At 54.7% G+C, this 230,686-nt stretch carries 199 protein-coding genes, 3 pseudogenes and 2 riboswitches (1 of these 204 only partly in view); of the genes and pseudogenes, 107 read left to right on the top strand and 95 right to left on the bottom strand.

Translation table 11 applies throughout. The features are described 5' to 3' along the window. Positions 1-1,430: the 3' portion of a CHASE domain-containing protein gene (locus BM258_RS08345; RefSeq protein WP_175527997.1), read on the top strand. It extends 277 nt beyond the left edge of the window; 1,430 of the gene's 1,707 nt are visible here — the last part of the coding sequence; its start codon lies beyond the left edge, outside the window; it ends in the stop codon at positions 1,428-1,430. On the opposite strand, the gene BM258_RS08340 is transcribed toward BM258_RS08345, so the two are convergent. The 3 genes from BM258_RS08340 to BM258_RS08330 form a co-directional block, all read right to left on the bottom strand. After that, the gene (locus BM258_RS08340) at positions 1,371-1,565 is read right to left on the bottom strand and encodes a PLDc N-terminal domain-containing protein (RefSeq protein ID WP_090071030.1); all 195 of its coding nucleotides are present in this window, start codon (positions 1,563-1,565) and stop codon (positions 1,371-1,373) included. The genes BM258_RS08345 and BM258_RS08340 overlap by 60 nt on opposite strands. A 133-nt stretch (positions 1,566-1,698) precedes the next feature. Then, positions 1,699-2,193: a DUF992 domain-containing protein gene (locus BM258_RS08335; protein ID WP_244544637.1), complete on the bottom strand. Its 495-nt coding sequence runs from the start codon at positions 2,191-2,193 to the stop codon at positions 1,699-1,701. Between the two features lie 215 nt (positions 2,194-2,408). Then, positions 2,409-3,101: an SOS response-associated peptidase gene (locus tag BM258_RS08330; protein ID WP_090071028.1), complete on the bottom strand. Its 693-nt coding sequence runs from the start codon at positions 3,099-3,101 to the stop codon at positions 2,409-2,411. A 480-nt stretch (positions 3,102-3,581) separates the two neighbouring features. Between BM258_RS08330 and BM258_RS08325 the strand changes: the two genes are divergently transcribed. Further along, positions 3,582-5,171, top strand: a complete 1,590-nt coding sequence (locus BM258_RS08325) for an MFS transporter (protein WP_175527996.1) — start codon at positions 3,582-3,584, stop codon at positions 5,169-5,171. Positions 5,172-5,333: 162 nt separating this feature from the next. Here BM258_RS08325 and BM258_RS08320 read toward each other — a convergent pair whose 3' ends face one another. The 3 genes from BM258_RS08320 to BM258_RS08310 form a co-directional block, all read right to left on the bottom strand. Then, positions 5,334-7,031, bottom strand: a complete 1,698-nt coding sequence (locus BM258_RS08320) for a methyl-accepting chemotaxis protein (protein ID WP_090071024.1) — start codon at positions 7,029-7,031, stop codon at positions 5,334-5,336. Between the two features lie 277 nt (positions 7,032-7,308). Next, positions 7,309-10,161: an EAL domain-containing protein gene (locus tag BM258_RS08315; RefSeq protein WP_175527995.1), complete on the bottom strand. Its 2,853-nt coding sequence runs from the start codon at positions 10,159-10,161 to the stop codon at positions 7,309-7,311. Positions 10,162-10,418: 257 nt separating this feature from the next. After that, positions 10,419-12,173 carry a methyl-accepting chemotaxis protein gene (locus BM258_RS08310; RefSeq protein WP_090071020.1) on the bottom strand — a complete coding sequence of 585 codons (1,755 nt, stop codon included), beginning with the start codon at positions 12,171-12,173 and terminating at the stop codon, positions 10,419-10,421. A 728-nt stretch (positions 12,174-12,901) separates the two neighbouring features. Between BM258_RS08310 and BM258_RS08300 the strand changes: the two genes are divergently transcribed. The 5 genes from BM258_RS08300 (at position 12,902) to BM258_RS08280 (ending at position 19,492) form a co-directional block, all read left to right on the top strand. Continuing rightward, positions 12,902-14,200, top strand: a complete 1,299-nt coding sequence (locus BM258_RS08300; protein WP_090071016.1) for a multidrug effflux MFS transporter — start codon at positions 12,902-12,904, stop codon at positions 14,198-14,200. A 99-nt stretch (positions 14,201-14,299) separates the two neighbouring features. Further along, on the top strand, positions 14,300-15,397 hold the full coding sequence (locus tag BM258_RS08295) for a DUF2157 domain-containing protein (RefSeq protein ID WP_210186695.1): 1,098 nt from the start codon (positions 14,300-14,302) through the stop codon (positions 15,395-15,397). Beyond that, positions 15,394-16,590 carry a DUF4401 domain-containing protein gene (locus BM258_RS08290; RefSeq protein ID WP_090071012.1) on the top strand — a complete coding sequence of 399 codons (1,197 nt, stop codon included), beginning with the start codon at positions 15,394-15,396 and terminating at the stop codon, positions 16,588-16,590. The genes BM258_RS08295 and BM258_RS08290 overlap by 4 nt, the downstream gene beginning before the upstream one ends. After that, positions 16,587-17,120, top strand: coding sequence for a GDYXXLXY domain-containing protein (locus BM258_RS08285; RefSeq protein ID WP_090071010.1), 534 nt, complete (start codon positions 16,587-16,589; stop codon positions 17,118-17,120). Before BM258_RS08290 ends, BM258_RS08285 begins: the two co-directional genes overlap by 4 nt. 185 nt (positions 17,121-17,305) lie before the next feature. After that, positions 17,306-19,492: a hypothetical protein gene (locus BM258_RS08280; RefSeq protein ID WP_090071008.1), complete on the top strand. Its 2,187-nt coding sequence runs from the start codon at positions 17,306-17,308 to the stop codon at positions 19,490-19,492. 56 nt (positions 19,493-19,548) lie between these two features. Here the strand turns inward: BM258_RS08280 and BM258_RS08275 are convergent, their stop codons facing one another. Then, the gene (locus BM258_RS08275) at positions 19,549-21,348 is read right to left on the bottom strand and encodes a P-loop nucleotide/nucleoside kinase family protein (protein ID WP_090071006.1); all 1,800 of its coding nucleotides are present in this window, start codon (positions 21,346-21,348) and stop codon (positions 19,549-19,551) included. A gap of 362 nt (positions 21,349-21,710) precedes the next feature. Between BM258_RS08275 and BM258_RS08270 the strand changes: the two genes are divergently transcribed. Further along, positions 21,711-22,088: a hypothetical protein gene (locus tag BM258_RS08270; protein ID WP_090071004.1), complete on the top strand. Its 378-nt coding sequence runs from the start codon at positions 21,711-21,713 to the stop codon at positions 22,086-22,088. A gap of 399 nt (positions 22,089-22,487) precedes the next feature. Here the strand turns inward: BM258_RS08270 and BM258_RS08265 are convergent, their stop codons facing one another. Further along, entirely contained in the window at positions 22,488-25,202 is a 2,715-nt protein-coding gene (locus BM258_RS08265; protein ID WP_090071002.1) for a bifunctional acetate--CoA ligase family protein/GNAT family N-acetyltransferase, read from the bottom strand. Positions 25,203-25,737: 535 nt separating this feature from the next. Between BM258_RS08265 and BM258_RS08260 the strand changes: the two genes are divergently transcribed. Further along, on the top strand, positions 25,738-26,034 hold the full coding sequence (locus tag BM258_RS08260) for a hypothetical protein (protein ID WP_139229237.1): 297 nt from the start codon (positions 25,738-25,740) through the stop codon (positions 26,032-26,034). A gap of 93 nt (positions 26,035-26,127) precedes the next feature. Here the strand turns inward: BM258_RS08260 and BM258_RS08255 are convergent, their stop codons facing one another. From BM258_RS08255 to BM258_RS08230, 6 genes are all read right to left on the bottom strand, one after another. Next, the gene (locus BM258_RS08255) at positions 26,128-26,964 is read right to left on the bottom strand and encodes a universal stress protein (RefSeq protein ID WP_090070998.1); all 837 of its coding nucleotides are present in this window, start codon (positions 26,962-26,964) and stop codon (positions 26,128-26,130) included. Positions 26,965-27,244: 280 nt separating this feature from the next. Continuing rightward, positions 27,245-28,150, bottom strand: coding sequence for a DMT family transporter (locus BM258_RS08250; protein WP_090070996.1), 906 nt, complete (start codon positions 28,148-28,150; stop codon positions 27,245-27,247). Positions 28,151-28,439: 289 nt separating this feature from the next. Continuing rightward, positions 28,440-29,897 (bottom strand): methyl-accepting chemotaxis protein, encoded by a 1,458-nt coding sequence (locus BM258_RS08245; RefSeq protein ID WP_090070994.1) that lies wholly within the window; start codon positions 29,895-29,897, stop codon positions 28,440-28,442. Between the two features lie 21 nt (positions 29,898-29,918). Next, the gene (locus tag BM258_RS08240; protein WP_090070992.1) at positions 29,919-30,335 is read right to left on the bottom strand and encodes a hypothetical protein; all 417 of its coding nucleotides are present in this window, start codon (positions 30,333-30,335) and stop codon (positions 29,919-29,921) included. Between the two features lie 312 nt (positions 30,336-30,647). Then, positions 30,648-31,205: a 16S rRNA (guanine(966)-N(2))-methyltransferase RsmD gene (rsmD, locus tag BM258_RS08235; RefSeq protein WP_090070990.1), complete on the bottom strand. Its 558-nt coding sequence runs from the start codon at positions 31,203-31,205 to the stop codon at positions 30,648-30,650. 135 nt (positions 31,206-31,340) lie between these two features. Next, the gene (locus tag BM258_RS08230) at positions 31,341-33,404 is read right to left on the bottom strand and encodes a pseudouridine synthase (protein ID WP_244544635.1); all 2,064 of its coding nucleotides are present in this window, start codon (positions 33,402-33,404) and stop codon (positions 31,341-31,343) included. Positions 33,405-33,539: 135 nt separating this feature from the next. Here BM258_RS08230 and BM258_RS08225 point away from each other — a divergent pair, with 135 nt between their 5' ends. Continuing rightward, a complete protein-coding gene (locus tag BM258_RS08225; RefSeq protein ID WP_210186694.1) occupies positions 33,540-34,034 on the top strand; it encodes a nucleoside deaminase in 495 nt (164 codons plus the stop codon). Positions 34,035-34,116: 82 nt separating this feature from the next. Here the strand turns inward: BM258_RS08225 and BM258_RS08220 are convergent, their stop codons facing one another. Beyond that, positions 34,117-34,428 carry a helix-turn-helix domain-containing protein gene (locus tag BM258_RS08220; RefSeq protein ID WP_090070988.1) on the bottom strand — a complete coding sequence of 104 codons (312 nt, stop codon included), beginning with the start codon at positions 34,426-34,428 and terminating at the stop codon, positions 34,117-34,119. 334 nt (positions 34,429-34,762) lie between these two features. On the opposite strand from BM258_RS08220, the gene mutL reads away from it, so the two are divergent. After that, positions 34,763-36,784, top strand: coding sequence for a DNA mismatch repair endonuclease MutL (mutL, locus tag BM258_RS08215; RefSeq protein WP_090070986.1), 2,022 nt, complete (start codon positions 34,763-34,765; stop codon positions 36,782-36,784). A gap of 21 nt (positions 36,785-36,805) precedes the next feature. Here the strand turns inward: mutL and BM258_RS08210 are convergent, their stop codons facing one another. Then, positions 36,806-37,153 carry a hypothetical protein gene (locus BM258_RS08210; protein WP_090070984.1) on the bottom strand — a complete coding sequence of 116 codons (348 nt, stop codon included), beginning with the start codon at positions 37,151-37,153 and terminating at the stop codon, positions 36,806-36,808. 340 nt (positions 37,154-37,493) lie between these two features. Between BM258_RS08210 and BM258_RS08205 the strand changes: the two genes are divergently transcribed. Then, positions 37,494-37,844 carry a diacylglycerol kinase gene (locus BM258_RS08205; protein ID WP_090070982.1) on the top strand — a complete coding sequence of 117 codons (351 nt, stop codon included), beginning with the start codon at positions 37,494-37,496 and terminating at the stop codon, positions 37,842-37,844. A gap of 20 nt (positions 37,845-37,864) precedes the next feature. Next, positions 37,865-38,389 (top strand): hypothetical protein, encoded by a 525-nt coding sequence (locus BM258_RS08200; RefSeq protein WP_090070980.1) that lies wholly within the window; start codon positions 37,865-37,867, stop codon positions 38,387-38,389. A 40-nt stretch (positions 38,390-38,429) separates the two neighbouring features. Here BM258_RS08200 and BM258_RS08195 read toward each other — a convergent pair whose 3' ends face one another. Beyond that, positions 38,430-38,654: a DUF2061 domain-containing protein gene (locus BM258_RS08195; protein ID WP_090070978.1), complete on the bottom strand. Its 225-nt coding sequence runs from the start codon at positions 38,652-38,654 to the stop codon at positions 38,430-38,432. 238 nt (positions 38,655-38,892) lie between these two features. Here BM258_RS08195 and BM258_RS08190 point away from each other — a divergent pair, with 238 nt between their 5' ends. Continuing rightward, the gene (locus BM258_RS08190) at positions 38,893-39,747 is read left to right on the top strand and encodes a helix-turn-helix domain-containing protein (RefSeq protein ID WP_090071312.1); all 855 of its coding nucleotides are present in this window, start codon (positions 38,893-38,895) and stop codon (positions 39,745-39,747) included. 58 nt (positions 39,748-39,805) lie between these two features. On the opposite strand, the gene BM258_RS08185 is transcribed toward BM258_RS08190, so the two are convergent. Next, on the bottom strand, positions 39,806-40,459 hold the full coding sequence (locus BM258_RS08185; protein WP_139229236.1) for a hypothetical protein: 654 nt from the start codon (positions 40,457-40,459) through the stop codon (positions 39,806-39,808). Between the two features lie 350 nt (positions 40,460-40,809). Between BM258_RS08185 and ispH the strand changes: the two genes are divergently transcribed. From ispH to BM258_RS08165, 3 genes are all read left to right on the top strand, one after another. Further along, positions 40,810-41,817: a 4-hydroxy-3-methylbut-2-enyl diphosphate reductase gene (gene ispH, locus BM258_RS08175; protein ID WP_090070972.1), complete on the top strand. Its 1,008-nt coding sequence runs from the start codon at positions 40,810-40,812 to the stop codon at positions 41,815-41,817. Positions 41,818-41,909: 92 nt separating this feature from the next. Beyond that, a complete protein-coding gene (locus BM258_RS08170; protein WP_090070970.1) occupies positions 41,910-42,875 on the top strand; it encodes a homoserine kinase in 966 nt (321 codons plus the stop codon). Positions 42,876-42,914: 39 nt separating this feature from the next. Beyond that, the gene (locus BM258_RS08165; RefSeq protein ID WP_090070968.1) at positions 42,915-43,550 is read left to right on the top strand and encodes a hypothetical protein; all 636 of its coding nucleotides are present in this window, start codon (positions 42,915-42,917) and stop codon (positions 43,548-43,550) included. A gap of 28 nt (positions 43,551-43,578) precedes the next feature. Here BM258_RS08165 and BM258_RS08160 read toward each other — a convergent pair whose 3' ends face one another. Both BM258_RS08160 and BM258_RS08155 read right to left on the bottom strand, forming a co-directional pair. Next, positions 43,579-44,022 carry a GFA family protein gene (locus tag BM258_RS08160; RefSeq protein WP_090070966.1) on the bottom strand — a complete coding sequence of 148 codons (444 nt, stop codon included), beginning with the start codon at positions 44,020-44,022 and terminating at the stop codon, positions 43,579-43,581. Between the two features lie 55 nt (positions 44,023-44,077). Next, on the bottom strand, positions 44,078-44,554 hold the full coding sequence (locus tag BM258_RS08155) for an invasion associated locus B family protein (RefSeq protein WP_244544652.1): 477 nt from the start codon (positions 44,552-44,554) through the stop codon (positions 44,078-44,080). A 652-nt stretch (positions 44,555-45,206) separates the two neighbouring features. Between BM258_RS08155 and coxB the strand changes: the two genes are divergently transcribed. The 7 genes from coxB to BM258_RS08125 all read left to right on the top strand — a co-directional run bounded on the left by coxB (position 45,207) and on the right by BM258_RS08125 (position 51,102). Beyond that, positions 45,207-46,067 (top strand): cytochrome c oxidase subunit II, encoded by an 861-nt coding sequence (gene coxB / locus BM258_RS08150; RefSeq protein ID WP_407062708.1) that lies wholly within the window; start codon positions 45,207-45,209, stop codon positions 46,065-46,067. A 26-nt stretch (positions 46,068-46,093) separates the two neighbouring features. Further along, a complete protein-coding gene (ctaD, locus tag BM258_RS08145; RefSeq protein ID WP_090070962.1) occupies positions 46,094-47,704 on the top strand; it encodes a cytochrome c oxidase subunit I in 1,611 nt (536 codons plus the stop codon). A gap of 207 nt (positions 47,705-47,911) precedes the next feature. Next, positions 47,912-48,889 (top strand): heme o synthase, encoded by a 978-nt coding sequence (locus BM258_RS08140; protein WP_090070960.1) that lies wholly within the window; start codon positions 47,912-47,914, stop codon positions 48,887-48,889. Positions 48,890-48,952: 63 nt separating this feature from the next. Continuing rightward, on the top strand, positions 48,953-49,114 hold the full coding sequence (locus BM258_RS24440; RefSeq protein WP_175527992.1) for a hypothetical protein: 162 nt from the start codon (positions 48,953-48,955) through the stop codon (positions 49,112-49,114). 27 nt (positions 49,115-49,141) lie between these two features. Then, complete coding sequence (locus BM258_RS08135; protein ID WP_090070958.1) at positions 49,142-49,813, top strand: cytochrome c oxidase assembly protein; 672 nt, start codon at positions 49,142-49,144, stop codon at positions 49,811-49,813. After that, a complete protein-coding gene (locus BM258_RS08130) occupies positions 49,806-50,642 on the top strand; it encodes a cytochrome c oxidase subunit 3 (protein ID WP_090070956.1) in 837 nt (278 codons plus the stop codon). Before BM258_RS08135 ends, BM258_RS08130 begins: the two co-directional genes overlap by 8 nt. Before the next feature lie 55 nt (positions 50,643-50,697). Continuing rightward, entirely contained in the window at positions 50,698-51,102 is a 405-nt protein-coding gene (locus BM258_RS08125) for a DUF983 domain-containing protein (protein WP_244544634.1), read from the top strand. Here BM258_RS08125 and BM258_RS08120 read toward each other — a convergent pair. Further along, positions 51,080-51,409, bottom strand: a complete 330-nt coding sequence (locus tag BM258_RS08120; RefSeq protein ID WP_090070952.1) for a hypothetical protein — start codon at positions 51,407-51,409, stop codon at positions 51,080-51,082. The two genes, BM258_RS08125 and BM258_RS08120, sit on opposite strands and share 23 nt — an antisense overlap. Before the next feature lie 115 nt (positions 51,410-51,524). Here BM258_RS08120 and BM258_RS08115 point away from each other — a divergent pair, with 115 nt between their 5' ends. From BM258_RS08115 to BM258_RS08100, 4 genes are all read left to right on the top strand, one after another. Then, positions 51,525-52,331: an SURF1 family protein gene (locus tag BM258_RS08115; protein WP_090070950.1), complete on the top strand. Its 807-nt coding sequence runs from the start codon at positions 51,525-51,527 to the stop codon at positions 52,329-52,331. Between the two features lie 121 nt (positions 52,332-52,452). Continuing rightward, on the top strand, positions 52,453-53,124 hold the full coding sequence (locus tag BM258_RS08110) for an HAD family hydrolase (RefSeq protein WP_175527991.1): 672 nt from the start codon (positions 52,453-52,455) through the stop codon (positions 53,122-53,124). Between the two features lie 367 nt (positions 53,125-53,491). Beyond that, positions 53,492-53,953: a putative pterin-binding protein gene (locus tag BM258_RS08105; RefSeq protein WP_210186693.1), complete on the top strand. Its 462-nt coding sequence runs from the start codon at positions 53,492-53,494 to the stop codon at positions 53,951-53,953. After that, complete coding sequence (locus BM258_RS08100) at positions 53,950-56,016, top strand: putative bifunctional diguanylate cyclase/phosphodiesterase (RefSeq protein ID WP_090070946.1); 2,067 nt, start codon at positions 53,950-53,952, stop codon at positions 56,014-56,016. The genes BM258_RS08105 and BM258_RS08100 overlap by 4 nt, the downstream gene beginning before the upstream one ends. 96 nt (positions 56,017-56,112) lie before the next feature. Here the strand turns inward: BM258_RS08100 and gcvH are convergent, their stop codons facing one another. From gcvH to BM258_RS08085, 3 genes are all read right to left on the bottom strand, one after another. Continuing rightward, positions 56,113-56,487: a glycine cleavage system protein GcvH gene (gene gcvH / locus BM258_RS08095; protein ID WP_090070944.1), complete on the bottom strand. Its 375-nt coding sequence runs from the start codon at positions 56,485-56,487 to the stop codon at positions 56,113-56,115. A gap of 109 nt (positions 56,488-56,596) precedes the next feature. After that, positions 56,597-57,733, bottom strand: a complete 1,137-nt coding sequence (gene gcvT, locus BM258_RS08090) for a glycine cleavage system aminomethyltransferase GcvT (RefSeq protein WP_090070942.1) — start codon at positions 57,731-57,733, stop codon at positions 56,597-56,599. Between the two features lie 264 nt (positions 57,734-57,997). Further along, a riboswitch (glycine riboswitch) is annotated at positions 57,998-58,096 on the bottom strand. Positions 58,097-58,402: 306 nt separating this feature from the next. Beyond that, positions 58,403-59,248 (bottom strand): class I SAM-dependent methyltransferase, encoded by an 846-nt coding sequence (locus BM258_RS08085; RefSeq protein ID WP_090070940.1) that lies wholly within the window; start codon positions 59,246-59,248, stop codon positions 58,403-58,405. 375 nt (positions 59,249-59,623) lie between these two features. Here BM258_RS08085 and rnhA point away from each other — a divergent pair, with 375 nt between their 5' ends. Continuing rightward, a complete protein-coding gene (rnhA, locus tag BM258_RS08075; RefSeq protein WP_090070936.1) occupies positions 59,624-60,064 on the top strand; it encodes a ribonuclease HI in 441 nt (146 codons plus the stop codon). Between the two features lie 43 nt (positions 60,065-60,107). Here the strand turns inward: rnhA and BM258_RS08070 are convergent, their stop codons facing one another. Next, positions 60,108-60,431, bottom strand: coding sequence for a hypothetical protein (locus BM258_RS08070; protein WP_090070934.1), 324 nt, complete (start codon positions 60,429-60,431; stop codon positions 60,108-60,110). Between the two features lie 474 nt (positions 60,432-60,905). After that, positions 60,906-61,250 (bottom strand): PilZ domain-containing protein, encoded by a 345-nt coding sequence (locus BM258_RS08065; RefSeq protein WP_090070932.1) that lies wholly within the window; start codon positions 61,248-61,250, stop codon positions 60,906-60,908. Between the two features lie 802 nt (positions 61,251-62,052). Here BM258_RS08065 and BM258_RS08060 point away from each other — a divergent pair. The 5 genes and pseudogenes from BM258_RS08060 to BM258_RS24740 form a co-directional block, all read left to right on the top strand. Next, positions 62,053-62,400 (top strand): type II toxin-antitoxin system ParD family antitoxin, encoded by a 348-nt coding sequence (locus BM258_RS08060; protein WP_175527990.1) that lies wholly within the window; start codon positions 62,053-62,055, stop codon positions 62,398-62,400. Between the two features lie 241 nt (positions 62,401-62,641). Then, positions 62,642-64,096: a threonine synthase gene (gene thrC / locus BM258_RS08055; RefSeq protein ID WP_090070929.1), complete on the top strand. Its 1,455-nt coding sequence runs from the start codon at positions 62,642-62,644 to the stop codon at positions 64,094-64,096. Positions 64,097-64,294: 198 nt separating this feature from the next. Continuing rightward, entirely contained in the window at positions 64,295-65,575 is a 1,281-nt protein-coding gene (locus BM258_RS08050; RefSeq protein ID WP_175527989.1) for a M16 family metallopeptidase, read from the top strand. 332 nt (positions 65,576-65,907) lie between these two features. Beyond that, a complete protein-coding gene (locus tag BM258_RS08040) occupies positions 65,908-66,585 on the top strand; it encodes a GNAT family N-acetyltransferase (protein WP_090071308.1) in 678 nt (225 codons plus the stop codon). Positions 66,586-66,879: 294 nt separating this feature from the next. Next, positions 66,880-69,705: pseudogene (locus BM258_RS24740) on the top strand (EAL domain-containing protein); the annotation flags it as partial. Positions 69,706-71,597: 1,892 nt separating this feature from the next. On the opposite strand, the gene BM258_RS08030 reads toward BM258_RS24740, so the two are convergent. Then, entirely contained in the window at positions 71,598-72,182 is a 585-nt protein-coding gene (locus BM258_RS08030; protein WP_244544633.1) for a YqgE/AlgH family protein, read from the bottom strand. 292 nt (positions 72,183-72,474) lie between these two features. Between BM258_RS08030 and BM258_RS08025 the strand changes: the two genes are divergently transcribed. Together BM258_RS08025 and BM258_RS08020 are read left to right on the top strand one after the other, a co-directional pair. Beyond that, positions 72,475-73,338: a protein-disulfide reductase DsbD domain-containing protein gene (locus BM258_RS08025; protein ID WP_175527988.1), complete on the top strand. Its 864-nt coding sequence runs from the start codon at positions 72,475-72,477 to the stop codon at positions 73,336-73,338. Positions 73,339-73,361: 23 nt separating this feature from the next. Next, positions 73,362-73,853, top strand: coding sequence for a peroxiredoxin (locus BM258_RS08020; protein ID WP_090071305.1), 492 nt, complete (start codon positions 73,362-73,364; stop codon positions 73,851-73,853). A gap of 666 nt (positions 73,854-74,519) precedes the next feature. Here the strand turns inward: BM258_RS08020 and xseA are convergent. Beyond that, positions 74,520-75,995, bottom strand: a pseudogene (gene xseA / locus BM258_RS08015) (exodeoxyribonuclease VII large subunit); the annotation flags it as partial. A gap of 179 nt (positions 75,996-76,174) precedes the next feature. Between xseA and BM258_RS08010 the strand changes: the two are divergent. The 5 genes from BM258_RS08010 (at position 76,175) to BM258_RS07990 (ending at position 81,206) form a co-directional block, all read left to right on the top strand. Beyond that, complete coding sequence (locus BM258_RS08010; RefSeq protein ID WP_090070919.1) at positions 76,175-76,957, top strand: 16S rRNA (uracil(1498)-N(3))-methyltransferase; 783 nt, start codon at positions 76,175-76,177, stop codon at positions 76,955-76,957. 188 nt (positions 76,958-77,145) lie between these two features. Further along, a complete protein-coding gene (locus tag BM258_RS08005) occupies positions 77,146-77,829 on the top strand; it encodes a LysE family translocator (protein ID WP_244544632.1) in 684 nt (227 codons plus the stop codon). Between the two features lie 280 nt (positions 77,830-78,109). Then, positions 78,110-79,090 carry a DMT family transporter gene (locus tag BM258_RS08000; protein ID WP_175527987.1) on the top strand — a complete coding sequence of 327 codons (981 nt, stop codon included), beginning with the start codon at positions 78,110-78,112 and terminating at the stop codon, positions 79,088-79,090. Positions 79,091-79,228: 138 nt separating this feature from the next. After that, the gene (locus tag BM258_RS07995; RefSeq protein ID WP_090070915.1) at positions 79,229-80,608 is read left to right on the top strand and encodes a glutamate--cysteine ligase; all 1,380 of its coding nucleotides are present in this window, start codon (positions 79,229-79,231) and stop codon (positions 80,606-80,608) included. A gap of 223 nt (positions 80,609-80,831) precedes the next feature. Beyond that, positions 80,832-81,206, top strand: coding sequence for a hypothetical protein (locus BM258_RS07990; protein ID WP_090070914.1), 375 nt, complete (start codon positions 80,832-80,834; stop codon positions 81,204-81,206). Between the two features lie 112 nt (positions 81,207-81,318). On the opposite strand, the gene BM258_RS07985 is transcribed toward BM258_RS07990, so the two are convergent. Beyond that, positions 81,319-82,341 carry a lipocalin-like domain-containing protein gene (locus tag BM258_RS07985; RefSeq protein ID WP_090070912.1) on the bottom strand — a complete coding sequence of 341 codons (1,023 nt, stop codon included), beginning with the start codon at positions 82,339-82,341 and terminating at the stop codon, positions 81,319-81,321. A gap of 579 nt (positions 82,342-82,920) precedes the next feature. Continuing rightward, positions 82,921-83,865 (bottom strand): oxidoreductase, encoded by a 945-nt coding sequence (locus BM258_RS07980; RefSeq protein ID WP_090070910.1) that lies wholly within the window; start codon positions 83,863-83,865, stop codon positions 82,921-82,923. Positions 83,866-83,987: 122 nt separating this feature from the next. Between BM258_RS07980 and BM258_RS07975 the strand changes: the two genes are divergently transcribed. Continuing rightward, positions 83,988-84,512, top strand: a complete 525-nt coding sequence (locus BM258_RS07975; RefSeq protein ID WP_090071298.1) for a TetR/AcrR family transcriptional regulator — start codon at positions 83,988-83,990, stop codon at positions 84,510-84,512. Between the two features lie 170 nt (positions 84,513-84,682). On the opposite strand, the gene BM258_RS24930 is transcribed toward BM258_RS07975, so the two are convergent. Beyond that, entirely contained in the window at positions 84,683-84,997 is a 315-nt protein-coding gene (locus BM258_RS24930) for a BA14K family protein (protein ID WP_090070908.1), read from the bottom strand. 405 nt (positions 84,998-85,402) lie between these two features. Here BM258_RS24930 and BM258_RS07965 point away from each other — a divergent pair, with 405 nt between their 5' ends. Then, positions 85,403-86,365: a DMT family transporter gene (locus tag BM258_RS07965; RefSeq protein ID WP_175527985.1), complete on the top strand. Its 963-nt coding sequence runs from the start codon at positions 85,403-85,405 to the stop codon at positions 86,363-86,365. A 281-nt stretch (positions 86,366-86,646) separates the two neighbouring features. Further along, positions 86,647-86,775, top strand: coding sequence for a hypothetical protein (locus BM258_RS24925; protein ID WP_280141753.1), 129 nt, complete (start codon positions 86,647-86,649; stop codon positions 86,773-86,775). A gap of 174 nt (positions 86,776-86,949) precedes the next feature. Here BM258_RS24925 and BM258_RS07955 read toward each other — a convergent pair whose 3' ends face one another. After that, on the bottom strand, positions 86,950-87,840 hold the full coding sequence (locus BM258_RS07955; RefSeq protein WP_090071296.1) for a LysR substrate-binding domain-containing protein: 891 nt from the start codon (positions 87,838-87,840) through the stop codon (positions 86,950-86,952). A gap of 416 nt (positions 87,841-88,256) precedes the next feature. Here BM258_RS07955 and BM258_RS07950 point away from each other — a divergent pair, with 416 nt between their 5' ends. Further along, positions 88,257-88,622 carry a DUF1127 domain-containing protein gene (locus tag BM258_RS07950; protein ID WP_090070901.1) on the top strand — a complete coding sequence of 122 codons (366 nt, stop codon included), beginning with the start codon at positions 88,257-88,259 and terminating at the stop codon, positions 88,620-88,622. 200 nt (positions 88,623-88,822) lie between these two features. On the opposite strand, the gene BM258_RS07945 is transcribed toward BM258_RS07950, so the two are convergent. Genes BM258_RS07945 through BM258_RS07935 form a run of 3 tightly spaced genes read right to left on the bottom strand, consistent with a single transcriptional unit; the run spans position 88,823 to position 91,826 of the window. Beyond that, positions 88,823-89,530, bottom strand: coding sequence for a LutC/YkgG family protein (locus BM258_RS07945; RefSeq protein WP_090070899.1), 708 nt, complete (start codon positions 89,528-89,530; stop codon positions 88,823-88,825). Further along, positions 89,527-90,972, bottom strand: coding sequence for a LutB/LldF family L-lactate oxidation iron-sulfur protein (locus tag BM258_RS07940; protein WP_090070897.1), 1,446 nt, complete (start codon positions 90,970-90,972; stop codon positions 89,527-89,529). The genes BM258_RS07945 and BM258_RS07940 overlap by 4 nt, the downstream gene beginning before the upstream one ends. A 14-nt stretch (positions 90,973-90,986) precedes the next feature. Further along, positions 90,987-91,826 (bottom strand): (Fe-S)-binding protein, encoded by an 840-nt coding sequence (locus BM258_RS07935; protein ID WP_244544631.1) that lies wholly within the window; start codon positions 91,824-91,826, stop codon positions 90,987-90,989. A 979-nt stretch (positions 91,827-92,805) separates the two neighbouring features. Between BM258_RS07935 and BM258_RS07915 the strand changes: the two genes are divergently transcribed. After that, complete coding sequence (locus BM258_RS07915) at positions 92,806-93,384, top strand: GNAT family N-acetyltransferase (protein WP_090070889.1); 579 nt, start codon at positions 92,806-92,808, stop codon at positions 93,382-93,384. A gap of 111 nt (positions 93,385-93,495) precedes the next feature. Here the strand turns inward: BM258_RS07915 and BM258_RS07910 are convergent, their stop codons facing one another. Further along, positions 93,496-93,897 (bottom strand): c-type cytochrome, encoded by a 402-nt coding sequence (locus BM258_RS07910; protein ID WP_090070886.1) that lies wholly within the window; start codon positions 93,895-93,897, stop codon positions 93,496-93,498. 507 nt (positions 93,898-94,404) lie between these two features. On the opposite strand from BM258_RS07910, the gene BM258_RS07905 reads away from it, so the two are divergent. Next, on the top strand, positions 94,405-95,712 hold the full coding sequence (locus BM258_RS07905; protein ID WP_090070884.1) for a GGDEF domain-containing protein: 1,308 nt from the start codon (positions 94,405-94,407) through the stop codon (positions 95,710-95,712). Here BM258_RS07905 and BM258_RS07900 read toward each other — a convergent pair. Continuing rightward, positions 95,709-97,115: an aminotransferase-like domain-containing protein gene (locus tag BM258_RS07900; RefSeq protein WP_175527984.1), complete on the bottom strand. Its 1,407-nt coding sequence runs from the start codon at positions 97,113-97,115 to the stop codon at positions 95,709-95,711. The two genes, BM258_RS07905 and BM258_RS07900, sit on opposite strands and share 4 nt — an antisense overlap. A 179-nt stretch (positions 97,116-97,294) precedes the next feature. Here BM258_RS07900 and BM258_RS07895 point away from each other — a divergent pair, with 179 nt between their 5' ends. After that, the gene (locus tag BM258_RS07895) at positions 97,295-97,906 is read left to right on the top strand and encodes a LysE family translocator (RefSeq protein WP_175527983.1); all 612 of its coding nucleotides are present in this window, start codon (positions 97,295-97,297) and stop codon (positions 97,904-97,906) included. Between the two features lie 193 nt (positions 97,907-98,099). Here BM258_RS07895 and BM258_RS07890 read toward each other — a convergent pair whose 3' ends face one another. After that, complete coding sequence (locus tag BM258_RS07890; protein WP_090070879.1) at positions 98,100-98,816, bottom strand: L,D-transpeptidase; 717 nt, start codon at positions 98,814-98,816, stop codon at positions 98,100-98,102. A gap of 405 nt (positions 98,817-99,221) precedes the next feature. Further along, positions 99,222-99,971: a DUF2927 domain-containing protein gene (locus tag BM258_RS07885; protein WP_175527982.1), complete on the bottom strand. Its 750-nt coding sequence runs from the start codon at positions 99,969-99,971 to the stop codon at positions 99,222-99,224. A 553-nt stretch (positions 99,972-100,524) separates the two neighbouring features. On the opposite strand from BM258_RS07885, the gene BM258_RS07875 reads away from it, so the two are divergent. The 7 genes from BM258_RS07875 to BM258_RS07845 all read left to right on the top strand — a co-directional run bounded on the left by BM258_RS07875 (position 100,525) and on the right by BM258_RS07845 (position 108,730). Next, complete coding sequence (locus tag BM258_RS07875; protein ID WP_090070873.1) at positions 100,525-101,250, top strand: protein phosphatase CheZ; 726 nt, start codon at positions 100,525-100,527, stop codon at positions 101,248-101,250. 413 nt (positions 101,251-101,663) lie between these two features. Then, complete coding sequence (locus tag BM258_RS07870; protein WP_090070871.1) at positions 101,664-102,326, top strand: DNA-3-methyladenine glycosylase I; 663 nt, start codon at positions 101,664-101,666, stop codon at positions 102,324-102,326. Positions 102,327-102,651: 325 nt separating this feature from the next. Next, complete coding sequence (locus tag BM258_RS07865; protein ID WP_090070869.1) at positions 102,652-103,476, top strand: mechanosensitive ion channel family protein; 825 nt, start codon at positions 102,652-102,654, stop codon at positions 103,474-103,476. Between the two features lie 348 nt (positions 103,477-103,824). Further along, entirely contained in the window at positions 103,825-105,309 is a 1,485-nt protein-coding gene (gene hisS / locus BM258_RS07860; RefSeq protein WP_090070867.1) for a histidine--tRNA ligase, read from the top strand. Positions 105,310-105,342: 33 nt separating this feature from the next. After that, positions 105,343-106,491, top strand: coding sequence for an ATP phosphoribosyltransferase regulatory subunit (locus BM258_RS07855; RefSeq protein WP_090070865.1), 1,149 nt, complete (start codon positions 105,343-105,345; stop codon positions 106,489-106,491). 12 nt (positions 106,492-106,503) lie between these two features. Then, positions 106,504-107,484 (top strand): ATP phosphoribosyltransferase, encoded by a 981-nt coding sequence (hisG, locus tag BM258_RS07850; protein ID WP_090070863.1) that lies wholly within the window; start codon positions 106,504-106,506, stop codon positions 107,482-107,484. Positions 107,485-107,629: 145 nt separating this feature from the next. Then, positions 107,630-108,730 (top strand): glycoside hydrolase family 3 N-terminal domain-containing protein, encoded by a 1,101-nt coding sequence (locus BM258_RS07845; RefSeq protein ID WP_090070861.1) that lies wholly within the window; start codon positions 107,630-107,632, stop codon positions 108,728-108,730. 43 nt (positions 108,731-108,773) lie between these two features. Here the strand turns inward: BM258_RS07845 and BM258_RS07840 are convergent, their stop codons facing one another. Beyond that, positions 108,774-109,118, bottom strand: coding sequence for a hypothetical protein (locus BM258_RS07840; protein ID WP_090070859.1), 345 nt, complete (start codon positions 109,116-109,118; stop codon positions 108,774-108,776). Between the two features lie 84 nt (positions 109,119-109,202). Then, positions 109,203-109,314, bottom strand: a riboswitch (SAM-I-IV-variant riboswitch). A gap of 1,013 nt (positions 109,315-110,327) precedes the next feature. Between BM258_RS07840 and BM258_RS07835 the strand changes: the two genes are divergently transcribed. Beyond that, the gene (locus BM258_RS07835) at positions 110,328-111,062 is read left to right on the top strand and encodes a ChbG/HpnK family deacetylase (RefSeq protein WP_175527981.1); all 735 of its coding nucleotides are present in this window, start codon (positions 110,328-110,330) and stop codon (positions 111,060-111,062) included. A 764-nt stretch (positions 111,063-111,826) separates the two neighbouring features. On the opposite strand, the gene BM258_RS07830 is transcribed toward BM258_RS07835, so the two are convergent. The 3 genes from BM258_RS07830 to BM258_RS07820 form a co-directional block, all read right to left on the bottom strand. After that, on the bottom strand, positions 111,827-112,825 hold the full coding sequence (locus BM258_RS07830; protein ID WP_090070855.1) for a hypothetical protein: 999 nt from the start codon (positions 112,823-112,825) through the stop codon (positions 111,827-111,829). A gap of 260 nt (positions 112,826-113,085) precedes the next feature. Further along, on the bottom strand, positions 113,086-113,553 hold the full coding sequence (locus tag BM258_RS07825) for a phage regulatory CII family protein (protein ID WP_090070853.1): 468 nt from the start codon (positions 113,551-113,553) through the stop codon (positions 113,086-113,088). 128 nt (positions 113,554-113,681) lie between these two features. Continuing rightward, positions 113,682-114,161, bottom strand: a complete 480-nt coding sequence (locus BM258_RS07820; protein ID WP_175527980.1) for an RrF2 family transcriptional regulator — start codon at positions 114,159-114,161, stop codon at positions 113,682-113,684. Between the two features lie 186 nt (positions 114,162-114,347). Between BM258_RS07820 and BM258_RS07815 the strand changes: the two genes are divergently transcribed. After that, positions 114,348-114,557, top strand: a complete 210-nt coding sequence (locus tag BM258_RS07815; protein WP_090070849.1) for a SlyX family protein — start codon at positions 114,348-114,350, stop codon at positions 114,555-114,557. Between the two features lie 84 nt (positions 114,558-114,641). Here the strand turns inward: BM258_RS07815 and BM258_RS07810 are convergent, their stop codons facing one another. From BM258_RS07810 to BM258_RS07800, 3 genes are all read right to left on the bottom strand, one after another. Beyond that, positions 114,642-116,126, bottom strand: coding sequence for a methyl-accepting chemotaxis protein (locus BM258_RS07810; protein ID WP_090070847.1), 1,485 nt, complete (start codon positions 116,124-116,126; stop codon positions 114,642-114,644). Between the two features lie 491 nt (positions 116,127-116,617). Continuing rightward, positions 116,618-117,448, bottom strand: coding sequence for an alpha/beta hydrolase family protein (locus BM258_RS07805; protein WP_139229233.1), 831 nt, complete (start codon positions 117,446-117,448; stop codon positions 116,618-116,620). A 116-nt stretch (positions 117,449-117,564) separates the two neighbouring features. Further along, a complete protein-coding gene (locus BM258_RS07800) occupies positions 117,565-117,813 on the bottom strand; it encodes a hypothetical protein (RefSeq protein WP_090070845.1) in 249 nt (82 codons plus the stop codon). Between the two features lie 275 nt (positions 117,814-118,088). On the opposite strand from BM258_RS07800, the gene BM258_RS07795 reads away from it, so the two are divergent. Continuing rightward, entirely contained in the window at positions 118,089-118,694 is a 606-nt protein-coding gene (locus tag BM258_RS07795; protein WP_090070844.1) for a hypothetical protein, read from the top strand. 9 nt (positions 118,695-118,703) lie between these two features. Beyond that, positions 118,704-120,359, top strand: a complete 1,656-nt coding sequence (locus BM258_RS07790; RefSeq protein WP_090070842.1) for a methyl-accepting chemotaxis protein — start codon at positions 118,704-118,706, stop codon at positions 120,357-120,359. A gap of 156 nt (positions 120,360-120,515) precedes the next feature. Here the strand turns inward: BM258_RS07790 and BM258_RS07785 are convergent, their stop codons facing one another. The 4 genes from BM258_RS07785 to groES form a co-directional block, all read right to left on the bottom strand. Next, positions 120,516-120,764 (bottom strand): EF-hand domain-containing protein, encoded by a 249-nt coding sequence (locus tag BM258_RS07785; RefSeq protein ID WP_090070840.1) that lies wholly within the window; start codon positions 120,762-120,764, stop codon positions 120,516-120,518. Between the two features lie 462 nt (positions 120,765-121,226). Next, the gene (locus tag BM258_RS07780; RefSeq protein ID WP_090070838.1) at positions 121,227-121,826 is read right to left on the bottom strand and encodes a DUF1349 domain-containing protein; all 600 of its coding nucleotides are present in this window, start codon (positions 121,824-121,826) and stop codon (positions 121,227-121,229) included. Positions 121,827-122,185: 359 nt separating this feature from the next. Then, positions 122,186-123,838 carry a chaperonin GroEL gene (gene groL, locus BM258_RS07775; RefSeq protein WP_090070836.1) on the bottom strand — a complete coding sequence of 551 codons (1,653 nt, stop codon included), beginning with the start codon at positions 123,836-123,838 and terminating at the stop codon, positions 122,186-122,188. Between the two features lie 64 nt (positions 123,839-123,902). After that, on the bottom strand, positions 123,903-124,190 hold the full coding sequence (groES, locus tag BM258_RS07770; protein WP_090070834.1) for a co-chaperone GroES: 288 nt from the start codon (positions 124,188-124,190) through the stop codon (positions 123,903-123,905). Between the two features lie 613 nt (positions 124,191-124,803). Here groES and BM258_RS07765 point away from each other — a divergent pair. Then, positions 124,804-126,831, top strand: a complete 2,028-nt coding sequence (locus tag BM258_RS07765; protein WP_090070831.1) for a methyl-accepting chemotaxis protein — start codon at positions 124,804-124,806, stop codon at positions 126,829-126,831. A 26-nt stretch (positions 126,832-126,857) separates the two neighbouring features. Here the strand turns inward: BM258_RS07765 and BM258_RS07760 are convergent, their stop codons facing one another. The 5 genes from BM258_RS07760 to BM258_RS07740 form a co-directional block, all read right to left on the bottom strand. Further along, positions 126,858-127,436: an AAA family ATPase gene (locus BM258_RS07760; RefSeq protein ID WP_090070829.1), complete on the bottom strand. Its 579-nt coding sequence runs from the start codon at positions 127,434-127,436 to the stop codon at positions 126,858-126,860. A gap of 126 nt (positions 127,437-127,562) precedes the next feature. Further along, on the bottom strand, positions 127,563-128,960 hold the full coding sequence (locus BM258_RS07755) for a SulP family inorganic anion transporter (protein ID WP_090070828.1): 1,398 nt from the start codon (positions 128,958-128,960) through the stop codon (positions 127,563-127,565). Between the two features lie 264 nt (positions 128,961-129,224). Then, on the bottom strand, positions 129,225-129,743 hold the full coding sequence (locus BM258_RS07750; RefSeq protein ID WP_090070826.1) for a GNAT family N-acetyltransferase: 519 nt from the start codon (positions 129,741-129,743) through the stop codon (positions 129,225-129,227). A gap of 269 nt (positions 129,744-130,012) precedes the next feature. Continuing rightward, positions 130,013-131,641 carry an ATP-binding protein gene (locus BM258_RS07745; protein ID WP_090070824.1) on the bottom strand — a complete coding sequence of 543 codons (1,629 nt, stop codon included), beginning with the start codon at positions 131,639-131,641 and terminating at the stop codon, positions 130,013-130,015. Further along, positions 131,638-132,405 carry a response regulator gene (locus BM258_RS07740; protein ID WP_090070822.1) on the bottom strand — a complete coding sequence of 256 codons (768 nt, stop codon included), beginning with the start codon at positions 132,403-132,405 and terminating at the stop codon, positions 131,638-131,640. The genes BM258_RS07745 and BM258_RS07740 overlap by 4 nt, the downstream gene beginning before the upstream one ends. Positions 132,406-132,824: 419 nt before the next feature. On the opposite strand from BM258_RS07740, the gene BM258_RS07735 reads away from it, so the two are divergent. Both BM258_RS07735 and BM258_RS07730 read left to right on the top strand, forming a co-directional pair. Continuing rightward, the gene (locus BM258_RS07735; RefSeq protein WP_175527979.1) at positions 132,825-133,598 is read left to right on the top strand and encodes an EF-hand domain-containing protein; all 774 of its coding nucleotides are present in this window, start codon (positions 132,825-132,827) and stop codon (positions 133,596-133,598) included. Between the two features lie 452 nt (positions 133,599-134,050). Further along, a complete protein-coding gene (locus tag BM258_RS07730) occupies positions 134,051-134,692 on the top strand; it encodes an EF-hand domain-containing protein (RefSeq protein WP_090070818.1) in 642 nt (213 codons plus the stop codon). Between the two features lie 136 nt (positions 134,693-134,828). Here the strand turns inward: BM258_RS07730 and BM258_RS07725 are convergent, their stop codons facing one another. The 4 genes from BM258_RS07725 to BM258_RS07710 form a co-directional block, all read right to left on the bottom strand. Further along, entirely contained in the window at positions 134,829-135,320 is a 492-nt protein-coding gene (locus tag BM258_RS07725) for a GNAT family N-acetyltransferase (RefSeq protein WP_090070816.1), read from the bottom strand. 107 nt (positions 135,321-135,427) lie between these two features. Beyond that, positions 135,428-135,694 (bottom strand): hypothetical protein, encoded by a 267-nt coding sequence (locus tag BM258_RS07720; RefSeq protein WP_090070814.1) that lies wholly within the window; start codon positions 135,692-135,694, stop codon positions 135,428-135,430. Between the two features lie 198 nt (positions 135,695-135,892). Continuing rightward, complete coding sequence (locus BM258_RS07715; RefSeq protein WP_090070813.1) at positions 135,893-137,395, bottom strand: sigma-54-dependent Fis family transcriptional regulator; 1,503 nt, start codon at positions 137,393-137,395, stop codon at positions 135,893-135,895. Positions 137,396-137,680: 285 nt separating this feature from the next. After that, complete coding sequence (locus BM258_RS07710; RefSeq protein WP_090070812.1) at positions 137,681-137,878, bottom strand: heavy-metal-associated domain-containing protein; 198 nt, start codon at positions 137,876-137,878, stop codon at positions 137,681-137,683. Between the two features lie 177 nt (positions 137,879-138,055). On the opposite strand from BM258_RS07710, the gene BM258_RS07705 reads away from it, so the two are divergent. Together BM258_RS07705 and BM258_RS07700 are read left to right on the top strand one after the other, a co-directional pair. Next, positions 138,056-138,892 (top strand): patatin-like phospholipase family protein, encoded by an 837-nt coding sequence (locus BM258_RS07705; protein WP_090070810.1) that lies wholly within the window; start codon positions 138,056-138,058, stop codon positions 138,890-138,892. 203 nt (positions 138,893-139,095) lie between these two features. Further along, positions 139,096-139,719: a hypothetical protein gene (locus BM258_RS07700; protein ID WP_175527978.1), complete on the top strand. Its 624-nt coding sequence runs from the start codon at positions 139,096-139,098 to the stop codon at positions 139,717-139,719. A 143-nt stretch (positions 139,720-139,862) separates the two neighbouring features. On the opposite strand, the gene BM258_RS07695 is transcribed toward BM258_RS07700, so the two are convergent. Further along, positions 139,863-140,510: a DUF6101 family protein gene (locus BM258_RS07695; RefSeq protein ID WP_090070808.1), complete on the bottom strand. Its 648-nt coding sequence runs from the start codon at positions 140,508-140,510 to the stop codon at positions 139,863-139,865. 284 nt (positions 140,511-140,794) lie between these two features. On the opposite strand from BM258_RS07695, the gene BM258_RS07690 reads away from it, so the two are divergent. The 5 genes from BM258_RS07690 to lpxK all read left to right on the top strand — a co-directional run bounded on the left by BM258_RS07690 (position 140,795) and on the right by lpxK (position 146,636). After that, positions 140,795-142,165, top strand: a complete 1,371-nt coding sequence (locus BM258_RS07690; protein ID WP_090070807.1) for a TldD/PmbA family protein — start codon at positions 140,795-140,797, stop codon at positions 142,163-142,165. Continuing rightward, the gene (locus BM258_RS07685; protein ID WP_090070805.1) at positions 142,152-142,994 is read left to right on the top strand and encodes a 3'(2'),5'-bisphosphate nucleotidase CysQ; all 843 of its coding nucleotides are present in this window, start codon (positions 142,152-142,154) and stop codon (positions 142,992-142,994) included. Before BM258_RS07690 ends, BM258_RS07685 begins: the two co-directional genes overlap by 14 nt. 240 nt (positions 142,995-143,234) lie before the next feature. Beyond that, positions 143,235-143,930, top strand: coding sequence for a lysophospholipid acyltransferase family protein (locus tag BM258_RS07680; protein WP_139229231.1), 696 nt, complete (start codon positions 143,235-143,237; stop codon positions 143,928-143,930). 323 nt (positions 143,931-144,253) lie between these two features. After that, positions 144,254-145,573 (top strand): 3-deoxy-D-manno-octulosonic acid transferase, encoded by a 1,320-nt coding sequence (locus BM258_RS07675; protein ID WP_090070801.1) that lies wholly within the window; start codon positions 144,254-144,256, stop codon positions 145,571-145,573. A 43-nt stretch (positions 145,574-145,616) separates the two neighbouring features. After that, on the top strand, positions 145,617-146,636 hold the full coding sequence (gene lpxK / locus BM258_RS07670; protein ID WP_090070799.1) for a tetraacyldisaccharide 4'-kinase: 1,020 nt from the start codon (positions 145,617-145,619) through the stop codon (positions 146,634-146,636). Positions 146,637-146,669: 33 nt separating this feature from the next. Here lpxK and BM258_RS07665 read toward each other — a convergent pair whose 3' ends face one another. From BM258_RS07665 to BM258_RS07650, 4 genes are all read right to left on the bottom strand, one after another. Continuing rightward, a complete protein-coding gene (locus tag BM258_RS07665) occupies positions 146,670-146,891 on the bottom strand; it encodes a DUF2093 domain-containing protein (protein ID WP_407062705.1) in 222 nt (73 codons plus the stop codon). 106 nt (positions 146,892-146,997) lie between these two features. Continuing rightward, positions 146,998-148,467, bottom strand: coding sequence for an MATE family efflux transporter (locus tag BM258_RS07660; protein ID WP_090070797.1), 1,470 nt, complete (start codon positions 148,465-148,467; stop codon positions 146,998-147,000). Between the two features lie 355 nt (positions 148,468-148,822). Continuing rightward, positions 148,823-150,622, bottom strand: a complete 1,800-nt coding sequence (locus BM258_RS07655; protein ID WP_090070795.1) for a DEAD/DEAH box helicase — start codon at positions 150,620-150,622, stop codon at positions 148,823-148,825. 300 nt (positions 150,623-150,922) lie between these two features. Further along, a complete protein-coding gene (locus BM258_RS07650; protein WP_090070793.1) occupies positions 150,923-151,228 on the bottom strand; it encodes a DnaJ family domain-containing protein in 306 nt (101 codons plus the stop codon). A 224-nt stretch (positions 151,229-151,452) separates the two neighbouring features. Here BM258_RS07650 and BM258_RS07645 point away from each other — a divergent pair, with 224 nt between their 5' ends. Further along, positions 151,453-153,135, top strand: coding sequence for a methyl-accepting chemotaxis protein (locus tag BM258_RS07645; RefSeq protein WP_090070791.1), 1,683 nt, complete (start codon positions 151,453-151,455; stop codon positions 153,133-153,135). A 149-nt stretch (positions 153,136-153,284) separates the two neighbouring features. Here the strand turns inward: BM258_RS07645 and BM258_RS07640 are convergent, their stop codons facing one another. Then, on the bottom strand, positions 153,285-153,902 hold the full coding sequence (locus BM258_RS07640; protein ID WP_090070789.1) for a MarC family protein: 618 nt from the start codon (positions 153,900-153,902) through the stop codon (positions 153,285-153,287). Positions 153,903-154,157: 255 nt separating this feature from the next. Continuing rightward, positions 154,158-155,573 (bottom strand): metalloprotease TldD, encoded by a 1,416-nt coding sequence (tldD, locus tag BM258_RS07635; protein WP_090071288.1) that lies wholly within the window; start codon positions 155,571-155,573, stop codon positions 154,158-154,160. A gap of 393 nt (positions 155,574-155,966) precedes the next feature. On the opposite strand from tldD, the gene BM258_RS07630 reads away from it, so the two are divergent. Continuing rightward, entirely contained in the window at positions 155,967-156,410 is a 444-nt protein-coding gene (locus BM258_RS07630) for a PLC family EF-hand domain-containing protein (protein ID WP_090070787.1), read from the top strand. A 112-nt stretch (positions 156,411-156,522) separates the two neighbouring features. Here the strand turns inward: BM258_RS07630 and BM258_RS07625 are convergent, their stop codons facing one another. Next, on the bottom strand, positions 156,523-158,262 hold the full coding sequence (locus BM258_RS07625) for a methyl-accepting chemotaxis protein (protein WP_090070785.1): 1,740 nt from the start codon (positions 158,260-158,262) through the stop codon (positions 156,523-156,525). 452 nt (positions 158,263-158,714) lie between these two features. Here BM258_RS07625 and mutY point away from each other — a divergent pair, with 452 nt between their 5' ends. The 4 genes from mutY to BM258_RS07605 all read left to right on the top strand — a co-directional run bounded on the left by mutY (position 158,715) and on the right by BM258_RS07605 (position 161,792). Next, positions 158,715-159,851 carry an A/G-specific adenine glycosylase gene (gene mutY, locus BM258_RS07620; RefSeq protein WP_090070783.1) on the top strand — a complete coding sequence of 379 codons (1,137 nt, stop codon included), beginning with the start codon at positions 158,715-158,717 and terminating at the stop codon, positions 159,849-159,851. After that, the gene (locus BM258_RS07615; protein ID WP_090070781.1) at positions 159,848-160,321 is read left to right on the top strand and encodes a GNAT family N-acetyltransferase; all 474 of its coding nucleotides are present in this window, start codon (positions 159,848-159,850) and stop codon (positions 160,319-160,321) included. The genes mutY and BM258_RS07615 overlap by 4 nt, the downstream gene beginning before the upstream one ends. 78 nt (positions 160,322-160,399) lie before the next feature. Continuing rightward, positions 160,400-160,750, top strand: coding sequence for an antibiotic biosynthesis monooxygenase family protein (locus BM258_RS07610; RefSeq protein ID WP_090070779.1), 351 nt, complete (start codon positions 160,400-160,402; stop codon positions 160,748-160,750). A gap of 166 nt (positions 160,751-160,916) precedes the next feature. After that, positions 160,917-161,792 carry a bifunctional helix-turn-helix transcriptional regulator/GNAT family N-acetyltransferase gene (locus BM258_RS07605; protein ID WP_090070777.1) on the top strand — a complete coding sequence of 292 codons (876 nt, stop codon included), beginning with the start codon at positions 160,917-160,919 and terminating at the stop codon, positions 161,790-161,792. A 228-nt stretch (positions 161,793-162,020) separates the two neighbouring features. On the opposite strand, the gene BM258_RS07600 is transcribed toward BM258_RS07605, so the two are convergent. Continuing rightward, positions 162,021-163,067, bottom strand: a complete 1,047-nt coding sequence (locus BM258_RS07600; protein WP_210186709.1) for a site-specific DNA-methyltransferase — start codon at positions 163,065-163,067, stop codon at positions 162,021-162,023. 685 nt (positions 163,068-163,752) lie between these two features. On the opposite strand from BM258_RS07600, the gene BM258_RS07595 reads away from it, so the two are divergent. From BM258_RS07595 to BM258_RS07570, 6 genes are all read left to right on the top strand, one after another. After that, positions 163,753-164,301, top strand: a complete 549-nt coding sequence (locus tag BM258_RS07595) for a DUF721 domain-containing protein (RefSeq protein ID WP_090070774.1) — start codon at positions 163,753-163,755, stop codon at positions 164,299-164,301. Positions 164,302-164,392: 91 nt separating this feature from the next. Continuing rightward, positions 164,393-164,830 carry a MarR family winged helix-turn-helix transcriptional regulator gene (locus tag BM258_RS07590; protein WP_090070772.1) on the top strand — a complete coding sequence of 146 codons (438 nt, stop codon included), beginning with the start codon at positions 164,393-164,395 and terminating at the stop codon, positions 164,828-164,830. Between the two features lie 139 nt (positions 164,831-164,969). Next, positions 164,970-165,389, top strand: coding sequence for an organic hydroperoxide resistance protein (locus BM258_RS07585; protein ID WP_090070771.1), 420 nt, complete (start codon positions 164,970-164,972; stop codon positions 165,387-165,389). A gap of 194 nt (positions 165,390-165,583) precedes the next feature. After that, positions 165,584-166,210: a class I SAM-dependent methyltransferase gene (locus BM258_RS07580; protein WP_090070769.1), complete on the top strand. Its 627-nt coding sequence runs from the start codon at positions 165,584-165,586 to the stop codon at positions 166,208-166,210. 191 nt (positions 166,211-166,401) lie between these two features. Then, entirely contained in the window at positions 166,402-167,058 is a 657-nt protein-coding gene (locus BM258_RS07575; RefSeq protein WP_090070766.1) for a DsbA family protein, read from the top strand. Between the two features lie 150 nt (positions 167,059-167,208). Next, positions 167,209-170,715, top strand: coding sequence for a chromosome segregation SMC family protein (locus BM258_RS07570; RefSeq protein WP_090070764.1), 3,507 nt, complete (start codon positions 167,209-167,211; stop codon positions 170,713-170,715). A 75-nt stretch (positions 170,716-170,790) separates the two neighbouring features. Here BM258_RS07570 and BM258_RS07565 read toward each other — a convergent pair whose 3' ends face one another. Next, complete coding sequence (locus tag BM258_RS07565) at positions 170,791-171,195, bottom strand: GFA family protein (protein WP_244544630.1); 405 nt, start codon at positions 171,193-171,195, stop codon at positions 170,791-170,793. A 163-nt stretch (positions 171,196-171,358) separates the two neighbouring features. Then, on the bottom strand, positions 171,359-172,201 hold the full coding sequence (locus tag BM258_RS07560; RefSeq protein ID WP_090070762.1) for a class I SAM-dependent methyltransferase: 843 nt from the start codon (positions 172,199-172,201) through the stop codon (positions 171,359-171,361). 275 nt (positions 172,202-172,476) lie between these two features. Between BM258_RS07560 and BM258_RS07555 the strand changes: the two genes are divergently transcribed. After that, positions 172,477-173,175 carry a glutathione S-transferase gene (locus BM258_RS07555; RefSeq protein ID WP_090070760.1) on the top strand — a complete coding sequence of 233 codons (699 nt, stop codon included), beginning with the start codon at positions 172,477-172,479 and terminating at the stop codon, positions 173,173-173,175. A gap of 73 nt (positions 173,176-173,248) precedes the next feature. On the opposite strand, the gene BM258_RS07550 is transcribed toward BM258_RS07555, so the two are convergent. Beyond that, positions 173,249-173,758 (bottom strand): hypothetical protein, encoded by a 510-nt coding sequence (locus tag BM258_RS07550; protein ID WP_090070758.1) that lies wholly within the window; start codon positions 173,756-173,758, stop codon positions 173,249-173,251. A 305-nt stretch (positions 173,759-174,063) separates the two neighbouring features. Between BM258_RS07550 and BM258_RS07545 the strand changes: the two genes are divergently transcribed. Further along, complete coding sequence (locus BM258_RS07545) at positions 174,064-174,885, top strand: SOS response-associated peptidase (RefSeq protein ID WP_090070756.1); 822 nt, start codon at positions 174,064-174,066, stop codon at positions 174,883-174,885. 197 nt (positions 174,886-175,082) lie between these two features. On the opposite strand, the gene BM258_RS07540 is transcribed toward BM258_RS07545, so the two are convergent. From BM258_RS07540 to ileS, 4 genes are all read right to left on the bottom strand, one after another. Further along, a complete protein-coding gene (locus BM258_RS07540; protein WP_175527976.1) occupies positions 175,083-176,147 on the bottom strand; it encodes a porin in 1,065 nt (354 codons plus the stop codon). A 555-nt stretch (positions 176,148-176,702) separates the two neighbouring features. Next, positions 176,703-177,491, bottom strand: coding sequence for a hypothetical protein (locus BM258_RS07535; RefSeq protein WP_090070752.1), 789 nt, complete (start codon positions 177,489-177,491; stop codon positions 176,703-176,705). Between the two features lie 191 nt (positions 177,492-177,682). Next, on the bottom strand, positions 177,683-178,219 hold the full coding sequence (gene lspA, locus BM258_RS07530) for a signal peptidase II (protein ID WP_244544629.1): 537 nt from the start codon (positions 178,217-178,219) through the stop codon (positions 177,683-177,685). Positions 178,220-178,334: 115 nt separating this feature from the next. Continuing rightward, the gene (gene ileS, locus BM258_RS07525) at positions 178,335-181,253 is read right to left on the bottom strand and encodes an isoleucine--tRNA ligase (protein ID WP_090070748.1); all 2,919 of its coding nucleotides are present in this window, start codon (positions 181,251-181,253) and stop codon (positions 178,335-178,337) included. A 612-nt stretch (positions 181,254-181,865) separates the two neighbouring features. On the opposite strand from ileS, the gene BM258_RS07520 reads away from it, so the two are divergent. After that, positions 181,866-182,720 carry an N-acetylmuramoyl-L-alanine amidase gene (locus BM258_RS07520; RefSeq protein WP_090070746.1) on the top strand — a complete coding sequence of 285 codons (855 nt, stop codon included), beginning with the start codon at positions 181,866-181,868 and terminating at the stop codon, positions 182,718-182,720. A 107-nt stretch (positions 182,721-182,827) separates the two neighbouring features. On the opposite strand, the gene BM258_RS07515 is transcribed toward BM258_RS07520, so the two are convergent. After that, entirely contained in the window at positions 182,828-183,820 is a 993-nt protein-coding gene (locus BM258_RS07515) for a bifunctional riboflavin kinase/FAD synthetase (protein ID WP_090070744.1), read from the bottom strand. A 226-nt stretch (positions 183,821-184,046) separates the two neighbouring features. Further along, positions 184,047-184,574, bottom strand: coding sequence for a hypothetical protein (locus BM258_RS07510; RefSeq protein WP_090070741.1), 528 nt, complete (start codon positions 184,572-184,574; stop codon positions 184,047-184,049). A 583-nt stretch (positions 184,575-185,157) separates the two neighbouring features. Here BM258_RS07510 and BM258_RS07505 point away from each other — a divergent pair. Further along, complete coding sequence (locus BM258_RS07505; protein WP_090070739.1) at positions 185,158-186,621, top strand: MATE family efflux transporter; 1,464 nt, start codon at positions 185,158-185,160, stop codon at positions 186,619-186,621. Positions 186,622-186,652: 31 nt separating this feature from the next. Further along, entirely contained in the window at positions 186,653-187,267 is a 615-nt protein-coding gene (locus tag BM258_RS07500; protein ID WP_090070737.1) for a DJ-1/PfpI family protein, read from the top strand. Between the two features lie 236 nt (positions 187,268-187,503). On the opposite strand, the gene BM258_RS07495 is transcribed toward BM258_RS07500, so the two are convergent. Next, positions 187,504-187,956 carry a MaoC family dehydratase gene (locus BM258_RS07495; RefSeq protein ID WP_090070735.1) on the bottom strand — a complete coding sequence of 151 codons (453 nt, stop codon included), beginning with the start codon at positions 187,954-187,956 and terminating at the stop codon, positions 187,504-187,506. A gap of 681 nt (positions 187,957-188,637) precedes the next feature. Between BM258_RS07495 and BM258_RS07490 the strand changes: the two genes are divergently transcribed. After that, positions 188,638-189,021 (top strand): response regulator, encoded by a 384-nt coding sequence (locus BM258_RS07490; RefSeq protein ID WP_090070733.1) that lies wholly within the window; start codon positions 188,638-188,640, stop codon positions 189,019-189,021. Between the two features lie 347 nt (positions 189,022-189,368). Further along, positions 189,369-190,097, top strand: a complete 729-nt coding sequence (locus BM258_RS07485; protein WP_090070731.1) for a protein phosphatase CheZ — start codon at positions 189,369-189,371, stop codon at positions 190,095-190,097. 199 nt (positions 190,098-190,296) lie between these two features. On the opposite strand, the gene BM258_RS24255 is transcribed toward BM258_RS07485, so the two are convergent. From BM258_RS24255 to BM258_RS07470, 3 genes are read right to left on the bottom strand one after another with little or no spacing between them, the layout of a single operon-like run. Then, positions 190,297-190,437 carry a 4Fe-4S dicluster domain-containing protein gene (locus tag BM258_RS24255; RefSeq protein WP_244544628.1) on the bottom strand — a complete coding sequence of 47 codons (141 nt, stop codon included), beginning with the start codon at positions 190,435-190,437 and terminating at the stop codon, positions 190,297-190,299. A 2-nt stretch (positions 190,438-190,439) separates the two neighbouring features. Then, the gene (locus tag BM258_RS25070) at positions 190,440-190,580 is read right to left on the bottom strand and encodes a 4Fe-4S dicluster domain-containing protein (protein ID WP_210186689.1); all 141 of its coding nucleotides are present in this window, start codon (positions 190,578-190,580) and stop codon (positions 190,440-190,442) included. Positions 190,581-190,582: 2 nt separating this feature from the next. Further along, the gene (locus BM258_RS07470; RefSeq protein ID WP_244544627.1) at positions 190,583-192,274 is read right to left on the bottom strand and encodes an electron transfer flavoprotein-ubiquinone oxidoreductase; all 1,692 of its coding nucleotides are present in this window, start codon (positions 192,272-192,274) and stop codon (positions 190,583-190,585) included. A 112-nt stretch (positions 192,275-192,386) separates the two neighbouring features. Between BM258_RS07470 and BM258_RS07465 the strand changes: the two genes are divergently transcribed. Continuing rightward, the gene (locus BM258_RS07465) at positions 192,387-193,313 is read left to right on the top strand and encodes a uracil-DNA glycosylase (RefSeq protein ID WP_090070725.1); all 927 of its coding nucleotides are present in this window, start codon (positions 192,387-192,389) and stop codon (positions 193,311-193,313) included. 78 nt (positions 193,314-193,391) lie between these two features. Next, on the top strand, positions 193,392-193,637 hold the full coding sequence (locus tag BM258_RS25065; RefSeq protein ID WP_090070723.1) for an excalibur calcium-binding domain-containing protein: 246 nt from the start codon (positions 193,392-193,394) through the stop codon (positions 193,635-193,637). 126 nt (positions 193,638-193,763) lie between these two features. Here BM258_RS25065 and BM258_RS07455 read toward each other — a convergent pair whose 3' ends face one another. From BM258_RS07455 to ppdK, 5 genes and pseudogenes are all read right to left on the bottom strand, one after another. Then, a complete protein-coding gene (locus BM258_RS07455) occupies positions 193,764-195,749 on the bottom strand; it encodes a methyl-accepting chemotaxis protein (protein WP_090070721.1) in 1,986 nt (661 codons plus the stop codon). 383 nt (positions 195,750-196,132) lie between these two features. Then, positions 196,133-196,594 (bottom strand): annotated as a pseudogene (locus tag BM258_RS24730) (cell wall hydrolase); the annotation flags it as partial. A gap of 2,032 nt (positions 196,595-198,626) precedes the next feature. Then, complete coding sequence (meaB, locus tag BM258_RS07445; protein ID WP_090070719.1) at positions 198,627-199,610, bottom strand: methylmalonyl Co-A mutase-associated GTPase MeaB; 984 nt, start codon at positions 199,608-199,610, stop codon at positions 198,627-198,629. A 194-nt stretch (positions 199,611-199,804) separates the two neighbouring features. Continuing rightward, positions 199,805-200,437, bottom strand: a complete 633-nt coding sequence (locus BM258_RS07440; protein WP_210186688.1) for a LysE/ArgO family amino acid transporter — start codon at positions 200,435-200,437, stop codon at positions 199,805-199,807. Between the two features lie 293 nt (positions 200,438-200,730). Beyond that, entirely contained in the window at positions 200,731-203,400 is a 2,670-nt protein-coding gene (gene ppdK, locus BM258_RS07435) for a pyruvate, phosphate dikinase (protein WP_090070717.1), read from the bottom strand. Between the two features lie 266 nt (positions 203,401-203,666). Between ppdK and BM258_RS07430 the strand changes: the two genes are divergently transcribed. The 4 genes from BM258_RS07430 (at position 203,667) to BM258_RS07415 (ending at position 206,854) form a co-directional block, all read left to right on the top strand. Further along, complete coding sequence (locus BM258_RS07430) at positions 203,667-204,014, top strand: ArsR/SmtB family transcription factor (protein WP_090070715.1); 348 nt, start codon at positions 203,667-203,669, stop codon at positions 204,012-204,014. A 139-nt stretch (positions 204,015-204,153) separates the two neighbouring features. Continuing rightward, the gene (locus BM258_RS07425; protein ID WP_090070713.1) at positions 204,154-204,660 is read left to right on the top strand and encodes an arsenate reductase ArsC; all 507 of its coding nucleotides are present in this window, start codon (positions 204,154-204,156) and stop codon (positions 204,658-204,660) included. Continuing rightward, positions 204,660-205,322, top strand: a complete 663-nt coding sequence (locus BM258_RS07420; RefSeq protein ID WP_090070711.1) for an aquaporin — start codon at positions 204,660-204,662, stop codon at positions 205,320-205,322. The genes BM258_RS07425 and BM258_RS07420 overlap by 1 nt, the downstream gene beginning before the upstream one ends. A 167-nt stretch (positions 205,323-205,489) precedes the next feature. Beyond that, entirely contained in the window at positions 205,490-206,854 is a 1,365-nt protein-coding gene (locus BM258_RS07415) for a DUF3422 domain-containing protein (protein ID WP_090070709.1), read from the top strand. A gap of 34 nt (positions 206,855-206,888) precedes the next feature. On the opposite strand, the gene BM258_RS07410 is transcribed toward BM258_RS07415, so the two are convergent. From BM258_RS07410 to BM258_RS07400, 3 genes are all read right to left on the bottom strand, one after another. Continuing rightward, on the bottom strand, positions 206,889-207,773 hold the full coding sequence (locus BM258_RS07410; protein WP_090070707.1) for a 4-(cytidine 5'-diphospho)-2-C-methyl-D-erythritol kinase: 885 nt from the start codon (positions 207,771-207,773) through the stop codon (positions 206,889-206,891). Between the two features lie 507 nt (positions 207,774-208,280). Then, the gene (locus tag BM258_RS07405) at positions 208,281-210,203 is read right to left on the bottom strand and encodes a tetratricopeptide repeat protein (protein ID WP_090070705.1); all 1,923 of its coding nucleotides are present in this window, start codon (positions 210,201-210,203) and stop codon (positions 208,281-208,283) included. A gap of 540 nt (positions 210,204-210,743) precedes the next feature. After that, positions 210,744-211,772: a polyprenyl synthetase family protein gene (locus tag BM258_RS07400; RefSeq protein ID WP_175527975.1), complete on the bottom strand. Its 1,029-nt coding sequence runs from the start codon at positions 211,770-211,772 to the stop codon at positions 210,744-210,746. 296 nt (positions 211,773-212,068) lie between these two features. Between BM258_RS07400 and BM258_RS07395 the strand changes: the two genes are divergently transcribed. Continuing rightward, positions 212,069-212,305 carry a putative signal transducing protein gene (locus tag BM258_RS07395; RefSeq protein WP_090070703.1) on the top strand — a complete coding sequence of 79 codons (237 nt, stop codon included), beginning with the start codon at positions 212,069-212,071 and terminating at the stop codon, positions 212,303-212,305. Between the two features lie 47 nt (positions 212,306-212,352). After that, the gene (locus BM258_RS07390) at positions 212,353-213,192 is read left to right on the top strand and encodes a tRNA1(Val) (adenine(37)-N6)-methyltransferase (RefSeq protein ID WP_090070701.1); all 840 of its coding nucleotides are present in this window, start codon (positions 212,353-212,355) and stop codon (positions 213,190-213,192) included. A gap of 83 nt (positions 213,193-213,275) precedes the next feature. Here BM258_RS07390 and BM258_RS07385 read toward each other — a convergent pair whose 3' ends face one another. Further along, complete coding sequence (locus BM258_RS07385) at positions 213,276-213,800, bottom strand: GNAT family N-acetyltransferase (RefSeq protein WP_090070699.1); 525 nt, start codon at positions 213,798-213,800, stop codon at positions 213,276-213,278. Next, on the bottom strand, positions 213,800-215,005 hold the full coding sequence (locus BM258_RS07380) for an amidohydrolase (protein WP_090070698.1): 1,206 nt from the start codon (positions 215,003-215,005) through the stop codon (positions 213,800-213,802). The genes BM258_RS07385 and BM258_RS07380 overlap by 1 nt, the downstream gene beginning before the upstream one ends. A gap of 298 nt (positions 215,006-215,303) precedes the next feature. On the opposite strand from BM258_RS07380, the gene BM258_RS07375 reads away from it, so the two are divergent. The 3 genes from BM258_RS07375 to BM258_RS07365 all read left to right on the top strand — a co-directional run bounded on the left by BM258_RS07375 (position 215,304) and on the right by BM258_RS07365 (position 217,816). Further along, on the top strand, positions 215,304-216,215 hold the full coding sequence (locus tag BM258_RS07375; protein WP_090071276.1) for a S49 family peptidase: 912 nt from the start codon (positions 215,304-215,306) through the stop codon (positions 216,213-216,215). 55 nt (positions 216,216-216,270) lie between these two features. Continuing rightward, positions 216,271-216,504 carry a hypothetical protein gene (locus BM258_RS07370; RefSeq protein WP_139229230.1) on the top strand — a complete coding sequence of 78 codons (234 nt, stop codon included), beginning with the start codon at positions 216,271-216,273 and terminating at the stop codon, positions 216,502-216,504. A 373-nt stretch (positions 216,505-216,877) separates the two neighbouring features. Continuing rightward, positions 216,878-217,816: an AEC family transporter gene (locus BM258_RS07365; protein WP_090070694.1), complete on the top strand. Its 939-nt coding sequence runs from the start codon at positions 216,878-216,880 to the stop codon at positions 217,814-217,816. Positions 217,817-217,853: 37 nt separating this feature from the next. Here BM258_RS07365 and BM258_RS07360 read toward each other — a convergent pair whose 3' ends face one another. Continuing rightward, entirely contained in the window at positions 217,854-218,816 is a 963-nt protein-coding gene (locus BM258_RS07360) for a LysR family transcriptional regulator (protein WP_090070692.1), read from the bottom strand. Positions 218,817-218,956: 140 nt separating this feature from the next. Here BM258_RS07360 and BM258_RS07355 point away from each other — a divergent pair, with 140 nt between their 5' ends. Next, complete coding sequence (locus BM258_RS07355; RefSeq protein ID WP_090070691.1) at positions 218,957-219,211, top strand: hypothetical protein; 255 nt, start codon at positions 218,957-218,959, stop codon at positions 219,209-219,211. Positions 219,212-219,284: 73 nt separating this feature from the next. Here the strand turns inward: BM258_RS07355 and BM258_RS07350 are convergent, their stop codons facing one another. Beyond that, complete coding sequence (locus BM258_RS07350; protein ID WP_090071274.1) at positions 219,285-219,866, bottom strand: ATP-dependent Clp protease proteolytic subunit; 582 nt, start codon at positions 219,864-219,866, stop codon at positions 219,285-219,287. 416 nt (positions 219,867-220,282) lie between these two features. Here BM258_RS07350 and BM258_RS07345 point away from each other — a divergent pair, with 416 nt between their 5' ends. The 6 genes from BM258_RS07345 to BM258_RS07310 all read left to right on the top strand — a co-directional run bounded on the left by BM258_RS07345 (position 220,283) and on the right by BM258_RS07310 (position 227,373). Beyond that, complete coding sequence (locus BM258_RS07345) at positions 220,283-220,612, top strand: hypothetical protein (RefSeq protein ID WP_090070689.1); 330 nt, start codon at positions 220,283-220,285, stop codon at positions 220,610-220,612. Positions 220,613-220,823: 211 nt separating this feature from the next. After that, the gene (locus tag BM258_RS07335; protein ID WP_244544626.1) at positions 220,824-221,981 is read left to right on the top strand and encodes a PA0069 family radical SAM protein; all 1,158 of its coding nucleotides are present in this window, start codon (positions 220,824-220,826) and stop codon (positions 221,979-221,981) included. Between the two features lie 787 nt (positions 221,982-222,768). After that, on the top strand, positions 222,769-224,868 hold the full coding sequence (locus BM258_RS07325; RefSeq protein WP_090070680.1) for an EAL domain-containing protein: 2,100 nt from the start codon (positions 222,769-222,771) through the stop codon (positions 224,866-224,868). 143 nt (positions 224,869-225,011) lie between these two features. After that, complete coding sequence (locus tag BM258_RS07320; RefSeq protein WP_090070678.1) at positions 225,012-225,869, top strand: TIGR01459 family HAD-type hydrolase; 858 nt, start codon at positions 225,012-225,014, stop codon at positions 225,867-225,869. 111 nt (positions 225,870-225,980) lie between these two features. Beyond that, on the top strand, positions 225,981-226,820 hold the full coding sequence (gene ygfZ / locus BM258_RS07315; protein ID WP_175527974.1) for a CAF17-like 4Fe-4S cluster assembly/insertion protein YgfZ: 840 nt from the start codon (positions 225,981-225,983) through the stop codon (positions 226,818-226,820). A 217-nt stretch (positions 226,821-227,037) separates the two neighbouring features. After that, complete coding sequence (locus BM258_RS07310) at positions 227,038-227,373, top strand: hypothetical protein (protein ID WP_090070674.1); 336 nt, start codon at positions 227,038-227,040, stop codon at positions 227,371-227,373. A 65-nt stretch (positions 227,374-227,438) separates the two neighbouring features. Here the strand turns inward: BM258_RS07310 and moaB are convergent, their stop codons facing one another. Together moaB and BM258_RS07300 are read right to left on the bottom strand one after the other, a co-directional pair. Next, the gene (gene moaB / locus BM258_RS07305; RefSeq protein ID WP_090070672.1) at positions 227,439-228,008 is read right to left on the bottom strand and encodes a molybdenum cofactor biosynthesis protein B; all 570 of its coding nucleotides are present in this window, start codon (positions 228,006-228,008) and stop codon (positions 227,439-227,441) included. Positions 228,009-228,133: 125 nt separating this feature from the next. Further along, positions 228,134-228,775, bottom strand: a complete 642-nt coding sequence (locus BM258_RS07300) for a YitT family protein (protein ID WP_090070670.1) — start codon at positions 228,773-228,775, stop codon at positions 228,134-228,136. A gap of 762 nt (positions 228,776-229,537) precedes the next feature. Between BM258_RS07300 and BM258_RS07295 the strand changes: the two genes are divergently transcribed. Beyond that, on the top strand, positions 229,538-230,485 hold the full coding sequence (locus tag BM258_RS07295; protein WP_090070666.1) for a glycine--tRNA ligase subunit alpha: 948 nt from the start codon (positions 229,538-229,540) through the stop codon (positions 230,483-230,485). Positions 230,486-230,686: the final 201 nt, after the last annotated feature.

Below are 230,686 nucleotides of genomic sequence, written 5' to 3'. Positions count from 1 at the left end.
TTCAGGGCATCGGCTTTGCTGAAGCCATTTCTCCCAGTGAGGATGACGCTCTCGGTGCTATTCTGAAGAGAGATTATGGGGCGGATGCCAAGGTCTGGCCGGAGACGGATCAGGCCGAACGCGCCGCGATCACGCTGCTCGAACCCTTGACGGACAGGAACCACGCAGCCATTGGCTACGATATGTATTCAGAGCCTGTGCGCCGCGCCGCAATCCAGAAGGCCTATGAAACGGGAGACATGGTTGCCTCCGGGCCAGTGGAACTGGTGCAGGAGATCACCGCGATCAAGCAGGCTGGTTTTCTTGTTTATTCACGATATGAAGACACCGATATGCCCGGCGCTTATGAAGGGCTCCATCCTTCGGTGGGCAGAAAGCCAACCAGAGGGCTGGTTTATGCTCCCTTCAGGGCCGGGGATCTCTTCATTACGGCACTTTCTCAGAAACCGACCCTGCCCGTGGTGTTGCAGGCACGTGATCTGGACGACAAGAGCCGCCCTCTCTTCAAGTCTGCGCTTTATGATGATGTGGAGCAATTTGGCTCGCGGGTGACCCGTGTTATGGAAGTTGCAGGACGCAAATGGGTGCTGGATATACGGGTCAAGAACAAAACCGCCTGGACCCTGCAAACTGCAGCCCCTTACGTGTCCTTTACCGCGTTTTTCCTTCTGGCCGCGATGTTGGCATGGATCACCCATTCCCAGCTGCGCGCTGTTCGCACAGCCAAGACCATGCAGAAGCTGTCAGAAAAGAACCTGATAGAGAAAGATCTGCTTTTGCAGGAAATGAAGCACCGGATCAAGAATTCCATCGCGCGCATTCTGGCAATGGCGCGGCAGACGGCTCACCACTCCGAGACGATTGAAGACTATTCCGAGAGTCTGACGGCACGCTTGCAGGCCATGGCCAACGCGCAGGATGCTCTGACGCGCTCCCATTGGCAGCGAGCTGATTTGTCTGATCTGCTCTCAAAGGAGTTGAGGCAGGTGCTAGGTGAAGACCAGTTCGGCGGCACGATTTCGGGGCCGAAGGTGGAGCTGGATGAAACCACGGTGCAGGCTTTTGCGCTGACCTTCCATGAACTGGCAACCAATGCACTTAAATATAGCGACGTTGCCAAGGATAATGCCGCCCTCAGTGTGACATGGTCTCTTGAGCAGAAGGGGAAGGTGAGAAATCTGCATCTTGCCTGGAAGGAACGCAGCGAGAATGTGCTTGCAGCTCCTGAGCATAAGGGATTTGGCACCAAGCTGATCGATGCCAATATCCGGGGTGAGTTGCGCGGCACTATCGAACGTCGGTTCGAAACGCACGGCCTGACCGTGGAGATTACAGTGCCATTGCCTGAGAACGGGCGCTCGAAGGCGAAGTCAAAGGCGGGCGCTGCTGCGACCGCCGGGGCCGGCAAAGAACCAGACAATAAGGCCTAGCAACGGGAAGATGATAATGCCGAGAATCCAGAGCAGTTTGGCCCCCGTGCTTTCGTGGCTTCCAACGACCTTGATCACGGCATAAATATCGAGAATAAGAATGATAAGGCCAACAAGGCCATAACCCGTAAACATAATGAACTCCTGAGTATCGTCTAGTCGGGAGGGCCTGCTGCTGTGTGTTGGGCCCCTGTATGCGCGGTCAAATCAATGCCCCCGAAAATGCCCAACCGCGCGGGGGACGGTCGGGCAAGGGGCGCTCGCCGGATCAGTCAGCCAGCGACCGCAATTGTAGTTCGCTAACAGCCAGCGCGAAGTTCAACCCTGTCTGGGCGGAAACGCTAAGCGGTTGCAGGGCAATGGTCTCGTCAGAGCCACCCACAAGCAGGTTCCCGCCAACACCGGCGCCAACGGTTGCCTGAGCACTTACGCCTGCATAATCACCAGCAAGAGCGCCGGGGCGATAGTCGTCCGTGGTCGGGGCCATGACTAGCCATGAAATCACGCCATGATCAGTGGTGCCGATATCCAGTCCGAATTTGTTGATCGCGCCAAAATAGGCTTCGTCTGGCACGCCAGCCTCAGCAGATTTGAAGGTGCAGGAGAGATCCTTGGTAGATTTGAAAACAAATCCTTCCCCGCCTTTCACCGCACAATCAAGCTGACCAATCTCGACACGATCAATGGTGTCAGCAGCAGCTGGTGTACTGAGAGCCAGCGCGGGGAGGGTTGCCATGAAAAGATATTTCATAAAACGGGTCATAGGATCAATCTCCAGATTCCTTGCAATATCGGCGAGGGTAGAGAAGCTTTTATTGTTGTTGTTTGCTCTCTACCCGGTTCGGCAAGTCAACGTCGACAGTGTCCGAATTGTTCCCAACTTTTACAAAACCAAATCGACAAGGCCATGCGGAGCCGCCTGCTTGCCTGTTGCAAAAGCTGGTGGATTTCGTTTGTGCGGTTATTGAAAAACAGAAGCTAGAACAGCGTCTTGGGGTGTGTGTCGGCTGGTTCCATAAGCTGGGAACCAGAGGCGCGACTGCTACCCACTGCGCGATCTACCTGATAGGAGATCAACTCGCTATCCCTGTGCTCGGAGAGAAGCGAACTGGCCTCATCCACGGATGTGCCCGCGCTGAGCCATGCATCAAACACTGAAGGCTTGAGGATGACCGGCATGCGCGGATGGATGGCTCTGATCTCATCCACGGCTGGGGCCGTGAGGATGGTGCAGCTATAAAGATCTAGGAACGGGTTATAGGCCGACAGACCGGCAAAGGCGAAGGGCTCGAAATCGGGGAGATGCAAGAGATGGGGATCTTTCTTGCCGTCTGCCTTGCTTGTTGTCCATTCATAATAGCCATCAGCCGGTATGAGGCATCGCCCCGTCTTGTAGGCATCCCGAAAGGACGGTTTGTTGTGAGCCTCTTCCGAGCGGGCGTTGAACATGGGATATCTGTTTTGCAGTTCTTTGGCCCAATGGGGCACAAGCCACCACCGTCCCTCCATAAGCCGCCGTTCGCCGTTCGGCTCGCCAACATAGAGCACAGACTGGGTTGGAGCGATATTGTAGCGGGCAGGCACATTGCGTTGCCGGTCTTCGGGACGAATGAGATTATACATTTCATGGATATCCGCCCATGAGCCCTGAAGGATAAACCGTCCGCACATCGTTTTCACCCTGTCATCCATGCTGCTGGGCGGGGTGGTTCCTTGCCCTGCGCAGCGGCTTGCCTGCCCCTTTCAAGGGGGATTCCTGTCGCCAACTTAGCGTTAGACCCGGGGCAAGCTCAAGGGTTGAGAATGCACAATTGTTATAGTTATAATCTATAAGGGAATTTGAGTATGGAATGGAGAGAGAGGCGAAGAACGACATGAGCGTGACCTTTTTGCAATGGCGCGGATTTCCCGATGAAACGCGCGTTTTTTTCCTTGCATCGACAAACGAATTCCATCATGGCTGACCGCGCTGACGCCGATCGTTCCAATGTCTGTTTCCAACGCAGAGCTGTGGGCGAATAGAGGCGAACCAAGGCTTCAAGAGTCCCCTGATTGCCAAGCCAGGGCACTCGCGATCTCCATGTAAAACACTTTAGATCCGACTTTTGATTTCCAAGCAAATCTTGCGGACCCGCTATCAGGATGGTTGTCATGGCCAAGATATTTGCACCGATCGCCTCACTGCTGATTTCCGTTACCCTGCTGCTGCTGGGCCACGGCTTGCAGAGCACCCTCATTCCTCTCGCCTCGCGCGCTTACCAATTCAGTGACTTGCTGATTGGTTTTGCTGCGTCGGCCTACTTTGCCGGCTTCGTCTTGGGCGGCATCATCACGCCGCATGTTGTGGTGCGCGCCGGTCATATTCGCGGCTTTGCCGTGATGGTCTCGTCCATGTCTGCGGCTGCATTGTTGCACCCCTTGGTGACAGACGCCTATGCCTGGGTGTTGTTTCGTTTTATCACCGGTTTCTGCGTGTCCGGCCTCTATCTGATCATTGAGAGTTGGCTCAATGAATTTGCCGATAACGAAAACCGCGGACTGGTCATGTCCGCCTACATTATCGTGAACTATGCCGCCTTTACGGTGGGGCAGTTGATGGTGACATTGGCGCAGCCGGAAAGTTTCTATTTGTTCGCCATCGCCTCCATTATCATTTCGGTGGCTGTGATGCCTGTGGCCATGACCAAGGCTGCTCAACCTGCACCTATTGCTATCGTCAAGCTGGATTTGCGCCGTGTGTTCAAGACCTCGCAGGCGGCGATTATCTCTGCATTCATGATTGGCGTGGTGCTTGGCTCGCATCTGACATTTGCGCCAATTTATGCGGTTGAAAAGGGCTATAATCCACTGACGCAGGCCCCTGTCTTTGCGGCCATGCTTGGCCTTGGCGGGATCATCAGCCAGTGGCCTCTGGGCCGATTTTCGGACAGGATGGACCGACGCGTCGTTCTTTTGACCATCAGCATTCTGGGGGGCGTTGCTTCCGTTGCCATCACCATGTTGCATGATGTGCCCTTCTATCTCTTCCTGATCGTGGGCGCGGTTATCGGGGCACTCACCCAACCTGCCTATTCGCTGGCTGCTGCCCATGGCTATGACAATGCCAAGGAAAGCGGCTATGTGCGCATGGCCGCGGGTCTGCTCGTTTCCTACGGTTTGGGCTCGGCCATTGGTCCGTCGGTTACATCGATATTGATGCAGTTTTATGGACCGGATGTATTGTTCCTCTTCCCCACGGTGCTTCTTGCCATCCTGTCTGTTTATCTGGTGATCCGTATTCGTCAGAAAGATCCAGTCCGCGAAGCACAGAAAGAGGACTTCGACCTTGCTGCGACGGCAGCCGTACTTGGTGTGGTCTCGCCAGAAGTCTTCAGCGAAGAAGACCGCTATGTTGTTGTGCCAGACGAGTGGGAGCCTACTGAGGAAGAAGATCCCGACGCTGAGGTTAACGGTGGCGAAATCCCCGAAGGGGAGTTGCCCGAGGATGCGGCTCAGGAACCCAGAAAGTTGCCTGAAGTCGAGGTGGATGAAGCTGTAGCCATAGCCATCAAGGAAGGCGACGGTGTTCCGCAGGACAAGACAGCCATTGAAGGCGATGATGATGAAGAGGAAGTGGAAGAGGCTCCTGAAGGTGAGCGCTCTAAGAGCTGGGCCGATGATGCCGAAGGGGATACTCCTGAGGCCGCCTCTTCTGACGATGAATCTGCTGCAGTGGCAAACGACGAGGAAAGCAAACGCTAGTCTTACGGTCTAACGGTTTGCGGGGAAAGACGTCTGGCGTCTTTCTGGTTGCTCATCACCATGCTCCAAACAAAAAGCCCGGACAGTGGCCTGTCCGGGCTTTTTGTTTCTCTTGGCGGGCTGTAGGCGAGGGGCTGGCGATCCTTCATTTAAGCCGTCGCATCAGGCTGCAGCCGCTGATTCCTTGCGCACATCATCAAGGAAGCCGTTGACACGGGTTCTGAGATGATCTGCTTCCTGCTGCAGTTTCAGCGAGGAGTCGTGAACAACCGCAGAGGTCTCTCGGGTCTTGTCTGCCGTCTGCGTCACGTTGCCGATGCTGGTGGAGACTTCATGGGTCACGCGAGATGCCTGAGTGACGTTGGTTGCGATTTCTTCCGTTGCTGCGCGCTGTTCTTCAACTGCGGCGGCAATCTGGCTAGAAACCGAACTCAGGCTTTCGATGGTTTGCGAAATCTCGGAGATGGCATTTACGGCAAGATCCGTTTCTTGCTGGATCTCGGAAATCTGCTTGTCGATTTCTTCGGTTGCCTTGCTGGTCTGGTTGGCCAGTTCCTTGACTTCCGCAGCCACCACGGCGAAGCCACGGCCCGCTTCTCCGGCCCGTGCAGCCTCAATGGTTGCGTTGAGGGCCAGAAGGTTGGTCTGCTCGGCAATGGCCTGGATGAGCGTGACCACTTCGGAAATCTGCTTGGCAGCCTGAGCCAGGCGCTCAACCCGATCATTGGTGCTGTTGGCTTCAGAGGAGGCTTTCAGCGCCATGTCATTGGAGGTCTGAACCTGACGGGCCACTTCGCTGACAGATGCTGCGAGTTCTTCAGCAGCAGAGGCAACTGCCTCCACATTGCTGGAAGCCTGTGCCGATGCGCTGGATACCTGTTCGCTCTGGGCCGAGGTGCTCTGGGCATCCTGGTTCATCATGTGCGAAGCATCTTGCAAGCCTTTGGCTGCATCGCCAACGGTGGAGAGCATCCGCGCAACCTCTTCATCAAAGGCGCGGCAAAGCTGCTGAACATTCGTACCGCGTTTGAGCGCTTCGCTCTGGTTCCTTTCATGTTCCGCCATAAGGGCCTTGCGGCTGTTTTCGTTGTCGACAAACACTTGCATGGCCTGAGCCATCTGGCCGATTTCATCCGAGCGGTCCTGATCGCCAACAGTGATGGACGAGTTGCCATCTGCCAGTGAGCGCATATTGTCCACCAGACCGGTAATTGGCTTGTTGATGGAGCGAATGACCACATAGGAGGCTGCGCCAGCGAGGATCAAAGCGATAAGCGTTGCCAATCCCACGATCATGGCCTGACTGAGGAAAGCGGCATTCATGTCATCAATATAAACGCCAGTGCCCAGCATCCACTGCCATTCAGGGATGCCTTCAGCCCAGCTCAGCTTTTCATAGGCTTTTTCGCTGCCTGGCTTTGGCCAGTAATAAGCATATTCACCGCCGCCTTTCTTGGCGATGTCGATCAGATTGCGGACAAGAAATTTACCGTCAGCATCCTTCATGTCCATCAAGTTTTTACCCACCAGCTTCTTGTTGGGAAGAACAAGATTGGTGCCGTCATACTGATAGACGAAGATATAGCCCGAGCCATCATCATAGCGCATGGCGTCGATGGCAGCCTTGGTGCGTTCCTGTGCTTCTTCGCGAGAAAGCTCGCCGCTTTTTTCTAGTGCATAGAAGGAATTGGCAATGGTTTGTGCGGCGTGGGTAATGTCTTTAAGGCTGTTCACGCGCTCTGCGCGCATGGAACTTTTCAGGTTGGAAAGGCTGACTGCGGAGAGGGCCAGCATAAAGATGAAAACGGTAATAGTCGGTGCTGCTATTTTCCAGGAGAGGGGGAGCTTGGATATTTTCATAATTGAGGGTCCGGAATATTGTCTGGTTAAGGGTAATATTCGGGTAAGCCGCCTAATTAAGTCTTAATAGATTAAGAATTTCAAATATGTTGATAACAAGAAGCGAGAACTATTCTAAATAATATTTCGTAATAATAGAATTAAAACACAAAACATAAGTATTTATCACAATAAATTTGGCACATTCATGTATCATTGCGAGTGATGTGATTGATTTTGCAACCTAAAAAAGAATTGTCTTTTCTTGATGGTTTATCTGGTTGCATCCGAAAAATTGCTATCGATCAAGAATATCCGAAGAAACAAGGCTCGAGTGGCCCTTTCGGATCTGGCGCGGCCCTGAAGGGCTCAAGAGACCGATATTACGTCTTGCCCTGATCCAGCTTGTCATATCCTCAAAGCTGAGCGGACGCGAAACCAGATAACCTTGTACCGAGCAATTGGCGATCTGGGAGACCGTCGAAAGCTGCTGATGTGTCTCGATGCCTTCGCACACCACGCGCAGCTGCATGAGCTTGGACATGGACATGACCACGCCCACGATTGCCTTTTGCTTCTTGTTAACCACGATATTGTTGACGAAAGACCGATCAATCTTGATGCCATCTACCGGCAAATTGGAAAGATGGGAGAGGGAGGCGTAGCCCGTGCCGAAATCATCCAGCTCCACATGAACGCCGCGCGCCGACAGGGTTTCGAATAGCTCGTTGATATTCGTATATTGATCATCCAGTAGCACCCCTTCCAGCAGCTCAACTGCCAGAAGGTCCGGGTTGATGTCATATTTTTCCATGCTTTGGCAGAAGTCTTCTACCAGTGTCTGGCGCTTGAGATGGGCAGGGGACAGGTTGACCGAAAGGCGTCCGAATTCCAGGCCTTCGTCCACCCATTGGCGAACGGACCACATGGCTTTTTCGAAAATTGCGTTGCCAAGGGCGGCTGCCATGCCGTTGCTTTCGACGATATCCATGAACAGGCCCGGTGGCAGTTGGCCCCGTTTGGGATGGTTCCAGCGCACCAGCGCCTCGATTCCGGTAATGCTCTCGTCCAGCGTGCTGATCTGCGGCTGGAAATGCAACTCGAACTGGTCAAGCTTGAGGGCGTCGCGCACATCGGCCTCGATGGAGGCTTCGCTATCCAGACGCTCTTTCATTTCCGAGGAGAAGAACTGATAGCCATCGCGCCCCATTTCCTTGGTCTTGTAGAGGGCTAGATCCGCATACATCATCAAGGCAGAAAGGTCTGTTGCATCATCTGGATAAATGGCGACACCGAGGCTGACTGTCGGCCACAGGGTCGCATTTTCATAAGGAACCGGAATGGCAATCAGATCGGTCAGTTCCTGACACAGGCTCTCGAGCTGATGGTTGGTGACGTCCTTGACAATAGCGACAAATTCATCGCCTCCCCAGCGATAGGGCTGGAAGTTGGGAACCTTGGATGCAAGGAAGGCCAGACGTGAGCCTATTTCCTTGAGTAGATGATCTCCTGAAATATGGCCCAGCGTGTCGTTGACGCGCTTGAATTTGTCCAGATCAATCTGGATGACTGCAAAACGCGTATCCTTCTGCTTGTTCATGAACAGCGCTTCGAGATCCTGCTGCCCGTGGGCGCGGTTTGGAAGCGCCGTGAGGGCATCGAAATAGGCGATGTGGGTCAGCGCGTCCCGCGCGCGCACCAGCTCTGCTTCGCGTAGGCGATTGTTGGTAACATCGGTAAAGTTGGAAATGATGTCACCGTTTGGTAGCTTCGAACTTTGCATCACGAGATAGCGCCCGTCGGTCGTCTCGAAGGAGTCTTCGAAATTTTTCGTCGACTTGAAGCGCTCCATGAAAATATCGAGCCAGTTGCTGGGAAGCTCCTCGTTCCATTTCCAGAAATTGATTTCGTGCCCCGCTTCGAGAAGATCGCGCGCTGACATTCCCTTATGGATGAGATGGGCAAGCTCCTTGTGATAGCTGCGGAAGGCCTCGTTGGCGATAACCAGCCGAGCATCTGAATCCCAAAGGACAAATCCATTGCGCATCGAGTTGATGGAGTTGATCAGACGCTTGTGGGCCTTGTCCTGCTCCTCCTGAGCGGCTTGAAGCTGGGCTGCGTTGGCTTTGGCCTCGTTTCTTTGTTGCTCCAGATCTTCGAGCATTTGCTGGCGTTCGGTTGCGTCATAATGGGCAGCAACCACACCGCCCCCTTCCAGAGGCCAGCAGCGGATCTCGATAATTCGCCCATTCGGCGTCTTTCTGCTCAACTGGAATGGGTGTTTGGTATCAATCAACCGCAGACGCTCTTTTATCAGCGCGTCCCCGTCGATATCCCCGTAGACGCCGAATTCGATATTCCGGCGCAATATGTCGGCATAGTTACTGCCGACGGGAAATTCTTTGGGGGTGATCTCCAAGAGATCATAGAAGGCCTTGTTGGCCAGAATGAGTTGCCGATCCTCATTGAAGACGCTGATGCCGCCAGGGAAATTGTCAAAGGTCGAGTTCAAAAGGTCGCTGCTGCTCTTGAGCGCGGCTTCATTATTCTTGATCTCTGTAATGTCTGTGCGGATCGATATGATCTCTTCCAGCTTGCCTTGGGCATCCATGATTGGCACGATGGTGGTCGAAATCCAGTAGATCGTGCCGTCCTTGGATTTATTACAGATTTCACCAGTCCAGGTTTCCCCCTTTTCAATGGCCTCGTAAATGCCTCTGAAGAAGGACCGGTCGTGATAGCCCGAGTTGAGGATATGGTGATCTTTGCCGATCAGTTCCTCACGTGTATAGCCAGAAACTTCGCAGAATCTGTCGTTGGCATAGACTATGCGGCCCTCTGGGTCCGCAATCGACACGATGGCATGCGCATCAATACCCAGCTTGTGAGACGCCAGCCTGGAAGCGAGCTTGCGTGACTTGTCGCGTTCCTTGGCCAAAGCTTCTGTTTGCTTCTTGCGCTCTTTGTAACCGAAATACAAAAGGCCTGCGAACGCGATCAGGAGAAGAAAGAGAAATTGTGAAATCCCCTTGAACAGCACGTTCCCGTTTTCAAATTCTTCCATTTCTAAAAAACGGGCCAGCAACACTTCATCCAGCAAAGTCAGGGCGACAATGCCCGCAATCAATGCAATAAATTGGTTCTTCTTCACAAGATGTCTCATCGCCTACTCAGCCCCGTTCGTCCCGCCATTTGCTCATGCTTGTTTCCTGTTTGCCAGGGTCGTTTCTGTGCATGTTTTGCAAATTTACAGAGGTGATCTTTGGGACTGTCTCAAAAAATGCTGAAATAAGTATAAATAGAAACAAAAGCTTTCTGGCTTCTATTAAACAAAAACTGCGCTCAAATGAGCGCAGTTAAGAAAAAGAAAGTCTTTTTTAATCGTAAACTCAAAAGAGAGTTTTTTCACTAAGAGGCTTGAGAATCTTCGATACTTTTATGTTTCGAGTTACTTTGCTCTCGAATTGTATTCAGGAAATTTTCAACTTGAGAGGATAGCGTTTCAATCTGCTGGCGTAAGCCGTTGGTATTGTGAGACATGGTCTCAGCGCTCTTTGAGTTGGAATTGACCAGATCACTCATGACATTGGTGTTGTTGGCAATATCACGCGTGCCTGACGCTGCCTGCGCGATATTCTCGCTGATTTCTCCAGCGGCAACCCCTTGCTGCTCGACGGCGGCAGCGATGGTTCCCGAAATGGCAGTCATCTGATGGATGATATTCTCCACCTCACCCACAGCATCCACTGCATCGCCGATGCTGTTCTGGATGGATGAGATCTGCCCGGAAATTTCCTCGGTGGCCTTGCCGGTCTGGGCTGCCAGATCCTTGACCTCGGCGGCGACCACGGCAAAGCCCCGACCTGCTTCGCCCGCGCGAGCAGCCTCAATCGTGGCATTGAGCGCCAGAAGATTGGTCTGGGCTGCGATATCCTGTATTAGACCGACAATCCGGCCGATGGCGGTGGAAGCATTGGACAATGTTGAAATCACATCGCTTGCGCGTTTGACTTCATCAACGGCATGTTGGGATACCTTGCCGCTTTCGCTCACCTGACTGGAAATTTCGCAGATTGAAACGGTCATTTCTTCTGAGGCGCTTGCCACCGTTTCAACATTGTTGCTGGCTTCTTCCATGGATGACTGCACGGAATGCAGGCGCTCGTTATTCTCGACAGACCGGTTTGCCAACCCTTCGGACTCTGTCCCGAGTTGGCCCGCTGCCTGCTGTACTTGTGTGATAATAGATCCGACCTGCTGATCAAATGAGTCAGCAAGCTCGCGCACCATCTGGCATCGTTCGGCTTCCGCTTCGGCCTCTTTCAAAGCTTGCTGGCGTTCCAGCTCTTTGCGTTCTCTTGCATTGTCTCGGAAAACCAGCATGGCGCGGTTCATGTTGCCAATTTCATCCTGACGATGCGTTTCGGCGACTTCGACATTCAGGTCGCCCTCGGCCAGCTTAAGCATCGAGTGAACCAGCTTTCTGATCGGTCGCGTGAGAGAGGTGGCGAGAAGGGCGGAACTGGCCACGATGACAAGGAAGATGAATGCCGAGCTGGTCAGCAAACTAGTCAAATTGTCCCAGAATGTCGCTTCCAGATCATCGATATAGGTGCCGGTGCCGACAATCCAGCCCCATGGCTGGTAGGCCTGAACATAGGACATTTTGGGCGAGGGTTCCGTGCTGCCAGGATGTGGCCACGAATAGGCGACAACGCCTCCCCCTGCCTGACGGCCGACTTTCACGAATTCCTGAAAATACAACAGGCCGTTGGGATCTTTCGCCTCGGAATAGTTCTTCCCGACAGTTGACGGGTCCGTCCCATGCATCAGCATGCGATGGTTCATGTCGTTGATCCAGAAATAGTTGGAGCCATCATAGCGCAACTTTGAGAGCAACGCCTTGGCGACCTCTTGTGCCTTCTCTTCGCTGATGGCGCCACTTTTGGCATCTTCGTGCAATGCAGCAATGGTTGTCAGAGCGGACTGGACTAGATGCTGCAGTTCCGTTGCCTTGGACTTCTCAAGGTCATGCTTGCTGACAATACTTGCCTGCAAAGTAATAGCGCCAATGCCCAATATCGCCAGAAAGACAATGGAATAGATTTTGGCCGTCAAACCGCGAGCCCAATGGGGCAAAAGCGCGTAAAAAGGGGAAAACATGATCGGGGCTCCAATGACAATTGCCGGCCACCCACAGGCCAGACAGATGGCACAAGTGAACTCGTGATATTTGACAATAGAATTGAGAAAAAAAGTTAATAATTTGAAAAACCATAAGTATTGATTATAAAAACTGCACTTTTTGATAGTAGAAAATACGTAATTTTGAGGTATTTATTAAGGTTCATAAATATATTTATATGAATATGTTTTGAACAGATGCGATTTTGAGGGGAATCTATATCAATATGAATATACATAATATATAGGTAAATTTTACCAAATATAGATTGGAATATTTTATGAAGTGTATGAAATAAATTTGTTTCTTGATTTGTTAATACATGAACAAAAAAGTCATGCATTAAATGAACCCTTTGCTAGCGAGGCTATGTTCTCTCAAACAAGGAAAGCAGACCGTAAGAGTTGGACGGCAAGGGCATCTGAGGGGCCGTGAAAAGATCCATGCGGTTTACGTCGGGCCACTGGCTGAGGCTCTTCCGCTAAAAATGGCGATTTTGAAGCTTTTCAGTTTGGGCTGGTGTTGCCACGTTGCCAATGCTAAGACCTGTTGCGTCGCAGCAATGGCAGACGGGCGTGATTTTGCCGATTAGGCCAATGATGCCTGGTCACCCCCGTTGTTGTTCGCGGCCGAATTGATTGCCATTCAGACTCTATCTCTTTCCTTTCCGGTATATTCCGATCCAAGGATTTTAAGGACCTCCGTAATGACAAAACAGAACGGTCTGCACGATGCAGGGGCCGCTGCCAATCAGACTCGAAGTGCCAGAACGGCGCATATCGCCGAACCCAATATGCCATTTGTGGAATTTATCATCCTGATGGCATTGCTGATGTCGCTGGCAGCGCTATGCACCGACTCCATCATGCCGGCCTTTTCCATTATTGGCGCTGAGTTCGGCCATAGCAGCCCGCAGGAATTGCAAAAGATCATCACCATCTTCTTTGCCGGTCTGGCGATCGGTCAATTGATCTATGGACCGCTGTCCGATCAGATCGGGCGCAAGAGCGGCATGTTCATTGGGCTGGTCATCTTCATTATCGGCAATCTGATGAGCTGGTTCTCGACCAGTTTCGAGATGCTTCTGCTGGGGCGCTTCTTGCAGGGCTTCGGGGTTGCTGGGCCGCGCATCGTGATGATCGCGCTTATTCGCGACCTGTATGCCGGGCGCGAAATGGCCCGCATCATGTCCTTTGTGATGGGCTTATTCATCTTCGTTCCGGCGCTTGCGCCTATTTCCGGTCAGACCATCATGGCAATCTCGGGCTGGCGTTCGGTTTTCTTTTCCTTCATTCTGCTGGCAACCATCGGCGGACTGTGGTTGGGCTTTCGCCAGAATGAGACGCTGCATCCTTCGCGGCGCATCAAGGTCACGCCATCCAACCTGTGGCGCGGCAGCAAGGTGATCTTCACCACGCCGAGCTGCCTTGGCTATATGGTTGCCGCTGGTTTCGTGCAGGGGCCTTTTATGCTCTATCTGAGCACGGCACAGCATCTGTTCCAGTCCACCTACGGACTGGGGACGTTGTTTCCCTTTGCCTTTGCCGGTCTTGCCTTCTCTGTCGGGTTTGCCTCCTTCATGAATAGCCGTCTGGTGTTGCGCTTCGGTATGCGCTATCTGGTTCGGCGGGCTCTGATCGCCATGGCGATCATTGCAGCCCTTGGCCTTGCCTGCACCATGCCTTTTGGTTTCGTGCCTGAGCTGTGGATGCTGTTTGTCATCTTCAGCCCGCTCTTCTTTTGCACCGGCTTGTTGTTTGGCAACATGAATACCCTCGCCATGGAAGAGGTGGGCAATGTGGCCGGTATGGCGTCGGCCTGGGTTGGAGCTGTCTCGACGCTCATCGCTATGACCATTGCCACCCTGATGGGGCAAATCTACGATGGCTCCATTCTGGCGCTGCTTGGTAGCTTCATGGTCGGTAGTTCGATTACCATGCTGTTGACCATCCTCACAGAGCGCTGGAGAGAGCGCAGAGACAGGGAAAATGCATTAGCGCAGTAGCCTGCGGGCACCCCCTGGTCCCTCCAAAGGTCTGACAGCGGCGGGCGCTGTGCCGAATATTCTTGAAAAGGCCCGATTCATGAGGTGATGATGCCTCACTTGAATGTTCCACCTCAGGACAAGAGGATCGTCGCTGCCATGGATCGCCAGCCGGAAGGCCCAATAGACCCCGATAGGCTCAAGGGCGTGGCGCTTGATCGCCATTTGCTTGACGAGCTGTCACAAAGAGGCACGATCAGTGCAGATGTGCGTCTTGAGAGTCTCAATTGGCTGCACCCTGCTCACCTGTGGGCACGTTGGGCCATGGTCATGTTGATGGCCTTCGGGATAGCACTGGTGCTCACCGGCATTATCTTTTTCTTCGCCTTCAACTGGGCGTCCATTCCGGACTTGGCCAAGCTGGCTCTCATTGAGGCTGGCATCATTCTGTGCGCGTTCGGTGCATGGCTCTTATCGCGCGAAAATCTTGCAGGGCGCCTGTTGCTGATGGCTGCTGCGGTGCTGACCGGTGTCTTTCTGGCTGTCTTTGGTCAGATCTATCAGACCGGCGCCGATGCCTGGCAGCTCTTCGCGCTCTGGGCTGCCCTGATCACTCTCTGGACCCTGATCGGGCGGTTTCTGCCGCTCTGGATACTCTGGTTGGGCCTGATCAATCTGGCCTTTTACCTTTGGTGGGACAGCACCCCCTTGCTCAGAAAGGATGATACGAGTGCCCTTTATCTCATCCATGCGCTGATGATCGGCCTTGTTCTTCTTGCGCGCGAATGGCTCCTGCCAGACGAAGATGGCCCGGAAAGCGAAGCATTTCACTGGCTTTCGCCCCAGTGGACGCGTTGGCTGCTATTGGCCGGAATGCTGGTGTTTCTCTTCCCTCCGCTGATGATATGGATCGCCAACTGGGAAACCGCCAGTCTGCAGGTTGTGCTATCAGCTCTGGTGGCCGGAGTGATAACGCTTGTGCTGTTTCTCGCCTTTCGCTTTTGGCGTCCCGATATTCCGGCGCTGGCTATGGAATTCCTGATGATCTGCATCCTCGTGGTCATGGGGCTGGCTATTCTGCTCTATGACAATTTGTTTGACTCACTGGGCACCACATTCTTTACCGCCATATCAGCCATCATCTGCTTTGCAGCGGCTGCTGGATATTTGCGCCACCTGTTGGCGCTGGGCATTGATCGCGGGGAGGTGGGGCAATGATTGAAGGCAATAAAGGCTATCGCTTTCTGATAGATGCCCCGCAGGTGTCGCAATGGGTCTCATTTCTGCAAACGCGCGGGCTGGTCCATGATGAAGATCTGGCCGATATCAGACGGGACATTCTCGTCATCAAAACCAGAGAGAAGAAAGAAGCGCCGCTCTATCTGCGGGCCCTAAGCGCAGTCGGGGCTGTCATCTCAGGGCTGCTGCTCATCTATCTCCTCTATTTGTTTGGCCTGTTCGATCTTGGCGATATGAGCCTGAGCATCAATGGGTTGGTATTTATCGGCCTGTCGGCGCTGTTGCATGCACACGGGGTGCGCAAGACTAATCTGGCAAGGGATTTCTATATCCAACTGGCGCTCACCTGGTTGCAGGCTGGCAAGGTTGCGCTCGTGGCCGGCTTGGCGCAAATCGTTCATGATGCGTTCGGAATTAGCTGGTTCTGGACCGTTTCCGCCATTCTTGGATTGATCATGCTGCTCAGTTTTCTGGCCTTTCCCTCTTCAATCGAGCGCTTTGTCTCCAGCTTTGCCTTTCTGGTGTCGCTGTGGATCTGCCTGTTGGTGGATTGGTCTGACCAGTTTGAACTCACCGGCTTCGTCATGATGCTCATCGCCCATATCCTGGCGTTGGCGTCCTTCCTGCGCTGGCCTCTTGTGCGCCAGAAGCTGACAAGTCTTTATGACGCGCTGTTGCTATCTCTCTGTCTTGCGGTTGGCGTGATACAGGGTTTTGTTTCCATTGGTCATGAAGCATGGCAGGATGTCTCCGAAGAAGTGAAAGCCTTTCTGGGGATCGGCTATCGCTGGTCCGTCGAAATAACGCTCTCTCTCGCTCTGATTGCCTTGATTGTCTGGATCGCCGGGCGCAAAGGCAGCCTTGGTCGTGAGCCGGTCGTGGCCAGCTTACTGGGCGCTGTGGCATTGGCACTGCTCTCCAATGCGGGCATCATACTGGCGATCGGACTGATGATCCTCGGCTTTGCCACCCATCGCCCCGGACACACTCTGCTAGGGTTGCTGTTCGCACTGTTTTTCGGCTTTCTCTATTATTATAATCTGGACCTGTCACTGCTACAGAAATCCATGATACTGATTGTGTCGGGCGCGCTTTTGCTGCTCGCCTCGGGCTATATCTATTGGCGCGGCTGGTATAGGCAAACCGGCAAGGCAAGGGGGGCTGGGACATGAGGAAACATCTCATACTGCTGGCGCTACTGCTCATTCTGGCTATCCTCAACTATTCCGTTTTCGAGCGGGAAAGTCTGCGCCGCGATGGCGAATTGATCCTGCTGGAATTGGCGCCTGTTGATCCCCGCTCGCTCATGCAGGGGGACTATATGGACTTGCGCTATACCCTTGCGCAAAAGGCCAATGCGGCCTGGCAGGAGATACGCAAGACAGACGAGGGGCAAAAGGCGCCCGGCGATGGCTCCGGCCAAATGGTCTTGCGGCTTGATGGACAAGCCAAAGCCAGCTTCGCCCGCTTTTATAAAAAGGGCCAAACTCTGGCGGAGAATGAGCGCCTGATCAGCTTTGAATTTCATGCATCAGGCGGTTTCAACCCAATCCGGCTGATGCCCCGGTCCTTCTTCTTTCAGGAAGGCCATGGAGCGGCGTTCAGCCAAGCGCGTTTTGGCATGATGCGCATCGCAGAGAATGGCGAGCATAGCCTCATTGGTCTTGCTGATGAAGCCGGCCAGCAGATAAAGCCCGAATGATCCCGGATGGTTTTGCTTGATCGTTTGGCCCGGCCTGGTCAGCGGGGCATATGCGCTGCGGTTGCGCATTTCATGGTTAACGTAAAGCTAACCATAATCCTTTAGGCTTGCGTTCTGAACCCTCAGGAAACACCTGATCGTAAGCACCCGCGCATGTTAACGCCTTGAAATATTAGAGACCCCGAATGCTAGAATTTGCCCGAATGTTCATGTCTATTGCCGGGCTTGGTTTGCCGATGGGGCTGATAATGGTGCTGTCGGGGCGAGTGAAATATCGCAACGAGCTGGACACCTTCCTGCGCATGGTTTCGGCTTATTGTATCTCCATTATTGCCTATTGGGTCATCGGTTACGGGCTCTATAGCGGGGAAACGATCAACGGCCTGATCGGCTCGACCAAGGGCTTCATGCAACGCAAGGATCTGCTACAGGGCGAGCCGGATCTCCATCTCCTGGTGCTCTTCTCCGTTCCTCCGATTGCTGCCGCAGCTGGTATGGTCGAGCGTGGCAGCTTCCATATCGGAAATCTTTTGGTCGGGGCTGTCGCAGTTTTGGTTGCCCCGGTAACCGCTCACTGGTCGATGCATTCCGGCCTCGATGGGCAGGGGTGGTTGGTTGCAAGCGGCTTTGAAGATGTTGGCGGCGCGATTGTAATTTTCGTTTCTGCTGGCTTTGTTGGCCTTGCCGTCTCTCTCATTCTGGGGCCACGCCTTGGACGCTTCCCCATGCAGGTTGGGCGTCCGCGTGGGCAGAGCCCAACCTGGTATGGCATGGGCATGATCGTGATTGTCACCTCGACCATTACGCTGGCTGTTATGAAGGCGCAAAGCCTTGAAGACATGACTGCGGCATTTTACGTTATGCTGATCGGGGTGGCGTTTTCTACCCTGGCAGGGTCTTTGCTGCCGATGATCGCCAAGCGTAGCGAGATGACACAGAATGTGTCGACATCGGTGTTAGCCGGGACCGTCGCTCTGACGGCCGTGGCCTCTTTTGCTGAACCGGTCGATGCAGCTCTTATCGGAATTCTGGCAGGGACGTTGTCAGTCAGCTTCAACCGCATTCTCGCCGCCATCGAAGTAGATGATCCGGGGGAGTTGATTTCAGCCTTTTTGTCTGGTGGCCTTGTCGGCGGATTGATGGCACCGCTCGCCAGACCGGGCGCCAGCCCCTCGCTAGCCAATGAATTCATCAACCAGTTGATCGGCATCAGTGCGATTGCTGCATGGGCTTTCGGGGTTACCCTGATCGCCGGCCTGATCTTGAAGCTTACCGTCGGGTTGCGCGTGGGCGAGGTCGAGGAAAAACGAGGCCTTTCGGTTTCTCATTTCGGCTTTGTCAGTGAACCAGACTTCATCATTTCCAGTGTGATGCATTATAACCATCGCGCAGATTGGCAGAAAGGCGAGCGCAACACTCGCTTGGCAAGAATTGCAGCCAAATTCAGCGACGCTATCGTCCAGCTTCATGATGCGACCAGCAAGGCCACGGACAGAATTCTCTCCACGAGCGTAAGCCCGAAACAGGGCGCCGCGATGGTCTCCCGTATCAGGCTGGCGGAAGACAGTGTGCGGGTAAAAGCCGAAGATATCCTGATGTTGTTGGAAGATATCCTCAAGTCTGGTGACGGGGGAGATCTGGGCGGCGAGCGTTTTCTGCTCTGGGGACAGGAGGCCGTGGAGAAGCTGCTGGCTCCGGTTGAAAATGACATCAAGAAGCTGGCCCGTCACATCCCGCTGCAGGCAGAATTGTCAGAGCTGGAAAATATCGTCATCACATCCGCCGAGATTCTGTCTCATGGTGTACACCAGATCGAGATGATGCGCGATCTGGAAGAAGCGCAGGTGGACGGCTTCTTCTCTCGCGACCATATTTGCGATATTGCGGCTTTGCTGAATGAAAAGGCATCACGCATAAAGGCCATCGCAGAAGTGCGCAACAGGCCTTTGCAGATTGATTGCGCGGTAAGCAAGGGGCTTAAGGTGAGCGGCGATGCCAATGCCTTTGCTCGCATTCTCACCTTGACCGTGGAAGGGGCGTTCAACAGGCAACTTAGCGATAGTGCAAGCCCGGTTCGCCTGGAACTCAAGGAACATAGCTCTGGGCAGTATGTCGTGCTCGATTGCCTTGATACGGGAACCGCCCTGTCTGCCCGTCAGATACGCGCAATCCGTGATCCTCTGTCAGAAGACCGTGCTCTGGATGAATTGGGACTGGGGCAGATCCTGCCGCTTATTCTCGTCTCTCGGCTCGTTAGGGCCATGGGGGGCGAATTTGCCATAACGAGTGCGCATCAGGCCGGAACGCAGCTGCGGTGCCGCTTTAGAAAAAGGCAGACCAAAGAACAGCGCAGTGCAAGCAAGGCCGCCTGAGCGACCTTGCAAATGATGGTTTCAAACAGCACGCACGCTGGTTGACCAGAAAAAGCTCAGTGCAGGGTTTTGCGTTCCGTCGGTGTCCAGGCCGCATTGATATGGCAAAGGGCAAGGCTCACTTGATCGCTCACCGGTTTTGTTGCATCCAATTCGATCCAGCGGATGGGCTCTCTCCCTTTCAACTGGCCTTGTGTTTGCTTGTTTCCTGTGGCCGGGGTAGCAAAGAGCGCATGCCCCTCTCGGTGTGGCAAGAAGGCCGAGAGCGCCTCACGTCTGCGTAAGTCCTCCTGACGGCATTTGAGCAGGCTGAGAGCGACAAACGACTCCGATATCCCCATATCTTCCGTCAGATCGGCCAGCTGTTCGCTGTGGATCGGCTGGTCGAATGGTCCCTCAAGAATGACCGAATAACCGGCCGTGAGCGCCAGACGGGCTTTTTCCATCATGCGTCGATAGACAAGATCCCAGACGGAATCGCGCAGGGCTGACTGGGGCAGCCTGTCCTTGCTGTCTACTTCATACAAAGCAAGACATTCTTGCTCGGCGGAGAGATAAAGTGCGCCGGGCATGCGCCCGGTAATCGGTGCGAGCATGCGGGCCAGATTGGAGCGATCTGATTGGCTGGCACCATTGATGGCAATCAGCCGAGCTTCGTCGTGCAGCAGACTGTCGCGAGCGGTTTTCATATGACCCTGCAACACACTTTCCTCGGTGCCGCCGCGCAAAAGAGCCGAAGGAATTGACGGATCATCCGATGTACTTCGGGCATTCACAGTGGCCTTGATGGTCTTGGCATCGGCAAGCGCCTGCAGGAAGATGTAAAGATCCAGAACCTGAAGACCTTCAAGAGCATGGCTGTCAAACAGCCGGTTGCAATAGTGCGAGAAGACCCAGTTGGCCTGACGCGAAAAGCCCCGCGACCACAATTCTCCAATCAGAGTGGCAAGGTCGTAGAACGGATCACCGATATGGTCGCGCATCAGGCTCTTGGAGCCATTGACCTTGGGATTGACCATCCGCAGTCCATCACTCAGCTTGACCACATTGCGCAGGCGCAGATTGCCATGAATCTGGGCGAAAAGCCCCCGCTCGGCACGTCGATAGATCGCTTCTTTCATGCGATCCAATTGATCCTGAGCACGATTGAAGCAGGCGCGCAGAGTGGTTTTGCGCGACTTCTTGGCCAACTTGCGAACCACCGGTTCCAGATCATCGAACATCTCATCCATGAGCATCAACCATGATTGCACATGGGCGCTGGAATGCTCGAATGTCTGGCCTTGCGGTACTAGCCTTGCCAATTCCCGGCATTCGGAGAAGTTGGGCTGATAGATCTCGGCGAAATGATCGTAGCGTTTTGAAAAATCATAGCGGCGCAGAACAATAACCCAATCCACGATGGCACTTTCGTCTCCGTGGCTGATAGGCTCGGCACTGTTGGTCATGGCGTCAGCCAGAGGCAGCTGCATGGTCAGTGTCGTGCCGCGCTCGCGGATGGGAATAAGATCGAGATAAAGTTCCGGCGCGTAGCTGCGCCCCAGCAGCACCTCGCGTGCGGCAAGGCTGTGGCGCTGGGCCAGCGAAAAAGGTTCGCTGCGGCCAAGCGCATTGCGGCGAAGCAGCTTGTAGCAGAAGGGACCAGCCATGAAAAATAGGAATTGGGGCGTCTCCAATCGCTCGACAGGTTCATCAAGCCCATAGCTGTGCGGGTCGCCCAAAAAGGCCACAACCCTGTCCTGAATAGACTGGTAGCGGTCTTTGACAAGCGCTGCGGCTTTGCCGATAGCACCTTCAGGTTCGGGGCCTCTGCCCACTGAAGCTGGTCGTCTGTCTTGGGAACGTTCAATGCCCATTGGATCTGGTCCTGATCGCCTTTTACTTGGGGTAAAATCTCTCAATGCTTGTAAAACCACACCAAATGAGCACTGAGAGGTCGGGCCGGAGTTTGGCCATGATGGCTTAGACATGCATTGATGGAAATCAAGATAAGTAAAAAGTACAAATGCATAAGTATTGTCATCGTTTTATGCTGTAATTTGTAGTATGATTTAGGGGGTAAAACCGATTGTTTCGTTGTCGTTAAATAAGCAGCGATCACGCTGCATATCAATTCTATCTCTGATTGGGTAATCGACAGCGTTACAGCCAGTAAGTTAAGAATGGTTATAAACAAGGAGGCAGCAAATCAGGCTGAAACACAAGGGAGGAACTGAAAATGGCCACTGGCATCATGAAAAAGATTCGTCTTAATCTGGCGCGCAACGCCGACTATCCGAACGGCAGCGCACAGCATGGCTATGAATTTGTCGCACCTTTGAATGAAGAGGGATTCATAGACGCCGAAAGCTGGCGCGCCAATCGGGACCCATGTCGTGTCCGTCGCTTCTGGGAAGGGGAGGATGATGATCATGGGCATTTGGTTCATCGCCCTGGCGGCAGTTGGGCTTTCACTTATGATATTGACGGCGAAGAAGATGTGGAAGCGGGCTATCGCTTCGGCAAACACGTCTTCGTGCCGGGCGAATATGTGTCCATCAAGGATGAAGATGGGGAGCTTCTAACCTTTCAGGTATCAACCGTCGAGACAGTCTGAAATGGTATCTAATCGGTATGAATGCGGTCTATTCTAGACAATTCTGACACATAATCCTGTGAATTAACACCTTGAGGCAGAATATTTTGCATAAACTTTGGGGTTGGTTTTGAGTCATGTCAACGTGACCAAAAGTGCGAATCAAGATGCTTCTTATGTCTTTGAAAAGGAAACTGCCAGGAATAGCCCCCCGAGTTTCCGCAAAGATGCGGTTGCCTTCTTGCCAGATTTAGCAATTGAAACAGAGAGCCCGGCGCAAGAAAGACAGCCATGAAGAGCGGGGAAAGCGAGTGCGGTTGTTTTCCCAAACTGCTTTTCTAAAGGACGGGAGTGCAATTGTCCCCCAACATTGCACTCCCGTTTGTCATGTCTGGCTATGGCAATTTTCGCGCATAAGACTTAGATCAGTTTGGCGATTCTTTTCGAGATCTCCGGCACCTTGAAAATCATGCGCACCAGATCGGGATCGTCCGGATCCATGTGAGTTTCAAAGCCAAGCGCTTCGCACATCTGTCGCATGGTCTGATTGGAGCGTAGTACCTCGCCTTCCACTTCCTTGAAGCCATCCTTTTCGGCATAAGCCAGGATGAGTTTCATCAGCATCCAGCCCATTCCCAGACCCTTGAGGTCGGAGCGAACCATAACGGCATATTCGCCTTTCTCGTGGTTTGCATCGCCCATCAACCGGACCGAGCCAAGCATCTCGCCGTTTTTCTGGTCGACGGCAATGAAGGCCATGGACCGGGCATAGTCGATCTGTGTCAGCCGGGCAATGAAGGCGTGGCTTAGGCTGCGTGCCGATGAGAAGAAGCGCAGGCGCATGTCATCATCTGTGACCCGATCAAAAAAGGCAGGAAAAAGCGCCTCGTCCTCGGGCCGCATGGGGCGGATGAAAACAATGCGTCCGTCCTTGAGAGTGCGTTCCTGCTCCCATTCGCTGGGGTAGGGCTTGATGGCAAAGCGTTTATGGGGATGCTCATGAGCATCAACCTGGGCCACCCGCACGCGGGCGTCCGCGATGACGTTGCCATTGGCATCTGCCAATACGGGGTTGAAATCGAGCTCCTGAATTTCCGGAAAGTCGGAAATCATCTGGCTCATGCGCACCAGCATTTCAGCCAGAGCCCCCTTGTCACAGGGCGCTGTATCGCGATAGCCCTCAAGGCGGCGATTGACCCGCGTCTTCTCTATCATCGCCCGTGCAGAGAGCAGATCAAGCGGCGGCAGGGCCAGTGCCTTGTCGCGGATGACCTCCACCGCCGTGCCACCCCGGCCGAAGACCATGACAGGACCGAAGACTTCATCCACCATCATGCCCGCGAGCAGTTCGATGGCATGGGGCTTACGGATCATCGGGTGGACGGTCACACCTTTGATATCGGCATCCGGATAGGCTTCCTTGGCCCGTTCCAGAACCTGCTGAGCGGCTGTGGCCACTGCGCCCGTGTTGGTTAGGCCCAGAACCACCCCGCCAATATCGGACTTGAAGCGGATATCAGGGCTGTCGATCTTTACGACGGCAGCGCCATATGCCGAGAGAATGGGCGCGGCCAATTGCGCCGCCTCCACGGCATTGCTGGCTGCATGAGAGGCTGCCATTGGCAATCCGTAGGCTTTCAGGAGTTTGGAGACATCCACCGCATCGAGGCAGTCATGCCCTTCCATCAGAGCTTCATCTATGACCGTGCGTGCCTCTTCATAATCGGGCTGGAATGTACCCAGCGCGGGTGGCATCAGCATAAGTTGATCCTGTGCCTTCATATGGCGCAGAACATAGGAAATGCCTTGTATCGCGTCGGCCGGTGTTTCGAAATGGGCAATGTCGGCGTCTTCATATAGCTTGACCAGATCGGGGCCGCCGCCAAGCCGAACAGCAAACACGGGAACGCGCCGTTTGCCAACCTTCTTGCGTTCGGCCATCAGATCAACCACTGCGCGGGCAGCATCTTCGCTTGAGCCGATGGCTGAGGGGCAGAACAAGCCAAGCACGGCATGCACACCTTTGTCATCCATCACCGCACCAAGGGCTGCCTTGTAGCGATCCGTATCCGCATCTGTCACGATGTAAACCGGATTGTTGCGCGACCAGCCTTCGGGCAGGATGGCATCTAGGCTGGCAATCGTTTCTTCACTCAAAGTGGCCAGATTGCCCCCTTGTTCCACCAGATGATCAACCGCCAACACACCAACACCGTTGCTGTTGGCCACAATAGCCAGATCGGGCCCTTTCAGTGCGCGGGTATGGGTGAGCGTCTCAACGGCGTAGAAGATCTCTTGCAAGCTGTAGACCCTAAGCATGCCGGCACGCTCGAATGCAGCGTCATAGACTTCGTCAGCACCCGCCAAGGCGCTCTTGCGCGAGGCAACGGCGGCCAGTCCTTGCGGATGCCGTCCAGTCTTCATCAGGATGACCGGTTTGGCGCGCGCAGCTGCCCGGGCCGAGGTCATGAATTTGCGAGCGTCCCTGATATTCTCAATATAAAGCAAGATGGCCCGGGTGCGGGCATCCATAGCAAAATAGTCCAGCATATCGGCGATATCGACATCGACCTTGTCGCCCAGCGCCACCAGTCCGGTGAAGCCCACATTGTTATGGCTTGCCCACTCGGCAACAGAGGTCACAATCGCGCTGGATTGCGAGATGAGTCCCAGATCGCCTGAGAGGCCGGGCACATGGCTGAAGGATGCATTGAGCCCCGCTGCAGGGGACAGCACCCCGATGGTGTTCGGGCCGAGCAGGCGCATATGGTAGCGCGCACCGACCTTGGCGGCTTCTTCGGCCAGAGAGCCTGCACCTGAGCCCATGGCAATGGATAAAATAATGGCACCGCGACAGCCCTTTTTGCCCAACTGCTCGATTGTTTCAACCACCGAAGGCGGAGCAATTGCAACGATGGCAAGATCGATCTTGGCGTCAATCTCCTCTACGGATTTGTAAAGCGGCAGGCCTTCCAGCTCGCCCCCTCGGGGATTGACCAGAAAGAGCTTGTCCTTGTAGCGCCCTTCCAACAGGTTTTGCACCAGCGCATTGCCGATGCTGCCTTGCTTGGAGGAGGCGCCTATAAGGGCGACGTTGCGAGGGCGAAAGAATACATCGAGGTTGAAACTGCTCATTTGAAATCGGAGCCTTTGCCTATGTGAACACAGCGTCGTCAATGGCATGTGCCTGAAACTCTTGCAGCTTCCAGTTTCTGTGAAAGTTGTTCGATTCTCAAAGACTTTCCCATCAACTTGACCAGAAGTATAAGGCACGTATTGGTCTCAAAATCAGAGCAGTGGGCCTTTTTCTGAAAAGCTGAACAATCTGCAAGGAGATTTTCAAATTATCGTTAACGAAAATAAATGCGTCGGATAGGCGCGATCAAAAGTAAATTTAAAATAATTGGCGGTTTTGTTAATAGAGAAAGGATTGTTTATTAAATTGAAATCTGCAATTTTAATTGAATTATTTATGTGGGAATTTTATAGAGCTTAGATTATTTAATAAATTTCTTTTCTTTTTGTGGCAAGAAGTTGAAGCGTATGAACAAAAATTTAAAACCTTGCTGCTAACCTGACGAAAAGTCGTGGAATTGCTGCTGGGAGGCCAACAGTGGAACCAGAAGAGTTTACTAACGAGATCCGAAGGATCAGGTCTGATATCAATAGCTTGGGTAATAAGATCCGGGCTGCTGACTATGGGCATTCGTCCGATGCAAAAATGGTCGCCAAGCAGATGGGAGACTTAAAGGAGCAGATCAATATGCTGCTTCATCAGGTTGCCCCTATTGAAGATATTCACCTCAAGAGCCTTGCGGTCGAAACAAGACTGGAGCGCGTAGAGCGCCGCCTGAAAAAGCAGGATGAGATCAAGCAATTGATGTCAGTGGAACAATTGCGCCATACTTGGCTGCCGATTTTTGCTCTGATCCAGTTGGTCTTGAGCTGGGCCATCTTTTTCAAATGAACGACAAGCTTGCTGTGCAAGACAAGCAAACCCGGCGTCTGTGTGGCACCGGGTTTTTTGTCATTGTCTCTTCTTGGCAAAGATCAGGAATGATCAGTGGGCCATCAGGCACGGAATAGGCATGGATTCCAGCATTCCACGGGTGGCACCGCCAAGCACGAATTCGCGAACACGGCTGTGTCCATAGCCGCCCATGACAACAAGATCATTGCCATTGGCTTCGACATATTTGATCAGCGCATCGGAAACCCCTTCCTCTGTCGAGGCGATCTTCTGGACCGAGACATTGACGCCGTGGCGCGACAGATAGACCGCAAGATCGGCCCCCGGATCGCCTGGCAAGTGGAGTTTTTCCGCGTCCACCATGACGACTTCCACCTCTTCAGCCTTTTCCAGAATGGACATGGCGGCATAGACCGCATGGGCTGCGGTTTTCGAGCCATCCCATGCTACCATGATCTTCTTGGCCGAGAAGGCCTCAACGCCGACATAGGGCACGATCATGATGGGGCGTCCTGAATCGAACAGGGCGGCCTCTATCAGGTCCACGCGCAACGGCTCCGGACGGTCCGGATGATCCTGCCCGATAACGATCAGATCGCACATGCGAGCATGATTGAGTAAGGTGTCCAGCCCGCCAGGCATGATGTCCAGGATGCGTGTTTCAAACGGCAGACCGTTGACTTTGGCATAATCGGAAAAGCGCTCAATGGCGGATTCTGCTTTTTCCTTTGCGCGGTTGCGTGCGTCTGTGATGAATTGGTCAGGGACTGGTTGCACCATGAGCGCCGGAACAACCGGCTCGATCAGCGGGGCGACGCCGGTCAGATGGGCATCCATCTGCGAAGCCAGCTCGCTAGCGATCTGTACGGTGGCTGTCGTGAGATCCGTTTCAATGTCCAAAATGCAGACTACGTCTTTAATGGCCATGGTTTGGCTCCTCTATATGCCGGGCCGACAGGATGGCTCCCATGACCCTGTTGTTCTATTGCTTTGCGTCTTTTCCGGCCCCGTTTCTTTAAAAACAGGCCGGAGCAATATCCCTGTATAAAAATTATGCCGCCTTGGTTTGACCAACTGCTTTGACAGGGATCAAGGATTGACCGGAATTAGCAAGATCCGGCATAGACTTAGGCAGTATATAGAAACGGGAATCTATTCGACGTCGGACGGGTAGTGTCGCTTACTCAGACGGCGAAACTATGACAGATCAACGCTCAAGTTGTGCTCGGGCTGCCGCGCGCAATTCCCGTTCGCTGGCTCGTTTGAGGCTGTGCTCACGCCAGATCGTAAAGGAACCGGCAGCCACGACAACGGCGCTGCCCGTCAGCATGGCCATCGTAATGTTTTCTTGGAAGATGAAATAGCCAATGAAAAGTTCGTAAACCAACTGGAAGTAAGTGATGGTCTGCACCGTGACGGACTCGGTAAGGGCCAACGCCTTGATGAGGAAATAATGCCCGCTCACACCCGTAAGGCACAGCCCGATGAGCCAAGCCCAGTCGGTGGGTGTCACTGGGGACCAGAAGAAGGGGCCAATGATACTGGTGACGATCAGACCGATGATGCCGGTATAGAAGAAGCTGACACTGGCCGGATCATGACGCCCCGCGATGCGCGTTGAAATATTATAGAAGCCCAACGTGATGGTGCAGAGCACGGGCATAAAGAACCAGTAGGTTAGTTCTTGCCCGAAGGGATTGATGATCAGCAACATGCCGCTCATGCCGATGACAATCGCAACCCAGCGGCGCCAGCCGACCGTTTCGCCCAGAAGAGGGACCGAGAGAATGGCGACAACCAGAGGACTGGCGGCAAATATGGCCTGACTGAGCGCAAGTCCCACATAGGCAAAGCTCAGAATGGAGATGATGATCTGCCCGACCAGCAGAAAACTGCGTGCGATCTGAAGAACAAGATGATTGGTATGGATCGTCTCGCGAAATCCCTTGGGTGAGCGGAGTGCCCATAGAATGGCGAACAGCGCAAAGGCCCAATAGCGCACCATGGTAATCTGAACCGGATGATAGCTGTGACCAATCACCTTGGTGATGGTATCCTGACCGGCAAAGATCGTTACGGCCAAGAGGGCATAGAAGGGACCGGAGAGGCGCATGGTATGGCTTTCAGAGCGGGGGGACAGTTTGGGAATGCATCAAGCAACACAAAAGTTGCCTCAGTGACTGATCTAGACGATTATCTGTTTGAACCAGTATGAATTCAAGTCTTTATTACAAGGATATCAAAAGTGTCCAAATCTCTTTGTTGGACGCAGAAACCGGCGAGCCATCGGTCGGGCTGCTAGCATTCTGTGTTTCGGGAGCAAAGCCAAAAGCGACAGATGCTCAAAAAAGGGAGCCAAAGGGCTCCCTTGAAGTGAATATGCTCCTCAATGTCCGGGCAGATCAGGCGGCCCGCACAGACTGTAGGAAGCTGGCGATGCGATCGCGGATCTTGTCTGTTTCCTTGACCATATCCAGAGAGCTCTGCAAAACATCGCGGGCATTGTCAGACGTCTCGGACACCGAGGCGGTCACTTCATCGATGTTGCTGTCGACGGCCGTGGTCCCTTGCGCTGCTTTCTGCACGCTTGCACTGATTTCAAGAGTGGCATCTCCTTGCTGGGAAACCGCTGCGGCAATCGAGCTGGTGTAGCTGTTTACATTCTGCATCGTGCTGGCGATCTCTTCAATCGCCTGAACGGCTTCCTTGGTGGAGAGCTGAATGTCGTTGATCTGGGTCGAAATCTCTTCGGTCGCCTTCGAGGTCTGGGTTGCTAGCTCCTTCACTTCGGCAGCGACCACTGCGAAGCCCTTGCCTGAGTCGCCAGCACGAGCAGCCTCGATGGTTGCGTTCAGGGCAAGAAGGTTCGTCTGCTCGGCGATATCCTTGATGAGGGTTACGACCTGACCGATGCGCTGGGCTGCGCTATCAAGGCTGGCCACCTTTTCGTTGGTGCTTTGCGCTGCCTGAGAGGTTTCAGTCACCACGCGCTGGGTTTCGCTGATCTGGGACGAGATCTGGTCGATTGAGGTTGCCAATTCTTCAGCCGATGCAGCCACGGATTCCACATTGGTGCTGGCGTCAGTTGATGCCTGGGCAACTTCGCGAGAGCGATTGAGAGTGCTCTCCGTCTTTTGGGCCATTTTCTCCGAAAATGACTGCAAGCTGTTGCTGTGGTTACTGACCTGATCCAGCATTTCGCTGATGCTCGACTGGAACTGGTCAACCAACGCGTCAACGGCTGCGGAGCGTGCCTTTTCTCGCTCTTGCGCCTCGGTTTGATCTTTGGCCAAAGAATCCGCCGTTGTGCGGTGGGCGTTGGCTTCCTCCATCGCGCTGTTTGCGGTTGTGATGACCTTGGCAAGCGTCGCTGTCAGCCAGACAAGAACACCGGCCTGCAAGATAAGAACGGCGGCATGCATGAGCACGCGCACGATATCTGCTCCCCCCGGGAAAACAGCCATCGGGTAGACAAAGTTGAGCAGCAAATGATGTACTGCGACCACCACGGCCCCCACCATGATGGTCCGCCAGTTGCACCAGCCCGCCAAAACCGCAAGCGTGGCAAAGAAATACATATGCCAGTCGATCTGGTAGGGGTGTTCGGCGAAAATATAGACAATGAGTGCGACTTGTGAAGACAAGGCAACCGCGCTGAGATCTTGGGTGAGGATCGAGGCGCGGCTCTTGAGAGCGGAGAGGGTGGTTACGCCTGCGCCAACTACAGCGACCGCAGTTGCGATCCAGCCGGTGTTGGCCTCCAGTGCAACCGTAAAGATGGCCGCAAGGGCCGCATTGAGCCAAAGCAGCCCAATGATGAATTTCAGAAATTGTGCTCTGATGCTGTTAAGATCGGTCATGACGCTTGCCCGTTATTATCCTTATTCAACTGATCCATTTGCGTAAGACGCCTGAAGAGTGCGTTGTCGCACAAGGCTTGCTGGCAAACAGGCCGAAAAGGCCTCGCCACTACCAACAAACCAGGCACCTGAATGATAGAGCCGTGCTGTGAAACCCGGCTCTTCAGAGACACCGATTGCGATCCATGGTTTGTTTCCCATGCCAACAAATGCGCCGCCCGCTCTTGCGATGACTTCAACAGCAGCGGTTGGCGAAGACCATGGAGGAACAAACACGACGATCTTGTTGCCAAGAGCGCGCGGGAGAGACGCAAAGACTATGACGCCAAGGGTCAGCAAAACAAAAAACGCCCCGACCAGAGCATAATGCTTCAGGCCCGGTTGATCTGGGCCCTGCCTGTTTTTGGTTGGCAGGGAATGCTCGGCAAGTTTCCTCATTGCGCGCTCTTTTCGGCACGTGTGTCATATGTCTCTCACAATGAGGTGAGGGCCTTAAGATTGAGTAATGTACTGGTATAAAACAGGCCCGCTTTTTCTATTGTCGCAACTTTGAACAAGCTGTCCACATGCCTTGCGCAATTTTGGACAGAAATGGGGAATGGCTTGTAAGTATAAGGACTTAAAAGAGAGATGTCCGAGAAAATTGTGCTAAAAGGATAAGCCAGAAGAGCGGTCGTGACACGACAGGTACGCGCGATGGCTTGCTCTTCCTGACAGGCGCAAGAGGGCTCGCCTTTGCCTTGGTGTCGGTTAGCCTTTATAGGTAAGGAACATCAGCTTGGTGTCGCCGTAAAAGCGCTCTTCCAGCTGTTCAAATCCGGTTGGAATCGTAAGCGCTGCCTTGGCATCTTCTTCCCAGATGACCAGCGCCCCGGGCTCCAGCCAACCGCCCTTTGCGGCGCTGGCAAGCGCCTGCTCGCCGAGCCCCTTGTTATAGGGAGGATCCATGAAAACCAGAGTGAAGGGCTCCATCGTGCCGACCTCTCCCAGCTTGGTGGCATCGCGCCGGAAGATTTTGGCCACGCCATTCAGGCCGAGTGTTTCCATGTTGGTGCGGATCAAGCCGCGCCCTTCCACGCCTTCTTCGACAAACAAGGCCGCCTTGGCACCGCGCGAAAGCGCTTCGCAGCCAAGTGCACCGGTTCCCGCGAAGAGATCCAGCACCCGTGCACCTTCGACCGCATTGTCATAGCCATGCGCCAGAATGTTGAACAGGGTTTCCCGCACCCGATCCGTTGTGGGCCGGATGGCCTGACTTTTCGGAGTTGCCAATTGCTTGCCTTTGCAGCGACCACCAACAATGCGCATGAGCTGGAATCCTCATCTGGGCTTGATATGGGGTTCAAGCGTCATCAGGCTCATTTTGAATGCCTGATGACGAAAAGAAACACGAAAGAAAAAGAAAAGAGGGCGGTTCCGCCCTCTCCATAGGTGATATTTGCCTTAGCGGGATCCGCGACCAGAGCCGCCACCCCGTGGCTTGCCGCCCTTGAAGCCACCGCGACCGCCGGAGCGATCCGCGAACTTGCCGCCGGAGCGTCCCTCGGAACGACCACCCGAGCGATCATCGGAACGGCCGCCAAAGCGATTGTCCGAACGGCCCTGAGACGGTCCATTGCCGAACTTGCCACCGCGCTTGCCAGCAAATTTACCGCTGTCGGCCTGTTTGCCGCCCTTCTTGGCGATCCGTGCATTCGGATCCATCAAGTCGGCTTTTTGCGGCCGTCCACCCACTTTGCGTACAGAGCGTTCACCCGTTTTTTTGCCGTCGGCACCTTCTTCGCGATACACATAGTTTGTGCGGCGTGGTGCGCTTGGGTCAAACGGCTTGCGTTCGGCATAAGGGATGGCGTTATAGCTTGGCTTGTCCCGCCGATCATAACCGCGATCATCGCCATCACGGCGATCTCTGCGATCGCCACGGTCTGGGCGATCCCCTTTGGCAAAACGGTCTCCGCGATCAGGACGGTCTCCGCGATCAGGGCGTCCTCTGCGATCACCGCGATCATCATCATCAAAGCGCTTCTTGGCGCCTTTCTGACCGGCAATCACGCGTGCGCCTTCCTTGGCAGAAAGATAGCCACCCTTGGCGCCGCCTGACTTCTTGCGGTCGTCCTTCTTTTCCTGCTTGGGCTCTTCCTTGGGGACTTCCGTGAGAATTGGAGCATCAAAATCGGCGCCGGCCTCTTCCACTAGGCGCGCACCAAGCTGATCTCGCAGGATGCGGCCTCGGACTTCCTGCACCTTGCCTTCATCCAGATCCAGAAGCTGGAACGGGCCATAGGAGACACGGATCAGACGGTTCACATCAAGCCCTAGATGGCCGAGTACCTTCTTTACTTCTCTGTTCTTGCCTTCGCGCAGTGCCACGGTGATCCAGACATTGTCTCCGACCTCGCGCTCAAGCTGCGCATCAATCGAGCCATAGAGCACGCCTTCCAGCGCAATGCCATCGGCCAGCGTGTCCAATTGGGCCTGCGTCACCCGGCCATAGGCACGCACGCGATAACGCCGAAGCCATCCGGTGGTTGGCAGTTCGAGAACACGTGCAAGGCCGCCATCGTTTGTCAGCAGTAACAGGCCTTCGGTATTGATATCAAGACGTCCCACGGTGATGACCCGTGGCAGGCCCTGCGGCAGCTTTTCAAAGACGGTTGGCCGTCCTTCCGGATCGGAGGTCGTGGTCACCAGACCTTTGGGCTTGTGATAGAGCCACAGGCGCGTGCGCTCACGCACTGGCAATGGCGCGCCGTCGACCAGAACTTTGTCCTTGGTATGGATGTTGACCGCTGGGGTATCCAGCACCTTACCATTGACGGAAACGCGGCCTTCCTTGATCCATGTTTCAGCATCGCGGCGTGAGCAAAGACCGGCGCGTGCCATGATCTTGGCGATGCGTTCGCCTTCTTCCAATGCGCGCGTAGGCGGGGTGTAAGCCGGGCCTTTGGGTCTGTCGTCTGATGGTTTGGAGAATTTCTGTCCGCTCATGCGCGGGGATGAGGCATAGCTCTTGCCCTTGAAGCCACCAGCTCCGCCTCCAGCAGAACGGCGTCCCTTGTCGAAACCGCCTTCGCGTTGCGGGCCGTTGCCGCGCCGATCGTCGCTGCGCCGCTCGTTGCGGTCACCACGATTGTTCCAGTCTCCGCGATCCTTGCGAGCCGGACGGTCGCTGCGGTCACTGCGGTCTGGGCGATCTCCAGTCTGGCGCAGGCTTCTCTCTTGAGGGGTCTCGCGGCGAGCATCCACGCTCGGCGACCAGCCTTCCTTGCGGTCAGCGCTTCTATCGTCGCGCTTCTTGCCAAAGCCCTTTTTGCCGGAGAATTTGCCTCCGGATTTGCCAGCGAACTTGTCGCCGAATTTGTTAGAGCCACCTTTGCGCATGCCGCCCTTGAAAGAGCCTGATGCGGATTTGTTGCGATGGGCGCCATCCCGGCGCGCATTTTCGGAGCCTTCTGGCGACGTCGCGTCGGCAGAACGGGGTCCATTTTGAGCAGATTTGCGTTCCATGGCGAAAGCCTTTACCACAACTCCCTGAGAAAAGGCGAGAAGAAAAGACTTGCCTCTCATGCATAGCTGTCAGATTTTGTCGGTAGGACTAACAAACCCGGCAAAAACGAGTAAAAGCGAGCAAAGGGAACTGGCATGGAGCATCCCACAGCCGGCGCAGGGCCTTCTGAAACGGTAAATGAGCGCAAGGCAAGTTTCATGGAAATGGCGCTGGAAGAAGCCCGCAAGGCCGAAAGCTGCGGCGAGGTGCCCATCGGAGCCATATTGGTGCATGACGGGGAGGTGTTGGCGCGGGCCGGTAACCGGACCATTGCGGACAATGATCCTACGGCCCACGCCGAGATCCTGGTAATCCGTCAAGCTTGCGCAAAGCTTGGAAGCCAGCGCCTGCCAGACTGCGATCTCTATGTTACCCTTGAGCCCTGTCCCATGTGTGCGGCCGCCATATCATTTGCCCGCATCAGACGCCTCTATTATGGCGCTGCAGACATCAAGGGCGGCGCTGTCGAAAGCGGTCCCCGGCTTTATAACCAGACAATATGCCACCATGCACCGGAGGTTTATTCCGGCATCAGTGAACGGCAGAGTGCTGAACTTCTCAAGTTCTTCTTCCAATCGCGAAGAGAGTGAAACCCAAAGGGTTGGAAGACAGCAGAACAATCAGGGGAAGGGGCTTAAAGAAAGTCGGATCGACTGATTATCGGACGGATTGTCAGGCAGAATGCGCCCGCTTGTGACCTCGGGACTGCATGAGCCTTTCGACGAGTGTAACCATCTTGTCAGCGAAGAACATGCGGGATTCAGTAGACAGAATTCCGTCGTCATCTTCTTTGCTGAAAAACATGATTGAGGAAACCGGGACGCCGAAAATCTCGGAATATTTCTTGATGATCTCTGGTGTCGGACGAACCTTGCCGAGTTCGTAATCCAGCGCAGCCTCGGACGAAACGCTCAGCTTGCTGGCAACCTCATGAATGGTCATCCCTTCGTTTTCACGCATCAGAGTGAGAATCTTGTTAAGCATGGCAATATCCTTAATTGCACTTCATTGAAACTATTTCTCCTCCTGAATGCCAAAGTAGACCTCTTGGATCGCAATGCAAGACACCAAGTAGTATTACATACGCTGTTTTTATTATATTTTCCCAGATGTGCACAGCTCGTCGGCTTGGTATGCATAGCTGCAATGCCTAATCGGCAAGATGCGGAAAAGAAGGAAAAATTCCTCAAGGAATTGCGCCAAAACCAGCGAGAGGGAAAGCCGTTTGAAGCGCTCGGCCGTCTGTGGCATCCTCCGCGCTTAAGGAAACAGGGGCACTGATTCTGATGCCCGCTCTCTACAACATGTGTGACCCTTTATGAGTGACAGTTCCACCATTATCAAACAGCTGGACGAAGCCACCATCAACAAGATCGCCGCAGGCGAAGTGGTTGAGCGGCCGGCCAGCGTCGTCAAGGAACTGGTGGAAAATGCCATCGATGCGCAGGCCGACCGGATCGAGATCATCACCGCCGGTGGTGGCAAGAATCTCATTCGCGTGGTGGACAATGGGCTCGGCATGACCCGGGATGATTTGCAATTGGCTGTCCGGCGGCATTGCACATCCAAGCTGGACCCGGATGATTTGATGGATATTCGGCATCTGGGCTTCCGTGGTGAAGCGCTGCCTTCCATCGGCTCCATTGCCCGGCTGGGGATCACCTCGCGTCATGCTTCAGAATCCCACGCCTGGGAGATTGCCGTGGAAGGAGGGCGCGAGAGGGCGCTCAAGCCTGCAGCACTCAATATCGGAACGCGGATCGATGTGAAGGATCTGTTCTTCTCGACCCCAGCAAGGCTGAAATTTCTCAAGAGTGACCGCGCCGAGAATATGGCCATTTCCGAAGTCATCAAGCGCATTGCCATGGCCAACCCCAAGGTGCGCTTTACGCTGACAGGTGAAGACCGCTCACGGCTGGATTACGCCAATGTCAACGGTCCCGATGCCCATCTGGTGCGTATGGGGCAGGTGATGGGCAAGGCCTTCCGCGACAATGCGGTGGAGATCGACGCCCTGCGCGACACCGTCCGCCTGACGGGATTTGCTGGCCTGCCGACACTGAACCGTGCCAACAGCCTGCAGCAGTTTGTCTTTGTCAATGGCCGCCCAGTGCGCGACAAGATGATGCTGGGGGCCATCCGCGGCGCTTATGCGGACTATCTTTTCGGTGGCCGCCACCCTTGTGTGGTGCTGTTTATCGACCTTGATCCCCATGAGGTCGACGTCAATGTGCATCCCACCAAGGCAGATGTGCGCTTCCGCGATGCAGGGCATATTCGCGGCCTGGTGGTTGGAGCCATCCGTCAGGCAATTGCCGCCGCAGGCCACAGGGCAACCAACACCGGCGGCTCGGCTACGCTGGCCGCGTTGCGTCCCGATGGTGTGCGGGCAACAGAAGCAGGCAACGCTGTGCTTTCTGGTGGAGGACAAGGCGTGAGTGCTTCCTCACCTGCCAATCGGCCAGTGTCATCCTACCAACCTGCCAAACCACTCAACTGGGATTGGCGCCAGAGCGTCTATGCGCCACAGACAGCAACCCAAGAGCAGCCCTCGTCCGAGAGCGAAGAGGGGGCGCCCTTGCAGGAACTGCAGGAGCGACCACAGGATGGCTTCACCGCGCCGCCTGCTCAATCCTCGCTGGCCCAAAGCACGCCTTTAATGTCTGGGATGCCCGAGATGCAAGGACGGATGGCCGATGTTTCTACCCCTTCGGCCGATGCCCGCGCCAACGATAGCCTCCCCGATCCTGCCGCCCTTGGCAGACCCTTGGGCGCAGCGCGGGCGCAGATCCACGAGAATTACATCATCGCCCAGACAGAGGATGGCCTCGTCATCGTCGACCAGCATGCCGCGCATGAGCGTCTGGTCTATGAAAAACTCAAGGCATCCCTTGCCGCAAAGGGCATCGCCCGGCAGGGGATGCTCATTCCCCATGTGGTGGAAATGGAAGAAGATGATGTCGAGCGCCTTCTGGGGGCGACAGAAGAGTTAGAACGTCTCGGTCTGACACTGGAAAGTTTCGGACCGGGAGCCGTTGCCGTGCGCGAAACTCCTGCCATTCTGGGCAAGCCCAACATAGAGCGCTTGGTGCGTGATATCGCCGATGATCTGGCTGAATGGGACAAGACGTCCCGCGTGGAAGAGAAAATCCTGCATGTGGCCGCCACCATGGCCTGTCATGGCTCTGTCCGTTCTGGTCGCCGATTGCGCGCGGAAGAAATGGATGCCCTTTTGCGCGAAATGGAAGCCACGCCGCATTCCGGCCAATGCAACCATGGCCGCCCCACCTATGTGGAATTGAAGCTGAGCGACATTGAACGGCTCTTTTCGCGTAGCTGAGTGTCAAACGATCCTTCGTGGTCAGCTTTGACGCCCAATACCGGTTGCGCCTGACTTTTCTTCTTCTTGCGGGCATACATAAAGGAAACGATAGCGCGGCTCGACCACCAGAAAGCCGCTCTTGATCGAGCACTCGGCCCGGTCCGTTTCATCAAGATATTTCCGTGCCGCCTTGTAATGCTGCGCCTTGCCCGTCAACACGTTGGCCATGCCCAGCGCCAGCCCGTTGATCAGCCCGCCCTTGAAGGCAGTGCCAAGGGGCGGCGTTGTTGTGATGGTGTGTTTTTCGCTATTTTCCATGATGCGATAGGCCTGTCCGTCAAGCTCCACATGACGCACGTCGGTAATGGAGGTGACATCCTCAACCATGCCAGTTTGCCCTCCGTTGGCACAAGCAGCGAGCAGGAGGCATAGGCCAGACCATACAGAACATAACGCGCGTTTCATGGCGAATCCCTCACGCGACGGGGTGGTTGGGGTGGCAATTTCCAAGTGTATTGAATTGTGTTTACACGATTTGGCTGCTTTATTGGATTGAAGAGGGCTCTATCCCCGGCTTTTTACTGCCATCCGGCCCATGCTGACAGGGAGGCGTCATCTCTCTGTCACACCAATCAAGTGAAACATTGCCCGAGCCTGAGCACCCAAGTGCCATGCGCAGAAACCGTCGCATCGAAAGCCCGCAGATCAAGATGAGAGCAAGCACCCAATGAAGCATTTCCTGCATGTCATGAAAGCCGCGCAATATTCCTACGCTGGCTGTATAAGGCTGTTTCATGAAACAGCAGCGCAAGCCGAATGCATCTTTTTTGTAGTCTTGCTGGTGATCTATGGTCTTGTCGGTGCCACGCCGGAGCAGTTTGCCATTCTGACATTCCTGTTCCTGCTAACCATTGCGCTGGAGGCTCTCAACACGGCTGTGGAAGTTCTGGTGGATCATCTCACCAATGATTTCGCGGAATTTGCCCGTCAGGCGAAAGATCTTGGCTCCTTTGCCGTTTTTTGCGGCTTGACCACGCTCTCGCTATACAGTCTTTATGTGGTCTATAGTCAACTATAATCAGAGAGACCCCAAGGCTCATGCGCAAGGACAATCCGCACATCACCACGATCAGAAATCATATTGCAGGCACGACCCGCGCAATCAAGGCGGTGGTTGGTATCGTTCTGCTGCTGTTGGCGCTCTATGTGATCTTCGGCTTTTCTTTTGATGGCGAGAATGCCTATCTCTTTATGGCGGTGCTGATTGTGGCCTTCACGGCCTTCGGTTTCGGCTGGACCTTTGCCTCGCAGGGCATCATGGGCTGGTCACGGCAAATCGATTTTGATTTTGAAAAGCGCCAGATGCGCCAGACATCGGCTTCCATTCTGGGGCGTTCTCGTCCGTTCATCGTCCCATTTGTCCGCATTTCCGATTTTCATGTTCATCCGGCAGGGGAGAAGGGCCGGACCCCAGGCAGCGACGAAGCGGAGATTGAAATGATGGATGTGAATGGTGGTGTTCTGCTCCATGCTGGCATTTTCGAAAGCTCCGCAGCGGCTGAAGAGATCGTCACTCGCATCAAGGCCGCTGTTGCCGAAGATGCCGATCCGGACGAAGCCTAAAGCAGACGCTTTCTTCGGGGAGGGGCGTTTATAGAAGGGGTTACAGGCCTCTCGAGCTCTGCTCGTAAATGCGCCCCCAACGCACCCGCGACCATACCCGCTCGTGGAAGCAATAAAAGACAAAGCTGGTCAGCGCCGAGGCGAGGGCAATGCCGCCACTCGCGGCAAAGGAGCGGGTGAACAGATAGCCCACGAGGGTCATGGAAAAGAGCCCGAGGATCTGCCAGCTCACAGCCTTGGCAATGGTTCTTGTTCTTGTATCCATCCGTCTCTCCTTAAATATGTCCCATGAATAGGGCGCGGGGTCGCAACGCCTGATGAGGCAAAGCAACGCCTTGCGGTGAGGCGTATCACGCGCCAACCGATTGAAATCAAGTCAAAATTGAATAGTAAGAGCGCGAAGCGCCATAACCCTTTCTACCTTGTCAAAGGAAGATTGGACATTCGGTGCTTTTGCTGCATAAAATGCATTTTGCAGATAAAAGTCACCAATGGGGAAGGAAATGGACAGACGAGACCGGGCGACCCTGTTCCGCGAGCGCCTGCTGGCGGCGATGGATCTGTGTGGCATGTCGCGCAGCGCGCTGGCCCGTGCAACCCATGTGGATCGTTCCACCATCGGGCAATTGCTCAAGCCTGATCTTGCCCGCCTACCCAATGCGCAGTTGGCTGCCGATGCCGCGACTGCGTTGGGCGTCAGCACAGATTGGCTGCTCGGGTTGACAGATCGGCCAGAGCGCCCCGGCGATGTGCTGGCGTCCAGCTTTGCTCTCAGTCCGGCAGAACGCAGTGCTGCGGATGCACAGATACTGGACTGGCACAAGGAAGCCGCCGGTTACAAATTGCGCCATGTGCCCGCCACTTTGCCCGATATGTTGAAGACCGAGGCGATGCTGAAATGGGAATATGCAAGCGCGTTTGATCATGCTTCCGCCTTGGCCATCGAAGCGATGCAGGAGCTGTTTTCGTGGCTCAGGTCAGGGCAGTCGGATTATGAAATCGCCATGCCGCAGCATGAGCTGAGAGCCTTGGCGGCGGGAAGCGCCTATTATGCAGGTTTGTCCCGGGAGGTGCGGCTAGAGCAGCTGTGCTTCATTGCGCGCATGTGCGAGGAGTTGTATCCGCGCCTGCGGCTCTTTCTCTTTGACGCGCGCCAGATCTACAGCGCTCCGGTTTCCATCTTCGGCCCGAAGCTGGCTGTGGTCTATATCGGAGAGTTTTACATCGCCTTTCGGGAAAGCGCACGCGTCAGCTCGTTGACCAGTCATTTTGATAGACTGGTGCGCGAGGCCTCTGTTGACCCGCGCGCCGTGCCCGGCTTCATCGAAGAGCTGAAAAAGACGATGCCGGAGACATAACCCTACCGAAGCATCGTAGAACGCGCATCGCCAAGGCTATGCGCATCCATTAGTCTGCTTATTTATTACCGGAATCGAAGCCGACCAGAATTTGCACATTTCGCTCTTGCGGCATGGGAATGGCAATCGCTTCATCTACCTTGGCAAACAGGCCCGAACGATCCGGCGGCGCAAGCATTACAGGCACCTTGTGCAGCTTTGAATAGAGCACATTGTCTTTCTGCTTGACGACAATACGCAACGGCAGAACCGCCTTGTCCTTCTCGCCGGACTTCGGCCCGCCCAACACACGACCGGCGACGCCGACCTTGATATACATCTCCGCGCCCATGTCGGTGCATTCGCGCGCGGTTTGGGTGATGTTGGCCTGATGGATCAGCATATTGGGGTTGCCTTCGCCGCCCCTTGCATAATTCTGATAAACGTTGGTATCGCCCAGAATGCTCACCGACGGGCAATAGCCGTTGATCTTCTTGGCGTTGTTGAGAATGAGATTGGTCGTACTGTCCACGATGGTGCCTGCATTGGCAACATCCCGTGCGCTGGACGTTACGCCCGATGCGGCAGGGGCTGTCGATGCGGCCTGTGGCGCATCAGAATTGCTGCTGCCAAAGCTTGGCATTTTCAAGCCGCCCGGTCCGCTTGCACAGCCCGATAGCGCCAGCCCCAAGGCGCTCATGGCGGCCAGTTTGCAGATATTGGAAAAAGACACCGACATCATCCACTCTTTCTTTACGCGTCACATCAAGCTCGGAAAAGGCGATCACCATGTGCGACTCAAGCCAACCCGTGCCCTATTTGGCCCAGACTTACAGCAAAAATACGGCCAATGCGAATAATAACCGGCAATCTGGCTTTTGCAATTCATCCAAGCTGCCAAATTACCTCGATTCAGCATTTTCTTGCCTGATCGGGACTGAATTTTCCATCAACTTTTGCCAAGAAATGGCTTTGGATCGGATTTTCCAATTCATCGTGCCTTGACATCGGTCGGTACACACTCTTCATATCCCTTAGAGCCCATATCGATTTGAATGCAAACACATCGAAGGTAAGGACAGTATGAGCGAGACGAAACCGCCCCTGGAAATTCTGCTATGTGCACCGCGTGGCTTTTGCGCCGGTGTCGACCGGGCAATCCAGATCGTGGATCTGGCGCTCCAGACCTTCGGGGCCCCCGTCTATGTGCGTCACGAGATCGTCCATAACAAATATGTCGTTGAGAGCCTGAAGGCCAAAGGCGCCGTGTTTGTGGAAGAGCTGGACGAAATCCCCCAGACCGAACAGCCGGTCATCTTCTCGGCCCATGGTGTGCCCAAGTCGGTGCCCGCAGCGGCAAAGGCGAACAATTTCTTTTATCTCGATGCCACCTGTCCGCTGGTCTCCAAGGTGCATAAGGAAGCCATGTTGCATGACAGGCGCGGTCATGAGGTTGTGCTCATCGGCCATGCCGGACACCCTGAGGTGATCGGTACCATGGGCCAGTTGGCTGACAATGTGGTCAAGCTGATTGAAACTGTCGAGGATGTCGCAAGCCTTGAGCCAAAGGATCCGGACAATCTGGCATGGATCACCCAGACGACCCTCTCGGTCGATGATACCGCAGGCATCGTTGAAGCGCTGAAGGCGCGCTTCCCCAACATTCAGGGGCCGAACAAGGATGACATCTGCTACGCCACCACCAACCGGCAGGAAGCGGTCAAGACAGTTGCTCCGCGTGCCGATGTGATGATCGTGGTGGGCGCGCCCAACAGCTCAAACTCCAAACGCCTGCGCGAAGTGGGCGAACGGGCCGGCTGTCGGCAATCTCTGCTACTGCAACGCGCCGCCGACATCGATTGGGATAGTCTTGGCGATATTTCTTCGGTGGCCATCACGGCCGGAGCATCTGCGCCTGAAATTCTGGTGGAAGAAGTGATTGATGCCTTCTCTGAGCGCTATGAAGTGTCTGTGGAAGTGATCAGGATCGCCAATGAAGACATGGTCTTCAACATCCCGCGCGAATTGCGCGAAGCAGCGATTGCCGCCGGTGTGCTGGAAGAAGGCCCCAGAGCGGAGCCGGTGAGATAGGCCGAGCAGGTAAACTGACATGGCGAAGCCGGGCCAAGGGCCTGGTGGTCAAAGAAAAGACAATAGAGAAGACAAGTTGAAAGGGGACCGATATGGCGGTCTATACGGAAGTCAGCGATGAAGAATTGAGCGCATTTGTCGACAGCTACAATGTCGGCGCGCTCACATCCTACAAGGGCATCGCGGAGGGCGTCGAAAACTCGAACTTCCTCGTGCAGACCGAAACCGGCCCCTATATTCTCACGCTTTATGAAAAGCGGGTGAACCCGTCCGATCTACCCTTTTTTCTGGGGCTGATGGAGCATCTGTCCGAGCGTGGTTTCAATTGCCCGACGCCTCTTAAAAATCGTGAGGGCAAGGCCCTTGGCCATCTGGCCGGACGCCCTGCTGCCATGGTCACTTTCCTTGATGGTATGTGGGTGCGTCGCCCCTCTGTCGAGCAGTGCGAGCAGCTTGGCGTTGCCATGGCCCAGTTGCACAAGGCCGGTGAGGGCTTCGAAATCGAACGGGCCAATGCCTTGTCCGTCGGTGGCTGGCGCCCGCTCTTTGCCATGTGCGCCAACCGCGCCGATGAAGTGCAAAAAGGGCTTCAGAACGAAATCGAGAAGGAACTGGAATATTTTGAGGCTCACTGGCCCAAGGATCTGCCCAAAGGGGTCATTCACGCAGACCTCTTTGTCGACAATGTCTTTTTCCTGCGCGGCGCCTTGTCGGGCATCATCGACTTCTACTTTGCCTGTAACGACCTTCTGGCCTATGACATCGCGATTTGTCTCAATGCCTGGTGCTTTGAACCGGACGACATGTTCAACGTGACCAAGGCCAGAGCCATGCTCAAGGGCTATCAGTCTGTGCGTCCGCTCTCGCTTGAGGAATATAACGCCCTGCCGCTTCTGGCGCGAGGGGCCGCCTTGCGCTTCCACTTAACGCGCCTATATGATTGGCTGAACGTGCCTGAAGGGGCGCAGGTGACGCCGAAAGATCCGATTGAGTATCTCAAGAAACTCCGCTTCCATCGCTCCATCCGGACGCCGATGGATTATGGCATAGAGCGATAGGCTGCCTGAATAGAGCATCGCTCGGGCAAGGGAGGCACGATGAAAAGCTGCGGCATCAACACCGGCACCAAGGTCAAGGATGATCCCTTCCTCTTCCGCAACCATTATCCGCTGCCTGTGCGCGTGATGATTGGGCTGTTCGGTGTCGTGCTCTGGCTGTTGCCCTATGCCTTGCTTGTTGCGCCTCAATGGAACAGTTTCAGCTGGGTGCTTATTCCCTACACCATTCTGGGCCTGATGGGGGGCGTGGGGGGCGCGTTCTTCCTGCTCTCGGCCATTCTGGGCGAGGCGCGGGAAACGCGGCTCGACCTTGAAAGCCAGCAGGTGATCCAGACCACGCGCGATTGGCTGTTTCGTCGTCGCGCCAAGCGGACACCCTTTACCGATATTTCCATTCTGGAATTTCACCGCCCCAACTGGGCGACCGACGAAACCGTGATCGAGATCCATCCGGTTCTGGAAAATGGTGATAGCCTGCCCGCCTTTGGGGCTTTCCCCTCAGAGGAAGAAGCCGAAAAGATCCGCACCCTGATGGGCTTTCGTTCGCAGGGCATGGTGGAAGTATCCGGCTTCAGGGCGCTGGCCAACCGCTGGCGCGGTGCGGCAAGGGTTATCGAAGGAGGGAGCAATGAGGGTGGCGATCAATCCTCAGGCTCGGTGCATCGCTTGCATTGAGCGCACCGCTTGTTGAACTGCGCCGCCTTTAGCGCGGAAAATCTTCAAACTGCGGAATTGTTTCCAGTTCATGATCCCAGTCTGCGCGTGAGCCCGTGAAGATATGAGCGGTCGGGAGCAGGGGCAATGGCGTATCCAGACAGCCCGCCGGGACCACCAAACCACCATCAGTCTCCGCCTCGTCATCTTTTGCCCTGACGATACGGGGAAGGGGAGAGCCACATTGCTTGCAGAAGTTGCGAGCATGTCGGCTGTTGGGTATTTGATAGTGCGAAACCAGCTCTTCTCCGCTCAGCCATGTGAGCGTTGCTGTGCTGCTGAACAGATTGGATGCATGGGCCGAGCCAGACCCCTTGCGGCAATGGGAGCAGTGGCACAGAAAGAACCCATCAAAAACGGCCTCAATAACAAAAGAGACGCTGCCACAAAGGCACCGTCCCTCATATCTTTGCTTGTGAGCGTCCTGTGTCATGCAAACCGTTTAGTCTGATCTCCAAGCCTTAGAAAATTCTGGCCCGGAGAGGCAATCAGTTAAGCGCTTCAAAGCCTGCTTTGAAGCCATTGAGCTCGATGGGAATGCCGATGCCTTCTTCGGGCGTCTGGAAGACGATGAAGGTTGCCATCTTGCCACCCTCGAGTAGCTGGAGCAATTTGTCGTCCATGATGACTTCAGCGATGCAGCCCTGTGGCAGGCAGCGCACGAAACCGGCGTTGCCCACATCGGTATCGTCCACATGCAGGCCAAGGCCATGGGGCAGCAACACGCCAAGCGGTGTTAAAACCCTGAGGATACGTGCCGACTTGTCAGCGGTTTTGAGAACGATCACCGTCAGGCCCACATTGTCGCGATCAGATGCGGTGACATATTGCATCAGAGCGCATTGCTCAGACGGAGCACCCGGAGGCGTATCGCAGCGGATTTCCCAATCTCCATGCTGGGAACGCACAGCCCCTTGGGCATTTGCATCTCTGGTCGAAAAGCCGACGGCCATGAGAGATGCCATAAAAAGGGCTGCAACAAGCAGAACGCCATGCTGAAGCTTAGGGAAGAAACGATCCGGGGCGTGCTTTGGGGTCATTGAAGATGTCACCATGACTATCGCTCTTAGGGGCCTGAATTGGGGTTAACGCAATCAGTAATCTATTTGCCTGATTCGTCATACCCATGTCTTGGAAATGCACTCAATGACAGCTCTAAGCCGGAATTGTGGCAATAAAATATTGGGGATATTTAGCCGAATAAGCGCCCCTACGCCTAAAACCTTATGTGGATATTTTTGAATAATAAAGCTTAATTCGCCAAGTGGGGCAGGATGTCGCACTAATGGACTATGTGCAGAGGTTGCGACAGACGGTCGCATGTGTCTGAATGGATGCAGACTTGATCTGTATCAAATTTCAGATTGACGCAGTTGTAAACGCCTCAGGTTAAAACCGCAGTTGAAGCGCACCGTTTCAGACTGACGGTAGAAAAGCGAGACCACAGGCTTAAGGGCAAACCGCGTTCAAACTCGGAAGAGTAGACAGATCACACTGCCAATCTGGCCATTTTAGGGCAGAGGGCGGTTAAGAGGATCGACATGAGGAGGATCGAACGTGGTGATTGCCAAAGAGGGTATCAACACAGATAGCCAAAGCTGCAGACATCTGATCGCAGTGGGCCGGGATTGTCTGGCACTGCTTGCTGTTGCTGCAGCTTGGATATTGTCGGGAAACGGAGCGGCGCAGGCTTCTCAGCCGACCAGCTGGGGTGCCAGCTTGCAAGCGGCGGCCTCTCCCGTAATGGAAGATGTGCACTGGTTCGGTAGCTTTACCTTCTGGATCGTCATTCCGATCGTTCTGTTTGTCGCCATTCTGCTGGCGATCGTCATGATCCGGTTCAACGCCAAAAGCAATCCGAACCCGTCCAAGACTTCGCACAACACCTTGCTTGAAGTGGCATGGACGGTTGTTCCGATCCTCATTCTCATGGTTCTGGCGGTGCCGTCTTTCCGCCTGCTCTATAAGCAGATGGAAGTCCCGCCTGCCGACCTTACCGTCAAGGTGACCGGATATCAGTGGTATTGGGGCTATGAATATCCCGATTTCGAAGGGGTCAGCTTCGACTCCCTCATGCTGAGCGATGAGGAACGCACGGAGAAAGGCACCAACGAGCCGCGCCTTCTGGCCGTGGATAACGAAATGGTCGTGCCCGTGAACAAGGTGGTGCGCCTGCAAATCACCTCAGCCGATGTGATCCATTCCTACGCCATGCCATCTATGGGCGTGAAGATGGATGCTGTGCCCGGTCGCCTCAATGAAACATGGTTCAAGGCCGAGCGGGAGGGCATCTATTATGGCCAATGCTCCGAGCTATGCGGCAAGGATCACGCCTTCATGCCGCTGGCTGTGCGCGTGGTCAGCGAGGAGCAGTATCAAGACTGGCTCGCCGCGGCAGCCGACGACGTCTTCGAGGCCAACAAGGCACTTCGGGCCGATCTTTATCCGCAATCAAACCTGAAACTGGCCGCGCAATAGCGCCAACGCACAAGGGAGCAAACGCAATGTCTGTAACCACTGCCCCAAATGCGCATGGTGATGCGCATGCCATTCCAACTGGCTGGAAACGCTGGGTCTATTCGACCAACCACAAGGATATCGGCACCATGTATCTGATCTTTGCCATCATGGCAGGGATCATCGGTGGGCTGTTGTCCGGCGGCATCCGGCTTGAACTGCAGGAGCCGGGACTGCAATTCTTCTCCGATCCGCACCTGTTCAACGTGTTCACCACGGGCCATGGCTTGATCATGATCTTCTTCATGGTGATGCCTGCGCTCATCGGTGGCTTTGGCAACTGGTTCGTGCCCATCATGATCGGCGCGCCGGATATGGCCTTCCCGCGCATGAACAATATTTCCTTCTGGCTGTTGCCGCCGTCCTTCCTGCTGCTGATCATTTCGCTGTTTGTGGAAGGGCCTCCGGGCGGAACCGGCTTTGGTGGTGGCTGGACGGCCTATCCGCCGCTTTCCAGCAAACTGGGCCATCCCGGTCCGGCAATGGATCTGGCGATTTTCGCGCTGCATATCTCAGGCGCGTCATCTATTCTGGGTGCGATCAACTTCATCACCACCATTTTCAACATGCGCGCGCCGGGTATGACCCTGCACAAGATGCCGCTGTTTGCATGGTCGGTGCTGGTCACAGCCTTCCTGCTGCTTCTCAGCCTGCCGGTCTTTGCCGGTGCCATCACCATGCTGCTGACAGACCGTAACTTCGGCACATCCTTCTTTGATCCGGCCGGTGGCGGCGATCCGGTGCTCTACCAGCATCTGTTCTGGTTCTTCGGCCATCCGGAAGTGTATATCCTGATCTTGCCGGGCTTTGGCATCATCTCGCACATCGTGTCCACTTTCTCAAAAAAGCCGATCTTCGGCTATCTGGGCATGGCCTATGCCATGGTGGCCATTGGTGTTGTCGGCTTTATCGTCTGGGCGCACCATATGTATACGGTAGGGCTGGATGTGGACACACAGGCCTACTTCCTGTTCGCGACCATGGTCATTGCGGTGCCCACGGGCATCAAGATCTTCTCGTGGATTGCCACCATGTGGGGCGGATCGATTTCCTTCCGCACGCCGATGTTGTGGGCCGTGGGCTTCATCTTCCTCTTCACCATCGGAGGCGTGACGGGCGTCCAGCTGGCCAATGCCGGTCTCGACCGGGCCCTGCATGACACCTATTATGTGGTGGCCCATTTCCACTATGTGCTCTCGCTGGGTGCGGTGTTTGCGATCTTTGCGGCCTGGTATTACTGGTTCCCGAAAATGTTCGGCATCATGTATAACGAGACCCTCGGCAAGCTGCATTTCTGGGTGATGTTTGTTGGCGTCAACCTTGTCTTCATGCCGCAGCATTTCCTCGGCTTGCAAGGCATGCCGCGCCGCTATGCCGACTATCCGGACGCCTATGCCGGTTGGAACGCGATCTCCAGCTATGGCTATTACATCACCTTCGTTGGCGTTGTCATTTTCCTCTATTGCGTCTTTGAAGCCTTCGCCAAAAAGCGCAAGGCCGAGGATAATCCATGGGGTGAGGGGGCAGATACGCTCGAATGGCAGCTGTCTTCGCCACCACCATTCCACCAATGGGAAGAATTGCCCCGCATTCGCTAGGGCAGAAAGGCCAGCGAGGAGGCCCGCAGCCAGGGTTTGATTAGTCGAACCCTGGCGCCTCGCCCCCCGCTTGCTCATCGACAAGACCTCACTAAGACGAGAAGCAAGAAGAAAAGTTGTAAGAAAGCCAAGAAGACAAAGAAATCAAAGGACCCAGAACAAGCAGGCAGGCTGAAACCTGTCCGGGAGAGATCCAGGAGAAAGACCATGACCCTAGTGGACCAGACCGAGAGCAAACAGGCCCTGACCGCCACCGCCATCACCCGCACTGATTTCGGTGCCGATTTCAGCGGAGCGGAGGTGCGCGACTATATCGCCCTCATGAAACCGCGGGTCATGTCTCTGGTGATCTTCACGGCTCTGGTCGGTCTCATGGTGGCCCCCGGCAGCCTGCATCCTTTGGAAAGTATCATCGCTATTCTGTGCATTGCCATTGGCGGTGGCGCATCCGGCGCGCTCAATATGTGGTATGACGCCGATATCGATGCCGTGATGAAGCGCACGGCCAACCGGCCCATCCCCGCAGGGCGCATCACGCCGGGCGAAGCGCTCGGCTTCGGGCTGACGCTGTCTTTCGGCTCTGTGCTGATCCTTGGCCTGTTGGTCAACTGGTTGGCCGGTGGGCTGCTGGCCTTCACCATTTTCTTTTATGCCGTGGTTTATACCATCTGGCTGAAACGCTCCACGCCGCAGAATATCGTCATTGGTGGTGCCGCAGGAGCCTTCCCGCCGATGATCGGCTGGGCTGCGGTTACCGGCAGCGTCAGCATCGAGTCTATCACACTGTTCCTCATCATCTTCATGTGGACGCCGCCCCATTTCTGGGCGCTGGCTCTCATCAAGAGCGATGACTATCGCGCCGCCAAGGTGCCCATGCTGCCGGTGGTGGCAGGGGAAGCCGTGACGCGCTCGCAAATTCTTATCTACTCGGTGCTTTTGGCTCCCATCGGCGTGATGCCCGCGTTGCTCGGCTTTGCCGGTGTGGCTTATGGCGCCCTGTCGATTGCGCTGGGGCTGTTGTTTGTAGGTGCTGCCCTGCGGGTCTATTTCATTCGCGAGGGAACCCCCGCCAGAAAGGCTGCCGGACAGATGTTCGGTTTCTCCATTCTCTATCTGTTTTTGCTTTATGCCACCTTGCTCTTTGAGCGCCTTATTGGCCTTGAAGCGCTGCCCGCAATGATTTGAGGCGCGCTGTTCATAAATTCACAAAGAGCAAGACCCGCAACCAGACAACAAAGGAAAAAGCCCATGGCTGAAATCATCGAAAAGGTCACTCTGACCGAAGAGCAGAAAAAGCGTCAGCACAAACGCTCGGTTGCCATTGCCTTCGCATTGGGAGCGCTGGTGCTCATTTTCTACGCCATCACCATCGTCAAGATGGGGCCGGGCGTGATGAACCGTCCTTTGTGATCTGCCGGGGGAAGGAACCAACTGCCAATGAGTGCGCATATCGAGCCCAACATTGAAAATGATGGCAAGGCCAAACCTGCCGACAATGCCCGCGCCAACTTGCGTCTCGCCTACGGCTTGCTGGGCTTTGTGGGCATCATGGTCGGCATGGCCTATGCTGCAGTGCCGCTCTATTCGCTCTTTTGTCAGGTCACCGGCTATGGCGGCACCACACAGGCGGCCAATGCTGCCCCGAGCGCTGCGATTGCGCGCGAAATGACGGTGCGCTTTGATGCCAATGTCTCTGGCGGGCTCAACTGGTCCTTCCGGCCCGAAACCAAGCCCGTCACCCTCAAGGTAGGCGAAACCGGAGAGGCGAGCTATCTGGTGGTCAATACCGGCTCATCCCCTTCGGCTGGCACAGCCACCTTCAACGTGACACCACAGGCCGCAGGGGCCTATTTCAACAAGCTGGAATGCTTCTGTTTCACCGAACAGACGGTCAAGGCAGGCGAGACCAGCCATATGCCGGTGATCTTCTTTATCGATCCCGATATCGACAAGAATCCCGAACTCAAGACCATCGACACAATTACCCTGTCTTACACATTCTTCCCGCTGGAGAAGGAGCCTGCTGACAAGGCGGCAAACCTTCGCGGGAGCACAGAAACCAGCGACAAGACATTGACGCGCTTTGGAGGAGGAGCAGACAATGGCTGAGGCTCACAGCAAGAACCACGATTATCACATCATAGACCCCAGCCCGTGGCCCATCATCGCGTCGGTATCTGCCTTCGTGATGGCAATCGGAGCCGTGACCCTGTTTCATGACGGCACAGGCCTTATTCTCATCGCCGGTACGCTTGGTGTGCTCTACACCATGCTTGGCTGGTGGCGCGATGTGGTCAAGGAATCTCTGGAAGGCCATCACACCCCTGTGGTGCAGTTGCATTTGCGCTATGGCATGATCCTGTTCATCGCCTCCGAAGTGATGTTCTTCGTGGCATGGTTTTGGGCCTTCTTTGACGCCAGCCTGTTTGCCGATGAAGCAAAACAATATCTGCGCACGGAGTTTCTGGGCGGGGTTTGGCCGCCTGAAGGGCTTGAGGTGATCGATCCTTGGCATCTGCCATTGTTCAACACGCTGCTCCTGCTTGCATCCGGCACCACCATCACATGGGCTCACCATGCGCTTTTGGAAAATGACCGGGAAGGGCTGAAGAAGGGTCTGGCGCTGACGATCATTCTGGGCATCGTCTTCTCTGCCGTGCAGGTTTACGAATATGTCCACGCGCCGTTTGCCTTCAAGGAAAGTATTTACGGGGCAACATTCTTCATGGCCACCGGCTTTCATGGCTTCCACGTATTCGTCGGCACGATCTTCCTGATCGTCTGTCTGATCCGCGTCTATAAGGGACATTTTACCCCTGAAAAGCATTTCGGTTTTGAAGCTGCTGCCTGGTATTGGCATTTCGTGGATGTGGTCTGGTTGTTCCTGTTCACCACCATCTATGTCTGGGGCAACTTCGGCGGCACCATCGCCCATTAGCACTATTCCCATCGGGGCGTGGATAACGCGCCCCTGATGGTCAGGAGTGATGAATATGTCAGACTATAAGGGCAGCATTGCTCGGACGGCCTTTGCTGGCAAATGCCCTCGTTGCGGCGAGGGAAAGCTCTACAAGAGCTTCCTCAAGGTGGGGGACCAGTGCGATGCTTGCGGCCTTGATTACGGCTTCATCGACAGTGGTGATGGTCCTGCGCCCTTTGTCATCATGATTGTCGGCTTCATCGCTACCGGTGGACTGCTCTATACCGAGTTTACCTACGAGCCGCCGGTCTGGTTGCAAGCGATTATCTGGGCCCCGGTTGCCACCTTGCTTTGCGTTGCTTTTCTTTATTGGCTGAAAGGTGCGCTCATCGCCCAGCAATATCAAACCAAGGCCGAGCAGGGCCAGCGCCTTGATGGTCCGCTTGCCGAGGTGGTCAATAAGGCTGAAGCAGAGTGATCAGATCGGGCACGATCTCCTCCCAGCCTATGACGGACGTGAAGAAAGACAATCCCCCCATCGCAAAGACGGAAATCGCATTGAAAAACATGATGGTCATCAGGGCGACCCGTTGCCATGCCTTGTAATAGAAGGCAAGGCTGATATTGGCCACATTGATCAGGAAAATCACCGGCAAAGCCACGGCAAGACCACGCAAATCCGGCCCCAAAAAGCCAATGATCGCAACTCCGATCTGCACCGCAAGGGGAAATAGCAGATTGAGCGAAAAAAATATCAGGGCAAAGCGGGCTGGCTGTGAATGCATCTTGATAAAATCCTCTTTGCTCCACCCGTGCGGCGGACGTCTGATAGCGTGGCGGCCCAAAAGCCTGTAGCCTTCCGGTGAGGTAGCATAAAGAGAGCAGGAGTGTGCAGGAAAAGTGATTTCCAGATCGAAAATCGTGCTGTTCAGCCTCGCGGCCTTAGGCGCCTTTGCCATTCTGATTGCGCTGGGCAACTGGCAGGTGCGGCGGCTCGCATGGAAAGAGCAACTGATCGCCGATGTCTCCTCCCGCGTGGCATCGTCCCCCGTTGCGGCGCCCGGGCCGAAGCAATGGGCCGATCTGTCGCGCGATGATGCCGTCTATCGTCCCGTTCTTCTTACCGGTCACTATGATCATTCTCGCGAAGTGCATGTATGGTTTGCGCTCAACGATCCGCAAGGCGGGCCCCTTCGCGGTCCAGGCTACATGATCATGACGCCCTTTGTCACCACTGATGGCTGGCAGGTGATCGTCAATAGGGGCTTTGTACCCGAACAGCTCAAGGAGCGGGAAAGCCGCCCCGAAACTCTGGTGGAAGGCACCCAAACGCTCACCGGCCTCATGCGCTTTGACGAGCCGAAAAACTGGCTGAGCCCGAAGACGGACGAACAGAAGAATGTCTGGATTGTCAGGCAGGTTGAGGAAATGGCCGATTTTCTTGGCATGGATGAAACCCGCACCGCGCCTTATTGGGTCGATCTGGTCAAGGGGCAGGGCGTGCCTTGGGGCCCGGAGGCTGCCAGCTTGCCACAAGGCGGGGAGACCCGCATCACCTTCCGCAACAGTCATTTACAATATGCCGTCACATGGTATGGCTTGGCCGCAGTGCTGGCCATCATCTTCTTGCTTTTCCTGCGGAAGAGTCTTTCAAGAGACAAGAAGGCTGGACAAGATCACGCTGTTTCCAACAAATTGCAGTCCTGAGCATTGACGTATTCGGTACGAAGGTCCACATGAGAGGTCTTGTGGCAAGGCGCCTGTCCGAAGCGCTGACGGTCGCCACGGGATGGCTTGATATGACAGACAGTTTGCGAGGATGGACACGATGCTGGTGATTTTTGACTGCGACGGCACTTTGGTGGATACGGAAATCATCTGGGCCAAGGCCAGTCTCGAGATCTTCAAGGAAGAGGATCTTGATATGGATCTTGAGGCCTATAACAGCACCTATGCCGGCATGACAAACGCCGAAATCATCCAGCTAATCGAAGAAGACATCGAACGTTCCCTGCCGCATGACATCCTGCAACGGATTACCGACCGTGCAACGAGCAAGCTGGACAAGCTTAAGGTGATCGAAGGCGCTCACGAAATGCTGGACCAGCTCGACTATCCGCGTTGTGTCTGTTCCAACACGGCCATGGAGCGGCTGGAAGCCAATATGCGCCTCGTCGATCTGTGGGACCGCTTCCGCCCTTATGTCTATTCCGCCGTTGAGGTAGGGACAAAGCTGCCAAAGCCGGATCCCAATGTCTTCCTGCATGCCGCAACTGTGCTTGAAACCGACCCTTCCGAGTGCTTCGTCATTGAAGACAGCACCCATGGGGTTCAGGCTGCCTGTCAGGCCGGGATGCGTGTCATCGGCTTCATTGGCGCAAGCCACAGCTATCTTGGCCACGGCGAACATCTGATGGATGCCGGAGCGGAAACGGTGGTGCGTCGCCTCGCCGACCTTCCGGCAACGATTGATGCCCTGAAAGACTGGCACGAGCAATAATCTGCTAAGGCTAATCAGACAAATTGGCAAAGGGCCGCAAGAGAGCGACCAGAAAAAGGGGCCTTGCAAGGCCCCTTGTGCTATGATGGCTTTTGAAAAGGCGAAATATTGGCAGGCCCCTTCGAATGGCCTGTAGCCCTAACGAACTATTAACCATAACAAGACAATTGCGGCGCTTTTACCTGCTTCAAATTTTGAGGCGGCTGCGATTTTACGATTTGTGAATGTCCCCTGTGGTTTGATTTGCTTGAATTAAGACAGGGGTGTTCATATGGCTCGTCGGGGTACTGGAGCAGTGTCTTTCATAGGACTGCTTCAGCGCATTGTTTTTGGAATTGCCATAACGTTTTTTGCATGTGCGGGTGCGTTGTCTGCCCATGCTTGGGCTGACGAACTCCCATACCCTCAAGAAGACATCATTCTCACAATTTCGGGCGCAGTTCAAAATCACAATGCCAAGGGCCTTGTTTATCTGGATCGCCCGATGATTGAGGCTATCGGGCTGAGTGAGGTAAACACCCACACGGTGTATTCAAGTAAGGCCCACCAATGGCACGGTGTTTTGATGCGGGATCTTCTCGTCTATGTCGGAGCCAAGGGCGACACCATTGAGGTGCACGCGCTGGATGGCTACCGGACCGAAATTCCCGTTCAGGATTTCTATGACTATGACGTGCTGCTGGCGACCAAGCAGGATGGCCGAGACCTGAGCATTCGCCGCCGTGGCCCCATCAGAATCATCTATCCGATTGACCATGACGAGTCGCTTCTTGATCCCAAATATACCTCACGTTTCGTCTGGCAAATCGAGAAGATGATAGTGAAATGAAGTTCTATTCCAAAGTCTTGGCCATTGCCTATCTGATCTCGGTCGTTGGACTGCTGCTTCTGGAGCTGACACAGTTCCAGAAGGTAGACCGGTTGCGCGGACAGATTTCGCAAAGCTATGAGATGATTTCCGGGCGCGATGAGGGCATTCGGCTGGAGCTGGAATATAGACGCTTTCGCAGCATAACAGGCAAATATGTCTTTGGGGAAAAACTGCAGGATGTGAGTGCAGGTCCGGATACCGCCCAGAGTGTCTCCCATGAAATGGTGCTGAAATGGTTCGATATTCTCTGGAGCCGCGTGTTCAGCATCACGTCCATCGGCGCAGAGGTTCCCGAAGCCCAGCATGAAAAATTCAACAGCTTGCTGATCAATCTGCGCAGCTCCTTGCGAGAGGTCGATCCCCTGGTCCAGCAGCTCAGGCCGGGTAATCTCATAGCTTTCAGGGATATAGAGGACACGCTATCCCCTTATGAGGAAGATATTACCAGTATGGCCGCCGCCATCGCCCAAACGCGGGTCGAGCGTGCCTCGACGCTTCAAAAGCGGTTGGACGCAGCGCTCGTCTCTATGGATACGCTCCTTGTAAGCTCGGCCGCAGGCGGCGTGCTCATTCTTACTCTGTTTGGGGTAGAAGCCTATCGGGCACGCAAGGAAGAAAGCCGGATCAAGGGACGCGAAGCCCGGATACGCTTTCTGGCCGAGCATGACGCATTGACCGGCCTTGGCAACAGGTCGTTTCTCAATGAAAAGATGAACCGCTTTATTGAGTATGCCGATGCACACGGGGAGGGGTTTAATCTTATCCTCTTTGATCTGGACAAGTTTAAGGATGTGAACGACACCTTCGGACATCCCATGGGAGACCGCCTGCTCAAGAATGCCGCCGCACGTTTGACGGCCATCTTCAGCGGCGAAGCCGATATCGTGACCCGCCTTGGAGGCGATGAGTTTGCCGTTTTACAACGGGCAGACTTTGCCACCAGCGAAAAGATGGTTGGAGAGGTGATCGACGCTCTCAGTTCCGCATTTGAACTCTCGGGCAATGATATCCGTATCTCCTCTTCCGTGGGGATTTCCCGCTACCCCGATCTGTCCCATTCTGCCGATGAATTGCTACGCGATGCGGATCTGGCTCTGTATGAGGCCAAGAGGCAGGGGCGGCAAAGATATTGTCTTTATGAAACTGGCATGAGTGTTGCAATCCAGAACAGGGTCTGTCTTGAGGCAGACCTGCGCCATTCGCTGCAATGTGGCGGCGATGGATTGGAGGTTTATTATCAACCGCAGGTCTCTACAGATTTGAAATCGGGCACATGCAAGGTCACCGGCGTGGAGGCCCTTGTGCGCTGGTTCCACCCCGATCAGGGTCAGATCCCAACGCTGGATTTCATCAACATCGCTGAGGATGCCGGTCTTATCGGCGCTCTGTCCGACTGGATTTTCAGGGAGGCCTGTACAGATCTTGTCAACTGGCATCAATCCGGTTTCAAACTGCATCTCTCGATCAACCTTTCGCCGCACCAGCTCAACAACGACAATCTCGCTTCAGAGCTGATACAGCTGCTTGAGCGGACCGGCATTGACCCCAACTATCTGACCCTTGAGATCACCGAGAGTGTAGATGTGAAGGACACTCGCAAGGCCGCAAAAATGCTCTCGCAGCTATCGGCGCGAGGCATCTCTCTGGCGATGGACGACTTTGGCACCGGCTATTCCAACCTTGGCTATCTCAAGAGCCTGCCGCTGGATATTCTCAAGATTGACCGCTCTTTCGTAAAGCAGATTGAAGACAAGGAAGAAGACCGCAAGCTGGTGCGCGGCATTATCAATCTGGCACGCGGTATGGGGCTGAAAATTATCGCCGAAGGGGTGGAAACCGAAGAGCAGATGAATTTTCTGCAGGAACAGAAATGTCATACTTTCCAAGGGTATCTCTTTGGTCGTCCAATGCATAAATTGTCTGTGCTGGCCCTGCTTGCCAATGCCGAGCCCAATGTTTTCAACGAGGCAATTTCATTGCCGGATCTTTCCGATCCATCCATGACGATTGTGGACCCCTAGCCACAAGTACGCTGGTCGCGCGGATCGGGAAATCAATAAAAAAGGCACGCAAGGAAATCCCCTTGCGTGCTTTTTTTTAAGATGTGGCTTCAAGCCCTATTCCTGTTCGGCAACAAAGGCCTTGTAGGCATCTTCATCCATCAGGTCATCAAGCTGGCTCTTGTCTGCTATCTTGACCTTTAGGAACCATGCGCCGCCTTCCGCGTCGCTGTTGACCAGTGCCGGATCTTCTTCAAGCGCATCGTTGACTTCGCTGACTTCGCCATCGATTGGCGCATAGACTTCGGAGGCTGCCTTGACGCTCTCGACCACGGCGGCTTCGTCGCCTTTTTCCAGTTCCTTGCCAACTTCGGGCAGTTCGACGAAAACGACGTCGCCAAGCTGTTTCTGTGCGAAATCGGTGATGCCGATGGTGGCCACGCCGCCGTTGACTTCAACCCATTCGTGGTCTTCGCTGTAATAGGTGGTCATGTCTCTGATCCCTTTGATTATGCGATGATGCTGATTGCTTATCTGTTGCTGTTTTATTTGAGTTCAAGGGCTCCCTCGGTCCCGAGAGACACATGAGCCCATTTGGTGCTCAGGGTTTGCGCACATAGCGTTGCGGAACAAACGGCGTGGGGGCCACTTCTGCTTCCAAAGCGCGTTTGCGTACGGCAATTGTAACCTTCGTGCCCGGTTCGGCAAAGGCCGGCGGCACATAGCCCATGGCGATAGGCGCTTGCAGGGTTGGTGCAAAGCCGCCCGAGGTTACAACGCCAATGGCATTGCCATCCGTATCCTGAATTTCTGCCCCTTCGCGGGCCGGAGCCTTGCCGATGATGCGCAAGCCAACGCGAATGCGGGCTGGGCCATCTTCAAGTCCCTTCAATATGCGCTCGGAGCCGGGGAAGGCCTTATCCTGTCGGCGGCTTTTCTGAATAGCCCAGCCAAGATCGGCTTCAGCCGGATCGATGCTGTCATCCAGATCATGGCCATAAAGGCAGAGGCCGCTCTCAAGGCGCAGACTGTCGCGCGCGCCAAGACCTGCCGGTGCGACCTCAGGCTCAGCCAGCAACAGGCGTGCCAACGCTTCGGCTTCGTCTGCCGCGCAGGAAATCTCGAACCCGTCTTCACCAGTATAGCCACACCGCGAAATGCCGATGGCAACGCCGTTGATTGCATCAGGTGTTTGCGACATGAAGGTGAGGGCATCGGCTTTTGGCGCATGGCGTTTGAGAGCGTCTACGGCCTTGGGGCCTTGCAGCGCCAGAAGGGCCTTGTCATCAAGACGCGTAAGGGAAATGCCGTCTGGCAGATTGGCTTCAAGGAAAGCATAGTCCTTTTCCTTGCAGGCGCCATTGACCACCAGCATGAGCGTGCCGTCCAGAGCCGGATCGCCCGGGCGGGTCACGATGAAATCGTCAATGATGCCGCCGGTCTCGTTGAGGAACACGCTGTAGCGCATGCGCCCCGGAGCCAGTTTGGTAAAGGCAGACGGGGTCAGGGCTTCCAGCGCCTTGGCGGTCGTCTCATGATCAGGGCCTTGCAGCAGGGCCTGGCCCATGTGGGATACGTCAAACAGAGCCGCGCTTTCGCGGCACTGGATATGTTCGGCCATGATGCCCGCCGGATAGCGCACGGGCAGCGCATAGCCTGCGAAATCAACAAGGCTTCCGCCCAGTTCTTCATGCAGATCAAACAGGGGTGTCTTTTTGGCGCCACTCAGGTCGGCCATAGCGTCTCTCTTTCTGTTGCAGATGGCCATGTCCGGTCTTCGGAAAGGGGCCCTCTGTGGTTGCACGGGTGCTGAGTGGAAGGCTCCTTATATGAAGCGTCCATTCGCATCGGTGCCTCCTCTGTCACAGAACCTGAGAGATTTCCCGCTCCCTCTCTCTCCAGCCAACGATGCCGGAACAGACTGGGAGCAGCTGCTTCCTTCGGTGAGCTTTCAAGACACAGTCCTTTCAAAGACCCGTCTTTAAGCTGCTTTCCAGAGTTCGCTGGTCGGGCGGTCCCTTGTGCCTGAGAGTTTCCGAGGCGGTTGCTCCTTCGGCGCGCACGGTCCCCGATGGGCCGAACGCTCTCCCGCTGACTTTGAGCCAGACAACAATAAACGCGTCCGGCTGCAGGAGCGCGATAGGTTCTCCTGCCCGACAAAGGTGCTTGGCGGTGCGTGTAAAGTCAAGACGCCAATGGAGTCTTTCGGTTGGCGAACAGAACAAAATATGTGTGAAACGCAGGAACGGGCCTACCCGGAGTTGTTCGCAGAGCCAAATGCTGCCACATGGGCAGGCAAAAGGGGAGAATCGCGCGCAGTTTGCGTCCATCTCCCCAAGGCTGGATGTGCGCCACCCAATAAAGGCTCTTAGCATGAAGGCATCATGATAAGAGCAGGGCCGGGTGTTTAGTCCGCATTTGGGCGCTTTTGCGCCAGAACCAGATGACCATAGATCGGCTTGCCTTCGTCGGTGCGCACCACGATCATTTCGAAATGCTTCACGTCCATGCGGTTGGCATCCAGCAACTCACGGACATAGCGTTCCGAATGGGCAAAGCGCTGCTTTGGACCGACTTTGTAAGGTGCTCCAGCGAAATCTTCCTCCGGCATTGTTTCGGAAGAAAAGGCAAACAGCCCTCCAGCATCAAGGCACCGGCCCACATGGTGGAATTTTTCATCCAGCTCGCCCAGATAAGGCAGTACATCGGTCGAGACAATCAAGTCCCAGCCACTGGCGTCGCCTTCGCCGTCATCCTCGATTTCGCTGAGGAACTCCACCACATCGCCAGCATAGAGATCGTCATAGACTTCCTTGTCATAGGCTTCGTCCAACATGCCGGTGGAGATGTCCACTCCGATCATGTTGTCCACCTTGTCCTTCATGGAGATGCCCGTAAGGCCCGTGCCGCAACCAAGATCCAGCATGCGGGCAAAGCGGCGTTCAGGGGCGGCTGAGTGAATCATCTCACGCACCATCATCGGCACCGCATAGCCCAGATCATCCACGAGAATTTTCTCAAACGCTGCCGCATGTTGGTCAAACAGGGTTGCCACATAGGCAACAGGGGCCTTGTTTGGCGAGGGGCCGCGCTGCATGGAGGCCAGACGCACCGATGCGCCAGCATGATCTTCCGGGTCCAGCTCCAGAGCTTTGCGGTAGCTTTCTGCGGCTTCATCAAACTTGCCGGCTTTCTCAAGCTCCAGTGCGTTGTTGTAAGCCTCTTGCAAGGCGTCGAGGTCAATCTCGGACATGGTATTCTTCCAGATCTTTTGGCTGCAGGGCCAGTGGCGCTGTTTCTGTTTGGCGTAAGCTCTACACCGCCCCATTTGCGAGAGCAAGCATCTTGCGCCTTGAGGAAGGGTTGGCTAGACAGGGCAGCAAATCAAATGTTCCTCGTGAGGGACCATTGCCCTCTGCGCCCGCAGCGCCTTTGGCGCGAGGACGAGAAACCCCAAAGATACGCCGCCGCAAGGGGCATAAGGAGCCATCATGAGCAAAGTGACAATTTATACCGACGGAGCCTGCTCTGGAAATTCCAGGCCATTGCCCTCTGCGCCCGCAGCGCCTTTGGCGCGAGGACGAGACAACGCAAAGACACGCCGCCGCAAGGGGCATAAGGAGCCAGCATGAGCAAAGTGACAATTTATACCGACGGAGCTTGCTCTGGAAATCCGGGACCAGGCGGCTGGGGGGCTTTGCTGACCATGGGCGATCATGAGAAAGAACTCTGTGGTGGCGAAGCCAACACCACCAACAACCGCATGGAATTGACCGCTGCTATCGAAGCACTCAATGCCCTCACGCGGGCCTGCGATGTGGATCTTTATACAGACAGCCAATATGTCAAAGGCGGTATTACGGGCTGGATTTACGGCTGGAAGAAAAATGGTTGGAAGACCGCAGCCAAGAAACCGGTCAAGAATGCCGAACTGTGGCAGGCACTGGACGACGCTCTCAAACGCCACAAGGTGGACTGGCATTGGGTGAAAGGTCATGCGGGCCATGATGGCAATGAGCGGGCGGACGAGTTGGCCCGCCGTGGCATGGCTCCCTACAAGGAAGGCTGAAGAGCTCCCCTAAGCTTGGCCCGACGGAAGGGCTATAAGCGGACTAGCTACGCAACATAGTGGTCAGTTGGCGAATGTAGGATTTTTCCGAAACGCGGACATCTTCGACATCGCCATCCAGCTCCACGCCCATGTGATTGCCATGCCTCCAGATCATCTGCACGGGAGCCAGTGTGCCTTCCTTGCGGTTAAGCAAGGTCATCTCTGTGGGCAGCATCAAGTCCTGATCGACAAGGAGCTGCATGCCATTGTCGCATTCATTGCGAATGGTGCAATCCACGCTCATCATGTAATTCTGGAAAAAGAGTTTGGCCCCTTTGAAGACCCGACGCCTCAGGCTCTGGCGGCGTTCCAGGAGTATAGCCATTAAACCAGGCTCCTCTCTGCTATCCTGTTGGCGTTTCAATCAATTTTCAATTTCTATTAAACTGTAAACTTCCAGACAAAATCTTCAATCTTTGTTAAACAAAACCTATAGGTTGTGTTAATGAAATCTTAATCAGGATGCTCGATATCCGGATCGGTGCAATTTCTATAAGCAAAGACAATCAGTTGAATGGTTACTCTGCCTATGATGATCTCGCGACAGGTTGTGTAGTCTTTCCCGTTGGGGATTAAAGGCGCGCACGTTGGCTGGCTCAAATAGACGACATTTTGGGGAGGGGGTAGCCTTTTGTGGAGGGGGCTTTTATCTCAGCAGGAATCTCCTGCGAAAAAATTAAGGCAGGCCACGGGGGCCTGCCTTCGGTTCTGTGTGTGAGTGTGTGCTATTTGGGTCGTGCTAGTTAAAGATGGTTTGGCCTTCTTTTCTGGTTGCGCAGTGGAGTGCCCGGCTGAAAGGCTACTGCCTTCTGGCTGCGATAATGGAGAGCCGACGGATATCTGCACCCGGCAGACGATCAACGTCTGTTCTCTGGCCCGTAAAGTGGACGCCTGCCTTGCTGCCCTCGTGCCATATAACATGGGCATCCACCAACTGGCCTGTATTCCTGTCCAGCAGGCAGACTTGAGACGGCAAGGGTTCGGCGGAAGCCAGATTGAGCAGAATATGCATGCCGCTTTCACTCTCGTTTCCGATCTCGCAATCGATCATGGATGAAAAATGCTCGCAAAACAGCTTGCCATGCTTGCGGACAAGAACACGGGGTTCCTTGCGTCGATCTTCTCTTGGGGCAATGCGTTCCATTCCAGATCGTCTCCTTCATCGGCCCATGAGCCTGTCGGAAGTCTTAAAAGGGTCTTGCTGCCAGAATTGCGATTTTGTTCAAATTTTATCAATTTTTGCGTGTCTTGGCACGGTCGAACGCAAAAGATCGTTAACAAAGCGTATACGTAATAATATCTACAAACCGAAATCTTATAAAATTAAATAATTTCAATAGTTTATAGATTTCTAGAGGAAGGCGCCCCGAGTTCCATGCCGGTTGAAATCTCACGCCAGAGACGGAAACGAGCGCACCATGATCAAGAGAGAATCTAAGGGAAAGTGCTCAAAAGAGAAAAAGGCAGTTAAGAAAATGAGAACGAAAAGTGTACGACTGGGGATAACAGAATTGGTTGCAGGGAACCGAAAAAAATAAAATTTTTAGGGTCAACTCGCGCTTGACATGGCGGGGTGCTAGATTCCTCAGAGGCTTAAGAATTGGTTAATTGGGGATTTGTGGATAGTGTAGAATTTGCTTGATGGCAGAAGTGGAAAAGCGCGTGAAAGAATCATTTCCAAATGCGTCCGTGCTTGCCAAAGTGTCGTCACGACATCGTCAGATCGGGGTTTTCGGAAAAAAGCATCGGGTCATGTACCCGGATTTGTCTTTTTCAACGAGTGACCCCAAGCAGTAAAAGTCGCAAGCATTGAGGCACAGCAATATTGTTGGGCAAGCGCTTGGTCTGTCGGTGGCGGATATCGGATCATTCTTGATGCGGCACATCAGTTGGAATGGATTCGGTATGTAGGATGGCAAAGACCACACATGAAAGGCGAAGCTGACGTGAATAAGACAGACAATGCGGTAGAAATCGGTTCCTACTTTGAACAGTTCATCTCCAAGCAGGTGGCAAGCGGTCGTTTTTCCAGCGATATGGAAGTTTTGCAGGCCGGTTTGCGTCTTCTTGAAGAGAAAGAACTGCGTTTCCATCTCGAAAAAAGCAAGTTGGGTGACGAAAGCTCAGAGGGCGTGGACGAAGTGATCACGGCCGAGAAAGAAGTAGGGGACGTATCCCGATCCGTTACCGAGGCAATGCGTGCACTGGCAACAGCTGCAGGCGATGTCGACACTGCTCTGCCCGCTATTCCCGTGACAAAAGGCCTGCTGCGTCCGCAAATCGCTGCGGAATAAGCTAGAGATTTGTAGCAGGATCCTTGTGAGCCTTTCAAAGAAAGCAGCGCCCCCCGCGCTGCTTTCTTGCGTTTTGGATGTCCTTCTTCATGCCGCTACTCTGCTGCGTTGGTCGTGTGGGCCCGCACGGGACCGATGCAAGGCACTTGCCCTCAAAATCGCGAGGATGTAGGGTGCCGCGCGTAACCGAAAGCGCGCCAACCGGCTTGATACAGGCGCATAGAGATAAGGGCTTGAAGACGTGAAATATGTGAGCACGCGGGGCGATGCGCCTGAACTTGGCTTTTGTGATGCCATTCTGGCAGGGCTTGCCAGTGATGGCGGCCTGTATGTGCCAAAGGTGTGGCCAACATTGAGCGATGAAGAAATCGCTTCGTTAGCTGGCAAGAGCTATGCCGATATCGCCTTTGCGGTCATGTGGCCCTATGTCGAAGGGGAAATTCCCGAAGCAACATTCCGCACCATGATCAACGAAGCTTACGCAACGTTCCGTCATGACGCTGTAGCGCCTCTGGTCCAGACCGGCCCGAACGAATATGTGCTGGAGTTGTTCCACGGCCCGACGCTGGCTTTCAAGGATGTGGCCATGCAGTTGCTGGCCCGCCTGATGGATTATGTGCTGGCCGAGAAGGGAGCCCGCGCCACCATCGTTGGTGCAACATCGGGCGATACGGGGGGGGCTGCCATTGAGGCTTTCCGCGGTCGCTCCAATACTGATATTTTCATTCTCTTCCCTAATGGCAAGGTTTCTCCGGTGCAGCAGCGCCAAATGACCTCCGTGCTGGATGACAATGTGCATTGCATCGCGCTCAACGGCAATTTCGATGATTGTCAGGGGCTTCTCAAGGACATGTTTGCCCATGAGAGCTTCCGCAATAGCATTGCCATGTCCGGTGTCAATTCGATCAACTGGGGCCGTATCATGGCCCAGATCGTCTATTATTTCTCATCCGCTCTGTCGCTGGGTGCGCCTTTCCGTCCGGTGTCCTTCACGGTGCCAACGGGGAACTTTGGCGACATTTTCGCAGGCTTCGTGGCCAAGCAGATGGGGCTGCCGATCGACAAGCTGATCATCGCCACCAACCAGAATGACATTCTGGCCCGCACGCTGGAAAGCGGCAGCTATGAGGTCAAGGGCGTAACCCCGTCCGTCTCTCCGAGCATGGATATTCAGGTTTCCTCCAACTTCGAACGCCTTCTGTTCGAGGTGCATGAGCGCGATAGCTCTGTGGTCAACCGCATGATGGCGGGTCTCAAGCAATCCGGTTCCTTCTCCATTGAGGATGAGCCACTCGCCATGTTGCGTGATGGCTTCGCGGCCGATCGGGCTAGCGAAGAAGACACCGCAGCTACAATCAAGGCTGTGCTGGCTGATAGCGGCTATCTGCTCGATCCACATTCTGCCGTTGGCGTGCATGTGGCGCGTAAATTCGCAGCAACGACCCTCAAGCAGAGCGAAGAGGAAGAAGCTACGACTGGCGGTGCCAATGTGCCGATGATTGTGCTCTCAACCGCGCATCCGGCCAAATTCCCTGCCGCTGTCGAGGCCGCGTCCGGTCAGTATCCATCCCTGCCTGTCTGGCTGGGGGATCTGATGGAGCGTGAAGAGCGCCTCAGCGTCATCGACAACCAGCTTGATGATGTGGAAGCTTTCATTCTGGAACGCTCCCGCGCCGCCAATGACAAGGAGGGCTGAGGGCAGACCTGCCCCGGAAGAAACGGAAAATCCCGGAACAATCATTTCCGGAACAATCCAGAAAGACCCATCAATAACAGGGCGCGCTTGGCCCCGTCTTCGCCTTTTCGCACAAAGGACTGACAACTGGTTTCGAGCGCGCACCTTCGGTCGCTTCAGTTTGATTCTGAAGAGGTCGGGAAAAGGAGCAGAAACCCATTGTCCGTCAATATGACCCGCCTTGCCAATGGCATGACCGTCGTGTCCGATCAGATGCCCCACCTGAAAAGCTCTGCCGTTGGCGTCTGGGTCAATGCGGGGTCACGCTCTGAAGACGAGAATGAGCACGGCATTTCCCACCTGTTGGAGCATATGGCGTTCAAAGGTACGGAAATCCGTTCTGCGGTACAAATTGTCGAAGAGATCGAGTCTGTTGGCGGCGATGTGAATGCCTCCACCGGTATCGAGAATACGTCCTATTTTGTCCGTATCCTCGAAGATGACCTGCCGCTGGCCATCGATATTCTGGGGGACATTCTGGCCAATTCCACCTTCGATGAGGAGGAGCTTGAGCGCGAAAAGCAGGTCATCATTCAGGAAATCGGCGCTGCCTACGATATGCCGGAAGACCGTGTCTTCGATCATATCCTGGAACAGGCTTATCCGGATCAACCGCTTGGCCGCACCATTCTGGGGACGCCGGAAACGGTTCAGGGCTTTTCATCCTTCGATATCGAAAATTACATGGGCACCCATTATCACGGACCCAACATGATCCTGTCGGCCGCCGGGGCCGTGCGCCATGACGATCTGGTTGATCTGGGCGAAAAAGCTTTCTCCGGCTTCAGTAAAACCCCGCCCAAGCCCTTGCAGAAAGCCGTCTATAAGGGCGGTGAAAGCCGCGATTTGCAGAAAGACCTGATGGAAGCGCAGGTAGTGCTGGGCTTTGAAGGTTGCTCCTTTACCGATGATAACTATTACGTTGCCCAACTGCTGGCGGCCATTCTGGGCGGCGGCATGTCTTCGCGCCTGTTCCAGGAAGTGCGCGAGAAGAGGGGGCTTTGCTATTCCATCTACACGCTGCATTGGGGCTTTGAGGATAGCGGCCTGTTCGGTATTCATGCAGCTACTGCTGCGGAACATCTTCCCGAGCTGCTGCCGGTGATCACCGGCGAGCTGACACGAGTGGCTGAAGATCTCACCCAGCAGGAGCTGGAACGCGCTCGAGCCCAGATCAAGGCCGGCTTGTTGATGGGAACCGAAAGTCCGGCCTCGCGCGCCAGCCAGTTGTCTCGACAGGTGGTGCTCTATGGCCGTCCGCGTCTGTTGGAAGAGATGGAAGAAACCGTTGCCGATGTGTCCGTTGCGGATGTACGCGCACTGGCCGAAAAGATTTTCTGTTCCGGAGTTCCATCCATGGCGTCGGTCGGGCCTGTGCAGAATCTGATGTGGATTGACGAAGTTGCCGACCGTCTCGGCGCTCCCCGCCCCAAAGCCTGATCCGCGCCCTGTGCCATCAGTTTCGGCACGGCAACACGGCAAAAGCCCTCAAAGAGGCGCATTTGAATGAAAATGTGCCGTAACAATCGATGATTGGGCAAGAATTTCAAAGCTTTTCAAAAAGTATGTCTTCCCCTTGGTCATTTCTCTGCGCTAAGCTTTGATATTGGCATTGACTGGTGGTTGCCTTGGCTCTTTTGCAAGGCCGGGTGCATGAGAGCGTCAGGTGACCTTTCCACGAATGCCTTGGCCGACAATCCTGCCCGCTCTGCTTCCGCCAACAAGGAAGCTTTGAGTGGCTGATCTTGTTTGCACATTGGAAAGGCATGGACATGTTTCCTGAGAAAGCTGCCCGCTTCAAAGGGATCCGCGCTGGAGCATCCACCAGCTTTTTTACGGCAGCCCTTGGCTCGATCGTAAGCCGAACCTCGGCGCGTGGGGCTGTCCACCCGCGTCTAAGTGGACATAGCCTCTATCTGCGTCACCCGGTTAAGGGAGATTTTGCCCAATGGGTGAGGCTGCGCACGGCCAGTGCCGGTTTCCTCAAACCTTGGGAGCCGCTCTGGCCACGGGATGATTTGACAATGCGCGGCTATCGCCGTCGGTTGGACCAGTACCGCCGGGACCGCAAGACCGGCCGCGCCTTGCCCTATCTGATTTTCGATGCCAGAGACAATCGCCTGCTGGGCGGGGTCAATGTCAGCAACATACGCAGAGGCATTTGCCAGACGGCAACCATTGGTTACTGGATGGGTGAAAATCACGCAGGACAAGGAAATATGAGTCGGGCATTGGCCTTGCTTCTGCCCTATTTGTTTGATTGTCAGGGCCTTCATCGCATCGAGGCGGCCTGTTTGCCAACCAACAGCGCATCCATCTCGGTGTTGAAGAAATCGGGCTTTCAGCTGGAAGGCAAAGCGCGTAGCTATCTCTGCATCAACGGACAATGGGAAGACCATCTGCTCTTCTCTGCCTTGCGCAGTGATGTCATCATGTCTGTCGGTTTTTGAAAATGGGCCGCATCGGTTCAGGCTGCTGGAGCGATTCCATTTTGTGATGGAATGTCCGATTGGTCATGGACAGACAAGAAGTGATGCTACGAATAACGCGCGTGTAAGGGGAAACCTTGCCTTCATAACAGCCTAAGCGGCCTTTTCCTTTTTAAAAAGGCAGGAAATTGAGAATTACGCCTTGTATGGCGCAAAGCAAAATTTTAACTATGGTGCACTGCGTCCACACGGATGCTGAATGAGAGAGGGCCCCTGGTGAATCGCGTATCCGTCCTGATCATATCTCTTCTGGCCATGATCCTTGGCTTGGTGGCCACGTCTGCCGCATGGGCCGTGGAAGCTGTCGATGTCAATGCTGACACCAAAGTGCTCAAGCTGGACAATGTGGTCGAGTTTTATGAGGGCGATGAAGATCGTTTGCAGGTGTCGACCGCGCCCGGTCCCGATGGCATCGTCCGCCGTATTGAAGTGCGCGCGCGCCAGCAAGGCTCTGTGCCGGGCTGGTTTGTGTTTGCGCTTGCCAACAACACGGATCGCCAGATCGACCGCTATCTGGTCGTACCCCATTTTCAGCTTTCCGGCTCCGGTTTGCTCAAGCCCGATCTGGGAGACCGGCGGGTCTATTCCATTTCCACCTCGCAAGGCTTTGCGCCAGAGCGTATCCCCGACACCGAGGCAGACGTGTTTCGCGTTACGCTTGACCCGGGCAATGTGGTTACCTTCGTCGGGGAGCAAAGCTCAAAGAGCCTGACGAGCCTCACTCTTTGGCAGCCAGAAGCCTATAAGGACTATGTCAACAGCTATACCTTCTATCGCGGTATCGTGCTTGGCATTGCCGGGCTGTTGGCGCTTTTCTTGACAATCCTGTTTGTCGTCAAGGGTGCAGCCATGTTCCCGGCGGCGGCCTTGTTGGCTTGGTCCGTGCTCGCCTATCTGGCGATCGACTTCGGCTTCATGGGCCGGTTATTCGATATTCCCACCGCGCATGAGCCAATCTGGCGCGCAGTGGCTGAGGTCGCTTTTTCCGCCTCTATTCTCATTCTGCTCTTTACCTATCTCACGCTGCATCGATGGCATGTGCGCTATCTGCACGCCTCCGGCGTCTGGTTGCTGTTCCTCATCGTTGTGCTTGGCGTAGCGCTTTATGATCCATCGCTAGGAGCCGGTATTGCGCGCCTGTCCATGGTGATCACGGCGGTCGCTGGCTTTGCCGTTATTCTCTATCTCTCCTACACCGGATTTGACCGGGCCATCATGTTGATCCCGACCTGGATTCTGATGCTGCTCTGGTTGCTCGCTGCGGGGGCTGCCGTGGCCGGTGTGCTGGACAATGATCTGGTGCAGCCAGCGCTCAATGGTGGCCTGGTGCTGTTGGTGCTGCTCTTCTGCTTCACTATCATGCAGCATGCCTTCTCTGGCGGCATTCTCGCACAGGGCATCGTGTCCGATAGCGAACGACGTGCGCTGGCCATTGTCGGCTCGGGCGATATCGTCTGGGACTGGGATGTTCCGCGCGATCGCATGCATACGTCACGCGAGGCGGAAAAGCTTTTGGGCCTCAAGCGCGGCGCTCTGGAAGGGCCTGCCCGCGATTGGCTTGATCTGATCCACCCGCAGGATAAAGACCGCTTCACTGCCGTATTGGATGCCATTATCGAGCAACGGCGCGGACGAGTGAATCTCGACTTCCGCCTGCGCGCTGAAGATGGCCATTATCACTGGTTCCGCCTGCGGGCGCGCCCCGTTGTTGGCACCGATGGTGAAGTCGTGCGCTGCGTGGGCACCTTGCTGGACACCACCAACCAGCGGACCGCCGAAGAGCGCATGCTCCATGATGCCGTGCATGACAATCTCACCGGGCTTGCCAATCGCGAGTTGCTGTATGATCGCCTGACAGCGGCCATGAACCGCACCAAGGCCGAAGGGGCGGCAAGACCTGCTACACTTCTGATCGATATAGATAATTTCCGCGAAATCAACGACAATTACGGCCTGTCTGTCGGAGACTCCATTCTGCTCACGGTCGCCCGCCGCCTGACGCGTTTGCTCAAGGTTCAGGATTCGATCGCGCGCTTCTATGGTGACCAGTTCGCCATTGTGCTTCTGTCTGAACAGCAGCCCGAGCGTATTGCCGTCTTTGCCGATAGCGCCCGCAAGGTGCTGCGTGCCCCGATCGTCTTTGGTGACAAGGAACTGAGCCTGTCGGTTTCCATCGGCATAGCCATTCATGATATTCAGGCCCATATGACCGCCGCTGACGTGGTCAATGACGCCGAGTTGGCACTCTATCATGCCAAGCGCATGGGCGGGGATCGCATTGAACCCTTCCGGCCTTCTCTGCGCCAGCAGGGCAAGTTGCGTGGTCCGCTCGATAAGGATTTGCAAGCCGCTATCGAACGCAACGAGTTCGAGATTGTCTATCAGCCGATCGTGGATCTGGAATCACGTATGATTCAGGGTTTCGAAGCGCTGACCCGCTGGCATCACCCTCAGCGCGGGCTCATTCCGCCGTCTGAATTCATCCCGGCAGCCGAGCGCACCGGCTATATCCTGCCGCTTGGGCTTTATGTCATGGAGCAGGCTGCACGCCAGCTCAACCAGTGGCAACAGGCGCTGGAAGGAATGGATCGGCTGTTCATGAGCGTGAATGTGTCGTCCCAGCAACTGCTTCGCCACGACCTGATCAATGATGTAAAGACCATTCTGTCGCGTTCCAGCGTCAATGCCGGCACCTTGAAGCTGGAATTGACCGAGAGCCTTGTGATGGAAAATCCCGAATATGCCTCTCAGGTGCTGATGCGTCTGCGTCAGCTGGGGGCAGGGCTTTCTCTGGATGATTTCGGCACGGGTTATTCGTCGCTGTCCTATCTACAGCATTTTCCGTTCGACACACTGAAGATCGACAAGAGTTTTGTCGTCAGTGACAAGGGTACATCGCAAGTCATCTTGCAATCTATCGTCAAGCTTGCCCATGATCTGGGTTTGAGCCTCGTTGCTGAAGGGATTGAAAGTGAGCAGTCTGTCGAGCAATTGAGCACCATGGGCTGCCCATTGGGGCAGGGTTATCTGTTTGGTAAACCGTTGACCGCTGAAGACGCCGAAATACTACTCACCAAGCAGATTGATCTGGCTCGTCAGATGCAGCAGGAAATGCAGGCACGCCGTCAGCGCGCCGCGCAGGAAGCTGCTGCCCAGAAAGCCGAAGAAGAACGTCAACAGCGCGAGGAAAAACGCCGCAAGGACGCCGAAGAGCTTGAACGCGCTCAGGCTCACGCCCGCGAAGTCGCTGCCCAAGGGTTCAAAACTCCCGAACCTGTGCGTAAGCAGCCAGAGCCGACCAAGGTTGAGCCATCAGTAAAAGAGGCCGCTGAGGAAGATTCCCTTGAAGCAATGCTCGCCGAGAGTTTGGCTGTTGAGCTGGAAGACACCTCAGACCAGACAGGCAATGGCAATACGGGCAACGGCAATAAAGAAGGGAAAGCTGCGGACGACAAAGCCAGGCATGCTTTTGAGCTGAAGGCGGGAGACATCACCCGAACAGCCCGTCAGACGCTTTCCAGTCCTGTGCCACACAAAGCTGCCCCTCAAGCAGCCGCTTCGCCAGGCAAGGCTGAAGAAGGCTCTGAACCAAAGCGCGAGAGCGCCGCTCCACATGCTGCAGCTCAGACGCCCCATCCGCACTATCCCTCAGCCAAAGAGGCAAAGAAGGATGACGAGGCATTAGATCTTCAGTCATCGCTTGAAGAAGCCGTTGGCTCAGCGGCTCAGGAAGCGGTTGCCGATATATCCGGCCAAGAGGCGGACGAGACGAAAATGTCCGGCAAGACCGCTGGTCGCTTCGGTGCTGCGTTGCGCGAGAAGATGAGTGGCGCCAAATCTCTCCTCTCCAACCCGTTTAAGAAGGCGGACGATGAAAAGGATGGTTCCAGCGCCTCCCAATCGGATGTTCCTGTTCCCATGCCTAGAGTTGCTGCCGCCAATCAGCCTGCCGAGAACAAGGCGCAGCCAGGAAAAGGCTCGCACAGAGGCCCGCAGAAAGGCAACCCGCAAGGTGGTCCGGCTGGCAAGGTCCAAGGGGGGAATAGACAAGGAGCAGCTCAGGCTGGCCGAGGTCAGGCAGGACAAGGACGGGCAGCGCAAGGACGGGCAGCGCAAGGCCCGGCATCACAGGCCAGAGGCCATCAGGGGCAGGGGCGTGATCATGCTCAAGGCCAGCGCAATGCCCAAGGGAAGGGTAATGCTCAGGGGCGTCCTGTGGCACACGGTCAGCCCAATCAGGCGACAGCTGCGGCTGATCAGAGCCGTCCGGCAATTCCTGCTCAGGGTGGGCCGCGTCAGGGTGACGCTTTGGGCGGGCCTCAAGACAATAACCAGTCTGGGCCAAGAAATGCCCAGCAAGGCACTCAGCGTGCGCCCGCGGCTCATGGTGGGCAAGGGGCTCAGGTGACGAAAGCTGCAGAAGAATCCCAAATGCAGGCACCTGCGCACTCTACGCAGACGGCTCAACCACAACCACAAGCGCCGGCAACCGTTCCTGTAGAGCCGGTTCGCTCTCCTGAAGGCAAAGCAGCCCTGATGGAGACCACGGCAGCGCCTGCCGTGGATGCGGGCGTGGCCTCTGAGCCAAAGCCCGCTGCGGGAAGTCATCCTGTCGTGTCAGAGGCCGAGGGTAACACACCGCCGGTCGTACCGGAGCAAACAGTACCCGAGCGTCAGCCGGAAGGGGAGAGTGCTGCTGTCCCGGCCCAGCTGTCAGACGCCGAGATTGCCAAGGCTCAGGACGATGGCGAATTCCCGTTCAATATGCCGGATCTTTCCAATATTGATCAGGATATTGCATCGGCTATTCAGCAGGCCATGCGCGGAGGCGGCAAGAAGTCCTGAGATCTCTTGCCTATTCACTCTGGCTCTTGATTTGGAAAAGTCGACTTAATGATGTCGGTTGTTTGCGTTTCGCTACAATCAGAGAATTTTTGGGGGGACGCCAAGTGGAGTGTCTCAAGTGGCACGCCTTAGGCGTGCCCGGCCTCGCTGGATAGCATCGACAGATCAATGCCCAAAAGCTTGAGCCCGGCCTCATAGCGCTGGTCCGGGGCGCATTCAAACAATAGGGACCGGTCGGCGTTGCAGGTCAACCAGCTGTTATTCTGCAATTCGTCTTCCAACTGCCCAGGAGACCACCCGGCATAGCCAAGCGTCAGCAGCGCCGAACTGGGGCCTTTGCCTTCGGCCAGAGCCTTCAGGATTTCAACCGTGGCCGTCAGGCAGATTTCACTGGAAACAGCGAGCGTAGATGCTTCCAGTTGATAGTCGGCACTATGCAGCACGAAGCCACGTCCCTGATCCACCGGCCCACCATCAAGCACATCCATGCTCTGCAGGGGTTGGGGCAGATTAATCATGTCTTCCTCATCGCTCAGGATATCGACCTGACGCAAAAGATCGGGGAAGGTGATTTGGCTGGATACATGATTGACCACAAGGCCCATCGCCCCATCTTCGGAATGAGAGCATAAATAGACAACAGAGCGCTCGAAATGCGGCCCCTTCAGGTTTGGCATGGCAATAAGAAACTGTCCCTCCAATGAAGAAGGCATTATGCTTGACTGCTGTTTTGTTACGTGCTCGATCATATCAATAAAGGTAACTGCGTGCATGGCGCGCTGTAAAGCGCTTCAATGGGGTGACTTGTCATCAAGCTATGTTTCATCACATAAAATTGTGTGTAGCCGGAGATGCAAATCGCAATAAGCATAGATGGTAGCCACAATAAGTTCAATTTTGAAGTTCAATGATGAACGAACGGGTTTTTGCATAGACGATCCTACGTCACCATGCCGGTGTGACGCGCCACCCGTTAAAGCCCGCGCAATAAAACAGGTGAAACCCATGAAGTCCATGAAACCATTTGAAAAATTCCAGACAATAACGGTGGCTTGCATGTTGATGGCTGCGGTTTCCACTCTGTTGCCTGTTACTTTTGCTCAGGCTGCGACTTCTGATTGGCAAGAAACCGAAGGCGGTAAAATGCGTCTTGTGAGCGCGGGCATGCAGAATGGCAGCCTCAAGGCCGGGCTGGAAATCCGATTGGATGAAGGGTGGAAGACCTATTGGAAAGTGCCCGGTGAGTCCGGCCTGCCACCCAGTTTCGACACCTCTGCGTCACAGAATGTTGCCAGCATCAAAACCCTGTGGCCGGTGCCCCACCGCATTGGGGCTGGCGGCATTGAGCTGCTGGGCTATAAGGACGCCATCATTTTTCCTTTCCTTGTCACGCCTGCAGACAAGAACGCACCTGTCGTGATGGATCTCGCCGCTCAGGTCGGGCTTTGTGCAGAGCTTTGCGTGCCGCTCGATGCGGAATTTTCCCTGAAGATTCCGGCCTCTGGCGATCACGATCTTGGAACCGAGCTGCTGATTGATCGCGATATGGCACTGGTGCCAACTGCCCCGCGTGACGATTTCACCATTACGGATATTAAACATGCCAAGATGGACGACGGCGGAGACAGCCTCATCATCAGTGCACGCATCCCAGATGGATATGGCAAAAAAGATCTGTTCGTAGAAGCGCCCGAGGGTTGGTTTTTGCCTCTGACAACCCATATGGAAAATAACGTAGAAGGGCAAGAACGCTTTTTTCTACGTCTTGAAGGGCTCCCCAAGGATGCAAAAACCCAAGGGGCCAAATTGACTTTTACGTTGACCAATGGCGATGAGGCCGTGGTTGAAACAAGAATTCTTGCAAAATAGATTTGAAGGAAAGAGAGGCCAAGATGATTAAAGTTGGCGACAAGCTTCCAGAAGCAACATTTCTCGTAATGGGAGAGGACGGCAAGGAACAGCGTACCGTGTCTGATCTTTGTGCTGGCCGCAAGGTTGTCATCTTCGGGGTGCCGGGTGCGTTTACACCAACCTGCCATCTCAACCATCTGCCGGGCTATATCAACAGCATTGACGGATTGCACGCGCTGGGCGTCGACGAGGTTGCCGTTGTGGCTGCCAACGACGTTTATGTCATGGACGCATGGTCCAAGGCGAGCGGCGGCAAGGGCCAGATTACCTTCCTGGCTGATGGCAATGCCGACTTTGCAAAGGCAACGGGCCTTGATCTGGACGCTACAGCGGGCGGCATGGGCATCCGCTTCCAGCGCTTTTCCATGATCGTGGACAATGGCACCGTGACCCACTTCAATCTGGAAGAAAATCCAGGCGAAGTCGAGAAGAGTGGTGCAACGGGCATCATCGCCCAGCTCAAGGGCGAATAACAGTCCTCGGATTTCTTAACAGGCGAAGCTTTGGATGCTTTGCCTGCGATAGACAAGACAATGCCAGCGGCTGTCAAAAGCTACTGGCATTTCTGATTTGTCTCAAGCGTACCGGGTTGGCGACCACGTCAAACGCGTCTAGCTTTAAAACAGGCTGCCCTGCGCGTCATCATCGCTCTTCTTGCTGCTTTTTTTGCGCGGGCGGGCCGGCTTTTGCGGCTCTTTGGCTTTGTCTTGTTCCTTGAGGCGCGTCAGGATTTCCTGTTCGATCGCTTCGGTGAGCTTGGCGGTTGCCTTCTCCAGTCGTTCCGCAGAGGCGTCTTCGGTCAGAACTTTGGCGACAGCCTCCTCAACTGGAGCATTATCCTCTTTCGGGGTTGCTTCCGGTTCGCCTTCTGGTGTTTCCGGTACGGGCACATTTTCAACCGGAATATCCTTGGCTTTGGCTACGCGCCGACGGGCCCGCTTGCCCGCGATCGTGCGCAAATGGGCTTCGATATCTTCCGCAGAAATCGCGTCGGCGCTCATGATGCCGGTCGATCCGGCTTCGGGCGTACTATCAGTCTTGTCCTCGCTTCTTTCCTCGGCTGCCGGGACAATGGCTTCAGGAGTGCTCGGCGGGTTCGCCATGGAAACCGGTCCGGGCTCGTAGCTATCGATCAGGGAAGCGGTGGCGCTGATGGAGCCATCCTCGAAGCTGAGGCTGAGGGGAGAGCCGGGATTGATCTGTTCGGCCCGGCGAATCAGTTTGCCATTGCGGTCGCGAACCAGCGCAAAGCCGCGTTTGAGTACGCCCTTGTGCGAAAGGCTCTCGAGCAGGCGGCTGGCCGCATCCAGTTGCTTGCGCTTCTGCTCAACGGTGAGAAGAGACACGCGATTGAGCCGCGCAGTCCGGTCCGTCAGCCGCTCTGTCTGTAGCTCGATGCGCCCCGTGACAAGTTCGGCGCGCAGGCGGACAGCGGTGCCCGAAAGCTGGGCGCGCTTGGTCTGGCTGGAGATGGCAAGGCTCTTGTGCAGGCGATCGCTGCGCTCGCCAAGGCGGTCTCTCTGCACTTTCAACCGCTCGGTCACAAGGGTGGGGCGCAAACGGCCTGCCGCGACATCCAGCCGGGAACGGCGCACTTGCGTTGAACCGATCAGGCCCTGCTCGAGACGCCCCGAAACCATATCAAAGCGTTGACGGGCCAGCGCCAGAATGTCCCGCGGTTGTGGTAGGGCACGCGCTGCCGAGCGCAGATCGGAGCGGCGGCGATCCATCATGCGCGAAATGGCGCCATATTGGCGCAAATGCAGATCGCCAAGGGTGGCCACCAGTTCTGATCGCACCGGCAGAGCCACTTCGGCAGCCCCCGTCGGGGTTGGCGCACGCAAGTCGGCGACATAATCGATGAGCGTGACGTCGGTCTCATGGCCGACAGCGGAAATCACCGGAATATCACTCTCGGCAACCGCGCGGGCCGGGGCTTCTTCGTTGAACCCCCAGAGATCCTCAAGGCTGCCGCCGCCGCGCGCCACGATAATCAGGTCCGGGCGCGGAATGGGGCCGCCAACCGGCAGCGCATTAAAGCCACGCACACCATTGGCCACTTCTGCGGCGCAGCTCTCGCCCTGAACCCGCACAGGCCAGACGATGACATGCACCGGAAAGCGATCTCGCACACGATGCAGGATATCGCGGATGACCGCGCCGCTGGGCGAGGTGACAACACCAATCACACTGGGCAAATGGGGAAGGGGCTTCTTGCGCTCCTGCGCGAACAGCCCTTCTGCCGCCAGTTTCTTCTTGCGCTCTTCCAGAAGCGCCATCAGTGCGCCTGCGCCAGCTGGTTCCATATGGTCGATGACCATTTGATATTTGGACTGGCCGGGGAAGGTCGTCAGCTTGCCGGTGGCAACCACTTCAAGTCCCTGTTCGGGTTTGACTGCTAACTTGCTGGCCGCACCGCGCCAGATGACGCCCGAGAGCACCGACTTGTCGTCTTTCAGATCAAGATAGATATGGCCCGATGCGGGACGAGACACCCGCCCCAGCTCACCACGCACGCGCACATAGCCGAACTGATCCTCGATGGAGGATTTCACCGCATAGGAAATTTCAGAAACGGTAAATTCGGCTGCATTGCTGGGCGCGCGTTCGACCATGATGATTCCTGATTGAGATTCGTTTGAATTGGTCCATTGGTGCCCATCTTTGCACCTCTGGTCAAGCATCGGGCCGGAGCTTTTGCGCCAAAGCGGCACGGATCACACAGTGCCCCCTTGCTCTTGGGGGAAATTCAGTTAAGAAAAAGGGGAAAACAGATCGACCGAACGAGGCCGCCATGTCCCATTATGATTTCAAGAGCCAGCGCCTGTGGGTGGAACAGGATATTGCCGAGCGGATTGCCATCCCGTGCGAACGGGCACAGGCCAACTATCTGCTCAATGTCCTGCGCATGCAGGAAGGCGACGAGATGCTCATCTTTAATGGCAGGGATGGCGAATGGAAAGTGGAAGTCCGTCCCATGGGCCGCAAGAAATGCGCGCTCATTCCGGTTGAGCAGGTGCGCCCTCAGCCTAAGCCTGAGGCGAGTGATCTGCATTATCTGTTCGCGCCGCTTAAGTCCGCCCGCATCGACTATATGGCGCAGAAAGCGGTGGAGATGGGCGTTAGTCAACTGCGCTCTGTTTTCACTCAACACACGCAGGAGCGCCGCCCCAAGCTCGACAAGATGAGGATGAATGTCGTGGAGGCTGCCGAGCAATGCGGCATTCTGGCCATTCCCGACGTGACAGAGGCGACACCCCTTGCCAAGCTGCTGGCCAATTGGGAAAGCACTGACGAAGGACGCCACATCATCTTCTGTGATGAAGGGGAGTTGGGCAAAGATCCTCTGGCCATTCTCGATACCATTCGCGGGGAGGGCAACGCCGTGCCGCCGCTTGCTGTTCTCATTGGTCCGGAAGGTGGCTTCTCGGCAGAAGAGCGCGAAACGTTGCGTGCATCTTCTTTCGTAACCCCCATTCCGCTCGGACCCCGCATCTTGCGCGCCGATACCGCCGCAGTGGCAGCATTGGCCATCGTTCAGGCGGTTCTGGGAGACTGGGCTGACCAGCCACACTGAGGGGCGAACCGGGCAAAGCAGTTGGGTTGATGGGCATGCCTGACCATGCGTCCGGGTTGCCGATTTGCCGCTGTGCTTGAGGGTTGTTTCCTTTGCCCTATGGGGCTAGGCTCATTTCACTTTCCAATGAAAGGCTGGCCAACCAAGTCAGTTTTTTCTTTTTCAGCACGATCCAAGAGCCGGTTTGAGTGAACCATCAAACTGGCGATCCAGAAAGCCGTTCGATCATGTTCATGTCCGCCGAGGCCTGGGGCCTGTTTCTTGTTGCCTGCCTGATGCTCAATTTAGCGCCGGGGCCAGATCTTATTTTCATTCTGTCGCGCACATTGGGGCACGGTCGAAAAATCGGATTTGCAGCCTCGCTCGGCGTTTGTTCTGGTGCCTTGGTGCATGTCATGGCCGCAGCCCTTGGGGTGTCTGCCATTTTGGCAACCTCTGCCACGGCCTTCATGATCGTCAAATATGTGGGCGCGGGCTATCTGGTATGGCTCGGGGCCAAGGCACTCTTTTCACGTGAGAGCGTTCTGCCGACAGAGGCCAAGCCGAAAAAGCAGCTTTCGGACTGGGCAGCCTATCGTCAGGGCGTGCTGATTGATGTACTCAATCCCAAGGTCGCTCTGTTTTTCCTCGCTTTTCTACCCCAGTTCATCCCGCATGATGGCACGCTCAATGGGCATCAGATATTTCTGGATACCGTTCTGCTTGGTGCCATCGTCATTGGTGTCGGGCTGGTCATTGAGGCGGGCTTCATCATGCTGGCCGCCCCTTTGGGTACCTATCTGCGCAATAACAAGACCGTTGCTTTATGGCTGGATCGCGCCTTTGGCGGCCTGCTTGTGAGCCTTGGAGCCAAATTGGCCCTTACGGATTAGCCCTTCTTCCCCGCCCTGCATGGAGTGGAGGCAGGCGAATGAAGCTGTTTGGTTCGATCCATCACAGACACTGTGTGATTGATCAATAAGTTTCATTTGTTGCATTGCGCACCATACTGTAGGGGAGTTCTGTAACGACACTGCCTGATCGGAACAGAAATTCGGTCAGGCATTTGGTATTTTCCGAGATTTTCTTTCATTGATCTGATCGGGAGCAAGCTGCGTCTTCGCTCAAGGCTTGCTCCGAATAATGTCCAATTGCTGTAGTGAGGCCGAGAGCATGTCTGCCAGTACACCCAAAACTGCCAGTTTCGAAGGGGATAATCCCGTTCTGGGTATTCTCCTTATGGTGCTCTTCTGCATGCTGATTCCCTTCAGCGATGCCTGTCTGAAGCTGTTGGGAGAAACTGTGCCGGTGCTTACGGTGATTGTGGTGCGCTTCAGTCTTCAGTTCCTGTTCATGGGGGCCATCATGCTGATCAGGCAACGAACCATCGGCCATATCTTCCGTTTGTCTTCCTATATCTGGTGGCGGCTTCTGATCCGCGCGGTGATGCAGATTTCCGGGATTGCCTTCATCTATATTGGCCTCATGTATATGCCGCTGGCGGATACAACAGCTATTTGCTTCATCTATCCGATCCTGATGTTGCTGGTTGGTCATGTGGTCATGAAGGAGGTCGTTGGTCCCCATCGCATTATGGCGGCTCTTGTCGGTTTTGCCGGTACGTTGATGGTGGTTCAACCCAATTTCATGGAAGTGGGATTGAATGCTCTATGGCCTGTTGGCGTCGCCTTCACATTCGTGATTTTCATGCTCGCAACGCGTCAGACAAGCCGGGGGATTGATCCTGTCACGGTTCAGGTCCTGTCCGCTGTCATCGCTCTTGTGATTGTCGCTGTGCCCATTCTGCTGCTCAATGGCGACGGCTTTGAAGCGTTTGATCTGAAATCGCCTTCTCGCGAGGAATGGCTGTTTCTGGTTGGTGCCGGGGTGATCGGCTCGCTCGGACATCTGTTGATGACTGCGGCGGTTCATCTGGCTCCCTCTGCCACTCTGGCGCCGATGCAATATCTGGAAATTCCCTTTGCCACCTTTATCGGATGGCTCATCTTTTCCGATCTGCCCAATAGTCTCGCAGCCTGGGGCATTGCAGTGACCGTTGCCGCCGGGCTCTACATCATCTACCGTGAGCAGAAGGCCTTAAATGAGAGCCGCAGACAATCCGCCATCGAGTTGCCTGCTGAAGAGATTATCTGATCGGGGGGCTGCTTGCACAGATTTTTCAAAACTAGCGCAGCTCACCCATTGTAACCCCTGTTTCGAATGCCTAATTTGACAATACGTGACATATGAAGAAGCATTGTCACGCTTGCCATATTTCAAGGAGCCTGTTTCATGGCCGCTTCCCAAACAAAAACTGAAGCCCTGACCCTTAACGACCGCAACGCTCTGATTGAGTCCATTTCGACAGGGGAGAAGCCAAAGGAAAAATGGCGCATCGGCTCTGAGCACGAGAAATTCACTTTCTACAAAGACAGCTTTACCCCCGTCCCTTATGAGGGGGAGCGCGGAATCGAACGCCTGCTGCTGGGCATGGAAGGCCTGCTGGGCTGGAAACGCATCGAGGACAAGGGAAAGATCATCGGACTTGTCGACCCCATCGAAGGGGGGGCTATTTCCCTTGAACCGGGTGGCCAGTTCGAGCTGTCTGGCGCACCGCTGGAAAATCTCCACCAGACCTGCCGCGAAGTGCACCGTCACCTGGCGCAATTGCGCGAAGTGGCAGATCCACTCGGCATCGGTTTCCTTGGTCTGGGCGTGTCACCGAAATGGCACCTAGATGAAGTGCCAGTGATGCCAAAAAGCCGCTACGACATCATGATGAATTACATGCCCAAGGTTGGCAGCCGTGGGCTCGACATGATGTTCCGTTCCTGCACCATTCAGGTCAATCTTGATTTCTCCAGCGAAGCGGACATGGTGCAGAAGATGCGTGTCGGCCTTGCTCTGCAGCCCATCGCGACCGCGCTGTTTGCCAACTCGCCCTTCATTGATGGCCACAAGAATGGCTACCAATCCCTGCGCGGGGCGATCTGGCATGATACCGACAAGGACCGCACCGGCATGTTGCCGTTCGCCTTTGAAGAAGGCTTCGGCTATGAGCAATATGTCGACTGGGCGCTTGATGTCCCGATGTATTTTATCACGCGTGACCACACCTATTATGACATGACCGGTCTTACCTTCCGCGAATATCTTGGCGGCAAGCGCAAGGACGGGATGCCGGATACCGAGCCGACCCTGCAGGATTGGGAAGACCATCTCACCACCGTGTTCCCCGAAGTACGCCTCAAACGCTATATCGAAATGCGCGGTGCAGACGGAGGGCCATGGCGACGCATTTGTGCGTTGCCGGCGCTTTGGACTGGCCTGCTCTATGATCAATCGTCGCTAGATGCGGCGTGGGATCTGGTCAAGGACTGGACGGCAGAGGAACGTGATGCCCTGCGCATCGCTGTTGCCACGCATGGCCTCAAAACCCCGTTCCGTGACACAACCGTTCTGGAGCTGGGCAAGAAGGTCGTCGATATCGCCCGCAAGGGGTTGGCTGCTCGAGCGCGGGTCAATGGGGCCGGCTTCGATGAAACCCAGTATCTTGCTGCCTTGGAAGAAACGGTCACGCTCGGTCTGACGCCGTCTGATCAACTGCTCATGCGCTATAACAACGAATGGGGCGGTAACATCAATCGCGTTTTTGAAGATTTCGCTTACTGAGCATCTATCGTTTTTTCGATAGTGAAGGGCGCTGTCCGGGCTTTCCTCAAGAGGAGGGTCAATACAGCGCTCTTTCTTTATGTGTTTTCAAGACGCAAACACATTCTCGAAGGCACAGACAGGGCCATATCCCTGCCACGAAGCGTTGCACAAGTCGATTTGTCCTGTGGTGCGCAGGAGGGGCTGTGCTAGGATAACGCGACCTGTCAGAGGGGGAGATGTCATGAAAGCTGCCATTCGAATGACCCTTGCCGTCCTGCCGTTCGTTTTTTTGACAGCCTGTGTGCCTGCAAAGATAAGCGGACAAAAGCCGGACGGTACGAAAATCAAGATCCAGTTTTATCCCGGCGGGCCAAAGCTTGATGATCTGGTGATCTTTGAGGGAAAAAACTATTTCGGCAAGGTGTCGGAACTCGATAACGATCCGGCCAAGGACATCCGCTTTACCCTGAATGAGGGCAAAATCTTCATCGCCGAATGCACCGCGGTGCAAGTGGACAAGGCCAACACCCCAAAATGCATGGAATATGAAATTTACCGTAGTGACGATGAAGCCATTCCCGAGCGGACGGTCTTTTATCGCCCGCGCTGGTATTAGGCACAAAAGCGCGCCCTGACTGTTCGCTGAACAGAGGCTATAAACGCCCCTATCAGCGATGACAGCAAGGCCAGAAGGCACAAGATGCGTGGGCTATCTTGCTCATCAAGTGTTAGCGCCAGCGGCCAACCATTTCCACGAAGCCGTCGCCGGTGACTTCCTCGCCATACATATAGCCGTTGACATTGATTTTGCCGTCAAACTTGATCAGGTTGCCAATCTTGGAAACGACCTCGCGCTGCTGGTAGGGCAGGCTGATTTGCAGGCAAGTTTCGAAAGGTTCATGGGAAAGAACCACATGGCGCGGATAGCGACGGCCCGAAAGGCGACTGTCCATGAAATCGTTCATTTCCAGCGGATCAATTTTCTCGACAATATGGGTGCCATCAGGCAGCACCACCGTGCAGCAGGTATCCTGTCGATTGCGAGCAAAATCCCACAATTGCGAAACACTGAGCCGGATGCCGTTGTCGAGCTGCGGATACAGATTGATCCACTGACGCTGTTCTAAATTCCGGTCCAGACTGAATCGACGCGGCAAGGCACCAAACTGACGATTGAGCCACATGGCGCCGGTTACGCTTTGCGGTTTTCCCATGAGTTCAACATTGCCGGAAAGCTGAATGGCTGGCAGGGCGAATTTATACTGCTGTGCTCCAAGGAAGTGGAAATTGCCTTCCCCGTTATTCACCAGAATGGGCGCGTTGACATGGCCGGAGAGCTCGATGGATGCATCGGGAAGCTCGGCATTGATCGTCAATTCGTTGCCGCTGCCATAGATATCCAGCTCGTGGGTCGAGAATTTGAGAGACTGCTCACTGATCATGATGTCCTTGAGAGGAACAGTATTCTCCACCTCGCGAATCCAGCCGGTGTCCTGATCCATCAGGCACATGCTGACAGAAATCTGGGCCTCACTGCCCCGTTGCTGGATGATGAGTAGATGCACTCGGAAACTGAAATGCTTTCCGCCGCCACGCAAGCTTGTTGAGAATTGCCATGATTCCAGAGGATGCAGGCCACCATGCCAAGCGAGGTCATGGGCGAGGCTTGCATTGGATTTTTTCACCATCTTGCCGCGGTAGGGGGCGTGAAAGGTGATGTCTTGGGTTGTTTGAGCCTTATTGAGTTGCATACAGGACCTCCCTCTAAGCAAATTCCGGTCTGCGACACAGTTGTCGCGGTTGGATGAAGCGCCAGGGTTGGCTGAAGGGCGGTTCGGAAAAGATGTCTCTCTGGCTTTCAATAGCGCACGAGAAATCCGGGGACCTGTCTAAGTCTCCGACGTCCTCCTAACATCGAAGCTGATGACTCATGCGCGAAACTGGTACGACGAAAAGGATTGCCGACACTTGTACGAACACGCCTTGCACTGCCTCCCTGAGCAGTTCTGCTTATTTTTCAAGGTTTGCCTTCTGCTTACAGCTTGTAAAACAACAATGTGTCATAAATATTATTGCCACTTGACTTTGTAAGCGATGTGCATTGGTCGTTAGAGTTCGACTCGTGATACCCTGCAAGTATATGTTAGCGCTTAACTATGTAGTTTAGTCAAGGGAAATATTGTCACGTGAGCAATTTTTAATTTTGTACTGCTTTTGGCATAAATGATTGCTATATCAACAGGCAAAATACTGGTGTTCATGCTATAAAAATGGACAATAATGCAAGAATGCCAGTATGGTGGTAGGCCTGAAATTGTAGCTCTTATAAGTTAGTCTTGACTCAAGAAAGAAATACCAAGCAGCTTTTCACTTTCGGCCCACAAGCGCGCTGAGCGCTCCAGATCCAGTGCATGGGGGGCGATGTGGCTCAGCGAAACAGGCCCGCGCATATCGAAAAAGCCGGTCGGGCCATAATAGGCGCCTCGCTGTGCTTCCAAACCGGCAGCCGCCAATACGGTTGGGACTGCTCCCAAGGCGCTTGGTTGGGCAATGAGAGCATTGAGCGGCTTGTAGATCATGTTCAACAGACCTGTCGGGCCGCTGCTTTGCAGATTGGTGTTGGAATAACCCGGATGGCAGGCAATGGCGATGGCCGGGCTCTGCGCTTTGGCAAGCCGGCGATCCAGCTCAAAGGCAAACATCAGATTGGCCAGCTTGCTTTGTGCGTAGGCCTTGGTTGAGGAGTATTTCTTTTCTCCCATCAGATCGCCAAAATGAATACGCCCCAGACGATGGGCGATGGAAGAGACCTGAACCACGCGCCCGCCTGCCGCTTCCACCCGATCCAACAACATACTGGTCCAGAGAAAATGCCCTAGATGGTTGGTGCCGAACTGTAATTCAAATCCATCTGCAGTCTGACACTTTGGTGTCTGCATGATGCCCGCATTGTTGATGAGACCATCTATGCGTTGCGTGATCGCACGCACGCCATCAGACGCCCTGCAGATGCTGGAGCGATCGGCCAGGTCAAGGGTCACCAGATTGATGGTGCCGGTGGAAGTGGCCTCCAGCATCATGCGTGCCGAGGCTGCCTTTTGTGTCGACCGGCAAGCCAATATGAGGTCGGCGCCTCTGCGTCCGAGCATCTGGGCCGCCTCAAAGCCGATGCCGGAATTGCCGCCAGTAATGACAAAGCACTTGCCGGAGAGGTTCGGCAAGCGGTCTTCTCGCCAATTTTCAATCTTGTTTTGTGAAATAGACTGTTCGTTCATATCAAAATGTCCAAAGGGCTTGAGAGGAAATAACGAAGAGGGTACGGTCAAGGATCAATATACATAGTTTACAAAATAGATAAAAAATGTCAACTATGTAACTTTAATGTGGTAGAGCCGTGATGAATGTCAATGAAGTAGTGATGATCTTTTGCCAATACGGCTTTCGAAAAGCCTCAATGGAAGACATTGCAAAGGCTGCCGACTTGTCGCGCCAATCGATCTACAAAAAATTCAAATCCAAGGAAGGTGTCTTTGAATGGGCCATCATGGCCCTGACCCAAGACGCGCATTCAGCTGCCATGGCCGCTTTGAATGATGAAAGCCAGCAAGGCCCGGTGCGCATCATAGAGGCGTTTGATCGTTGGGCAGGCGATTTCGTGCCCATGATCCGCGGCACACCGCATGGCTCTGAGGTTTTGGAGCGGGCTTTGGAAATCTTTCGGGATAAGGGGCATGCTGGAGACGAGCTGCTTTATGCAAATATGGCGCGTTTACTGATTAAGTGCGAATTGGCAAGCAGCAGGCAACAGGCTGATGACAAGGTTTTTGCGCTTTCAGCCAGTGCAAAAGGGCTCCTGTTGCGCGCAGAAAGCCCGCAGGAGTTCACCGTAGGCATGGCGCGTATCGTCAAGGCGATTTCATAGCAAGCAAAAACGCGGTGAAAACGAGCGTGCCCGATTAACAGGCGTTGCCCCGGAGCGTTGGTTCCGGGGATCATGTGTTGCCATCTGAGGAAGAGAGATAAGACACGTTGAGTAGCTCTAAAACCGCAGCAAAGACAGTCATAACCCTGCCTGATGCGGTTTAGGCACATTCAGAGTCTGCACCGACGACGCGGACCATTATACGGTTGGAATGTGCAATCCCAAGCGCGGAAGCTGCGATACCGCATCGAGCAGGCGCGAACGTTGCAATAGCGCGGTGGTGGTGGCCGATAGATGACCCTTGGCCGTGGACGCCAGCGTGGATAATACCGTCTGACTGGAGGCCGCCAACGCCTGACGGGCGGTGGGCGGTTCCAGCTGCGTGGCGGTGGAGGCGCAAACTGGGCTGTTGCCGTGGTTGGAAGAGCAAAGCTGCCAAACGCGGAGAAGATCAATGCCAAAGCGACCAGATACGTGAGTTTCATGATCGTAACTCCTGTCGCAAGAGTGGAATGAAAGCTCAAAGCGAGCAAAACGCAGTACAAGGCCTTAGCGCCATTATCCCACTTTTCACCATTCTGGTCGAGACGTATTTATGTAGCAGGGCGGGCAACCGACGTCCGTGCGAAGACTATGAGAGTATCTCAACTTTATAAGCGGAACGGTTAATTAATTTTTGTTTTCAAATAAATGGCTCCGCAGCTCTGGTGGGCACCCAGTCTCGTTGGTCGATAAGGACATGACAAGAGAGAGCCGTTGCCATATGGGCATCAATATGTTTGATGCGTCCTGCAACTATTCTCATTGGATTGCATTGTGGCCATTTGATAATCTGCGCTCCTGTTTTGGTGCAGGATCGATCCTTCGCGCCACATTCTCAGGATAGCAAGATGAGCGCAGCAATCATTCCACCTTCTCAGGCAGGAACCTCGGTTAGCGAATCCGCCAAGGCCTCCACTATGTCCAGCAAGGATATCGGTCTTTATGGAATGATGATCGTCGCCTGGGGGACCAGTTGGATCGCCATGGCCCATCAGGTCGAAATTGTGCCCGCTCTGATCACCGGCGTCTACCGCTTCACACTTGCCGCCGCCGTTACCTTCCTATGGGCCTTGCTGGGCAAATATCCCTTGCGCTTTCCATTGCAGGTGCATCTGCGTCTGGCAATGGTGGGCATCTTCATGTTTTCGTCCAACTTCGTGATGTTCTATTTCGCTGCAGGCTATATCGCCTCCGGTCTGATGGCGGTGATCTTCTCGCTGGTCAGTCTCTTCAACATCATCCTCAGCGCTTTGTTTCTTGGCATGCGCCCCACGAAATTGGGCATGGTGGGCACGGTTTTGGGATTATCCGGGATCGGGCTGATTTTCTGGCCCGAGATTAGCGCCAACGTTGGCGACCAAGGGGTGCTGTATGGGCTGGGCTTTGGTCTTGGTGGGACGCTGCTCTTCTGCACCGGCAATATTCTGTCTGTCTCGAACAGGAAACTCGACATACCGCTCATCAGTGCCAATTGCTGGTGCCTGACTTACGGGTCTCTCTGGCTTCTCTGTCTGGCGTTGGTACTTGATGTGCCCTTCATCATGGACTGGAGCGCAGAATACTGGATTGCCATGGCCTGGCTGGTCATCATGGCTTCTGTGGTGGCCTTTTGGGGCTATATGACCCTGCTGAGCTCGATTGGACCAGCGCGAGCTGGCTATCTTACTGTTCTATTCCCCGTTGTCGCGCTGATGCTCTCCACCCTGTTTGAGGGCTATCAATGGTCTTTGTGGGGGCTCATCGGATTGGCGGCAATCATCGCGGGCAATATTCTGGTCATGCGAAGTGGCCGCAAGCAAGCCGCCGTATAGGCTAACGCTTGGAGCAAAGCCCGTCTAGCGGCTTCAGCCGATGAGGCTTCAGTGAAGCCACGGGCTTCCATCAGACCGTGGGTGCCACTGGGCGACCCTTCCGTTCATTTCGGCAATGTCGAATACGGGCTCGGGGGAAGGGCGAAAACTGAGGATATAGCCAAGAAACTCATCCTGTTTCTTGAGCAATTGTCCCCGCCGGTAATAAACAAGGATCGTGCAAAACTGCGCGCCGCACAAGCTGCTCCGCTCCAGTCTGCCCTTGCAATGGAGCCCTTGCAATGGAGCCCTTGATGGGAGAGCACCAGATCCAGCTTGCCGTCTCCGTTCAGATCAACCTCGAAGACGCCTTGGTGATGAAAGCGACCCGCGCCGCTCTCGCAGCCCGCTTCGATCTGCTGATTGAGTAGATAAAGAGTTGCTTTGCTGCGGGGAGCAGCAAAGGCGCTGCGATCAACGAGTGCCAACAGCCCAGCCATCATGCAATTAATCAAAGCGCGTGCCGCTTTGTCTGGCATGAGTGCATCCCCGTTCATATGTCCCCCACAGTCTGGAACCAAGGCCCGAAACCAGAGCTATCCGGCTTATTCTGCGGCCAACGCAGCACCGCCGGAAACATTGTCCAGTGCATTGACGATATGAGCGGCCAGCGCATTGTGGATGCGGTCTCGCGCATTCTCCGAGCGTAACAAGGCGATATCACAATGCTTCATCTCGGGGAAGCCCTCCCGTTCTCCCAGAACCCGCATGTCAGAGGTGAGGGCGCTTTCCGGCAACACGGAGATCGCCAGACCGGCCATCACGGCGCCGGTGTGGGCCGCAGCCGAGGAACTGACATAGGCGATGCGATATTTCTTTCCGGCTTTGGAAAGAGCCTCGGTGGCTGCGGCTCTCCAAGTGCAGGTCTTGGTGCCAAGGGCCAGAGGAATGGTCGCCTGACAATGCACGGAGTGATGGGCGGAGGAAACCCACAACAGAGGCTCCGAGCGAATGATGCGGCCATTGCGTTCCTGTGTCCGATTGCCATGGGTGACAATGCCCAAATCCAGCCGCCCATCCTGAATACGCCGATGGATGCAGGAGCTTTGCTCGCACACCACTTCAATCTCTATGTTTGGGTGGGTGGTGGCAAAGCTGGCCAAAACTGTTGGCAACAGTCTGGGCGCATAGTCGTCAGGCAATCCGAGACGAACCTTGCCGGACATGGCATCAGAGGAAAAGGCGGCAATGGTCTCCGCATTCAAAGACAGCATGCGCCTGGCATAGTCCAACAGACGCAGACCTGTGTCGGTGACGCGGCTCTGGCGGCCATCGCGCACGAAGATCGTTTGTCCAACCCGTTCTTCCAGCCGGCGCATCTGCATGGACACGGCGGACTGCGTCTTGTTGACCTGCTCGGCAGCCTTGGTGAAGCTGCCGGTTTCGGCAATAGCAATGAAAGTGCGAAGCTGGTCCAGATCAAGAAGGGCGTTCATCAGCAATCTCCATGTGCCTTGGTATGTGCCCTTGGAATGTGCCTCCAAGGCATTCCGCGCAGCGCGCAAGGTCATAAGCAAAAGCGATCAATATGTCTGATCAATATTTATCATTGATCCAGATGTAGATCTATCAAAAATTCAGATGGTTTCCATAAAAAACATTCGTTGGATTTATTGTTCTCTTTTTGAGATAGTTGTTTACAACAACAAAGGACACTTGCCCGTTGGCTGTATCTTAGGCTTTTCGCCACTTGGCGCATGCGTCTTTTGAATTTTGGAACTGGTGGTCTTGGCTGAGAGCTTTTCGAATCTTGTGGCCCGATTGCCGCAGAGAAACAGCCTTCGTTCAAACCTCAAGTGTTGGTTCATCCTCGCGTGAGGGGAGATGAAGTCCAAGCCAAAGGAGACAAGACATGCTGACAGTATTTCTGAATTCTGCATTCTCATCGGCCATGGCCGGCCTTGTACGCCTTGTGACTGCGGGGGCGACCATCATGCGTAACCGCGCAGCCCTGAAAAACCTTCGGGAGCTGGATGAGCGCACCTTGGCAGATATTGGCCTGACACGAGGAGACGTGATTACCGCTGCATCGCAGCCGCTTCACAAGGATCCAATGCTGATCGATCCGTTCGATGCAAAACGCCGGATTCATGCCCGTGAACTGGAAGTGCTGGCGCGTTGGGCCCGGCCAGAAATTGAAGAGAGACAGCCACTTCCAGCAGAGAAATTGACCGCAATCAAACAGACGCCGGTTTGTTGCGGATCAGAGGGAGCTTAGCAGCCGCACTGCCTGACCGTCGGCAGCTCCCGAGGCGGTCGCCCATTTGATTAAGCAGCCAGGGGTCCTCCTTGAGACCCCTGTTATCCTTGGCCCGCCCCTTGAGGCGGGCCTTTTTTTGTCTCGAAGCGAGTGCAAACAAGAGCCACAGCCAGAGCTGCAGAGGCGCCTCGACGATCCCTCTCGTCAGGCCGTATCCATTAGCCGATGACAATCACATGCACGGCACGCGGCCCGTGAGCCCCGAGCATGATTTTCTGCTCGATATCTCCCGAGCGTGACGGGCCTGTGATCATGTTGAGCGCGCGCGGCATGTGAGCCACCCCGCTCATATCGCGCAACTGGTCGTGAATGCTTTCATAATCGCCTGCTATGTCGTTGGCGTCGAGCACGATGATATGGTTTTCTGGCAGGAAGTTGATGGTGGTCGGGTTGTCTGGCCCCGAGGCGAGCACGGCTGTGCCGGTTTCTGCCACACCGCCCATGGCGTGATTGACGCCCACAAGGTCTGTACCGTCGGAGGGGCCAATGGTGCGTTCAAGCTGTGGTTCGGTGCGCCAGTTTACCGCCTTGAGGCGCGGGTCTTCTCCCATCACGATGGCTTGGGGCAGGTTATGCTCCCGCAAATATTGGGTGATGGCACCGGGCAAGTCGTCATAGGAGCCGATGCGTGCCGTGGTCGATGAGACACGCTCGGCATAGTCCATGAACATGGCAACTTTCTCATAATGGCCCACCTGCGCACGCTTGGGCACAATGCCTTTTGGTCTGGATGCGAGGCGCTCTTGCACTTCTTGACGCGCCTCATTGCGGTTCGGGTCGGCTCCTTCGCTGACAGAGGCGAGAGACCGGCGGATTTTGCCAAGGATGGCGGATTTGGCCGCGCTGTTGTCGTGACGCTCACTCATGCCGCATCTCCCTTCGTCTGCCCACGTTCGGCCTCACGCTCCGCCCACATCTGCTGGAAGGTCTTGCCCTCAGGGGCGGGGAACTCGCGATGTTTGGTCCATCCTCCGGCGGCGGGCAGGCGACGCATCAGGGCTGTTTGTGGTGCCAGATATTTCATCACCCGCATGCCAATACGCATGGTGCGGTGATAAAGCTTGGGGCGGCGGGCAAAATAGGCCCAGCCCTTGAGTCCCCAACGCTGTGGTGTGGGGTTGAGATGGCGCTCATATTCCCTCTCGCGCCAATGACGCAGCATCTTGGGCAGGGGAATGCGCATCGGGCAGACACTTTCGCAGCGCCCGCAAAGCGTTGAGGCATTGGGTAGATGACCTGCCTTGTCCACTCCGACAAGGGATGGCGTCAAAACCGACCCCATTGGCCCCGGATAGACCCAGCCATAGGCATGGCCGCCCACGGCATGATAGACAGGGCAATGGTTGATGCAGGCCCCGCAACGGATGCAACGCAGCATTTCTTCAAAATCCGTGCCCAGCATTTCCGAGCGACCATTGTCCAGCAGCACGACATGATATTCTTCCGGTCCGTCAGGGTCTTCCGTCCGGCGCGGTCCGGTGGAAAGGGTGGTGTAAACGCTCTGTTCCTGCCCTGTGGCCGAGCGGGCCAACAGGCGCAGGAAGACATCCAGATCATTAAGGGTCGGGATCACTTTCTCGATGGACGCCAGCACGATATGCACTCGACTGAGAGTCTGTGTTAGGTCGCCATTGCCCTCATTGGTCACGATCACCGACGAGCCACTTTCGGCCACCAGAAAGTTGGCGCCCGTAATGCCGACATCGGCTGCGAAATATTTCTCGCGCAACACTTCTCGCGCTTCACCAAGGAGGGTGACCGGATCATCCAGATTGCGGTTCGGGTCAAGATTGGTGTGGGCACGGCGGAAGTCTGCTTCCACCTGATCCTTGGTCACATGCACCGCAGGCGCGATGATATGGCTGGGATGCTCCCCCCTCAGCTGGATAATATATTCGCCAAGGTCGGTCTCGGTCACTTCCATGCCATCGGCTTCGAGAAAGGCATTGAGCTGCATTTCCTCCGAGATCATCGATTTGCCCTTGGTCATCGTTCGCGCTCCGACCGAATGACAGATATCGCGTACGATCTCGCAGGCATCCTGAGCCGTTTCCGCCCAATGCACATGCCCGCCGCTGGCTGTGACCTTCTTCTCGTAATCTTCCAGATAGACATCCAGATGCTTGAGCGCGTGTGTTTTGATATCACGCCCCAGATCGCGCAGATCCTCAAACTCGGGCAGAGCATCAACCGAGGCTTGCCGCTTGCCGATAAAGCCTGCCTCGACATTCTTGAGGGCCTTTTGCAGGGTGGCGTCAGCAAGAGCGTCGCTGGCATTCTTCTTGAAATCGCGTGACTTGATTTCCATCAATCCGCCTCCCTCTAGCGACCGGATTTCTCGCCGATAGCCGGACCATCGGCCATATCGGCCAGCACTTCGGCAATATGGCGCACCTGAATGGCCGACCCGTCGCGCTTGAGCTTGCCCGCCATATTCATCAGGCATCCCATGTCGCCAGCAAGCAAGGTGCCCGCTCCGGCCTTGGTGATATTGTCGGTTTTCTTCCCGACGATGGCGTTTGAAATATCGGGATATTTAACACTGAAGGTGCCGCCAAAGCCGCAGCAGACATCATTGTCAACCATCTCCTTGAGGTCCACACCGGGAACCGACGCCAGAAGCTTGCGCGGCTGATCCTTGATGCCGAGTTCTCGCAGACCCGAGCAGCTGTCATGATAGGTGACCGAGCCGGTGAAATGGGAGGACACGCCCTCGATGCCGGCCACATCCACCAGAAAGCTGACCAATTCATAGGTCTTGCCAGCAACCGAAGCCGCACGGTCTGCCCATTGTGGCTCATCGGCGAGAAGGGATGGATAATGCTTGCGGATCATGCCCGCGCAGGAGCCGGATGGCGCGACCACATAATCATAGCCCTCGAACGCCTTGATCACCTGTTTGGCCAACGCCCTGGCATCATCCTTGTCGCCCGAGTTATAGGCAGGTTGTCCGCAGCAGGTCTGGTCTTTGGGTACTTCCAGCGTAAAGCCGGCATCTTCCAACAGTTTGACCGCAGCAAACCCCACTGTTGGCCGGAACAGATCCACAAGGCAGGTAACAAACAGACCGACAGTCTTGCCGGAAACATCCGTGCCTCTGGAGCCATCCCTCTTCTGTTCAGGCGTGGAGGGGGCGGAGAAATTCATTTCAATCTGGTTCATCGATCTCGGTCTTTGTAACGCTTGGGGCTATCAATCAATCGGATAATCAATTGGCGCAATCGCAGTGGTCCAAGGCATCTATGGCCTTGCTGTCTGTCAGAGAAGAGCTGCCTTGAACCTCAAGGCGCTACCCGCAAGGGGAAGCTCTTTTCCGGGAAACTGGTGTGGTGGCAGTCTGGAGATAAAAGAACAGATACGCAAGAGCACCAAAATGGCCTCTGACTGAAAAATACGCCTTTCCCACTGGGAGGATGCTGCGAAGCGAGGCCTATCCGCAAAAAGGGCAAGGGCTGCCATTCTTCCTTTTTCACAGCTCGACTATGGAATGAGATGGCTGTTTCTGCAGCAGAAGGCAGAAGAGATGCTTGCGGGATATCTTCCTAAAATCCATGGATTAAGCCGGAATCTGGTAAGCTGCATTGCCAGGTCGGGCTCGCTTCTTGCTGGTGCGCTCCGGGAATCCTTCGGGATTTGACAGGCGAACGAATTCAAAAAAGGGCTTGTGTCTTGGGCCGGAAAGAGAAAAGATGGTGGAGCAAAATCGGAGCAGTTTGTGATGGTATCGGTCAAGGCATTGGCCGAAGCTGTTCTTGTTCCGCAGAAAGAGGCCCGGGTTTCTTTCTGGGATGATGACGTGCGTAGGTCGTATGCGCTCCCCCTTGCGGGTGAGCATGAGCATGGCCAAGTAATTGCCCCGATTGCAAACAGACCATTAAGCGCGTGAAGCGCGAGGCCGCATGCGCCCTTTACGGCGATGTGCAGGAGATGCAAAGGGTCTATGGAGGAGGCAAGAGAGCTGAGGGTTTGCTATTCCGCGCCTCGGCTCTCTTCATTCCTGGGGGCCGACCATTTCACGAAAGACTTTACCTGATTTCAAGGGTGGCGATGCGTAAATTGATGGCCCCTGTTGCTTTCTTTGGCATTTTGCGGGCACAGTCCACTCCGTATTTTCCCCTTTTGACTGTCTGAAAGAACTCGCATGACCTTATCGCTGGCTACCTCCCTGTCGATTGCAACGCCAGAAGACGCCCAAGCCATTGCCGAGCTGAAAGTGATCTGCTGGCGCGATGCCTATGAAGGGCTGATGCCCAAGGCCAGTCTTGATGGTTTGAATGCCGCAGAAGAAGTGCCCCATTGGCGCGATTGGTTGGCCGACGAGACTGCCGGGCTTGTAGCCCGCTTGCTATGGCTGGATGATACCCTCGTGGGCTATGGTCTGGCTGGCCCGATGCGACTGGGGGATCGCCCTGGCAAGGAAATAAAGGCCGATGGCGAGCTCTATGCTCTCTATATCCACCCGGATTTCCAGCACCGCACGTTCGGGCGGACGCTTCTAGCCGCGCTCGTCGATGCAATGATGAATAAAGGGTGCAAGAGTATCGGGGTCTGGATGATCGGTGGCCATATCCGCGCCGAGCAATTCTATCTCAAGCTGGGCGCTGAAGAGGTTACCAAACGGGTGGAAATCCACCATGGTCGCATCGCCTATCGCGAAAAAGGCTGGATCTGGAGTGATCTGCCCAAGCTTTCGGCGCGATTGACAATCCGCCCGGTTTAGCGCTTGGCTGTTTACGCAAAAAAATCCCGGCACGGATGCCGGGATTGAACGGGTTTGTTTGGTATTTTGCCCCTCTGGAGTTTAAAAGGGGAAAAGCACAAAACAAAAAGCTTATTCGGCCGAAAATGTCTTCAGATAGGCAATGACGTCTTCGCGCTGATCTTCCTTTTTCAGCTTGAAGGTCATCTTGGATTTTCTTTTCACACCAGCTTCCTTGAGGAAATCTTTAGGGTCCAGAAGATAAGCCATCAGCTTTTCTTCATCCCAGGCCTCGCCCTGTTCGCCAAGGGCTAGATAGCCGTCTGAATATTTGTAGCCATCAACGGAGCCAATTGCGCGGCCAACAACGCCGTTGAGCTGTGGCCCCACCTTGTTCTCAGCTCCTTCGCCGATCTGATGGCAGGCTTTGCATTTCTTGAATACTTTCTCACCCTTTGCAGCATCGCCTTCAGCGAAAGCGCCCAGAGTGGAAGCAAGGAAAAACATTCCGGCAACAGCAACCAAACGTTTCATACTTGCGGTCCCTTTCTAAGATTGGCAGCCAGCATTCCCCTCCTCAGGTCCGTGCGTGACTGCTGGTCGACATAAGCAAAATATCGTACAGCCTGTTCTGATCAACCGGGCAAATCGGCACACTGCTGGTCTCACTAAGCTATGCGCCAAAGTCAAAGGTCGGACTTGCCAGGCAGGGCTAGTAAACAGGCTGAATGGTTACAGCTCTCTGAATATTTGGCAAGAGACAGATTGTAGCATTTCTAAGAAATACGGATTCCCCTTGAATCGCAAGAGGGTAGAATAACCGAAACGCCAAAAGCTGTCATGCATGATACAAATCAGCGTTAATCTAAGGAAAAGGCCTGAAAGCAAAGGATGTTATCGGGAAAATTTGTATATCATTAAGTTTAATCCCTATTGTTCTCTTCGGAGCAAAAGAATTAATGCAGTGAAAATAGCGTTTTAAGAAGATTTTATCATCTCTGTCCTATAACGGAGGCTGAATTGTGCGACGGGACGGGAAATATGAACGCTAGTTCAAACGTGCCTGAAAGAGACCTTTACGCGATCTATGATGACCTGAGTGATGGCGTCATGATCATGGGGCCTACAGGCAAAGAACTTTATCGAAACAAGGCCATGAAGCGTCTTCCGGACCATCTGGAAAACCGCCTCATGAGTTTTGTCGGGATCGATGAGTGCATTTGCGAGAAAAGTCGGCACGAAAAACTGGTCTCCCGCTCTCAAATGGAAGGCTGGAGCTTCAATTGCTATGCCTATGGCTCGGGCAAGCTGATTCTTGTGAAATTTGACGATCAGCTGGGCAAGCAGATCAAGGCCTTGCGGGCGGAATTCTCTGATGCGATCCGTGATGGCATGCCAGCGGCTTCCGCTGCAATGCAAGTGTTGCGCGATCACGTCAACTCACGCTGGGTTGCCATTGGAAGCCTCGATTTCAAGACCCGGAGCGTTGTGTTTGATCTGTGCTATGATGGAGAGCATCTTCAGGCGAACCGCCTGCCTTCGCTCAATTGCTTTGCCGATAGCAAGCCCTGTGAACATAGTCCGTTGATGACAGCAGATCTCTCGGCGCATTTCGTAAATAGCGATGAAATCGCCGCCTATGGCATTGGCCATGTGATCGGCATGAGTATGCATAATCATCGCGATGAATGCGTGGGTTACGCATTGCTGGCCGATGAAGCCGAGCCAAACCAGATGAGCCAAAGCGTCACGCTGCTCAAGGAACTGGCCGTGCTCTATGGTCCCTATTTCGAGGTCAGTTCCGCTCACCAGAAGGTGAGCAAGGCCGTCGCTGATGCTAACACGGATGTTGTGACCGGGCATGGCAACCGGCGGGCTCTGGAAAGCTATTTGCAAGGGTGCCTTGATGAAATGCAGCGTGAGCAGGAAGAGTCCGATGTGCTAACCCTGTTTGACAGCAGGGCCATGCGCAATTCCGTTGTTATGCTGCTCGATCTGGATGGCTTCAAGCGGGTCAACGATGTTCTGGGCCATGGGGAAGGCGACAGGGCCTTGCGTCTCGTTGCCGATAGCCTGCAGGAAATCGATAGCAACAGCCGTGTCTTCCGCTTTGGGGGGGACGAACTGGTGCAGGTCTTCCCGCGCGCGGGCAATCTGGATTCCGATGAATTGCGCCTCTATGTCAACGATGTTGAGAGAAAGCTCGATAGCCACGGTTTCAAGGGGCTGGGGCTCAGCCTCGGGATCGTTCACCTGTTCGAGGGCGATGGCTCCTACGCGTCGCTGATGACCCTTGCAGATGCTCGCATGTATCACGAAAAGCGCCTGCGTTCGGTCGCTTTCATTTAGGCATAAAGCTCTGCCGATAAGGCCGCATGCGGCATTGCTTCTCGCTCCTGCCTGAAATCATCCAACAGCCGCAAGGCCTTCTCATATTGCACTAGAGAGGGAATGGCTCCCAGAGCAAGACGCACGGCCGAAGGCACCGGACTGGAGCCGACGACAAAGTGATGCGCGCCCAACACCAACATGCCCCGTCTGCCCGCTTCCAATTCAAAGACCGCCGGATTCTGATCCTCTCGCAGATGAAGCCAACCGCTGAAGCGATCCGGGTAAAGTTCAATATTGTCCGCGAATATGGCTTTTGCAATGGCATGGCGCTCGGCCAGAGCCGCTTGTTTGCGTAGCCGGTTCTTCTCTATCTCGCCACTATCGATCCAGTGCCGCACCAGTTCCGCCCCAATCGGCGAGGACATGGAGCTAATGTCCGTGATAACACGCAGCAGCGAGGAGCGCACCGATTGGGGTGCACAGATGAAGCCGGTGCGCAGGCCTCCGCCGAGAATCTTGGAGGCCGATGCCACAATGCAGGTCCGCTCGGGCACACGGTGCCACATGGATTGATTGGGGGCAGAAAGAACAGGGCAATAAGGGTCGTCCTCGATCACCCAAAGATCATGACGCCGGGCGCAATCGGCCAATTCATCAAGCCGCCTGGAAGAGGTTGGTCGCCCACTGGGATTATGCACGTTGGGCCCGATGAAAAGACCTGCCACCGGTCGTCGCTTGCAAAGCGCGTCCAGTTGGTCGGCGCTCATGCCTTCCGCGTCTGCCCCAATGGGAGCCAGACGGACACCAAGGCGCGGTGCGGCATTGATCAGGCCGGGATAGCTCAGCGCTTCCAGCGCCAGTATGTCGCCATCCTTGAAAATGCCTTGCAACAAAACCTGCAAGGCATGTTGCGCCCCCGAGGTTAGCAAAATGCGATCAACGGGCGCGTCGATATTGTAATAGGAAAACAGGTCCCGACCGGCTTCCCTATGGCGCACAAGCCCCTCGATCGGTGTGTAGTTGAGCACGCGTGCGATCCCCGTCTGCTGGGCGAGTGCCTCGAAGGCTACGCCCAAATCCGGGTCCAGATGGGAGAGGGGGAAATTATGAGCGAGATCCAGCTCTGAAAGTACTTCATCTTCTGGCATGAGTGGTGAGGTGGGCCGGTTTTGCGGTGCGACAAAGGTTCCCCGCCCGATCTCTCCCTTCACGAGTCCCATCTTTTCGGCGCGCTCATAGACACGGGTGATGGTGCCATGGGTTACGCCAAGGGCCCATGCCAACGCGCGCTGGGGAGGCAGGCGCGTGCCTTCGGCGAGGCGTCCATCTGCAATGTCCCGCGCCATGATGTCCGAGAGGGCAATATAGAGAGGGCCTACCAGACCTGTAATGTCCGGTTGCCAGGAGAGGGGCTGCTTCATGATCATGTCTTCCCTGTTCGGCGCCGACGGCGATCGGTGCGCCAGAATAATTGTCACTGTAACAATAAAACAATTGATACAAAAGCTCAGTTTTGGGCAAAGTATGTGTTCTTAATTGTACTGATTGTATCTATTTCTTGCCCATGAATGCGGCGAGAGAAAAAGAGACAGGTGGCAAAATGGCTGATTGGTCGACATTAATGGCGTTCGCCGTGTTTGTATGCGTCATGTCCGGAACGCCGGGGCCTGGCAATCTGACATTCATGGCGCTGGGGGCAAAGGCTGGCTTTGGCGCGGTGGTTCGCCCTTTGTGCGGAGCCATATTGGGTGCTGCGATGCTGGGGCTTTGCGTCGCTTTGGGCTTGGGTGCCCTGCTGATGCAGGACGGCTGGATTGCTAATATCTTCCGCGGCTTGAGTATGGGCTATATGCTCTATCTGGCATGGCGCATCATGACGATGCACAAGGCGGACAAGAAGGACACCGCTCATCTGTCTTTTGCAGAGGGCATTTTAATCCATCCGCTCAGCCCCAAAACATGGGCCATGTATAGCATCGCCTTTTCGCTCTATTTCAACCCTACAGGATCGCTGCTCGATGAAACCGCAATTCTCATCGGTGGCTTTGCCATGGGAGGGCTGGTCTTCCATTCGCTCTGGGGCTTTATGGGGGCAAAGGTCATGCAGTTTCTGGGGGACGGGCGCAAATACCAACTCTTCACCGCCGCCATGGCTGTGCTGATGGTGGGCACCTCGGCTTGGTCGCTCTGGGCCAAGACTGGAGCCTCATGAGTGCACTTGGAAAAACTTTCAAGCCAGCTACATCTATCATACATGCAGATGAAATGATGCCAAAGAAAAAGGGCCATCCCTCAGGATAGCCCTTAAAGTTGGATCCATAATCGGATCACTCTCAAGTCAAAAACAAAGCGTGGCAGATGGCACTGAAAATATTCCCCTGTGCGCCACCTGACAGAGTCTGGTCTTAAAGGACCTTTACCGATGTGCCGACCGGCACTCGTTCGTAAAGGTCCATGACATCTTCATTGCGCATGCGGATACAGCCAGAGCTGACCGCATGACCAATGGACCATGGCTCGTTGGAGCCATGAATTCTGTAAAGCGTCGAGCCAAGATACAGCGCGCGAGCGCCGAGTGGATTGCGCGGGCCGCCTTCCATATATTTGGGCAAACCGGGCTGACGCGCACGCATTTCGGCTGGCGGTGTCCAGCCGGGCCATTCAGCCTTGCGCGAAACCTTGTGTGTACCGGCCCATTCAAAACCGGGACGTCCAACACCAACGCCATAGCGGCGCGCTGTTCCATCCCTGTTGACCAGATACAGATAGCGTTCGTTTGTGTTGATGATGATGGTGCCCGGTTTTTCCGGGCCCTGATAATCGACCACCGTAGGCAGGAAGCGAGGATCTGTGCCGCGGGTGCGTTTGGCCGCCACTTTACGCGATGCTTCATAGGTCGGGCGAGCCGGTTTGGAAGCGATGCGATTCATGCGTGGGCGCGCATCCACCGGGCGGGCACTCATGCGTCCGGGACGCAGCTGCATCACCCATGGCTGGATTTGATCCGGGCTCAACATGACAGGAGGAGGAGGGGCATACCGCACCGAACTGGCGGAGACCGACTGCACAAGGCCACTAAGGCCAAGAACAACGGTACAAGCTGTAAGAATCAGGTGCTTCATTTACAGAACTCACAATATGAAATTGACGCCATTGTCGGCCTTCGGGCCACATTCAAAACAGAAGCGTTGGGTTTTGATGAGGTATACTTAATAATTGCTTCTGTTATTAAAAATTATTCTACGTGGTAAACTAATCAGAAAGGTTAATGAGAAATTGATATTTGTTCTGTTTGGATTCAAGGTTAATAAAATATGACGGCACTACATTTATGCTTAACAAAAGACAAAGATCAGCCTTCATGCGGCGAATCCTGTCCGTGTCTCGGCGAGACCCATGCAATTTGCATAAAATGACAAGGGGGCCGTCTTGCCCATGACGAGAGCCATGCGCCGCATTTCTTGCGCGAAAGAGGGCAAGATTGCTTTAAAGCTTAAGGGGTTTTGACAGGGGAGAGGACAAAGCGCCTAGCGCAGACCCGTTACCTTGCGAGCATAGAGCAGCAGGTCAGGGGTCATCGGTTTGACCTGTTTGAGCGTCATGCCCGGGCGCAGATGCGGACTATAGAGCATATTGAGGATTAAACGGTCATATGGCGTGAAATAGTCGAAGCTGCTTTCGTCATTGAACACCGAATGGACAAGGCTCTTGTCATCATTGACCGGCCCCAGCCCTTGCAGAATCTCCTCCACCATGCAGCGATGAAAAACCGAGCGTCCCTGATCGGAAACGATCACGGCATCCGAGCGTAGAATGCCCGAACGGCGAGACAAAACCCGAACGATGCACTGGCCGGGAACTTCCATACTGCGATCATTATAGACTTCATCCTGCACGGTTCGCACATAGTCTTCAGAATCGACCACATAGATATGAAAATTGGCATCTTTGCGATTATTGGCCATGCGCACCTGAAGGCCGGGAATGCTGATGGGCAAGCTTTTGATAAAGCGGCGCACAGTTCTGAGCCGGTTGAGTCTGGCTCGGTTGTCGATCCAGACCTTGACCGGAGCAACATATTTCTTGACCCGCTTGGACTGGCCGCCCCAACTGAGCGCCTTGATCTCGGCGCCAAACACAGTCTTGTAAAAGCCTTGCGCTACTTCATCGTCATCATAATGCGCTGCATGGGCAGGCGTGGTCATCAGCGCTGCCCCGACGAGAAACACAGAGACAACGGCAAGAAAGCGCACCTGTTCCATGAACCTGCATGACATGCGGGCTGTGGTCCGTAACTTGTTGCTTGGTTTCTGCATTCAGCGTCTACACTCTACCCGGGACAAGAATTTGAGAAATATAAACAATTGCTTCAATTGACGCTGTGCGCCGCGCCCCGGTAGCAGGGCTGACCATACAATGGCCACTCGCTTGGAAAAGGTCAATTGCAAGCTAGTAGCAAAAGCAACAAACTTGCAGTCGCCAAACCACGCTGGGCGTCTTGGAACCAGCTGCAACCGGAAGCAGGCCTTTATAGCCTGCAAGATGATAAGATAATACAAATAAAAAACAAAAGTGGTTTTGGTCATTTATGTACGTATTTATATTGCGGCAAGTTTGCCAATTATACTGCAAGCTTCTTTCGGAGAAAAAGCCTTTAATTAAATTGCATTCAAAAACCTAATTTTAACGAAGCGCCGATATGGTTGCTCCCAATAAGTCTGTTCGACTTGGTGCCTGTTGGATTGCGTTTCGATGACCCGTATGTGTCGATCTGTGCTTTCCGGCCCCTTTAGACAATAAGAGTAATTTGAGTTTGGGAGTATGATTGGAATGGCGCTGGCTACGAAACCATTTCGGATTGAACAGGTCTTGGGCGACGCAGTGACTCCCAGATCCATTGCGGCGAACAGTTCCCTTTCGAGCGAACAGCATCAACAGATCATGGATGAGCTTGCAGCCCTGAAAAGGCTTGTCGAACCTGCTCAGGAATTGAATAGCAATCTGGTTGAGACCTTCCGTTCTGAATTGAGCGAAGCGGTCAAAATCAAAAAGGAAATGGACGAGATCTACGAGGCCATTGCCGAAACCAAGCGCGAAATCGCCACCCTGCACGTCAATGGTCTGCATTCGGCAGAAATGAACAGGGTAACCGACGAACTGGATGCCATCGTGTTTGGCACAGAACAGGCAACCGAGCAGATCCTTGAGGCTGCCGAAGTCATTGATGAAAACTCCTCCAAGCTTTCCAAGACCCTGACCGGTGAAGAAGACCAGTGGACCCATGAAATTCAGGATGCGGTCATTGCTGTTTTCGAAGCCTGTAACTTCCAGGATTTGACCGGACAGCGCATCACCAAAGTGGTCAATGTGCTGCGTTTCATCGAGGAACGCATCGTGTCCATGATGGATATCTGGGGCGGCATCGAACAATTTCAGGAAATTGAGGTGGACAATCCACTGGAAAAGACCGGCGATGCGGCTCTGCTCAACGGCCCGGCTCTGGCCAACGAAGATGGCGTTGCCAGCCAGGACGACATCGACGCCTTGTTCGACTAGCTTTTTGCGCAAGCAAAAAGCGTACAGTGTTCCGGCATAGACAGAGCTCACAGCGGCAGGTGCCTCGCCGAGGCACCGATAGCCTGAAGACACGGGCATCTTTACCCCGATTTTTGCGCAAGCAAAAAGCGTACAGTGTTCCGGCATAGACAGAGCTCACAGCGGCAGGTGCCTCGCCGAGGCACCGATAGCCTGAAGACGCGGGCCTCTTTGCCCCGATTTTTGCGTAAGCAAAAAGCGTACAGTGTTCCGGCATAGACTGGTCTCACAGCGACAGATGCCTCATCGAGGCACCGATAACCTGAAAATTCCAAAGCCTGCCTGCGAAGCTCACGTGGTGGGCTTTTCTTTTGACTTGTCGTTGTTGGTTGTGTATGGAACAAATATAGAACGTTTTGCGTGGAGGCAGACCGATGACTGACGACAAGCCCGATTTCGAGCCAGTGGAAGGCCTATTGGTCGGAGAGGATGGCAAGGCCCGCTGCTGGTGGCATGGGGGCAAGCCTGATTATTTGGCCTATCACGACACGGAATGGGGACGACCGGTCAAAGACGATAGAACCCTGTTTGAAAAGATCTGCCTTGAAGGCTTCCAGTCTGGCCTCAGCTGGTACACGATCCTGAGAAAGCGCGAGAATTTTCGCGCCGCCTTCGCCAATTTCGAGATAGACAAGGTGGCTGCCTTTACCGAAACGGACATTGAACGCTGTCTGGCCGATGCAGGCATCGTACGTCATCGCAAGAAGATCGAGAGCACCATCAACAACGCCAGAAGGGCGCGAGACTTGCAGTCCGAGTTCGGGTCTCTGGCAGCCTATTTCTGGGCCCATGAGCCGGGGACGGAAGATCGTCCCGAGCGGTGCGATTTTGCAAGCTTGGGCCCCTTGGGCAAGACGGATGTGTCAACGCGCATTTCCAAGGATCTCAAAAAGCGCGGCTGGTCCTTTGTTGGTCCGACCACCGTTTATGCTTTCATGCAGGCCATGGGGCTGGTCAACGATCATCTTGAGGGCTGCTGTTGTCGCGATGAGGTGGAGGCTCTGCGTGATGCATTTGAGCGCCCTCAGGCGAAGTGATCCACGCCAAAAGGCCGGCGGACGGTTGCCAGCCACAAATATGTGCAAATAGTTTGGAACCATTCTCGTTCTGAAGTCTTGATTGTTGAGGGTGCGAGCAAAATGACATAGGTCTACTTGCTTCCGTGACCAGATCTTTTGCGTATTGCTGCGTCCAAATCGGTTGCCAATAGATATTCTTTCCGTGCTAAAGTATCGCATCGGCTTTTTTTGATTGTTTGTCGTATCAGTGAGCTGGAAGCGGTCACGGTTGCTCGGGCGAAGAGCATGGGACCATGGCCTTTCGCGCAAAGACAAGAGTTTAATTCATTCCCGAGAGGATAAAATGAACGCAATTTCAGAACAATTAGGGGCCTATACGCCGCTCATTATCAATGTTTCCAAGGCCATTCTGTTTCTTGTTGTCGGCTATATTGTCGCTGGAATGGTTGCACGCTTCATTCGCAATCGTATAACACCGCTTGAGAAGGTCGACGATACGCTGGGCAATTTTGCCGCCTCCATGGCGCGTTGGGCCATTCTGACGATTGTTGTTATTGCGGTGTTGCAGCTATTCGGCTTTCAGGCTACCAGCCTTGTCGCGGTGCTCGGTGCTGCGTCTCTGGCCATTGGCCTGGCCTTGCAAGGCACCCTCAGTGACGTGGCTTCCGGCGTCATGCTGATCATTTTCCGTCCCTATAAACTGGGGGATTATGTCAATGTTGGCGGCACCTCCGGCACCGTCCAGTCCGTAGATCTGTTCGTGACCTATATGGTGACGCCGGACAATGTGCAGATCATCATGCCCAACTCCAAGGCATGGGGCTCTATCATTACCAACTACTCGGCGCAAACCACACGCCGCGTCGATCTGACCTTCGGCATTGATTATTCCAACAGCGCAGACAAGGCGATGCAGATTATTCTGGATCTGGCCAATGCGGACATGCGCGTTCAGAAGGTGCCGGAACCATGGGTGGCCGTGACCAATCTGGGCGATTCTTCGGTCGATATCACCACACGTCTGTGGTGTGATGCTGCGGACTATTGGGCGCTCAAATTCGATATGCTGAAGGCCGTCAAGGAAGCCTTCGATGAGCAGGGCATCGACATTCCTTATCCGCATACTCAGATCATTTCCGTCAACAGGGACGAGAAAGCCGAAGCCTGATTTTGGCTTTTGAGGCAAGGAAAAACAAAGGGCGGCATGGGCTGCCCTTTTTCTTTGAACGAAAGTGGCTTTGAATGGGGGTGGCAAAGCAGGGGGGTAGTGTGGTTTTGTCCGCGTTATCGGCTTTATGTCTGTTCTTAATGGGAGACTTTTACCCAATTTGCCCGAAGCTGACCCTTGCATGCCATTTTTGATGTCATTTACGTGAAGTTTCCTGCTCAACTGAGGCCAAAGCTCAGCTCTTCTCTTGCCGCTTTCCCTTGGATGGGCTAGGAAAAGCCCGCAAGGCGTGTCCTATTTCCGGTGCACGCCTCTCTAACTTCAATTCTAATTCAAAAGTGACGTCCAATCATGGCAAAGAACAAAAAGCCCAACAAGCTCAAGGCCCGCCTGCCGCGCGGTTTTGTGGACCGGACTGCTGACGATATTCGCGCATCCGATGACATGCTCGCAAAAATCAAGGCCGTCTATGAGCATCATGGCTTTGATCCGATTGAGACGCCGACCTTTGAATATACCGATTGTCTGGGCAAATTCCTGCCTGATACGGATCGCCCCAATGCCGGTGTCTTCTCCGTGCAGGATGATGACGAGCAATGGATGAGCCTGCGCTATGATCTGACCGCGCCGATGGCCCGTCACGTGGCCGAGAATATCAACGAGATCCAGCTGCCTTTCCGCACCTATCGCGTTGGCTATGTCTATCGCAACGAAAAGCCCGGTCCGGGCCGTTTCCGCCAGTTCATGCAGTTTGATGCCGACACCGTTGGCGCGCCGGGTGTGCAGACCGACGCTGAAGCCTGCATGATGATGGCAGACACCATGGAAGCCCTCGGAATCGAACGCGGCAACTATGTCATCCGCGTCAATAACCGCAAAGTGCTTGATGGGGTGATGGAAGAAATCGGCTTTGGTGGCGATGAGCATGCCGAAGCCCGCCTCACGGTTTTGCGCGCCGTTGATAAACTGGACAAGTTCGGCACCGACGGGGTGCGCCTGTTGCTGGGCGAAGGCCGCAAGGATGAGAGCGGCGACTTCACCAAGGGCGCCGGTCTTAGCCCTGAAAATGTCGAGAAGGTGATTGCCTTTACCCAAGGTACTCTCGACATGGAAAATGACGGCACCCGCGAGCTGGACACCATGCAGGCCATCTTTGATGCCTGTGGCTACGGGGAAGATCGCATCAAGATCGACCCATCCGTCGTGCGTGGCCTCGAATATTATACCGGGCCGGTCTATGAGGCCGAGCTGCTGTTTGATGTGACCAACGAGAAGGGCGAAGTCGTCCAGTTCGGCTCTGTCGGCGGCGGCGGGCGCTATGATGGTCTGGTCAAACGGTTCGTCGGGCGTGACGTGCCTGCCACGGGCTTCTCCATCGGTGTCTCCCGCCTGATGACGGCTCTTAAGAATCTCGGCAAGCTGGGCACGGATATGGTCGTCGAGCCGGTGCTGGTTACCGTCATGGACGGGGATGTCGAGAGTCTTGGCCACTATATGAAGATGGTGCAGGAGCTGCGCGCCGCAGGCGTGCGGGCCGAGCTTTATCAGGGCAACTGGAAGAAGTTTGGCAACCAGCTCAAATATGCCGACAAGCGCGGCTGTCCGCTGGCCATCATTCAGGGCTCTGATGAAAAGGAAAAGGGCATCGTTCAGATCAAGGATCTGGAAGAAGGCAAGCGCCTCTCTGCCGAGATCGAGGACAACGCCACATGGCGCGAAAGCCGTCCCGCTCAGGTCGAGGTGCCGCTCGCCGAGATGGTCGAAACCGTCAAGAAGATGCTCGCAGATCAGGCCGCCGATCGGGACGCCGCCCGTGCTGCCGAGACGAAATAACCGCTCAGCCGGAAAAGGCGAGAGGAGATATCCATGACTCATCTGACCGAAACAATGCGCGCCGAGCTGGCTCAACAGTTCGACGCGGCAGGAGCCAGAGTGATCAATCTGCCGATCCTCTATTCTGCGGACCTGTTTGTTGATCTCATTGGTGAAGACATTCGCCGCCGCCTCTATGTCGCCCCTGGCGCCAATGGCGAGGCGATGGCGCTCCGGCCTGAATTCACCATTCCCGTTTGTCTGCATCATCTGCGCCATGGAGAGGCAACCCGCAAGGCGACCTATGCCTGCCTTGGTCCGGTGTTCCGCCAGCGCGCCGATGATGAACCCGGCGAGTTCCATCAGGCAGGTATCGAACAGATCGACCCCGAAGGCGGCTTTGACTTTGATGCGGCCAACGTCGCCAGCGCCGTTTCCATGGTGGAAAGCCTCTCGGGTAAGCGCCCGGTCGTGACCATCGGTGATCTGGGGCTTTTTTCTGCCTTGCTCAATGCTTTGGGCACGCCCGCTGTATGGCAGCGGCGTCTGGAAGGTGCGTTTGGTGATCGTGCCGTGCTGGACCGCATGCTGAGACGTCTGGAACAGGGCGGCTCGGAAAGCCATGGGGCGTCTGCCGGTCTGGCTCGTATTCTCGAAGGCAAGGCGCCGGAAGATGTGCGCGAGGCGGTTGAGGAAATGCTCGATATCGCAGGCCTTGCTGCCGTGGGCGGTCGCTCTGTGGGCGACATTGCCGAGCGCTACATGGAAAAGGCCGAGCTCGCCGCAATGGCGGGCTGGGATGCCGACAAGCTGGCAATCATCGTGCGCTATCTGTCCATTGCCGGATCGCTCGATGATAGCCTTGATCAGCTCCGTGCCTTCGATGCCAAAGAAGGCGGGCTGCTGGGCGATGCCCTTGCGGCTCTTGCCGATCGCATCGCTGCCATTCGAGCCGCTGTGCCGCAAGGCACGAAGCTGGTGTTCAAAGCCGATTTCGGGCGCCGCCTCGATTATTATTCGGGCTTTAATTACGAGTTGCATTTCGAAGGCGAAGACAAGCCGGTTGCCGGTGGCGGTCGCTATGATCGCCTGCTGGGCATTCTGGCCTCCCGCGCCAAACAGGGCAACGCGGTGGACGCGGTTCCGGCCATCGGTTTTGTGGTCTGGCTGGATCGTCTGACGCAAGCGGGCAAAGAGAGCTAAGGAGAGAGCACCATGAGCAAGACACCTTTGATCATCGCGATCCCCTCCAAAGGCCGCCTGCAGGAAAACACCAACGCCTTTTTCGCCCGTGCCGGTCTTGATGTCGCCCGTCCGGGTGGCGCACGCAATTATCGCGGTCATCTCAAGGGCATCGACAATGTCGAAATCGCCTTTCTTTCCGCCTCTGAAATCGCCAAGGAGCTGAAAGCTGGTTCCGTGCATCTTGGGGTGACGGGTGAGGATCTGATCCGCGAACATCTCGCAACGCCGGAGAGCTATGTCGATCTGCTGATCAAACTCGGTTTTGGTCATGCCAATGTTGTCATCGCCGTGCCCAAGGCATGGATCGACGTGCGCAACATGGAAGATCTCGGCGACGTGGCTATGGACATGCCAGCTCGTTATGGCCATCGCCTGCGTGTCGCGACCAAATATATCAACCTGACGCGGGCCTTCTTCGCCAGCCACGGCATCATTGACTACAAGATTGTCGAGAGCCTTGGGGCGACCGAAGGGGCGCCTGCTGCGGGGTCGGCTGATATCATCGTCGACATCACCTCCACCGGTTCGACCCTTGAGGCCAACAATCTCAAGATTCTGGATGATGGGGTTATGCTGCGCTCGGAGGCCAATCTGGTGGCTTCGCTGACGGCGGACTGGTCTGAGGAAGCCAAATCGGCACTGGGCGAAATTCTCGATCGCATTCAGGCCGAAGAAGCCGCCCGCTCCGTGCGCGAGATTACTGCTGCCCACCATGATGCCGCGGCAATCAGCCAGCAGATCTGCGACGAGTTCGAAGCCGCTGGCGTGACTGCGCCCTATGGCCATAACGACCATATCTTGCGCCTGCATGCCCCGCAAAAAAGCGTCTATGCCATTGCTCGTCGCCTGCGCGAGCTGGGCTCGGTATCCGTATCTGTGGGGCGTCTGGACTATGTGTTCGAGGCATCCAACCCGCTCTTTGACCATATGCTGGAGCGCCTTGGGCAATAAAAGGCATTGCTGGCGCCAAAACCGGCGCTGGCCTTGATTTGGACTCATTGCTGGGGCCACTTCCTCACAAAGACAGCGGCAACCGGCGCAGTCATTCATCAGGGGCAAGAGGCTACCGATTGGCGCCTCAGCAAATGAGCATCACATGACCATGAACCGAGATATATCCCGCCGTATGGCGATCAAACTGGTGGCCGCCGGGTTTGCCGCTCCGGCGCTTGTGCGCGCCAATGTGGTCAACGCCGCCGAGTTGGATCGGGCGATTGGAAGTCTCATCATGGTTGGCTTTTCAGGCAAGAGCGCTGGAGGCAATTTTGCCCGGACCATCGCCAGCCACATTGCCAAGGGCAGGGCGGCCTCTGTTGTCTATCTCTCCACCAATGTCGGCACGCGCAAGGATGTGCTGGGGCTCAACAAACTGTTTCATGATGCTGGTGCCACGCATATCGCCATCGATCATGAAGGTGGCACGGTGCAGCGCCTCAAGGAGCGACAGGGCTTCACCCGCATTGCCTCCGCGCTCAGCATCGCCAGAAGCACCAATCCCGGTGGCGCGGAAAAGATTTACGCCGTGGCGGCAAGAGAATTGTCGGAGGCGGGTTTCACCTTCAATCTGGGCCCTGTGGTAGACCTGCATCGCGCTTATAATCCGGTGATTGGCCGCAACAAACGCGCCTATGGCAAGGATGCTGCCACGGTGATCCGCTATGCGGGGGCTTTCGTGAAGGCGCACCGCCGCTACGGCATCACCACGGCGCTCAAGCATTTCCCCGGACACGGGCTGTCCAAGGCCGATAGCCACAACGGCTTTGTCGATATCCGCGATACGTGGCAGCCAGAGGAATTGACGCCCTTTGCCGAACTGGTCCGTATGGGACTGGCCGACTGCATCATGTCCGGTCATCTCTATGTGCGTGTGGGCAAGGATAGCAACGGCGAATTGACAACCTTTTCCAAGACCCTTGTGCGCGATGCCCTGCGGCGACGCATGGGCTTTAATGGCCTGATCATGACCGATGATCTCAACATGGGCGCCGTGCGCAAGGTGGCATCCACCCGCGAAGCGGCCATTCGGGCCGCTCAGGCTGGCTATGACATTCTTTTGCTGTCCAACAGCCTCAAGCCTGATGCCAATCTGCCCGCCGAAGCCGTCGGTTGGATACGCGACGCGGTGCGACAGGGGCAGATCAGCGAGAAGCAGATATTGGATAGCGCGGCCCGATTGCGTCGCTCGCGTTCGGCTTGATGAGCCTTATGAGAGACGCTACGGGCTTCGCTATGGTCGCTTTTTAGCGATGGGCGCGGTAATAACCCTGCGCCAGCTCGGGATAATGATAGACGAGCGTGGCAAACACGGTTTCATCCACGGCATAGCCCAGACCGGCTGAAATGAGATGAGCGCACTGTTCAGTGCGGTTCTTCAGGCTGGAAAGGGAAAGCCCGCTGCGTGCACCCAGATCATAGGCTTCGCGGAACGACATGATGCGGGCGCGAAAACCGGCCTTCAGAACCGCGATGGTTTCGGCGCTGGCTGCTTTTGTCGTTGGATTTCCTGTTTGGCTGTCAGCTTCCTTGGATAGATTGGAGGCGTGGTTGACAGGAAAATCGTAGCTTTGATCGATTGCTTCAAACATTGTGTTTCCTTCCTAACATGCCCATGGACAACGCCCATGCACGGGTTTGGAAGACTGACGACAACAGGTAAGGGAACTCCGCTTAGTTGCGCCCATCTTCGCGGTTTGCAAAGATGCCGCCACATCCCCGTACAGGTGCCACCTTGCCGCGGTCGGCAGGTTGGCGAGGGCGTCAGCCCTTCTCGTGATGATGGCCGCATAATTAGAGCAACTTTGAGACGGAATCAAGCCTGTTGTGGATTATTGCAGCTCTGAATGCTGCGCATAGCGGGAGAGTCGAGCTTGGACAGCTGTTCAATTTGCTCGCATAGATTGAACAAATGATCCGCTTTGGAACGTATGTACCAAGAGTGCTAACTGAAAAAAAGCAATCAAAAGGAGGGTTGCCTTTGTGAATGCAGCGTAAGATTGCTGTGAAAACAAAAGAAATAAGAGGTCGTCATAAGACGACCTCTAGTGACGGTGAATTGTGGGGACCGTCCTTAGAAAGACTATTTTCTTCGCTCATCTGGTGTCTTGTTGGGGGACCAACACCGAGAGCTGCTTTTTTCTTGGGCCTTTCTTGATTTTGATACTACGCTTAGCTGGTCGGTTTTTCCATAGTGCTCATCGAAAAATTGCATGTAGAAGTCGAAAAAAGGTAGGTTATAAAGCGCAAAACGTGTAATTCCTTATTCGGTTAGGCTTGAATATGGCTGTATAAAATAAATATTATTTATAAAATGGATGTGTAATTTTATAGTTGTTCTTTATTATTCTGTTGAGATGGTGCGAATATTCGGTCCATTACGAGCCGACTTTGAGTCATTTCAATAAGTATAGAGGCTTTTTAATGTGCAAGAATCTGTAAGTTTGCTTCGTCTGATCCTGCCTATTGCACCTAATTCAATTTGATTAGAAATCTAGATAAAAATACGCATGTCATCTTTCTTGTTTCACGCGATTGCAAGATTGCTCTTTACTCGGGCAGTCACACGGTGCCTGCAAACTGTAAGCTTTTCTTAACCCAAAATCCCGAATTGGCTGCGTATTAAAAGTTGCACGGTAAATTTGAGTGTATGCAGATGCCATCTTGCATTTGGCTTATCAAAAGCGCATGCATCATTTGGGATGAATCGAGCTTGCTGACTGTTTCAGATCGTGTTGCGTTTCTCCTTTCCGCTTCAGGCGTGGCATGGCCCGCCGAACGTTAAATGGAGATGTGTGTTGTTGTGCGCTTTGGATTTCGGATTGGCTCAAGGCATAGACGCGGCCATTATCCAGCTCGTGCGGGCGGGTAAGATTGGTTCGATTGCCTGCTTGCCGGTGTCTGATCTGTGGCCCAAGAGTGCAAGCGGATTGCACGCCTATCTCAAGACCGCTCCAAAACGCCCTATCGTGGGGCTCTGTCTGGCGATCACCGGACCCTTTTCACCACTCTCTACCGGATTCGCACCGGAAAATCGCGATCAACAGGGCTATTTGCCCCGGAGAACGGATCTGGCCCGAGCGGCGCGCCGGTTTGAACTGGATGAAAGAACGCTTGAGGCGGAGTTCCGCGCGCAGTTCCGGCGGTTCACCGCCCATCTAGGCAGCAGTCCACACTTTTTGGTACTTCAGCCTGAGATCCTCTATTTCGCAGCCGCAGCCCGCGCTGTCACCGGTACTTTAGCAAAATTCGATGCAGCAACGCTGCCGGTCATATGTCCTTTGTTACCGCAAGCCAATGGGTGGAAGGACAAACTGGAAAAACGCCATATCTGGCGAGCCAATGATCATATGCGCGAACCCTGGGTGCGGCGCGCCTTGATGGAGCCCCCAAATGCCGAGCGATTGCCCCCTAAAAACAGCTGGTTACAGGATGGAAAGATCTGGACGGCTATAAGGCCCGCTTTACCAGACGAGCGCTTGTCCCGCTTCGATCCGGATCCGCTATTTCGGGTAAAACAAATGGGGTGGCTTTAACCGCAGTTCTGAGATATTTCCCGATCTGTATGGATGATTCAACTTTTTACCCGTAGCAATTGGTATTGGATTCTCCTTGCTGCAACATTTCCGAGTATAACGAGCAACTTGCCACTTGAGTTCTTGTTGTGTCGCGGTATTCTTGTATTACATGCTGGATACCACCATACGAACGACTTTTTGTGTCAGTACAAGTTGGGAGCCAGCAATTTATACTGGGGGACAGTGAAGAACAAATCTGGAATTTGGTGACAAAACGGCTCAACTGCCTTTTGGTAGAGACGCCACGGGTCTTGAATTTTGGATCAAATAATCGAAGCGCCGCGCTCCGATTAGACGTCAGTGGTAAAGATATCCCTGACTTGTAAGGCTTTTCTCCAGCATTAAGAATGTTTCGTTGTTGTTTTATCTGATGCAATGCTCCAGGGGCTCTCAAGCCGCCTTGGTCGCATCAGATCTCCGGAGGTATCCGGAGGGAAACAGAACATAGTCGCGGTCGGATACGATTCGATGCTGCGACAAGGCGGGCTGCTTTTCGGGGGACTGGTGGCCCGCCTCTTCTGTTTCTGCTCACCAAGCATGGTTCGATTGGTTCTCGTCAGAACCCAATTCACTCGACAGCTTTGGAAATTGGACAAAACTGACCTAAATGTAAGGTGTCTGTGATGGAATAGGCGGCCTACACTCTCCCTTTATCCATTTTTCAACATGGAGAAAATGCGTTTCATGCGCATATACGAAACCTCCGATTTTACCCAACCCCATCAGATCAGGTAGAGTTTGTACCGTCCTTGGCCAAAAGCAAGCATGGAACCGCAATGGAGTAGCTCGCCAACGCGTAGTAACTGGAGAATTTCCAAACGGTTTTGCTCTGGCAGGCGGAGTTGCAACAGTCCGGTCTGGCCGTGCATGGCAATGGATGCGCTACGCTGCTGACTGACTGTGCGATTCCATTTAACTTCAGCCAGACCCGCGTCATCACATTGACAATCTGAGAGCGCCTGCTTGATTTTGGCGAAGTCGCCATCGGGCGATACACCATGCCAGCGGGCAACCACTGTCGCTCGATCAATCAGGCCTGCAAGAAACTGTTCTGCGATGGATTGTGCTGTGTCGCCTGCTGCATCATGGAAGGGTGTCACGAATGAGAGCATGGCTCGGTCGGCGTCTTTTTGTTCGTCATCAAGGTCAGTCCAGACATTTTCGACCGAACGGATCAGAACGCTATCGCAGACAGGCCCCAGCCCGCCGATATAGATGCCTTCTTCAATTGCTCTGTGGCAGGCATCCGAAATTTCACTTGCCCACAATAGGCCCAGTCCGAATAGACGCATGGTAATGCGTACACTGGTGGCGTCTGCGGTTTCAGTGCGCAAGATCCAGGGTGGTGTGATCCGGGTGGCCATGTCACCGGTCTTGTCTTGTGGCATATTGAAGAAAACCTGAAAGCCGCAGGCCGGCCCCCAAGGGCAGGGAAGGCCGGCCAGCGCTTCTCTTGAGGCCGTCTTCATTAGCTGCGATCCAATGGCTTGCCGCACAGCGCCGGGAAAGCCGGGATGCTGGGCCAAAGGACCGTCGCCCTCGCATTCAAAGGTGATGTCACGAACAGTCAGGCTTGTGAGAAACTGCTCAAAGCAGCAAACACTCGCCGGATCTCTCATCAACTGATGCAGGTCATTGCCGGTCGGCGCGATGGCCGGTGCAAATAGGAATGTCGGATTCTGGGATGCTGTACTATAGGCGTCAGGGGAAATCTTGTTCACGATGCTCTCCTCAAAACACGGGAAGGATAAACAGGTGGAAGCGCCACCTTCATAACTTTTCTCGTATCTATATTTGGAGAGTTGACCGGTTCTTGTCGATTAAAACAGAAGGGTGATTTTAAAGCTCGATGGTTTTTGCGACAAAGAAGCAGCAAAGGATCGGCAAGCAAGCCGCAAGGTGCGGTAAAGAAAGCGACGAGTGAGGCACGTCGCCATTGTGCCTTCAGATGGACGCGCCCCTTTTCCTTTCAGCTCAAAGGTCACTTCTTCATGCCTGCAACAAACTCGCGCAAGGAGATAAGGCTTCGCTCGGCATCGTCAATCGCTGACATGATGGTGACAGCTTCGCGATGGTCGATACGCCGGTCCTTGAGTGCTTGATCGATGGTCTCCAATACGTCAGATGCTTCGAACACGATGCGGTGGGCGGCCTGAAAGATATGATCTTCTCTCTTTTCCGGTTCGGCCTCAATCCGCTCGGCTGCGACAAATGCCGTGCCTTTCAAGAGATAGCTTACGAGCGAAGGATCGGGGAAGAAGGCAATGAGCCTGCGTATTTCATCGGCAGAAAAGGGGGTAACACCCTGTAGCCGCTGATAGAAAGACTGATAGCTCATGTCTGTGCCCTTGGCGACAGACGCGATGTCATACCGGTTGCTTTCCGTGATGGCTTTGCGGACAAGGAAGCCGAAATGCTTTCCCCTGTCTTTGGTCTTGAGTTGGCTCATGGGGGTTCCAGTCAAGATGCAAGAGGTGAGTCAAAAAGGTCTATACAACCATATATTGTTTATAGTTGCATAAAAAGACCTTGATGCTCAAGATTGCATTTGATCGGGATTGCCAGGGAATAACTTTCCTATTCCTGAGCACAGGGAGCCATGGTGCCATCTGGCTCCAGAATCAGATGTTTGGAGTTCTTCGATTTCTCGACGATTTCAGCCAGTGTATGTTCATTCAGGCTGGCAACAAACTGCTTGATGGAACGGGACATGACACGCGACATTTCGCAACCGCCAAACATCGGGCAATCGGGCTGAGGCTCATCATTACATCGAGGGCAAAGACATTCCACCACGCCAAAATCGGCTTCCATAACCTTTGCAACATCGCCCATGCGGATGTCTTCAGGGGCTTTGCCCAGAACAAGTCCGCCACCGCGGCCGCGTGTGGTTTTCAGAAATCCGCTGTTGGACAATTTGGCTATCAGCTTCATGCAGTGCGTGCGCGAAAGCCGCAAAGCCGAGGCCACGGTTTCCACGGTCAGGCTTCGCTCGTCATTCATGGCGACCAGCATTAAAATCCGATAGGCGAAATCGGTCCCTTTGGCCAATCTCATATGATACCTCGCTCTGGTTATAGTGCATTGGTGAAGGTGCGAGGGCACTTTTGCTTTGAGCTGCATCAATAATGGAGATCAAAGTCATGTTTTTACCGTTTCATCTTGCATGATAGAGGTGAAAATGTGCTATTAGCCATCAAGAACAATACAAGACAGCTTCAAGTGAAGCGAGGGAGACGCCAAGTGACACAGGAACTCGAAAGCCGCGTTGTTGATCTGGAAATCCAGATTACGCATCAGGCCAACACAATCGAGGATCTTTCGCAGATGGTATCCCGCCAATGGGACATCATGGATAGACTGACCCGACAGGTGAAAATGCTTCAGGATAGTCTGGTCGAACTGGAGGAAAATTTGCCTCCTCCGGGCAATGAGAAACCGCCGCATTATTAAACGTTAGCAGAACAAACAAAAAGGTCAGCTTGTGAGCTGACCTTTTTTGTCTCTTGCGCGAGCCGTTGGAGGAGCGGCTTGCTGCTATTGAGCCAGCTGTCGGGATGCTTCGCGAACACTGCGCGTGGAGTTATCCATGTGGGCTGTCGCCTGCGAAATGGTTTCGACATTGTCGGTGATGGTGGCAACCCCGATGGAAGCTGTCTGCATATTGCCCGAAATATCGCGCGTCACGGCAGATTGCTGCTCGATGGCGGTTGCGATGCTGCTCGAGATGGTGCTCACCTGCTGGATGACTTCCTTGATCGCATGGATCGCGCTCACCGCTCCGGCGGTTGACGTCTGAACCGAGTTGATGCGGGCGCTGATATTCTCGGTTGCCTTGGTGGTCTGGGAGGCTAGTTCCTTGACCTCGGATGCCACAACAGCAAAGCCCTTGCCGGCTTCTCCGGCGCGTGCCGCTTCGATGGTTGCGTTAAGGGCCAGCAGGTTGGTCTGTGCTGCGATGCTGTCGATCAGCTCGATCACGTCGCCGATGCTTTGGGCATCGTCTGAAAGGCCGCTCATGATTGCTTCCGAATGGGTCGCTTCAGAAACCGCCTGATCGGACACGCTTGTTGCCTGATTGACCTGACGACTGATCTCCTCGATGGAGGCAACCAGTTCCTCGGCTGCTGCTGCCACGGTCTGCACACTGGAGGAGGCTTGCACTGCGGCGTTTGCTGCACTGGCGGCCTGCTCATTGGTACTGGAAACAGTATTGGCAATATCGTTTAGATTACCATCGATCTGCTTCTGGATCGCGCGGCGGCGCAGACGTTCTTCCACCATCTCGGTGATATCGGTCGCAAATTTGATCACGCTGATCGGGCGGCCTGTGGCATCGAAAATCGGCGTGTAGGTTGCCTGTATCCAGACATCATGCCCATCCTTGGCCTGACGTTTGAATTCACCAGAATGAAACTTACCCGCCTGAAGGGTTTCCCAGAATTGCTTGTAGTCATTACTGGCCGCATAGTCAGCATCGACAAACATACGGTGTTGCTTGCCCTGAATTTCTTCAAGACGATAGCCCAGCGTCTGGAGGAAGTTTTCGTTTGCGGTGCGAATAGTGCCCGTGAGATCGAACTCGATAACGGCCTGAGACCGGTTCAATGCCTCCGATTGACCTTCCAGCTTCAGCATATGCAGCTTCTGCTCGGTGATGTCGCTTGCGAGCATCACAACCTTGATCGGCTTGCCCGAGCGGTTCTTGACCACGCAATAGCTTCCAGAGATCCAGATTGACTGACCGCCTTTAACGATGCGTGCATATTCACCGGTTTGATCAAGGCCCTGACGTAGACCAGACCAAAGCGCACCGTCAGCAGACTTGTCATTGCTTGTATCGGGCACGAAGATTGAATGGTTCTTGCCTTTTATTTCATCAAGACTGTAGCCACATGCCTTCTCGAAAAGCGCGTTACCGTCAAGAATAGTCCCCTCCAGAGAGAATTCGGCGATAACCTGCGTGCGACCGATGGCATCGAATTTGGCTTTGTCTGAACTATTGCTGGCTATAGAGATCATCAAGCTTTCCTCGCAAAAAGATCCTTTTGTTTGAAAGCAATATGCTGCCTGCTTGGTAAAGGGGGCTTTAATGGCTTTGATCGACTCTAAAATAAAATTAGTTCATTTACTTATATGGTTCGAGTTGTATAAAGCATTGAAGCAATTTTTTGCCAATGGATTAAGGTTTTGGAAATCATAAAATACTGAATTACACGTAAGGTAGAGAAATTAAGGGTGTTAGTTTTAACGATGCTACTTGTGATAATGGATTGAAAATATAGTGTAATCTGAAATTATATTGAGAAAAGCTATGTTTCTAAGTATTAACTCGTAGTGAAGGCAGGGTTGATTGTATTGATAAAATTGCGCATCAAAAAGGGGTGGATTATTTTTTTATCTTACAGAGCAATTACTTACTAAGTAAGTTAGGTAATTATCACCTTGTTCACAAAAACGCGGATTTTACGCATTTTTGCGGGCACGCCTGTGCGGAAGGGGACGCCACCTTGTTAACTTTCGAGCCGGCGCATAAACCAGTCTTGAGCAAGAGCTGGCCAGCTGGCGTGGGTGCCATCAAGAGAGCGCAGGGCAAAGCCATGCGGTGCTGTGCCGAAAATATGCGCATCAACGGTCAAGCCGTTGCGGCTGGCTGCCTGTAGCAGATTGAGAGCATGCTGTACCGGCACGGATCGGTCTTGCAATGCATAGGCCAAGAAGAGCGGGCAGTGGGGCAGGCCGTGAGGGTGATCTTCAAGGCCAATGGCCCAGTCATCATAAAAATCCTGCTTCTGCACTGGCGGGTAGTCTGCTTTGGTCTCGGGATATTTATGGGCGCGATGGTTTGCATTGATCGGTGCATAGGCGATCAGGCCTCCACGCACATTCAGACTGCTCGGCTGGCAGGCCATGACCCCGGCCATATGGCCCCCCGAAGACAGCCCCACATGAAAGAGTGAGAGAGAAGCGCTGGTGGCTTCGAGCGCCCTGAGCGCTGCCTGACCATCCATAAGAGCGATACTCTTATTATAGACACCGCCGGTGCCGCTGTCTGCGCCCGGCAGACGGTGCACCAGAATATGCGCGTCTATGGAGAGAGAGTTGAGCCACAAGGCGACCTCAAGCCCTTCCTTGTCGTAGATCAGCTTTGTGTAGCCGCCACCCGCATACACCAGAGCCTGCGCCCGCGCCTTGGCAACCCGAAAGCTGTGCAGTTGAGGAGAATGCACGCGGGCGATTTGCCGGTCGGGCCATTCTCCAGAAAAGACATTGGGCGCAGTTTTGCGCGCATCCAGATGGGTCACTTCGGCGACAGGTGGCTGGGCAGGCAAAGAAAAAGGCATGAGAATGTCTCGCACATAACGATGGATGACCAGGAACAGATCGTTGGCGTCTGCCCTGAAGCACTAAAAGAGTGAAGGCGCTGATCACTCTATTATACGGACTTAACCAATTGAGATCAAACGTGAATCGCGGATAAATCAGGGTGCTGGTTAACAATTCTGGCCTGTTTGGAGAAACAGATGGAGACTTTGGTAGGCATCATGGTCTGTGCGCTTCGGCTCTGTTCATGCATCTGTCTTGAGGTAGATGAATAAATTGCAAGCTTGCTGCTGCCAACCAGTGGATGAACTGTTAAGGAAACGGTTAAATCAAACTTTTGCAAAAGCGGCATGGGCAGCCGCTGAAGCATGAAAAAGGCGCCCATGCCGGCTTCGTGCTACACAGATTTTGCTAGAAAATTAAGTTGCTTAGGAAAATAGCACAGTGCTGTGGTTGAGTAAAACATACAACAATTCAGGTGCATAAGATTGATTGTATAACGTAGGGTTTCATGAATACATAAATTTTTAAGTAGTATCTTTTTATTTCATAAATTTAAAATTTTAGATTGTTCAAAAAATAAGTAAATTCCGCATTGTTAAAAGAACCTGTTAAGTAATTTCCCGCAGAATTTAATGAAAATTCTAACGAGGAAACGTCATGAAAAAGATTCTTGGCGCTTTTGGCGCAATCTTGCTGGCTCTGGGTACACAGACTGTGGCCGCTCCGGCACCGGACCTTAAACAGATGGATGTTGAGGCGCTTCAGCAGCAGATCGATGCTTGGCTGAATAAAGAAATCGTTGCCATGAGCGTCAAAGCTCACAACGAGAAATATGGTAACATGAGTGATCAAGACATCATCACGCTGGACAACCAGTGGCGGGCTGAGGCCGAGGCTGATGACAAACCTCTCATCGCCGCTACGCTGTCCAGTCCGCTGTCTGTTTATCTGTCTCGCATGCAGGGGCAGTCGGTGGGGCTGTTTGTCGAGATCTTCGTGATGGACAACAAGGGCCTCAATGTGGGGCAGTCTTCTATCACGTCCGACTTCTGGCAGGGCGATGAAGCCAAATTCCAGAAAACCTACGATGTGGGGCCGAAGGCTGTTTTTGTCGACGATCCGGAGTGGGATGACAATTTCAATATCTGGCGCGCTCAGATCAACAAGAGCCTGACCGATCCGGCAACCGGCCAACTGATCGGCGCGGCGACCATCGAAGTGAATCTGACCGAATGGTCCCGTCGTCAGCTTGCTGCGAACTAGGAGGCTAACATGCTGAACAACTTTTCTCTGACTTTCAAAAGCCTGTTGTTTTTCGGCCTTCTTGCGATGGTCGGTGTGGCCGTTGGGCTGGTCAGCTACATCAAGTCTGATTCCGCAAGACAAGCGGTCGCTGAGCGCTCCGTCATGGAAAGCCAGGTATCATCCATGGAAGGGCTCAAGCTGGACATCCAGAATCAGGCTATCGCGCTCAAATCTTTTTTGCTGACAGGCGATCTTGACTGGTCCGATACCGTCAAGAAAGACTATTCTGAAATCTCCGGCCATTTTGATGAAATGGCGGCAGGCCAGCAGATTGCTGATGTCAAGAAGGAATGGTTGAGCTGGTATAACAGTTTTGCTGGCAAGCAATTGACCATGATGCGGAATCCCATGACAGTGGAACTGGCACGCGCCATTGAGGTCTCCGGCCAGAGCAACGAGCAGCTCAAGGCCGTGATGGCTCAGATCGATACGCATATTTCTGGTCTGCAGTCACAAATGGATCAGTTGACCGCAGAGCAGAATGCGGAGTTGAGGAGCGTTACCAGTGCGGCCTTGATCGGTCTGGTGGTAATGATTCTCGCCGCCATCGGTCTGGCCATTCTCAACAATGCTATTATTTCACGCCCACTGAAAAAGATGGTCAATGTGACCGGTGCATTGGCGGATGGTGACCTTAGTGTGGATATTGACAACAGTCGCGGCGATGAGATCGGCAAGATGTATCAGGCTCTGTCTGTGTTCCAGGTGAATCTCAAGCGGTCCAAAGAGCTTGAATTGGATGCTGAGGAACAGCGCAAGCAGGCTGAGGTCAAACGCAAGGAAGAAATGCGCAGACTGGCTGATGAGTTCGACAATGTCGTCGGCTCCATCGTGGCCAAACAGGCCGAGTTGTGCGGGCAGATGGAACAGAACTCTTCCCATCTGGCCAATAAAGCCGGGCAGACCGTGGAGCGCTCTGTTGCTGTGTCCGCGTCCACCCAGCAGGCCAACGCCAATGTACAGGCTGTTGCAAGCGCGACCGAAGAACTGTCTGCATCCATTCAGGAAATCTCCGGTCAGGTGACCAGTGCAGCACGGTTGGCCAATGAAGCCAATCATGAGGTTGAGCTGACCAGCCAGTCCGTTGCCGATTTACAGCGGGTTCTGCAGGAAGTGGGCTCTGTCACCCGCCTCATCAATGACATCGCAGAGCAGACCAATCTGCTGGCTCTGAATGCGACCATTGAGGCTGCTCGTGCAGGCGAGGCTGGTAAGGGCTTTGCGGTGGTGGCTGCCGAGGTGAAGGATCTGGCCAACCAGACCGCCAAGGCAACCGAAGAAATCGACCGTCAGCTGACCAACATGGAAAATGCTGCCAACAGCTCGATCAGCGCAACGGAAACCGTCGCCAACAAGGTGCTTGAAATCACCGAGCAGACGACGGCCATGGCCGCTGCAACCGATCAGCAGTCGGCCGCGACTTCAGAGATCGCCCAGAATGTGAATGAAGCGGCAACCGGCACCAACCATGTCAGCCAAGACATCGAAACAGTCTCCGGCATCGCTCAGGAAACCGGTGATCTGGCAACCTCGGTGCAGAATATGATTGCAGACATGAACAACCAGACCCGTGAGCTGCAGGACAAAGCCGACAAATTCATCAAGCATGTGCTTGCTGCCTGATAAGGCAAAGGGCCAAAAGGTTGATTGATGAAAAGCCAAAAGCAAGGGCCGGTTTTTACCGGCCCTTTTCGCGTCTGGTAACGCGTTCGTCGGCAGCCCCATTGCCGGTGTGTCGTTGGGCAAGGGGACAGGGGCTGCCGACGTTATGGAGTTTGGTTACTCCATTTCGGGGATAAGATGGCTTTCATAGGCTGCAATGAGTTCTTCCTGAGAAAGCACGCCATCGGTGTCTGTGTCGGCTGCGGTGAAAACCTGCTCGACATTTTCAAGTGATGGATAGGCTGCAGAAAATTCTTCCAGAGTGACCACACCATCACTGTTGGCATCCAGTATCATGATATCCTGCGCCATTGCCGGAGCACTCAGAGCCACGATGGTTCCAGTCAAAATCAATAGTTTCTTCATTTGGTTTCTCCTTGTATATATTTGTTTTATCGTCATTAATTCGCGTTGCGTTGGCAGCGCACAGCCATTTGAGCTGGCGACTGGGGCAAAATCCGAGCGATTGTGAGGTGAGATTGTGCACGCCTCAATACGTGTCTAAATTACAACAGTAGGGTACGTGTAAATGCGTATCTTAGACATTTGGTGAGGTAAGGCCCATGAGGAAAAAGATTAACTTTTGGTAAGAAAAGCCGCGCATTGAAACGCTACCGTTATCATGATTCAAAACAAGAAATGCGTCCATCCGGGCAGTGAATATCTTGACCTACAATCAGGGAAAAAGATTGGGAACCGAAGCGAAAAAGCGCAAATGATGGCTGATCTGTGGCGGGCTACGCGAAATCGCCACAGTTGGAACAGGTCTATAAAGAGAGTTGCCGGGCCAAAAGCACTGATGAGAAGAGGAAGGGACGGCGCTAGAGGCTATCGGTCATGAAGAGGATCGTCGGGGGCGTCAGTAATTGAAAAGTGGCTGAAGCTGCACTGGAAGCCCTTGAGTTCGGAAATATCTCTAAGGGGAGAACAGGCCATCGGGCCGATCAGAACCTCCTCTGGTGCCTCGAAATTGGCAAGGCGCATCAGGCGCCAACTGCCTGATCTGTCCTTGTAGTGGGTGTAGATGATATTTCCCTTGCGCACAAGTCGCACAGCCTGCGGGCCGGACAGGGTCGGGCAGGGAACCGCAGACCAATCGGACGAGCCCTGTGTGACAACGGTCGTATAATTTGTGGCGCGATCAAAATATTCGACGCCGCATTTGACCCAGTGTGTCCTGTCAACGCGCAGCATCAGTCCAACCTGATCATAAAGCACGTCATACTGGCCGGTGAATTCGGCAATTGCTGCAAAGTCACCTTGGCAAGGCACTGCAAAGAAATGCCCGCTATCGGGATGAGAGCCATGGTCCGTTTCTCGCCAGAAATCGGATTTTGGCTCCGCCACCAAAGAGAGGGCGTGAGGATGGTAGGTCCAGCGAGTTGGCTCATTATGCCAGCTTGCTGACGAAAGGAATGAGAGAGGCATGGCAGGACCCTTTATGTCGGTTCAAGGGCCATAAGAATAGCAAATCGCGGCAGGTACGAACAGGCAAGCGGCGACAATCAATAGTCGAAGAATTTTTGGAATAGTAAAAGAATAAAATTTTCAGATAGATAGAGACAGTGCGCTAAAATGTCTGGGGCGCGGATTGGCTGTCAAGAAAAATATAATTTCGGGCTGCAGAGCCATTTTTCTGATGATCTGCCATCGCCATTGCTATGCCCCAGTGCGGTCCTGAGAACAGACGCGAGCAAGCATGGAGCAAGTTTGGCAGGCAAAGAAAAAGGCCGGTTAGAAGACCGGCCTTTCCCTAAGAACTAAGCAGAGTGCCTAGAGCTTCATGATTACATCATGCCGCCCATGCCACCCATGCCGCCCATACCGCCCATATCAGGCATTGCTGGAGCAGCGCCTTCCTTGGTTGGTGCGTCAGCAACCATGGCTTCGGTGGTGATCATCAGACCAGCGATGGATGCTGCGTCCTGCAGAGCAGTGCGAACAACCTTAGTCGGGTCGATGATGCCAGCTTCGATCATGTTGACATAAGCTTCTGTCTGAGCGTCGAACCCGAGGGAGTCATCGCCTTCCAGAACCTTATTGACAACGATAGAGCCTTCAACACCGGCGTTTGCAGAGATCTGGCGGATTGGAGCCTGCAGGGCATGCAGAACAATCTTGATACCAGCTTCAATGTCCGGATTGTCGGAAGTCAGTTTTTCGACAGATTTGGATGCGCGCAGAAGTGCGGTGCCGCCACCTGGAACAATACCGGCTTCAACAGCAGCGCGGGTTGCGTTCAGGGCATCGTCAACGCGGTCTTTGCGTTCTTTCACTTCAACTTCGGTTGCACCGCCAACGCGGATAACAGCAACACCGCCAGCCAGTTTAGCAAGACGCTCCTGCAGTTTCTCACGGTCATAGTCAGAAGAAGTTTCTTCGATCTGAGCTTTGATCTGAGCAACGCGGGCTTCGATGCCTTCTTTGGCGCCAGCACCATCAACGATGGTGGTGTTTTCTTTGGTGATGTTGACTTTCTTAGCGGTGCCCAGCATGTCGAGGGTAACGCTTTCGAGTTTGATGCCAACGTCTTCAGAAATAACGGTACCACCGGTCAGGATAGCGATGTCTTCGAGCATTGCCTTACGACGGTCGCCGAAGCCAGGAGCCTTGACAGCAGCAATTTTCAGGCCGCCACGCAGTTTGTTGACCACGAGGGTAGCAAGAGCTTCGCCTTCGATGTCTTCTGCGATGATGAGCAGCGGACGGGAAGACTGAACAACGCTTTCAAGGATAGGAAGCATTGGCTGCAGGTTGGAGAGTTTTTTCTCGTGCAGCAGGATGAACGGGTCTTCCAGATCAGCAACCATTTTCTCGGTGTTGGTTACGAAGTATGGTGACAGGTAACCACGGTCGAACTGCATGCCTTCAACGACTTCCAGTTCGGTTTCCAGAGATTTGGCTTCCTCAACGGTGATGACGCCTTCGTTGCCAACTTTCTGCATGGCTTCGGAAATCATTTTGCCGATTTCAGCTTCGCCGTTTGCAGAGATGGTGCCAACCTGAGCAACTTCTTCAGAGGAGCTGATGGTTTTGGAAGAAGCTTCCAGAGCTTTGTGCGCTTCAGCAACAGCCATGTCGATGCCGCGTTTCAGGTCCATCGGGTTCATGCCAGCAGCAACGAACTTGTGACCTTCGCGCACAACAGCCTGTGCCAGAACGGTAGCAGTGGTCGTACCGTCGCCAGCGATGTCGTTGGTTTTGGAAGCGACTTCACGCACCATCTGTGCGCCCATATTTTCGAACTTATCTTCCAGTTCGATTTCCTTGGCAACGGAAACACCATCTTTGGTGATGCGCGGTGCGCCGAAGGATTTTTCGATAACAACGTTACGGCCTTTAGGACCGAGAGTAACTTTAACAGCGTTTGCGAGAATATCTACGCCACGCAGCATTTTTTCGCGTGCTTCAGCACCGAACTTGACTTCTTTAGCAGCCATTTTAGCTTTTCCTGAAATCTAGATTACTTGTAATAAGAGGCGGTTCGACTAAGGATTCCGGCGATTAGCCCAGAATGCCCAGAATGTCGGACTCTTTCATGATCAGCAGGTCTTCACCGTCGATTTTGACTTCGGTGCCGGACCATTTGCCAAACAGAACGCGGTCGCCTGCTTTGCATTCGCAAGGAACAAGCGTGCCGTTGCTGTTATAGGCGCCTGCGCCAACTGCAACTACTTCGCCTTCGGATGGCTTTTCTTTAGCGGTATCAGGAATGATGATACCACCAGCGGTTTTCTCTTCGGATTCAACGCGACGAACTACGACGCGGTCATTCAGAGGACGGAATTTCATTGTCTGAACTTTCCCTAAGCTGTTTTGCAGCCTCCCGGACCCATTTACGGGCATTGCATGCCCCTAAATTGCTAGCGGCATCCGAGCAGTCTGCTCCTCGATTAACAAGTGCATTAGCACTCTCTTATGGGGAGTGCTAACAGCGTCTTTCATTTAGGGGCAGTGGGATCAGAAGTCAATGAACCGATCAAAAAAAATGTGATCGATTTGGTTGCAATGTAAAATGAGGCAACCGTATAGGCCCATGCTCTTTGCTGCATGGAGGGGCACTTATAGCCGTTCTCGGCTTGTCTGTTAAGGGGGGTGAGAAAACAAACCGATAACCACTCTCTCTATATATTTCGGACTCTTTAAAGGTATTCAGAAAAAATAAATATGATAAAATCTGGATTTCGGGATCTTAGTTTCAATTGAAACTGTATTTTGGAAGAATAGGTTTCAATTTAAATTGGACGATTTTGTATATATACGTATTTTGGGAGATTTTTACTGATAAGTTATATGGTTTAGTCCTTTTTTAATGTGAAAACGTGAGATTGACGAGCAGAAAAAGGCGTGAAAACTGCCTTCTAAATTTGTGAGTATTATCTGGTCTCTCTCAGACGGTCATATTATGTTGAGTAAACTCTTTTCCTTTCTGACCATACGCCAGCGGATCGCCGCGCTTGTGGTCCTCATGCTTATGGGCTTCATCGGCATGCTCGTGGTCAACGGTCAAATCACTGCGATGTTGAATGAAGCACGAAAAATGGAGCAGACAACCCAGCAAAGAGCTCGCCTGTTTCAAGACCTGCAGGCTGTCAGCCTCAAGGCTGCCAAATTGTCGGAAGAATTTCTGCTGGAGCGGGACAAGATCAAAGCCGATGCGACAACAGGCCTGTTTGCGTCTGCTTTGGCCGCTCCCGCTGACGAAGAGATTTTAGGGGCTTTTAGCCGTAGTTATCATGACAGCCTCGATCAACTGACCAATGCAGCGCATATTTTCTCCGATATCAAAAAACTAAGAGAAGAGGTCGGATTAGGCGAGGAGGACGGCTTGCGCGGCAAGCTTAATGCCGCTGTCAGGCGCGCGGGCGAGAAGCTCTCTTCCTTTGCCAAGAAATACAAATTGGGCCCGGCTGCCGGAGCAGTTGAAGCCCGTATGCTCCAGCTGCGCCACCATGAAAAAGACTATATGCTCTTTGGCGATCCGGGGATTATTGAAAAGTTTGACGCCTCTTATGATGACCTGATCAAATCGATGAAGCCGGCCGGCTTCAAGATTGTCGGACGCATGGAGATGAAGGGGTTTCTGAAAGTCTATCGGCAGGATTTTGCCGATTGGGTGGCTGGCAAGAAGGCGCTTGATGAAAAGGTTCAGCTGTTCCGTCAGACGATCAGCAATCTGGTAGCCGATGTTGAAAGCCAGTCTCAGGATGCCTTCGAACTGGGGGCAGCCCAGATGGCCAAGGCTCTGGCACAGAAGGAAGCCGCAGAGAGAAGCTTTTATGGCATCACGATTGGCATCGTTCTATTGACCATAGTATTCTCGCTTTTGATCGCTCGCTCGATCACAGGGCCGCTCTCCCGCCTCGCCGATGTGATGGACCGCATTCGGGTGAATGACCTCTCGGTCGAGTTGCCTGAAATCCGCTCGCGGGATGCCTTGGGGCGCTTGTCCGTTGCGGCACGCAACTTCCTTGAGTCCGTTATCCAGAGCAAGCGCCTTAAAGACAATGCGAGGCTTGATCGCCAGAAGGAACTGGATCGGCAAGCCGCCCTTGAGCAAATGCTTCAGAGCTTCCGGCTTGAAACAGATCAGGTAATGCTGCGTGTCTCCTCTCAGGCGCGGGAGGTCATCAAGCGGACGGACAGTCTCAACGAGATTTCTCACAATGCACAGGGTTCCTCAGAGCTGGCCCGCTCCTCGACCGCATCGAGCGTCTCCCATGCATCCGCTGTCAGCGAAAAGGCACAGGAGCTGCAAACAGCGGCCAGTGACATTATTGAGCAGACGGAAAAGGCCCATCGGGTTGTCGGTGAGGCCGAGGCTGTCTCCAATTCAGCCAACGGTACCATGGACAAGCTCAACAAGGCCACCGGCCAGATCGGCGATATCGTGGAAATGATCGGCAAGATCGCCGCGCAAACCAATCTTCTCGCTCTCAATGCCACCATCGAGGCGGCCAGAGCCGGAGAGGCGGGCAAGGGCTTTGCGGTCGTGGCCGAGGAGGTCAAGGAGCTGTCCTCCCAAACAGCCAAGGCGACAGAAACGATTGCAGCCCAGATTACAGATGTGCAGCAGGCCGCCTCTGAAACCGGAACCCTGATTCACACCATTTCCGACATGATTGCAGGCGTCAATGAAGTAACGAGAGCCATCGCTGAGGCCGTGGATGTGCAAAAGCAGGCGACCACGCATATGGACGGCGACATCACGATTGCGCTCAAGGAGAGCCGTGGTGCCAGTGACAAGGTTGCCAATGTGGCGGAAACCATCGCGCAGTCGAGCCGCGAGGCAGAAGCCTTCAAATCGGTTTCAACCCAGCTGGAGGATGTCATTGCCAATATGGAAGGCTCCGTGCATGACTTTCTGGATGCCGTCGAGCAGGATCTGGACGCGCGCCGCACAGAAATGAAAGCCGAGCTTGAAGCCGCTTAGGCTCTCGGGATGTGAAGTTTCTGCGTTCAGGAGTTACCAAGGCAGCCGCGAACCAGATGGGCGAGCACCGCATTGAGGCGTTCGTCCAGTGTACCGCTTACCGTGATATGATCAAACTCCTTGAGCTCGGCCTTAAAACGATTGAAGAAATGTGGCCTGTGATCAGGTGCGTCTCGCTGCCCGTCATCCACCCATGGCCAGTCCAGATCACACAAGATATAGAGACGGGGTCGGTAGGGCGTCGTCTTCAGGCGCCGCTTGTGCCGCTCCGACCATTGCTCCCATTGCGCCCAGAGGGGAGTGTTCATCTCATCTGCATAATAGTGTGCACTATAAACCAGAGAAGAGATCAGGTCTGTATCGCAAATCAGCACCTTGTTTTGTGAAGAGGCTGCTTCAGCGCCGCGCTCCTCATTCACCCATTGGCCTTGCGCCACGGGAATGGCATCTTCAAGGGTCAGACTGCCTTGCTCTTCGAAATAGTCACGCAAATATTCAGGAACCAATATGCCGTCCAGATGCTCAGCGAGCGCTTGGGCGAGGGAAGACTTGCCGGTGCTTTCCGGGCCAGTCAGGATGAGACGGGGCAAACGGGAAAAAGGCATGGTTTTGGTGCTTCCATTAAGAGCCAACACGCTTGTTTTGTCTCAAAGCACACAGAATTTGTCAATGCCGCCCTATGTCACCGACTGGCATCAGTTGAAGGTGACTGCCTTCCCGGGGGAGCCGGGTTAGGCAGAGGCTGGATCGGTCTTTTTGCCCGAAGGAGCCGCCTTCACGCCCTGAACGATTTCCTCGACCTCATGGGCGACGGCTTCCATCTCATGAGCAATGGCTTCGGCTTCCTCTTCCGAGGCCGTCCAGGAACGATCCGGTGTGGTCCAGTCGCTGGTTGCGGTACGACGTTCCCACCAACGCATGGCAAGGCCAAGGCTCACGCCAACCCCGATGGCAACCGTCAGGTCCACCAGAACCGTCAGAACGAGGGTCAGGACAAGAAGGAACAGATCGCTGCGCTGTCCCGCAGCATAGCTTTTCCATTTGTGTGGCTCGCTCATGTTCCATGCGGTCATCATCAGAAGAGCCGCCAGAGCTGGCATCGCCAGATTGCCCGCAAGCGGGGCGGCGATCAGCATGACAAGCAGAATCACGATAGCATGCACGATACCGGCAACAGGCGTCTGACCACCGGCCTTGACGTTGGTTGCCGTGCGGGCAATGGCGCCCGTAGCAGGCAAGCCCATGAAGAGCGAAGAGGCGATGTTGGCAAAGCCCTGTGCGGTCAACTCCGCGTTGGGGCGGTGATTGCCATCAATCATCCGGTCAGCCACCATGGCCGAAAGAAGTGACTCAACACCAGCCAGAAAGGCGATGATGAGAGCCGAAGGGAACAATTCAACGATGCGTGCCCAGCCAAGATCGGGCAGCGACGGAACCGGCAGGCTTTGTGGCAGTGCCCCGAAGCGCGAATAGAGGGTTTCGACCGGCAGATGAAAAGCCACGATCATCAGCGAGCCAAGCGCCACAGCGACAATGAGGCCGGGAAAGCGCGGGAAGGCCTTGCGCAACCCTATGATAAGGACCAGCGTTACCATGGCCACACCAAAGGCGGGCAGGTTGAAGCTATCGCGGGCATGCCACAGGGCTGGGACCTTTTCGAGAAAATCAGCCGGAACAGATGCCAGCTGCAACCCCATGAAATCCTTGAGCTGGCTGGACGCAATGATGATGCCGATCCCGATGGTGAAACCATTAACCACCGCTTCGGGAATAAACGCAATCAACCGGCCAACGCGGAAATAGCCCGCCAGAACCAGAATGATGCCCGCCATGAAGGTCGCCAGCACAAGCCCGTCATAGCCATGCGTTGCAATCACATTGAAAACCACCACGATGAAGGCACCGGTCGGACCGCCGATCTGTACGCGGCTGCCGCCGAGCAGCGAAATGAAAAAGCCGCCAATAATTGCCGTGACCAATCCCTTGGCCGGATCCGCTCCCGATGCGATTGCAATCGCAAGGCTGAGTGGCATCGCTACCATCGCAACAGTGATCCCGGCTAAGCAGTCGGAGAAAAATTGGTCGCGGTTATAGGTTTTACAGGTCGTAAGGATCTTTGGCTGGCGCATAGCATTTAGCTGACTGGTACGGAGGTGGCGGATCTTGCTGTCCGTTGGGGGAAGTCTTTTGACTATTGTCTAACAGGCTTTGTTTCAAGCCTGAATAGATCACAGCTTCTATGCATAAATAATGTGACTAGTAGTCGTCAATCTGCACAATCGTATATGTGCATGTTGGAGTCATTTTATCGGAGAGGCTCAAAAGGGGATAAACTGGCGCTTAATGGCCTCTATCCATGAAGCCTGTGAGGCTTCATGGTCGATGCATGACCGTCAGGCTATCTGACGATCATGTTCGAATTCGAGATCCATATTGTGATCGCTCAGTGAGATAGCCTTGCGGAAATGAACACGCAAAAGCTGGTCACGCCCATGAGACGGCAGAGCACGGTGGGTTTCGGCAAAGCCGCGACGCGCATAAAAGCTTCTCAGTTCGTCCATCACTTCCGGCGTATGCAGCCGCAAGTGAGATAGCTCACGGGATTCAGTCAGCACTTCCAGCTCGGTCAGTATCCGCTTGCCGAGCCCTTCATTCTGACAATCAGGATGAACGGCCAGATAGTCGACATAAAGTCCGTTGCGGGCTTCATGCAGAGCGGCAGCAGCAAGCACAGTGCCTTGCTCTTCCAGAACATATAGATTGCCGCATTGGTAAAAGTCGCGCAGGTTGGAAAAGGCATTTGCTGGCTGGCCAACGCCCATGCGTTCACCGATTGGAGCCATGGATTTGATAAAGAGTGCGCGGATTTCAGAAAGTTGGCTCGATTTGGCCAACGCAAAATAGAGTGACATAATTTTTCCTGTTCTTGCTCCGGCGGGTCAACCCTTTCAGACATGGCGCTTTATCTCTGCGCGTGAATGAAACGGGAGCCGGACATTTGTCTAGGTCGTCTGTTTCGTCGAATGATATGCCTCCAATATAGTGACGAGAAGATGACAGACCGAAGAAACTACGGATTTTTTCGTAATAATTGCGACTAAAGTATTAGTAATATGGATGGTGCAGACCGTGGCGCGACACGTTTGCCGCATTTCCCGGGGCGGTATGACGGTCGAAACGTCTATTTGCGCGGCAGGGTAATGGAGGCTTCAAGGCCGCCTTCCTTGCGGTTCTTAAGGGTCACATCGCCCCCATGGCTGCGAATGATCGTGCGCGTAATGGAAAGGCCCAGACCGACACCTCCGGTTTCCAGATTGCGCGACCCTTCCACCCGGAAGAAGGGTGCAAACACCTCTTCAAGCTTTTCGGCCGGAATACCGGGGCCATCATCGCAGACCTTGATCTCGATATGGCGTGGGGTGGCTTCCAGTTTGAGAGAGGCATTGCCTGCATAGCGCAAGGCGTTTTCGGTAAGGTTGCGCAAGGCACGCTTGAGGCTCACCTGTCGACAGGAGAAGGTCAAATTGTCTGGCCCTTCGAACGCGACATTCTTGCCAAGCTCCTGATAGTCCTCGGCCATAGAAGACATGAGGGCGGCCAGATTGACGTCCCGCGTTTCCTCTTTGCTGGCATCCTCGCGCGCAAAGGCAAGGACGGCGTCGGTCATTGCCTGCATTTCTTCAAGGGTTTCCTGAAGCTTCTCTCGCATCTCATCATCATCAATGAATTCAGTCCTCAGACGCAAGGTCGTGATTGGCGTACGCAAGTCATGGCTGACAGCTGCGAGCATGCGGGTGCGATCCTGCACAAAGCGTAAAAGCCGTTCCTGCATGGCGTTGAAGGCGCTGATCGTGCCTTGAATTTCGGTCGGCCCGTTTTCTTTCAACGGGGCAATCGCCTCCCCACGCCCCAGCTTGCGCGAGGCGCTCTCCAATTCCCGCAAAGGGGCGGTGAGTTTGCGCACGATGAGAACGACCACTGCGATGATCAACAACGCGGTGACCAGAAGAGAAATCAGGAACGGGCGACCCCACTTTGCGGGAGGGGCGGGCACTTCGGATTTCGCTATCAGCCATTTGCCACTATCCAGAGGCACGGCTATTTTCATATCCTGTGCCAGGATCGGGTCGCGAAACCGCCGCCATGGCGGAGTGCGATCATCCCAATTGCGCCGATGGCGAAAGAGCCTGTTCTTGTCGTCCGGTGGTCCTTGTCCGGTCATCATGCCCTGACCATCCATCATCCTCTGGCCATTCATCATGCCTCTGTCCGGGCGAGGGGGATCTGTCGCAGGTGCATCGTCCGCCGTGGTGCGCTCTCTGGCTGCCATGAGAAAAGGATCCGCAGGAAGCTTGCTAAAGCGCACCGTATTGTCTGCGAGGCCGGCCCGGCGTTCCAACCGATGGGCAAGCCCGGCTTCGGCGCTGCCCTCGGCAGGCAAAGCCAGCTCGGTTGTGTCTGCCAGATCAAACCGGATGCCCTGACCCTCTGCGGCATTGAGAAACCGGTCATGCAAAGCCATGTCAGTCTGGTTGAGTACGCGCACAACAGACGCCGTACGGTCCAGAATCTGGCCGCGTGTTGCTGAGAGCGTGATATTCTTGCGCTCGAAGGCGAACATCATTATCGAGATGATCTGCGCCAGAACGAGAGCAATCATCAAGGCTGCAATCAATTGACCAGCCAGCGAGCGCGGCCATAGGCGAAAGCCCGCTCTGAGAGACCTTCCGGCTTTGGTGAAAGCGGCCCCAAAAGACTTTTTGCTCTGCTCTGACTTCTGCGATGCGTCCGGTCCTGATGATCGGGTCAAGAAGCGTCCTCCTCATCGGCATGGTCGAAGGGGGCATCCTCCACCTTGCCTGTCACCCTTGCGGTGAAAACATAGCCACCGCCTCGCACGGTTTTGATCATTTTCGGGGTCTTGGGATCTTCCTCGATCTTCTTGCGCAGGCGTGACACCTGATTGTCGATAGACCGGTCGAATATCTGTGCCGTGCGGCCCGATGTAAGATCGAGCAATTGGTCGCGAGAGAGCACCATGGTCGGGCGCTTGAGGAAGGTAATCAGCAGACGGTAGTCTGCTGCACTCAGCGGAACGGTGACGCCATCGGGGCTGACCAGCTCGCGCTGATGCACATAGAGTGTCCAGTCGTCAAAGGTCAGCTCTTCGGGTTCATCCGGCTTCTGCGCCTCGCGCGGCATGGATTGGCTGCGCCGCAATACAGACTTGATGCGTGCCAGCAGCTCGCGCGGATTGAAAGGCTTGGTCAAGTAATCGTCTGCCCCGATCTCAAGGCCGATAATCCGGTCTGTTTCTTCACCAAGGGCAGTGAGCAAGATAACCGGGATATTCTCATTCTCGCGCACATAGCGACAGAGCGTCAGACCATCTTCGCCGGGCATCATCACATCCAGCACGATAAGATCGATCGCTGCCGTCTTGAGGATCTGACGCATCTTGGCGCCACCATCAGCATCGCTCACCCGGAAGCCATTCTTTGAGAGATATTTTGACAACAGCTCGCGAATGTCCCGATGATCATCCACCACCAGAATATGGGCTGATTGTTCCATGTGCGTATCTCCGTTGCCTCTTGGCGTCTTGCCCGCAGCGGGCCTTGAAGTGAGCAGGCCCTTCTCTTGCGATATATCGGTGTGGCGCCATCCTATAACAATAATCAGATATCACGAAATTTGTTGCTGTCCAGAAAAATATACGTGTTTTTTCAAGCACTAACAAAGGAAATTGTAACCAACTGTATCAACCGGCAAGTGCGATACAATGGGCGACACTCTGCCATTTTTTGGCGATGGCTTTAAGCAGAAAGACACCTATCTTGAAGTCATCGAGAGCGCGAAACCAAACCACAAGCGACACCGCCTCTCGACCCCAAACCGGCCCTGCGCACTCTACAGGGCTAGACAGAACTGTAGGATGAACAAGGCTCTGCGGCCAATGAGGAATTGGCTTTATGAGACGAGAGGATAACAAGATGAACAGCTTTACAAAAATTGCTTTGACTGTAGCCCTGATCGGTGGCGTATCTGCAACGGCTCTGAGCGTCAACAGCGCATCGGCCAAGGGATGGAACAATGGGCGCGGCATGGGGCCGGAACAGGCCCAGTCATTCCACGGACCGCGCGGCATGCTGGATCTGAAGGCCATTGATGCCGATCAGGACGGGTCCATCACCAAAGATGAACTCTCTGCCGCCATGGGCAAGAAAATCAGCGACAATGACACCAATAGCGATGAAGCCGTGTCTCTGGAAGAATTCAAAGCAGAATGGATGGCCATGACCAAGAACCGTATGGTGCGGACCTTCCAGTTCTTTGATCGCGATGGCGATGGCAAGGTAACCCTTGAAGAATTCTCCGATCCGGCAGAGGCGCGTTTTGATCGCATGGACGTCAATAACGACGGCAAGGTGGACTCGGCTGATCGCCAGGCCATGCGTGGCAAGGGCATGCGCGGCAAGGGGCACGGCCCCGACTTTGGCAAACGTGGTTTTGGTCATCATGGCCGCGATATGAAAGGTCCGCGTGGCGGCCAGTTCCAACAGGGACAGTTTGGGCCACAGGGTGGACCTCGGGGCGGCATGATGGGCGGCCCGCGTGGTGGCCAGTTCCAGCAGGGTCAGTTCCAGCAGGCTCCGGCCCCACAGATGGCTCCGACAGCCGCGCCTCAGGCTCCAGATGTCCAGCCAGCACAGGACAGCGCATCAACTCTAGCACCCGCGCTGCCTCCTGTAGCCATGGCCAAGTAACGGATCGGCATAGAAATATATAACCAGCCAACAAAAGGACCGGCAGCACGAGCCTGCCGGTCTTATAAAGAGATGCCTCCAATTTATCCCCGTTGTCCGGCATGTTTCATGCCCATGGCTGCGGGGTTTTCTTATGGTGTTGCAGCATTTCAGGCTGCACCGTCAGCGGGCTTTTTTGCCGGAAACCGACAGCTTGAAGTGGATAAGATGAGATAATTGTAACGCTCTGTATCACGGCAAATAGCCGATACATAAGGCGACAAATCTTCCAGTTCCCTCCCTAAAAAGGCGCTATTCTTAGACCAAGTTAATCACATCGGACGGGCTGGTAAGGCGCCAGCGGCTCCGAAAGAAAATGGGTCGATCCCCTGCTGCAAGGTGCACTCGGGATCTGGTGTTTGGAAATGAAGGCCAATGAGGAATTGGCCCATATCGGGTAGAGGAATAGCAAGATGAAAAACGCAACGAAAATCGCACTCGCAGTTGCACTGGTCGCAGGACTGTCTGCAACATCGATGGCTGTTCACACTGCTTCCGCCGGTGGCTGGGGCTATGGCTGGAACAACAATCAGCAGAACGGCAACTGGATGGGTCGTGGTGGCGGCATGATGCGCGGCGGCTATAACAGAGGCCCTCGCGGTGGCATGATGCGGGGCGGCATGATGGGCGGAGGCTTCATGGGTGGAGCCATGATGCTCCAGCAGTTCGACGCCAACAATGACGGCGCCCTGACCAAGGAAGAAATCGACACCGGCTTTGACAAGAAAGTCGCCGAGAATGACAAGGATGGCGATAACGCCATCAATCTGGAAGAATTCAAGGCCGAATGGCTCAAACTGACCCAGAACCGCATGGCCCGTGGCTTCCAGTTCATGGATAGCGATGCCGATGGCAAGATCACGCCTGCTGAACTGAAGGCCCATGCCGACCAGATGTTTGCCTTCATGGACAGCAACAATGACGGTAAGATCGATCAGAATGATGGTCCACGACGTGGCATGGGCTATGGTCGCGGCGGTGGCCCACGTTTCATGCAGGCTCCAGCTGCAGCGCCCGCTGCACCGGCTCCGGCGGATAGCGACAGCGCCCAATAAGAGCCGGTCTGATCTTCTCTGATCTTCATAGCATACGCATCAAACGATGCTGCCTGCTGCCCCTCGGGGCAGCGGGTTTTTTATTGACGGATTTGCTGGAAAGGAGCACCCCTGAGTGCTCTTGCGAGAGACTGCTTCAGCCTGCGTCTTTGGCATCAAGGCGATAGCCAAATTCCCAGCTGTCGGACACATCCCCCAGAAACCGCTCGACTGGCACCTTTTGAAAGCCGATCTTTTCATAGAAGGCATGACCTTCCAGAAAGCGCGTATCACTCCATAGCCGAATGGCCTTGCCTTCGCGCTTGTCCACCAGATCTGTCGCCAGATTGAACATGGACCATGCGAGCCCCTGTCCGCGCGCTTCCTTGGCGACATAGACCTTGTGCAGCTCGAATAGGCCGGGGGTGAGGGATTCGGCCACTGCGAGCGAGCCGACAATCACGCCATCTTGCTCGGCTACCCAGATCTGACCACCCATGGCAGCATAATAGCTGGAAGGATGCTCTAGCTCGGGATATTCCTCATCGACGAAATGACAATTCTCATAATCGGCAAACACCGAAGCGATCAGCTTGCCAATCGCTGGGCCATCTTCATCGGTCGCAGAGCGGATCAGGGCATAACTCATGGCTGTGTCTCTCTCGGTCTTGAGGTTTTATACCTACTCGCTTATGGGGAATAGAAGGCCTTGAAAAGCCTTCCCTTGCAGGCGGCATACGTTGCCAGAGAACGCGGTTAGCGGTAGATGGCAATGCCAATGCCGTTGCGGCGGGCCTGATCGACGATCTCGGCAATTGCCGGATCTGCGATATCCCCCTGCGGGCGCAAAACACGCGACACAGTAATGAAATTATAGCCAGCCTTGATCAGTACCTGCTTTGCGGTTTCTCTGGCAAAACCAGCATGTTCGCTCTCAATCGCCACAATGAAGTTGCGGCGCTGCGGTTGCGTTTGCGGCGGCTTGGGGGCTTCACTTGCCCGACCCTGAACACAGAAGATCATGCGCTTGTCTCTTTCAATCCCAACAGCCTCGACTCTTAATGGCGTAGACGCTCCATGTCGAGATATTATCAATAATTATGTCATAGAAGACGGGGATGACCGATATAACGCGCCCAAAATTGCCCGAAGCTGTTCAGAAACGCCTTTGACAGCGCTTTGAGCAATTCATGGGATCAGGGCTTGAGTTGGAGGTGTGAATCAGGCGGTTTCTTTCTGGGCCCAACTCATGCGTTTGCGGTAAATCGTGGACGGGCTGATCTCCAGAGCGGCGGCTGCACGGGAAATGTTGCCATCAAAATAGCTAAGAGCACCTTCGATGATCTGTTTTTCCTGCTGCCAGAAAGGCTGGATGGATTCGGACATGGCCTTGCCCATCTGGCGCAGATCGCTGATGGCCTGATTAAGGTCATGCTCGAAACTCTCGTCACTGCGCAGAAGATCAGGCAGATGATCCGGCTCGACCACGGCTCCGTCATACATCACCGTGAGGCGTCGGATGGTGTTCTGCAATTGGCGCACATTGCCTGGCCAGCGATAGGCTGTGAGCATATATTCGGCTTCGGTGCTGAAGATATGAAAGCCCTTGCCCTCTTCGCGGGCATATTGCTGCAGGAAGCTCTTGGCCAGTGGCACGATGTCGCCCGTCCGGTCGCGCAGAGGCGGCAGATGGATCGGCAAAACATGCATGCGATAGAACAGATCTTCGCGGAATCGACCCGCCCGCACTTCTTCCAGAGGATCGCGGTTGGTTGCCGCAACAAAGCGGATATTGAGGGAAATCTCCTCGTTGCCGCCCACTCGGCGTAGAGTGCCGGTCTGGATGAGGCGCAGAAGCTTGGCCTGAAGGTCAAGCGGCATTTCGCCGATTTCATCAAGGAACAAGGTGCCCCCGTCAGCCAGTTCTGCTGCGCCCTTGCGGTCGTCATTGGCGCCGGTAAAGGCCCCGCGCATGTGGCCGAAGACTTCCGATTCCATCAGATCCGCCGGAATGGCACTGCAATTGATGGCAATAAACGGGCCGGAATTGCGCGAAGAGCGTGCATGAAGTGCCTGAGCACAGACTTCCTTGCCGGTTCCCGATTCTCCGGTGATGAACACCGGAGCCTTGGAACCTGCAATGCGCATGATCTGGTCATAGACCCCTTGCATGGCAGAGGATGTGCCGATAAAGCCCTCGAAATCACGCATGATCTCGGCGTCTATTGCACGATCAAATGTCTCTGTTCCATTGCTGGCGTTTGTCCCTGCATGACCTTTGGGGGCCGATTTGTGGGACGAAACGAGAATATCTCCGTGCGGGGCAGGGCGGTGATGGGCGATCATCTCGCTCATCCGGCTGCTGAGCACGTCGGCGGAAACAGGGCGCGCGATGAAATCATGTGCTCCTGCCTGCATGGACGCCACCGCGCGAGAGACGGAGCCATTTTCGCTGAGCGCCAGAAGCAACATGTTGGGGTGGCGGCTTGCCAGACGTGACAGGACCTTAAGCTCTTCTTCGTCCTCAAAGGTGATGAGGGCGCAGGCCGGCTCCATGAGGAAGCTGGACGGGGCTTTGTCGTCGAACATCTGGATATCGCACGGCTGCTTGAGTTTCTCCTCGAGCAGGTCCGCCAGCTGATCATTGATCATGCGGCGAAATGCGGGATCAGAACTAACGACTGCAATGCGGACAGAATTAAGATCCGCAGGTCCTGATGACATGGTTGGGCACCCCTGTTGAATTGACTTGTAAGGCTATGTTGCGCAAACAGGGTAAACAAAGTCTTTTCATTTATGCACTCTGGGCCAAATAGCGCAGCTTTTTGTCGCATTATGCGAAAAAAATCGAAAAACTGGTGTGTAAAGGATTGATAAAAATCAAAAGCAAGCTTGCCAAGGACAATAGTTATGATCATGGATGACTAAAAATGAGCCAAAAGAAAGGCCGGGTAGACATCGCACCCAGCCATTCAATCGGGCAAATTGTACCTTAGCCTGCGAACCGGCCTATGCCAGCGCAGCCGGGAAGCCGGCTTCTTCAATGGCTGTGCGGATCGCTTCCGGATTGGCACCAGATTCGACCTTCACTTCGCCTGTTTCAAGGCTGGCATCCACTTCAGCGGACGCATCCACGCCTTTGACGGCTTCAGTCACTGATTTGACGCAGCCACCGCAGGCCATTTCTTGAACATTCAATTTGATCATGAGGTGGTTTCCATTCTTTAATCTGTCAAAGTTGAATATTAGAACTATATTTATTGTACAGGTCCGGTGCAATGGCTTTTCAAAAACTTGACAGGCGAGCGGGGCAAAGCACCTGTTTGCGAACCAAACCAGGCGTGAAGCCCATTACTATCTGAGAGCTGAACAGCGAGAAACAAAATGAGCGACAAAAAGGTGGCAGTTGCCTTTGGTGGTGGTGGCGCGCGTGGCATATCCCATATCTGGATCATGGAGGCGCTGGACGAGCTCGGCATAAAGCCCGTCGCTCTCTCTGGAACATCAATCGGTGCTCTGGCTGCAGTATGTTATGCCTCAGGATATTCCGGGGTCGATCTGCGCGCCTATATGCTTGATCTGTTTGGCAATACAGGGGAGGTTCTATCCCGTTTCTGGAAACACCGCCCGCGCAGCTTCTCACGGCTCTTTTCAGTGCAAAATCCCATGGCCAACTGGAGCCAGTTCGATCCGGTCTGGATGGTGGAAAGCTTTCTGCCACCCGATATCAAAAAGGATTTCAGCGCCCTTGAAATTCCGGCCAGCTTCAGTGCCACAGATTATTTTTCTGGCGATGAGGTTATTTTCAACAAGGGGGATTTGATCAACGCACTGGCCGCTTCCATTGCCATTCCGGCCCTTTTTCGCCCTATCGAAATCAACGGGCACCTGCTGATCGATGGGGGCTGTGTCAATCCTCTGCCAGTGGATCATGTGCGGGCGCAGGCAGATATCGTCATCGGTGTGGACGTGGTTGGTCTGCCGCAAAAGCCACGGGATGGCAAAATCGGGTCATTTGAAATGGGCTTCGGAGCAACACAGATTCTCATGCAGACAATCCAGCGCGAAAAGATGCGCCATGACAAGGCTGACATCTTGGTACAGCCAAGAGTGGATGCCTTCCGGCCTCTGGATTTTCTCAAGACAGCGGACATTCTTGAAGCCAGCCGCGACACCAAGGAAGAAGTCAAGCAGAGCTTGTCTCGCCTGCTTGAGCGATGAGCAAAGAATAACGAGTGATGGCAGCCCTGTCCGCATTTCACAGCCGTTCTGCTACGGGCACTTTTTTCACGATGTCGTGAAACTTTCGCCCTGATTCGAATGTTGTGTTCACATATAGGGGGTATGTATGGTGTAATACGTATTATTCACCATGGTGCCATTACCTCAAACCGCAATTCAAACTGCTTGACTCCGGATCATCCATGCCCTTCTCTCATCATGTCCCGACCATTTGCTTTGGAGCCTTCTTCGCGGTGCTGATTCCCATAGAGGCGATGACGGCGGGTATGGTGGAGCAGGAGAAGCGGTCCAAATATGCCGGACAGCAAGAGCGAACCATCAAGAGCCTGTCGCAGGACGATATAGACGAGCTTAAGAAGGGTGGTGGCTGGGGGCTCGCCAAGGCTGCCGAACTGAACGGCTTTCCCGGTCCAGCCCATTTGCTGGACCTGAAAGACAAATTGGTGCTGGATGACGAGCAGGTCGAGAAGCTTGAAACGCTCTATGAGCAGATGACAAGCGATGCGCGGAAGGAAGCCAAAACCTACATTTTTCTTGAAGCCAAGCTTGAAAAGGAATTCAGCGCGGGCCGCATCAATGATGGTCTGTTGCGCACGGCCTTGGGCTATATAGAAGAATCCCGCCGCAAGCTGCGCTATATCCATCTGTCCGCGCATCTGGAAGCAACGAAGATTGTGACCCCCGAGCAGGTTGAGCACTATAATGCCTTACGGGGATATAGCGAAGAGAGCGATGTCTGCGCCTCAGTGCCAGAAGGGCATGATGCCGCCATGTGGCGCAAGCATAACGGATGTGGTGAGAACTAAGACGGTTGCTGAGATGCCGTGCATAGGGCGGCCCCGATGAGAGCTTTTTCCTACAGAGACAAGCAACGCTAAGACAAACAAAAAAGAGGGCCGATTGACCCTCTCTTTCGTGCATGTCTTGGGATGTTCACCTGCAAGCGCGCCTAGTTGCGCGCGATAATCTCGCGTTCCTGAAAATGTTGCATCGGACCGCATGTGCCCGTTTTCCGACGCACAAGAAACCGTGGACGGCGAGCCGAGATCTGTGCATGTGGCCGACGTGGCATTTGTGGCCCCGTCACCAGATCCGCAAGCGGGCCATTCCTGTCACTGGCCACTTCATAATCGCCAGCGCCCAGAGGCTTGTGCAACATGGGCAAATGATAACGATTGGACCAGCTCTGCCAGTCAACGGCAGCTTCTTCCAGATCTGTGCTTGCCATCAAGGGCAAGGTCAGATTGGGATCGTCATGTACAAGTTCGAGAATGCAGATCAGCGGATTGCCTTCGCGCTTGCCGACAATGAAACGGGCCCCGACACCTTTATAATAAGCCAGTGGGACGCGCACCAGCAGCGGCAAACCGCAGCTGAGATTGCACTCGACAAGCACCTGATCTGCCTTGATTTGAACGATACCGGGAACCTGTGCGCCGAACAGAGCGGTTTCGCTGAAGCCGCTGAGCTTGGCTGCCTTGGATCGGATTTCGCCGGATTGGAAATACTTTGCCAGATTGTGGGGATCAATGCGTGCTGCCCCCTCAACCTGGTAGGAAATGGCTTCCGTGTATTTTTGATTTTCCTGACGCCTCACGAGCCTTCTCCTTCGAGCCCCTTTTGGGATGCTTCTTTTGAATAGGCTCAGCCTAGCAAACAGGCTTCAGTATTTGCTTAATTAAGAGGGTTAAAAAAGCGTGATATTATATAGGGTTAGGGAATTATTACCGGGGTCGAATCTTCACCTTTTGGCAACCACTTTCCCCCAGATTGTGCTCACGGCCCTTATGCCTTTTTACTTGCTCAAGCCGCTTCAAGCCCCTAAGACAGAAGGAAAGCGTGTTTTGATCGCTCCACCCGCAAAGCAGAAGACAAGAGTTTATGTCAGACCTTCTTGATCAGTCCATTATTGAGGAAAGAGCCCACCATCTTGTAAAAGCCGCCATGAAGGCTGGAGCCGACTCCGCTGATGCGGTCGCTGCCAGAGCCATTTCCAGTTCGGTTGGCTTGCGCGATGGATCATTGGAAGAAAATGAGCATTCCGAGAATGACTCCATGGCGCTTCGGGTCTTTATAGATGGGTGTAAGGCATCCATTTCCACCAATACCACCGACGATCTGGATATCCTGACCAAGCTCGCCGAACGGGCGGTTGCCATGGCGCATCTGTCTCCGCCCGATCCCTTCGCGCGACTGGCCGCGCGCAGCGATCTGATGGAGCCTTCTCTTGTGGCCGAACGGGTCAAGGCCTGTGATCCGGCCGATCTCAATATTCCCACCTCGGAAGATCTGACCCGTATGGTGGAAGAGGCCGAAGAAGCTGCCATGGCGGTGGAGGGGGTGACCAAATCCGGCGGCGCCGGTGCCGGGCATTTTCTGGGGGGCGCTGTGCTGGCCACGTCTCACGGCTTTGTTGGCTCCTATCTGTCTTCTCGTATTTCATTCTCCGTCACTGCCATTGCAGGCACTGGCATGACGATGGAGCGGGATTATTCCTTCTCGGCTGCGGTGCATCGCGATGATTTGCGGTCTCCGGGGCTCGTCGGCCGTCGGGCGGGTGAGCGGGCGGTGAGCCGTCTCAATCCGGCCAAGATCGAAACCGGCACCTACGATATCCTGTTCGAGCCTCGGGTTGCGACAACGCTGGTTGGCCATTTCGCGTCCGCCATCAATGGTGCAGCCATTGCGCGGCATACTTCTTTCCTCAATGACAAGCTTGGTCGGCAGGTCTTCCCGTCCGGCATTTGCATCAATGACGATCCGATGCTGCCACGCGGTCTTGGCTCGCGCCCCTTTGACGGGGAAGGCGTGGATTGCCAGCCTCTGGCTCTGGTGGAAAATGGCTATCTGAACCAATGGGTTCTGGATAGCGCAACCGCTGCCGAGCTGGGAATGAAAACCAACGGACGGGCAACCCGCTCAGGCGCCAACCCTTATCCGTCAACGACCAACCTGCGCCTTGAGAAGGGCACCCACACCCAGCAGGAGCTGATTGCCGGTATCAAGGATGGCATTTACATTACCGACCTGATCGGGCAGGGCGTGAATGGGGTGACGGGCGATTATTCCCGTGGCGCTTCCGGCGTGCGCATCAAGGATGGCAAGCTGGCCGAAGCCATTTCCGAAATCACCATCGCCGGCAACCTCGTTGACATGTTTGCGCGGATGATTCCGGCGGACGACCTTTCCTTTGAACATGCGGTTAATTCACCGTCCATTCTGGTAGAGGGCATGACAGTTGCCGGACGATAAGACTTGCAAGGCATCTGCCGGTTCCAAACACGCCTACAAGGAAGACACCAAACTTCTGGAAGACGCTGCCAGCAAGGCAGGGGCGCTTGCGCTGCGCTATTTCAACAGGGACCCACAGGTCTGGACCAAACAGAATTACAGTCCGGTCACAGAGGCTGATCTGGCCGTTGACGAGTTTCTAAAAGAAACTCTGATGGCCGCCCGCCCGGACTATGGCTGGCTTTCCGAAGAGAGCGAAGACAATCCCGAGCGGCTGGAAAAGCAGCGCGTCTTTGTCATCGATCCCATTGATGGCACCCGGGCCTTCATTGATGGTGGTACGGAGTGGACCATCTCGCTTGCGGTGGTGGAGAATCACAGGCCGGTGGCTGCCGTGCTGTTCGCACCCGTGCGCGGTGAGATGTATTGCGCCTCCCGCTTTGGTGGCACACAGCTTAATAATGTGCCCGTTGTCTGTCCGCGCCTCGCCAATCTGGATGGCGCCAGAGTAGCCGGTCCGCGTCCGGCTATTGCCAGAGGGCCGCTGGCCCGTGCTGGTGTGCAAAATGCCGGCTATGTCCGCTCGTTGGCCTACAGAATCGTCATGGTCACCACCGGAGCCCTTGATCTGGCTCTGGCTCGCGAAGACGCCAATGACTGGGACTTGGCGGCCGCTGACCTCATCGTCGAAGAGGCTCACGGTATTCTGCGCGACAAGTCCAACAATCTGCTGAAATATAACCGGCCCAATGTGCATCATGATAGCCTATACGCCTCCTGCAAGGCGCTTGGTCGTCTGGTTGCTCCCATGATGCCAGCCTTGCAATTTCCGCAAAGACGCCACGGTTGAGTCTCGCCAGAAGAGGGCTGAAAAGGCGGGCTTTGCGCGCCTTCATCCGCATGCGCTTGTGGATTTAACCTTACTGGCTGTTTTAATGCGCAAATATGGCAGATCCTGTCCCTCTCTCATGGTCTCCGCTCTTCCCTTTGCTGCCGAATAGCACTATATGGAGAGCGCAAAAGACGGAGCTGGCTGACTTGTTCGAGCAGGGTTTCTCTTCGTCAGGTCAGATCGGAGTAGGCGCAAACCGTGCGAGAGTTGAAGAAAATTTTTCGCTCCAAACCAGTGTTGACACTGGGGGGACGGCTGATTGCGCTCTGGCTGCGGTTGGTGCATGCCACCAACCGTATGGTCAACAATCCCGATGAAGGCTATGCAAGGGTCGAAGGACACTATCCGGCGATCGTGGCGCTCTGGCATGGGCAGCATTTCATGGTGCCTTTGGTCAAGCGCAAGAACGACCCCTTCAAGGCGCTGGTATCGCGCTCCGGGGATGGGCATCTCAATAGTGTCGCCGCAGAGGCTCTTGGCGTTGATGTGGTGCGCGGCTCCGGCGGGCGCAATCGCTCCAAGACGCTGACAAAGGGCGGCATTTCAGCGCTGAAGAATCTGGTGTCCTGCCTGCGTGAAGGCATTGGCGTTGTGATGACAGTCAATGTGCCCAAAACTGGCGCCAGAGAATGCGGTCTCGGCGTGGTCACGCTGGCCAAGTTGAGCGGGCGCCCGATCATTCCGGCCGCCTATGCCTCTTCCCGGCGCATTGATCTTGATACCTGGGACAAGGCATCGGTCAATCTGCCCTTCGGCAAGGCTGCCTTCATCATTGGCGAACCGATCTATGTGTCGCACGAGGCCGATGAGGCAGAGTTGGAGCGCATGCGCCAATTGGTGGAAGCTGCGCTCAATGAGACCACCCGCAAGGCCTACGAAGCTCTCAAACACTAGCGCCATGGGCAACAAAGTGTCTGGTGTCGGCCTGCATGGTCAGATGCCCTGAAGGTTTGTTTACCGTTTGGAGCCTCTATGGACAGGCCCCCTTGCAAAAGAGCGGAAACGCTTGCATGTTTGGGCAATCTTGTGTGTAGTGTGCAAGGTTGTATAAAATATAATAGCAAAAATGGCTTGGCCATTCGCTCGGACATTTGTAGCATGCGGCAGCTTTATCGGGGGGCCTCGCTTTAGGGAGGTCAAGCTGTTGATTGTCTCCCCGCCGCCATCTTTTGGACCATAAGTTTAGGCCATAGTGAGGAAAACAGAACGGATAATTGATGGACTGGTCAGGACGATTTGCACTTTCCACCTATCGCATGGCGGGATATGCGGCGAGCCCTTTGGCTCCGCTGTTGGTTGGCTTGCGCGCGCGCAAGGGCAAGGAGATTCCGGCCCGTCGCAAGGAGCGCTACGGCAAATCTTCCATCGCTCGCCCGTCTGGCCCTCTCATTTGGGTGCATGCGGCCTCTGTGGGTGAAACCAATGCCGTACTGCCGCTTATCAATCTGATAACGGAAACCGGCACTCAGGTTCTGTTGACAACTGTCACGGTCACATCGGCCCAAATCGCCCAAAAGCACCTGCCAAGTGGCGCCTTCCATCAGTTCGTGCCCTTTGATATTGCGCCTTATGTCAATCGGTTCCTCAATTTCTGGCAGCCGGATATGGCGCTGTTTGTGGAATCGGAAATCTGGCCCTTTATCCTGTCAGAATTGAACAATCGCGACATCCCCATGATCGTGGTCAACGGGCGCATGTCTGAGCGATCATTCCGGCGCTGGTCCAAGTTCCCTTCGGTCTTCCGGCAGATGTTCGGCAATGTGCCGCTCTGTCTTGCTCAGACCAAAGAAGACAGAGACCGTTATACCAATCTGGGCGTGGCGCAGGTCGAGGTGACCGGCAATCTCAAATTCGATGTACCTCCACCTCAGGCCGATGAAGAGCAACTCCAGCGCATGCGCATGGCCGTGGGCAATCGTCCGGTCTGGGTGGCCGCAAGCACGCATCCGGGCGAAGAGCGGCTTCTGGCTCAGGCGCACAGTCGCATGGCGGTGCGCATTCCCAATCTGCTCACTATTATCGTACCGCGCCATCCCGAGCGCAGCGACGATATCATGAAGGAACTGGTTGGCATCGTGCCGCGCATCCAGCGCCGTTCTGAAGAGCCCGATCTGTTCCCTAAAACCGATATCTATATCGCTGATACCATTGGCGAAATGGGGCTATTCTATCGCCTGTCCCGCATTGCATTTGTCGGTGGCTCTCTGGTTGACCATGGCGGCCAGAACCCGATTGAACCGGCCCGACTGGGCTGCACGATCCTGCATGGACCAAGTGTGGAGAATTTCCAGAATATCTACGATGCTCTGGATCAGACCGGCGGCGCGGAATGTTTGCATAATGAGCGCGAACTTATTCAGACCCTTGCACGCCTCATGTCCTCCTCTGCCGAAATCGACCGGCGTGTCGAGTTGGCCAGACGGTCCCTGCGGCCATTCTCTGGCGCTCTTGACATGACGATGATGGCGCTTAATCCTTTCCTTGAGCCCCTCAAGATCAATGCCGAGCTGAACAGGGCGAATAGCGAAACGCCTTGAGCTAACGCGCCAGCCGGGCTATCGGGCAACAGGAGAGCAGACTATGAAGGCACCCGGCTTTTGGACAGAGCGAAACGCTCTGGCGTGGCTTCTCTATCCCGTTAGCCTTGTCTACGGCCGGATTTCCCTTGCCCGTTTTAAGAAGAAAGCTCTCTACAAGGCCCATATGCCCGTGCTTTGCATCGGTAATCTGGTGATGGGAGGGGCTGGCAAGACGCCGACTGCGATCACGCTGGGGCGCGTGGCCAAGGGCCAGCATCTTTCTCCCATCTTTTTAACACGTGGCTTCAAGGGGCAGGAGCCCGGCCCTTTGCTGGTTGATCCTGCTACCCATTCCATCGCCGATGTTGGCGATGAAGCCCTGCTGTTGGCCCGTGTGGCGCCAACGATCGTCTCTCGCGACAGGGTGGCGGGTGCAAAGCTGGCTGAAGAGATTTCCGGTGGCCAGGAAGGCAGCATCATCATCATGGATGACGGCTTTCAAAACCCCTATCTGCACAAGGATTTCAACCTGATCATTGTGGATTCGCAGCAGAGCCTTGGCAACGGCTTTGTCTTTCCTGCCGGCCCCCTGCGTGCGCCGCTGCACCCTCAGGTCTGGCGTGCTGATCAGTTTGTCATCGTCGGGGAAGGATCCAAGGGACCGCAGTTGCAACAACTTTTCTCAAAGCTGGGAAAAGGCACGGTCAACGCCCGTTTGCTGCCGGGGAAATGCAGTTTGTTGGGCGGAACCCGCATATTTGCCTTCTGCGGCATCGGCCGACCTGACAAGTTCCACCGCACGCTTGATCAGCTGGATCTTGCGGTGATTGATCATATTCATTTTGATGATCACCACAGCTTCACCATCGAAGAAGGGCAGGAAATTCTGGATCGGGCAGCCGCGCAGAATCTCGAAATCGTGACCACAGCCAAGGATCACGTCCGTCTAGCCGAACTGGGCGAGGTCGGAGCGCAGCTGGCCAGTAAGGCTCATATCATCGAGGTCGATATGGGCTTTGAAGACAAGGGCTTTGCGGCGCGTCTGCTCACTGAGGTTCGCCGCAAATTCTCGCGACGCTAAGATTGTTTCTAGAGAGATGCTCCAGACTGTGTGTCAGTCCTTTTTCGCGGCAGCGGCTTTTTCGGCCTGAAAGGATGCTTCGCAGTCGATATAGGCTTCCTGACGATCCACCGACCAGTATTTCAGGTCATCAAGTGGAATGGGGCGGCCGGTGACGGCACATCTGACGTAAGACCCTGAATGAATGACCTGCAAGTCTGCATCTTTATAGCGCAGCACGGCTTCCTTGCCGGAATTTGGCAGATTGATCATCATGGTCTTGGTCCTTTCCCTTATGCGTCTTGTCTTGTTCTAGCGCTCAATCCACGCTCTGACCAGCCCTTGCTGCAAGATTGCTCGCGATTTTTTCGCAAGCCAGCGGCTACATGTTGCCCTTGCCAGAGGAGAAAGGCGAGAGCGCGCGTCGGTACCAGTTCTCGACCGGGTTGGTGTCAGCGGCACCGCCATGACCATGTTGCTTGTTGATGACATAAAAGCAGGTCAGGATCGCCATCAACCCGAAAATGACGGCACCAACGGCCTGCCCGAGCAAAGCCCCTTCCGCGCCTGCCAGATAGGTGCCCAGCATAACGGTAGGGATGGTCCCCAGCGTTGAGCGCCCCCAGTTGAAGGCCGTGGAATAGGCAGGGTGCCCGAGATTGTTGAAGGCGGCGTTGGAGACAAACAGGAAGCCCATGAAGATGCTGCTTGGAGCAATCCACGTACAGAAGAAGCGCACGAAATCGGCCGCATCACCCTCGGCTTGGAAAATGTCGACAATCATGCCCTGCGCCACAAACAGGATGAACCACACAAAGAGCGAATAACCCAGAATGAAATACATGCTGTCGCGCAGGGTGAGCTTGACGCGATGATGAAGTCCTGCGCCCAGATTTTGCCCGAAGATCGGCCCCACTGAGCCTGAAAGTGCAAACAGGGCTGTCCATGCCAAGGGTTGGATGCGTCCGATGATGGCCCAGCCAGCCACGGCCTGATCGCCATAGTCGGCGATAGACATGGTGACATAGGCGTTGCCAACGGGAGTGGCCACATTGGTCAGCATCGCAGGAATGGCTATGGGAAACAGAACCCGCCATTGACTGAAAAGATCTTCCAGACTGTCTGGCTTGGCAAGGATCTGCTTGACAAAAAGCGTGCCGCGAATGCCCATGCCGATCATCACGAAGCGGGACAGGACCGAGGCAATGGCCGCCCCTTCGATGCCTAGCCCGAATCCGAAAATGAAGATCGGGTCGAGAATGGCCGAGGCAAAGCCGCCAGCCAGCGTGACATACATGGACCCCTTGGCGTCTCCGTTGGCGCGCATGATGCCGGCCAGCATCATCGAAATGCCAAGAAACGGCATGGATGGGATAACGATAGACAGGAAGCTAACGGCAATCGAGTGGGTGTCTCCCTTCGCTCCGATAAAGGTCAGCAGCTCGGGAATGAAGGCAAAGACCAACCCTGCCATCACGATCATCATCAGGAAAACGGCGATCAGTGCGCTGCCCGCCCTCCGTTTGGCAAGCTCTTTGCGCTCTTCTCCCAACGCGCGGGCAATGATGGCAGAACCGCCGATCATCATGCCGATGCTGAGCGAGTTATTGAAGAACATGATCGTGGCTGAATAGCCAATGGCCGCTGCCAATTCCGCCTGCCCAAGTAGGGAGATATAGAACAGGTTCGCCAGATCCACCATGAAGACGGCAATCATGCCCACCGCGCCTGTTGCCGTCATGGTGACAACATGACGGAAAATCGAGCCGGTCACGAATTTGGCCCGTTGGGAGGTGTCCGTTTTGGGCTGGGAAGCGGCTGCCGAAGACGGCTGCGTGATCTTTTCGGTCATGCAAATTCCTGTTTAGTGGCATCCGGCCAGGTCGCCGCCGGTGTGGTGCGATCCGGCAAAGGCATGAAAATGGGTAGCAATGGGGTGTGCCTTGTCAGGTTCCCTTTGTCGGCCCAGAAAAAAGGTTGGTCATCCGGAAAATGTCAGGCCCATTAAATAGGGAATGTCGGCGGATATTGAAAGAGGGGGAGGCCGCTTTCTTCCTCTTCGCCCTTGCTGCCGAAGCAATGCTTTTGCCACAGCAGAAGGAGAAACTGAGCGGAAAGAATGCAAATCGGCCCGCGCAGATCAAAGACACGGGCCGAAATGGATAAGAGATTGGACAAGGGAAAGAAGGCTGAAACCAGCCTGCCTCCTAGTCGTTGAGTGGGTGGTAATTCTTGTTTCCACCCTTGCCACGGTGGGACTTCTTGTCCTTGCGGTATCCATCATTCTGGCCGCGTCCTTCGCTGCGACCATCACGGCGGCGTGGGCGCGGACCATCATTGAAACGTCCCTTGCCACCGGCGCTGCGCGGTTTGCCGCGTCCGCCACCAGAATTAAGCAGATGCTCGGGGCGTTCGCCGATCTTGGTGATGCGCAGGCTCTTCTCGCCGGTGCCTTCCGCCTCGGTTACATCCTGAAAACGGTCTGCAACATCTGGGGCCAATTCAAACACGGTCTCGCCATCGAGAATGCGGATGAAGCCGACCTTCTTCTTGTTGAAGCCGCCGACACGGCAGATGAGAGGCAACAGCCAGCGCGGCTCGGCCCGATGCTTGCGCCCGGCATTGATGCGGAACCAAACGCCATTTTCAAAGTCGTTTCTTTCCTGAACGCCTTTGCGAGTGTCTTCCTTGTAGTTGACGGCAATCAGCTCTTCAGGCGCAGGATAGTTGGCCTGCTGGGTCGCAAGGAAGGCATGGGCAACCTGTTCGGCCCCATAGGTGGCCAGCAGGCTCTCGGCCAAAGTCAGATCATCGCCGGTTGGCACTTCAAGCAGCTTTGGATGCTCGAAGATGCGCGCCTGATCATTTTTCAAAATATCGTCGATGCTCGGCACCGGTTCCCAATTGACGCGCACACGAGCGAATTTCAGGAGACGGTTGACCAAGTTGCGCTTGTTGTGCGGAACGATAATGGCGCAATTGCCCTTGCGTCCGGCGCGACCCGTGCGGCCCGAACGGTGCAGCAGGGCGTCAGAGTTGTTGGGCAGATCCGCATGGATCACAAGATCAAGGTTCGGTAGGTCGATACCGCGTGCAGCCACGTCGGTGGCCACACAGACCCGAGCCCGTCCATCACGCATCGCCTGCAGTGCATGGGTGCGTTCAGCTTGGCTAAGCTCACCGGAAAGCGCGACTACGGCAAATCCACGGTTCGAAAGGCGCGCAGACAAATGGCGCACCATTTCGCGGGTCGAGCAAAAGATCATCGTGCTGGGCGACTCGTGGAAGCGCAGAACGTTGATTACGGCCTTTTCCTTGTCCTTTGGCGAAACAAGATGGGCGTGATAGTCGATATCCGCGTGCTGCTGGCGCTGTTCTGCCGTTGTAATGCGTAGGGCATCGCGCTGGTAGGTTTTGGCCAGTTCTTCAATCGGGCGCGGTACGGTTGCCGAGAAGAGGAAGGTCTGGCGCTCTTCAGATGCGTTGGAAAGGATGAATTCCAGATCTTCGCGGAAGCCCAGATCAAGCATTTCATCAGCTTCATCGAGAACAGAAACTTTCAGCCATTTCAGATCGAGGGAGCCGCGTTCGATATGATCGCGCAGACGGCCCGGCGTGCCCACCAGAATGTGGCAGCCATGGGAGAGATCGCGGCGCTCGCGGCGAATATCCATGCCGCCAACGCAGGAGGCGATATGCGCACCGCAATCGGCATAAAGCCATGTCAGTTCGGCCTTGACCTGCATGGCCAATTCGCGCGTTGGGGCGATGACCAGCGCCAGCGGCTCGGCAGCGCGCGGCAGCTTGCCTTCTTCCCCCAACAGGCTTTCAGCCATGCCCAACCCGAAGGCAACTGTTTTGCCAGAGCCGGTCTGGGCGGACACCAGAAGGTCGCGGCCCTTCACATCGGCTTCGATGACAGCTTGCTGTACAGAGGTAAGATGATCATAGCCATGATGGGTCAAGGCTGTGGCGAGCACGGGATGCACGCTTTCGAAATTTGTCATAATAGGCTTTCCAGGAAGTCCTTGCCAGCAGAGCTCTGGCCTTCGTAAATTGATTCCCGCGTCTTGAAGCCTTTTCCCCTCGCAGCTCTCTTGCTCAGACGCAAGCTGCTCCATCGGCCAACCATGTCACGGGGTGAGGCCCCCTTGTAGAGGACGCTTTGCGAAATTGCAATCACTCCTTGGCAATCCCTTCGGGCAATTGGGCATAAAAGAACGAGAGGGGCAGCCTCGCCGTCTTCTCGACACCGTCTGCTCCCCTCACAATGACGAGCGCAGTTAGCTATTTTGGGCGGGTGCGGCCTATCCGCGTTCCTTTTCGATGGCCATTTGGGTGCGCATGTCCGCGATCTGTTGCTCCAGAGCCTTATGTCTGAGTGGATCCTTGACTTGGTCAAGGCGCTTGAGCAGCGCTTGCAGCTTGCCATTCAGCAACACATAGGCCGGTTTGCCGCCTTGTTCGCGCACCACGCGCGCCAGCAGATCATCCTCAGAGAGGTCAAGATCAGAGAGGGGCTGCCCTGCGTTGGGCAGATTGGAAAGATCTCCATTGTCCAGTGCTTCCTGAATGCGCTGTTCAATCAGATGATCGAGAGGATGTTTCACCATTTGCCAGTGTCCATGCTTGAGAAACGCCAGACATTTTCGCTCCGGAGAATGGTTGAAAAGAATAAAGCTCGATGTCTGTGACAAAATGTCTGCGTCTGAGTGAGTAAAATCGCCGTGATTAGGAAAAGTGAAGGGGAAAAATTTACCTTTTTCTAACCCGAAATGTAGAAAGATTACGGAAACATAATGAATTTTAAGAAGACCCCGCACCGGAGCCTACCTAAATGTCCCGCCTTTTTCGCAGTATTTCGAGCCGCCTATATGCGCTCGTCGCCTTCTTTGTTTTGTCCTTTTTGGTTTTGCTGGGCTACCAGCTGGTAAATCTGGATACCAACCTGAATGGCTTTAAACGCCATGAAATTCAGAGTGTCGTCGATGCCGCCTATAATGTTGCAGATACCTTCTACAAGAAAACCCAAAGCGGCGAATTGACTGAAGAAGAAGCCCAGCTCAGAGCCAAGACTGCTCTTCGAGGCATGAAATATCAAGGCAAGGACTATGTTTTTGTCTATGATGAGACCGGCACGAATCTTGTTCACCCGGCCAAGCCGCAAAGCGAAAATACCAACTTGATGCAGGCTCAGGACGGCAACGGCAAATATCACGTCAGAGAATTTATCGAAAAGGCAACGCAGAATGGCGAAGCTTATGTAGATTATGTTTGGGATGATAAGAATGGTGTCTTTCATGACAAGATTTCCTTCGTCAAGAATTTTCGCGCTTGGGGCTGGATTCTCGGCTCTGGCGTGCTGTTGGAAGATGTCCAGCAGGCCTTCTGGAAAGCTGCCACGATTTCCGGCCTGATCGCCTTGTTGCTGGTCGCTGTTGCCGGTGGCTTCGGCTTTTTCCTTGCCCGTTCGATTGCGCGGCCCATTTCTCTTCTCAATCAGGATATTGTTGCCATTGGCGACAACAATCTCGACATTGAAGTTGCCGGGCAGAACCGCAATGACGAAGTGGGGGCCATGAGCCGGGCCGTTGAGGGCTTCCGCGTAGGGGCAATTGAACGGCAGCGTCTTGCCGAACTGGAAAAAGAGAATAATGCAGAGAGCATTCGCAAAGCCGAGCGTATTGCGGAGCTGATTATCATGTTCCGGGAAAGCGTCGGGCAGAATCTTGGCGCCGTAGCTGTCCAGATCGACGAAATGGAGCAGGCTGCGGATAAGCTGGAAGAAATTGCCAGCCAGACAGAAGACAGCTCTTCGCAGGCTTCGGCATCCAGTCAGGATGCGTCTGCCAACGTCCATTCTGTGGCATCTGCCGCCGAAGAATTAACCGCTTCCATCAACGAAATCATGCAGCAGGCTGTCCGTAGTAAAGAAGTCGTGGCCGTTGCGACCGAGGATACCAAGATCTCCAACGGCAAGGTCGCCGAACTGGATGATGCCTCCCGCAAGATCGGCGAGGTGGTTAGCCTTATTCAGGCCATTGCCGAACAGACCAACCTACTGGCCCTTAACGCCACCATCGAAGCAGCACGTGCCGGAGAAGCTGGCAAGGGCTTTGCTGTTGTGGCAGCTGAAGTCAAGGAACTTGCGACCCAGACTTCCAAGGCGACAGAGGAAATCAGTAGCCTGATCAACGCCATCCAGACATCAAGCGGTGAAACGGTGGATTCTATTGCCAAGATTGCTCGCGTCATGGAAGAAGTGGACGGCTATACCTCGGCGATTGCAACGGCTGTGGAACAGCAGGGCGCGGCAACGGGCGAGATTGCCACCAACGTCCAGCAGGCAGCAGACAGCACGCACTCTGCTTCCAGCAACATGCATATGGTGTCCGAGAAAACGGCCCAGACGACAGAATCCGCGCATCTTGTCAAAGGCGCCTCTGGCGAACTCAACAAGAGCGCTGACTCTCTCAAGAAGAATATCGAAAAATTCCTTGCGGATGTTTCGGCAGCCTGACGGCGCCAAGGCAGCAAAAGATTTCAAACAAGAGCCCAAGGGAGTGCGGTTTATCACTGCGCTCCTTTTTGTTTGGAGCCGCAGTCACAGGTGAACCGGGCCAAACCCGAGAAGCCGGATATTCATTCCATCGTTGAGCTCTTGTCAGCCTAAATGCCGAAATAGTCCTTGAGGCCGGAGAGGGCATTTTCCATGGCGACTGCGGCCAGCAGCATGCCCATCACACGACTGATCACACTGGCGCCATTTCTGCCGATCACCTTCTGCGCATAGCTTGCCACCAGTAGGAGGGCGGCGGTGATCAGAATGACGCTAAGCATGAGCCCTGTTGTAATCATCTGTTGGGTAATGGGAAATTTCGAGTTTTCCGTCAGCAACACCGCAGCCAACATCGCTCCGGGGCTCGCTATGGAGGGAATTGCCAGCGGGTAGAAGGCCAGATCGTGGGCGTTTTTGAGTTCCAGCTCCGCCTCTGGCTTGCCTGCGCCAAAGATCATCGTCAGCGCAAACAGGAACAGCACGATGGCACCGGAAATCTGAAAGGCTGGCAGCGGAATGCCAAGAGAGGTCAGAATGACTTCCCCTGCAATGACAAAGAAACAGAGAACGGCAGCAGCCACTGTGCAGGCCTTGATGATGACCTGTCGACGCTCTCGCCCATCCATGCCCGACGTCACTGCCATGAAAACGGGAATTGTCCCGATTGGGTCTACAACAGCGAAAAAACTGACAAAAATCGAAATGAGGCGAGGATAGTCTAGGTCCATTGGCGTTCTTTATTGTGAGCGGAGCCTTCCCGGCTCGGCGGTGTTTGAAGAGATATGATGACCATCGTCCGGCATGAAGCCTTGGTGAAAAGGCTGCATGTGTCGAGCGCGGACGATATTCAACGCATATGCATATAGGATTGTTCATTGAAAAGAGGCCAATGAACGGCACTTAAACAGGCTTTCAAGACGAGTGAGGCCGCATTCTGCGCGGCCTGCACGCCAGATCCTGCATCATGTCTCTCTATCAGGCAGTCAGGTGCGTGTGCCGCCAACCGTAATGCCGTCAATTCTGAGTGTGGGCTGACCAACGCCCACCGGCACGCCTTGGCCCTGCTTGCCGCACGTGCCGATGCCGGTATCCAGTTCCATGTCGTTGCCGATCATGGAAATGCGCTTCATGGCTTCCGGCCCATTGCCAATAAGGGTTGCACCTTTGACCGGTGCGCCCACCTTGCCATCTTCAATGAGATAGGCTTCCGTGCAGGAGAAGACGAACTTGCCCGATGTAATATCCACCTGACCGCCGCCGAAATTGACTGCATAAATGCCGTTCTTGACGGACTTGACAATCTCTTCGGGGGCATGCTCGCCCGCTTCCATGATCGTGTTGGTCATGCGTGGCATGGGCAGATGTGCATAGGACTGACGGCGCCCGTTGCCGGTCGAGCTGGTGCCCATCAGGCGACCATTCTGCCGGTCCTGCATGTAGCCAACCAGAATGCCATCCTCAATCAGCGTTGTGCGCTGGGAAGGGGTGCCTTCGTCATCGATATTGAGCGAGCCGCGCTTGCCGCGAATGGTGCCATCATCCACCACCGTTACTCCCTTGGCGGCGACCTGCTGGCCCATCAGTTCGGAAAAGGCCGAGCTCTTGCGCCGGTTGAAGTCACCTTCTAGGCCATGGCCTACGGCTTCATGCAGCAGCACGCCGGGCCAGCCGGGGCCAAGCACCACATCCAGCTCGCCAGCCGGAGCGGCAACGGCTTCTAGATTGACCAGAGCCTGCCGGATGGCTTCATCGGTGGCGTTGCGCCAACCGCCTTCAAGGCCATTGGCCTCAAGAAAGAATTCATAACTGTTGCGCCCACCAAAGCCGTGGCTGCCGGCCTCCTTGCGGTCACCTTCGCCCACGACAACGGACACATTGAGCCGCACCAGCGGGCGCACGTCTTCAAACCACTGCCCGTTCGGGCGTAGAATGCCAACACGACGCCAGTTGCCAACCAACGAAGCGGAAACCTGCCGAACGCGCGGATCTTTTTCGCGGGCATAGGCGTCGATTTCTTCCAGAAGGGCGATCTTCTTGCCAAGCGTCAGGTCATCCACCGGGTTAAACCCGCGATAGATGGTGTGGTTGGCTTTGGGAGGGGCCATGTCCCACACGCCTTCATAGCCATCGGCGACACCACGCACAGAGTCTGCCGCCCGCCGGATAGCGCCCATATTGAGCTCGCCCGAATGGGCATAGCCGGCCATTTCGCCTGCAACCGCGCGCAGGCCAAAGCCCTGTCCGGTGTCAAAGGCGGAGCTTTTGAGCCGTCCGTTGTCAAAGACGAGGCTTTCCGATTGCGTCTGTTCGAAAAAAAGTTCGCCGTCATCAGCGCCATGCACGGTATCGGCCAAAACCTGCCTCACCTGATCCTTATCGAGCCCGTAACTTTCGAGCATATCCTTGCCTTCGCCCTTGATGAGACTTGAGGCAGGCGAGATCGCCTGAAGGGAAGCTGGCAAAGTCGTTGATAAAGAATGCATGGTGACCCCGCGGTGATGATTACAATTGTGTGACTATACTTATTCTAGACATAAGACCCTTGGCGACCAATATCCAGTTAAAGAATTAAATAATAGAAATTTCTTCGCTTAAAGGCCTGTGGAAGCAACGCATGCGAACACTGTAAATGTGTCCGTTTTTTGAAGAATGTTGCTGCGGATTAAAATTAAACCGGGCGTTAACCATGTTTCGGTAAATTCATTAACCATGAAGGCTAACCATACGCAAAACCTGCCAATGAGGGCAAATCAGCCCGGTGAGGGGAGAACGTCGATGAGAGGAGTGGGGCCATGATCAGCGGTGCATCAAGCTACATGCCCATCTTCCGCATCAGTAACGCCGATGCTGTCGACATGATGATCGAGAAGTATGATCTGGATAAATCCGGCGATCTGAATGTCGACGAAGCGCAGAATGTTCCCATTCTCAGCCGCAAGAATTTCGAAACCGCCGACAGCTTCGGTGATGGCAAGCTGACCGAGAAGGAATTCATGACCTATCTCGATCAGATGAAATTGGAAATTGGGCAGGGCAGCGCGACCAATCCGATGGCTCTGCTGATGGGTGGCTCTCCCATCAACGAGGATGTTTTTTCCCAGATTGTGTCAGAAGTATCGAACAACGAGGGCAAGCAGAATTTTATCGACTATATGCTCCATCTGACCAAGGAATATGAAGCCGCGATGAAAGCGCCCGTGGATGAAGAAGGCTCCAGCGTGGATCTATCTGCCTGACAAGATCCTGATCGATTGCCCTTTATGAATAAAAAGCCCCCGTCATTGATCCCTTAAGATCGGCGGGGGCTTTGTTTATTCGCGCTTGAAGGGCAAAGTTGGAGGCTGCCGGTCAAGCAGCCTTCACGCCATTTTGTCGGTTCTGCTCGCGAATGGTTGAGAGGAACGCATCAACCTGTTTCGAGAGATTGGCAATCTGGGTTTCCAAATCGGCGGCATGGATCGACATGTCGTCAGCAGCCTGATCATTCTCCATGGCCAGATTGTTGAGTGCTTCGGCATTGTCCGTCACCTGAAGGCTATTCTGGGCTGCTTCGGAAATGCTGCAGCTGATTTCCTGCGATGCAGCGCCCTGTTGCTCGACAGCCGAAGCGATGGTGCTGGAAATGCGGTTGAGCTGACCAATCGTGCCATCCACATGCTCAATTGCGACCACAGCATCTGAGATGGTGTGTTGGATGGTATTGATCTGCTCAGCAATCTCTTCGGTTGCCTTTCCTGTCTGGGAGGCAAGATCCTTGACCTCGGCAGCAACCACTGCAAAGCCGCGTCCTGCTTCGCCAGCGCGTGCGGCCTCGATGGTCGCGTTGAGCGCCAGCAAGTTGGTTTGTTCGGCGATATCCTTGATGAGGCCTACAATCTGGCCGATGGCCTTGGACGATTGCGAGAGGGAACCGATCACGCTGGTGGCCTTCTGCACCTCGTTCACAGCTGTGCGGGAATAATTGTTGGTCTCGTCGATCTGGCAGGCGATTTCCGCAATAGATGTGGTCATCTCTTCCGAAGCGCCCGCAACGGTCTGCACATTGCTGCTTGAAGCAGCCATGGCTTCCGAGATTGATTTGACGCGATCACTATTCTCTTTGGAGCGGGTGGCGAGTTGTTCTGTCTGGTGGCCAAATCCGGTGGCAGCATGAGCTACCGTCTTGATGATCTGGCTGACAGAGCTGTCAAAACGGTCCGCCATGTCGAGCAGCATCTGGCGCTGTTGTTCTTCGTTTTGCTGCTTCTGCTCGGCTTGCTCCCGTTCCATGGCCTTTGTCTGTCTTGCGCCATCACGAAAGACAATCAGGGCACGACCAAGTGCTCCGATCTCGTCTCCGCGCTCGGTGTTCGGAATATCGACATTGAGATCGCCGTCAGCAAGCTTGCGGGTCGTGTTCACGGCCTTGCCAAGTGGTTTGGTAATGGAAAAGGCAGTGATTGCGGACAGCACGACAATGATCAGTGCGATCATTCCGGCGGAAAGCAGCAGCTTCTGGATATTGTTCTGATAAATCGTGTTCACATCGTCGATATAGACCCCGGTCACCACAATCCAGCCCCATGGAGCAAACATTTCTGCATAGGACATTTTAGGAGTGGCGTCTGTTTCCCCCGGTTTGGGCCAGACATATTCAAGTGCGCCGGCCCCTTGCTCCCGAGCGATCTGGATAAAGCTGCGGGTGGTGTAAGTGCCGTTCCGGTCTTTGGTGCCCGATACATCCTTGCCAACCAGATCCGGATTAACCGGGTGCATCAGCATGTGACCGCTGGTGTCGAGAATGAAAAAATAGTCACCCCCATTATAGCTCATCATGGAGATGGCTTCTTTGGCGCGCTGCTGGGCCTCTTCTTGCGACAGCTGCCCGCTTTTTGCCTGCTCATTGAATTTTTCGGCAATGTTGGTGGCTGATTCTATTAGATGCGCCAGTTCCGCTTCCTTGCTGGCCATCAGGTCGTCTCTGGACGTAAGACCTGACTGCACTGCCAATGCTGCGATGCCAATAGCCGAAAGCAAAACGATAGAAAAAATCTTTGCTTTTATGGATGTCACCCATTTTGGCAAGAATGAGAGCTGTTTGGTGGACATGGCCTAATCCTGGAGGGTAGGTAAGCACATTCACTTATACTTCAAAAAGGAATGTGGCTGATTGAGAAACGTAAACTAGTAAGCAATATATAAGTTAAAGAATGTGTAATTGTGTGAGTATTCGAATGTATGTTTGTTTCTTTTTGTTCTGTTTTTAAATAATGAGGTAAATTTCAGAAAATTACCTTCTTTTTATCAAGTAAAATTACTGAAAAAAGAAGAAAATATAGTCTGTGCATTGCATTCGTTCCTTCAGAAGGCTGCCGTTGTATGGCCTGCTGGCGTCCTTGGGCATGAGGCTTGATTTCATGCTGTCTGGTGAGCACACTGCATTTCGGCCCGATTCTAGCCGCTCGACGCCATTTATCCATTCTTCCTTGGCAGAGCGCCGGATAGTGCCACTTGGCATGAACGGCCGTTGCATGAGTGGGGCGAGCCCGCACTGACCATATATGGACCATATAAAGGACCAGACCGCGTTGGATGATAAGACCATTGTGACCGATCTTGCCTGCAAAGAGACTGCCGCCGCAGATGCATCCCTGCTTCTTGATTGGTATGACAGACATCACCGCACGTTGCCCTGGCGTACCTCGCCGGCGGATGCTGCGCTTGGCGTTTTGCCTGAGCCTTATCAAGTCTGGCTGAGCGAAATCATGCTCCAGCAGACAACGGTGGGAGCGGTGAAAGACTATTTTACTGCTTTTCTTGCGCGCTGGCCCACGGTTACTGATCTGGCATCCGCCGATGAAGACGACATCCTGAAGGCGTGGGCAGGGCTTGGATATTATTCCCGTGCCCGTAATCTGCACAAATGCGCCCGCACCGTGGTGGACGAGTATGGCGGACGCTTCCCCGAAACAGTCCCCGAGCTGAAATCTCTGCCCGGCATTGGCGATTATACCGCTGCGGCCATTGCTGCCATTGCCTTTGATGAACCGGTGGCCGTGGTCGATGGCAATATTGAGCGCATCATCGCGCGGCTTTATCGCATAGACGAAGCGCTGCCCGCCGCCAAGAAGCCGATCAAGCAGAGGATGGGGGACCTCACCCCACAAGAGCGTCCGGGGGATTTCGCGCAAGCCATGATGGATCTGGGGGCCAGCCTGTGCAGCCCCAAAAAGCCGGCCTGTGCCCTTTGTCCCTTTACCGGTGCTTGTGCCGCTGAAGCCGTTGGCGATATGGAGCGTTATCCGGTGAAAGCACCCAAGAAGGAAAAACCGACCCGTCGCGGCGCGGCCTTTCTTATCCGGCGCGGCGATGGGGCTCTCTGGCTGATCAAGCGACCGGACAAGGGCCTGTTGGCTTCAATGGCAGCCGTGCCAACCACTGACTGGTTTGACAAAAAGGCTGGTGAGGGATTCGACCCTGCAACTGCGCTTGAAAAGGCACCTGACGGGCTCGCATTCAAAAAGAAGACAGGGCAGGTAACCCATACCTTCACCCACTTTCATCTTTTGCTGGAAATCTATGAAGCAGCAAGCGATGAGGCGAGGCCCACGCCAGAAGGGTGGTGGTCAACACCGCAAAGCATCAAGGGCGAAGCTTTACCGACCATCTTTCGAAAGGTCGTGGAGTTTGTTCCATGATAAAGGGAGCAAGGCAGCGTCAAGCGGATGATCCGGTGCTGGCCGATATGCTGGCTCTGATCCAGAAGAGCTTTGCCTATATGGACGGGCGCATTGATCCGCCCAGCTCCATGCTGGCGCTGACCATCGCCGATATCGCCCGCCAATGCGAGAGCGGCGAGGTCTGGTCCATCGGTGCTCCGGTGAAAGCCTGTGTCTTTCTCACCAGAAAGCCCGATTGCCTTTATCTGGGCAAGCTGGCGGTTGCTTCTGAAGCACGCGGGCAGGGGCTTGGCGCGCAGCTGGTTGAGATTGCCACGCAGAGAGCGCTTGCGCTGGGCTATCACACACTGGAATTGCAAACCCGCATCGAGCTGATTAAAAATCACCGGATCTTCGCTGCGCTTGGCTTCACCAAAACCGCTGAGACCGCCCATCCGGGTTATGATCGCGTCACCTCCATCACCATGCGCAAATCAATCGGTGCCTGATGAGTAGCCCTATTGGTCCTCTTTTTGCGGGGAAAATACCACGCTCTTCCGCCTTCCTGCCTGTTGAAAGGATCTTGCATGCCAGACCGTTTCGCCAAAACGCCCAAGCCGCCCTATTTTGCCGTGATCTTCTCCAACCAGCTCAGGGATGAGCATGAAGGCTATGAGGCGATGGGCGATGCCATGTATAAACTCGCCCTTGAACAGCCCGGGTGTCTCGGGGCGGAAAGCACCCGCGATGGCGCGCTCTTCGGCATCACCGTTTCTTACTGGAAAGATGAGCAAAGCATCCTTGACTGGAAGCGCAATGCCGAACATCTGGCCGCCCAGCGCCTCGGGATCAAGGATTGGTATGCCCATTACGAACTGCGTGTGGCCAAGATCGAACGCGACTATTCTGGTCCGGAAGGCAGAGGCAAAGGGCTCTAGGGCTCTCCGATGCGCTGCTGCGTGGCTGTAAAAAATCCGTGGGATCGTAAAAGCCGTAATTGTCTTTAGATTATTTTCTGACTAAAGTCAGATAAATTGAAATGCCTGATAAGGCTGCCCTCGCCAAGGGAGAGCCAAAAGACAAGTTAGCAAGGGAGTCATCGGGATGCTGACAGATCCAGTTGCCCGCACACGCAGGTTTCATCGCGCCGTCACCACGGAAGCAGGGGTGCTTGATGCATCCTTTTTGGGGAGAGGGCGCCCACTGGGGCCTGCCCGTGTGCTCAACGCCATTGGTCGCGGGATCACGGATATTGCTGAAATCCGAAATTACTTGCGGCTCGATTCCGGGCTGATGAGCCGTATTCTGCGCGGCTTGGAGGACGAAGGGTTGATCACCGTGTCAGCCAGCGAAAGTGATGCCCGTCGCCGGATAGCCATGTTGACCAAGGCTGGCGAGGAGGAATTCGCCGCCTATGAGGCTCTCTCGGATAAGCAGGCCGCCGATATCGTGGCCCGCCATCCGCATCCGGAAGTGCTGCTGCAGGCCATGGATGTGGTGGCCACGGCACTTGGCTTCGAGCGCACGGTGATAGAGCGTGTTTCGCCGCTGGACCCCCGCGCGGTGGTGTGCCTTGAAGCCTATTATGAAGAACTGGGGCGGAAGCTGAAGAGCGGCTTCGACGTCAACCTCTCGGCCGACCCGGAAGCATGCGACATGGAGCATCCGCGCGGCGCCTTCCTTTTGGCCATGCTGGATGGCATGCCCATCGGCTGCATTGGCCTTAAGGGAACGGACAAGGGCTATGCGGAGTTGAAGCGGCTCTGGATCGTCCCTTCAGCCCGTGGCATGGGGCTGGCCCAGCGCATGATGACCGAGGCGGAGAATGAGGCGAAAAGCCTTGGCATAAAATGTCTGCGGCTGGATACCAACAGCGTGCTCAGCGACGCCGTGGCCATGTATCACAAACTCGGCTGGACCGAGATTGAGCGCTTTAATGAAGATCCCTATCCGGATCTGTTCTTTGAGAAGCGCATCTGACAGCCCCCCATAAACCCCAAATAAAAAGGCGACCATCGGGTCGCCTTCAGGTGGGTGAAATGTCTGAGGTCGCAATTGGGTCAGATCAAGCCGTGGTCACCTGCTACGCAAAACATCAGGCAGGCGACGGTGGATCTTGAATGGATTTCACCGAAAAACCGGAACTTCGAACATCTCCTCGGTTAAATTCGACGGGCGGCTAAACAAGCCGCCTGTTACGCAGCACCCTCAGGCTGCGTCGCGAATGATCTGGCGTAGGCTATCAATCGGCTCCTGCGCTCCATCCTTGTCAAAATGCCAGTAGGTCCAGCCGTTGCAGGCATCCAGCCCCTGTACCAGCGCCCCTACCTTGTGAATGGAGCCGGTATGGCTGCCCGAGACCAGCGAGCCATCGGCGCGTACCATGGCGGAGAATTTGCCGCGCTTGTCGGTGAGCTCTACACCCGGTTTGAGCAGGCCTTCTTCCAGCAGACGGCCAAACGGAATGCGCGGCGCTGCACGCTTGCTCTGGGTGGTTTTGAGCGCATCCAGATCCACAGGCTCGACCGCATCAATGCGGGCCTGAGCGGCTGCGATATAATCACGGTCGCGCTCGACGCCGATGAAGTGGCGGCCCAGCTTCTTCGCCACAGCGCCCGTGGTGCCGGTTCCGAAGAAGGGATCGAGCACAACGTCGCCCGGATTGGTCGAAGACAAAAGCACGCGATAGAGCAGGCTTTCCGGCTTCTGGGTCGGATGCACCTTCTTGCCATCGTCGCCCTTGAGACGTTCATGACCGGTGCAGATCGGCAGCGTCCAGTCAGAGCGCATTTGCACGTCATCATTGAAGGCCTTCAGCGCTTCATAATTGAAGGTATATTTGGAACTCTTGTCGCGGCTCGCCCAGATCATGGTTTCATGCGCATTGGTAAAGCGCTTGCCGCGGAAATTCGGCATCGGGTTGGTCTTCATCCAGACCACATCATTCAGGAGCCAGAAATTGATGTCCTGCATGATCGCGCCAACGCGGAAAATATTGTGATAGGAGCCAATGACCCAGATGGTGCCGTTCGGCTTCAGGACGCGCTTGCAGGCCAGAAGCCAGGCACGGGTAAAGGCATCATAGGCCTCGAAGCTTTCAAACTGATCCCATGCATCGGTCACCCCGTCCACCTCGGACTGGTCCGGACGGGTCAAGCCGCCACCCAGCTGAAGATTATAGGGCGGATCGGCGAAAATCGCGTCAACGGAATGTTTGGGAAGTTTTTCCAGTTGGGCAACGCAGTCGCCCTTCATGATGGTATCAAGCCTATCGGCGAGGCCGGCTTCGGTCTGGTCGAAATCCGACCGTAGGGATACATTCGAACGCATACGCATACTCTACTCAACTGAATTACACCCAAGAGCAAATCCCGCGATTTTGACATCGGCGGCAATGCTGCAAACTGCCGGAGTGACACCCGATCTGACCACCTGTAAGGCAGCGACCAGATTGGAAATATCTTGAATGATCAAAACGCGATCACACTTCCGACATGGCTATCCTGAGCCATCATGGTAAACCAGCGGTTAAGCAAAAGCGTCAACTTGTGCATTTTTGCGCAAATTGATCCAATGCCCAAACCGGAGTCGAAAATTTATAGATAACAAAAGGTTAACGGAAGTTCTTCGAGGCCTGTCTCGTGCTTTGGAGCTGAAAGGGGGCGCAATCAGCCTTTTCCCGCCCTTCTTGGGGATTACTATGGGAAATCATGCACAAGTTGAAGCTCTACTGATTTTTCTTTATGGAAAGCGGCCAACTGCATGAAAAGAATCGCAAATTTGCCGCAATCTTTACTCTATCTCATTAATCTTGCGTAGTTAATCTGGATTAACTCTGCAAATCAGCTTAAATAATAAGCAGCACCCTTTTTGTTTGGCAGGAATGCCGGTATCGGGTGCCGTTGGTTGATCAGTCGGATAAACAGGATCGGCTGTTGGCATGAAGAAGAAACAAGACAGCAAAAGCAGTGCCGTTGATACACGGCTGAAAAAGACTGCCCAGACAGGCTTCCGCAAAAAGGGAGCGGTGCAACTGCGCGACGTGATAGGGTCGACCCTGACGCCGCTTTGCCGCAAACAGGGCTTTGCCTCCTCTGATATTCTGCGCTTCTGGGGCGAAATCGTCGGACCACAATTTGCCGAATGCACCGAGCCCGAACGCATTCGCTGGCCGCGTCGCGATGAGGCGCAAGGCTTCAAACCGGGTACGCTGGTTCTGCATTGCGAAGGAGCCCAGTCGGTTTTTCTTCAGCATGAGCAGGCAACCATAATCCAGCGCGTCAACGCCTATTTCGGCTATCCGGCGATTGATCGAATCCAGATATTGCAGCGCCCGGTCAATGCCAAAACTCCAAAGCGCCCGGACCCGCTCCGCCCTTTGACCCTTACGGAAGCCGATGCGCTCGAACATCAGATCGAAGGGGTTAAGGACGACAAGATGGCAGAAGCTTTGCGTCGTCTCGGCCACGCAGTGCTGGCGCGCAACTAGGCACGCCAGAAGCCCGAGACCCACTTAAGGCGACCTTGTGTTTCTGTTTTGGAGCGATTACCTTGCGCGATAACCAATTCAGGAATACATCATGACCGATATCATGCCTCTCGACAGGCAACTCTGCTTCTCGCTCTATTCGGCCTCTCTGGCCATGACCCAGCTTTACAAGCCTTTGCTGGAGCCACTTGGGCTGACCTATCCGCAATATCTGATCATGTTGATCCTGTGGGAACATGACGGCGTGAGCCTGAAGGATATCGGCACAAAGCTTGGCCAGAAGTCGGGCGCCTTGACCCCTGTACTCAAGCGCCTTGAACAGGATGGACTGGTCGAACGCGTCCGCGATGAAAAGGATGAGCGTGCCCTCAACATCCGCCTGACGGAGAAGGGCAAGGAGCTGCGCACAGAGGCTGCCAAGGTTGGCCCCTGTGTGGCCGAAGCCTGCGGTATGCCGATTCCGGAGCTTGTGGAGCTGAAAGCAAAGCTGGAAGTCTTGCGCAAGAATCTGCTGAAAGCCCAAAACTAGCTCGTCCCCCAATCTTTAGAAAAAGCCCGATACCGTCTGGCTTAGACCTATGTGCTACTTGAAAATAATTATCGCAATAACTAAATTGAGTGCATCTGACCGATGAATTGCGACACAAACCATAGGAGAGGAAACAGCTATGAAAGTTCTTTACAGCACAAGCGCAACAGCCACCGGAGGCCGTGAAGGCTCCGCCAAATCTGAAGATGGCCTGCTCAACGTCACCCTTGTCACACCAAAAGAGCTTGGCGGCGCTGGTGGCAACGGCACCAACCCTGAGCAGATGTTTGCAGCGGGTTATGCAGCCTGTTTTCTCAGCGCCGTAAAGCTGATTGCCTCACAGGAGAAGGTGACACTGACAGATCCGACCATTACTGCCGAGGTCGGTATCGGTAACAACGACAACGGCGAAGGATTCTCGCTGAAAGTGGATCTGGTTGCAGATCTCAAGGGTGTTGACGCGGAAACGGCCACCAAGCTGGTAGAGAAGGCCCATCAGGTCTGCCCATATTCCAACGCTACCCGTAACAATATCGAAGTAAGCGTTGCGGCCAAATAGCAAGCTCAGCCTGCCTGAAATGCAAAAAGACCAATAATATTGACCAGACAAGAGGTGCGCCACACAAGGCGCACCTTTTCTTGTAATGCAGGCTGTTTACTTTCCCTCTAAGTAGTACCATCTATTCTATTGAGGGCAGCAATTGAAATCATCACGCCAAAGAAGCGAGGCCCAACAACAAGGGGAAGCCAACAATGCCGACGTCGGAGCAGTTCTGGGACAAGATGGCCAGCGATTACGCCGCCAAGCCCATCAAGAATATGGATGCCTATTCAAAGACGCTTGAGCGCACGCGCCTTTACCTCCATTCCGATGACACTGTTCTGGAACTGGGCTGTGGATCTGGCTCGACCGCCTTGCTCCTGTCCAGACATGTCGGCCATATCTGGGCCAGCGATCTGTCGTCCCGTCTGGTGGAAATCGGCAGGGAAAAGGCCAAAGAGCAAAAGGTGGAGAATGTCGAGTTCGTGCATGCGGACATGTATGACGAAGCACTGGCCGCCAATGCCCCCTATGACTGCATCTGGGCCTTCAATTTCATGCATCTGTTGGAAGATATACCCGCTGGCATTAAGCATATGAACCAGCTGTTGAAGCCCGGAGGTGTGCTTATCTCCAAAACAGGGTGCCTTGCCGGGCGGTATAGCCTGCTGCGTATTCCGATCACGATCATGCAATGGCTGGGCAAGGCTCCCCATGTGAGCTATATTTCAGCTGCACGCCTTGAAGCTGTAATGGTGGATCAGGGCTTCGAGATTCTGGAGTCTTGTACCTTCCCAAAGGCTGCGGAAACGCGCTTCGTTGTAGCGCGTAAACTATAGAATTTATTGGCAATTTTCGAAATGTTGAAAATTACAAATTTGTAACGAACGGCATTTTGTCGCGCCTTGCCCTCTCATCGCCAAAATGTGATTGGATAGGGTATCTCTGTAACAGGACTGCCGGGGCATTCTCGCTATGATGCTGGCAAATGTCCCCAACGACCAAAACGCAACCCTTAAGGAAATAAATCATGGCTTTGAACCGTAGAAAATTTCTGATAACCGGCGCAAAAGCAACCGCAGGCTTCGTTGCCCTGGCAGGACTTCCCCTTGCAATGGCCGCACCCGCAGCCGCTGAAACCTACCCTCTTGAGGAAATGCTCAAGAAAACCGGCGATCTGGAAGACATTGCTGTAGGGCAGGAAGATGCACCCATTACTATTATTGAATATTTTTCAATGACCTGTAGCCATTGCGCTCATTTCCATGGCACGACCTACAAATATCTCAAGGAAAAATATATCGACACCGGCAAGATGCGCTTCATTCTGCGTGAATTCCCGCTTGATCCGCTGGCAACCGCAGGCGCCATGCTGGCCCGCCGGACGCCCGGTGGCAAGGCAACGGCCATGATCGATCTTTTGCTCAGCCAGCAGCGCAACTGGGCCTTCACCGATGATCCTGTAGGCAACCTTCAGCGTTTTGCCAAATTGGCCGGTTTTTCACAGGAAAGCTTCGAGAAAGCCGTTTCTGACGATAAATTGCTGGACGACATCGAAGCAGTACGTGAACGTGGACAGAAAGAATTCGGAATCAATTCAACGCCAACCTTCTTTGTGAATGGTGAAAAGCATATCGGAGCCCTGTCGAGTGACGAATTCGACAAGATTTTGGAGCCATTGCTGTAATTTGATATCCGTTGGCGGGGAATCCCCCGCCGACCCTTTCAGGGCGCCTGCCTTTTCCCCTTCCATGCCGAGCATGCTGGGGCAAGGGCAGCGCCCTTTTGCGTTGAATAGTCTGCTACTCCCCCTCGCCGTCCTTCAGGGGGCTAGGCGATGAAATTCACCAAGCTGCGCCTATTGGGCTTCAAATCCTTCGTGGAGCCGATGGATTTTATTATCGAGACGGGGCTCACCGGTGTTGTCGGGCCCAATGGTTGCGGCAAGTCCAATCTGGTGGAATCCCTGCGCTGGGTCATGGGCGAGAACAGCTACAAGAATATGCGCGCCTCCGGCATGGATGACGTCATCTTTGCTGGCTCCACCAACCGGCCGGCACGCAACACCGCCGAGGTGACCGTTCATCTCGACAACAGCGATCGCACCGCACCTGCCGGTTTCAACGATAGCGACGAGCTGGAAATTTCCCGCCGCATCGAGCGCGAGAGTGGCTCCAATTATCGCATCAATGGCAAGGATGCGCGCGCGCGCGATATCCAGCTGCTGTTTGCCGATGCCTCCACAGGCTCCCGCTCGCCGTCGATGGTGGGGCAGGGGCGCATTGGCGAGATCATCAGCCAGAAGCCGACACAGCGCCGTGGCCTCTTGGAAGAAGCCGCAGGCATCTCCGGGCTGCATAGTCGCCGTCATGAGGCGGAATTGCGTCTGAAGGCCGCTGAGGCCAATCTTGAGCGCCTTGAAGACATCATGGCGCAAATATCGACCCAGCTTGAGGGACTCAAGCGTCAGGCCCGTCAAGCCAGCCGTTATCGCAATCTTTCCTCCGACATCCGCGCAACAGAAGCAACGCTCTATCATCTGCGCTGGCAGGAAATATTGGCCGAAGAGGAAAAAGCAAAGGAAGCCCTGCGTCTGGCCGACCTGAAGGTCGCCGAGGCGACCACGGCTCAGTCTGCAGCCGCTCGCGAAGAAGCCGTGGTCAATCATGCCCTACCAGCTTTGCGCGATGAATCCGCAGCCAAAGCCGCCTCTTTGCAGCGCCTGACATTGGCGGCCCGCGAACTCGACAACGAGGAAAAGCGTGTTGAAGAAAAACTCGCCGATCTCGCCCGTCGCATCGAGCAGCTCAAGGCCGATAAACTGCGCGAAAAGCAAATGCTTGACGAGAATGCGGATCTGCTCAAGACCCTTGATGACGAGCGGGCAGAGCTGACCGCCGAGGATGAGGGCGCAGCCAAGACACAAGAAGCAGCAGATGAAGCGCTCAAAAAGGCCGAAGAGGATCTGGCCAAGGCGGAGAGTGTTGCCAGCGACTGGACCTCCCGTCTGGCCGAAGCTGAAGGTTCTGCGCGGCAATTGCAGCAGGCAACGGAAGCCGCAAGAGGGCGTCTGGCGCGCCTGTCCAGCCAGAAGGCCCAGAGTGAGCGCGATCTGGATCGCGTCAACGAACAATTGGACAAGGATACCGGGCTGGATGACTTGCGCGAGCAGGTGGAAAGCGCTTCCGAGGTTTTGGCGATCCTCGAAGAGGAGACGGAAGCTGCCACCAGCGCCGTGGCTGACGCACGCGAGGCTGAAACCACGGCCCGTCGTGCGCGTGCTGAAGCAGAAAGCGCCTTTAATCGGCTCGACACCGAAGCCCGTACGCTGGCCAAGATCGTCGAGGGCGGGCAGGACAAACGCTATCCGCCAGTGCTTGATAGTCTCAAGGTGGATGCCGGTTACGAGGTGGCGCTCGCCTCCGCGCTCGGCGAAGATCTTGATGCACCGCTTGATGCAGCCGCACCGCGTCATTGGGGTGAGATGGGGGGCGATGCTGAAGACCCGGCCATGCCGCATGATCTGCCTTGCCTGAGCGCTTATGTGTCCAGCCCCGAGCGCCTGACCCGCCGCCTTGACCAAATCGGGATTGTTGATGCCAGCCTTGGCGCGAACTTGCAGAAAGACCTGAAGCCGGGCCAACGACTGGTCAGCCGCGAAGGCGATTTGTGGCGTTGGGATGGTCTGGTGATCCGCGCCGGAGCGCCCACACCAGCGGCCCAGCGCCTTGAACAGCGCAATCGCCTTGAAGAATTGGAAGGCCGTCTGGACGAAGCTGAGGAACGCCTCAACGATGCACGTAATGCCTTTGAGGAACAGCGCACCATCGCCTCGGATATGGCGCGGGAAGAACAGACCAAGCGCAATCGCTGGCGAGATGCCCAGAAACGCCTTTCGTCCCTGCGTGACAACCTGGCCAAAGCCGAGCGCGACGCTAACCAGATATTGGCGCGCAAGGCGACGCTGGAAGCCACCATCGGCCGGTTGACTGAGGAAGAGGGCGAGGCAAGGAGCGCCTTCGAAGATGCCGAGAAGCAGCAGAAGGATTTGCCTGCCATCGATCATCTCCAGCGTGAGCGGGACAATGCACGGCTGATCCAGAGTGAAAAACGCAGCTTGCTGACTGAGGCGCGGGCCAAGGCTGATAGTCTGGTGCGTGATGCCATCATGCGAGCCAAGCGGCTGGCCGCAATCGAGCGCGAGCGCTCAAGTTGGGTGTCCCGCGCAGAAAATGCCGATGCTCAGATCGCCACACTCGATGCCCGTTTGACCGAGACCGAGAAGGAGAGGGAGCAGCTCACAGACACTCCGGACGAGATCGCCATCAGGCGCCGCACCCTCTTGTCTGAAATCGCCAAAGCCGAGGAGGCGCAGAAGGAAGCGGGAGACAAGCTCGCCGAGGCAGAGCGCACCGCTCTGGAAGCTGGTGTGGCTGCCAAGAGCGCCATGGAAGCACTCAGCTCGACTCGCGAAGAACGCAGCCGTGCTGATGAACGCATCAATGGCATCAAGGCCCGCAAGGACGAACTGACCCGCCAGATAGACGATGCCATGGATTGTGCCCCCGCCGCCACCTTTGGCTTGTCTGGCCTCAAGAAAGACGCGCCGCTCCCCGCCATGGCATCGGTGGAAGGGCGGCTGGAGCGCCTAAAGAATGAACGTGAGCGGCTCGGTGGCGTCAACTTGCGCGCCGACGAAGAGGCGGGGGAGATTTCCGAACAGCTCGTCACCATGGAAACCGAGCGGGACGATCTGATTGAAGCCATCAAGAAGCTGCGCACGGGCATCTTCAACCTCAACAAGGAAGCCCGCGCCCGTCTGCTTTCTTCCTTTGACGTGGTCAACAGTCATTTCAAATCCCTGTTCGCCAAACTGTTCGGCGGCGGTGAGGCAGAACTGACCTTAACCGATGCCGATGACCCGCTTCAGGCTGGCCTTGATATCATCGCCCGTCCACCGGGTAAGAAACCCCAGACCATGACGCTGCTTTCAGGCGGAGAACAGGCGCTGACGGCCATGGCGCTGATCTTTGCGGTTTTTCTGACCAACCCGGCGCCGATCTGCGTGCTCGATGAGGTTGACGCTCCGCTAGATGACGCCAATGTGGAGCGCTTCTGCGCCCTGCTGGAAGAAATGCGGACGCTTACGGAAACCCGCTTTGTCACCATCACGCATAACCCGATCACCATGTCCCGGATGGATCGACTGTTCGGCGTGACCATGGCCGAGCGTGGCGTCTCGCAGCTTGTTTCTGTCAATCTGGAAGCGGCGGAAGAGTTGATCGCAGAAGATGAAAACCGCGCGGCCATAGCTACCGTGCCGCCGGGCTACCCGCAGCCGTAAACGTGACTTGCACTAGCCATGTTGAGGGGGCGGCGATAGAACGCGCGCCCCTTTCATTCAGCATTAAAATCTGCGCTAGTCGTCTTCTTGTGGCAGATTGTCGGTGATGTCGTAATAATCACCTTTGTGCGCAGCGAAAATATGCTTGGTCAGGCGCCGGCCATGGACATCATCGATGCAGCCCACAGAGACAGCAATTTCATCTCGCCATTCAGGATGCCGATCCGCATGCCAGAAGAGCGACGAGCCGCATTTGGAGCAGAAGCCACGGCGCGCAAATTCGGACGACTGATACCAAGCCAGAGCCTCCTGCCCCTTTTTGATCACCAGATTGCTGAACTGTATCGTGATGCTGGGCCAGGCATGGCCGCCCCATTGGCGACATTGCTTGCAGTGACACATCACCATGGGATTGGCATGACCGGGAAACTCGAATTCAACGGCACCACAAAGGCACCTACCTGTCAGCATTTCATCCATGATATGTCTCCTGCTTTTCTGCATGCTATTCTTGCGCCGCGACTATAGCGCCATTGGGCTGCAAGGGTCCAACATATCGTGCAAATTCATCCATAAGGGAAATTGATGCACCGCTCAGGCCACAGCGCATATCGCACGCGTGCCCGAGCGGCAGGCATGCCAGCTAAACTGTAACAATCACTCCAAAGGCATCGCCATAGTCAGCCCCCAGAGCTGACCCCGTCTGAAAATCGATCACGGCCGGAGCATCAAAACCGCACTGTTGCAGCTCGTCTTTGAGGCTATGGGGCGAGAAATACTGCATCCAGTTATAGATCTCGAATGTCTCGTCAGGGCATGCGATCAGATAATGATCAAGCCCAGTCGTCGTCTCGGGCCAGAGCCAGCTTTTCTTGAGGCCAACATAGGGAGAGGGTGCCCAGAAGCCCCCCATGAGGTCTGCTTCCAAAACCGTGCTCTGTTCAAGCTTCTGGAACATGTGGTCAGAGAAGACATCAAAGATGATGGCCCCGCCGGGATTAAGCTGTGCTCGCATGCGGGCCAGCAGCGTGCGGCGTTGACTGGGGGAGAGCGCACAATAGTCAGCATAGATCAACAGGACCAGATCCTGCTCTTGCGGCAGGGGATCTTCCAGATAATTGGCTAGACGGTAGCTTGGTGCACCAGTCGGCGCGGCTGACGGGGCATGGCCGCGTGCATAGGCAAGCGATGATGTGGAAATGTCCACGCCGGTGACTTGCGCCCCTTTTTGGGCCAGCCGATTGGCATAAAGCCCCGGACCGCAGCCAAGATCGCAGACCCGCTTGCCATCAACGGCAAAGCGTTCGGCAATCCAGTCGACAATCGAGACGATGCTCTCTTGCTTGCGGGAGGCCAGATCATTGCTGCCATCGATGTGAAAGGCGAGCATGCTGGCCGCTATATGGGGGCGGGTCCAGAGGTCTGGAGCGGTATATTGGCAAAAGGGGGCCGGACGTTCGGCCATAGTGCAAAGAAGGTCATACATGACAGGGTATCCATACTAGGCGCCAAGCTGTTGGCGCGCAAAAGCAGGTAGAATTGGGATACAAAAACCCATCCGGCCATATGGCGGGACTTTTGGGTGGAAGGCCGCGCTCTTGTTAAAGGCGCAGACATGTCATGCTGAATAAAAGAAAGCGCTTTATGGATAACTCTTTCACAGGGCGCAAGCAAGGCACAAGGAATGCGAATGTACACTTTTCAGCGCAAGGATTTGTGCCTAGTCTTTAGGAAACCGATTGTTATAGGGAAGGTGCGCCGATGACCGACCAAATTTCCGCTGATCATCTCAAATTGACGCTGTATATCGCCAACAAGAATTACTCATCCTGGTCTTTGCGTCCCTGGATTGCCATGAAGACCAAGAATATCGTCTTCACCGAGCATCTGCTGCAATTTGATGAGGCCACCGGCCACGCCCATTTCATCGAATATTCACCGACCAAGAAAGTGCCGGCTCTGAAAATCGAAGAAGAGGGCAAGGAGCCTGTGATCATTTGCGAAAGCCTGGCTATTCTCGAGGTGATTGCAGATCTATTCCCCGAAGCAGGACTTTGGCCCGTCGATGTCATGGAGCGCGCCAGGGCACGGGCCTTTGCCGCAGAAATGCATGGCGGATTTTTCGGGCTAAGAGGCTCATGCCCGATGAATATCAGGCGAGAGATCAAACGGCTCGATCTGGATCCTTACAGCGCCGCCGCCGTGGTCAAGAATGTAGAACGGATCGAACAGATCTGGCGTGAATGCCTTGATGCCTCTGGCGGTCCCTTCCTGTTCGGTTCCTTTGGCGCGGTGGATGCCATGTTTGCCCCGGTGATCAATCGTTTTGAAAAATATGAACTCACCGACAGCGAGGTGTTCCATGCCTATCGCTTCGCCATCAAAACCCTGCCTGCCTGGAAGGAATGGGAAGAAGAGGCCCTGAATGAGCCTTGGGTCGTTGAAGAAGACGAAGCCTGATGCTCTGACCTTTGGTATGCCGGAGTGCGAAAGGCGGTCAAACACGCCTACACAGGGATTGGCCCGTATCGGGCTAGTCGAACAGACGGTCGACCTCGTCCTGCGCGGTCGGGTGATCGATGGCCAGCATCCAGTCGGTTGCATTGGCTGTATCGTTGATCAATGCACTGACGCGATCAATGAGAGGCCGCACTTCAGTGGAAGCCATGAAGGCGACACTATCGAGAAACTCGTTTGAGAGATCGCCATTCAGATCCACGATGCGTTCGATCAGCCCTTCAATCTTGACATCGATCTCATGCACCAGCGACTCGAGTTGGTCACGGACTGCCGGCGGCACTGAATCGTAAAGGGAAATGGCGAGTTGTTTTTCTTTGAAGGTTGATTGCTGGAAATAGTCCGCATAGCCCATGGGGCGCCAGGCAACGATATCCTCGGCGCATTCGGGCATGGCTGACAGCATCTCGATCAGCATCAGCACTTCATTGAAATGGTTGAGATAGTCAGTAGCAAGCAATGTCGATGGATTGATGTTGGCGTCCAGCAACAAATTCGCATCAGGAAGGGTAGACATTTCTGACATCGGGTGACTCTCAACGCAACTTCATTGGCATTCAGGCGACGCGACCAGTCTGCGAAAACAGCTTTATGGGCAACTGGGGAGTGATATCTTCATGCCAATTACCGCAAGTGTCACGGCAGTGTGCAAGACATTCAATCCCCGCTCAATGTTGCCGCATACATGCAGTAAGCGGTTCTCAAAGACGGTCCAACTTAACCATAAGGTGCTATAGTTTCCAAATACTTGACGTGGCCTGAGGTCGGTGAAAAAGATGAAACAGGATAAAGATTTAGCAAACCCTTTAGAAGAAATCGAATTGGACAATCATGACTGGTAGACTGCATCTTGTGGCAGAAGAGATTGAATTGATTAAATTTTTCGGTGTAGCGGAGCTTTTGCCCGGTTTGCACAAAATGCCGCCTAGACATAACGTCGCACCGAGCACTCCGGTTCTGACAATCACCCATGAATATGGCAAACGCACCGCTCGGCTGATGAAATGGACTTTTGTGCCCGATTGGGTAAAAGATCCGCGTGATTTCACGCAAATCAGCACCGCTCGCATGGAAACTGTCGAGAAGAAGCCTTCCTTCAAAAACGCAATTCGATACCGCAGATGTCTTGTGCCTGTGACCGGCTTTTATGAATGGCAACGGCAAAAGGAGAGCGGCGAGGGGATACCGCATTTCTTCCGGCGTGACAATGAGGGCCTGTTTGCGCTTGCTGGTATCTGGGAAACATGGATGGGTCCCAATGGCGAGGAGTTTGATGGGCTCGCGTTGTTGACTGCGCCAGCAAAGCAGCCTTTTCGCACGATTTCCGAGAGGTTGCCCCTCATCATTCCACCTGATGACCATGATACGTGGTTGAACACCCGTTCCGGTCGTTTTAATGAAGCGCGCCCGTTACTTAGGAGTGCTCCACCAGATGATCTGATGGCTTACCCTGTTTCCAATCGCGTCAATAATCCAAACATTGATGATGCATCCTTGGTGGAACCGTTAAAGACCCCTCAGGGAAACGCCGAGCAGGTGATCTCGGCACGCGATAGCATCAAAGTGAGCAAAGCAAAGGCTTCCAAGGCGGAGGAGGGGCAGAAAAATCCAAAAGGACAGCCTGAAGAAGATGCGCAGTTGGATCTATTTTGACAGATAGAAGCCGGGACTGGCATTGATAACAAGACGGGCTCGGCCCGTTTCTCGACTGCGCTATCATTGGGAGCTACGATGAAGGCAGGCTGTTTCCAACAGCCAAATCATCCGTTACTCCTCAAATGACAAAGGGCCCGAAAGAAATCTCTCTCGGGCCCAGAATTCGAGGACTTCAAGTCTAAGCTAAGCTTAGATTAGAAAGAACGTTTCAGGTACAGTTTGCCTGCTACGTCGTCCCAGTCAGTTGCAGCTGCTGCGTCGAAGTCAGTTTTTTCGTAACCTACACGAGCGCCAATTTCGAGATTAGCAACTGGGGTGTAGGTGATCTGAGCGGAAGTACCCCAGGTTTTGTAAGCTGCTTCGTCGAAATCAACGTAACCAGCGTCAACACCGAATACCAGGTTGTCAGCGAAGGCGTATTCGAAGCCACCGTTAACAGCCCATTTGCTCCAGGTGTTGCCCAGGCCGTCGTTGGTGTAGCCATCTTCATAGCCACCAGCGATACCGAAGGTCAGGCCTTCCATCAGGTTGAAGGAAGCTTCACCACCGATGATGTAGCCAACGTCAGCAGAGAAAGCGCCGTTCCAGTAACGAGACTGGTATACAGCACCAGCTACGTTTGCAGAACCCCAGCCCTGCTTAACAGCCAAGCGAGCAGCGAGGGAAGGAGCGGTCATGCCAGCGAGGCCAGCAATGCCGGTGCCGTTGTATTCTTCCAGAGCGATGGTAGCGGATACGCCGTTACCCAGGGAAGCAACATAACCAATGGTCTGCAGGTCACCGTGACCGATGCCGAAGTCATCATAGTACAGGCCAGCGTTGAAGTCGACGATGGAGTCGGTCAGACCAGCATACAGGCCGCCGAGCTGCAGGTAAGCTTTATCGAATGCAGCGTTTGCACCAGAAGTTGCGCCAGCACCTACGTTGTCATCATATTCGATGTGAGCAGCAAGAGTACCGAATTCGGTTTCTTCTTTAGCATCGAAAGCGATGGTGGTTTCGGTGTAGTAGCTAACTTCGTCTACAGTGTTGCGCTGTACGCCACGGTAGTCAACGAAGCCGTTCTGGATGCCGAATTCAACTTTACCAGAGATCTTCAGGCAGGTATCGGTACCTGGGATGAAGAAGTAACCAGCGCCGTATGCATCGCATACTTTAACGTAATCTACTGGTTCTGCTACTGGCAGGTCTGCTGCCTGTGCTGCACCGCCAGCTACCAAAGCAGCTGCGGAGCCAAGGATGAGGCTCTTGATGTTCATGTTTCTGACCTTCATTGTCATAACAAAAAAATATTTTTGCAGTGACCAGTCCAGTCAGAACTGTAGTTCACTGCTTGCGACAAGATTGACAATACTCGTTTCTCCGGCGGGTTCAATCGACTCTCGTCTTCGCTGAGATCACTTTGCGAGGACTGTTGCACAAAAAACACAAAATACGCTCTATGCCCCGGATTTCTGCCAATTCGTTACTGAATTCTTAACGGGATTTATGTGTATTCTCGTGCTTTTTGAGCGTTTGTAGTGGGCAATGAAATGGCAAATAGGAATTTTATCCGGGTGGTTCGATCCGGAATCTGGCGTCAGGGGACTCAAAATCCACGCGTTCGGAGCACAAAATGCATCAAGCAGGGACTAAGAAAACCGGATTCGAAGCTGTTTAGCTGGTCAATAGGGAATCGATTCTGTCAAATAGACGCGAGTTGCATTGATGAAGTGGATGATTCCGCCCATTTGTAACCCTAATAAAAACGGCCGCTCCTGCTGGTGCAGAGGCGGCCGTTTTATAATTAAGAGTGAGCGATGAAGACAGGTTCGTTACGAGTCCGAATCTGAATCTTTCTTGCCGAATGGCCAGATACGCGAGAAGAAGCGTTTCTTTTTGCCTGAATTTTCCTGCTGCTTGAGCTGTTCCATCTGCGATGCCACCTCTGGGGTTACATCGGTAAAGCGCTCTGGCGGCTGGGTCAGATAGGTTCGTTTGCCTTTTTCTCCATGCTTCTGGGCTCGGATCAGGGCAAGACGCTCCTTGACCTGCCTATCATATTCTTTCAACTCAGCAGGACTGACTGGTCCTTTGCTATAATCAGGTTCTTTGATCTGTCGAGCAAAGTTGGCAGAGGCGGTGTTGTTCTTGATAATGGAATCACGCTGTTCCGGCGGTAGACGACGAATGGCTTCCAGCAATTGCGCGCGTTCTTCGTCGCTCATATTTTCCATGCGCTCATTATAGATCTCGCGCAGTTTGTCAGGGTCCTGCGGCCAGTCAGCTTGCGCATAGGCGGGCAGGCGTTTTCCATCGTCAGGCGTTGGCAGAGGCGCGCCTTCTGGGGGCAAAACAAGCCCAGCGCGCGCGGAATAGTCGATTGTCTGGCGCTTCTTGTCGTTGGGCAGAGCGCCCAGCAAACCTGTGACATCGTCCAGCAACTCCCGCTCGTGGGTTTCGCCGGTGCCATAGGTTGAAGAGGAAATCCCTGAACATGCTGAAAGCCCCATGCTGAGGGTCCCCAGCATGACCATGGCAATCAGGCCTGAAGGCTGAGCCGCACGGCTTTTGAAAGTTTCGGCACCGGAAAGGAAAATGTCCTTGCACCTGCTGACTGTCATGACGATCTCGCCTTTTGATATTCGGGCATTCTCATGAATGCTCTTACGCAAACCACCTCGGGCACATCGTTAAAAATGTGCCAATTAGATTTAGACATACTTCCTAATGGGGCCGTAGATCAAGAGAAGCTTGTCTTTGGGCAAAGACAAATGCCCCGGATTGCTGGAAATATTGCTGCTTTTGCCACTAATCATTCATTTGCGGCATCTTTGCGGCTGGAATCGGGCGCTTTTTTCAGCTTTCCTGCTTTCCGCCCGCCAAACAGACTCTCCAGAACCAGAAGAGCCGCCCCGACAACGATCCAGACGTCAGCCAGATTGAAAATATACCAGCTGAAGCTTCCTACGTGAAAATGAAACAGGTCTACCACGGCGCCATGAAGAATGCGGTCAAGGCCATTGCCAAGAGCGCCGCCCATGATAAGGCCGAGGGCAAGGGTCGTCAGCTTGTCATGACTTTTCCAGATCCAGATGCCCAGCGCAATGGCAGCGATGCCCGCAAGACCAATAAGCATATAGCGGCCAAGATCATCATCCTGCTGAAACAGGCCGTAGGAGATGCCTCGGTTCCAGACAAGCACCAAATCAAAAAATGGCGTGATTCTGACTGGCCCTTCGAAACGCATGACCGCATCGATCTGGAAGCCGAAAAGCATCCAGAGCTTGAACGCCTGATCAACGACAAAGCCAATCAAGGCAACGAGATATCCCAAAGACCGTGCAGACAAGCCTGTTCTCCAAACCATGTTGGACCCACATCCAGCCCGCTTTCGGGCCTGTAAAGAAAAGCCGGGGTCCGGACAGCGCCAGACCCCGGCTTCACTATAGCTCTAAATGCGGCCGTTAGGCGGCATCAATTTCGCGGATGGCTGCTGCATCGCGAAGCGACAGGTCTGGATAAGCCGGATCCGTGCCAACTTCGGGCAGGATCTTCCAGCTGCGCTGACATTTCTTGCCTTCTGCCAGAGCCGGAACAACACCTACACCAGCCACCTCTTCAATGGTGAAGGCCCCTTCAGGCGCTTCGCCCTTGATCAACTCGGCCTGCGACGTGATGGAGATTTCGGCCAGATCGATGCCGTCCATCGCTTTGAGAATGGCCTCATCTGAGACATAGACCTTCGGAGCTGCTTCCAATGAAGACCCGATGCGCTTTTCCCGGCGCTCGACTTCAAGTGCCCCGGTGACAACGCGGCGCAGCGCTTTCACTTTATCCCACTTGGCAGCCAACTCATCATCTTTCCAGTCGCCCGGAACGTCCGGGAACTGACGGAAGTGTACCGAATCATCTGCATTCGGATAGCGGCTCTGCCATGTTTCTTCCATGGTGAATGGAAGGATCGGGGCAAGCCAAGCTGTCAAATGAATGAACAGCTCATGGATGACATAGAGCGCTGCTTTGCGGCGCATGGAGCTTGGTGCATCACAATAAAGAGCATCCTTGCGCACATCGAAATAGAAGGCTGAAAGCTCGATACCCATGAAATAGTTGAGTTCATGCATGATGCGCTTGAAGTCGAAATTGTCATAGGCGTCCCTGACCATGTGATCCAGCTCATGGATCCGGTGCAGCATCAGCCGCTCCAGTTCAGGCATATCGGAAGGAGCAATCTCGGTGCCATCGAAATGGGCCAGAGAGCCCAGCATCCAACGGATGGTGTTGCGCATCTTGCGATAGGCATCGGCGATGGTCTTGAGGATTTCCGGCCCGATGCGCTGATCGTCCGAATAGTCGGCACTGGCCACCCACATACGCAGGATATCAGCACCATATTGCTTGATGATATCCTGTGGCGCGATGGTGTTGCCGATGGATTTGGACATCTTTCGGCCCTGTTCATCCATGGTGAAGCCATGGGTGAGAACCGCATCATAAGGCGCACGACCGCGTGTGCCGCAGCTTTCCAGCAGCGAGGAATGGAACCAGCCGCGATGCTGGTCGGAGCCTTCCAGATACAGATCGGCAGGCCATTTCATGTCGCCACGCTGTTCCAGACAGAAAGCATGGGTTGAGCCAGAGTCAAACCAAACGTCCAGAATGTCAGTCACCTGCGTCCATTCTTCAGCGTCATAGTCTGCCCCGAGGAAGCGCTCTTTGGCGTCATCGGCGAACCATGCATCTGCGCCTTCCTTCATGAAAGCATCAAAGATACGGCTGTTGACAGAGCTATCCTGCAGAACAACCGTCGGATCATCCTTCTTGATGAAGATGGTGATCGGCACACCCCATGCGCGCTGACGGGAGATAACCCAGTCCGGGCGGGTTTCGATCATCGAGCGCAGACGGGTCTGGCCGGATTTCGGAACAAAGCGGGTGGCATCAATCGCATTAAGGGCACGCTTGCGCAGAGTATCGCCTTCGCCATCGATGTTGCGATCCATGGCAATGAACCATTGCGGCGTGTTGCGGAAGATGAGCGGCGCCTTGGAGCGCCAGCTGTGCGGGTAGCTATGCTTGATCTTGCCGCGTGCGAGCAGGGAGCCCACTTCAACCAGTTTGTCGATGACGGCTCCGTTGGTGGTGCCTTCGCCGCCTTTGCGGTTGAGAATATAGTTGCCTTGGAACAATGGCACATGCGGGAAGTAAGCACCGTCTTCCATCACGGTATGCGGGATTTCCGGCGTGCCGCATTCTTCAAAGCGTTCGCGGTTGGCAACAAAGACCTCATAGTCATCGGCGCCATGGCCTGGAGCCGTATGGACAAAGCCGGTACCGGCTTCTTCGGTCACATGGTCACCCGGCAGCATCGGAACGTCGAAATCATAATAGCCGTCGGCGCCTTCTTCTTCGGCGAACGGATGGGCGCATTCGGAAATCTGGGATGGATCGACATCGAACTTGCGTTCGTAGCCATCCACACGGGCGGCCTTGAAGACTTCGGCTGCCAGCGTATCAGCCATGATCAGCTTGTCGCCAACCTTGCCCCAGTTATCATCGGCCGCTTCGGTGATCTCATAAAGGCCGTAGCTGATGGATGGGTTAAAGCAGATTGCGCGGTTGCCCGGGATAGTCCATGGCGTGGTGGTCCAGATCACCACATCCGCATCCAGCAGATCATCCATCTTGTCCGGATCGACAGTGCCGTGCAGACCCGTGATTGGGAAGCGCACCCAGATGGTGAAGGAGGTGTGGTCGTGATATTCCACTTCGGCCTCTGCCAGAGCGGTTTTCTCGACGATGGACCACATGACCGGCTTGGAGCCCTGGAAGAGCTGGCCAGACATGGCGAATTTCATCAATTCGTTGGCGATGCGGGCTTCTGCATCGAAGGTCATGGTGCGATATGGGGTCTCGAAATCACCCACCACGCCAAGACGCTTGAATTCGTCAGACTGAACGCCGATCCAGTGCTGTGCGAATTCGCGGCATTCCTGACGGAATTCCTTGACTGGCACGGCATCCTTGTTCTTGCCCTTCTTGCGATATTTTTCCTCGATCTTCCACTCAATCGGCAGACCGTGGCAATCCCAGCCGGGAACATAGTTGGAATCATAGCCGCGCATCTGGAACGAGCGGGTGATGAGGTCCTTGAGGATCTTGTTGAGCGCATGACCAATATGCAGGTTGCCGTTGGCATAGGGAGGGCCGTCATGCAGCACATATTTCTCGCGGCCAGCAGAGCGTTCACGCAGGGCTTTGTAGAGATTCATGTCCTCCCAGCGTTTCAGGATCTTTGGCTCATTCTTGGGCAGCCCCGCACGCATGGGAAAGTCGGTCTTGGGCAAATAAAGCGTTTCGGAATAATCGCGTTCTTCAGTCATTATCTATCACTTCCGTGAAGCTCGGCCATCGTGACAGGCTCTTTGAGAGCAAAAGCCGCGGGGAGGAATATGCCTTGGGCATATGGTTTGCGGCTTGGTCCGGATCGGTCAAGCTATTGAATTCGTGGGAAAAGGCATCAGGCAGCAGAAAGGCAGCCCGGCCTCGTGGTCGTCCCGGTCCCTCGTGGGCGCGTCAGTTGCGCCAGTCACACGAAGGCCGGGCCAGTAATTCGACTGGCTATCGGCCCAATACAGCCTCGGGCGGGTGGTGCGAAATACCGTAACGTGGCAAATCTCATATCTGGTTTCATGCGCAGGGCATGTCTCATAAGCATCTCGGTTGCCTTTTTCTCGCGCGCGACATTAATTCAAGCCCGAGCCAAGTACAAGCCCCCCCAGAGCGTTACTTTCCTGAAAAATTCAGCTTCGGGCGCGCGGCTCTCCCTCGTCGGCCCTTTGCACCCTTGCGCAATCATAACGCGGCATAGAGATGCTCGACAAATCCCCCCGGTCCCCCTTCGTGAAAGCCATGCGACCCTGTGGCCATGCTTCCTGCTGGCAATGCTCTCCAAGCCCGCAGGGTGATGCATCAACAACAAGGAAGGACCATCCATGTTCGATATTTCTCCGCACTCTGCCTACACAATCCGCAACCATATGCTCTGTGCCAATGAGGCGCCGGTGCCCTTTGAGCGCTCGCCCAATCAGTCTGGTGATTTCTCGCCGCGCGGCATCATTCTGCATGACACGGCCGGTCGGCTTGAAAAGGGCAATGCGGTCAACTGGTTTCTCAAACCCGAGGCCAAGGCATCTGCCCATCTCACCATCGAGCGGGATGGCTCGGTGACCCAGCAGGTGGCCTTCAATCGTCGTGCATGGCATGCAGGCAAGAGCTGCTATCGCGGCGAAGAAGGCGTTAACGCCTTTGCCTTCGGCATCGAGATGGTCAATCTGGGCAGATGCAACAAGCTGCGTGATGGTTCCATTCAGCCTTGGTTCAAGGGCGATTATCGTGATGGAACCGATGGCCTTCACTTTGCCTTTGCTGCCAGTCGCGCCCATGGCAAAGGCTGGTGGCTGGATTATTCCGCCGCCCAGATTAGAACGGTGACGGCGATCGCCCAGAGCCTCATTGAAAAATATCAGCTCTCCTTCATAGCGGGCCATTGGGAGATTGCGCCCGGGCGCAAGATCGATCCAAACCCGCTCTTTCCACTTGAGCCCTTGCGCAATGCGCTGCTCGGAGCCAAGGGCGAGCAGGGTGGCCCAATGGTGATTGCCGACGCCAATCTGCGACGCTGGCCTTCCTATGCGGACAATGTCATTCGCGTGCTTGAGAAAGGAACGCCTCTGACCATCATCCGCTCGGGCCATTACAAGCCGCTGGGCCATGCCGAACTGTGGCATCTAGTAGACGCTGGCGATCAGCAAGGCTGGGTTAACGGCACTCTGATCGATCTGGATTAGAGCGCCTGATCGCAATAAAATGACCACAAACAAAAAAGAGGCTCCGGATTGAGCCTCTTTTATAATGTCATGTTGGGAAACCTTAGCCCAAACCGCGCGCGGTTGGACTAGTCCCAAATCCGGCTTTCTACTTCCGAGAGCGGTTCGGCATAGCGCAGAATGGCTCGCGCCTGAACGCTGTCTGCATCCATCTGGTTGATCAGAGCCTCAAGACCATCGAATTTCATTTCCTCGCGCAAATAGGAATAGAGCACGACCCGCACGTCTTCATCATAAAGATTGTCGTCGAAGTCAAAGACATGCACCTCGAACACGCGGGGGCCATTGTCAAACATCGGGCGACGGCCAAAGCTGGCGACACCATCATGCTGAGAGCCATCGGAGCGAACAAACTTGACCGCATACACCCCTTCGCGCAGGCGGCTGTTGTCCGGCAGGGTCATGTTGGCCGTCGGATAGCCAAGCTTGCGGCCATTCTTGGCACCGTGGACCACCACGCCAGAAAAGAAATGGCGATAGCCCAGCAACCGGTTGGCCGGAGCGACCGCGCCGTCTTCCAGTGCCTGCCGGATGCGGGTCGAGGATACGGCATCGCCAGAACGATCGGTTTTCATATCGACGATGGTAACGCCGATGCCCAACGCTTCGCCTTTTTCCTGCAGAAAGTCTGGCGTGCCCGTGCGATCCTTGCCGAAATGGAAGTCATAGCCTGCAATGGCCTTCTTGGCATCAAGCTTGTCGATCAGCATGTCGGTGATGAACAGGTCCGGAGACTGGCTGGCAAAGGCCGCATCAAAGGTCAGAGACACCATGCCATCGAGCCCGAGCGCCCGCGCGATCATCGCTTTTTCCTCGTGGGGGGTGAGGCGAAAGACCGGATAGTTGGGCCGGAACAGGGTGCGCGGGTGAGGTTCAAAGGTCAGCATCACGGCCTTGAGGCCAGAGGCGCGCGCTTCCTTGACGGCATCTTCCAACACGGCCTGATGCCCGCGATGCATGCCATCGAAATTGCCAATCGCAACAACGCCGCCTCTGAGCGAATCCGGCAAAGGCTGCTCAGGATATCGGATGTCAACAAAGGACGCGGCTGGGGTCATCATTTTAAGGCAACTCCTTGTAACCGGCGAAAAGACCGGCAGGGTTGAAAATAGTCGAGCATAGCCAGATGGATATGCGTAAAAGGTTTGGCGGGAGGGTGCCCAACCTCGTGGATGAGGTCAAGAACTCTCGTTAATATAGAGCCCGGACAATCCACATCAAGAGAGTTTCGTGCTTCATGGCATGACCTTCTCTTGTCAGGGCTTCATGACGGAAATGATCTTTACGTCATCGATAGACCGGCTTTGGCAAGGTTTGGCGAGTCACAGCCTGTCCGCCTTGCGTGGCTTGTGGTTGCTGTGCCGCTATGGCTTGGCCTGATGCTGTCATTGCACCATGCGCTGCAGAGCCTACGCTGTTCAGCAGAATGGTCGGGTGTGATGTGGGGGTGTAATAGGCAAATCCACTGGCTTTGACATTGTCTCCGGACACCAGCTGCGCCGAATAACGGCAGGAGCCGCGAGACGCACATTTGGTTCGGTCATTCTTGGTGACGGATAGGTCAAAATCAACATGTTTGACACCCGGGGTCGGGATCACTCTGGTTTCCTTGAGTATGCCTGCGCCATCTTGCAGCCCCACCAGCACAACATCGCCATTTGTTGCTGCAAAATCCCACTGCACTTCGCCGGAGACCCCTTCGCTGGACGGCAGCATATCGCCGATCTCATCCATCCCCATTGTTACAGAGCGGCAACCGGCAAGTGCGGTCAGCAGAAACAGGGCGGGCAGGGATGCGGTCTTGAAGTCAATCATGACAACCTCTCAAGGTACGCGTGGAAGGGCAGGCGGATACTCAATCCGAAAGACAAGAGCCAAACCGCAAAGAGAGACACTGTAAAAATGTGCCCGAAAAATCGGTCTGAAATGACCCCGTCGTTGGAAATGCAAAAACAATGCGTGCGTGCCCCGTTTTATAACGGGACCGGAGCTGTGACCAGTTCTTTTTCGTCAGTCCGGATCAAAAGCCGCTGCGGGCGTTGCCAGACCCTAAAATGTGGGTGAGTGTCCCTAAAAGGAGTGAGGAGCCAAAATGGGACCGTTATCTGGATGCCAAAACCAACGCAGTATGATCTGGCTTTGGCAGCAACAGGCGGGGCACCTAAGGGAAAAGCACCATGAGGCAAGATTCACACTATACTTATGCGAGCGGCGAGGCTAGGGTGCCGGTCCGATCAACAATCCGGTTCGGTGGGGAACGCTTATGGCGCACCGTCAGGCTCTCATTTTAAGCCCCTGTTATGGGGCCGAAAATAGGCATGGCGGATCAATGCCCCCAGAGTGGCCTGCAAATCCCGATTTTTGGGGACCGGACCATTTTCATAATTCTGGTGATAGCATGCAAGACCAGCCACCGGTGCTGGATGGACAGAGCCCGGTCTCTGACCAAACCACCGTAAAACAGGGAACGCCTATTTCCTGGCGCGAGGAAATCGCGGCCACGCTGGCGCTCGCCTGGCCGCTTGTTCTGGCGCAGTTGGCGCAATTCTCCCTTCAGATCACCGATGTGATCATGATGGGGTGGCTGGGGCGTGAGGCACTGGCTGCTGGCTCGCTGGCTGCTGCGCTTCTGCATCCGGTTGTCGTCTTCGGTATCGGGGCCCTGTCTGCCGTGAGCCCCATGGTTGCGCAGGCAATTGGCGCGAAGGACTATACCTCTGTGCGCCGCTCTGCCCGTCAGGGCATATGGGTGGCGTTTGTCATCTCGATCCTGATTATGATTTTGCTCTATCAGAGCCAGCATATTTACGCTCTTGGTGGCCAGATGCCCGGCCTGTCCGCCGAGGCCGCCAGATATTTGAATTTTGCTGCCATCGGCGTGTTCCCCTCGCTGGGCTTTGTTGCCCTGCGGTCTGTGGTGACGGCCCATAGCGAAACCCGCATCATTCTGGTGACGACCATCGCGAGCTTCTTTGTCAATTTCGCAGGCAACTACCTGCTGATGTTCGGCAAGTTCGGCTTTCCTGCGCTCGGTCTGGCTGGCGCTGGTATCTCCACCTCTGTTGTGCAGACCTTTGTCTTCATCTTTCTGGCACTCTATGTGGTTTTCAAAAAGAGCTATCGCAAATACGACCTGCTCGCGCGCTTCTGGAAGCCGGACTGGCCACGCTTTTTCGAGCTGTTCCGCATTGGTATTCCCATCGGCCTGATGGTGATGGTGGAAGTGGGGCTGTTTGCTGCCGCTGTGTTCCTCATGGGCTGGATCGGCACCGATGCGCTGGCCGCACATACGGTTGCCGTGCAGCTGGCCTCTCTGGCCTTCATGGTGCCTCTTGGTCTTAGTCAGGCGACAACGGTACGCACCGGACTTGCTTATGGCGCGCGCTGCCTTGAAGGCATCCACCGGGCGGGCTGGGTGTCTGTGCTGATCTCGGCGCTGTTCAACTCGATCAGCTGCGCCAGCTTCTTGCTGTTCCCGCATTTTCTCGTCGGCCTCTATCTGGATCCGACTGTTGCTGCCAACAGCGTGCCCTTCGCGCTGGCTGTTAGCTATCTGGCCTATGCCGGTCTGTTCCAGTTGGTCGATGGTCTTCAGGCCACGATGGCAGGAGCCTTGCGCGGGTTGAGTGACACGAATGTGCCAATGCTGATTGCCATTGTGGGCTATTGGGTTTGCGGCTTGCCTATCTCCTATTTCTGCGGCTTCATTCTGGGCTGGGAAGGCGAGGGGATCTGGTTGGGGCTGGCGTCCGGCCTTGCCATTACGGCTGCATCGCTGACTTATCGCTTCGTTAATCGTGAGCGCTTAGGGCTGGTCAAATTTTCAAACAGAGTGGTTTTGGAGGTTCCAGAACTGAGCTAGAGCAGCGATTTGGCAAACAGGGGAGAAGCAAATGCAGGAACGGTATATCGGTATCCTTCTTTATGAAGGCGTTGAGGTGCTGGACTTTTCGGGGCCCTTCGAGGTTTTTACGACCGCGCGGCGGGTGGCCGAAAAGGATGGTGAGACCTTTGCCTATTCACCCCTGCTTATTGCTTCAAGCTTGCAGCCGGTGCATGCGCGGGCGAACTACAGGGTGTTGCCGGATCACGATTTTGCCTCTCATCCTGCTCTGGACATCCTACTTGTGCCCGGTGGGGTGCATGAGCCGCTGCTTGATGATGATCAACTGCTGGGCTGGGTCAAAACCGAGGCCCCAAAGGTTTCCCTGCTTGCATCGGTTTGCACCGGGGCCTTCATTCTGGCTGAAGCGGGCTGCTGCTCCGGCAAGACAATGACCACCCATTGGGAAGACATTCCCGATTTTCGCGAACGCTACCCTGCCATTGACTGCGCTCGGAATGTACGCTGGGTGGAAGATGGGGCATTGATCAGCTCGGCAGGCATTTCCGCCGGCATCGATATGGCCCTGCAAATGGTGGCGCGTCTTGGCTCTGAGGAACTGGCAAAGAGGACCTCGCGGCAAATGGATTTCGACTGGACGCGCACCGGTCTCTCTATTGCATAGCTTGCCATAATGGCAACGCCTTCAGGCTCGTGCTACCCGTATATGCGAGCGCATAAAAAGAGGCCTGAGTTTCTAAACGACTGGGTCGCAAGAAAACTCAGGCAAGCTTCAGGGAAAACGCTTTCTATCGTGGGCACACTATCCTCCTAGTGGGAGGATGATCAAAAACGCATGTCCGGAAGCCACCGCGCAAAGACGCGGCCAGAAAAAGCTGTAAGAAAGATTGGCTGGATTAATCAGGCCGTCGGCTTCTTGGGCGCCATGACAACGGCCTCCCCGGACATCACGGCAAGGCCATCCACTTCGGCAGCGCAATCAAGCGTAACGCGGCGGCCCTTGTCTTGCAGGTCCTTCACAGTGGCTGTGACCGTCACCGTGTCGCCCGGACGAACCGGTGCCTTGAACTGTAGCGTCTGGGAGACATAGATCGAACCAGGCCCGGGAAGGCGCATACCCAGAATGGCAGAGAGCAGACTGGCGGTGTAGATACCGTGCGCTATGTTGCTGCCAAATCGGCTAGCTGCGCCATGAGCCTTGTCTATATGAATAGGGTTGTGGTCACCGGTCAGATCGGCAAAAGCTGAAATATCACTTTCCGTTACCGTATGGATCAAGCTTTCCTGCTGCCCGATCTGCATATCCTCATAATAGATTGTCCGTGGTGCGACGCCTTCAAGCGGTGCGGTCATTCTTCGTCCTCCCCTGGCCATTTGAGCCATAATCCCCCGGTGGCTCATTTCCCTGTTCATTCCACACACCGTCTGCAGTCACTCTGTCAACACTGTGCCATGGACCTATTCTTGGCCCTTGGTAAAAATCCCTTTTGGAAGAGGTCTACATCCGGCCGCGAAATTTTGCAATGCAGCATAATTGAGCATGTGCAACAAACGCGCTGACGTCAACACGGCATAGGTCTATTGAGCCAAAGTGGGAGAAAAGAGGGAAAGAGAGACAGTTGGAAGCTGAAGCATTCTCATGCTTGTTACTTTTACCAAGAGCGATGAAGTGCACCTGCCCACCTGTATTGGGGAGCCGTGTCAAGACGCGCAGGCCCAAATCGGACCTCAGGGCTGTGATCAAACCGGTCTCTTTATGGTTAATCGATATAAAGGTTAGTAAAGGCTGAATAAAATACTGCAGCTAGGTAAATATTGAAGCAAATTTCGATGATTTCCTAACAAAACAGGCTGTTTGTTAGGAATTTGGACTTACCCCGCCTTTTGCCAGTTAACCGCTTTTTTAAACCCTTGAGATAGTCTGCTCACCATGTCAGGGAACTCAGAATTCCCGAGCACAAAAAACCAACAGTCTGAAAAGTCGAAAATTCCGCTGATAAAGGCGGTAATGCAGTGTGAGTTTGGAGTAAACAAATGGCCCTCGATCTTTCTATGCCGGTACTGGTAGTCGATGACTATAAAACCATGATCCGCATCATCAAGAACCTGCTCAAGCAGCTTGGTTTTGAAGATGTAGATGATGCTGCTGATGGAACCGAAGCTCTGGCGAAAATGCAGGATCGCCGTTATGGCCTTGTCATTTCCGACTGGAATATGGAGCCAATGACCGGTTACGAGCTTCTCAAGCAGGTTCGCGCAAGCGATTCCCTGTCCAAGACACCGTTCATCATGGTGACAGCCGAATCCAAGACCGAAAACGTGATTGCAGCCAAGAAGGCCGGTGTAAACAACTACATCGTGAAGCCATTCAACGCCGCAACGCTCAAAACCAAGATTGACGCTGTCTTCGATAGCTAGGTCGATCACTCGCATTGCTATCCTCCCGAAAGGGAAGAGGAATGCAGGATGATGATTGTTTGGTTGGGCCGCAGTGCCGGGCTTCATGCCCGGCAAGCTCCTCGGCTAGACATTGGGCTTTAAGCAATGAGTGCCAAAAGCCACCCGATTCCCCCTTGAAAATGATGACAGGGGACTTCGCCGCAGGGTTTCTCCCGCGGTCTACGGGAGCGCCTACCGCAAATCTCGCCTCTGACGGGAAATAAAACATATAGGCGCTTTGAGCGATGTGGTTGCAGAAACAATTTGAAATGATAAGGCGATCAAGTCGGTCAAATTTCTGAAATCAGACCCAAGGGGAAGATGAAATGGCAGCAGAAGCAGAACAGCTAAGTGCAGAAAAAGTCGCACAACTCGTTGCTTTTCTAGAAAAGAACAAGGGAGAAGCCGTCTCTCTTAATGACATCATGGCTCTGGCAGAGGTCATGGCGAACAGCCTTGATTCCTATTTGCAAGCCATGGACAAGACCCTGTATGAAGAATTCACGTCCATCGCGACTGAAATTTCATCCATGAAAGATGAAATTGCCGCCTTGCGACCTTCGCAAATGCGTCATGCCGCCATCCCAGATGCCGGGCGCGAACTGGACGCCGTCGTCGAAGCGACGGAAAATGCAACAAACATCATCATGTCCTCCGCTGAAGAAATCATGGGCGCTGATCCAAGCGACTCTGAGGCTTATCAGGCGTTGGTCAATGACAAGGTCATCGAGATTTTCGAGGCTTGTTCCTTCCAGGATATTACGGGCCAGCGTATCTCCAAGGTCGTGCATGCTCTCAATGTGATCGACAAACGGGTCACCACTTTCGTTGAGCGCATGAAAATGACGGATTTGGAGGATGCCAGCTATGACGAAGTTGAATCCGATGAAGATCGTCGCAAACGCGAATTAATCCTTCATGGTCCGCAGCATGCTGGCGAAGGGGTTGAACAGGACGAAGTGGATGCCATGTTGGCAGATCTGGACTTCAGCAATAAAAAACTGAAGGACGAAGAAGACAGCAGTCAGGACGATATTGACGCCCTGTTCGGCTAGGCAGCCTGCGCTTCGCAGGCTATGATTTCAGGTAAGACTTGCAAAGCCGGGCAACAAGCTCGGCTTTTTCTTTGTGCAAAAGCAGAGATACCATCACATATTTGGGTATGTCGGTCCGCCTCCGCCTTCTGGGGCGGTCATCAGATAGGCCATGCGGGGTTCCCGCATGAGAAGCCTATCGTCAGGAAAGCATGGACCATTACATGTTCGGATAAGTCGGCCCGCCGCCACCTTCCGGTGCGGTCCATGTAATGTTGCCGTTCGGGTCCTTGATGTCACCAGATAAGCCTCGCGAGGCTCGCCCGCGAGATAAGCTTATCGGCAAAAGGGATTGTGACATCCTTACATATTGGGGTATGTCGGCCCGCCGCCACCTTCCGGTGCGGTCCATGTAATGTTGCCGTTCGGGTCCTTGATGTCACCAGATAAGCCTCGCGAGGCTCGCCCGCGAGATAAGCTTATCGGCAAAAGGAATTGTGACATCCTTACATGTTCGGATAAGTTGGCCCTCCACCGCCTTCCGGTACGGTCCATGTAATGTTGCCGTTCGGGTCCTTGATGTCACAAGTCTTGCAATGGACGCAGTTGGCGGCGTTGATGACATAGCTCGGCTCATCGCCGCTTTCATCCCATTCATAAACCGCCGCCGGACAGAAGCGCTGGGAAAGACCGGCATAGACATCATGCTCGGAACTTTTCTGCAGGGCCTCGTCGGCAACCACCAGATGGCAAGGTTGATCTTCCTCGTGGTTGGCACCCGAGAGATAAACCGAACTCAGGCGATCAAAGGTGATAGCGCCATCCGGTTTGGGATAGTCGATTGGTTTGCACTGGGCTGAGGGCAGGGTGGCCTTCGCGTCCGTTTTGCCATGAGCCAGTGTGCCAAAGAATGAGAATCCGAACAGTGTGTTGGTCCACATGTCGAGACCACCAAGGCCGACGCCGAGAAACAGACCCAGTTTGGCCCAAAGTGGCTTGACGTTGCGTACCTTGAACAGATCCTTGCCAATCGGGCCCTTGCGCCAGCTTTCCTCGAAGGTGACAAGCTCGTCATTGGCGCGTCCTTCAATCAAGGCATTAACAACGGCGTTTGCTGCAAATATGCCCGAATCCATGGCATTATGAATGCCCTTGATGCGCGGAACATTGACAAAGCCTGCCGCACATCCGATCAGCGCTCCACCGGGGAAGGTGAGGCGCGGCACGGACTGATAGCCGCCTTCGGCGATACAGCGGGCGCCATAGGAAAGGCGCTTGCCCCCTTCAAACAGTGGCTGGACTGTCGGATGGGTCTTGAAGCGCTGGAATTCTTCAAACGGGGAAAGATACGGGTTCTTGTAGTTGAGATAGACCACAAGACCTACGGCAACCTGATTGTCTTCCATGTGATAGAGGAAGGAGCCGCCGCCTGTGGAGCTGTCCAGTGGCCAGCCGAAGGTGTGTTCGATCAGACCTTCCTGATGCTTGGCCGGATCGACTTCCCATATTTCCTTGATGCCAAGGCCGAACTTCGGCACATCGCAATCGTTGTCCAGGGCATATTTGGCAATCAACTGCTTGGCCAGCGACCCGCGCACGCCTTCGCTGATGAATGTATATTTGCCCAAAAGCTCCATGCCGCGCATGTAAGTGTCCTTGGGCTGGCCATCCTTGCCAAGGCCCATGTCACCGGTGGCGACCCCGCGCAACGCGCCCTTGTCGTCATAGAGCAATTCTGCGGCGGCAAAACCGGGATAGACTTCCACGCCCATCTCTTCGGCCTTTTCGGCCAGCCAGCGGCACAGATTGCCAAGAGAAATGATATAGTTGCCGTGGTTATGCATCAGCGGCGGCATGATGAAGCCGGGAAGCCCGATCGCGCCGGCAGGTCCGAGCAGGCGGAACTTGTCTTTCTTGACAGCCACTTTCACCGGGCAGCTTTCATCTTCTTTCCAGTCGGGGATAAGGCGACTGAGTGCCACCGGATCAATCACCGCGCCGGAAAGAATATGCGCGCCCACTTCCGAGCCCTTTTCCAGAACCACTACCGAAATGTCTTCATTCTTCTCGGCTGCCTGTTGCTTGATGCGAATGGCGGCAGACAGCCCGGCAGGCCCTGCACCAACGATCACCACGTCGAATTCCATGCTTTCGCGTTCAGGAAGTTCGCTCACTTCAGTTCCGTTCGACTCTGTCATGTGAAGGTCCTTTTCATTATACGGTCGAAAGGCTTTCTATCGACACTTATCGCAGTTGGCCCTATAAGGAGTATCATTAGCGGAAAAAGTAGCCCGAATCCAAGTGTTCAATATGCATAACGTGGTGACAACATCTCATGATCTGAAAGCCCTCCTCGACTGGTACGAGGCGATGGGCGTGGATTGTGCTGTTGATGCTGCGCCGCAAGATCGCTTTGCTGAAAGCCTGCGACAGGCCCAAGCGCGCCAGAAAGCGCGACCAGCGCAGGATTCTCAACAAAACCGGCCTTTTTCCCCTCAAAGTCCTACTAATAGATCTACGCCAGCGGGTGCGGGCAATCAATCCCATCCTTCGTCCAATGCTGCATCGCACAATGCTTCGGCCGCCGGAGCGCCGGGGGGATTGCCCACCAATGCACAGGGCGCCGTTGAAAACGCAAGAGCACTGGCGCTGCAGGCCAGCAGTCTGGATCAATTGCGCCAAACACTGGCATCCTTTGAAGGCTGCAGTCTGAAATTCTCCGCGAAAAATCTTGTATTCGGAGATGGCAACCCCAATGCAGACGTCATGTTCATCGGCGAAGCGCCGGGGCGGGACGAGGATTTGCAAGGTGTGCCTTTTGTCGGTCGGGCAGGGCAACTGCTAGACAAGATGATGGCGGCTATCAATATGGATCGCAGCAGCAGTTACATCACCAACATTCTGCCATGGCGTCCACCGGGCAACCGCAAGCCGAGCCTTGATGAACAAAACCTGATGCAGCCCTTCATTCATCGGCATATCGAACTGGTCAATCCCAAGATTTTGGTCTTTCTGGGGGGCACATCTGCCCAGCAATTGCTCGGCAGCAAGGATGGCATCATGCGCCTGCGTGGGCGCTGGCAGACTTATTCTATCGGCGGGCAAGACAAGCCAAAACGCGATATTCCCGCCATGCCCACTTTGCATCCGGCCTTCCTACTGCGCACCCCGGCGCAAAAGCGCGCAGCCTGGCAAGATCTGCTGGAAGTGGTCGCAAAATTGGAATCGCTTCGCTGAAGCATAATTGGTTCGATCTAGATCAGCTTTGTGCGCCTGTCGCTTTTTTAGCAATGGGCTCTGTGATAGCATTCCAGAATGTCTCTTGTTATTCGGCTACTGATTGTTTTTGTCGCTTTGGCCATTGTGCAAACGACGGCCCATGCCCAGAGCTGTACGCCGAAGAAAACCTGCACGCAGATGAAAAGCTGCAAAGAAGCGACCTATTTTCTAAAAGTGTGCGGTCACAAAGCGCGAGATAGGGACAGGGATGGGATTCCGTGCGAAAAACTGTGCGGCAAAACCATGAAGCAATATAAAGAGAGATTGGCTGCAGGGAAGTGATTGCGAAGCGCTGCTTTTTGGGCTTCGCACTCCTGTTTTACAATATCAGTGAGCTTGTTTGAAATAGAAAAAGGCCGTGTCGGAACGCTCCGGCACGGCCTTTTTGTTTGTCGTTATGAAATGGCATTACGCCGCAGCGACATCATCGAGGAATTGATTGACCAGCGTCTGCAATTCGTCGGTCTGTTGCAGCATCTCATGGGAAACAGTCAAAACACTCTGGGCCGAGTCCAAGTTGGCGCTTGCAGCTTCTGCCACGCTGCCGATATTTTCGGTAATGTTAGCTGCGCCAGCGGCAGCGCGCTGGACATTCTCACTGATATTCTCCGTTGCGCTGCCCTGTTCTTCGACGGCGGCTGCAATGGTGTTCGAGGTTGAGCCGACTTCGGTCATTGTCTGGGTGATGGCGCGGATGGCTTCAACCGCATCATTGGTTTCAGATTGAATGGCTGAAATCTGCCCTGAGATTTCTTCGGTCGCCTTGCTGGTCTGGTTTGCCAGCTCTTTGACTTCAGCAGCCACAACAGCGAAGCCGCGGCCCGCTTCGCCAGCGCGAGCAGCCTCGATTGTGGCGTTCAGGGCAAGTAGATTGGTCTGCTCGGCAATATTCTGAATCATCGTCACCACTTCGCCAACCTGCTGAGCCGCATTAGCCAGACTGGAGATCTTCTGATCGGCTGCCGTAGCAGTGCTGACGGCCTTCTGGATGACTGTTGAGGAGCTTTCGGTCTGACGGCCGATTTCGTTGATCGAAGCAGTAAGCTGTTCTGCAGCGGCAGCCACAGCCTGAAAATGCTCCTGAGCCTCATTGGAAGACCGTTCCACGGTGTCTGCCTGCGTTGAGGTCTGGGTGGAGTTGGCAGATAGGGTGCTGGCGATTTCTTCCATGCCCTTGGTCTTGTTGGCAACGGCCTGCATGGCATGCTGAGCCAGTTCTCGGAACTGTTCGATAAGCTCTTCCATGCGCTGCTGACGACGCAGTCGTTCTTCCTGTTCTTTCTCGGTGGTCGTTTTCAGACGTTCACGCTCGATTGCATTCTGGCGGAAGACTTCCACAGCTTTCGCAATATCACCAATTTCGTTGCGTAGACCGGCATAAGGAATTTCTGACTGTCTGTCCCCTTCTGCCAGATTGTTCATGGAACTGATAATATTGCGGATTGGTACGACGATGCTGCGACCAAGGAAGAAGGCCAACAGAATGGTCAGAACAGCAGATCCAAACAGGGTGGAGATGAAGATCAGCGTGACCTGCTTGTCGATCTGGCTCAGTTTGTGCTCTGCCTGTTCGCTGCTTTTGTTAGCCAGCTCGCGAATGGTCGCGAATTTGAACGACATGGTGTTATAGAGCGAGTTCATCTCTGCAGTCATTCTGAAGAGATCATTGTTGGCTGTCTGAATGTTACTGATCGTCTCGGTGTAGCTTGTCACATCCTTGGTAATGGACGCACGCACCTCTGAAGACAACATCGCGGTCGCCAGCGTGTTGTTCATTTCCTTCTGCTTGTCTTTCAGATCGGAAAGGATGTCGGCCGCACCTGTTTTCAGATAGTCCTTTTCCAGATGGCGCATCTCGAGCTGAAGCACCAGCAATTGCTGGCTTCGTGTGTTGCGGATGGTTTTGTCAACATCCGATGCAATCGCGTTCAGCTCACCACGCATTCCGCTATAATCGGAAAAGCCGATTTCCTTGGTCTTTTCTACGATCTTGTGAAAGCTCTTCTGATCGTCTGCCAGTGCCTCTCGCAATTCTGCGACGGATTCGTTGGTCGTGCCGTAGATGTCGACCTCGTTGATCTGGTCGAGCAGGTTGACGGCATCCTCGTAAGCCAGATCGAAGCGGACGGCAAATTTGCGGTCATTTACGGTCTGGAAGGAGCTGGCGTTGCTGCGCATGTTCAGAACCGACAGGTTGACCTGCTGCACAATATCCTTGATGGAATTGGCGACTTCCCCTTCCTTGATGGCTGCAGTACGCATATTCGAACCAACATAGTTGGTCGTACCGAGGATCACGACACCCAGCAAACAAACGACTGTCAGGGCAATGATGCGATGGGAAATTTTCAACGATTGAGAAAATTTGAGAAACCGAGCGGACTTCTTAAACATGGGAACACCGAACTATTGTGAAAATTCGAGAGACGTGGATCGGGTTGCATATTGTCAGAAGGATCTAAAAAAATAATTTACGACACAAATAGGAATATTATAATGTATTCCCGAATTGGGTCATTGTTGGAATATATTTCTTCGTTAGCATTGTGAAAACTACAAATAGTTGTGCTTTGATTTGTTATAGTTGTATTGCAACTTTATTCTATCGCCACAAAAAAATGCAAATTTTATAAAAATTCCGAATTGCCCATGTGCAGCCACCAGTGCGATTTCTTGTCACAGGTCAACTAAAAAAGCGGGCCTCAAAAGACCCGCTTTTCCGAATATGCAATGCAATGTGCCCGCGACTTGGTGTGGGGCCAATTCTAAGCGCGTAATCAGCTCCAGCCGCCACCATAAGTCTTGTAGAAGATATGCAAGCCGATTTTCTTGCGCTTCTTCATGGTGCGCGCCCATTTGGGATGCACATAGGTGGCGTGATAGTGCGTGGAAGAACCAACGGATTTGAGCCAGACCTCTTCATTCACGACTTCATCAGCCAGCTTCTGAGCAAGTTCCCATGCCTTCTTGGAGCGGACACGATCTGGAATGCCATCACAGGCAAAGGAAAACTGGCAGGCATTGCGCTTATGCTGGTTCTGGTAGACCACACCACAGATAGAGTTTGGATAGGCCGGGTTCTTGACCCTGTTCAAGACCACTTGGCCCACAGCGATCTGACCATCTTCCGGCTCGGAGCGACTTTCGAAATAGATTGCATTGGCAAGGCAGGTCTTCTGCTTTTTCGTATAGGACGATTTTGGCAGTTTGTTCGTCACCCAGGCGTGCTCGCCCCGTGCGTCAATCTTGGCTTTCTTGCTGGAGAAGTTGAACCAGCTCGCCCAACGAGATTTCTTCTTGGTCTTTTCTTCCTTGTCATCATCAGCAAGCCTGGCGAGCTTCAACTCGGCGTGGCGCTCGCGGCTGAGAGCCAGAGTTGGAGGAATGTCTTCCTCATCCTTTGAGTCGGCCACCTGCTGTTCTCGCTTTTCGGCTTCTGCAACAATGGGCGAAATATCAAGCGGCTTGCTGACCTTGGCATTCTGGCTGCTGTCATCCGATGAACCGGAGAAGGGAACGCGCACGCGGGGCAGGGCATTGATCGGGGCAATGGAAGCAAGCACAGGTGCCTGAGTGGTTTCTTCTTCAGCTGCTTCGTTCTCGTCCACGGAGTTGAGATCGTCGATGGCATCAAGCACGGTGACTTGATTGTCCTCGCTGATAGCCCCCTTGCGCTGTTCTGTCAGAATGGCTTCAAACGGCGCTTCGGTGCTGTCCCCGGTCGGTGCATAGGCCATGGCAGTCGAGCCTGTAACCATTGGATCGGTGTCCTGCATGGCCGGATCTGCAACGCCATTCTGAGCGACCATGATAGCCGGACCTGTAGTGATGGTCTCCGTCTTCAGGAATTGGTGGGCATCCGCCATCACCAGACGCAAATCGTCAGCTGGCGCAAAAACCAGTTTGGGCAGGGCGTCGTTGCTTTCCTCGGCCATCGGGCTGGCCATATGCCAAACCGAGCCGGACCAGTTCATGGCGATGTCGCGCCGACCATGGGAAACCTTGAAAGGTTCGAATGACCAACGGCGGCGGCGATCCCCCTTGCCGTCATTGTTGACGTTGAAGGTTTCCTCCAAATCGGAATATTTGGCTATTTGATAGGTTTCACGCGTTTTGAGCAGCTTGTCCTTGCCGGAAGGCTCGGACATCTGGATGTAGGTGCCCTTATTAAACTGCCTCGCAGCACTCAACGCCTTAGGAACCGGGGGAATGGTGGGCTGTGTGCTTGCCTTCAGGCGCGCCACAGCCTGCTCCGGAGTGGTTGTCTGGGTGAATATCTCTCCGGTCCAGCCCTGCTCGCGCAGGTCAGCCAGTGAAACGGCTGCAGATCTGTCCTCGTCGAGAGATTGAGTGAAAGAAAGGACCAGACCGGTGCTTATCATCAGACAGGTGGTCAGACCAAGGCTCTTCTGGCCCAGTAGGGATTTCGACATTCTGTCACCAATTACACAACGCAACTATTACACTCTATCGCGTATCCCGGTGATACTCGCAAACGGGACCGCGCACGCAGAACAACCGGCGAACTGACCGGTTCAAGAGAGAATAATGCACCATTAACCTTGAGAGAGCGTTAACGACACGCTCGACGGTAAATAGCCGGTAAAGCGTTATTGAGGCGAAGCTTGGGCAGGAAAATTTTTCTCTAAGCAAATTTGACAATATGACCAATTTGACTACGGGAATGTGTGGAGGACTGGGGCAAATTGCAACGGTTTGCTCCGTAAAAAGCCCAGGACCGTTCTGGTCGCCTATGCACATTTCTGGTTGTGGAGACTGCGTGCTATCAAACGGGTAGCGGACAGAATACCCCTCGGCTGAGCATAAAAAAATGCCCGGAGCCCAATGAAGGGTCCGGGCAAGTAATACCTGTATATCTGCCCTTCCGTTTGGTTCAAACCAGCAAAGAACCGAAAACGTAGGAGGCGAATGTCAGAACAGTCCCCGCAGAATGTCCGCACTACACCTAGAGCCAAATAAGGTGACGCTCTCCTGAGCACACATACAAGCAATCTAAATCTAACTGGAAATGAATATTAAATCACCCCAAAAGTGATGTTTTTCGCTTTTTAATTTATCCAATTTACCAAATGTCCAATAGGAAAAAGTTATGAATAGAAAAATTTTTCATTTGATTTGTATCTTACATCATCAGACGCAAGTGTTCGTAGCGAATAGTTTATTAACAATTGGTCAGTTTTGTTTCATATCAATAATTCTCGATATAGTCCATGTATGGAAGCGTTTCAGGTGAATTGTTGTTAGTGCGTTTTATTTAGTCCTGATTGTATCTGTCAGGCGGCGCTCCAATTCTTTGGTGATGATGTGATCCGCCATGAAAGGACCTCCAGCCTGCCTGATTTCGGAAGCTGGGTTGATCTGGGCCAAGCCTATCTCTCCAAATTTTCTTCTAATGCGATCCAGTAGCCAAACTGTCGCCTGATCTTGGCGAAATGACATGAAATGATCGCTTTCCAGCAAACTGCCACGATGAGCGTCGATTGCCTCTATAAGTTGTTGTAACCCTGTATCGTCCATGGCCGACACCAGCAAGACCGGTACGGACCAGTTCTTGTCCTTGCGCATGGTGAGAGAAAGGGCTCCGTCCACATCGGCCTTGGCTCGTCTTGCTAGAACTCCGACATCTGCTTTGGTAACGACTATGATGTCCGGAAGTTCCATGACCCCCGCTTTCATGAATTGCAGGCTATCGCCCGAACCGGGCTGGATGCAGAGCACCACGCTATCGGTGGCAAAGGCGATGTCTGATTCTGATTGCCCAATCCCCACTGTTTCCACAAGCACCCGATCAAACAGCGCTCGCATCAGCACGATGGCAGCTACCGTCTCATGAGAAAGGCCGCCCAGCCGGTCGCGCGCAGCCATTGAGCGGACGAATACATCCTTGTCGGTCGGGTCTGTATCCAGACGAGTCCGGTCTCCCAGCAGTGCCCCACGGGAGAAGCGGGAAGAGGGGTCTACAGCAACAACGCCCACGCGCTCGCCTTTTGCTCGCCAATGTCGGATGAGGCTGTTGGTCAATGTGGATTTGCCCACACCCGGCGGGCCGGTGAGCCCTACGACATGGGCCTGTGCATTGCGGGTTGCCTCATCGAGCAGCTGTGCGATGGCTTCATTGCCTTCTTCGGCTTCCAATGCGCTAAGCGCCCGCGCCAATGCACGCTTGCCCCCCTTGCGGATGTCCGAAAGGGAAAGGGAAGATGTCTGGTTCGTCGAGCTGAACAGGTTGCGCATGGGGCTCCATTGATGATTTAGCGTTCCATATCGCTTAGCATACGCACGCAATGCCGCCAGACAGACGTTAGACTTAGGCGGGAAGGCTAGGAGAGGCGCAGAGGAGCAGAAAAGAGACGGCCAGAAAAGGGAAACTAACAAAGAGAAGCCAGCAAAGCGAGGCGCTAACAGCGGCTTCAGAAAGAGAGTGCTTCTTAGAAGAGAAACCGCGCGGCTTGCCAGATGAGGCGCGCGCCCCAAAGGGAAAGAATGCTCCCTGAAATGAAATCGACTGCCTGCATAAAGCGGTCCGGCACCCTTTCGCGCACCAGCGCCGTCAATCCGACAAGGATGCACCACCAGAGCGCCGAACCGCAGAAAACTCCGAAGACCAGCCAGAAAGCCGCATCGGGGCCACTCTCGGCTCCCCTGGAAAGACCCGAGATCATGCCGATGAAAGCGATGATGGTCGCCGGGTTGGATAGCGTGAGCAGAAAGGTCGTTGCATAAGCCTTGAGTGGTGCGTGCACGGAAGGGGCCGCAGCCGGCTCATGAGGCTGGGCCTCAAAACCGCGCCGAAAGGTTGTCACCCCCAGATAAAGGATCAGCAGTCCACCGGCCAGCCGCATCCAGTCACCGTGACTGACCAGCAGGCCCGACACGGCAAGCCCGGTGGCCGCGAGAATACCATATAAACCGTCAGCAGTTGCCGCGCCCATGCCGGTGGCAAGTCCCATCAAACGTCCCTCGCGCAAGGTGCGACGGATGCATAACAGTCCGATCGGGCCAACGGGTGCCGCTATGGCAAGGCCAATCACAATCCCCTGAAGATAAACGCTGCTCATCATGATCATCCGGCTATAAAAAGGCCTCTTTCTGCTTTGCGTCTTGCCACAGAAAGAGGAGTAAATGGGCAAGCTACACCGGATATTTTAGGGATGGAATTCAGCTTTAAGCAATAAATTATTGTCAGTTATGGTGTGAGCAGTAGCTGTGACGGAAATAGAAAATTTTTCCGCAAAAATTGCGGAAATGCCTGTGGATCACTGTCATCTGGCCGAATAATTTACGGCGCGCAGACAAGGCCAAAAGCGCTGTGCGTGTCAGAATGGGGGAAGAGATCTCCCCCCCCCCACTGATCTCAGATCCGTTGATGGCGCCGCAGGGTGGCCTGCGCGGCAGAGAGGCGGGCAATGGGCACGCGATAGGGTGAGCAGGAAACATAGTCGAGCCCGACCCGTTCACAGAACTCGATGGAAACCGGGTCGCCGCCATGCTCGCCGCAGATGCCCAACGTGATATCTGGGCGGGCAAAGCGCCCGCGCTCGGAGGCGATTTCGATCAATTCGCCCACGCCCTCGATATCAATCGAGATGAAGGGATCCTGTTCCAGTACACCAGCCTTGATATAGTCGGCAATGAAGCGGGCCGCGTCATCACGGCTGATACCGTAAGTGGTCTGCGTCAGATCGTTGGTGCCGAAGGAGAAGAATTCGGCCGATTCAGCGATCTTGCGGGCCTGAAGGGCCGCCCGTGGCAACTCGATCATGGTGCCGACGCGATAATCGATCTCGTGGCCCATTTCCTTCATCACCGCTTTGGCGGTCGAATCAATACGGGCCTTGACGAATTCCAGTTCCTCGCGGATGGAGACCAGCGGCACCATGATTTCCGGCTGAACCGGTGCGCCCGTCTTTTCTCCCGCCGAGACGGCTGCCTCGAAAATGGCCCTGGCCTGCATTTCCACCACTTCCGGCTTGGAAATGGCGAGGCGGCACCCGCGATGGCCGAGCATCGGGTTGAACTCATGCATGGCATGGATGCGGCTTGTCAGGCTGTCTTCGTCAATCTTGAGCGCATGCGCCATGGCCGCAATGTCGTGGCGATTGTTCGGCAGGAATTCGTGCAGCGGCGGATCAAGCAGGCGGATGGTGACCGGTAGCCCGGCCATGGTTTCAAACAGGGCTTCGAAGTCGGCCCGCTGCAATGGCAATAGCTTGTCCATCGAGCGGCGGCGATCTTCTTCGCTGGTGGCAATGATCATGGCGCGGATATCGAAGATGCGATCATCCTGAAAGAACATATGCTCGGTGCGGCAAAGGCCGATGCCCTCGGCGCCGAACTCCCGGGCAGCCTTGGCGTCTTGCGGCGTGTCCGCATTGCAACGCACCTTGAGGCGGCGGATCTTGTCGACCCATCCCATCAGCGTGGCGAATTCTTCGCTTAGCTCCGGATTCTGCATCTGCACATCGCCATTGAGCACATCGCCCGAGCTGCCATCAATGGTGATGAGATCGCCCTTGCGGAGCACGACGGAGCCCACGGTGACGCTTTCTTGCTTATAATCGATATGCATTGCGCCAGCGCCGGTGACGCAGGGAATGCCCATACCGCGCGCAACAACGGCAGCGTGGCTCGTCATGCCGCCACGTGCGGTCACGATACCGCGGGCCACATGCATGCCGTGCACGTCTTCCGGACTGGTCTCCACGCGCATCAGAATGACCTGTCGTCCATGGCTGACAAATTCTTCCGCGTCCTGCGTGCGAAACACCAAATGACCGGAGGCCGCCCCCGGAGAGGCAGCCATGCCCTTGGCAAAGACCACACGCTTTTCGCTGTCGGAAATAGTCGGATGCAGCAACTGGTCCAGCGAGCGCGGATCGACGCGGGCAACCGCCTCGGATTCCGTGATGAGCCCTTCCTTGGCCAGATCGACTGCAACCCGAAGGGCCGCCTTGGGGGTGCGGGTTGCCGCGCGGGCCTGCAGCATCCACAATTTGCCCTTCTCGATGGTGAAGCCGAGCTTCATCATGTCCATATAGTGTGTTTCCAGCCGATCGCAGAGGGTAAGAAATTTGCTGAAGATATCTGGCATCAGCTCTTCCATGCTCTTGACGTCAGACCCTTCCGAGCGGATGAGGGGCAGGGGCTTGGCGGAGCTTGATTCCATATCCTCGCCATGGGCCCGGGGCAAGAAGCTGCCTTCGAGGGTCTTCTCGCCGGTATCCTGACTGCGCGTGAAGGCAACCCCGACCGCGGAATTATCATCAAGATTGCCGAACACCATGGCCTGAACGTTGGCCGATGTGCCCCAGTCTTCCGGGATATCATGAAGATGACGATAGGTGATGGCGCGGGCATTCATCCATGATGAAAAGACGGAACTGATCGCCCCCCAGAGCTGCTTCTGGATATCCTGCGGGAAGGGCTCATCCAGCTCATCCTGCACCATGGCCTTGAACTGCTCGATGATAGCCTTCCAGTCTTCTGCGCTGAGGTCCGCATCAAAAAGGATATCGCGCTCGTCCTTGTAATCCTCAATGATTTCTTCAAAGGCAATCTGGTCTATGCCCAGCACGACATCGCTGTATTTCTGGATGAAGCGGCGGTAATTGTCATAGGCAAAGCGTTCGTCACCGGTCTCGCGGGCGAGTGCCTCCACCGTTTGGTCATTAAGGCCGAGATTGAGGATAGCCTCCATCATGCCGGGAATGGAAATGCGAGCCCCGGAGCGGATGGAAAGCAAAAGCGGCTTTTCCGGATCGCCAAGGCGACGGCCCGTCAGCGCGCAAATGCGCTCGATGGCAACATCCACTTCGCTCTTCAGGTTCGCGGGGTAGACATGCCCCATGGCAAAATAGCTGTTGCAGAGTTCGGTCGTGATGGTGAAGCCGGGGGGCACCGGCAGGCCCATATTGGTCATTTCAGCCAGGTTCGCGCCTTTGCTGCCCAGCAGGTTGCGCATCCGCGCATTCCCGTCTGCTTCACTGCCGCCAAAATTGTAAACCCAATGAGATGCCAGAACCATTTTCTTCCATTCCTTCTGCGTTATGAGTCCTTAGTACCTTTCCCAACGCTCAGATCAAGGTGAAACTGGGGTCCACCTCTATTTTTCTGCATGTCGGTGCATTCAAAGGGCCAAAATTGCGGTGCGTTGCCGTAACTTTCCTGCTTGCTGTCATGGCAATGTCATTAGCCGTCGATAGTTTTCGACCTATATTCGGTCTTCTCTTCCAAGGGCCTTGATATTGTATCGTATCATTTTTCAATTTTTGGGCTTCAGGCAGGTTTGCAATGTATACGGCATCCGACATTTGGAATGCGCAATCGCGCGCGCAAATCATTCTGTCCGCACTGGCGCAGGAAACGCGGCTGGAAGTTTTCCGTCTTCTGTCCCAGGCAGGGCATGACGGCATGGGCGCTGGCTCAATCGCCAAGGCGCTGGGCGTTCCGCACAACACGCTTTCCACCCATCTCTCGATTCTGCAACGGGCCGGCCTCATCCGCTCCGAACGTCAGGGCCGGAACATCATCTATTTTGGCTTGCAGGATTGCCTCACCGACCTCATGGCCTTTCTGCAGGATGAATGCCCGCAAGCCATGCCCGCTGGGGAAGACGAGATGGCGGTAAAAGAAGCGTGATCTAATCCACCAGATCCCGCCCAATCGCTAAAAAAGTGTGGTGTTTGCCTGCCTATCTTCCTAATGTGGCAAGGGACGATCCCGCCCCAATATTACCCTCAGGGCCACCCTCAGTATCGCCCCCTGCGAAGGACCCCAAATGCAGAATGTGCTATTTCTATGTACCGGCAATTCATCCCGCTCTCTTATGGCCGAGGCCATTCTGGGGCGCATGGGGAAGGGGCGTTTCAAGACTTTCTCCGCAGGCAGTCAGCCTGCCGGCCAGCCCAACCCGTGGGCCATTCAGTTGCTTGAGCAGTTTGGCTATCAGATCTGTCGGCTGCGCTCGAAAAACTGGAGCGAATATAGCCGTCCGGGATGTCCGCAGATGGATCATATCATCACGGTCTGTGACAGGGCGGCGGGTGAAACCTGCCCCGTCTGGCCCGGCAACCCCGCCACTGCGCATTGGGGCATTGCCGACCCTGCTGCTGAAGTGGGGGACGACAAGGATATGCAACTGGCTTTCCTGACGGCCTATGCGCACCTGTCCGATCGTATCGGCCGCTTTGTCGCTCTGCCCATCGAAAGTATGGATGCGGAAACCTTGCGGCAGGCAATGCAAGAGATCGGCAATCTTTCGGGAGCAACCGGAGACCACATTTAATGGCTTATACTCTGAGGGCTCAGCTGTTGGCTGAATTCTTGGGCACAGGAATACTTCTTTGTACCATCATCGGCTCCGGCATCATGACCGGCAGCCTTTCTCCAGACAATGCAGGCGTCGCGCTTTTTGGCAACACAGTGCCACCGGCTGCGATCCTGTTTGTCCTCATCACCATCTTTGCCCCGATTTCGGGTGCGCATTTCAACCCGGCGGTGACGCTGACTTTCGTCGTGCGTAGGGAGTTCCCGGCGCGCAAGGCGCTGATGTTCGTCGCCATGCAGCTTCTGGGTGCCGTCGCAGGAACCATGTTGGCCAACTTCATGTTCAGCGAACCGCTTATTTCCATGGCAACCTATCAACGCTTCGGCCCTCAGCAATGGGTGGGTGAGCTGGTTGCCACCGGAGGGCTGTTGCTCACTATCCTTGTCTGCATGCAAACCAAACCTCAATCGATCCCGCCTGCCGTTACGCTTTATGTGACGGCCGCGATCTGGTTTACCTCATCCACCTGTTTTGCAAACCCGGCAGTGTCTATCGGACGGGCCTTCTCGGATACATATGCAGGTCTCAGACTACAAGATGGCCTTGTCTTTGCCATGTGTCAGTTGCTCGCGGTTTTTCTCGTTCTGCCGTTGGTCAAACTGGTGCTTGAACAAAAATAGGACAGCCCGCCTGCGCGGTGGCTCCGTCTAGGGCCCCTTGCGACAGGCTCTTGCATGCGTTGCCCAAAGACTTGTTACAAGTGACTGCTATTCTGTCTTGACCAAAACAGCGGTGATCGGCTTACTTGAAAGCAGGGAGCAGACACCAGGGATAAAGGACCAAACCCGTGGCTGACACACAGACCAGACTGGCCAAGGCGCGCCTCAATCACAGTCAGCGCGCGCCGATGATTGCCGAAATGCATGCGCGCCCTTTCCTCAAACTGGGAGCACCCAGCCGGCTGGCCTTCATTGCGCTCAAGCCGGAAGAGGATGGCACTCACACTCCGGCTCTGGCCCGCAAGCAGTTGATAGCCTTTCTCGATCAATTCGGTGTGGAGCATCCGCGCGATGATGCCGTCTATCACATTGCCCAAATCGGCGAGGAAGAGGAGGGGATGATTCTGAAGTGGGAAAACCACTCCGAATTCGCCACCTATACACTCTATAGCTACGCACCCCGACCTGATCATCTTGGGCCGGACAGCTTTGCCACGGATCTGCATGATCATTTCACCATCGAATGGCTGGAGGCCTTCCCTGGCCGGATTGTCTCTTCGGTTTCGGCCCGCATTGAAAAGGTGCAGAATCAGATCGCGCTTGAAGAACAGATCTCCGGTGTGGCTCATAGCTGGTTCGGCTCGGCTTCAAGCTTTGCCGCTGCTTATGTCAGCGATGGCGATGCGGCCATTGCGGCTGATTTCGATCTGGACCACAGAGGGCAAATCAGGTTGGTGGTTTTGGCTTGCAGCGAAGTCAGTTCCAGCCGTCTGGGGCGCATCATCCAGCGCTTTCTGGAGGTGGAAACCTACCGTGCCATGTCCATGTTGACGCTGCCAGCCGCGCGCCATGTGCTTGGCAACATCAAGGATCTGAATATAAAGCTCAGCCAGACCGTCGCCCGGATCGGTGACGAGAAGGAAAGTGACAAGGTGGTGCTCGACGAATTGCTGGGCATCTCTGCGGACCTTTCGCTCCTGTCCACCAGCAGCTCCTCACGCTTCAATGCCGGTCGCGCCTATGAAGACCTGGTCATGCAGCGCATCGAGCTTTTGCGCGAAAAGCGCATTCTGGATCGGCAGCTCTTTTCCGAATTCATGAAGCGGCGCTACATGCCCAGCATGCGTACCTGTCGTTCGGCACAATATCAGCTCGACGACATGACCTTTCGCGCCGCCCACGCCTCTGAATTGCTGGGCACGCGCGTACAGGTGACTACCACCGATCAGAACCGGCAACTGCTGGCCCAGATGGATCGGCGGGCCGCGCTTCAGATCCGCTTGCAGGAAACGGTGGAAGGCCTGTCTGTGGTGGCCATTTCCTATTATGCCGTCAGCTTGCTCACCTACTTGCTCACGCCCCTTGCCAAGGCCATCCATCTGGAAAAAACCACGATGGCTGCTGCCCTCGTTGTCCCTGTCGTGGCTCTCATCTGGCTTTCGATGAACCGGCTCAAAAAGCGGCTTATTCGCAAAACAGGCAAGGGCGATTAAGTCCGGCTCTTGGCTTCTGTCCGCTCAGAAATGTCTATTGCACGCCGCCATGGCTGACCCACCAGTTGGGGTGGGAAAAGGCGAGGCGGCGGGCTGCATATTCGGCATGTTTGACACTTGCGAACAGTCCAAAGCAGGTCGCCCCCGAGCCAGACATGCGCGCAAACAGGCAGTCGCCATCATCTTCCAGTGCTTGCAAAACAGTCTCGATGACCGGGGCCTGTTCAATGGCCGCCATCTCCAGATCGTTGCGCTGATCGTCCAGCCAGTCTGCCAGAGCAACCGCCGAGAGAAAGGCAGAGGGCACAGGCCCCATAGGCTTGTTGTCTTTACGCTTGAGGCTTTTGAAAATGCTTGGCGTGGAAATCGGTACGCGCGGATTGATCAGCACCATGCCCAGATTCTTGGGCAATCGGGGCCCCGGGCTCAGCTCGTCGCCGACACCACCTGCAATGAGGCAGGACCCTTCAAGACACATGGGCACATCCGCGCCTAGCTTAAGGGCAATCATGCGCAGCTTGTCATCATTGATCGTCCGCTGCCACAGACGCAAGAGACCCAGCAGCGTCGCCGCCGCATCTGAAGAGCCGCCGCCGATACCCGCAGAAATGGGCAGGGATTTATCCAGCGTCATATCTGCTTCTGGCTTGCATTTGAGTTCTGCTGCCAGTAGACGCGCAGCCCGGACCATCAGATTGTCCGGCTCCTGCCGCAGGCCTTCGGCAAAGGACCCCTTGACCGACAGATGCAAATGCCGCGAAGGCTTGAACTGGATGCGATCTTCCGCTCCGCCAAAAACCACCAGAGATTCCAGCAAGTGATAACCATCGTCCCTCTGACCCGTGATATGCAACGCGAGATTGATCTTCGCTGGTGCGGTCAAGGTGAGGATGGATTGGTCTGTTGCCGTTTTGGTCATTACAAGCAGTCTGTCTCAAGTGGTTTGAAGGTGCGCGATCTCTGGGTTCCATTGCTGTTACTGGGGAAAGATCTCTGCTTTGCCTGAAGGCGCTTTTTGCCGGCGCTGTTAAGCTGTGTGAGCCTGTCCGGTATCGCTGCGTTTTCCAAGCATCTGGCTTGATCTGCTCACCCGGCGCAACCATAAGATGATTCTCACCCCGCTGTCGCCAACCTGATAGGCAAATAACTTGAAACCTCGCAGAAGAAGGTGAGCAAGCCTTTGCGCCAGATGAATTTTCCCTTCAAATCACAAGCATATGGACATCAATTGAGCTTGTCCAGATCGTTTGCGGAAGCCTGGCTAAATACGTATTAGACACTAGCATAATTGCTGTGAGCGATCAGAGGCTGTCGCTTGTTTTTGGCCCTTACTGTCGGAGATGGTTTCAGAGACATGAACAGGGCAAAGAAAAACGCTGCGCGGAAAATCCGGCGCAGCGTTCAGCTATTTTAACTTGCAAGCGGGTCAGTCAGCAAGGCCGTTGGCAATCTTGTCATCGACCGATTTAAGCAGGTCTTCATCAGGCTGCATGGTCTTGACGCGCTGCCACTGGAAGGTGGCCTCGTTCTTGCGACCAGCCCGCCAATAGGCGTCGCCCAGATGGTCCGTGATGGTGGGATCTTCAGGGCGCAGTTCTACCGCCCTTTCAAGGAAGTTGACCGCCTCTTCATATTGTTCGAGGCGGTAATGGGCCCAGCCGAGAGAATCCACGAAGAAGCCATCAAACGGGCGCAACGCCACGGCCTGACGGATCATTTCGATGGCTTTGTCCAGATTGATGCCGCGATCCACCCAGCTATAGCCCAGATAGTTCAGCACCGTTGGCTGATTGGGGAACAGCTTGAGCGCCGACAGCATGTCTTGTTCGGTTTTGTCCCAGTCTTTGAGCTGATCATAGGCAGAGCCGCGCAGGAAGTAGAGCGACCAGTGGATGTCCCGCTTGACCTTGATGCTATCCAGCCCGTGGGTCAGAATATCAATCGACTCCTGAAAGCGCCTTTCGGACTGATAGATCCGCGAAAGCACCGAAACGGTTTCAAGATCGGAAAAATCTCCTTCCAGCAGAGTTTTGAGCCGATCAATAGCCTCGTCGGGGCGATCCAGTCGCGCCAGAACAAAGGCACCACGACGCTGGGCCTTGCGATAGACCGGGCTACCGGTTTTGATTGTGTCATAGCGGGCAAGGGCCAGTTCATTCTTTTCAACGCGCTCTAGCAGCCGCGCCAAGGAAAAACTGGTCATGTCATTATTCGGGCGCAGATAGTCGGCAAATTGCAAATAGAGCGCCCCACCTTCAATGGCTCCTTCTTCGGTCAGCGCATTGCCAAGGGTCGAGAAATATTCTGCCGCACCGTCTTGTGGCGTGCGAATGGTGCTGGCGATCGGCTTCATTGCAGAGAAGGTGGTCATCAGCCATTGTTTCTCTTCAACGTCAGCGGCGCTGGCAGCAAATTCCTCAATAACCTGACTGGCCCGTTTTTCATTGCCGGCCTTGAGAAGATTGTTGACGAGGGCCGTGGCCGTTGCCAGAGAATTGGGGTCGGCATCAAGACTCTGCTGAAGCAGGGATGTCGCCTTGGTGTAATCCTTGGCATAAGATGCCACAAGCCCGGCATGAAGCGAGAAGAAGAACTGGTTGACCTCGCTCTCTTCATCAGCCTTGAGCATTTCCAGAGCTTTGGGAAGATTGCCCCGATCCTGCCCGATGCTCGCCCATGCTTCCAGAACGGTCTGGGAGATGAGGGCAAAGGGGCCATATTGCGCGGAGGCACTCAGCAGGCGCGGATCATTGAGGTTCCGCCGTAGTGGCGAACGCGCGATCAACTGGACTGGATTGTCCTGCATGATCTTCACGCCATTCTGGAACTGGATTGACGCACTGGAATAATTCCGGCCCTTGAGGGCCTTCACGCCAAGAGCCAGATGGATCATCGGGGCGATGCGTGCGTTCAGCTCGCTGGTCTCGGCAGAGACTTCTTCCTCTTGCGCATCCGTGGCATCCTTCGCTTTCTTGGCAGCAGGATGATTGCTCATGGCAGCCATCTTGTCTGCAAGGGAGAAGGCTTCATCATGGCGACCGGTTGCCAGCATCAGGGCAAAGTTGCGTTCCAGTAGCAGTAAATTCTCGGGATCTTTCTCAAGGGCCTGTGCATAGAAATGCGCGGCCAGCTCCAGATCCTGCTCATCCTGTGCCAGACGCGCCGAAAGATAAGTGCCCGTCAGGGTGGTCTGCACATCAGACAAGGCCTCGGGAATGGATTCCGGCGTGCTCTCAGGCGCTTCGGTGGTCGCTCCGGCCAGAGAGGCCGGTCCTATCAACAAGGCAAATCCTACGACGCCGGTCAGGAAGTGTTTTCGAAACATCTTGAGGGAAAATCGAAAGTGCATTTAGTCAGCCTTGTTGTTGCGCAATCCGTAGCGATTGTAACCATAGCGCCATGACGACGGCGAGCAATGCGCTTTCTTGCTGCTTGCAAGCAAAGAAGCGCCCGGAGCAATCAAACAAGCAATTGTTTGCGCGGTTCGCTCAGTCATGGCTGTGACCCGTTATTCATGCGGCTCATAGCGAATTAGGAATGTAGCATGGCTTTTTTGAGGCCCTGTCGCAAGCCCCACTCTTTAGCCCTGTACATAATAAAGAATGTTAAAAATCAATAACCAAAATGCCCCACCCGGGTGGCAGAAATTTGACCTTTTGAAAAAAGTAGACTCATTTTTGCTAGTGGATTGGTCTTCAAGGGGCAACCTCATCGCCGTTTTACCGTTTGATCTGCAACGGATACCCTTTGCATTCGTCAATGCGGACGGTGTGGCTCTTGCCCTGTGGGCCAGAGATCAGTCCGATCATTGGAAAGACAGCAGCTGTCAAGCGCCGTTCCATCGCTTTTGTGGTCTGCAAAGGGAAAGGCTCACCTCTCTCCGAGCAAATCAGTGCCCACGCGCAATGCAGAATTCCACCGCATCTATAAGCGCTGACTTATAGGCGCTATCCTCGAACACATCCAGAGCGGCAATAGCCGTGGCGCCGTGGGTGCGGGCCTGTTTGAGCGTGTCTTCCAGCGCGTTGGTTTTTTTCAGAAGCCCCATGGCAAAGTCTAGCGCACCGTCTGTGACATCCTTGCGCTCTTCCATCACCCGCTTCCAGAAAGCCTTGTCCTCTTCCGAGCCACGCTCATAGGCCATGATCACCGGCAGGGTGATCTTGCCTTCGCGGAAATCGTCGCCGACATTCTTGCCAAGTGCGGCTGCCGATCCACCATAATCCAGCGCATCATCGATCAGCTGGAAGGCGTTGCCCAGTTCCATGCCATAGTCGCGCAGGGCCGTGATCTTGGCTTCATCGCTTGCCGCAATGATCGGACCCACTTCACAGGCCGCTGCAAACAGGGCTGCGGTCTTGGAGCGGATGACCTGCATGTAATCGTCTACCGTGGTCTTCATATTCTGAGCCACGGACAGCTGCAAAACCTCGCCCTCAGCGATGACACAAGCTGCCGTAGAAAGCACGTCGAGCGCCCGGATAGAGCCGACATCCACCATCACGCGGAAGGCCTGACCAAGCAGGAAGTCGCCCACCAGAACGCTGGCCTGGTTGCCCCAGAGCATACGGGCGGCGAGTTTGCCCCGGCGCATGTCGCTCTCGTCGACCACATCATCATGAAGCAGCGTGGCTGTATGCATGAACTCAACAGCCATGGCCAGCTTGACATGACCTGCAGAGGTGGTGTCGTCATAGCCGCACATGTTGGCTGCGGCAAGGGTCAGCATCGGACGCAGGCGCTTGCCCCCTGAATCGATCAGATGCTTGGCCACTTCCGGAATCATTTCGACATCCGAGCCAGCTTTTTCGAGAATCAGATCATTCACGCGGCTCATATCCTGTTTCACCAGGTCGATAAGCGGCTGAATGCTGGCTTGGGATTTATTTGTCTCATTGAGAGGTGGGACAACGCTCACGCGGCGGCTCCAATTTTGTGTCTTTTCTTTTCGGTCGCGAGAATAGGCGGGTCACCGGACAACGACAAGGGGCAGGCGCGGAATTGTTACGGAATCACGTTGAAAATTATTCCTTTGTCTGCATTTTTCTTGCGCATCCTTGGACCAATGTACCGGATCAGGGGCAATCAGGCCGGAGAACATCCTGCAAAGGCGCTTGGCCAGCCTATAAGTCTCTTTTCTCCCCAAGCTTTTCAATTTATGGTTCGGCCCATCTGCAAAGCTGATTTCAATGGTCCCAGCACAAGGATACTGGCGTGGAAGAACTCATCAAGACAAACAATCCTGTGACCCTTTCCTTCGTGGAAGCCCTGCTCAAGGATGCCGGTATTCCCTATCAGTCTCTTGATCACAATATGAGCACGCTTTACGGCAACACTCTCAATTCCATTGCGCGCCGCATTCTGGTGGATTCCGATTATCTGGAACGCGCCCGTCAGCTGTTGCGCGATGCTGATCTGGAAAAGGAAGCGGATTGGTCGCTCGGCGAGTAGGCCTCTCGCACAAACGCATTTTGCAAGACATATCAGAAAGACAGGCCATGCCTTCCAACTCAGCCGCGCCCGCTCCCTTGTTGACCAACGTGCCGACTGTGGCAGCCGCAGGCCTTCCGGCGGATGTCGCAATGAGTGAGGATGACTTTCTCGGCGGGCGCATTTCGCTCCTGCAGCCGAGAAAGGGGCATCATCGCTCGGGTACGGATGCCGTGTTGCTGGCGGCCTGCACGCCCGCAAAACCGGGCGATCTGGTGGTCGATCTGGGCTCGGGGGTGGGCGCTGCGGGCCTCTGTGTGGCGGCGCGGATCGGTGGCCTTCGCCTGCTTGCCGTTGAAATCGATCCAGAAATTGCCGCCATCGCTGCGGCCAACATGGCCCGCTCCAAGGCCTTTCTCGCTGAGGCTTCGGTCATCAGTTGTGATGTCGCCTTGCGGGGCGACCCGCGCAAAGAAGCGGGACTCGTCGAAAATCTCGCCGACCATGTCATCGCCAATCCGCCTTACTACCGGCCTGAGAAATTTCAGACCTCCCCCAATGAGGCACGCGCCACGGCGCATATGTTGACCGATGAGGGTATGGAGCCGTGGTTCCGAACCGCCGTTTCCATCCTCAAGAGCAAAGGCACTTTCACCGTCGTCCAACGGGCAGATGAATTGCCCACGCTGCTTAAACTGATGGAAGGGCGCTTTGGCGGCATCACCGTGCAGCCTTTCTCGGCGCGAGAAGGCGAGGCTGCCCATCGGGTGGTTATTCAGGGCAGAAAGCAATCCCGTGCACCGTTCCGCCTGTTACCAACAATCGCCCTGCATGATGCTGGCTCGGACACCCCCGGCGCACAGATAGAAGCCGTTCACCGCCATGGTGCGGCGATTGAGTTGGGGTGATTGCCCAACAAAGGGCACAGCTCTTCTATCGGAATGCAGGAGAGCCGCACTTCTGATTGGGTCGTGCAGGTTTCAGATGGGCTCTAAATACCAAATTCTTTCTGCATGACGAAATTAAGATAGCGCCCGTCCTCAATTTCGAACCAGCTTTCCCCGAGTGTCTTGAAGCCCTTGCGAAGATAGTAGGAAACCGCTTCCTCATTCTCGGCATTGACGACGAGAAAGGCTGCGTCATGTCCGGCCTTGCGCATGTCGGCGTAGCTGGCCTCTAGCAGAGTCGTCCCAATGCCTTGCCCCTTATGGCGCTCGCGCACATAAAGCGTGTCGATTTCCGCTGCAGGGCAGGCTGGGAGTGGTCGCTTTGAAGGACAGCTCCAGCGTAAATAACCGCGCAGGCCTTCCTGCCCGGCATAGTCCACCCCATCAACGAGCAAATGCTGGTCTTTGTCCGCAATCAGAGCTGCCATGTTATCAGGCGTGAAGGTCTCCTGCGCATAAGCCGCAAAAACCGGAGGAATACCGGGGCGGCAATAGGTATGCAGCCAGACCTCGATGCTGAGCGCTGCCAGTGCGCCGGCATCATCCTGCTTGGCCACGCGTATTGCCATCAGCCCAACCGGTCGCGGAGGATGCGCTCGAAGATTCGGGCCCCGCTGGGCGTCAGGCTGTCGGGGAAGTCGAAATCCGGGTTATGCAATTGTGGCTGGCTTTCTCCCGACCCGAGCACGAACAGGGTAGAGGGGCAATGATGGCCGAACTGGCCGAAATCCTCAGACCAGCGCATGGGCTCGCTCTGCTCTTCTGTTGTGATGCCCTCAGCCTCAAGGGCCTTGGCAACCAGATCTGTGGTCTCGGGCGCATTGGTGCAGGCTGCGAATATGTCGTCCTGTTCGATCTGAAGGGTAAGACCAGCCTCTCTTGCCGCGACAGTTGCCAACTGCTCGGCGGACGCCACCAGACTGCCCATCACATCGTCACTGACGGTGCGCAGCGTGGCCCATATTTGCCCCGTGCCGGGGGCAACCCCGAAGCAGGGCTCGCCAACGCTCATATGGGTGATAGTGACCAGCTTGTAGCTGTCATCAAGGGCCTGTCCGGCGTCAAGACCATTGGTTAGGGCATTGAGGCCTGCGGCGATTGTCATCATCGCTTCGACCGGCGAGATGCCATCCTGCGGCATGGAGGCGTGGGAAGGCTTGCCTTCCAGCAGAATGCGGATGCCGCGAGAGGCACAGCACATGGCTCCTGATTTGAGCGCCACCGTGCCAAGCGGCAGGCCGGGCAGGTTATGAAGGGCAAAAGCCATATCCGGTTTGGGCACCTGACCCTCAAATACTGGATCGCGCAGCAGGGCAGACGCGCCCTTGCCGGTTTCCTCGGCCGGCTGGAACAGAAGCACGACCCGTCCGGATGCCGGGCGCTGACGGGAAAGGCGCATGGCCAGAGCCAGAAGAATGGCCATATGCCCATCATGACCACACAGATGGGCCTTGGTTTCCAGCTCGGAGCGATAGGCAAGATCGGATTGTTCCTGAATGGGCAATCCGTCCAGTTCACAGCGGAATAGCAGGGTGGGGCCATCTTGCCCCGAGTCAAAGGTCGCCGCGATGCCCGTGCCGCCAAGCAATGTGCCGTCCGGCTCTGTCCACGGGCCGAGCCCCGTCACGATGCTGTCCGGTGACAGCTTCTGCAATTCCTCAATGACCGTCTGCGCTGTTGCCTTCTCAAAGCCCGACAGATCCGGACGGCGATGCAGCGCCTGCCGGAAAGTCACCAGATGGTTGATTTCGGAATTGGTCAGCTGTGTGCTCATATCTTCAATTATCCACGTTTGCTTCTTGTTTCGGTGTTGTGATGACCGATTGATCAAGTCTCACTCTAAAGACCCAAACGAGGCAAAAGAAAGGGAAAAGCACAGCAGACTGTTGGAAAGACAGGAAATTGGCATGCAATAAGCGGATTTCGAAACCAAACCTCAACAGCTCTGCGCTTATGACAAGAATCATTCTGATGGGGCTGGAAATAGCAACCGCAGCCGCCTAAGTAAAAGCTATTAAAAGATTTGTTGTGCCTCGACCGCAAGTAACCAGAGGATGTTTGCCGTGAAAATCATGAAATATATCAGGAAAGCCATTCCCAACAGCATTCTCCCTGAAAAATGGACGAAAGAGCCGGTAGTCATCCCTGTGGTGCGCATGGTTGGCCCTATCATGGTCAATCAGGGCGGTCCGATGCGGTCGCATCTGAATATGGCCTCCATCGCAGGGCCTTTGCAAAAAGCCTTCGATATCAAGGACGCGCCCGCTGTGGCGATTGCCATCAACAGTCCCGGTGGCTCGCCGGTGCAAAGCCGTCTCATTCATGAGCGCATCCGGCAGTTGGCCATCGAGAAGGAAAAGGACGTCATCGTCTTTTGTGAAGACGCGGCTGCGTCCGGAGGTTACATGATCGCTGTTGCTGGCGATGTTATCGTTGCTGACCCCAGCTCCATTGTTGGATCTATCGGTGTTGTGTCTGGCGGTTTCGGCTTTGTCGATGCCATCGAAAAGCTCGGCATCGAACGGCGCATCTATACGGCAGGCACGCAAAAAGCGATGCTTGACCCCTTCAAGCCGGAAAATCCAGAGCATCTGGCTCATCTGGATGAATTGCTTCAGGATCTGTTCGAAAGCTTCAAGGAGCTGGTGCGGGGGCGCCGCGGCGACAAGCTGACCGAATCCGAGGACAAGCTCTTTACAGGTGCTTTCTGGACCGGCAACAAGGCGCTGGACTATGGCCTCGTTGATGAGCTGGGCGACATGAACAGCTATCTCAAGCGCCGCTTTGGCGAAGATACCAAGCTGAAGCTGATTTCCCAGTCTTCCGGTTTCTTCAGCCTGTTCCATTCTAGTTCGCTTTCCATGGGGGCAAGTCACAACGCTTCTGTGGGCGATCCTGTTGATCGCATCGCGGCAGGGCTGTCAGCTGACAAAATCCTTGCAAGCCTTGAAGAACGCGCATTATGGTCCCGCATCGGATTGTAATCACACCAAGGATTCTGATGATCCTTGAAGGGGCGCGCTGAAAGGAACAGGGCAGTTGATCGCGAAGTTAATGGTAATGCTGGCCGCGCTGGCCGCCCTCTGGATCTTTTCAAAGCTGCTAACGAAAATTCGCGCGCAGGGCACAGAGTTGAACCGCCGTCGTCAGGCCGAACTGATGCGCCAGAAAGCTGAAGCCCTAAAGCAAGAGAGCGAAAAGGCAAAGCGCGAGGCAGATATCATCGATCTGGAGCAGGATCCCGAAACCGGTGATTTCCGCGAAAAGCGATAAAGCTGCAAGGACACGTTTGACAGTTCCGGCGGGTCTCGCAGGAGGGATAAGTTTTTGACTTATCCTCACGGCCAAGAATCATGAAACAAAGGAAAAGGGAGCGAGCGCACCGATATCGGCTTGCTCCCTTTTTCTTTGTTGGGGTATGTGGATTTTTCGCCCTTTCTCCACCAAGCATGCACAGTTTGTGCAAGCACCTGTGAGCACTGATATGGAGAAACCGGTCCTTTACCTGCTGCTAACAGCTGCCTGAGCGCTTTGTCTACCAATGGGCTAAGGCAGGCTCTTGCCAAAAGAACCGGCTGACCAATAGCATTGATGGGCTCACACTCGTCATGCGGGTGAGCGTCGCCTGTGGGGGAGGGGCGTCATCATGTCGGTTCTTGATCAAATTCTGCCAATTCTGTTTCTCATTCTGGCGGGCATGTCGCTGCGCCTGTTTAATGTCCTGTCGCCGCAGATCATGGAAGGCCTGACCAAGCTTGTGGTCAATCTGGTTTTGCCCAGTGTGCTGTTCACGGTCTTTCTGGATATGGCGATGAAGGCCTCCTATCTGGGTGTCTTCGTGGTAACGGCCGCCATTTGCGGCGGGCTTTATGCGCTGGGGCGGATCGTCGGGCCGAAACTGGCTCCCAACCATCCTTATTTCCCCTTTCTGATGACCGGCTTTGAATATGGCATGCTCGGGGTCAGCCTGTTCGGTGGCGCTTATGGATTGCAGGCGGTGGGCTATATCGCCGTGGTCGATCTGGCTCACGAGCTGTTTATCTGGTTCATTTTCGCGCCCATGCTGATGATCCGCCGCGACGGACAGAGCGATCCGGCAACGATCCTGAAAATGTTTGCAACCTCGCCGGTGGTTATCGCCCTGGTCGCCGGTCTGGTGTGCAATGGCCTCGGCCTGTCGGATTTCATCAAGACGACGCCAGTTTTCTCAAGCCTCTATGGCACCATGAAGCTGCTGGCTGGTATGGCCATTCCGCTCATCCTGCTGGTGGTGGGCTATGGCATTCGCATCCATCGCGAGGGGCTGGGCGATGTTTTGAAAATGGTCGCCCTGCGCTACGGCATTCTGGTGCCATTGGCGCTTCTGCTCAATATGTTTGTGCTGGATGGCCTGCTCGGCCTTGGCGAACCCTTCCAGATGGCTTTCTTCACCCTGCTGATATTGCCACCCCCCTTCATCATTCCACTCTTCATGCAGAAGGCACCTGAAAGTGAAAGGGCTTATGTGATCAATGCGCTGGCGGTATCCACCGTGGTAAGCCTTGCGCTGTTTGCCATCTATTTGGGGTTCCATCCTACCATCTAGCGGGTAAAAACGGGCGGGCAATGGCGAGGGTGCTCACTTATCCGCATAGCGGGTCGAGCACGTCGGCGACCAGATAGCCATCGTCACCGAGACGACCATATCTGGCGAGCCAGTCGAGAAAGATCATCGCACTCTGGCTGGGCTGGGGGCGCTCCGAGGAAGGACGCACAATGAGGCCTTCCTTGAAACAATAGAAGCCGGCAGGCGCTATCAGCGTGCCACTTTTCAGCTCTTTCTCGATGAGAAATTTGGGGGCCAGTGCCACGCCCATGCCCCGCTCGGCAGCCTCATAGGCGAGCCCCGCCAGCTCGAAGGTCTGCTGGCTTTCGCAGGATAGCGTGAGACCGGTCATCTCCGACCATTGCGCCCAGCCACTTTCCGAGCCACGTCGGTCAAGGCGGTTCTTGAAGGCCAAATGTCCGTCTTCAAGATGATGCGGGTAGGAAGATGATAGCACCGGCCCGATATGGACATCCCCCAAGGTGGTGCCATTCGGGTGGGCTTCTTCTGGGCTCACAAAGCGATCCCATGAAAGCACCAGATCTACCGAGCCGTCGAAGGAGTGGGAATTGAGCGGGATGGTCAGGGTTATCTGGATCTCGATATCCGGATGATGCCGGTTGAAACGCGCGACAATGGGAATGGCCCAGACGCGGGCAAAGGTTGAACTAACCTTGATGGAGACTTTATGCTGCGTCCGCTCAAGGCGCAAACTGTCATAGCCCTTGCGAATATCGGACAGACCATCCGCAACGATCGAGGCAAATTTCTGCCCTTGAGGCGTGAGCTTGATGCCCGAGCCATGCTTCTCGAAAAGCGGCGTTCCTGCATGGTCTTGCAACTGATGAAGCTGCTTGCTTACTGCACTGTGGGTCCGGCCAAGCCTGTTGGCCGCTCCCGTCACCGAGCCGCTGTGGTACAGCGCTTCAAAGGCCAGCAGGGAGGCTAGGGGTGGCAATTGCGCCATGGATTGTGGAAGCTCCGGCTTATGTGAGGGCATGGGATCATGTCACTTTTCCTCACATATAAGGTGCGTATTTTTCAATTTTATTACAGCCAAAAAGACGCAATAATTGCACTAGCTCGGGCGAGACGAATCCGATAGCAAAAGATAACAAAAACAATGAAGGAGAGAAGGCCATGAAGACGAGCTTTGAGGGCGATTTCAATCGCATGAGCCATCATGAAGCACTGGCTTTGATCGCCAACTATGGGCCAAAGTGGCAAAGAAGCTTGAGACAGACGCTGGCTCTGTGGCGTGGCCGCCGCAAGGAACGTCAGCAGATGCGGCGCGATCTTAAAACGATCGGCTTTAACGATGCTGTGCTGGAAGATTGCGGTATGACCCGGCATGAGGCGGAAAAGGAAGCCTCAAAATATTTCTGGCAGGCCTGAGACCTGCCAGAAAAGCAATTCAATCAAATCATTGCCTCGCACGCCGGAGCCGGCCCACGATGCAAGTCCCCCATTAGCCGATTTCGGTGTGTGAGGTGATGATTTTGGAAACGAGGCCATACTCTTTGGCTTCTTCAGAAGAAAGCCAGTAATCGCGGTCGGTATCGGCTGCGATTTTTTCAATCGGCTGGCCTGTTGCTTCCGAGAAGAGCTTGTTGAGGCGCTCATTCATCTTGATGATTTCGCGTGCCTGAATCTCGATGTCAGAGGCCATACCGCGCGCACCGCCCGATGGTTGGTGCAGCAGGAAGCGTGTGTTTGGCAGGCAAACGCGGCGCTCTACCGGAACGGAAATATAGATAAGAGCACCCGCAGAGGCGACCCAACCGGTTCCGATGATCCAGACCTTCGGTTTGATGAATTTGATGATGTCATGCATGCAGTCGCCAGACTCGACATGGCCACCTGGAGAATTGATGAAGACCTTGATGTCTTCGTCGCTTGTGGCTGCCATGGCGAGCAACTGGGCGCTCACCTTCTGGGCCATTTCCTGCGTCACTTCACCGTAAATGAAGACGGATCGGGATTTGAACAGGGCCTCGGCCGCATCCTTGCCCATAGAGTCTTCCGACTTTTTTTCATTTTCTTCGCTCATGGTGCGAACTCCCATCTGGCAATTGACTTTGCCCTTTTGGCATTTGGCGCAAACCGGGCGTCGAATCAAACATAGTTCGCGCCCACCTTAATAACAACTCGTGAACAAGTCCTTTTATCGATGCAACAAAATGGCGCTTCATCCCTACGCTGTAGTTTGCATGGTTGTTTGCGGATGAAGGACATGAAGGTTCAATCGGGCAAGAGCCCATTAACGTCTTGCAACAAAAACCGAGAAACCGGTTGATGAAATGCCGGATTTGTGGAATCTACTGGACGCACTCTAATCTAAATCTCTGTTTTTTAGAGCTTTTCTACTTACTAATCTGTTCTTGAACAGCGGATCGTCCTTATTTGAAAACATCCGGAATTGTGCGGCAGCGCAGACCGCATCTTCCGGAATGGGAGAGTATAATCATGAAAGTCAATTTTCTTGCTGCCACGATTGCCGGCCTGACCCTCGCTGCGACAAGCTATGCCTTTGCGGCAGACAGAAACGTAACCATCAAAAACCAGACCGGATATGCCATCGTTGAATTCTATGGCTCCAACAGCGGCACGAATGAATGGGAAGAAAATATTCTGGCAGGTCAGCGACTCAATCATGGAGAAGCCGTTGAAATCAACTTTGATGACGGAACCGGAAACTGCATGTTCGATTTTCTTGCCGTGTTTGAAGATGACGACCGGGTTACACAGGAAAATATCGATGTCTGCAAGATCGGCACTTTCACCTTCGGTGAATAGGGCAAAGCCTACGAAATAAAGGCATGGTGAGAAGAGGGGCTGCGGCCCCTTTTTTGCATCAGCAGCGCATCGACAGTGCATCAGCGATGCAAGACAAAAATTTGTTCTTGCTATGTTCTATCTTCTGCCGCATCATTCTCTCAGAACAAAACGCTAACAGAATCGACGGGCGCTCGCAAGCGCACGCGAGACGCGATGGAGACTGATGAGCATGGCCGCCGCCAAAGCAACCGCTCGCAAACAAGGTTTGGAGGACGTAGATCCCTTTGTCGGTTTTCAGGTCGACCCCGGCCTGCATAAGGGCAAACGCATTCGCGGCAGGGGAACCCGTTCCAACAAGACGGGACGGTTCGAGCCCTACCAGACAGAACCGGTCGATGACGGCTGGTCTTACCCGGATGGGGAAGAGCCGCTGCCGCCTCTGCGCACGGAGGTGCAGGAAGAGAAGGCCCGCACCATCATTACGCGTAATGACTCGCCGGACATCCCTTTCGACCGCTCGATCAACCCTTACCGCGGCTGCGAGCATGGCTGTATCTATTGCTTCGCCCGTCCGACCCACGCCTATATGGGGCTGTCGCCGGGGCTTGATTTCGAAAGCAAGCTTTTCGTCAAGCCCGATGCTGCCAATCAGCTGAAGAAGGAACTCTCGGCCCCTGGTTATCGACCGCGCCCGATTGCCATTGGCACCAACACCGATCCCTATCAGCCAGTGGAGCGCGAGTATCGCCTGATGCCCGATATTCTTGATGTGCTGGAGGAAACGGGCCATCCGGTGGCGATTGTCACCAAGTCTGCGCTGATCCTGCGCGATCTGGACAAACTAAAGGCGCTCAATGAACGCAATCTCGTCAAGGTGGCTCTGTCTGTGACGACGATGGACAATCGCCTGTCCCGCGCCATGGAGCCGCGTGCCGCGAGCCCGAAACGACGCCTTGAAACCATCTCGCGGCTGGCTGAAGCGGGCATTCCCACATCAGTCCTGGTTGCACCTGTCATTCCTGCGCTCAATGACAATGAGGTAGAAACCATTCTCACTGCAGCCTATGAAGCCGGGGCGCGGGAAGCAGGCACCATTCTGTTGCGCCTGCCCAATGAAGTCAGTCCGCTCTTTCAGGATTGGCTGCTGCATCACTATCCTGATCGCTACCGCCATGTAATGAATGTCTTGCGCTCCATGCGGGGTGGCAAGGACTATGACAGTCGAATGGGGCAGCGCATGAAAGGAACAGGGCCTTTTGCTGAGCTTCTTCATAAGCGCGTTGATGTTGTGTGCAGAAAGCTTGGTTATAACACCCGACGCACACGGCTATCCTTGAAACATTTTGCAGCCCCAAAAAGAAACGAGGCCCAATTATCTCTATTCTGACAGGAGCATTGCTTAAAGTGTCTTCTGCATAACAATACTCGATATTCAGTATACTTATATTTGGCAGCAGGCGTCTTTAACACATGATTAAGTGAGATATTTTTGGATAAGTGTGAGCAAATTAAAAATGTTCTATCTTTAGCCCAAGATATCATTTGTACTCTCTACGGAATCACTTTAGGAGCCAACCCGATTAGGTTAATGGACCGGTTTTTCCGGTTTTTAAAAGGGTTATAGCAGGGACACGCCGCATCGTTCCTGTTGCGCGGTGAATGTGGCTTCCCTTCACTGCGCCTCCAGCTGCCCCGTTTCAATCGCCGTTTGGCGGTTTGATCGGGGCAGCTTATTTTTTCAAGAGCTTAACTGCTTTGCAGCAATAGAAGACCCGGCCTGCTTGTCCTCTCCCGTTTCAGCTTTTCTCATGAGGTCGTGCTCCGTCAGACGCAGCTGCTGAGGCGAAAAATGTGGGCCTAGATCACCAACTTTATATTCTGAGGCAAGCGAAAAAGCGTGCAAGCATTCGCAAATAGCCCACACCCTCTCGTGAAACACTTTTCTCTGCCCCTCCGGCATACTACGCTAACGAAGTGTTAATGGTTTGATTCGTCGCCTTGGGCACTCGAACAGGGCTTTTGCAGCGGCGCAGGGCTGGCTGGAATTTGGATAGTATGGGCTTCGTGCCTGATGAGTAGCGGCAGCGAGTAAGGCGATTGGATCGCCCCGCGAAGCTGAAGATGTAACTAGTAAAGCAGCGGGGCCACGAAATGCCTGTAACGGAGATGAAAACATGCAAAGGCTAGGGGCCGTTTTTATCGCCATTTGTATGGTCGCCATCTCTTTGTCTGTCGGCGCCATTTTGCATTTCAAACTCGGGTTGTCCATAACTGAGGCCTCGCCTTTTTCCTTCGGTATTCTGCTGACGCTGCTGTTGGTGCATTACCAGATTTCCCGCGTGCGTGATCGCATGATGCTCGATGAGCAGATGGATGATCTTACTCGCCTCAAACTGGCCCTGACCAAGGAAGTGCAGGATGTGCGCGAAATGGCGCGCGAGCTCGATAGCACCGTAGCTAGCCGCCTTGAAAAAGAGGTGGAACCCATTCTGGCAGAGCTGGATGTGATAGGTACGCTGGTCAAGCAACTGGCCGAGAGCTGCGCTGATCTTGATGAGCGTATGCAGCAGGGCGAAGGGCAGGTGGCCGAGGTCAACGCCAAGCTGATTGCCGCCACCAGTTCCGTAAAGGAATTGGAGGAACATCTGCGCGCCAACGCGCGCTCTCTGTCCGCAAGACATGAAAGACCGGCTGAGAAGCCCGTCCAGCCTGTGGCCCAGCCCGTTGCACCGAGCTATTCCGAGCCCGCGCGTCGGTATGATGAACCCGAGGAACAACCAGCGCCAACCCAATCTCATGTCCAACCTTATGCCGAGGAGCAGGGGAACCGCCCGTCGCCGCCACCCGCAGCGACAGATGGAGGTCCAACTGGCCCATTTGCAGAGACGAGGGAACAACCGGTGACGTCGGAAGACGAAGCCAAGGTGCGTCGTGCTCTGGCCCTTGGCCATATCGAACTGTTCATGCAGCCGATCGTTGCCCTGCCTATGCGCAAACCGCAATATTACGAAGCCCTGACACGGCTGAAGACCGACGATGGCGAGGTGATTACGCCAGACATCTTCTTGCCGGTCTGTCGCCAGAACGGCTTCCTGCCCATGTTGGATCGATTGGCCGTCAATGAGGCATTCCGCCTGTTGCGCCGTCTGTCAGATCGGGGCCATCCGGTGGAGCTGTTCTGCAATCTCGCGCTGGAGAGCCTTGCCGATAGCGATTTCTTTGCCCTGATGCGGGATCTGTTCGATCAGAACCGTGATCTGGCCCCCCATGTGATTCTTGAATTCTCGCAGGCTGATCTGCGCAAATTCGGGTTGATGGAAGAAGAGACCCTGAAGCTGCTCAGCTCCATGGGCTTCCGCTTCTCGGTAGACCGCGTCACCAATCTGGCTGCCGGCTTTGACGAGTTCGCCCAGAAAGGCGTCAAATTCGCCAAGATCGCCGCGCCGATCCTGACCCATCGGGAAGCCGGTCGCGGGCTTGATATTCACCCTGCCGACTTTTCTCGCCTGCTTTCACGCAAAGGCATGGACCTGATTGTCACCCATGTTGAAAGCGAGCGCGATCTGGTCAATCTGATCGACTATAATGTGCATCTGGCCCAAGGGGATCATTTCGCGCCAGCCAAGGCACTGAAGGGCAATCCGGCCACGATGCGAGGCCCCTTGCAAGCAGGAACCGTCTCTCAGCAGCAACAGGCCGCTGCAGCCCCTCGTCCGGCGATACGCCCCTCGCAGGTGGCGCGCATGTCTGGGGGCGGCAATGAACCGACACCAAACCGTGCTTCGCCTGTTGATCGCCTGTCCCAGTTCCCCGAGCAATCCCGCCTACAGGCGCCTTCGGCCCCGTCCTCCCGATCGGCCACGTCATCGCGTATGTCAAATGGCTCAGGGGCGCAACGCGCGCCACAACGACCATCTCAACCGGCTTCCTTTTCCAACGAGCCGACGGCCGGAGCAGGGAGCAACGGGGCTGAGCGTACGCTGGGAGAAAATCCGCGCATAGCCGAGGCCCTGCGCGCCATGGCCGCCGAGGATACCAACAACAGCGAAACTCGCGATCACTTCCGCGCCGTTCTGGCCGAGGCCGCAGGCCTGATTGCTCCGGGCGAAGCATCGGGGCAGACCGGTGACGGAGCTGCGCCAACCGTTCGCGCCGCCGCTCAGGATCGCATGCAGCCACAACGCAGCGCAGGCCAGTCTGATCGCCTGCCTGCGGCCGATGATTTCGGCCTGAAAACGGGAACGGATCGCGGCCAATATATTGAAGTGTCCTGATCGCCCTCAGGTGACATCGATGAGGCGCGGCATTTTTGCGCACATGTTTGCGATAGAGGGCATCATCTGCCTCTTGACCTTGTATTTTTAACAAGAGACAAGAGGGAGAACCTGAAACCACTTCTCGACATGAAGGGATTGCCATGTCTTCCCGCATCGCTGGCCTGTCAGCCATTGCGCCGAATTACAAGGGACTATTGTCCGACATCTGGGGTGTTCTGCACAACGGGCAAACTGTCAACGACTGCACCGTCGAAGCGCTCGGCAACTTCCGCAAAGACTTTGGCAAGGTGATTCTGATCACCAACGCGCCGCGCCCTTCTGCCCAGATTTGCGAGCAGCTCGATAGCCTCGGCGTGCCGCGTGACTGCTATGATGCGGTCGTCACCTCGGGCGATGTGACAAGAGCCGAGCTTACCAAGATCGGCAAAAAGAAGGTGTTCCATCTGGGCCACGAGCGCAATCTGCCGCTGTTTGAAGGCCTCGGGCTGGAACTCGTAGGGGAAGACGAAGCAGAGATGATCTGCTGCACCAGTCTTCTGGACAATCTCACTGAGACGCCGGACGATTACGACGCCCTTCTGCATCGCCTTGCCAAACGGCATCTGCCCTTTGTCTGCGCCAATCCCGACAGGATTGCCGATCAGGGCGGCAAACTGGTCTATTGCGCTGGTGCATTGGCCGACCGTTATGAGGCCTATGGCGGTGAAATCGTCATGGCAGGCAAACCTGAAGCCCCGATCTATGAGGCGTCTCTTGCCAAGTTTACCGAGATCAACGGAGCGCCGATTGCCAAGTCCGACATTCTGATCATTGGCGACGCCATGCCGACGGATATGCGCGGTGGCCATTATCAGAAGATTGATGCCCTGTTCATCACAGCGGGCATTCATGCGCAGGATTTCGGCCCCATGGATGCGCCTGATGATGATCGCGTCAGCCTGCGTCTGACCCATGAGGACGTGGAAACGGTCGGCTTCATGACACGCCTAGCCTGGTAAGAGCAGCATCCTCTTTGAACGGGCGGTTGGATTGACCGCTCGTCTATCCTATATTCCTGTTTAGAATGCGGCTTGCGGGCCGTAATGCGCCGACAGGAAAAGGAACGTGTTATGCCTCAGGATCAGATCTTTCATCTCGCCAATCGTGTTGTGGTTCAACTTTCCGGCTCCGAGGCGGAAAGTCTGCTGCAACGGCTTATCACGATCGATCTGGATGATCTGAAACAGGGGGAGCTTCGTCACGGAGCCTTGCTGACGCCGCAGGGGAAAATCACCATCGATTTTCTGCTCTCGCGAGACGACGGACAGTTCCGCTTTGATCTGGACAGGGAGCAGCTGGGCACCTTTATCAAGAAGATGACGCTTTATCGGATGCGCTCCGATGTGACGATAGAGGAAAGCAGCGAACGCGTTGGTGTGGCCTTTGTAGCCGATGCTGACAAGGATGCGCGCGCGCTACGTGACACCCGGTCCGATCAACTTGGCTGGCGGCTTTATGGTGAGGGCGCCCAGTGGCAAACCTCACCCGAATTGGAAAATGCCTATCTGGCCCGCCATATCGCGGCCATTGTGCCTCAGGCCGGTCTTGATTTCTCTCTTGATGATGCATTTCCTCATGACATCAATATGGACGCGCTGGGTGGTCTTGATTTTGGCAAAGGGTGCTATATCGGGCAGGAGGTGGTCTCACGCATGCAGCATCGAGGCACCGCCCGCAAACGTCTGGTGCGCCTTGAAGCGGATATGCCGATTCCCCCGACTGGTACCAAAATCCTTGCCGGAGAAAAACCGGTCGGCGAAGTCGGGGCTATGCTCGACAAACGCGCTCTGGCCATTGTGCGGCTGGATCGGGTGGCCGATGCCCTCAAGGATGGATTGGCTCTGACGGCAGGCAGCGTGCCCTTGCGCATTGAGTTGCCAGATTATGCCGACTTTTCTCTCCCCGCCTGAGTGTGGCTTTATGCCAACTCTTGTTGCAATTTGCATGAGGCCGTCATTGCTTCTTTGGTGATGACGGTCTTTTGCGCGGGTTCGGTTGCGGAAAAGCCAGATTACACCTCTATTTTTGGTCCATGCTTAACAAAAATACAAGGCATGGGTATCCTTCAATGCTTTATTAAGCATCTCTCCTTAGGCTGAAAGCTATTGGGGACGAAGGATTGCTAAAATGTCGACGGACTTGCTTGTACTGGATTCATTGGTTGCAGACATCGCTGATTTTGCCAAAAAGCAGATCGATGAAGGCGATCTTTCAGGGCCACGCTTTGGCGCCTATGTGAAGCTGGCCTGGTGCACGCAATCTGGTACACCTTGCTATTCCGATTGTCAGAATATCACGGAAGCTCTGCAAACCCTGCGCGATTTGGAGCAGAATGAACAGGTCGACAGCTTCTATGTAGCCATGACCGCAGCCAGCATGGAAGCCTTCCCGCAAATGAATACACCGCTCAGCGATTTTGATGCGATCCGCCGCATGGGCGCAGCCTTGCGCGAGGTTGCCTGACGCGCCGCCGGCCCAAAGGACCGGCAGTAAGTCTTGTAGAGGATAGGCCCCATTCGGGGCCTTTTTCATGAGCGCAGCTTGGCCCGTTTGAGATGCTCATCAAGGCGGGGCATGATTTCTACAAAATTGCACGGTTGATGGCGGTAATCCAGCTGATGGACGAGGATACCATCCCATGCATCCTTGCAGGCACCGCTTGAGCCGGGAATGCAGAAAATGAAGGTCGTGCCGGCCAGTCCTGCTGTTGCTCGAGACTGGATGGTCGATGTGCCGATTGTTTCAAACGAGATCTTGTGGAACAGCCACGAAAAGCCATCCATCTGTTTGTCAAACAGCGGGGTCATGGCTTCCGGCGTGACGTCGCGGCCGGTAAAGCCGGTACCTCCCGTTGAAATGATGACATCCACGCCCTCATCGGCAATCCACGCCTTGGCTTGCGCCTGAATGGCCTCGACATCGTCTTTCACGATGGCTCTGTCAGCGAGGCTATGCCCCGCAGCCTGCAAACGGTCAACGAGGGTCTGACCGGATTTGTCATCTGCCAGCGTGCGCGTATCGGACACCGTCATGATGGCAATTTTCATCGGAATGAAAGAGCGGGGCGCATCGGAATCGGGAGAATGGGTATAGGCCATGGGTGTCTTTCCTGTCGGTCTTTGGCAAATCGGTATCAAGCGTGAGCCGATTGAATGGCCTAACAGCTTGTCCTGTCAAGATGCAAAGCATGGCCAGAGAGCTCCGACGCCCACTCGATACCAACCTAGCGCCCGATATAGCGATCTCGCCGGTGATTGATGGCGATGATGGAATTGAGCACGATAGAGCCAAGAACCGACCAGGCAATGATGGGCCATGGGAAGAAAAACAATGCGGTGGCGAAAATCGCCAGATCCAGCAATTGCTGCACATAGCCAGCCCGAAAGCCGGTGAATTCCTGAATGGTCACGGCCATCGCTCCAACGCCGCCCAAGCTGCCTTCATGGCGAATGATGGCCAGAAGCCCGGCCCCCACCATGGCGCCGAAGGCGAGAATGCCAACAAGTGGATCCAGATGCTCAAAGCTGATGGCAGGGGAGACGAATTTCATCATGGCCGACATGCCAACCACACAGATGACAGACTTGATGGTGAAGCGCATGCCCATGCGATGATAGGTGAACCAGTAGAAAGGAATATTGACCAGAAAGAACACCGTGCCGAAATCATAATCCGTCAAATAGGAAATAAGTAGGGCAAGCCCTGCGGTCTGTCCGGTCAGAAAGCCCAGATGGGTCAGAAACACCATACCCAGAGAGCAGGCAAAGACACCGAATGTCAGCCCTTGCACATCGTCCAGAAGGCTATGCTTCTCACTATTCTTATGGGGATCTTTGTTATCTGCGCTGGGCTTTTTGTTGGTCATGGCCGATTGGCATCCGTGGAAATGGGCTTATAGAACTTGTTTCCTGTGCATCTAAAGAAAACACGCAATGGATACCAGAAGAAATATTCAAAAAGCGACTTCGTCATTGCTGCCTTGCTCAAAACGCCGGGCGAAGCAGATATCTGGCTATCGGAATGAGTGTAATCGGGGAAGGGGGCAGGCCTAGGCGCCAAAGTGGGCCCACGAGCTAGACCAAAAAGAGTTGTTGCGATCCACCTTCGGAACATTGCGCGTTTGGGGGACGCTTGGAAGGGCAATTTCACCGCGAAACCAGTGCGCGTCAGCTATCACATTGGGGACGACGAAAGCTGTTGCATAGTCTAAGCGGAGCCAAAGGCGGATCGCTGGCTCGGCTGTCAGCAAGGACAACCGGACCAAGAAGTTCGTGGCTATTGGGAGTAAGTTTCTTGTCGGATCAGCAAACGCCGCATCTCCTGATCGCGTTGGCGGCCTTATAATGCATCGAACCTGAATGAAATCTGAGTGCATCATTCATTTAGCGTTCATATTGGCATCGAAAAGCAAGGGGATGTTGCTTAAATGAGAGCGTAGCGAATATATTTGTGCTGGTCCAGCGGAAATTCGCTATATTCCTGCGCCCTAAGCGGTCGGTGGATGCGAGAAGATAATCACAGCGCAAAATCGCGCTTTTCTTATGATCCCGATTGCATTAGGGTCCGCTCGAGCCTTCGGGACACCGAGTACTGAATTTTTCCACTTTAAAAGAGACACTTTAGGAAGATGACCGACATTCTTGCCCCTCACATGCAGCCGGAACGTTCTTTTCAGGGCATGATCCTGGCGCTGCAGAAATATTGGGCCGATTACGGCTGCGCAGTTCTCCAGCCTTATGATATGGAAGTCGGTGCCGGTACGTTCCATCCATCGACCACCTTGCGTGCGCTTGGTCCGCGTCCGTGGCGCGCAGCCTATGTGCAGCCATCGCGCCGCCCAACTGACGGGCGCTATGGTGAAAACCCGAACCGTCTGCAGCATTATTACCAGTTTCAGGTCTTGCTGAAGCCAAGCCCGGAAAATCTTCAGGATCTTTATCTTGGCTCTCTGAAGGCGATCGGTATTGATAGCTCCATCCATGATATCCGCTTCGTGGAAGACGACTGGGAAAGCCCTACCCTTGGTGCATGGGGCCTTGGTTGGGAGTGCTGGTGCGATGGCATGGAGGTCTCCCAGTTTACCTATTTCCAGCAGGTCTGCGGCATTGAATGCGCACCTGTCGCTGGTGAATTGACCTATGGGCTGGAGCGCCTGGCCATGTATGTGCAGGGCGTGGACAATGTTTACGACCTTAACTTCAATGGCCGCGATGGCGACGAGCGGATTACCTACGGTGATGTCTTCCTGCAAACCGAGCAGGAATATTCCCGCCATAACTTCGAATATGCCAACACCGAAATGTTGTTCCAGCATTTTAAGGATGCGGAAGCTGAATGCCGGTCTCTTCTTGAGCAGGGCGAGAAAGCAGGCAGTGAAGCTGGCATGCATTACTGCGTTTTCCCAGCTTATGATCAGTGCATCAAGGCATCCCACGTCTTCAACCTGCTTGATGCGCGTGGCGTTATCTCGGTGACTGAACGTCAGAGCTATATTCTACGCGTGCGGGAATTGGCCAAGTCTTGCGGTGAAGCTTTCCTCAAGACCAAAGCCGGTGGCCTTGGCTACGAGAGCTGATCGCGACCGATATCAGCAAACAGGATTGATACAAAAAACCGGCCTCAGGTGATTGAGGCCGGTTTTTTGTTCTCAAGCGATGGCGTCGGTCTATTTGTTTTTGCCCGACTTGCCATTGTTGCTTGACGCGTTGCTGTTGGCATTGCTCTTGCCGTTGTTGCTTGACGCGTTGCTGTTGGCATTGCTCTTGCCATTGTTGCT

The organism is Cohaesibacter marisflavi (assembly GCF_900115225.1).
GTDB classification, from domain to species: domain Bacteria; phylum Pseudomonadota; class Alphaproteobacteria; order Rhizobiales; family Cohaesibacteraceae; genus Cohaesibacter; species Cohaesibacter marisflavi.
This window is presented reverse-complemented; position numbering and strand designations above follow the sequence as displayed.

Bases quoted from the DNA above. Each gene is read 5' to 3' on its own strand.
- BM258_RS08285 (WP_090071010.1), top strand. From the start codon at position 16,587: ATGAGGAAACATCTCATACTGCTGGCGCTACTGCTCATTCTGGCTATC.
- BM258_RS07715 (WP_090070813.1), bottom strand. From the start codon at position 137,395: ATGTCATCAGGACCTGCGGATCTTAATTCTGTCCGCATTGCAGTCGTT.
- BM258_RS08025 (WP_175527988.1), top strand. From the start codon at position 72,475: ATGAAGTCCATGAAACCATTTGAAAAATTCCAGACAATAACGGTGGCT.
- BM258_RS07820 (WP_175527980.1), bottom strand. From the start codon at position 114,161: ATGAGATTGGCCAAAGGGACCGATTTCGCCTATCGGATTTTAATGCTG.
- BM258_RS07410 (WP_090070707.1), bottom strand. From the start codon at position 207,773: ATGACCAAAACGGCAACAGACCAATCCATCCTCACCTTGACCGCACCA.
- BM258_RS07725 (WP_090070816.1), bottom strand. From the start codon at position 135,320: ATGAGTTATGCCCTGATCCGCTCTGCGACCGATGAAGATGGCCCAGCG.
- BM258_RS08020 (WP_090071305.1), top strand. From the start codon at position 73,362: ATGATTAAAGTTGGCGACAAGCTTCCAGAAGCAACATTTCTCGTAATG.
- BM258_RS07750 (WP_090070826.1), bottom strand. From the start codon at position 129,743: ATGTCACTCTATTTTGCGTTGGCCAAATCGAGCCAACTTTCTGAAATC.
- BM258_RS07890 (WP_090070879.1), bottom strand. From the start codon at position 98,816: ATGAAGCACCTGATTCTTACAGCTTGTACCGTTGTTCTTGGCCTTAGT.
- BM258_RS07385 (WP_090070699.1), bottom strand. From the start codon at position 213,800: ATGGCAATACGCGTGGCCAAGCAGGATGATGCCGGCGCACTGGCAGCG.
- BM258_RS07905 (WP_090070884.1), top strand. From the start codon at position 94,405: ATGAACGCTAGTTCAAACGTGCCTGAAAGAGACCTTTACGCGATCTAT.
- BM258_RS07380 (WP_090070698.1), bottom strand. From the start codon at position 215,005: ATGAGCACACAGCTGACCAATTCCGAAATCAACCATCTGGTGACTTTC.
- BM258_RS07990 (WP_090070914.1), top strand. From the start codon at position 80,832: ATGAAAGCTGCCATTCGAATGACCCTTGCCGTCCTGCCGTTCGTTTTT.
- BM258_RS08030 (WP_244544633.1), bottom strand. From the start codon at position 72,182: ATGCCTTCTTCATTGGAGGGACAGTTTCTTATTGCCATGCCAAACCTG.
- BM258_RS07915 (WP_090070889.1), top strand. From the start codon at position 92,806: ATGACCTTATCGCTGGCTACCTCCCTGTCGATTGCAACGCCAGAAGAC.
- BM258_RS07995 (WP_090070915.1), top strand. From the start codon at position 79,229: ATGGCCGCTTCCCAAACAAAAACTGAAGCCCTGACCCTTAACGACCGC.
- gcvH (WP_090070944.1), bottom strand. From the start codon at position 56,487: ATGACCACCTATTACAGCGAAGACCACGAATGGGTTGAAGTCAACGGC.
- BM258_RS08135 (WP_090070958.1), top strand. From the start codon at position 49,142: ATGAGTGCGCATATCGAGCCCAACATTGAAAATGATGGCAAGGCCAAA.
- BM258_RS08245 (WP_090070994.1), bottom strand. From the start codon at position 29,897: ATGACCGATCTTAACAGCATCAGAGCACAATTTCTGAAATTCATCATT.
- BM258_RS08110 (WP_175527991.1), top strand. From the start codon at position 52,453: ATGCTGGTGATTTTTGACTGCGACGGCACTTTGGTGGATACGGAAATC.
- BM258_RS07430 (WP_090070715.1), top strand. From the start codon at position 203,667: ATGTATACGGCATCCGACATTTGGAATGCGCAATCGCGCGCGCAAATC.
- BM258_RS24930 (WP_090070908.1), bottom strand. From the start codon at position 84,997: ATGAAACTCACGTATCTGGTCGCTTTGGCATTGATCTTCTCCGCGTTT.
- lpxK (WP_090070799.1), top strand. From the start codon at position 145,617: ATGAAGGCACCCGGCTTTTGGACAGAGCGAAACGCTCTGGCGTGGCTT.
- ppdK (WP_090070717.1), bottom strand. From the start codon at position 203,400: ATGGTTCTGGCATCTCATTGGGTTTACAATTTTGGCGGCAGTGAAGCA.
- BM258_RS08325 (WP_175527996.1), top strand. From the start codon at position 3,582: ATGGCCAAGATATTTGCACCGATCGCCTCACTGCTGATTTCCGTTACC.
- BM258_RS07345 (WP_090070689.1), top strand. From the start codon at position 220,283: ATGAAAGTCAATTTTCTTGCTGCCACGATTGCCGGCCTGACCCTCGCT.
- BM258_RS08000 (WP_175527987.1), top strand. From the start codon at position 78,110: ATGTCTGCCAGTACACCCAAAACTGCCAGTTTCGAAGGGGATAATCCC.
- meaB (WP_090070719.1), bottom strand. From the start codon at position 199,610: ATGCGCAACCTGTTCAGCTCGACGAACCAGACATCTTCCCTTTCCCTT.
- BM258_RS08190 (WP_090071312.1), top strand. From the start codon at position 38,893: ATGGACAGACGAGACCGGGCGACCCTGTTCCGCGAGCGCCTGCTGGCG.
- BM258_RS07595 (WP_090070774.1), top strand. From the start codon at position 163,753: ATGAAGAAGAAACAAGACAGCAAAAGCAGTGCCGTTGATACACGGCTG.
- BM258_RS07565 (WP_244544630.1), bottom strand. From the start codon at position 171,195: ATGGATGAAATGCTGACAGGTAGGTGCCTTTGTGGTGCCGTTGAATTC.
- BM258_RS07640 (WP_090070789.1), bottom strand. From the start codon at position 153,902: ATGGACCTAGACTATCCTCGCCTCATTTCGATTTTTGTCAGTTTTTTC.
- BM258_RS07660 (WP_090070797.1), bottom strand. From the start codon at position 148,467: ATGACCGAAAAGATCACGCAGCCGTCTTCGGCAGCCGCTTCCCAGCCC.
- BM258_RS07795 (WP_090070844.1), top strand. From the start codon at position 118,089: ATGAAAAAGATTCTTGGCGCTTTTGGCGCAATCTTGCTGGCTCTGGGT.
- rnhA (WP_090070936.1), top strand. From the start codon at position 59,624: ATGAGCAAAGTGACAATTTATACCGACGGAGCTTGCTCTGGAAATCCG.
- BM258_RS08205 (WP_090070982.1), top strand. From the start codon at position 37,494: ATGAAGCATTTCCTGCATGTCATGAAAGCCGCGCAATATTCCTACGCT.
- BM258_RS07950 (WP_090070901.1), top strand. From the start codon at position 88,257: ATGCTGACAGTATTTCTGAATTCTGCATTCTCATCGGCCATGGCCGGC.
- BM258_RS07585 (WP_090070771.1), top strand. From the start codon at position 164,970: ATGAAAGTTCTTTACAGCACAAGCGCAACAGCCACCGGAGGCCGTGAA.
- BM258_RS07355 (WP_090070691.1), top strand. From the start codon at position 218,957: ATGAAGACGAGCTTTGAGGGCGATTTCAATCGCATGAGCCATCATGAA.
- BM258_RS07730 (WP_090070818.1), top strand. From the start codon at position 134,051: ATGAAAAACGCAACGAAAATCGCACTCGCAGTTGCACTGGTCGCAGGA.
- BM258_RS07650 (WP_090070793.1), bottom strand. From the start codon at position 151,228: ATGGTGAAACATCCTCTCGATCATCTGATTGAACAGCGCATTCAGGAA.
- BM258_RS07895 (WP_175527983.1), top strand. From the start codon at position 97,295: ATGGCTGATTGGTCGACATTAATGGCGTTCGCCGTGTTTGTATGCGTC.
- BM258_RS07515 (WP_090070744.1), bottom strand. From the start codon at position 183,820: ATGATGACCCCAGCCGCGTCCTTTGTTGACATCCGATATCCTGAGCAG.
- BM258_RS07500 (WP_090070737.1), top strand. From the start codon at position 186,653: ATGCAGGAACGGTATATCGGTATCCTTCTTTATGAAGGCGTTGAGGTG.
- BM258_RS08195 (WP_090070978.1), bottom strand. From the start codon at position 38,654: ATGGATACAAGAACAAGAACCATTGCCAAGGCTGTGAGCTGGCAGATC.
- BM258_RS07470 (WP_244544627.1), bottom strand. From the start codon at position 192,274: ATGACAGAGTCGAACGGAACTGAAGTGAGCGAACTTCCTGAACGCGAA.
- BM258_RS08310 (WP_090071020.1), bottom strand. From the start codon at position 12,173: ATGTTTTCCCCTTTTTACGCGCTTTTGCCCCATTGGGCTCGCGGTTTG.
- BM258_RS08170 (WP_090070970.1), top strand. From the start codon at position 41,910: ATGGCGGTCTATACGGAAGTCAGCGATGAAGAATTGAGCGCATTTGTC.
- BM258_RS07325 (WP_090070680.1), top strand. From the start codon at position 222,769: ATGCAAAGGCTAGGGGCCGTTTTTATCGCCATTTGTATGGTCGCCATC.
- BM258_RS07955 (WP_090071296.1), bottom strand. From the start codon at position 87,840: ATGAACGCCCTTCTTGATCTGGACCAGCTTCGCACTTTCATTGCTATT.
- BM258_RS07560 (WP_090070762.1), bottom strand. From the start codon at position 172,201: ATGTATGACCTTCTTTGCACTATGGCCGAACGTCCGGCCCCCTTTTGC.
- BM258_RS07705 (WP_090070810.1), top strand. From the start codon at position 138,056: ATGAGCGACAAAAAGGTGGCAGTTGCCTTTGGTGGTGGTGGCGCGCGT.
- BM258_RS07610 (WP_090070779.1), top strand. From the start codon at position 160,400: ATGCCAGACCGTTTCGCCAAAACGCCCAAGCCGCCCTATTTTGCCGTG.
- hisG (WP_090070863.1), top strand. From the start codon at position 106,504: ATGAGCAAGACACCTTTGATCATCGCGATCCCCTCCAAAGGCCGCCTG.
- BM258_RS08330 (WP_090071028.1), bottom strand. From the start codon at position 3,101: ATGTGCGGACGGTTTATCCTTCAGGGCTCATGGGCGGATATCCATGAA.
- mutL (WP_090070986.1), top strand. From the start codon at position 34,763: ATGAGTGACAGTTCCACCATTATCAAACAGCTGGACGAAGCCACCATC.
- BM258_RS08070 (WP_090070934.1), bottom strand. From the start codon at position 60,431: ATGGCTATACTCCTGGAACGCCGCCAGAGCCTGAGGCGTCGGGTCTTC.
- ispH (WP_090070972.1), top strand. From the start codon at position 40,810: ATGAGCGAGACGAAACCGCCCCTGGAAATTCTGCTATGTGCACCGCGT.
- BM258_RS08040 (WP_090071308.1), top strand. From the start codon at position 65,908: ATGTTTCCTGAGAAAGCTGCCCGCTTCAAAGGGATCCGCGCTGGAGCA.
- BM258_RS07765 (WP_090070831.1), top strand. From the start codon at position 124,804: ATGTTGAGTAAACTCTTTTCCTTTCTGACCATACGCCAGCGGATCGCC.
- BM258_RS07425 (WP_090070713.1), top strand. From the start codon at position 204,154: ATGCAGAATGTGCTATTTCTATGTACCGGCAATTCATCCCGCTCTCTT.
- BM258_RS07335 (WP_244544626.1), top strand. From the start codon at position 220,824: ATGGCCGCCGCCAAAGCAACCGCTCGCAAACAAGGTTTGGAGGACGTA.
- BM258_RS08155 (WP_244544652.1), bottom strand. From the start codon at position 44,554: ATGGCATCTCTCATGGCCGTCGGCTTTTCGACCAGAGATGCAAATGCC.
- BM258_RS08300 (WP_090071016.1), top strand. From the start codon at position 12,902: ATGACAAAACAGAACGGTCTGCACGATGCAGGGGCCGCTGCCAATCAG.
- BM258_RS08335 (WP_244544637.1), bottom strand. From the start codon at position 2,193: ATGACCCGTTTTATGAAATATCTTTTCATGGCAACCCTCCCCGCGCTG.
- tldD (WP_090071288.1), bottom strand. From the start codon at position 155,573: ATGCTCGAAAGTTACGGGCTCGATAAGGATCAGGTGAGGCAGGTTTTG.
- BM258_RS07900 (WP_175527984.1), bottom strand. From the start codon at position 97,115: ATGAAGCAGCCCCTCTCCTGGCAACCGGACATTACAGGTCTGGTAGGC.
- BM258_RS07320 (WP_090070678.1), top strand. From the start codon at position 225,012: ATGTCTTCCCGCATCGCTGGCCTGTCAGCCATTGCGCCGAATTACAAG.
- BM258_RS07825 (WP_090070853.1), bottom strand. From the start codon at position 113,553: ATGAGCCAACTCAAGACCAAAGACAGGGGAAAGCATTTCGGCTTCCTT.
- BM258_RS07570 (WP_090070764.1), top strand. From the start codon at position 167,209: ATGAAATTCACCAAGCTGCGCCTATTGGGCTTCAAATCCTTCGTGGAG.
- BM258_RS08250 (WP_090070996.1), bottom strand. From the start codon at position 28,150: ATGCGCCTCTCCGGTCCCTTCTATGCCCTCTTGGCCGTAACGATCTTT.
- BM258_RS07440 (WP_210186688.1), bottom strand. From the start codon at position 200,437: ATGATGAGCAGCGTTTATCTTCAGGGGATTGTGATTGGCCTTGCCATA.
- BM258_RS07550 (WP_090070758.1), bottom strand. From the start codon at position 173,758: ATGTCAGAAATGTCTACCCTTCCTGATGCGAATTTGTTGCTGGACGCC.
- BM258_RS07310 (WP_090070674.1), top strand. From the start codon at position 227,038: ATGTCGACGGACTTGCTTGTACTGGATTCATTGGTTGCAGACATCGCT.
- BM258_RS07875 (WP_090070873.1), top strand. From the start codon at position 100,525: ATGGCGCTGGCTACGAAACCATTTCGGATTGAACAGGTCTTGGGCGAC.
- BM258_RS07300 (WP_090070670.1), bottom strand. From the start codon at position 228,775: ATGACCAACAAAAAGCCCAGCGCAGATAACAAAGATCCCCATAAGAAT.
- BM258_RS08120 (WP_090070952.1), bottom strand. From the start codon at position 51,409: ATGCATTCACAGCCAGCCCGCTTTGCCCTGATATTTTTTTCGCTCAAT.
- BM258_RS07665 (WP_407062705.1), bottom strand. From the start codon at position 146,891: ATGATGATCAATCTGCCAAATTCCGGCAAGGAAGCCGTGCTGCGCTAT.
- BM258_RS07865 (WP_090070869.1), top strand. From the start codon at position 102,652: ATGAACGCAATTTCAGAACAATTAGGGGCCTATACGCCGCTCATTATC.
- BM258_RS07870 (WP_090070871.1), top strand. From the start codon at position 101,664: ATGACTGACGACAAGCCCGATTTCGAGCCAGTGGAAGGCCTATTGGTC.
- moaB (WP_090070672.1), bottom strand. From the start codon at position 228,008: ATGGCCTATACCCATTCTCCCGATTCCGATGCGCCCCGCTCTTTCATT.
- BM258_RS08125 (WP_244544634.1), top strand. From the start codon at position 50,698: ATGTCAGACTATAAGGGCAGCATTGCTCGGACGGCCTTTGCTGGCAAA.
- BM258_RS07540 (WP_175527976.1), bottom strand. From the start codon at position 176,147: ATGAACATCAAGAGCCTCATCCTTGGCTCCGCAGCTGCTTTGGTAGCT.
- BM258_RS07600 (WP_210186709.1), bottom strand. From the start codon at position 163,067: ATGAAGGGCGACTGCGTTGCCCAACTGGAAAAACTTCCCAAACATTCC.
- ygfZ (WP_175527974.1), top strand. From the start codon at position 225,981: ATGCCTCAGGATCAGATCTTTCATCTCGCCAATCGTGTTGTGGTTCAA.
- BM258_RS24255 (WP_244544628.1), bottom strand. From the start codon at position 190,437: ATGTCACAATCCCTTTTGCCGATAAGCTTATCTCGCGGGCGAGCCTCG.
- mutY (WP_090070783.1), top strand. From the start codon at position 158,715: ATGGACCATATAAAGGACCAGACCGCGTTGGATGATAAGACCATTGTG.
- BM258_RS07545 (WP_090070756.1), top strand. From the start codon at position 174,064: ATGACTGGTAGACTGCATCTTGTGGCAGAAGAGATTGAATTGATTAAA.
- BM258_RS25065 (WP_090070723.1), top strand. From the start codon at position 193,392: ATGTCTCTTGTTATTCGGCTACTGATTGTTTTTGTCGCTTTGGCCATT.
- BM258_RS07405 (WP_090070705.1), bottom strand. From the start codon at position 210,203: ATGCACTTTCGATTTTCCCTCAAGATGTTTCGAAAACACTTCCTGACC.
- BM258_RS07785 (WP_090070840.1), bottom strand. From the start codon at position 120,764: ATGAAGAAACTATTGATTTTGACTGGAACCATCGTGGCTCTGAGTGCT.
- BM258_RS07740 (WP_090070822.1), bottom strand. From the start codon at position 132,405: ATGGAACAATCAGCCCATATTCTGGTGGTGGATGATCATCGGGACATT.
- BM258_RS08265 (WP_090071002.1), bottom strand. From the start codon at position 25,202: ATGAGCAGTTTCAACCTCGATGTATTCTTTCGCCCTCGCAACGTCGCC.
- BM258_RS07840 (WP_090070859.1), bottom strand. From the start codon at position 109,118: ATGTTTGAAGCAATCGATCAAAGCTACGATTTTCCTGTCAACCACGCC.
- BM258_RS07575 (WP_090070766.1), top strand. From the start codon at position 166,402: ATGGCTTTGAACCGTAGAAAATTTCTGATAACCGGCGCAAAAGCAACC.
- ileS (WP_090070748.1), bottom strand. From the start codon at position 181,253: ATGACTGAAGAACGCGATTATTCCGAAACGCTTTATTTGCCCAAGACC.
- BM258_RS07625 (WP_090070785.1), bottom strand. From the start codon at position 158,262: ATGTCCACCAAACAGCTCTCATTCTTGCCAAAATGGGTGACATCCATA.
- BM258_RS08010 (WP_090070919.1), top strand. From the start codon at position 76,175: ATGTCCCATTATGATTTCAAGAGCCAGCGCCTGTGGGTGGAACAGGAT.
- BM258_RS07295 (WP_090070666.1), top strand. From the start codon at position 229,538: ATGACCGACATTCTTGCCCCTCACATGCAGCCGGAACGTTCTTTTCAG.
- BM258_RS07485 (WP_090070731.1), top strand. From the start codon at position 189,369: ATGGCAGCAGAAGCAGAACAGCTAAGTGCAGAAAAAGTCGCACAACTC.
- BM258_RS07465 (WP_090070725.1), top strand. From the start codon at position 192,387: ATGCATAACGTGGTGACAACATCTCATGATCTGAAAGCCCTCCTCGAC.
- BM258_RS08340 (WP_090071030.1), bottom strand. From the start codon at position 1,565: ATGTTTACGGGTTATGGCCTTGTTGGCCTTATCATTCTTATTCTCGAT.
- BM258_RS07935 (WP_244544631.1), bottom strand. From the start codon at position 91,826: ATGAACCAGATTGAAATGAATTTCTCCGCCCCCTCCACGCCTGAACAG.
- BM258_RS08200 (WP_090070980.1), top strand. From the start codon at position 37,865: ATGCGCAAGGACAATCCGCACATCACCACGATCAGAAATCATATTGCA.
- BM258_RS07940 (WP_090070897.1), bottom strand. From the start codon at position 90,972: ATGGAAATCAAGTCACGCGATTTCAAGAAGAATGCCAGCGACGCTCTT.
- gcvT (WP_090070942.1), bottom strand. From the start codon at position 57,733: ATGGCCGACCTGAGTGGCGCCAAAAAGACACCCCTGTTTGATCTGCAT.
- BM258_RS07455 (WP_090070721.1), bottom strand. From the start codon at position 195,749: ATGTTTAAGAAGTCCGCTCGGTTTCTCAAATTTTCTCAATCGTTGAAA.
- groES (WP_090070834.1), bottom strand. From the start codon at position 124,190: ATGAAATTCCGTCCTCTGAATGACCGCGTCGTAGTTCGTCGCGTTGAA.
- BM258_RS07655 (WP_090070795.1), bottom strand. From the start codon at position 150,622: ATGACAAATTTCGAAAGCGTGCATCCCGTGCTCGCCACAGCCTTGACC.
- BM258_RS08130 (WP_090070956.1), top strand. From the start codon at position 49,806: ATGGCTGAGGCTCACAGCAAGAACCACGATTATCACATCATAGACCCC.
- BM258_RS07910 (WP_090070886.1), bottom strand. From the start codon at position 93,897: ATGAAACGTTTGGTTGCTGTTGCCGGAATGTTTTTCCTTGCTTCCACT.
- BM258_RS24440 (WP_175527992.1), top strand. From the start codon at position 48,953: ATGGCTGAAATCATCGAAAAGGTCACTCTGACCGAAGAGCAGAAAAAG.
- BM258_RS08270 (WP_090071004.1), top strand. From the start codon at position 21,711: ATGGCCACTGGCATCATGAAAAAGATTCGTCTTAATCTGGCGCGCAAC.
- BM258_RS07710 (WP_090070812.1), bottom strand. From the start codon at position 137,878: ATGATCAAATTGAATGTTCAAGAAATGGCCTGCGGTGGCTGCGTCAAA.
- BM258_RS07360 (WP_090070692.1), bottom strand. From the start codon at position 218,816: ATGCCCTCACATAAGCCGGAGCTTCCACAATCCATGGCGCAATTGCCA.
- BM258_RS08230 (WP_244544635.1), bottom strand. From the start codon at position 33,404: ATGGAACGCAAATCTGCTCAAAATGGACCCCGTTCTGCCGACGCGACG.
- BM258_RS07760 (WP_090070829.1), bottom strand. From the start codon at position 127,436: ATGCCTTTTTCCCGTTTGCCCCGTCTCATCCTGACTGGCCCGGAAAGC.
- BM258_RS24925 (WP_280141753.1), top strand. From the start codon at position 86,647: ATGGAGCCCTTGATGGGAGAGCACCAGATCCAGCTTGCCGTCTCCGTT.
- BM258_RS08255 (WP_090070998.1), bottom strand. From the start codon at position 26,964: ATGGCCATTAAAGACGTAGTCTGCATTTTGGACATTGAAACGGATCTC.
- BM258_RS08085 (WP_090070940.1), bottom strand. From the start codon at position 59,248: ATGTCCGAGATTGACCTCGACGCCTTGCAAGAGGCTTACAACAACGCA.
- BM258_RS07535 (WP_090070752.1), bottom strand. From the start codon at position 177,491: ATGACAGTCAGCAGGTGCAAGGACATTTTCCTTTCCGGTGCCGAAACT.
- BM258_RS25070 (WP_210186689.1), bottom strand. From the start codon at position 190,580: ATGTCACAATTCCTTTTGCCGATAAGCTTATCTCGCGGGCGAGCCTCG.
- BM258_RS07350 (WP_090071274.1), bottom strand. From the start codon at position 219,866: ATGAGCGAAGAAAATGAAAAAAAGTCGGAAGACTCTATGGGCAAGGAT.
- BM258_RS07780 (WP_090070838.1), bottom strand. From the start codon at position 121,826: ATGCCTCTCTCATTCCTTTCGTCAGCAAGCTGGCATAATGAGCCAACT.
- BM258_RS07615 (WP_090070781.1), top strand. From the start codon at position 159,848: ATGATAAAGGGAGCAAGGCAGCGTCAAGCGGATGATCCGGTGCTGGCC.
- BM258_RS07490 (WP_090070733.1), top strand. From the start codon at position 188,638: ATGGCCCTCGATCTTTCTATGCCGGTACTGGTAGTCGATGACTATAAA.
- BM258_RS07520 (WP_090070746.1), top strand. From the start codon at position 181,866: ATGTTCGATATTTCTCCGCACTCTGCCTACACAATCCGCAACCATATG.
- BM258_RS08165 (WP_090070968.1), top strand. From the start codon at position 42,915: ATGAAAAGCTGCGGCATCAACACCGGCACCAAGGTCAAGGATGATCCC.
- BM258_RS07805 (WP_139229233.1), bottom strand. From the start codon at position 117,448: ATGCCTTTTTCTTTGCCTGCCCAGCCACCTGTCGCCGAAGTGACCCAT.
- BM258_RS07735 (WP_175527979.1), top strand. From the start codon at position 132,825: ATGAACAGCTTTACAAAAATTGCTTTGACTGTAGCCCTGATCGGTGGC.
- BM258_RS08220 (WP_090070988.1), bottom strand. From the start codon at position 34,428: ATGCTTAACAAGATTCTCACTCTGATGCGTGAAAACGAAGGGATGACC.
- BM258_RS07810 (WP_090070847.1), bottom strand. From the start codon at position 116,126: ATGATCTCTATAGCCAGCAATAGTTCAGACAAAGCCAAATTCGATGCC.
- BM258_RS07800 (WP_090070845.1), bottom strand. From the start codon at position 117,813: ATGGGCGCCTTTTTCATGCTTCAGCGGCTGCCCATGCCGCTTTTGCAA.
- BM258_RS07580 (WP_090070769.1), top strand. From the start codon at position 165,584: ATGCCGACGTCGGAGCAGTTCTGGGACAAGATGGCCAGCGATTACGCC.
- BM258_RS07885 (WP_175527982.1), bottom strand. From the start codon at position 99,971: ATGTCATGCAGGTTCATGGAACAGGTGCGCTTTCTTGCCGTTGTCTCT.
- BM258_RS07505 (WP_090070739.1), top strand. From the start codon at position 185,158: ATGCAAGACCAGCCACCGGTGCTGGATGGACAGAGCCCGGTCTCTGAC.
- BM258_RS07420 (WP_090070711.1), top strand. From the start codon at position 204,660: ATGGCTTATACTCTGAGGGCTCAGCTGTTGGCTGAATTCTTGGGCACA.
- ctaD (WP_090070962.1), top strand. From the start codon at position 46,094: ATGTCTGTAACCACTGCCCCAAATGCGCATGGTGATGCGCATGCCATT.
- BM258_RS08210 (WP_090070984.1), bottom strand. From the start codon at position 37,153: ATGGTTGAGGATGTCACCTCCATTACCGACGTGCGTCATGTGGAGCTT.
- BM258_RS07975 (WP_090071298.1), top strand. From the start codon at position 83,988: ATGAATGTCAATGAAGTAGTGATGATCTTTTGCCAATACGGCTTTCGA.
- BM258_RS08065 (WP_090070932.1), bottom strand. From the start codon at position 61,250: ATGGAACGCATTGCCCCAAGAGAAGATCGACGCAAGGAACCCCGTGTT.
- BM258_RS08320 (WP_090071024.1), bottom strand. From the start codon at position 7,031: ATGAAAATATCCAAGCTCCCCCTCTCCTGGAAAATAGCAGCACCGACT.
- BM258_RS07790 (WP_090070842.1), top strand. From the start codon at position 118,704: ATGCTGAACAACTTTTCTCTGACTTTCAAAAGCCTGTTGTTTTTCGGC.
- BM258_RS07390 (WP_090070701.1), top strand. From the start codon at position 212,353: ATGCCTTCCAACTCAGCCGCGCCCGCTCCCTTGTTGACCAACGTGCCG.
- BM258_RS07985 (WP_090070912.1), bottom strand. From the start codon at position 82,341: ATGCAACTCAATAAGGCTCAAACAACCCAAGACATCACCTTTCACGCC.
- BM258_RS07980 (WP_090070910.1), bottom strand. From the start codon at position 83,865: ATGAACGAACAGTCTATTTCACAAAACAAGATTGAAAATTGGCGAGAA.
- BM258_RS07690 (WP_090070807.1), top strand. From the start codon at position 140,795: ATGTCAGACCTTCTTGATCAGTCCATTATTGAGGAAAGAGCCCACCAT.
- BM258_RS07510 (WP_090070741.1), bottom strand. From the start codon at position 184,574: ATGATTGACTTCAAGACCGCATCCCTGCCCGCCCTGTTTCTGCTGACC.
- groL (WP_090070836.1), bottom strand. From the start codon at position 123,838: ATGGCTGCTAAAGAAGTCAAGTTCGGTGCTGAAGCACGCGAAAAAATG.
- BM258_RS07605 (WP_090070777.1), top strand. From the start codon at position 160,917: ATGCTGACAGATCCAGTTGCCCGCACACGCAGGTTTCATCGCGCCGTC.
- BM258_RS07945 (WP_090070899.1), bottom strand. From the start codon at position 89,530: ATGAGTGAGCGTCACGACAACAGCGCGGCCAAATCCGCCATCCTTGGC.
- BM258_RS07720 (WP_090070814.1), bottom strand. From the start codon at position 135,694: ATGATCTTCTGTGTTCAGGGTCGGGCAAGTGAAGCCCCCAAGCCGCCG.
- BM258_RS07365 (WP_090070694.1), top strand. From the start codon at position 216,878: ATGTCGGTTCTTGATCAAATTCTGCCAATTCTGTTTCTCATTCTGGCG.
- BM258_RS07555 (WP_090070760.1), top strand. From the start codon at position 172,477: ATGACCGACCAAATTTCCGCTGATCATCTCAAATTGACGCTGTATATC.
- BM258_RS07645 (WP_090070791.1), top strand. From the start codon at position 151,453: ATGTCCCGCCTTTTTCGCAGTATTTCGAGCCGCCTATATGCGCTCGTC.
- BM258_RS07375 (WP_090071276.1), top strand. From the start codon at position 215,304: ATGAAATATATCAGGAAAGCCATTCCCAACAGCATTCTCCCTGAAAAA.
- BM258_RS07965 (WP_175527985.1), top strand. From the start codon at position 85,403: ATGAGCGCAGCAATCATTCCACCTTCTCAGGCAGGAACCTCGGTTAGC.
- BM258_RS08100 (WP_090070946.1), top strand. From the start codon at position 53,950: ATGAAGTTCTATTCCAAAGTCTTGGCCATTGCCTATCTGATCTCGGTC.
- BM258_RS07855 (WP_090070865.1), top strand. From the start codon at position 105,343: ATGACTCATCTGACCGAAACAATGCGCGCCGAGCTGGCTCAACAGTTC.
- BM258_RS08280 (WP_090071008.1), top strand. From the start codon at position 17,306: ATGCTAGAATTTGCCCGAATGTTCATGTCTATTGCCGGGCTTGGTTTG.
- BM258_RS08140 (WP_090070960.1), top strand. From the start codon at position 47,912: ATGACCCTAGTGGACCAGACCGAGAGCAAACAGGCCCTGACCGCCACC.
- BM258_RS07700 (WP_175527978.1), top strand. From the start codon at position 139,096: ATGCCCTTCTCTCATCATGTCCCGACCATTTGCTTTGGAGCCTTCTTC.
- BM258_RS07755 (WP_090070828.1), bottom strand. From the start codon at position 128,960: ATGCGCCAGCCAAAGATCCTTACGACCTGTAAAACCTATAACCGCGAC.
- rsmD (WP_090070990.1), bottom strand. From the start codon at position 31,205: ATGCGCATTGTTGGTGGTCGCTGCAAAGGCAAGCAATTGGCAACTCCG.
- BM258_RS08290 (WP_090071012.1), top strand. From the start codon at position 15,394: ATGATTGAAGGCAATAAAGGCTATCGCTTTCTGATAGATGCCCCGCAG.
- BM258_RS08275 (WP_090071006.1), bottom strand. From the start codon at position 21,348: ATGGGCATTGAACGTTCCCAAGACAGACGACCAGCTTCAGTGGGCAGA.
- BM258_RS07845 (WP_090070861.1), top strand. From the start codon at position 107,630: ATGACCATGAACCGAGATATATCCCGCCGTATGGCGATCAAACTGGTG.
- BM258_RS08160 (WP_090070966.1), bottom strand. From the start codon at position 44,022: ATGACACAGGACGCTCACAAGCAAAGATATGAGGGACGGTGCCTTTGT.
- BM258_RS07630 (WP_090070787.1), top strand. From the start codon at position 155,967: ATGATCAGCGGTGCATCAAGCTACATGCCCATCTTCCGCATCAGTAAC.
- BM258_RS07675 (WP_090070801.1), top strand. From the start codon at position 144,254: ATGGACTGGTCAGGACGATTTGCACTTTCCACCTATCGCATGGCGGGA.
- BM258_RS08240 (WP_090070992.1), bottom strand. From the start codon at position 30,335: ATGAGGAAACTTGCCGAGCATTCCCTGCCAACCAAAAACAGGCAGGGC.
- BM258_RS07590 (WP_090070772.1), top strand. From the start codon at position 164,393: ATGACCGATATCATGCCTCTCGACAGGCAACTCTGCTTCTCGCTCTAT.
- BM258_RS08225 (WP_210186694.1), top strand. From the start codon at position 33,540: ATGGAGCATCCCACAGCCGGCGCAGGGCCTTCTGAAACGGTAAATGAG.
- BM258_RS07495 (WP_090070735.1), bottom strand. From the start codon at position 187,956: ATGACCGCACCGCTTGAAGGCGTCGCACCACGGACAATCTATTATGAG.